This is a genomic window from Magnetovibrio sp. PR-2 (assembly GCF_036689815.1).
Classification (GTDB): Bacteria; Pseudomonadota; Alphaproteobacteria; order Rhodospirillales; family Magnetovibrionaceae; genus Magnetovibrio.
The window spans coordinates 285329-458914 of the sequence record NZ_JBAHUR010000002.1; the positions used below are offsets into that span (position 1 = coordinate 285329).

Sequence of the window (173586 nt, forward strand, 5' to 3'; positions counted from 1 at the left end):
AAAAGGCAGATGACAATGCTGAAAATAAATGAAGCTGAACACCCATCAACGTTACGATGGCACCGATCACAAAACCAAATGCAATAAGCACATGATCGTTCATACAACCTTGCCTCTCAAAGGTTAGATTGGTGGCACTAAGCTACAGGTGACAACTAAATCAATCCCGCCAAAGGAGAACTGGGATCCGCATACATTTTCTTCGGCATGCGGCCCGCCAGATACGCCAAGCGTCCGGCCTCCACGGCCATCTTCATGGCACGCGCCATTTTAATGGGGTCTTTGGCTTCGGCAATGGCGGTGTTCATCAACACGCCGTCACAGCCCAATTCCATCGCCACAGCCGCATCGGACGCGGTGCCCACGCCTGCGTCCACCAGAACCGGCACATTGGCCTGTTCGATGATCAAGCGGATACCCACCGGGTTTTGAATGCCCAAGCCCGAACCGATGGGGGCGGCCAGCGGCATAATCGCGACGCAGCCCATTTCTTCCAAGACCTTGGCTTGGATGGGGTCGTCGGCGCAGTACACCATGACTTTGAAGCCTTCATCAATCAGAGTTTGCGCGGCACTCAGCGTTTCAGGCATGTTTGGATACAGCGTCTTTTGATCGCCTAAGACTTCCAGCTTCACCAAATCCCACCCCCCCGCTTCACGGGCCAAACGCAAGGTGCGCACGGCTTCGTCCGCACTAAAGCAGCCCGCCGTGTTGGGCAGGTAGGTATAGGTCTTGGGATCGACATAATCGACCAGCATGGGTTCTTTGGGGTTGGTGACGTTCACACGGCGCACGGCAACCGTGACGATTTCCGCGCCAGAGGCTTCAATAGCCTTCGCGGTTTCTTCGAAATCCTTGTATTTGCCCGTGCCGACCAGCAAGCGCGACCAGTACTGTTCGCCTGCAACTTCAAAGCAGTCGCCCCCCTTTTTGCCACCGCTGCAGTCATCGTTCGCCGCACCGGAACCGCCGCCGATAAAGTGCACAATTTCAAGCTTATCACCGTCACCTAAGGGCTGTGCCTCATAGGTGGATTTGGGCACGATCTCCAAATTGCGCTCGACCGCGACCTTGGTCGGGTCCAGACCGATTCGGCCCAAGAGGTCGTAAACCGTGAGCGGAGCTTCGAAATCTTTTGATTCGCCGTTGATGGTGAGACGCATGCCTCTGAGCCCTTCCATATTTTTGCCTTTTTCGGCGTATATTCACTTCAGCTCAGCGTAAATAACGCTAAACGATGTGTAACATACGCCAAAATCGCTATTCCGCAAGGGAGTGTGCGTGCTATAAACCGCCTATACAGTGAACAGGCTCAAACGGGCCAGGGGTAATCGGAATGTCAGCCAAGGTCTTGGTCCTCAACGGACCGAACCTCAATCTATTGGGAACGCGTGAACCCGATGTTTACGGTGCGGAAACGCTCCAAAGCATCGAAGCATCTTGCCGTGCGCGCGCCGAAGGCTTGGGCCTTGACATTGAATTCCGTCAAACCAACATCGAAGGTGAGCTGGTCGACTGGGTTCAAGATGCCCGCAACACACACGATCTGCTGATCGTCAATGCCGGGGCTTACACCCACACCTCTGTCGCTTTGCTTGACGCTTTGCGGGCCGCCGATCTGCCGGCGATCGAAGTTCACCTGTCCAACATCCACCAGCGCGAAGAATTCCGCCATCATTCCTACGTTTCCAAAGCCGCCATCGGTATGATCGCTGGCTTTGGCGGCTTCAGTTATGAATTGGCCCTGGAATCCGCTGCGCGCTTGCTTGACACTAAAAAGTGAGAACCATTGCTCATGAGCAAAAAAATCGACGTCGATGATGACCTGATCCGCAAACTGGCCGACATCATGGATGATACCGGCCTGACGGAAATCGAAATCGGTCAAGCCGACTTCACGGTTCGCGTCTCGCGCGGGTCCACCGCCGTTGCCGCCATGGCTCCGGCTGCTGCCCCCGCCGCTGCCGCCCCTGGTGCTGCAGAAGACGCCATCAGTCCGGCCGACCACCCAGGTGTTGTCACTTCCCCAATGGTGGGCGTGGCCTACACCGCACCGGAACCGGGCGCGGCCCAGTTCATCAACGTCGGCGACACCGTCTCCGAAGGCCAAGTGGTGATGCTGGTCGAAGCCATGAAGGTCTTCAACCAAATCAAAGCACCTAAATCCGGCACGGTGAAAAGCATCATGGTGGAAAGCGGATCTCCCGTCGAATTCGGCGAACCCTTGTTGATTATCGAATAGAGAGAGGGTGAGCATGCTGAAACACACCTCCCTCGCGCCAAAGGCACTCGAAGAGGTCCGCTCAATCCCAACCAATTGTAAATTGGGGGATTAAGGGATGTTCGACAAAGTCCTCATTGCCAACCGCGGAGAAATCGCCCTGCGCATTTTGCGTGCGTGTAACGAAATGGGCATTCGCACCGTTGCGGTGCACTCCACCGCCGACGAAAGCGCCATGCACGTGCGCTTGGCCGACGAAGCGGTCTGTATCGGCCCGCCGCCCGCAAAAGACAGTTACTTGAACATGGCTGCCATCTTGACCGCCGCGCAAATTTCCGGCGCGGATGCCATTCACCCGGGTTACGGCTTTTTGTCTGAAAACGCCGACTTCGCCGCCATGGTCGAAGAACACGGCTTTGTCTTCATCGGCCCGACCGCTGAACACATCATGCTGATGGGCGACAAAATTGCGGCCAAAGACGCGGTGATGAAAGCTGGTATCCCCGTGGTGCCCGGCTCGGACGGCGGTGTGGACACCTACGAAGAAGCCGTCAAAGTCTGCGCTGATATGGGCTATCCCGTGATCATCAAAGCCACCGCAGGTGGCGGTGGACGCGGTATGAAACTGGCCAGAACCCCGGACGATTTGGAACTGGCGTTCCGCTCGGCCCGTTCTGAGGCCGAAAGCGCGTTCGGCAATGCGGAAGTTTATATCGAAAAGTATCTGGAAAAGCCGCGCCACATCGAAATTCAAGTCCTGGCCGACAACCACGGCAACGTGGTTCACCTGGGCGAGCGCGATTGTTCGCTTCAACGTCGCCACCAAAAAGTCTTAGAAGAAGCGCCGTCCCCTGCGCTCAACAAAGAACAGCGCGAACAAATCGGCACCATCGCCGCTGAGGCCGTGAAAAAAATCGGGTATCGTTCGGTAGGCACCATCGAGTTCTTGTACGAAAACGGCGGGTTCTATTTCATTGAAATGAACACCCGCCTGCAAGTGGAACATCCGGTGACGGAAATGATCACGCGCCTGGACTTGGTGCGCGAAATGATCCGTATCGCCGCCGGTGCGCCGCTGGGCTATAGCCAAGAAGACATTCCGTTCAACGGCCACGCCATCGAATGCCGCATCAACGCCGAAGACCCGGTCACCTTTATGCCGTGTCCCGGCAAGGTGGGTATCTATCACGCCCCGGGCGGCTTGGGTGTGCGCGTCGACAGCGGTCTCTATACCGGCTACAGCGTGCCGCCCCACTACGACAGCATGATTGCCAAGCTGATCGTTTTGGGCACCAACCGCAACGAATGCCTCATGCGCTTGCGTCGGGCTTTGGGTGAGTACGTAATTGATGGGCTGAAAACCACCATCCCGCTGCACCAACGCCTGGTCGTAGCCCAAGACGTCATCAACGGGGATTACGACATCCACTGGCTGGAAAAATTTATGGATGAGGAAGACGGCGACAACTAAGCCGTCCCTTCATAGCAAAACAAAAAGCGCCCTTTTCACCAAGGGCGTTTTTTTGTTTGTCTAAGTGTGATGGCGCGCACATTAGAGACGCTCAAAACCTGCGACAATAGAACAATCGAGAGAGTCTCTCTCGCTTCACGATTTTCGCAATGGACAAAGACGATGGACGGCTTAACGCTCTTTTTGGTGATTTTTGGGATCGGCACCGGTTTTATTGCCCTGTGGGTGGTCGCCGATGTTTCGCGCCGCCTCACCAAACGCACCAACGCCGTCATGGCCGAAGCCCAGGCCGACATGGTCCGCGTTATAAAACGCTATGACCGCAACATGCGCATCTTAAGCGACAAGATCAACGACCTCGAATACGACGTGACCAAGCTCAAAAAAGACCACAAGCGCGAAGTTGCCCGCTTAAAAACGGCGCTGGCCGAAGCCGAACACAACCAGCTGCGCCGCCAAATCGCCGCAAATTCGCTTTAACCCCCTGCCCGCTCCCCTTATCTATACCCGCTGAACGAATTGGCTTAAATTATACCGTGTCGAAACAACGCGGAATTTGCCATGCCAAAAATTCAGGTCGAAGACTTCAACACCATTGTCGCCGAAGAGATGCCCTGGGCGCATGAGGTGGGCTTTGCCGCCGATGCCCTGGGCCCGGGCACAGCCACGTGCCGCCTTCCCTATGACGACAGCTTCCTGCGTCCCGGCGGGACGGTGTCTGGCCCGACCATGATGCTTTTGGCCGATGCCACCATGTACGCTGTGGTTCTATCTGCCATTGGTCGCGTGACCTTGGCGGTGACCACCAACTTCAACATCAACTTTTTAAGAAAGCCGGGCGCACGCGATCTCATCGCCGAGGGCAAAGCTATCAAGGTCGGTAAACGCTTGGCGATTTTGGAAGTGACGCTGTATTGCGAAGGCGATGAAGACCCGGTCGCGCATGCAACAGGCACCTATTCCATTCCCCCGAACCGGGACTGAGCTTTAACGCTTCACGCGGGTTTGTTCGCGTTTTTTCACCGGAACCGGAGCCAATTCGCGGCGCGGCGGCGGGGCCAAGTACGGGCGGGCACGGGCCCAAAGACGGCGCAGTGAGCCCGAACCGTCACCGCGCTGGTGTTCGTCGGCCAACAACATGGTGGCAACGCCAATTTGCACGCTGCCAAACGTCAGTCCAAAGAAGAACGTGATCATGAACAGCGCCATGTACCAGATGTCAGACGCCCAAATCAATGTTTTCAAGCCGTTCACGTCCAATACCATCAACCCGGTCACAAAAATGATCCCAAGGGTAAAGCCAATGGCGGCGTGGGTGAGCAGAAAACGAATCAACTTAGGCATTTCGCGGCCTCTCTCATTGTGGTGCGTGAGGGAAGCTTAACACAAAAAATTGCGGATGATCAAATCTCACCCCAAAATTCGGAAGATTGCGTGAAAACCTGAGCCATGGCATCTTGGGACCATGGCACGACCCATTCCAGGCCCACACCGTTTAAGCCCTGAAATTCTCGTCCGCGCGTATGCGGCGGGGGTGTTTCCCATGTCCGAAGCGCGCGACGACCCGAACATTTTCTGGGTCGATCCGGAACTGCGCGGCGTCATCCCCTTAGACGGCCTGCATGTCTCAAAGTCCCTGCGCAAAGTCTTGCGCAAGGGGGAGTTTGAGGTCACGGCCGACAAGGACTTCCCCGGCGTTATCGAAGCCTGTGCGGAACCCCGCCCCGGCTCGGACGGCGATTTGGGCACCTGGATCAATGACGAGATCATCCGCGCCTTTTGCGAAATGCACGAACTGGGCTTGGCGCACTCGGTCGAGGTCTGGCGCGCAGGCGCGTTGGTTGGCGGGCTCTACGGCATCTCGCTCAAAAGCGCGTTCATGGGCGAAAGCATGTTTTCACGCTGCCGTAATGCATCAAAAGTGGCCCTAGTGCACTTGGTGGCGCGTTTAAGGATCGGCGGGTTCACCCTGCTCGACACCCAGTTCCTGACCGAGCACCTCGCCACCATGGGCGGTGTGGAGATCTCGGATCACGATTATTTGGAACGCTTAGAGCGGGCCTTGAAAGTCGACGCTGAGTTTCCCTCAGCACTGGGCGATGGGGTGTTCTCGGCGGACCGGCTGTGGGCTGAGATTGAGGCTTTGAGCTGACATGACATCATCGGCCTTTTCCTTAAACGATAACCTGCGGAAAATTCTCACAACCTATATTATATTGGTTGCAGTCTATACGATTTATGCGTTCCAAGACATTCTAGTTTATGAATTCTTATTCAAGGAAAGTTGGCCCTACGTCACCATTTTCCGTCACGCGGAAGCCGAAATGTCCATCATTTTTTTGGCATCATGCGCTCTGTTTTTCGTTGCGTTGTTCAAACGCCGCTGGTTTTTGGCGCTGTTTGTTTTTGTCATTTACCCTGTTTCAACATTCTTTTTCTTGTTCATGATACCTGATAAATGGGAATACGGGCATTCGCTGGAAGACACCCAGGGGAACCTCTATACCTATCTCGACAGGAGTTTTCTGCAGGGCCAATCGATCATGCTGGGGAGGTTGCGCTCACGCTCGATTTTCTTTGATGACTACGAAATATTGCTCAGAACCAATGGCGACGCACCAAGAACTTATGTGCAAATCGTCAGACCCTGGCAATACGAAAACGACTATTGGCACCTGCACCTCACACATACAGGCTTCATAATTGGGTTGCGCGGGGGCGGCGAAATGTATTTCGCCTACGATATAAATACGGGCCAAGCTTATGACGCCAGTAACGTACAAAAGCTCTCACCATTTTTGGCTTTAACAGATGCCGACGACTACAATGAACGTGATTTTTGGCTATTGGTGAAACGAGGGCTCGGCGAACGCGAGCTTCTTGAGGGGCAAGCCCGCCGAGACGTCGTCGAGCACGACTTGCAAAACCCGCACAAGTTGGTGCGTAATCTTGCCCATAAAGTTCTACAGGCCGACGAGGCGTCAAAAAAGAAAGCTCAGGAATATCTGGGCGAACTCATCCAATAATAAGCGGTCAGGATCGCTTGTCGCAATGGTAGGACGATAAAGCTTAATTGATCGGAGAGAGTTCCGGAGCACCCTCTGTCTCGTCCCCCACCTCTGGCACAATCAAGTCCTCACAATCCTTCACCCACACGTCGTAGACCGGGTGTTCGAGCGGATTGAGGCCGGGGCTGGAGGCGAACATCCAGCCGCGGAAGGTATCCGCCGCTGCTTCGCCCGGGCGGACTTCCCAGACGTCCAAGAACGCCGCACTTTCGGGCGTTTCTTCGGGCGGTTTTTTGTCGCAATGGCGGGTGATGATTTCCAAGGTGCCGAACCGCACCACTTCGCCTAAGCGCGCCTTAATGGTGGTGATGCGCGCCGTCACCTTGTCCAAGCCTTGCAAAACCGCTGTTTCATGGGGGTCCGCCAGCGCCAAACACGGAGTCAGGGTACTGACAGAAAGTCCAAACAAAACAGCGATTAAGACGGCTTTGTTCATGCAGGCTTCACCGCTTTGAAACGCAAGCGCACATAGTCCGCGACCCACTTGTTGTGGGGATCGAACAAGGTCGGTTGCAGGTGGTCGCGAATTTCGTCAATGACCTGTTCGTGCATGTCTTCGGGAATGACTTGCATGAAGCTGCCCGCGAACGTTTCCAGCCACGGGCCGATGTCGCCACCCAGCTCCGTCGGGCGACGAATAAGCGTGCAGTTGCGCACGTCAAAGCCCGCGCGTTCCAACATCATCTTGGCCGAGCTGTCGCCCAGGTAAGACCACGGGTCGTACAAGGTCGGATCGTAACCGCGTTTGGTCAGCGCGTTATACAGCGCCATGCGGATGGACTGGATATTGCCCGCCCCGCCCATTTCACAAACGAAGCGCCCGCCCGGTTTCAAAGCTTTGTAGATGTTTTCAAAGACTTTGGACAAGGGGCTCATCCAGTGCATGGCGGCGTTGGAAAACACGGCGTCGAACTCTCCGTCGAAGGTCATTTCCAAGGCGTCGATGGCCGCGACTTTTACGCCACGGGTCTGTGCACCTTCGATCAGTTCGGCTGAGTTATCGATACCCAAAACGTCCGCACCACTTTCTATAATCTTTTCGGTCAAGATGCCTTCACCGCAGCCGACGTCGAGGATTTTCTCCCCTTCTTTCGGATTGAGCACTTGCACCACCGGCTCGCCCAACAGCGAGACGAATACTCCGTGACGGAGATAGGTCTCCGGCGACCACGTTTGCTTCGCTTTAATCATCTGATTCGGTCCACTCTTAACCTGGGGTTAGAGCTTGGATACGAAAGCCCGGACGAAAAAGCAACCGTCATTTTATACATAAGTGGTATACGGGCCCTGGAATTGAGCCATTTTGAGGTTTTTTTGGGGGCAGACTTGTTAGCTGCCGTCTTAGTTTCCGTCGCCACCCGTGGCCAAGAAGATGATTTCACCCACTTGATCTTCCAAAGACCGGAAGTCTTTGGTATCGGCAATAACATCGCCCGGGGCCATGGTTTGAGCCGCTTCGCCGGGGATCAACATGACATATTTGTCGCCCAACATGCCCGAAGACGCGATGGTCGCAGCCGTGTCGGCAGGCAACTGAATGTCGGGACGGATGGACATACTGACCACAGCGTCAAAGGTGACGGGATCCAAGGTATTTGACGTCACCGTGCCGATTTTGATGCCGCTGACGCGCACGTCGGAGCCTTTGGTCAAGCCGCCCACTTTGAAAAAGCGTGCGGTGATTTCGTAGCCCTCCACCCCTTTGAGCTGCGCGGTGGTGGTGGCGAAGTAGACGAACATCACGGCCACCACCAAAACGGCAGCGCCCAACACGGTTTCGATTGCATTGCGTCCCATGGTTTCGTCCTACTCCAACTTCAAATCCGGCAGCGGAAGGAGGTCTTGCTCAACCGCTTCGTCTGTTTCTTGGTTCTGCATTTCGTCGGGCTCTTCAGCCGCCTCTTCAGCCGCCTCTGCCGCCGCCGCTTGGCGTGCGTGACCTTGGGCGATGATCAGGTCCAGCAATTCCCCCACCACCACGGCGCTTTGGGTGTAATCGATGCTGTCGCCTGGTTTCAAAAACTCTTCTTCAACACCCGGTTCCAGCACCACGAATTTTGAACCGAACAGCCCGTCGGTATGAATAGCGGCCGCACTGTCGACGGGAAAGTCGATGCCCTTGTCCAAATTCAGCGTGACCACGGCGCGAAAGTACTGATCCAGCTCTTGCTTGCCGACGCTGCCCACGCGAATCCCGCCCAGGCGCACTTCGTCGCCTTCAGACAAGCCGTCCACCCGGTTGAAGACCGCAGTCACGGGCAGAGAATTCACGCTGAGCTCTTCGGATTTTTGCTTGCCGGCATACGAATACGCGAACAAGCCCGCCAGCACCGCAAATACGGCGCCGCCAACCCAGATGTCGCGTGTTTCATTGGCTTGCATGTCTCAGCTTTCCCCCAGAACAGCCAAAGTACGTTAAGCGCCCGGCGTCCAGGCTTCATAGTCGCCCGTGGCTTTGGCACGTTGGCCGCCGCGCTCGTCGCTGCCTTGCGGATGATACGCGTTGAGCGTGCCCGTCAGGTTGGGCAAGTGTTCCATCTGCCAGTCTTCGGGCTGTGCAGCCGCTTCGGACAAAGGCGCGTCCACGGTGTGGTGGATCCAGGCGTGCCACTCGGGCGGAATTTTGGAGGCTTCTTTTTTGCCCTTAAAAATCACCCACCGGCGCTCGCGCCCATTGAGTTCTTTTTTGCAGACATAATACTTGTTGCCAAATTCGTCGGAGCCCACCTGCTTGCCGTGAAGCATGGTGTAAATATGCGTACCGATTGCGCCGATATCCATGGACTGTGGTTTCCTTAAAGACTGGATCGTGATTTCTGGTGCCGAAGAGGCTCCCCTCAACAGCGGCCCCATTTATCGCATGAGACTTGCGTGGCGTCTAGAGTTACTGCCTAATGACAATCTATAAGAGTTTAAATTATCTTTGACTCTTTATAATTGTGCATTCTACCTTCCTTTTGAGGGTAGATGATCATGACATTATTCAACTCAAAAGTGCTGGAGCGGTTCACCAAGAACCCCGCCCCGATCCCGGAAAAGCATGCCCAAATCTTAGAAGATTGGGCAACGGCTATTCGTACCAATACCATTGAAAACCTTAAAGAAACGGCACTCTACAGCGATTTTACCCAGCGTCTTGTGGTCGATATCTTGGGCTACACGCCCCCGACGGCAGCCAAAGACGGGAGTTGGACCGTAGATCATCAGCACACCATCGGCAAAGGGGCCGTGGATATTGCTCTGGGTATCTTTTCAAATACCGATGACACCGTTTTAGCCCCGGTTGAGCTGAAAAGCGCAAAAATAAAAGACTTAGACGCCATTATGGCGGGGCGGAACAAATCTCCGGTGCAACAGGCCTGGGAATACGCCAATGCTGCGTCCGGGGCCAGATGGGTTTTGGTTTCAAACTATCTTGAGCTGCGTCTGTATTCCTACAACGAAGGCACCCTGAAGTTTGAGACGTTCGACTTTCTCAAACTGACCGACCCGGCAGAGTACGCACGGTTTTATGCACATCTGGCGGCGGAAAACTTGCTCGACGGCAAAACCGAAGCCCTGTTGCAAGACAGCAAGCGCGAAGACAAAAAGATCACCGACGCGCTCTATCGTGAATACAAAGAAATTCGCAACGATCTGATCGACGACATCAATGCGCACCCCTGTATGGATGCCCTAGAGGCCATCGGGCATGCGCAGACGATTCTTGACCGCGTCTTGTTTATCGCTTTTGCCGAAGACACCGGATTGTTGCCGGAAAAAACGCTTAAACGGGCCTACAACTTCATTAATCCATACGCCCCCATCCCCGCCCCTGTTTGGAACACATTCAAGGCCCTGTTTCGCTCCATAGACAAAGGCAATCCGGCACTTGGCATTCACCGTTACAACGGCGGATTGTTCCAACACAATCCTGACATCGAAAAACTGGAACTGTCGGACGCGGTTTGTGAAGGCTTCAAAAAGTTGGGGGATTACGACTTTGCGTCTGAAATCAGCGTCACGATTTTGGGCCACATCTTCGAACAATCCATTTCCGATTTGGAGCGTTTGCAAGCCCAAGTCCGTGGCGAAGAGGTGGAGCCTGAAAAAACTTCCGGCACAACGGGGCAGCGCAAAAAGCACGGCGTGGTCTATACACCTGACTACATCACACGTTTTATTGTCGAACGCACCGTCGGCGCGCACTTAAGCGAGCTGTTTGCTGATGTCGTGTCGAAGTTCGCGACCAAGGCGAGCACTGTTGATGACTATGAAAACATCAAATGGAAAAGTCAAAAGGCCGAGCTCAACGCCTGGACGGCTTACCGGGATCGATTGGCGGCTTTGAAAATTGTGGATCCGGCCTGTGGGTCGGGGGCATTCTTGGTGGCGGCTTTTGATTACCTCAAAGCCGAATACAACCGCGTTAACACCAAAATCGCTGACCTGTCCCCAAAAAAGATGGCGAACTTTTTCGACCCCGACCGCGAAATCCTCACGCACAATCTGTACGGCGTAGACGTGAACGCGGAAAGTGTGGAGATCACAAAACTGTCCTTGTGGCTGAAAACGGCACGCCCCGGCAAAATCCTCGACAGCCTAGATCACAACATCCGCGTCGGCGACAGCCTCATCGAAGACGCCAACTACGCCTACTTAGAACATGCGTTTAACTGGAAAGACGCCTTCCCGGAAGTTTTTGAGGAAGGAGGATTCGACATCGTGCTGGGCAATCCGCCGTATGTGCGGATGGGCTTAATCACACACATGAAGCCATATCTTGAAACCCGCTTCGGGGTCTATCACGGCAACGCCGACCTGTTTTGCTACTTCTATGAACGTGGCGTGAGGTTACTCAAAGGTGGTGGGCGGTTAGGGTACATATCTAATGCAACTTTCTTTAAGACCAGCTCTGGCCTTCCATTGCGGAAATACTTGGCGGCACACTCAACCATAGAAACGATTGTTGATTTTGGTGATATCCAGATTTTTGAGGGTGTAGCAACACTACCTGCTGTGTTGATCTTGAAAAACCAGCCGCCCAAGCAAACAGACAAACTGTTCTTTTGGAATGTTGATCAACTTTCAGAAAACAACTTCAGCAAAGCATTCGAAATCGCCAAGACCCCCTTTTCTTTGCGACATCTGAGCGAGCAAGGTTGGGAGCTGGAAGATGAACGACTGACTGAGTTGCGGGACAAGATCAAATCAGCACACACAATAGTTTCTGAACACTATGGCTCACCTTATCGAGGCATTTTGACTGGCCGAAATACTGCTTTTGTCATCGATGAAAAGAAGAAAAACGAACTCGTCACAGCTGACCCCAAATCGGGTGAAATCATAAAACCGTTTCTAGAAGGAAAAGACATCAAAGGATGGCGTATGGAAAGTCGTTCGTTGTACGTCATATTTACCCGACGTGGTATCGACATTGAACAGTACCCAGCGCTGCTGAAGTATCTTGAACAATTTCGCGAAATACTAGAACCCAAGCCGAGGGGATGGCAGCCTTCTTATGCTGGTGAGAAGTGGAAAGGTCGTAAGTCTGGTTCATATAAATGGTACGAAATTCAAGACTCCGTCGATTATCACCAGCAATTCTCAGAACCCAAAATTATCTATGCACATTTTAATCGACGATACTTTGCGTACAGTGACAGTGAAGCCTATTGCAATGACAAAGGTTACATCATCCCCAATGCTGGGCGCGACTTATTGGCCTTTTTGATGTCTAATTGCCTATGGTTCATTCTCAAAAACCAAGCCCCGCAAGTTATTGGTGGCTCAAGAGAAGTCAGAACCTACTTCATAGACCAACTCCCCATCCCCGCCGCAACCAACACCCAAAAAGCCGAACTCGGCACACTGGCTGAACAATGCCAGGCCGCAGCCGAGGAGCGTTATGCTGTTCAATCCGCAGTCCGCAATCGCATTCCTGATCTCTGCCCCATTGACCGGGAGCCGAAGCTTAACACCAAGCTGAAGGATTGGTGGCTCCTGGACGACTTCGCCGCGTTTCAAAAACAAATCAAAACCGCCTTCAAAACCGAAATCCCACTCAAAGACCGAAATGACTGGGATGCTTGGCTGGGCGAACAAAAAGCCGAGGTTCTGCGCCTGGACGGCGAAATCGCACGCCTGGAAAACGAGATCAATGCCCGCGTGTATGACCTGTTCGGTCTGACCGATGACGAGAGCGCTCTGCTGGAAGCCAATATCTAGCTAATCCCCTCCCCCCAAAACCCCGATTCCCGCCGCCTCATTTCACCCCCGAAACAGATGTATCGGGTGCTCAATTTTAAGCCATTTGGGCGTCATAAACGCGTAATGCCCCGTGTTTTGGGGATTCCCGGTTGTGCAATAGTTAAATTGAGTGAAACCCATAGGAAACCATGGATGAACCGCTCAAATTTTGCCCCTTAAGCACTTGATTCCACTCAGATTCACCCCACCCCAAACACCACATCTAGGGCCTAAAAATAATTTATGCACAATTTTTTGTGCCCGAATTGAAGATGATTCATTGTCCGTTAACGCAAGCTGAGCTACATATAGTGCCGCACCGCTCCTCACAGCACACATGGTGGTACTTATTCACCATATATACGCTGAAACCGCACCGATAAGCGGCGGAAATGGGGCGTTTTGGGGGTACGAGGGGGTTACCTGTCTCCCCCGTCCGTTCGTTAGAGATAGAAGCAACCACAAGTTATTGGGGATCTGGGGTCCTATGCGTATACAGCGTCACTTCACCAAACAAGGCCAATCGCCTTACGACAATATTGAATTCCGTTCCGCCTCGAGCGAAATCCGCAACCCGGATGGCTCGGTGGTGTTCCAGTTGGACGACATGGAGGTTCCCGCCTCTTGGTCCCAAGTGGCGTGCGATGTCATCGCGCAAAAGTATTTCCGCAAAGCCGGCGTTCCGGCTGCGTTGAAGCCCGTTCAAGAAGACGACGTGCCCGCGTTTTTGTGGCGCTCCGAAATCGATAAGGCGGCTTTGAAAAAGCTGGACGCGGACGAGCGTTCCGGGTCTGAAGTTTCCGCCAAGCAAGTGTTCGACCGTTTGGCCGGCACCTGGGCCTATTGGGGTTGGAAAGGCGGCTACTTTGACGCTGAAGAAGACGCTCAAGCCTACTTTGACGAAATGCGCTATATGTTGTGCAAGCAAATGGCGGCACCGAACTCGCCCCAGTGGTTCAACACCGGTCTGCATTGGGCCTATGGCATTGACGGCCCGGCTCAAGGCCACCAATACGTGGACTTTAAAACCGGCAAGCTGGTCAAATCCAAATCCGCTTACGAACACCCCCAACCCCACGCATGCTTCATTCAGTCCATCGGCGACGACTTGGTCGGCGAAGGCGGCATCATGGATTTGTGGGTGCGTGAAGCGCGTCTGTTTAAATACGGCTCCGGCACGGGCACGAACTTCTCCAACCTGCGTGCCGAAGACGAGCCCCTGTCCGGCGGCGGCAAGTCTTCCGGCCTGATGAGCTTCTTGAAAATCGGCGACCGCGCTGCGGGTGCCATCAAATCCGGCGGCACCACGCGCCGTGCGGCGAAAATGGTTGTGGTCGACGTGGACCACCCTGACATTGAAAACTTCGTCAGCTGGAAAGTCACCGAAGAACAAAAAGTCGCGGCCCTGGTCACCGGTTCCAAAACCGTGTCCAAACACATGAACGCCGTTATGGCGGCGTGCCACGGCGGTGCCGATGGTGACGACGACGCCCGTTTTAATCCGAAAGAAAACGCCGCGCTGAAAAAAGCCATCTTGGCTGCGCGCCGCGCCTTCATTCCGGAAAACTACGTTCAACGTGTGATCCAGTTTGCCAAGCAAGGCTACACCGAAGTTGAGTTCCCGGAATTCAACACCGATTGGGACTCTGAGGCCTACATGACTGTTGCTGGACAGAACTCCAACAACACCGTGCGCATCACCAACGATTTTCTGGAGCGCGTGCTGCAAGACGGTGAGTGGGAACTGATCCGCCGCACCGACGGCACCGTGCACAAGCGCATCAAAGCACGCGATTTGTGGGACGACATTGGCAACGCTGCCTGGGCATGCGCCGATCCGGGTCTGCAATTCGACACCACCATTAACGAATGGCACACGTGTCCCGAAAGTGGCCGCATCAACGCGTCCAACCCGTGTTCGGAATACATGTTCCTGGACGACACGGCGTGCAACTTGGCGTCATTGAACCTGCACACGTTCCAAAAAGCAGATTCAACCCTGGACGTCCCGGCCTTTGAACATGCCGTGCGTTTGTGGACCGTGACCTTGGAAATTTCCGTGCTGATGGCGCAATTCCCGTCCGCTGAAATCGCCAAGCTGTCTTACGAATACCGCACGCTGGGCCTGGGCTTTGCCAACATCGGCGGCTTCTTGATGGCCGGTGGTCATTCTTACGACAGTGACGAAGGGCGCGCCATTTGTGGGGCTATCTCTGCACTTATGACCGGTGTGTCTTACGCCACGTCTGCCGAAATGGCGGGCGAGCTGGGTGCGTTCCCGGGGCATGACAAAAACGCCGACGCCATGTTGCAAGTTATCCGCAACCACCGCCGCGCGGCACATTCCGAAGCCACCGGCTACGAAGGCCTTTCGGTCCTGCCCGTTCCGTTGGACGCAGACAGCAGCCCCGACGGCGCCGTTGTTGTGGCCGCCCGCGAATCCTGGGACTTGGCGTTGGAGCTTGGCCAGCAACACGGTTATCGCAACGCCCAAACCACCGTGATCGCCCCGACCGGCACCATCGGCTTGGTCATGGATTGCGACACCACGGGGATCGAGCCGGACTTCGCGCTTGTGAAGTTCAAAAAGCTCGCAGGCGGCGGTTACTTCAAAATCATCAACCGCATGGTGCCGCGCGCGTTGGAGCACATGGGCTATAACGAAGCCGAAATCGAAGCGATTGAACGCTACGCCCTGGGCCACGGTTCGTTGAAAAACTTCGACGGCTCCATCAGCCATGCCGTCTTGGCGGAAAAAGGCTTCAACACCGAAGTCCTCACCGCCTTGGAAGGTGCATTGAAAGACGCGTTCGACATCAAGTTCGCGTTCAACAAATGGACCTTGGGCGAAGAGTTCTGCACCAACACGCTGGGCATCGAAGCTTCGGTCTTAGACGACATGTCGTTCGATATGCTGGCACACTTGGGCTTTTCCAAAGCCGACGTCGAAGCCGCCAACACCTATGTATGTGGCGCTATGACCTTGGAAGGTGCCCCGCACTTGGCCGACGAACACCTAAGCGTGTTCGATTGCGCCAACCCGTGTGGCCGCATCGGCAAGCGCGCACTCAGCGTCGAAAGCCACATCCGCATGATGGCGGCAAGCCAGCCGTTCATCACAGGTGCCATTTCCAAAACCATCAACATGCCCAACGAAGCCACGGCAGAAGATTGCAAAGAAGCCTACATGCTGTCTTGGCAACTGGGTCTGAAAGCCAACGCGCTCTATCGCGACGGCTCCAAACTCAGCCAACCGCTGCAAGCCTCTTTGATCGACGACGATTTGGACGACGATGAAGAAAGCCTGTCCGAAGCTTACAACGACAACGCTGCCGCAGCGGCGCGTGCCGAGATCATCACCGAGCGTGTGATCGAACGCATGATTGAGCGCGAAAAATTGCCCGATCGCCGCAAAGGCTACACCCAAAAAGCCATCGTTGGCGGACACAAAGTCTACCTGCGCACGGGTGAATACGACGACGGGCGCATCGGTGAGGTCTTCATCGATATGCACAAAGAAGGTGCGGCGTTCCGCTCTTTGATGAACAACTTCGCCATCGCGATTTCCATCGGCCTGCAATACGGCGTTCCGCTGGAAGAGTTCGTCGAAGCGTTCACGTTCACGCGCTTTGAGCCGTCGGGCTTGGTCGAAGGCAACGACACCATCAAGATGGCCACGTCTATTTTGGACTACATCTTCCGCGAACTGGCCGTGTCTTACTTGTCGCGCAGCGATTTGGCCCACGCCAAGCCTGCGGACCTGATGCCCGACGCCATGGGTGAAGGCCATGACGAAAGCGACATGGACACCATGGAAGAAGCCATCACGGCGGTTGAAAAACTGACCAGCCAAGGCTTCGTGCGCTCGCAAAAGCTCACCGTTATCAAAGGCGGCGCGTCTGAGAAAAAAGTCGAGCCGGCTCCGGCGGTTGCCCAAGAAACCCAAGCCGTCGCTGCCGCTGGTGGTTCGGCTGGCGGTGTTCCGCAATCGCTTTCGGGCGGTGCCATGGAAACCAACACGGGTGGCGGCACCATGAACGTGGAAAGCACGTTGGTGGAAACGGTCGACATCCATATGGAACGTGTGCGTGAAGCGCGTATGCGCGGCTACGAAGGGGACAGCTGTCCCGAATGCGGTAACTTCACGCTGGTGCGCAACGGCACCTGCCTGAAGTGCGATACCTGCGGTGGAACGACGGGCTGTTCTTAAGAGAACGCGTCGTCCCACCTTCGGGTTTTCCTGTGGGGTATGCCCCACACCCCGGCGGTGGAACGACGGGCTGTTCTTAACCGAACAGGCTGTTCCAAGCGGCTCCCCGCTTGCCGACCACCACGCTGAAACGAATGCTTTCAGCCCGGCAAGAAGACAACTTCGGGGAAGCGCGTTTGGGATAAAGCCCCTGTCATCCGGGCCCCTCTGGGGGAATATACCAAAGGTTTCGGCCCGGCCACCCAGGACCAAATACAAAAGGACGCAGAAAAATCTGCGTCCTTTTTGTTTGGTTCTCCCCCTTTGTGTTATGATTTAACCAAAGAGAACGAGGAGCTTTCATGACACGTTTCGCCATTGTTTTGGGCCTGTGCGCCATAATCCTCACCCTGCCCGCCCCTGCCCACGCAGACCCAGGCTCTGACGCTTACAACCGGGGCGACTATGGCAAGGCCATAGAAGCGTGGCGCAAAGAGGCCTATTCCAATCCTCAATTCGCTTACAATCTGGGCTATATGTATGAAACCGGCCAGGGCACCACACCGGATCCGCAAGAAGCGTTTAAGTGGTACGAAGAAGCCGCCCGCGATGCGCGCGGCGATGGCTACAAAGAACTCAAACGCGATGCTGTGCATGCGTTGGTGCGCATCGTCATCACGACGAAAAACCCAAAACGCATTGCCACGGCTTCGAAGTACATCAGCACTCATGCGATGAAAACCGGCAACCCGTTAAGCCTGCGCTATCGTGGCTTATTAATGGAATTTCAGGCCGACGATTCCATTGCGCGCAAAATCCGCAATGCCCAAAACCCCATGGAAGCGGCCTATGGCTACCTGCGCGTCGCTGCCGAGCGCGGCTCAACCGCAGCCAAAGCAGAAGCGTCCCGGGTGTTCAAAAAGGTCAAAGATAAACAAGCCGCCAAGCGCGCCGTGAAACGCACCCGCAAAGAATTGAAACGCAATGGCGTGAAGTAACGGCTATATCCGGTCGCTGTCCGGTCCGCTTTCTCTGTCGCCGTCCTGATCTTCGGGGTGAACGCGGCGGATTAAGATGTCACCATTTTCTAAAATGACCGGCGCTTCGTATTGGGGAATGGATTTCATAAACAGTTTCAGCGCCATCATCACCGAGCGCATGGAGTCTTCAATCATCTCACGCGGGTCTTGTTTGGGCTCATGCCCATCTGCCAGGGCTGATCCCATGGGCGCGCTCAAAGCCGCCACGACAAATACGACGCTCAACAAACGGGTTTTCGACATACGCTTTGATCCTCCTCAGATGTTTGGCAAGTTTAGCATGCTTGGCGCTTTATTTCTTGCCCTAGCCTCTCCATATAAAAGCAAAAGGAGGCCTGATTATGACGAAACCACACGTAGCGGCTTGTCAGCCCACAGAAGTCGAACTGGTTGAAGGCAAAAAATACGCCTGGTGTGCTTGCGGATATTCCGAAAAACAGCCGTTTTGCGACGGTGCGCACAAAAAATGCGAACTGCGCCCACTGGTATTTACCGCCAAAAAGACGGAGAAAGCTTGGCTCTGCCAGTGCAAATACTCCAAAAACCCACCCTATTGCGATGGTTCGCACACGGACATTTTGTCCGATGTCACTTAATTCAGTTTGTATTCAGGTGTAGAATAATAAGATGTTCAAAACAGTGGAGCACGACATATGACTGTATGGAAAAAAGCCGTCTCAGTGGCCCTGGTGGGATCGACCCTAATGTTGGGCGCTTGCGCCAACACGGGCGAACAACCGGGTCAGAAAGAAACCCTCGGCACCGTTGCCGGCGCGGTTTTGGGCGGCATTATCGGCTCGAAGCTTGGTGATGGCGAAGGCCGTCTGTGGGCCACAGGCGCAGGTGCTGCGCTCGGCGCTTGGCTGGGCAACAACATCGGCCGCTCACTGGACGAACAAGACAAGGCCATGTTGGGCAGCACGTCCCAAGCGGCCTTTGAACACACCCAAACCGGCACCACATCAAGCTGGAGAAACCCCGATTCCGGTAACAGCGGATCGGTGACCCCGACACGGACCTTCCAACAATCCAACGGCACCTATTGCCGCGATTTCGAACAGGTCGTGCGGGTTGACGGGCAAGACGAAACCGCCATGGGCACGGCTTGCCGCCAAACAGATGGAACGTGGGTGGTTATGAATGATTAATAATCATTCGTAGGTGCAGAAATACGCCGTGTCTTGCGCCACCTGCAGCTGGAAGCTTTCGTTCGCGTCCACTTCGAAAGAAGAGCCGGACGCGAACGTTTGCCAATCGCTTGCACCGGGCAATTTAACCGTCAGCGCACCCGACACCACGGTCATGACTTCTTTTTTGGACGTGGAAAATTCGTAATCCCCCGGCGCCATGACGCCCACGGTGGCGGGCAGGTCTTCGCCTGCAAACGCGATGGATTTGACTTTGCCGTCGAAATATTCGTTAACGTCGAACACGTGAGCTCTCCTTCAATGCAATTTGGTTGGCGCATGTAATCCAATCTGACGCCCGTGTGCAAGGAGAATTGAAAACTTGCCACCTTGGGCTTACTCTCTTTCCCAACAGATGTTCTCATTTAAGGAAATTTACATGTCCGCCATCGACGCCCGTCTGGCCGAACTGGGCCTGAGCCTACCCGAAGCCGCCGCCCCTGCCGCCAATTATGTGCCCTACGTGCAAACCGGAAACCTGGTGGTCGTGTCCGGCCAAATCACGCTGGAAAATGGCACACTCCAATACGTCGGACGCGTCGGCCAGGACTTCACCACCGAAGAAGCCTACGAAGCCGCAAAACTTTGCGGTCTCAACCTCATCGCGCAAGTCAAAGCCGCCTGCGGTGGCGACTTGGACCGCGTTAAACGGGTGGTACGTTTGGGCGGTTTTGTGAACTGCACGAATGAGTTCACCGACCAGCCCAAAGTCATCAATGGCGCGTCCGACTTGATGGCCGAGGTGTTCGGCGACAAAGGTAAGCATGCCCGCGCCGCCGTGGGCGTCAACACCCTGCCCTTGGGCGTCGCGGTGGAGGTCGAGGGCATGTTTGAAATCGACTAGCCCGGCTTAAGTCACCTCTTTACGTCAACGTCGTCAGAAACTGCACCAACTTGACCGCCCCCCCGACCAACTGTTGTGTGTTTGCGGCCGCGTTGATTTCGGCTTCGATCTCTTCCATTTTTTGGACATCCGCGTCGGAGGCTTGAATTCCCGGCGTAATAATCAAAGCGGTTCGGGCATCGCTGACTTTTGCATAAGCCTCGTTCACAGAAGGTTTGAGCGCATTCGCTGTGTCCCAATCTTCTGCCTGCACCGCCTTGCGGTATTCCATGTCCAGTGTGTACGCTGCGTCCTTGGCTTTGGCGTAAACGACTTCATCATTGTCCGTTGCAGAATCTGCCATGGTCAGTTCCCCTTATGAATTACTTGGATTGCAAGGATTGTAAGGCTTGAGTGAACAGAAGCTTCATCTCGTCATCGCCGTTGATCGTCGTCACGATGTCGTCGACCTTGCCCTGAAGCTTGGTGAAGTCGCGGCCCGTAAGCTGAGAAGCGATGTCAAACGAAATGCCGATACCTTCGACGATATCGTCAAGGGTAACCATGCCATAATCTTCCGTGAGCTCCTTGAGCTTCATCCCCATGATGGCGGCTTTGGTCGCCGCCTCGACAACTTGACGGTTTGCCTGCAGTTCGGCTTGCGCCAAATCATCCACGCTTTTCGCCAGAACCTTCATGCGGAATTGTTTTTCGCTTTTGGCCAAGGTCTTGTCATCGCGCACGGCATTGATTTGGGTCAACAAACCGACCCGTTCTCTCATAAATTCGACGGGGTATTTTTGCTGATTGTGCGCCAAAGCTGCCATGCTGGCCGCTAATTTCTTGATCAGCGGGGCGGCTTGTTCAACGGAGTCCGCCGCCAACACACTGCCTTTATCCAAAGAGCCGAACACCTTGGAAAACTGAATGTATTGCTGTTTCAGTTTGTCGTATTTCGCCTGACGGACCGGCTCACCGGGAGAGACTTGGGGCTTGTAAATGTTCACCCACGTTTCAAATTGTGACGGGGCGACATCACCCGAGCCCGAAAGCGCCTGGCTGACAAACTGGGAATTTTTTTGCTGATCGGTCAAAGCGATTTGCGTCACTTCGCGATGCGCATTCGCTTGGGCAAGATCAATAGCGCTGATCGATTGGGCGCTGAACTGGCTTGCGCCGAGTTGCAAGGTTTTGGCTTTTTCTGAACACCCCGTGATGACCAACGTCAGAGCACAAACCGCCAAAACGGCTAAGAAACCATTGTTTTCTTTCATCTCACTCCCTTTCGTACGACTGATGCATCGCCCCGATTTGTTCCCCACACGACCATCAGTAAAAACAATTCATCATTGGTTCAATCATATACACACGACTATAGGGAGTCCATTCCATGGATAGAGAAAAACACGTCAATGCAATTTATAAGTGTTGATTATAGGGCTCAGTTCTTTCCCCTTGCTTCACGCTCCCTTCGCTCACATATCTTTTCCATGCCCGACGGTTCCGAACAGTTTCAAATCTCACTCACCGAACACTTAGCCGAAATCCCTGCTCATGACTGGGATGCCTGCGCTGGCGCGGACAATCCGTTTTTGTGCCACGCGTTCTTGAGCGCGTTGGAAGACAGCGGCTCGGTCTCAGCCCAAGCGGGTTGGGCACCGCGACACGTCCTCATTCATGATGAGGCCGGGCAATTGGTGGCTTGTGCGCCGCTGTATCTGAAGGGCAATTCATCCGGCGAGTACGTGTTCGACTGGAATTGGGCCGAGGCCTATCAGCGCGCAGGGGGCGAGTATTACCCCAAGCTGCTGTGCGCCGTGCCGTTTACGCCCGTCACAGGGCCAAGATTGTTGGTGAGAAACGGCTTGAGCTCCGCAGTCTCCGCCGAGCTCAAACGCCAACTTATCGGGGCCATGGCCAGCGTCGCCAAAAGCGCCAACTTATCCAGTGTGCACCTCAACTTCCTCATGGAAGACGACCGGGCTGTCTGCGACGACATCGGCGTGTTGGCCCGCGTTGGCCTGCAATATCATTGGACCAACGACGGCTATGACAGCTACGACGACTTTTTAGGTGCGCTGTCGTCGCGCAAACGCAAGGCGTTGAAAAAAGAGCGCCGCGAGGCCCAAAAAGACGTTGAAATTGAACGCCTCAGCGGCTCCGACATCCAGCCGCACCACTGGGACGCCATGTATCGGTTCTATTTAGACACAGGCGCGCGCAAATGGGGCCAGCCTTACCTCAACCGCCCATTCTTTGACCTGTTAGGCAAGGGCATGGCAGACCGCATCGTGTTGGTGATGGCCAGCCAAGACGGCGAAATCGTCGCCGGGGCGTTGAACCTCGTCGGCTCTGAGGCGCTCTATGGCCGCTATTGGGGGTGTTCGAAGGACATTCGCTATCTGCATTTTGAGCTCTGCTACCACCAAGCCATCGACGAAGCCATTGCCCGCGGGCTAGACCGGGTAGAGGCCGGAGCCCAGGGCGAGCACAAGATTGCCCGGGGCTACCTGCCCACCCTCACCCACTCGGCTCATTTCATCCGCGACGCCAATTTCAGCGCCGCCATCAAAGATTTCTTAATCCATGAGCGTCAAGCTATAGAGCATGAATTCAAAATCTTGATGGAAGACAGCCCTTATAAAATGGGCTGAGGAAATGTATGAAAAACCTTTGGAAACTGGGCCTTGTGGGGCTGGCACTGAGTCTGTGGACCGCTGATGCAAGCGCCATCTCAATCAACAAGTGCGCCCAGATGCTCACGGACAAGGCCGGGCGCCAGACCATCTTCAACCGCTGCACCAAGTGCATCACCGTGTCGGTGGAACGCCGCCGTCCGGGCAATTCCAACTCCATCCCCAACATGCGCACCTACAACATCGGGGTGGGTTCAAAACAGCCCCTACCGTTTCGCGGCCCGGGCCTGACGCGCATCACCAACGAAACCGTGTGTCCGCAGGCTGTACGCTAGGCTCAGCCCCCCTTAATGTGGAACCGTGACGATGGCGCTTTGTTCCGTCAAAGCGGCCAATACGCCCGCCCAGCCGTTGCGGCGTGCTTCGCGTTTGGCCCCGTCGAGGCCCAAATGGCGGCTCAGTAATATGGCGAGTTGGTGGTTGGCGTTGAATTTCCGACCGTTGTAAACGTTCATGCTCATGTGAAGGCTCCCATCTCAGATCATCTGTCCCCCTCTCTACGTTGAACGCGAGGAAACGGATCTCTGTGACGCGGAAAATTGCCTTGCGCGCCACATTTCTGGGGATAACTCCCCTATGAGAGTATTCGGTGGGTGTTTACGACTTCACCACCGCAGGCACAGAGCCCTTGGCCGTTTTCGCCGGAAGACCGACCTTTTTGCCACCTGAGCGCTTTGTCTTCGGGGGTTTGGCCTTCGGTTCTGGGAAGTCGAAAACGATTTTGTTGTCTTCGACCTTCACCAAGACCTCACCACCGCTGGCAAGGCTGCCAAACAGCAGTTCTTCGGACAGCGGGCGCTTGATGTGCTCTTGGATAACACGGCCCAACGGGCGGGCACCAAAGTTGCGGTCATAACCTTTTTTGCCCAACCATTCACGTGCATCGTCGGTCAGTTCGATGGTGACGTTGCGTTCACCCAGTTGGACTTCCAGTTCCATAATGAACTTGTCGACCACGCGAGACATAACCTTCGGCGACAGGTTCGCGAACGGGATAATGGAATCCAAACGATTGCGAAACTCCGGCGTGAACATTTTTTCAATGGCTTCCGTGTCGTCGCCTTCGCGGGCTCCCCGCTCGAACCCGATGGCCGGCTTGGCCAATTCGGTCGCTCCGGCGTTGGTGGTCATAATCAACACCACGTTACGGAAATCGATGGATTTGCCGTTGTTGTCGGTGAGCTTGCCGTGGTCCATGACCTGCAACAATATGTTGAACAAGTCCGGGTGAGCTTTCTCAATCTCGTCCAGCAACAACACACAATGGGGTTGCTGATCGACGGCATCGGTGAGCAGGCCGCCCTGATCAAAGCCGACGTAGCCCGGCGGGGCACCGATGAGGCGTGAGACCGAGTGACGCTCCATGTATTCCGACATATCGAAACGCACCAATTCCACACCCATGGTCATGGCGAGCTGGCGTGCGACCTCGGTTTTGCCGACACCCGTGGGGCCGGAGAACAGGTAAGAGCCGATGGGCTTGTCCGGTTCGCGCAACCCCGCGCGGGCCAACTTGATGGAGCTGGACAACGCCGTGATGGCCTTGTCCTGGCCATAAACCATCGACTTAAGATCACGCTCTAAGTTCTTGAGAACTTTAACATCATCACTGGAAACGGATTTCGGTGGGATGCGCGCAATTTTGGCCACAATGGCTTCCACATCTTTGACGGAGACGTTCTTTTTGCGCTTGTTTTCGGGCACCAGCATGCGCGATGCACCGACTTCATCAATCACGTCGATGGCTTTGTCAGGCAGTTTGCGGTCATTGATGTAACGGTCTGCAAGCTCGACAGCAGCGCGCAGCGCCGGGTCGGTGTAGTGCACATTGTGGTGCTCTTCATAGTACGGCTTGAGCCCCTTCAAGATCTTCACCGTGTCATCCACAGAGGGCTCGTACACATCGATTTTTTGGAAACGGCGCACCAGTGCGCGGTCCTTTTCGAAGTGATTGCGATACTCCTTATAGGTTGTCGACCCGATGCAGCGCAGCGACCCGTTCGCCAGCGACGGCTTTAAGATATTGGACGCATCCATGCTACCACCCGACGTTGAGCCCGCACCGATAACGGTGTGAATTTCGTCGATGAACATGACGTTGTTCACGTCCTCTTCCAGCTCTGTAATCACGGCTTTCAGACGTTCTTCGAAGTCGCCACGATAGCGTGTTCCGGCCAGAAGCGCGCCCATATCCAGGGCCCAGATTTGCGCTTCAAGCAGAACTTCCGGCACGTCTTTTTCATGGATGCGACGGCCCAAACCTTCAGCAATAGCGGTTTTGCCGACGCCGGGGTCACCGACATATAGCGGGTTGTTTTTGGTGCGGCGGCACAGCACTTGGATGGTGCGTTCGACCTCTTCCGTGCGGCCAATCAGCGGATCGATTTTACCGTCGGCGGCTTTTCTGTTGAGGTTCACACAGTAGGTCTCCAACGCTTCGGAGCCCTTTTTCACCATGCCCTCTTCGTCCATGTCTTCTTCCGCGCCGGACACCAGGCGTTCTTCAGACTGACCGGGAGCTTTGGCGATGCCGTGAGAGATATAATTCACCGCGTCCAAGCGCGTCATGTCTTGTTCTTGCAGGAAATACACCGCGTGGGATTCCCGTTCCGAGAACAGTGCGACCAAAACATTGGCGCCCGTAACCTCTTCGCGGCCGGACGATTGCACATGAATGATGGCGCGCTGAATGACGCGTTGGAAACCTGAGGTCGGTTTCGGGTCTTCTAAGCCGTCCAAGGGCGGCAAGACCAGCTCATTTTCCAAGAAATCAGAGATATCGCCCTGGATTTTCTCCAAATCCACGTCGCAGGCCCGCAAAACAGAAACCGCGTCCGGATCGTCGGACAGCGACATCAGCAAGTGTTCCAAGGTTGCAAATTCGTGGCGGTATTCACCTGCAATATTCAGGGCACGGTGCAGAGTTTGTTCTAAATTTCTAGATAGCATTCGCTTATGTTCTCCGCTCTAAGACGCCTTTTCGGGGGCTATTAAAAAATGGCTTTCTTCTTACTTAGGCATCTTTTTCGATTGTGCACTGTAAAGGATGCTGATTTTGTCGCGCCAGGTCCATGACCTGGTTGGCCTTGGTTTCCGCAACTTCGTGCGTGTATACGCCGCACACGCCCACGCCCTTTTGGTGGACATGCAGCATGATCTGTGTGGCTTCTTCCGCCGATTTGTTGAAGATGTGCTCCAAAATGTGGACGACGAACTCCATCGGTGTGTAGTCGTCGTTGAGCATCAACACCTTGTACATGGACGGTTTTTTGGTTTTAGGTCGGGTTTTGAGCACCAGACCGGTATCGCCGTCGTCATCACGACCGCCGTCTTGCCCACCGCCTGCGGGGCCCATTGTTACGAATACGTCTTTTCTTTCGGTCACTTAAGGTATGTCCTCAGTTTTCAATTCGGCGGGGAGGTGCCGGGAATCACACTGTCTAAACCATGATACCGCGAACGCCGGGTGGCGTAAAATCACCCAAATGGTTGGTTTTGTCTGATTTGGGGGTAAATGAACAAAAATCCAGCCCCCGACGTTAACTTTTTGCACCCGGTTGCGAATGTGTAACAGTGCTCCGATATGTTTGCGGGGGTGTGACAGCAGGAGGACCCAATGGCCCACAATTCCCAAAAAGTAACGTTTTCAGGTGGCAGCGGCGAACAGCTCGCCGCGCGTCTCGACCTGCCTGATGGGCCTGTACGCGCCTATGCGTTGTTTGCGCACTGCTTCACGTGCTCCAAGGACCTCAAAGCCGTGAGCCGCTTGGCGGGCGGGCTGACACGCCACGGGATCGCCGTGCTGCGCTTCGATTTCACCGGATTAGGCAGCTCTGAGGGCGAGTTCGCCAACACCAACTTCACATCCAACATCCAAGACCTGATCAAAGCCGCCGATTGGCTGCGCGACAACCATCAAGCCCCGCAAATCCTCATCGGCCATTCTTTGGGGGGAGCCGCGGTTTTGGCCGCTGCCGCCCACGTTCCCGAAAGCAAAGCCGTCGCCACCATCGGAGCCCCCTTCGATCCTGAGCACGTCACCGCCAACTTCGGCGAAGCGGTTTGTGAGATCAAAGAAAAAGGCCGCGCAGAAGTGAACCTGGGCGGGCGTCCGTTTGTCATTGAAAAGCAGTTCTTGGACGATATCTCCGCTCACAATCAAAAAGAGGCCATTGCAGGCCTTAAACGCGCGCTCTTAATCTTTCACGCGCCGCGCGACGAAGTGGTGGGCATTGATAACGCCGAACAGATCTTCTTGGCCGCCAAACACCCCAAAAGCTTCGTGTCTTTGGACGATGCGGACCACCTGATGCACAACGCCGACGACGCGGTCTATGTCTCCGGCGTCATCGCCGCCTGGGCGGACAGTTACATCGCACCGCATGACGAAGACGGCCAGACTTTGGACATCCCCGAAGGCGACGTGGTGGTGTGGGAAACCGGCGGGGGCAAGTTTCAACAGCACGTCTTGGTCGGCGGGCATCATTACTTCAAAGCCGACGAGCCTGTGAGCTTCGGCGGCATGGATTCCGGCCCCTCGCCCTATGACTTGTTATTGGCGAGTTTGGGGGCCTGCACGTCCATGACCATCCGCATGTACGCCGATCACAAAAAACTGCCGCTAGAAAACGTCACGGTGCGCCTCAACCACGAAAAAATCCACGCCGAGGACTGCCACGAGTGCGAAACCCCAAACGGCAAGATTGATGTGATTGAACGCGAAGTGGTGCTGAACGGCGACTTGGATGAGGCGACGCGCGAACGTTTGTTGAAGATCGCCGACAAATGCCCCGTGCACAAAACGCTGCATTCAGAAATTAAGATTGTGACGCATGAGGGCTGAGAATTTTAGGCCTCACTGGACTCCAACACATCCAGTTCAAAATAAAATGTCGAGCCCTCGCCCTCTTGGGATTCGAAGCCGATGGTGCCTTGGTGTTGTTGGACAATGGCTTGGGCGATGCTGAGGCCCAGGCCGGAGCCTTTGTGCAGTCCACGTTCTTGAGCGCTGCTTTGGGAAAACTTCTCAAAGATTTTGTCTTGGAATTCTTCCGATATACCGCAGCCGTGATCCACCACTGAAATCCGTGCGGTCGTGTTTTCGCGGGTTATGGAGACAAACACCGTGTTGCCTGCTTCGGAAAACTTCGCCCCGTTGGACAAAAGGTTGGTCAGCACCTGACCCAGCTTAAAGCGGTCGCCGCGCACTTGGGCGTCTTGGGCTTCGGACACCAGCTCCAACTTCACACCTAAGCCGGTGGCGTAGCTTTGGTTATGTTCAATCTCTTGGATAACCAAATCATGCAACCCGATGTCTTCCAACTGCAGGGCCACTTTGCCGGAAATGATCTTTTCCATATCCAAGATGTCGTTGACCAACAGCACCAAACGCTCAGTATTTTTGTTGGCGGTGTCCAACAGCTTTTTCGGATCGTCCGCCAAGTCCGTGAGGAAATGATTGGCGAGAAGCTCCAAGGAGCCTTTGATGGACGTCAGAGGCGTGCGAAGCTCGTGGCTGACGATGGACAACAAGTCAGACTTCGCCCGGTTGGCCGTGACGGCGGCTTCTTCGGATTGTTTGAGCTCTTGGGTTTTTTCTTCGACCGCCTGTTCCAAATAAACTTGCTGGCGTTGCACCATGTCCGCTTGACGCCACAACGACCACGCAAAAATCACCATGATCAAAGTCGAAATGGCGCCGACGATCAAAGCCACAAGACTGTCCGTCAGCCAGCCGTCAAGAATGGACTCATAGGTCTGCGTCAGCACCACCACCAACGGCATGGTCGTTAGGCTTTGATAGGTCAGGATGCGGTTCTTTTGATCGATCGATGTGCGATCGTGAAAAATGCCTTCGGGGGCTTTGGGCAGCGCCTCGGTAAAGAACGGGTTTTCGGCGAAGTTGCGTTCAAAAAAGAGCTTCTTAAACGGTGTGCGGGCGACAAAGTTGCCGTCATGACGCACCAAGGCCACGGACGCGTTTGTCGGCAAATCGAACGTCCCGTATAGCTCGCCAAAGGTCTCCAACAAAATGGAGCCCAAAATAACCCCACCGAACGTGCCGTCCGGATTGATCCGCGGGTAAGAAACCGGAATGAACCAGATCTTGTTCACCCGGCCCTCGATTGCACGACCGACGAACAACTGCCCACCTGTTAAGTTTTCGGCATCCGCAAAGGTGCGGAAGTATTCCCTGTCGGACACATCGATGGGGTTTATTGTCATATACCCCCCCTTACGATCCGAAATCGCCGCCTGAACCAGTGTGCCGTTTGCATCCACGGCCACCAATGACAAAAGCGGTTTGTGATCCTTCACGCTTTCCGCAAGCAATTGGGTCACGCGTTTTGACATAATCGGTTGCGGGCCCAAATCGCCAACGGCGTTTGAAACTTCTTTGAGCTGGTGGCGGATCAGATCGAACGAGGTTTCGGTGTGCGCCGTTAAGCTGCGCACCAAGTTCTGCGAAACCACGGTCGCGGTTTCAAACCGGTCGTTGTGGATTCTGTTAATATCGTAGCCCACCAACCCCCAAATCGAGCACAGGACAAACACCAGCAACACCGCAACGTTGCGCTTCAAAGAGGCTTTGTGAACGGGTTTGGATAAGAGCGGGTGCATAGCGGGAGCTATTTTGTCGTATCAACAAGGACTTAGGCAAGAAAAAAGACCCGGTGGATACTTCCACCGGGTCTTAAGGCCCCGCTGCCATAAGGGGGGTATGGGGAGGTGAGAATTAGGCAGCGGTCTTGGAAACCAGATCCTTGTAGGCGGTACCAAATTGGGCAGTCAGCGGTTCGCTAACTTCGTTTGCCAGCTTCATCGCGGTTTCGCTGATGGTTTTGCTGGTTTCAACGGCTGCTTCGAAACCGGATTGGGCCAGTTTCAAGTTTGCTTCGCTGAGTTCTTCGGGAGATTTGCAGTCGCTCAGGGTTTTGGCTGCGTCCGTGTTGAAGCGAACAGCTTCTTTAGCGGCTTTGAAGAACAGGTCGTTCATGGTTTGGAAGCCTGCGACGTATGCTTCGGAAGCTTTCACGGCTGCGTCGATGTTTTCGCGGCCCAGGAAGTCCATGCCTTCAAATGCTTGAGCGGCTTTAACTTGCTCGGTGCTGGCTTTGATTGCAGCATCAAGGTTTTCTTTGATCATGTCGGTGGTGGCCTCGAAGTTTTCGGCTGCGGTGTCGATTGCGGTTGCTGCCGGGGTCGTGGAGGCTTTTTTCTTGGCGGTCATAACTTCATCACTCCTATTGGGATAAGTCCTGAATTATGAAACTCTCTACCTAGAGTTTCGTGAATATCAGGTCCCGGGGTGCCTCCCGAGGTCCTGCTTACGGATATGAATTTATGTTGCACTGCACAAAAAGTCAATATCTTTTTTTGCAGTGCACAATTTTATCACCAAATTGCAACAAAAACATAACGTTAGACTTATGCCTCTTTTCAGTTTCTTTTTCCTCCCCGCCAGACTCTTAACTTTTTTTTGAGGCAATTTTGCCAAAATAGTCAGACATACTCTCTCTATTGAGGGCGAAACGCTTGCACGAAGGCACGCTTTCCCCAACAATATGTGTGTATGGACTTCAGCCGGGCGGCAAAGAGACGCAAAAGTGCAATGCCGTGCGAAATGCAATACACGTCCATTCGGGCAAGTCAGATAAGGGACGCAATGGCCTCCAACAGCGTACACGACGCAGAAGCGCCTGCTCGTACACAGAAGCAAATTGCCTCTCGCTTCCATATCCGGATCACAAGCCTGTTTGGTCTTCTGGTCTTGTTGGGAGGGTTTGTGCTGGCCCCTGCCCCGGCGGAGGCCAAGTACGCCTCGTTTGTCATTGATGCCCAAACCGGACAAGTCCTGCATTCGGTCAACGCCGACACCCGCAATTACCCCGCGTCTCTCACCAAGATGATGACGCTCTATATGATGTTCGAAGCTTTGGACGAAGGCCGCCTGCGTATGGACGACCGCATTATGATGTCGCGCCGCGCCGCCCGCCAACCGCCTTCGAAGCTGGGCATCAAGCCCGGGCACACCTTCAGTGTCGAAACCGCCATCCGCGCTTTGGCCGTCAAATCCGCCAATGACGTCGCGGCTGCGGTTTCTGAACACATCGGCGGCACGGAACGTCAATTTGCTTTGTTGATGACCGCCAAAGCCCGCAAGCTGGGCATGGCGTCGACCACGTTTCGCAACGCGTCGGGCCTTCCGCACCGTGGCCAGCTGTCCACCGCGCGCGACATGGCGACTTTGGCCAAGGCTCTGCTGACCCACTTCCCGACGCGCTATCACTATTTCTCGCAGCCGAAGTTCAAACACGGCGACAAGACCTATCGGTCTCACAACAAACTGCTGACGACGTACGAAGGCACCGACGGCATCAAAACCGGTTACATCCGGGCGTCCGGCTTTAACTTAGTGGCGTCCGTCAAACGCGGTCCCAAACGCCTGATCGGTGTGGTGTTCGGGGCCAAGAACTCCAAGACCCGCAACCGTCACATGGTGAAGCTGTTGGACAAGGGCTGGGCCAAAGTCTACCCCTCTACAGTTCAGGCGAAAGCCAAACCGAAGGCCAAGACCAAAAAGCGCACCGTCTGGGGCGTGCAAATCGGGGCCTATAAAACGTACGAACCCGCCTACGCCATCGCCGTGCGCGCCATGGGCTTGGCACCGTCCTACTTGTCCAAAGGCGACGTGCACGTTGAACCACTGCGCAAGAAAAACGGCAAGGTCTTGTACCGTGGCCGCGTTCTGGGCATTTCCAAGACCCAGGCCTACCGGGCGTGCAAATTCTTGAAAAAGAAAAAGAAGATGGGCTGCATGCCCCTGACCACCAGTTCGCCGTCAGAACTGGCGTCGCTGAATTAAGTCCAAAGAATAGTTAATGGAGTTGTGCCAATGGCATGAGCGCAACCAATGCTGTTGACTTAGACGTTAACAGCCTTAAGCTCTCTTTGAATCATGTCCTTGGCGTTTAGAGTGATGCTGACATGCTTTTGAGCAATTTCGCGGATGTATGCGCAAATAATTGGGCGCACCAGTTTGTGAGGTGCAGACTTTCCAGACACCCAACGACCAACCGTCGAAAGATCAACTTCAAATTGAAGCGCTATTTCTTTTTTACTGATATAAGAATGGTGCACAGCTGTTGCCAGAACATCAGAAAACACTTGAACTTGCGTTATATCTGCTTCGTTCAAAAGCTCCATAAACCCCTTAAACGCATTTTCTTCCCACTGCTTCGCGTGAGAAAAATGAGAGATATGATTCATTGGTCAACTCCTAACAAGGATGCAACTTTTATGCATTGTGCACATATCTTTGCATAATGCTGCATTTTTGTAAAGTTGACAAAATGAAACATATCAATATGAAACGGGGAAAATGAATGGCAAAAAACAAACTCTACAGACTAAAAAGTGTCGAAAAGGAATTAGATGCTGATTTGTTTGCACAAATTTTTGATTACTATCAAGACAATAAGAACAATTTCAATGCGGAGCGCGATCCGTTCGAAATCCTGATGGCATTAAAAGACAATACCGCCACCTATATTCTAGACCCCTCCGGTCAGATCGTAGCCTCATCTCTGACGTTTCGGTACGGCACAAGGCACACAGAAACAGGGGCGTCTCGTGTCACCAAGAATGGATTTGCTTTTCAACGTGTTCTCAAACACTATCAAGTTATAAATGATTATCTATTCAGGTGGCCGGAAGCGCACTTTTTCGCAACTGTTGCTAAGAATAACGCCGCCTCAATTCATAACATCGAGAAATGCGGTTTTGAGCAGATCAAGATCACAGAAGATTTTGTCCACGACCTTGGCTTGTTGCCTGAAAACAAACCATTTAAGGACAAGGTTATCTATGCCTACAATCTGGAAAATATAAAACACTCCGCACAAGAGCTGCTCGTTTTGTACAACACCCCAGAGCTTACCAACAAATCTAATACTGAAAGCATCCACTTCAGATTTGAAACCAAACTGCTGACAAATGAGGGCATGTTGTCAGTCGTCAGAACGCTCGCACAAGGCTAGTCGCGTTCATATCGAACGAAGATAGCTGCGTTTGTGCAAACGCCGCCAGCTGGGGTAGTCCCAGTGTTTGTCCGTGGCGCGTTGGGTTTTGCCTTTGACGAAGACGTGAACATCGAACGCGCCTTGCTCCGTTTGGGCACGTTCCTGTGCTAAGTCATACTCAGCACGCTCATAGGCAAAGATGCGTTCCCAGTCTTTGGGGCCGCAGGTCCGATACACCAAACCATCGATCACACCCGCCCCTTCAACCAAGGTCGGGAACGCCTCGCCTTGCACATAGACCCGTTGATACCCTTGGATCGTGCCGGGGATCAGGCGCGTGGACGGCACCGCATGCCCCACCACCCGGGTGAGTACGTCCGTGTCCAACAAAGTTCCATAAAAAAAGACGTCACGGGCGCGCGTCATGGGCTTTAGCCTAAATCGGGCGGCGTGACGTCGGAAGCTTCCATCTGCTCGACAAGCTGTGCTTTCAAGCGCGCCAAGCCGTCTGCGGTTTCGCTTTCGCAGCGCGCCACCAAAACGGCCTGGGTGTTGGAAGCCCTCAGCAACCACCAACCGTCGTCCGTGGTCACGCGCACACCGTCGATTTCATTGACCGAGATGCCCTGTTGGCCTTTGAGGCGTTCGCGCACCTCTTCGATGATGACGAACTTGCGGTCTTCGGAACAGTCGATGCGAATTTCCGGGGTGTTGAGCATCTTGGGCAGGCTGTCAAACATCTGATCCAAGGTCTCATCTGCGCTGGCCACCACCGACAAAATGCGGATGGCCGTATAGACTGCGTCGTCATAGCCGTAATATTTGTGTTTGAAGAAGATGTGCGCGCTCATCTCACCTGCCAGTGGAGCGCCGGTTTCATGCATCTTCGCCTTAATATGGCTGTGCCCGGTTTTGTAGATCATCGGCTTGCCGCCCATGCGCTCGATTTCGTCCACGAAGACTTGGCTGGCTTTCACGTCGGCAATGATGGTTGCACCCGGTTCGTCCGCCAGCACTTCGCGCGCGGCCAAGACCATAATCTGATCGCCCCAAAGTACGCGGCCTTGGCTGTCGATCATACCGATGCGATCCCCATCACCGTCAAATCCAAAACCGATGTCGCAGTTGTTTTGTGCAACCAAAGCTTTGAGCTGGTCCAAATTCTTTTCCACCGTCGGGTCCGGGTGGTGCGCCGGGAACGTGCCGTCGATCACTTCATTGATGATGTGATGCGTGCCGGGCAGACGTTTGATCAGCTCCGCCACGACTTCGCCCGCAGCACCGTTGCCGGGGTCCCAGGCAACCGTCATGTCTTTGGTTCCATGGAAGTCTTGCATCATGCGTTGGACGTAATCTTCGAAGATGTCGATCTCTTCCGCTTGCCCCTCACCGTCCACAAACGCACCGGATGCAGCCACTTCGCCCAGCTTTTGGATGTCTTCACCAAAGAACGACTTGCCGCCGATGGTCATTTTAATGCCGTTGTATTCGGGCGGGTTATGGCTGCCTGTAATCATCAGCGCGGCGTCCACGTTCTGGGTCGCGCCTGCGTAGTACAACATGGGCGTCGGCCCACGGCCCACGCGCTTGACGTTAATCCCGCTTTTGGTGAGACCTTCGACCAGGGCCGCTTCCAGTTCCGGTGAGGTCAATCGTCCGTCATAGCCCACAGCCGCGCTTTTGCCGCCGCGCCCTTGTAAGATCGCGCCAAAGGCACGACCAATGACAAACACGTCTTCGGCTTTGAAGTTGTCGGTGGTGATCCCGCGAATGTCATATTCACGCAGGATTTCCGCATCCAAAGTGCGCGCGTCGGAATGGGGCATAAGGACCCTCTCTTATTTGTCGGGGCGGCCGATGCAGGAATACTGAAAGCCAGCCTCGATCATTTCTTGGGGCTCGTAGATATTGCGCAAGTCGACCAGCACTGGCGCTTTCAACAAGGATTTGACACGATCCATATCCAAGCTGCGAAAAGCGTTCCATTCCGTGATGATCACCAACACATCGGCATTGTCCATGGTCGCGTAGGCATCGTCGCACCACGCCACACCGTCCAGCAAAGGCTTGGCTTCTTCCATGCCTTCGGGATCAAAGGCCCGAACCGTGGCACCTCCGTCTTGCAACATGGGAATGATGTCCAAGCTCGGCGCGTCGCGCATGTCGTCGGTATTGGGTTTGAACGTCACACCCAAAACGGCAATGGTTTTGCCGTCGACCGAGCCGCCGCACGCTTCAATAACACGCTCAGCCATGGCTTTTTTGCGTTTGTCGTTGATGTCGACCACGGCTTCGACGATGCGCAGGGGGGAGCCGACGTCTTGGGCCGTGTGCACCAAAGCCAGAGTGTCTTTGGGGAAGCACGAACCGCCGTAGCCGGGACCGGCGTGCAAGAACTTCTTGCCGATGCGCCCGTCCAGGCCAATGCCTTTGGCAACGTGGTGCACGTCGGCACCGACTTTTTCGCACAAATCAGCGACTTCGTTGATAAACGTGATCTTGGTCGCCAAGAAGGTATTGGCCGCATACTTGATCAGTTCGGACGAGGTGCGCGAGGTAAACAGGATCGGTGCCTCAATCAAAGAAAGCGGACGATAAAGCGTACGCATCACTTCTTGGGCGCGATCGGCTTCGGTGCCGATGACCACACGATCGGGGTGGGTGAAGTCGGCAATGGCGGAACCTTCACGCAAGAACTCGGGATTGGAAACCACATCGAAGTCTGCGTCCGGGCGAGCTTCGCGGATGATCTTTTCAACCTCATCACCCGTGCCGACCGGAACCGTAGACTTGGTCACGACCACGGTGTAGCCGTTCATATTTTCAGCGATTTCTTTGGCTGCTGCGTAGACATAACTAAGATCAGCATGACCACCGCCACGGCGCGTCGGTGTTCCCACGGCGATAAACACCGCATCCGCACCTTTGACCGCGTCGGACAGTTCCGTCGTAAAGGTCAAGCGCCCGGCTTTCACGTTCGTTTCGACCAAATCGTCCAAGCCCGGTTCGTAGATCGGCATCACGCCGTCTTCGAGCATATCGATTTTCTTCTGGTCCTTGTCCACGCACACCACATCGACACCGAATTCGGAGAAACACGCCCCCGAAACCAAGCCAACGTAGCCCGTACCGATCATCGCAACACGCATAGATCACTTCCTAATCAAAGTCTGGTGAGGGGTGAAGAATCACCCATTTCACAAAAGCAAGGTGGTTTTTAGGCGATGCCCCCCGGCCTTGCAAGGAAAACAGCCGATTTTATGCTTGGATTTGTTCTTTTAGAACGGCTCGCAAATCGTCGGGATGAGAGGACCGCACGAGACCGAAAGCCACATTGGCCTGCACAAACCCGTTCATGGAGCCGCAATCAAAGCGCTGTCCGTCAAAACGCAATCCATGAAACGCCACATCGCCGATGGTGGCTGAAATGGCGTCTGTGAGTTGTATCTCTCCCCCTGCCCCGGTCATTTTTTTGTCTAAGTGACTGAAAACTTGACCATCGAGGATATAGCGCCCAATGATTGATAGGGTTGACGGCGCGTCTTCGGGGTCCGGCTTTTCCACCAAACCCTTGGCCGAAGCGGTGCGGCCATTGTCTTGATCAACGTCCAAAATGCCGTAGCGGCTGGTCAGTTCGCGCGGGACATCTTCGACCGCGACCACGTTGCCGCCAAGCTCACGGTGAGCGTCTACCATTTGTTTCAAACAGCCCGGTTTGGCTTGGATCAAATCGTCGGGCAGGATAACGGCAAAGGGTTCATCCCCGACAAACTCACGCGCACACCAGACGGCATGGCCCAGACCTAAGGGTTGGTCTTGATAGCAAAACTTGATGTTTCCCTCACCCAACGTGGTTTCCGAGACGATTTTCAGCTCGTTCGTCTTGCCACGCTCCGACAAGGTGGCTTCCAGCTCTTCATTGGCCATGAAGTGGGATTTTAAGATGCGTTCGTTCACCGGATTGGTGACGAAGATGAACTCTTCAATCCCGGCTTCTCGGGCTTCTTGAACGGCATATTGGATCAACGGCTGATCGGCAACCGGCAGCATTTCTTTGGGAACGGCCTTTGTTGCCGGCAAAAAGCGCGTGCCCAGCCCGGCCACCGGGAAAACCACTTTACTGATGGGTGTCGTCATTTGTCCCCCTTTGGATTGCACGGCAGTTGTGCCATAGCCCAAATGTTTACGCAACCAACCCTTGAGCCCGCGCCCGTGCGATCACAACGCGGGTTAAAATCAGTTGAATGATGATGAACGGAACAAAGACCAGCAGCTGCCATTGTGGCTGCAGCCTCACCAGAACCAAAGCCGCCAAGCCTTGCAATACGCCAATGGTTAAGTAGAGAGATGTGACCTGAGCATGGCTCAGCCCCAATTGGTTCATCAATTGATACAGGTGAGAGCGGTGCGCCTGGGTCACATTCTCCCCGGCCCGCAGGCGCCGAACGAAGGTGTAAACCGTGTCCCACATGTAATGAAAAAACAGCAACGGCATCACCACATAGGGCACGTGCGATGGGTCGAACTGCCCCGCCAAAACCGCAAAAACCGCCAAAATGAAGCCCAAAAACTGGCTGCCGCTGTCGCCCATGAAGATTTTTGCAGGCTGCCAGTTCCACAGCAAAAAGCCCGCGCAAGACCACAGCACAACCCAGACGATGTGATGCAGATACACACTGCCACCCGCCATCATAATATAAGCGAAAAAGCCCGACGCCACCATGGCCGTGCCCCCGGCGATGCCGTCAATGCCGTCCATGAAGTTAAAGGCATTGGTGAGCCCAATGATCCACACCAAAGTGATGGGATAGGCCAGCCAGCCCAGCTCCCACAGGCCAATACCGGGCAAATACACCTGATCGGCCGTCACGCCCATAAACATGACCCCGCCTGCACACAGGGTTTGCACGGCGAGCTTGGCCTTAAAGCTCAGCCCCTGCAGGTCGTCAAAAATGGACAGGGCTGCAATGGCAAAAGCCGATGCGCAAAACGCCCAGAAATAGGGCGCGGACAACACCGGGGCGTCCTTCATCACCGCCATCGCGATAAGCCCGATAAAAAATGTCGCCACAATGGCGATGCCGCCGGACCGCGGGGTGGGGCGCGTGTGGGACGAACGCTCATTGGGATTGTCGATAATCCGCACGCGCTTCATCAGCACCCACGTCAATAACGCAGAAACCGCCAACAGCGCGCCCCCAAACAGGGCGTAAAAGAGGATTTCGTCAAAGCTCATAGAACTTATGTGCCACAAGCGTATCGCTTAATCCAGCAACACATCTTTCGCCCAGTTGATTTGTTGGGCCAGATAGTCGCTGCCGCCTTTGTCGGGGTGGACATTGGCCATCAAACGGCGATGCGCGGCTTTGATGTCCGCCTCTGACGCGCCCTCTTGCAATCCTAGAACTTTCAAAGCCTCCGCCCGGTCCATATTGCCGGGGGGCGCGGTGTGTTGGGATTGATGCTGTGTGTGGTTGCGCCAGTCGGGAAAGCGGCGGTCTAAGAAGCTTTCTATGACGCGCACGCTGTCGGCGTCAGAAGCGGCTTCGGCGTAGAGGCGCAAGGCTTCGTCCTGGCTGAGACTGTCCAAGCTCCGACCTTGAAACGAACCGGCCAGCACCAGCCCAGACATATGGCCCGACGCGTGATCGAGATGCACCTCCACAAAGGCCGTGCGCACGGTGGAGCCTTGCCCATCCCCCGTTTCAGAACTGCCCGGCGTGTGCCAGCCTTTGCCACCGCCACCCAAACCAAACATGCGAGCAAACATTTGGGCGTAGCGCAGGCCTGTGAACATGCGCATGAACCACATAAACACCACCGGAAGCGCGCCCACCGCCGCCCACAGCTTGCCCGACAGCGCCAGCCACACCACCAGCACCACCAACACCGTTAGACCAATCCACATCAGCCCCTTTTTCAAGGTTTTCGGATTGGCCGACACGTACCAGCGCGACAACAGCAAAAAAGCGATCAAGACCGCAATGCCGAGGATAAACAGATTGATCATGTGCCGCCCTTCATCTGGTTGGTGATCGCCAAGACATCCCCGCCTTGAATTTGGGCATAGTCGTCCAACGCCGAGCGCCCGCCCGCCGCAAACACGGCCACGGCGGACAACAGCTTTTTCAAAATATCGGGACTGGCTGCGTCGAACTGCACATAGGCGCCGCCGCTGAGTTTGGCGAACTGTTTGAACGCCCGCGCTGCGGTTGGGTCATGGCCTTCGTGAAACACAAACGCCGGAACGCCTAAGATGCCGAGCTCTCCCGCCACTTGGCCCACCGCGTCCACGTTTTCTTCGAAACTGTCGCCCACATAGATGACGGCGCGCACGCCCGCACGCCCAGCTTCGTTACGGGCATGCTTGAACACTTTGTCAATTTGGGTCCGCCCGGCCAGGCAATAGACGGAGCTCATCAACCGATGGATTTCAGAAGCGTCGGACAGCCACTTGGATACCCGAAACTCTTCAAAGCCGCGAAAAAACGCCAGCTGGACTTGAAGTCCGCCGATGCCTTGGGTGGCGTCGAACATGTTGTTTTGAATGCGCGCCGCCATGTCCCAGCTGGGTTCACGCGATGCCGTGGCGTCCATGGCGAACAGCAACCGCCCGCCCCCGCCTTTCGCATTTTGGAACGGTGCAGGCGCTTTGCCAGCCGCGTTCAAGAACGCATCAACAGTGGATGCGCTGGAGCGGTTGGCCGGCAAATGATCGTCTTCGTTCGACATGCCATTAAGGTAGTCACGAATGAGTGATTAGGGAAGGTTTATGGCTTCCACCAGTGCGCGGACCTCTTGGCGCGCGGCGATGTGGGACATGGACAGCGCGCTCTCGCCTTCGACTTCGGCGACGTCCATCAAGGTCAAGCCCTGATGAAACAGCTCGCGAAAGATCACGCGTTCGGAAAAGCCCGGAACGGTGCGAAACCCGACGCGTTTGGACAGTTCCGTCACCAGCCGCTCGATCTCACGCTTATTTTTGGAATCCGTGTGGCCCATGCGGTTGCGCATGACGATCCAATCCGCAGCCTTTTGCCCACGTTTGGCGCGCAGCATGCGCTGTTGCCAGACGAGCTCTGCATAATGGCTGGGGCTTTTGATGGTCATATCGGCAGAATTGATCTTCGCCAAGACGTCCAAGTCGATAAAACTGTCGTTCATGGGCGTGATCAGCGTGTCCGCGAACGAATGGGCCAGACGCGACATATCCGTGTCGGACCCCGGCGTGTCGGCGATGATGACGTCGGCGGTATCGCCTGCGTCTTCGAACACGCCGCCCAACAAGGCCTCGATCCCCTCCGCATCGCCGCCGCCGTCTTCGGGGCGCAGGGTCAGCAGTTCGGGCATGGGCAGGTCAAGCCCGGCGCGTTCGGCGTAGTGGGTACGGTTTTCGAAATAGCGCGAAATGGTGCCTTGGCGGGCGTCTAAGTCCACCACGGTGACGCGCTTGCCCAGCCGCATCAGGCTGACGCTCAGATGCATAACGGTGGTGGACTTGCCACTGCCGCCCTTTTCATTGCCGATGACGATAACGTGTGTGCTCATGCCCCGACCATAAGCCGGGTCGATGAACAAGAGAAGACAAGAAAGCTTAGTCCTTGATAAGCAAGCCGTCCGGGTGGAAAGCGTGGAACACAAAGGCGAAGGTGACGTGGTGAAGTTTGTCCTTGAGACCCGAATCGGTCCGTTCTTCAACCACCACATTGCCGACATCGCGGCCTTTGTAAATGAAGCGGCTGTCCAAAGCCGAGTTTTGGCCCGGCTTCCAACTCAATACCAAATTGCCGTCCGTGACCTCGCCGCGCTGCTGCAGGTAAGGCAAGCTCCAAGCTTTGCCGTCCACCACCACGACCCGCATCATGGGCTCCACGTCGTCGGGCAATTCACCGGCGTATAAAAATGGACGCACAGCGGTGTCGTAGCCCACATACGGATTGGACCCGTAGGGCTTGGAAAACGTCTCAGCCGTTAACACCTGAGCATCGGGCGCACGCGCTTTGACGAGGCCGAACGCTTCCATGCGCGACGGCAACATGTTCAGCACTTGGCCGTGCAAATCGCCGACGATGGCTTCCCCGGAAAACTGTTGCCACCAGCTTTCGGTTTGGCGGTCGTACATCACCAAGTCGGAATTGCGCAGCTTGCCCGTGGTGCCGAACGTCAACACGCCGTCCCCTAAACGCGCATCGAACACGATGCCCGCGTTGCACAGCGGACAATAGGTCACGGCCACAGGCACACCTTGATGCACGTCATTGACGATTTCATGCCATGTCAAAATGCGCAGCGGATAGACCTTGGTCTTGCCCTTGAGGGTCAACGTGATCACCGGTTCGGTCGCAGGGATGGTTTTCACGCTGTCGATGTGGGTGAACTGGGGCTTGTCGATGGCGGGGATGCCGTCTTTGGCAGGTCCGCCGGAACGGATTGAGCCGAAGTCCACCGAAGACTTGGAAAAGTCCGTGTCGGGCCATTCCGCCACCCAAGACCGCAGTACGTCTTTAGCGAACGCAGTACTCACCCAAGCAGGCGGTCCCAACACCAATCCACCCAGGACCAGTCCAGTCCACAACAGAACACGGAGAGGGGCACGAAAATTCGCCATAAATCAGATATGGGAACGCCATATTCGGCGCACAATGATTGCTTAACTATGATGGCATACCATTTGGAATCGGAATCGGGTACATAAAGGCTATGCGTATGAAAGGTCTTGGAAATCACGCCCTAAAACTGAGCCGCCGTGGACTGTTGTCTGCAGGCGTCGCGGTGGGTGTTGCATGGACCATGGCTTTGCCTTCATACGCCCAAGATTTTGGCGACCCGAATGCCGACATCATCGACCATCCTGAAGAAATGCGGTTGTGGATTCAAAACATCGGCACCTATGCACGCTCGCTTAAGCGCGACTTCGCCATTGTGGTGGAAGACGGTTTAAGCCTGATGTCCAAACCGGACCCACAAGACACCACCCAGCTGTTTCCAGCCCAAGCGTATATCCGCTCCATCGACGGTGTATTGCAACACGACTTGATCAAATTCATCGAGCCCGAACCGCCCACGGACGAAAACTTCAAAGAAGATCCTGAAATCACGTTGGCGCGCGCGCGCACCATTGAAGACACTGAGGTCGCCACCATCATGGGGGTCGGCGTCATGAACGTCGAATACGCCACCAACGCCCAAAAGATTGATACGTTCTATAACGCAAGCCAGGCACGCCGTTTCACGCCCTTTGTGGCAAAAGGTCCGTTGCTTGGACGCATCCCGACCCACCCGCGCTATGCCTTCAATGCCAACCCGACGTCGTTGGACCGCATCAATCAGGCCAAGAACTTCATATACGTTGCCCATTCCCAGGGCTTTGGCACGGCCGATGATTATGTTCAGGCTTTGGCAGGCACGAACTATGACGTGGTCGTCACCAGTGTTTTTCACGGGCGCCAACCCCTGACCAAACGCCAAGTCGAAGGTCTGAAATACAAAAAACTGGGCGCACGCCGCCTGGTCTTGGCGGAAATGGACATCGCCCACGCCGCGACCTATCACTATTACTGGCAACCCGAATGGCTGACAAATCCACCGGACTTCGTTGGGCCCAATCTGCGCACGGACCCGGATATGTACCATGCCATGTTCTGGGATCCGGGATGGCAGGCCGTCATATCCGGCAATACGGATTCATACCTTTACGGCATCATGGCCCTGGGCTTTGACGGCGTCGTTTTGACCGGGACAAAGGCCTGGGAATTCTACGCCGGCGGTGCCGACGAAGAATAACGCTCCCCCTCCCCCTTCGGCCCCCTTTGCCCCACTTGATAAAGAAAAAACGCCAAAGCGTGTTCGCTTTGGCGTTTTAATCTTGGCATGCGTTTTTTCGGTCCGTTAATGGGAACAGACAATGCAATAGCATGTGCAACACGTTTCACCACATGAGGCGAAACGGCTGAACGGTTAGTGGCTCGGCGCCATAACCTGTTCGATCACAAATCCGTCTTCCGGCGGATAACGTTTGGCGATCTTGGTCCGCGCTTCGTCTTCGCTTTGAGCGACGACGTCATGCGTTGACGTATCGGCCCAGTGATCGTCAAAGAACGTGTGACTTTGGTTTTCTTTCACCAAGGCGCGTACGGCCTTGTTGTAAAGTTGCACAAGATAAACTTGGCTTGCGATGGGATGGAGCATCCCTGTTCCCCTTATTCTGCCATTTAGGTCGCTTCAACAGTGTTTGAAATGCCATGACGACCCAAACGGTGGATCAGTGACATAGAACTTCATTATTGTCGTAAAAAATCCTTAACAAAGAATTTCACACCGTCAACACGTTTTTCTTATATTCGCAATATAATATTCAAAAGCTGTTGCAAATGGGAAACACTTCGAAAGGCGCAAGGGGGACGTCTTTCGGTATGTTGCTGTGAAGGCCATAAGCCACAAAATCGGACAAACGAGATTTTTGGCCCGGTTCAAGCACCCTGAAGGACCGGATCACCGTCCAAGGCAGGGGATTGATCCGATTGGTTTTTCACCCATTCCGGCTCGCTCATGCGCCATGTTCCCTTGCCCGATAGCTTGGCGTCATACATGGCATTGTCGGAGCGTTTGATGACCGTTTCCACGTCTTCGCGCTCACTTTTTGAGCCCCCGAACACGGCAATGCCCACCGACACCCCGATGTTGGCCGTTCCGTGCTTCAAATCGAACGGTTCGGACAGGGCATCGATGAGTTTTTCAGCCATGTGCTCGATTCCGTCCAAGGTTTCGACCTCGCTCACCAACAGGGCGAACTCATCCCCGCCCAGGCGCGCGACCATGTCGGATTCCCGCACGGCCTCGGTTAGACGCAGGGCAACCTGCTTCAACAGCTCGTCACCCGCGTCGTGGCCCAACGTGTCATTGACCTTTTTAAAGCCGTCCAAGTCCATATACATCACCGCACCCTGGCGGTGGTTTCGAGAGCTCGAGGCAATGGCGCGTCGCAAAAGATCGAAATACACCCGGCGATTGGGAAGGCCGGTCAAGCCGTCCGTGGTGGCCAGTTCCGTCAGACGCTCCAACGCTTCTTGACGCCGCCCGGTTTCCAGCTGGAATTTCTCAAGCACGGCATTGTAAAACGTTGCGATCTGATGGGCTTCGGTTTCGTTTTCGACTTCGATCTCTTTGGAAAAGTCGCCTGTGCGCGCTTGCCAGTCCATCTGCGTCACCAAATCCAACAAAGAGGTCGTGGCCGCGTGCTCGGCAATGTTGAGGCCAATGCGCTCATCTTCAGAGCTGACCCGCAAAGGCACAAAGCGGTTGATGGCGAAAAAAATCACAAAGCTGAGGGGAAAGGCAAAAAGGCCCACCGCAAACGTGCCCAGCAGCTGCACACCCAACAGGTCCAGTCGGCTGCTCACACCCAACGCATTCAAATCCGCAAACAAGGCAACCGCGAGCGTGCCCCAGATGCCCGCCACCAAGTGCGACGGCACCGCGCCGATCACATCGTCAATGCCGATCTTTTCCAAGGCATGAATGGTGGCAATCGCCAACCCGCCTGCAACAAGGCCAATGACGACGGAGGCACCCTCACCCACGACATTGGCGCTGGCACAAATGGCGACCAGACCGGAGATCGTGCCATTGATGATGGCGTCCACGGACGGATGTCCGCGCAGCTTCCAGCTGACCAACAAGCCCACCATGCCGCCTGCCGCCCCCGACAAGGCCGTATTGGCAACAATCAGCGGCACCAAGGTATTGAACGCCAAGGTCGAACCACCGTTAAAACCAAAGAAACCGAACCACAGCAAAAACACACCCAACACCGCCATGGGCAGGTTTTGTCCATGGATGGTGTGCCCACCGGGGCCAAAACGGCCAATGCGGGGGCCGAGGATCATGACCGCAGCCAAGGAGATCCAGCCGCCCACCGCGTGCACCACGGTTGACCCGGCAAAATCCACAAAGCCCAACTGACCCAGCCAGCCGGTCATCTCACCCAGGGCATTGGTGTTCCAGATCCAGTGCCCAACGATGGGATAGATCACACCTGCCGAAACGAGCGTGATGATGATGTAGCCGATAAAGCGCAGACGTTCCGCCACCGCGCCGGAAATGATCGTCGCTGCCGTGCCGCAGAACATCAGTTGAAAGATAAAGAACGAGACTTCTTGCGGGCTGAGTTGTTCATAGGTTGAAGGATGCGGCAAGCCGATGATGCCGCCCCAGCTTTCGCCAAACATCAACTGATAGCCAACCAACGCGAACAGCAGGCTCGAGATGCAAAAGTCCACCAAGTTCTTGATCGCCACGTTGATGGAGTTTTTCGAGCGCACGAAGCCGCTTTCCAAACAGGTAAAACCCGCTTGCATAACAGCGACCAGAAAACTGGCGATCAGAACCCAGGCAATGTCTAGGGAAAGAGGTTCAGGTGACATTCACGCAGCCTTATTCGATTATCGAACATGCAACATCTGAACCCATCAACAAGTTAGAAGGGTTCAAGGTCTTTCACAACCTATTTCTAATATTCACATGCCTTTCGGTTTTCACAATTCGCGTGTAGCATCCGTCAGTTAACTGACCCATAGTTGTCCAATGGAGGCATACGATATGATTGACGTCGCACAATTTCGAACCGTTGTCGTCCAACCCGTATTGAAGCAAATGGCCGCGTGGCAACCGTCCATGGACACCGCCGCCGCACAAAACCTGCTGGTTGGCACGGCGATACAAGAAAGCCATTTGACCTATCTGAAACAGCTGGGCACGGGGCCGGCCTTAGGCGTGATGCAGATCGAACCTGCCACCCATGACGATGTCTGGACCAACTATCTCGACTACAGACAAGAGGCCGCCGATATGATGTTGGGTTTTTCTGTGGGCAGCGATCACCGCGCAAGCCAGCTGCCGTGGAATCTCGCTTATTCGGTCGCCATGGCACGCATGGTCTATTGGCGCCAACCCACCGCTATGCCATCGGACCCCAATGACTTAAAGGCACTGGGGCAGTACTGGAAAGCCCACTACAACACGGCTGGTGGTGCAGGAACAGCCGAAGAATGGGTAGAAAATTACCAACAATACGCCAGTGGCAGGTAATGGGTTCGCAGCTGCGGGCTGGTCAAGCCTCTGTGCAAGCGTATATGATATTGCCAATCATCCCCTGGCAAAGCAAAACAGCTGACGAAACATGAAAATCAAAACATATATGGTCGGAGATACGATCTTCAAAGAAGGTGAAGCCGGCGAGCTTGCTTATCTGATCAGGTCCGGCGAGGTCAAGATCACCAAGATGGACGATCAAGACCGCCCTTCCACCATTGCCAACTTAAAAAAGGGCAACATCATCGGTGAGATGGCCTTGATCGACGACGCGCCACGCGCCGCCAGCGCCATATCGTTGGACAAAACCGAAGTCATGGTGATCACCAAAGAAGAGTTTCAAAAACGCTTGGCCAACTCCGATCAAGTCATCGGCTTGTTGCTGCAAACATTTACCCAGCGCCTGCGCCAGCAAGCTGAACGCGCCGTCAACAAATCGCCAAACCCGCCATAGTCCGGAACGGCCTTTTGGGCAGCGTTGTGGTCTGTTACGTCCGGTGTGAAATTTCGGCGAGCACTTCCATCCGGGGCCATGCGTTTGCGCCGCCTGTCGGGGCCAAAGAAATTGTCCGTGAACACAAAGTCGCGGTTGCGCTCAACAATGGATTTGATCCGACCATAAAGCCTGCGCGCCGAAATCGGTTTGGCGAGGTATTGCGTCATGCCCGCATCCCGCGCTTTGCAGACATGCATGCATTCCGAATAGGCCGTAACGACAATCACCGGCACGAACGGATCGCGGCTGGTTTTGGTGTCGCGCACCTGTGCCAAAAAGCCCAGGGCATCCATATCCGGCGCCCAATCGAGAAAAATCAAATCCACTTGGTTTTGGTTGAATACGGCAAAAGCCTGATCGATAGACGAAACCTTCACCACACGGGTCACGCCCAATTGATTAAGCACATCCCCCAACAGACGCCACATAAATAACTGTTTTTCAACAACCAAAACGCGGATATTGCGTAAGTCGTATCCCTCTTGCATCTCACATTCCCTCTTTAGCACTTTCTTTCTGTCGTCTCCCGCGACAGCCGACTACATCTGTATGCAAAATGCACTGCAATTTGCAACAAAATTGCAATCTGCAAGCCCAAAATTCGGCTATCCCAAGTTTACAGGTCTAAAAAGCAAAGGCTGTGCCAGAGCAACGCGCTGGATTTACGATTTGGTCGGCATCACCCGCCAGTCCGGATCGGCAGAGGGATCGAATTCGGCTTGCGGTTCTTCCGCCAGTCTTTTGCGATGTCTATCCATGTCCGTGTGGTTTTCGTCAAACGCTGACTGGATGACGGAGGTCAACTTGCTGATCATTTGGACATCCCCCGCGCTGAAGTTCTTTTTCATGATGTCTTCAGACATATTCAGCAACGTCATGCACATGCTGGCCACATGGGCGTAGCGCGTCTTTTGGATGCGCTGTGCGATGTCAGAGGTGACCGAGCGTAACCGTTCCACATGCGCGACGACGCTTTCGTCGTTCAAATCGGGCACGCCATCTAGAGAATCTCCCGCAATTTGGTTCATCAACCAGCCGATCTGGTAGGCGTGGCGCACCACCTTTTGCTCATTGAGAACGGCCATGGACGCTTCGACAGAGCGTTGAAAACTGGCATCAGAAATTTGCCCCGTCATGCGGGAACGCAAGGGATTGGGGACAGCAAATTGTGGGATGTCCTGCGTGCCGGGACGCGGCTTGGCGCGGCGATTTGGACCGATATAATCGGTTGTCACCACAAAATCCTTACGAGAATGAGTCAAGGTTTCGATATGTTCGACAATTTCGGTATTGTTGAACGGCTTGGCGATCACGTGATCGGTACCGGAATCGATCACGCGCCGCACCACATCGGCTTTGGTCTCACTCAATAAAGTGATCGTAACAATAAAAGGATTATGCCCAATTTCACCGTGACGCACTTGATGGATGAGCTCAGACAGGTCCCCTTCGGGCATCTTCGTGTCGCCGATCAACAGATCGACCTCGTTGCCCTTCACCGCCTGCATAACGCCCGACAAGTTCCCCGTGGCAAAGATGTTTTTAAACCCACGCGCAGCTAATAAGTCTCTCAATTCATTGCGAAAAGACGAAGACGGCTCGGCCAAAAGGACGCGGATATTTTCATACTGAGAGCCAGACACGACACACTCACGTTTTTATAATTAGTTCTTTGACGTTGGTGTCTGGCAGACCAACAGGCACGAATAAAGAGTCCCACAACCATTTATCACGTACGCATATTATCTCAGGTCTAAGATCTAAACCAGTTAATTCATCAGATGATTTATACCGAGCCAAGAAAAAGGGCAGTGCCCAGGCGTCCTCCCCCTTCTGCCAGGTATCTATTGCTCCCCCACCGATATTCTCTCTATAATTTACCTAAAGATATAAAAACACTTTTTTGGGGGGACATTATGATCCGTTCATTTCTGCCGACCCTAATGGCCGCAACCGTTTCCCTGGTCATAGGACTGGGAAACGCTTCGCCTGCGAACGCTGCGTCTTGCGAAGTTCCTGTAACCATCGACAATTACATGGACAAAGGCTCCGCCTTCACATTTTGCGGCTATCATCCCAAAACAGATCCCACTGTTACGGCCTTTCAAGGCATTCAATATGCGCTTGCCGATCGCTGGAAGTCACCCCGTCGCGACACCAGCCAAACCTCGCCGTTCGCGGCCACCAATTGGGGACCGGCATGCCCGCAAACAGTCAACGACAGCCAGTTCGGAGGCGACGTCATCATCGGTCAGGAAGATTGCCTGTATCTGAACATCTGGGTGCCCCAAGGGGCCGATGCATCCACCCCGATTATGTTTTTCATCCATGGTGGCGCGTTCATATTCGGATCCGCTGCGGACGGTGCGTGGACCATTAAATCGGTCGATGCCAACAAACTGGCAGACGTCACCTTCGATCCGGAAAAAGGCAGCTACAACGGCACACGTTTTGCTGGGAACCAGGGCGTGATTTTGGTCAGCATCAACTATCGCTTGGGAGCACTTGGCTTTCTGTACCAAGAAGCCGCCCCATACGAAAAGGCAGCGCCAGATTACGGCTTGGCCGATACCGTTTACGGCAGCCTGGGCATCCAAGACCAAACCTCTGCAATGAAGTGGGTGCGCGAAAACATTGACCATTTCATTGGCGCGACGGGCGACCCGGCCCAGCGCATCACAACGCTTTTCGGTGAAAGTGCCGGGGCTATGTCCACTGGGCTTCATTTGTTTTCGGGCAATGGCACCAGCGATCTTTTTGACGCCGTCATCATGGAAAGCAACCCCATGGGCGTACGCTATCGCCACGCCACCCCGGATGGCCCCGCCCAAAAGCAAGGTGGCACCTATTTGAAAAACCTGTGTGACAAAGTCGGCGAAGACGTCTGCATACCACGCACAAACTGGGCCTTCGACACGGATAAGGTCCCGCTCTACGACATTATGTTCAACCATAAAACGCGCAGTGGTTTTTTCGCCAAGACCTTGCAGACCTTGTCCAAAGCCAAAAGCTTTGCGGGTGTCGGCTGGAACACGCTTTTGCCTTGGTCTCCCATCATCGGTGCCGCCAATGGCAAAGACGACCCGTCACTTTCTTTGCTCAGCCATCAACCGATCGACGGGTATGCCGACCCAGAGACCATGGCCAAACCGGTGTTTTGGGGCACAAACCGGGATGAGGCCGTGTTGTTCACCAATATGCTGTCAGAAGTCGAGCGCACGACATTATTCAATCCCCTTGTCACGCCGCTCCTCGTCGATACGATGTTCAAAACGGGTGAGCTGGGTGTTTTTGCGGACAAAAAACTGCACACGCTCACCAGCCAATTCATCCAATCGGGCGATCCATCCCTGCCCTATTGCATTTCAACAAAAGACTCTGAGGAAGAGGCCGCGTGCACACCGCAATTTACGGCCATCAATCAACCCCAAAACGCCTTGGACAATGCAGGCACCAACTACGCCTTCCATTGTTCCGGCTTTCAGGCTGCAGACGCCGCAAAGGCCCAAGCCCCCAAAATGCCGGTGCACAGCTATGTCTTTTCCCAATCACCGGTCGTCCAAGTGTTTCCAGTGGCGAAAGCCTGCAACATCAACGCAGGTGCAGACGACCTGTCAGCTGTCTGCCACGCTTACGAGCTGCCGTTCGTGTTCAACACCTTAGACACCGCCTATGACGACGATCAATTGGTGAAGGACATTACACGGGGTGGGGACAAATGGACCCAAGCGCTGGACTTGGCTGCATCCATGAACGCCACCTGGGCCAGCTTCGCAAAGGACCCGATGGGCTTCGATCCCATGGCTGAACAAGGGGACTATGTCTATGCCTTGAACGGTCTCGACGTCGGTTTCGGCAACCAAGAAGCTTGGTACGCATCCAAAGCCGCCAAAGGCTCCCCCAAAGAGGTCTGGGGCTGTGACAGCGCGATCTGGAACACCATCGTCTCGCCGAGGCTTGCGAGCGATCCGATGGCGAAATGAGGGATTCTTAGTACGTACCACACTAACAGAAAGGGCGGCTTCGGTGCCGCCCTTTTACTTTTCTTATTTTGAAGGGGAGATAACTGCTTTCCAGAATACATTCAAAACTAATCTTTGAACTTTTCTGAAGACGCTGGATTCTCACGTCAAGTGCAACACCTGAGGTTTTCCCAAAATGCTTCGGCGGGTGTTTTGAAGCCGAGACATTTTCTGGGTGTTGAATTTACGGCCCATGTTATTTCTCCGATATCTTGATCCGTGTAATTGGTGATGTCTGTTTTTCTTGGCATGTCGCGGCGCAAGATACCGTTGGTGTTTTCGATGGTGCCGCGCTGCCATGGTGCATGTGGATCACAGAAGTACGTTTCCAGGTTCAAGACGGCTTCCAACTTGCGATGATCGTGGAATTCGCCACCATTATCGAAGGTCACAGTTTTACGTGCCGCTTGTGGCAAATGTCCGAGAACATTGATCAGTGCGTCGCCCGTTTCTGCTGCCGTTTTTGTCTTCAAAGGGGCCGTGAGGGTGAAGCGGGTTTTGCGTTCACACACGGTGAGCAGGTTGCCACGTTGAGTCCGGAACTGCATCAGATCGCCTTCCCAATGCCCAAATTCGTAACGCAACCCTACGATTTTCGGGCGTTCATGGATGGATCGTCGGTTCGCCAAAGGATCGCGGCGGCGTTTGAAGTAACGCCGTCCCCGGCTGGCCTTGGCACGGGGGAGGAACCTCCACAGCTTTTCTGGCCGCATGCGCGGACGATAAATGTAGCGATAGATTGTCTCGACGCCCACGGTGTGTTCTGATCCTTCCAGCCTGAGGCGGCCCACGATCTGCTCTGGCGACCATCCCATTGCAAGACGGTCGTTGATGTAAGTCTGAAGCTGTCTCAGGCGCTCAATACGGGACAGCCTGCGCCGTCGTGACATGGCGATCCGGTCCGCAGACGCGGGTTTGCAATCACCGCTCGGCAGCGCGTTGCGCTCCTACTCACGGCTGATGGTAGATACATCACGGCCTATCAAGCAGCCGATTTAGCGAAGAGATGTGTTGGCCTGATGCAGGCGGTAAATCTCATAGCGCTCATCAATATCGAGCTGATCATATTGTCTTCCCATTGCAACTCCGCAGCATAACGGTGTTGCACTTGGAATGAGAATTTAGCCGCCTAACTCTGGACAATAATTTTAGTCGATAAAAACTGCCGATTTTGACCCAAAATAGCCTTATTTATTTCATTTTCGCCTTAACCAATACACTTGCAAGCTTATATGCATCTTCCTTCGTTATCAGCTTTGTTGGATCAGTTAGGTTGACAAGATCACGTGCTTCATCTCCATCATCGTTTAAGATACGTGCACATCGACGTAAAACGGTGGCGCGAGACAGTGGGACACGAGATTTAATGGTGATGAGATCATGGATTTCATCATCATTCTCACGGGTCGTCAGCCACTTCTGCAAATCGTCATCCCATGAGTGTAACTTGTTCCAGTAACTCTGATTGAGGTACACGCCCAACTTGAGGTCATCACCTTGAATATGGTGCACCAGCCACTGCTCAAGGAACGTCAGAAGCTTATCGGTGTCCAATATTTCTGGCTCGTCAGTCATAATTCGACGAACAGCATACACCAGCCGCATAAAGTTTCGGTGGGCCCTGACGTGTTCCTTGTAATGAGGGTAGTTGGTTTCAAGCATGAGGTATTCTTCACGCTCAAAGTGACCATGAACATACCCCGTAAGCCCATCAACAACTTCGTGCAGGTCGTCACCGTTGCCATTTAATGTCTCGGCAAGGGTATCAACCAATCCGAACAGGAACATATGGTCTTTGTCGATGCTCTCAATGCCAACGCTGAAGTCGTCTGACCACTTGGGCGGGACGTTATTCATGCTCACCTCCCATTAAGGAAGGTGTTGATCGGTAGCTTAAAACAAGCGAACCCTTTGCATGACGCATGACGGATGACGGATGACGGATGACGGATGACGCAAAAGTAATGCAACTGTTGAATAGTATTGCCATCAGGAAATTGTTTGCCGATTTCATCCCTAAGTCAATCAGAATAAAATGACATCCAAACCATAATAACCGGGTAAAGTTTATTAGGGTCTGAACCCAATTCAAGTTATTGATTTTTTAGGCAAAACGTGATTCGATGCTCCACAGGAGGAGCTATCTCATGCGCTTTGATTTATCTGATAAAGAGTGGGCGGTGATCCAACCGCATTTACCAAAGGCTGGTCGAGGACCCAAACGGGTTAATGACCGCCGTGTTTTGAACGGCATCTTTTACATTCTGCGCACGGGCGCACCTTGGCGCGATCTTCCAGACCGCTACGGCCCACGCACGACGGTTTATAACCGCTACACCCGATGGGCACGACGTGGGATATGGAAATCAATCTTTGATGCGCTCGCCAGCCAAAACGAAGATAGCCTATTGTTTATCGACAGCTCTATCGTGAAAGCCCACCGTGCAGCCAGTGGCGCAAAAGGGGGGAACTGGCGCAGGATATCGGCCGCTCACGCGGAGGCCGCACAAGTAAGGTTCACGCTGCCGTTGATGAAAGCGGACGCCCGCGTTGCTTGATCATTACTGGTGGTCAGGTTCATGACAGAAAGGTGATGACGGACCTTTTGGATGACGCTGGGGAAGCCTCGCGGTCGTCGCCGACAAAGCTTACAACTCACATTCCATCCGACAACGTATTGCCGATCAAGGCGCGCTCGCAGTGATCCCAACGAAGTCAAATGCACGACACCCAATCCCGCATGACAAGGGGTGGCAAGCCCCTAGTTCTCTAGACACTTGCGACCTTCCCTAAATGCCTTTTTTCGAACTCGACCGGTGACAGCCCATTGTTGTTTCCATGTCTGCGTTTTGGGTTGTAGTACAGCTCGGTATAATTGAAGATTTCCGAGCGAGCCTCAGCCCTTGTTTTGTATATCTTTCGTTTGATGCGTTCCGTCTTCAACAGCGAGAAGAAGCTTTCGGCAACCGCGTTATCATGACAGTTACCTCGACGGCTCATGCTGGCTTCCAGATTGTGGTCTGCAAGGAACGTCCGCCAATCAGAACAGGTATATTGAATGCCCTGGTCAGAATGGATCAGAACTTTGTTGGTCGGTTTTCGCCGCCACAAGGCCATCAATAAGGCATCGATGACCAGGTCGGCCCGAGGGTTGTTCTTCATGCTCCATCCGATGATCTGGCGAGAGAACAAGTCCAAGACAATCGTCAGATACAGCCAACCTTCATGGGTGCGGATGTACGTAAAATCTGTGACCCAAGACTGGTTCGGTCCTTGGACCTGGAACTGGCGATCCAAAGTGTTTGGGGCAATATGACTAACGCCGCCGCCTTTAAATCCTCTGTGGCGTTTATAGCCACGTTGGGAACGGATTTGTGCATCACGCATGATCCGATACACACGATTTTTGCCACACGTTTCACCATGATCTTTCAGATCCTTGGGTGATGTTGCGATAGCCATAAGCACAGCCGCTTTCCAACCAAAACTGTTTGATTAAGCCAAGAAGCCTAATGCCCCTGGAAACGGTGTTTCCGAAGGCGCGCTAAGGCGTGTCTTCAAGGGTTCTTGGGCTTTGCGGGCATTTGAGCCAAGCATAAAAGCCGCTACGATGAACGCCGAGAACACGACACATGACCATCACTCGGTATTTATTGAGCCGGGACTTTATGAACGCGTACTTTTGCGGGACTCGCTGGCAAAGAACGCGGCGGCCTCCTTTACGCCATAGCGCCTGAATTTGGGTGATATAATTCACCCAAAGAAAAGATGTCGCGCTCCTCAGTGACACGGCGGAGCTCCGACTTTAATCGACGAAGCTCGTCTTGCTGACCTGAAATAACTTGATGCTGAGAACCGGTATCGCCGTATTTACTGATCCAGTCACGCAGACTTTTGGGCGTAACGCCTAAGCGCTCGGACACTTCACCAAGCTTATAGCCCCGATCGGTGACTTGTTTGACAGCTTCAATCTTAAATTCTTCCGTGTAACGTTTAGCACTCATTTCAAACACCTTTCTGTTGCGTAATTGGTACGCTAAAAAGTGTCTAGGGTACTAGGGGCTTGCCACCCTTGTTAGTCAAGAATCCTACTTAAACAACCTACCAGAGATAGACGTTAGTATTCCACCTGCAATAGGCAGAAGCATACGGAACCCCAAATGGAACCCCAAACAAAACAACGCCCCAGCGATATATCGCTAGGGCGTTGATATATATGGTACGCGCTGTAGGATTCGAACCTACGACCTACTGATTAAAAGTCGTTACCCCAGCATTTTGACCATAATAATTTCAATGACTTACAAACCCATGCGCTACTGATTTTTGCATTATGATTTTTTCTAAGTTATTGTTTTATAGCGTCTGTACAAAACATTTTAGCACACATGATCGTTTTGCACACTTTTTTGCACAGTCGTGTTTTTGGAGGATTGGATGACGGATAGCACATACAAAATTACGAACGGTTGCTCTGTGACACAGCGATCCGGGTCGTCGCTGTGGATGTCCTATATTAATGTCGACGGTAAGCCGCTTCGCAAATCCACTGGCACCGCAAATTTGGCAGAGGCCATCAAGATCGCAGAGGAGCGATATAAAGACGCAAAGGATCGTGTGCGTCGTGGCCAGTCCGTTTCCGTGCCAACATTCGCGGCGGCGGCGGCTGAGCGGCGTGACATCCGAATCGCAGAAATTGATAAAAATAAGCGGCGTGGCAAGTTGACCAAAAATCGCGCAACGAACAAACGCGGCGAACTCAATCGCTCGATCACTTACCTCACAAATTTTGTCGAAGATCAGATCGGTGCGCATACGACGATTGACCACATTGGGCGAGTGGATTGGGATGCATATCCGGAATGGCGGCAGGACCTTCGGGATCAGGAAATCGAATTCCGAGAGGCGGCGTTTGCGAAGCGGCGTGATGACCTGACTTATAAATGGGAAACATCATCCAAGATCAGAAAATGGTATAAGAATCTAGAAGCCTATCTGGATAAAAAATTGGAAAGCACGACAGGTGGCCTTGGCCCCCTCAAGCTAGAGGTGCGGCCAACAACTTTTCGCGTCGAATATGCCATCCTGAGGGACCTGATGAAATGGTGTCGCAAGAAGAAATGGCTAACGAAGGCAGATGAGCCAGAGCTCCCGGAAATCACAAACATTATTAAGCCGCGATACAGTTTCACGCCTGACGAAATGAGCAAGCTTTGGGCCGTGGCACAAGAGCGTTACTGCGCCACACGCAGGCAGATTAAACAGCGTTTTGGAAAAGACGCTTACCAAGAAATCCTGTCTAAAGATAAAGAGGCTGTCAGCCGCAAGCGTATTTTGTGGGCGACCATCTTGCTTTCGGCGACTGGTATGCGCCCAAAGTCTCTATGTGAAATCCGTCGTCATGATGTGATCGAAAATCCGTCTGGCTCAGGTGCGCGCAAGCCCCTGCGTCCGGATGGCGGAGAAGGAAAGCGGTCGGATGGAAGCACCTACCCTTTTTATGCATTGCAGGTGACTACATATAAAGGTGGGCAGGTTTTGACGCGACCTGTCGTGCCGGAAAGCTGGGCTTTGGAAGCAATCGACACAATGATCTCTGACCTAAAGCCAGATGACTTTATTATCGGCGGTACAAGCGCCTCACTCGGCAAGGGAATCAAAAAGGTGATTCGTGAAACCGGGCTTGAGCATGGTATCAGCGGCGAAATCCGCACCATGTACTCTCTTCGTCACGGCTACATCAACAAGCAACTGCGTGCAGGTGTGGCCCCTGTTGTCGTCGCGAAAAATGTCCTTTCATCGCTGGAAATGATCGAAAAATATTATTCCGAAATCGGGGCTCTCAACTTCTTCGACCAACTCTCCGGGCACTAAAACAACAATATACACAAATAGTGCACATTTAGGGTTGACGCTGTAACTCGTCACATGCATAATATACACTATATGCACATACGGAGTTGCACGCCATGACCCTATCTCCAAAAACCATACGTCAGCAAAAAAGCCGCAGCGAGCGCGCGCGAAAAGGCATACCAAATGCCGGTCAAGTGCTGCGTGCTGTGGGATACGCAGCGGCACTTGCAAGCGACGAAGTCGTAATCCAGACCGCCGTCGAAATGTTGACAAATAAGGGATTCGATGAAGCCAAGACCAGAAAAGAGGTTCCGGCGTTCATCGCAAGGAGACAAGATCATGACACACCAACTCAACGAAACACAATTTGAAACCCTCCAAAGCGACCTCATCCGCGCCCGCAACACAGGTAAGGTTGCCTGCGAAAACATCGTGCGGGAAGCTTTGTTGATGCCGGAATATACGATCGCGCACCAAATTGCTCTCGACATCGAAGAATATGTCATCGAGCACGCCGCAGCCCGCGCAGTACGCAAGTTTTTCGCTGCTAAACAGCAAACCGACGGCCGCTCTATCGACGAAATTATTGCCGATTCAAAGGCCATTTCCAAACAATACAAGCGTGACCGCGTGCGTTGGGCTTTGGAAGATGCAACCCGGGTATCTCTGATCACTGGTTATCGCGTTGGTCAAGGTGCCGTGCTGTTAGGTGCGCTGGCTTTGGCCCCTGTCGCCATCCTCGGCTCCACTTTCGGCTGGGGTCACAGCAGCATGTTGGGCCCGGGCGGCCGCCGTTAAGGGAGATTTGCAAATGGCTATCTTAAAATTTGAGGTCGGCACGGTGATGCGTAATATCATCTCCCACGTCGACGCAAAACCCGCCAGCCGGCTCGTCCTTGTAAAAAATCACGGTATCTACATTACACCTGTCGGCGCGGGTCCGGACAAGGTCATCTACGCCGAGGGCTGCGATCCAAACGTCGAATGCGAAACGTTGCGACTTGATGTCTATGACCGCTGTGCTGCGTTCGTTGGCGGCGATGATTTTGCAAATGACATCCCGCTCGAGTGGCTCCGAATGGCGGTTGATTTTTCGTGGAGATGGCTACAGGTCCGTGTTGATGACAACAAATTCGTCATGATTAACGGCACAGGCTCTTCAATGCCAAAAATTTTCTGTGGAGGGCGCGATGATGACAAATAACCCGATCAAAGTTTTTGTGGCGTCCGATCTGCACCTCGAGTTTGAGTTTGTCGCCCCGCCGACGGGCCCGGAGCTTGGTTTCGCACCAGGCGAGGTGGACCTGATTTTACTGTCAGGTGACATCTGGACAGGTGCGAAAACGGCGCCGTGGATTTGCAAGCTTGCCGAAAAGCAAAACACACCCGTCTGTTGGATCGCCGGAAACCATGAATTTTATGGCCAAAAGATCGAAAAGACGCTGAAGGGCTTCCGAGAAACCTGTGCAAATCACCCGCTTGCATACTTTTTGGAATCGGAATCCGTCACGCTTGAAATCCATGGTCGTCCCGTCCGCGTTATTGGCTGCACCCTGTGGACCGATTTCGATCTGAACGGTCAACCCAAAAATGCAAAAGAAATGGCGTCTTATGGGCTAAGCGATTACCGCAAAATCACAGAGGATGCCCGGGCTGCAGCAGGCATTTACACGCGATTTAAGCCAGAACATGCCCAACGGCGCCATTTTGTTTCGCGGATGTGGCTGCAGGATGAACTTTCGGCGCCGTTTTCAGGTGTGACGATTGTAATGACGCACCATGCGCCGCATCCAAACAGTGTGTCCGGAACATATAAAAAGGACGAATTGACACCCGCGTATGCATCTGATCTGACAGAAATGTTGACAGAGCACGATGTCGATTTATGGACGCACGGGCACGTCCACGAAAGCTTTGACTATGAGATCGGCGGTACGCGGATCGTCTCCAATACGTACGGATATTTTGCGGAAGATATCAACCCACGTTTTGACAACGGCAAAATTGTGGAGGTGTGAGATGAATCCAAACCTGTTTTTTATCGATTTTGAGGCATCATCTTTTGATGGTTATCCAATCGAAGTTGGTATTGCAAAGCTCCACCCTATGGGAACAATCATGCATGAAGCCTATTGGATTAGACCCACAGGCGAGTGGATGCTGAAACATGAGTGGGATCCTGTCGCAACAAAAGAGCACGGGCTCAATCTTAATATAATCATGGATCACAGCCAAAATCCTGATTGGGTTTGTAAAGGCCTCAACAACCATTTTGATGACAACGTCGTTTTTTGCAGATCTCTGAAGCATGACGGACGTTGGCTATCTATGCTGTATAAAGCGGCTGGTATGGAGTGTCCATTCAAGATTGTTGAATACCAACACTTGCTAGATAAGTTTGGTGTTAATGCTTATGAGCACACAAAAATCATTAACGTGGCCGTTGATTTCCTCACAGAAAATGGTGAAGAAGTTGGAAATCGGTATAGACCATCTGCGATCATGATGGCGGCAGAAGTCAAGTTCGCAAGGAAGTGGATGGCATGAGTAACATTCTTTTCTGCGGCGATCCGCACGGCAGCTTCAAACCGATCCATTACGCAGCAACTGGTTCCGATGCACAGGCAATCGTTTTGTTGGGTGACATGGACCTCGAGCGACCGATTGATGTCGAGTTTGCTGAGGAACTGGATCGCGGTGTACGCGTCTTGTACATCCCTGGAAATCACGATTACGACCGAGATCTCTGGTTTAACAATTTGTTCGATTCCGAACGCTGTGAGAACCTTCACGCCCGCGTTATTGAGGTGTGCGGCATCCGTCTTGCAGGCTTGGGGGGCAACTTTCAGTCGACAATTTGGCACCCTCACGACGGGCCCGGAGAGCCAAAATATGAGACACGGGAAAGCTTTATGAGGACGCTGAAACCGCAGGCTCGTTGGAAGAAAGGGCTACCGCGAAAACGCCGCGGTGCGATCTGGCTGGAAGATATTGAAGCGCTGGCAGAGATGGAAGCTGACGTACTCGTCACGCATGAAGCCCCATCCTGTCACATGCATGGACACACCGTTTTTGACGATCTCGCTCGGGACCTAGCTGCGGGCACAATCGTTCACGGGCATCACCACTACACCTATGAGGACGCCGTCGGAGGCATCCGGGTCATCGGCTTGGATAGAGACAATAGCTGGGTCTTTGATTGGGGGTGTCAAATAGCACCCGTTAGGTACGCACGAAAAAACAGGGGTGTTTTCTGTCTACTGGTTGGCAACGCGGAAGCCCAAGATTATAGCTCCAACGTTTGGCTTAATGAACCGTGCATTGAGCACACGCTTGTCTCGGGATATTATGACTTTTCATTGTCACTCTATATCTAGGTGATGCAGCACCGCAATTTGAGAAGCTAGAACCAGAACAAATTTATAGCTCCGATCAAATAAACAGCAGAACACCAGGTTCTTCTTGGTTAGGCGATGAATCCACAATTAAAACTAACAAATAAAATTTCATCTTGTCTGACCTGCCTTAGTCGCAGACAAGTCCGGCGACTGGTCGTGTCAATGCTGCGTCCTAGCACATGTTCAGGTTGGCACCCAAGCATAAATGGTCTCACTGAACTCCACTGAGTATACAGATTATTTGGATTGCTACGAGTTGATCAGTTCTGCGTATTTAGATTGTGTTGTGCCACCTAATCCAAATGTTCTCTCAATCGCGGCATAAGCTCGACCATATTGCATGGACGTGTACGAGCATCAAATTGGTGGACAAGGATATCGTCCCATGCGTCTTTGCAAGCGCCTGTTGACCCAGGCAGAGCGAACAAGTATGTGCCATTGGCAAGCCCGGCCATTGCACGGGACTGAATGGTGGAGGTTTTGATTTTTTGGAAACTGATCCAGCGGAACATTTCGCCAAATCCAGGAATTTCCTTTTCGCAAACCCTCTCAAATGCTTCTGGGGTCACATCACGTCCCGTCAATCCTGTTCCACCAGTGCTCACAACTACATCGATGTTTTCATCTTCTATCCAACCGTTGAGCAACACCTCGATATCTCCCACATCATCCTTGATGATGTTTCGTGCAGCTAAGACATGCCCCGCATCTTCAATCCGTTTGACGAGCACATCCCCTGACTTATCCGTATCTAATGTGCGCGTGTCAGAAACCGTGGCTACGGCAATCCGGACAGGAATAAAGCTACGCTCTCCATCGATATGCGACATATAAAACCTCATATGTTTGAAAGTTGATGTTCACCAGTCCCACTGGCTAAGGGTTTCGGCTTGCGCATCGGTCAAGCCAAGGTCGCGCCCTTCCGTTAGGGCGTAACTCAATGGTGTCTTGAAACTCAGACGATACCCGGCCCACATAACGCCCAACAGGGATGCTTTGGGCGCATAAACCAACAACGGCGCATCGCTAGATGCGAGAACGAGCTCACGAAACAGCATAACTTCATCTTGCGAAGGCATATTTCCTTCCAATGGAAGGCTATAGTACGTCATGCCAACAGCTTCCGTTTCTGCACGATGAAGCTTCGCGGACTTAGGTGCGGTTCCCAGGTCAATGACAGCTTTATAGCCATATGCTTTCAGCTCACCAATCTTATTGACCGGCCGACCATTGGTCGTTAACAGGTAAGGAAGTGCCCGACCAGGGTTTGGTAATGCGATCCCATAGCCCATTTCACCGGGGAGTTTCGCAGACTGAAGGCTGGGGTTTTGCTCCAGAGACTTGCCAGATAAATCAATTTCGGGGGGAAGAGAAAGTTCCCGCCCAACATCACCATCGCCCCACCACCCGCAAGCCTTAACGGCGTTCGGGGCTATAGCCGATAGGGTCAATGTGACCCCAAGCGAAAAGGAAAGCCAATGTCTGGCCATATGCCATCTTCCCAATATAAAGATGAAGGGATCAGACGATTATGCAGAAAGTTTATCGCACCCGCTACAGTCACCGAGGAATTCCTTAAAGGTTTCCCCTTCGAAAGAAATGAAATTATTAGTCACATCTGCGAACTCCTTATAGAAAGGGTGCTTTGCAAAATCAGCAAGCTTTTCGCAAAAATTCGGAACCCAGCGGACAATATGTTCATTATAAAACCGTTCTTGAATCTTTAGAATATTGAAGGCCGTTTCATCGTCACTATTGCTCCAGGCTTCTTCTTCTGCCTTGAGAAGCTGTTCCATAAACTCAAATTCTGCCGAAATATGATCCGGCATACCAATGAACCCGTCGTTGATCGCAACGCCGGCACCTTCCATAAATTTTTTAACCTCTACGGTTTCTTCACTCCACAGCTCGTTTTCTTCACCAAACCTTGAATCGACATGCATGGATTGGTGAGGAGAAACACGAGGACCCGGCCCAATAAACAAGCGGGTGTATTCAAGGGCCAAGTCCTCGCCAAGTTGTTCATGGGAGGAGGTATCAATGTCATCCCATAGGGAGCATCCCATGTTTTGTAGGGTTTCTGTGACATGGGGGTCTTGGAGATTATTAAGAAAACTGGAGGAAGGCTCCGATCTGAAAACCTCCGCCAAAAGCCCATAGACATTTGCCCGGGCCTTAGACCATTCGGCATTGTTTTTCAGATCATTGCTCATTGTACTTCCTCCAGTTTTATTTCTTGCTTAGGCTTTTTGTACCTGAACGACCGTATCGAACCAGCGTTGCGTGCCGCTGATCGGATCCGAGCTGTTCGGGATCACCACGTTGGGGTGCACACCGTGCTTGTTCCACCAGATGTTTTTCGAATCAGCATCTGGAGAACCACCACCATCAATCGGTGTGCCTTTCCCGTTGGCGAACACACCGGAGAACTTCCGACCGAAGTGGTGTGAAATGGCAATGACGCCAGGCACAATACCTTCGGTAACGTAAGCGGTTGTGGTGATTTCACCGACATGGCTTTTTACCTTGATCGTATCCCCATCCTTAATGCCGCGTTCTGCAGCCGTCTTGGAGTTGATCCATCCCGGATTATCATGCTTGATCTCAGCAAGCCACTTACAGTGCGCCGTACGCGAGTGCGAATGCACAGCAACCTTGTATGTGGTCAATACCAAGTCATCCTTCGACATCTTCTCGTGCTCAGGAATTGCAGTATATGTCGGGAAGGCAGGCAAACCTTTCGCCTTGAAGTTATCAGAATAGAAATCCATCAGACCCGACTTCGTGAACTTCGTATTCGGCGCATAAGCCTGATACGGCGTTCCATCGATGTCTTGAGCCACGTAGCCCTTCTTGGCATCCTTGGTCTTGAGGTACCCGACCTTCTTGGCCTCGGCTTCATTTTTGGCACCAGTTTTCTTCCAGTTCCAATACACGCCGGTTTCATCATCAAGGATCACGCCGTCACCGGACACATCGACTTTCTTTTCATAAAAGCCGTAGTTGCCCTTATCGTTCGGGTCGTGCCAGACACCTTTGGCTTTCATGTATTCAAAGCCACCGGCTTCTTTAACACCCGGCGTCATTTCACAAGACTGACGTACGAAGTCTTCCTTGCTAGAATATGCCAGCTCAAAGCCGATCCGTTTTGCCAGTTCGGGGAAGACATCACCCTGACAGCGCGCTTCACCCAAGGGCTTCACGAGCGGTTGACGGATGTAGTATTCAGCGACCTGGTTGGCGGAGACCATGTCTTCCCAGTCCCAGCGTTCCAGGTATGTCACGTCAGGCAGGATGATATCCGCATACTGCGATGATTCATCATAGGTGATGGTCGTACACACTTGGAACGGAATGATGCTCTCATCCGCCATAATGGAAGACCAATCATTATTGTCACCATTAATGAATGCTGGGTTGTAACAGCTCCACCAATAGACCTTAGGGCGGCCTTGGCTGCCGTCCTTAATCACCGGACCCACTTGGTGGGACACATGGTGCGTCGGGAATACAGCTTCACCTTTAAAGCCATCTCTAACGTCCAGCGTTTTGTGTACTGCAGCTTTTTTGGAGCTTGGAGATTTCCAACCGGCACCAACACCCATCACGCGTCCACCCGGACGGTCAAGAGTATTTGTAATTGCAGACAGAAGCATTGCTGCACGTTCGGTATCTGCCCCGTAGTAGTGCATAACTGCACCACGGTACGTCACCAAGCAAGCCGCTTTGGCTTTGGCAAAGCCACGCGCAATGTCTTTGATCTGTGATGCGGGAACGCCACTGACACCTTCTGCCCATTCCGGCGTAAACTTAGCCATCTCTTTTGTAACAGCCGCGATTTTCTGATCAGTGGTGGCTTTGTAATCCGGCGTAACGCGCATGAATTTGAAATGATCCTTTTTGTAAAGGCCTTCATTCATGATGACATTCATCATAGCCAGAATAACTGCGCCATCCGTACCCGGTTTAATGGGCACCCATGCCGTGGATTTTGCCGCCGTGTTGGTCAAACGGACGTCAAAGGTATAGCACGGGACCTTGCGATCTACGATCGCACGGATCAGGCGTTGGGCAGTTGGAATGTGGTTGGTATGGGTTTCCAGATTATTAGACCCGAAGTTCACGATATAGTCGGTTTTATCGTAATCCCAGTTGTCATACATGCCGCCCCAAAGGCTTTCCTGGCCGACCCACTTTGCTGCTTCACAAACCGAGGTATGGTTGCCAATGGTTCCAGAACCGTATGCGTTCATGAAGTCATACATGACGCCAGCCTGTGAGGCTTTATGGCGACCATATTGATACATGAACAGTTCCGGTGTTCCAGCATCGCGCAGTTCCTTGAGCTTACCAGCGATGGTATCCAGAGCTTCGTCCCAGGAAATACGTTTCCATTTGTGCTCACCGCGTTTGCCAACACGTTTGAGCGGGTGGAGAATACGATCCGGGAAGTAAACCTGGTTCACACCCGCTTGCCCCTTGGCACAGAGCTTGCCCATGGTGCGGATAGAATCCGGATGGCCTTCCAACTTCTTCAGTCGCCCGTCTTCCACATAACCAATCATGGAATCACGAGTCACACACTGCCAGCATGCTGTCGGAATAGCTTTGCGTTCAACCCCTGTAACAGGATTAAAGTCACGACCACTACCAAGTTTTACAGTACCAGCAAGAGCCTTCTTTGGTGCGCCAACACCGCCTGTTGCGGCTGCGACAGCACCCACACCGGCAAGGCTCATAAAATTACGACGGTTCAATTTTTTCATCTTCTTGAATCCCTTTCCTAACATTGAGCCTTATGGAATCAGGTCCATATAGTGGTCCAACTTGCCCTTCTTCCTCGCGGTATAGAGTTCCTTCAGAATGTTATCCGGATCAATGTAGAAAACGTGAGGTTTGGTACCAGCTTCTGGTAGCAGGACATTTGCGTCTTTCATAAGGTCATGCTCTTTAACAAGCATAGAGACCTCAGAGTTGGGATCATTCAGATCACCGAAGATACGTGCACGACCCTGGCATGTGTTAACACATGACGGCTCGATACCGTTGGCCACACGTTCCTTGCAAAAATCACATTTGTCCGCAGCTTGCTTGGACGGGTCCTTGCCAGCTTTGACGAACGGATCGAACGAACGAACACCATACGGGCAGGCATCGATACACTTGCCGCAACCGATGCACAATTCCTTGTCAATTAAGACCAGACCGTCGGGGCGTTTGTAGGTTGCCCCAGTACGGTAACGAACCTTTGAACCGTCAGCCGCAATAAATTTCTTGCGATCACCGGCGGTTTGTTCGGGACATGCCTTAACGCAAGGCGGCACACCGTCTTCTTTGTTGCCCTCACAGTGGTTACACATCAACGGCAAGAAAGCTTTCTTGGTATCGGGGAATGAACCGGTGGTTTTTTCCTGGATAACGCAACGAAAACGGCCAACGGAAACATCGTGTTCTGCTTTGCAGGATACGGTACAAGCTCGACAGCCAATGCACTTACGCAAGTCCATGACCATGGCATAGCGCTGAACACCGGTGGCAGCTTCAGCCTCTTTCCCCGGAACCGCGAGGGCTGCGATGCCAACGGCCCCGAGACCAGCCCCCTTGAGCAGACCACGTCTACTCAGGTCTGTTTCTTGTTCACTCATGTCTTATCCCTCCCTATCTATGGATATTTCTGACATTTCTCTCAAAGCGGCAAAGCCTCTGATCAACCGCCACTCAATAAATCGATGGCATCCTCAAAATTAGCGAAGGCATCATCGATGATCTTGATGGAATATTTTTTGTTATGGACACCGTTGCCGATGCGAACCACATCAACAAGTTGCTGACCTTTAGAAATGAGGTCCTTTGCTTCAGCAACCACCTTGGGATCGGCACCAGCATCTACTGCCATAATCAGCGCTTGCTGGGCCTCAGCAGCCACTTCAGTGACGTCCTTGATGTTGCGCTCAACATCCAGGCCCCAGTTTTCAAGCATCTTCTTATGGTTTTTCGTGTGACAGGCTACACATGCCTCACCTGAACCGGTGCGTACAGGATGCCCCTTGCCCATCTTCTTCTTAACGTGACACGCCATGCAGTTTGTATTCACACGGTCCATCAACTGAGGTGCACCTTTTGAACCTTCGAATACCGGCGCACCCGTCAAAAGAATCTTTTGGAACTTATGCTGATCTTGGTGGCACAACTGACAATCATTGCGCACGAAGTCGTAATGGTCGGGTTGGTTCTTGTGCTCAACCTTCACATGACAATCAAAGCAATCGGCTGTACGTGTGGGAATATGCGTATCATGCATTTTCACTTTGTCTTGCGCCGTGCTGAGTAGCTTTTCACTTCGGTTGTGACACTTCAGACAGCCGTTAGAAACCACATTACCTGTTTCAACATGCCCATCACCCTTCACCACGTCGAAGTGACAGCTTTCACAAGGCACGCCTCTCTCCTGAAGCGTTTGGTGGGTAATCGGTGTGGCATTTGGATCGTCTTCACTAAGCTGGGCTTGAAGTGGTTTTGTCGGAATGGTGTGACAGATCGAACACTTCGACTTGCCTTCATTGAATTCGACGCGCGGATCCGTCTTAAAGCTGATCCGCTTAATGCCTTCCGCCGGCGTACTCGCCACAACAGCCTTTTCGAGTGTGGGCTTGTCGAGCTTCAAGTGGCACAAGAAGCAAATTTCTTGTGGTACCTCAAAGTGTTTCTCGGCTGTCGTCTTAAAGTGACAGTCTTCACAAGCAACATCCTGCCCTTCTAAAGCCTTCTCAGAAAAGTGGACCTTGTGCTTAAAACGAACTTTCTTGTCGGAGAACTGAAGTTCTTTATCTTGAAAATCTTCTTTGGCGTGACACTGCGTACAGTTCTCATCCTTAACGACAGGCCGGATGGGAAGCGGAGCATTTGGATCGTACAGATACGCCGCTAGGTGACGCAAACCTTCCATTTTCGCCTTGAAGGTTCCATGCCCTTCTGGACCAAAGTGACAATCTACGCATTCCGCTTGGGTACCGTCTTTGCTATTGGAAGCATGATGCTTTGAGTTTTTCCAGGCTGCGTCCTGCTCATCCATGACATGGCAAGAACCACCGCAAAAAGAGGATTGAGCGGTGTACACCTCAATACCACCGTAACTCGCCCCACCCAGGATGATGACACCAACCACCACCATCCAAACCGAACTCAACTTCCAGAAAGACTTCACCTTAGAGGCTCCCAATAGTTCTTTAATTCTTGCGTCCCACTCTCACGCTCCAATGGAGTGGTGGATGGGTTACGCACACGACCGGCAATGACAATTCCGCACGACATACGCCCCTGCGGATCCGCAAGGGGCGTGCCAAATGCCGATAATCATACAATCAATTGAAAATTAAGGAGAAACTGCAGTTTACAATAATTCTACTTGTTCGGTTTTCCGTACTCATCGTAGGGTTATGTTCGGATTTCCGAGCAGAATTAGATAGGCGTAATATTAAAACGATTAGCCTTCAATAACGGTCTCACGGGCTTCGCCGCACTCGTTTCTCAGGTCTTTGTCGGCTGACAGTCTCATCTTGCTAATTCAGAAATTTTCGCCTTCAAGTCAGCCACCGTCGGCACATGCCCAGACACAACCACCTGTCCATCAATGACGACAGCAGGCGTAAACATCACACCAAATGGCGCAAATTCTCTCGGGTCTGTGAGGTGCTCAATCTCAGCGTCAACACCAAGTTCGGAACAAGCTTCTCGAACGTGTTGTTCTGTCATTTGACATTTCGGGCAACCAGGGCCGGCAATCTGGATTTTCATGACCTGTACTCCTTAAAAGACAAAATTACCGAAGAACCAGCCGACAAGCGTTCCGAGGATCATGATGGTTGGCACGTAGACCAATGCTTTTTTAATCCCGAATATGCGCGCGATTGCCAGCCAGTTGGGAAGGCTGAGGCCAGGGCCGGTTAGCAGCAACGCCAAAGCTGGCCCCTTGCCCATTCCCATTGACATCAACGTGTCTACAAAAGGGGCTTCTGTCATCGTCGCGAAATAACTGACCGCACCGATAACCGTTGCCAAGAAGGACGAGAGCAAGCTATTTCCCCCGAGCCATTCTCGAATCCATTCCTCGGGCAACAAATAACCAATGATGCCGACAAGGAACACTCCCGCCAGCAACAACGGAAAGATCAGCCGCACGAACCACCAGGTTTCTTGCATCCACTGCTGAATGTCATTGCGTGGAATGACCCGCCAAGCATAAAGGCCTGTTACGGCAGTAAGGGCACCCCAAACCAAGATTTTATTGATGTAGGGGCCCGACGTGACGAGGTAGTTCGGCAGCAAGAGTGTCAAAACCAACAGCAATAATAGGATAGCCGCATGCTTTGTTATGAGGCGGCCATCCCCTTGCGGCTGCATCTGAATGTTGGGCAACTCGCGCTCTTCATTTCGAAAAGCCAAGGTCATTACCCACCCAACCACAAAAGCCATCGCAAGAGCCGCAACAATGCGTGCAATAACCATTTCCGCACCGAGGATCGTGCCGGTATACGTCAGCGCCAACACATTCGCTGCGGGGGCAACCCACAACACAATGAAGGCCGCACCAATTCCAGCACCCGCGAAATACAGACCACTTGCAACCGGTATGACGGTGCAAGAGCAAGCCGCCACCAAAAAGCTGGCCATGCTGGCAATGGAAAAGGATTTCGTTTTACTGGCTTGTTCCCCCAAAAGTGCGAGCACTGACTCTCGACGAATAAACGTCACCATACCCCCAGCCAAGAAGAAAGCTGGCACCAAGCAAGTGAGGACATGCGTTGCGATGTAACCCTGTAAGGCTGATAATCCTGCAACAATCAGTTCGATAAACATTTTCAGCATCCTTGACTATTGGAAGCTTCCCCCCCCCCGAATGGTAGGGCGACCTGTCATTCTTTTACGCTGCCGATATGTGCCGCGGCCTGTTGCACATTTTCCCCAGTCGACGCTTATCTTGTGCGTACACACCCGCATTTCCGATTCCGGAAACCGTCTTGTCGATCACATTACAAACCCAATTCGGCAGGTTCGGAGACAATCCGTACAGTATCCACAATCCCTGTCTCGTATCCTCTAACAAACCAAGCTTTCGCAGGGTTGCGAGGTGCCGGGACACTTTCGGCTGAGAGACATCTAACGCATAACATATCTCGCAAACGCACAACTGCCCCTCTTGCGCGATCAGCGCTACGCACCTCAGCCGCGTCGGATCCGACAGCAATTTGAAAATTTGATCAGGTTCTTTCATCTGATTAATATACTCCTACCCATATATATGGTCAACCATATATAATAACCTTATGGCGCAGCTTGAATGACGGGTTGAGATTGATGCAAGGCAGAAATAGTCATAAAGAACAGGCGGAAAATAAAGGCACGCTTTGGGTCTTTGCATACGGCTCCTTGATCTGGAACCCATGCTTTGCTTTCATCGACCGTCAAGTCGCGTTGCTATATGTTTAAAGACGCTGCATTAGTTGTTTACGAAACAGAACAGAGTTGAGACATGGTGAGCACCTCTCATAACCATTCCACTATGCAGGACATCAACGAAACCCGGATTGGCTTTGCGGCTCTTCTGACCGGTACCTTCATGATCGCTGAGGTCGTCGGCGGTGTTTTGTCCGGCTCTCTGGCCTTATTGGCAGATGCCGGTCATATGGTGACAGATTTTGCCAGCCTCTGTCTGGCCTGGTTCGCGTTCCGCCTAACCCGTCGCCCTGCAGATTGGCAACATACATATGGCTATGACCGCTTTATGACCTTAGCCGCGTTTGTGAACGGATTAGCATTATTCGTCGTTGCCGCATGGATCATTGTGGAAGCTTTCCATCGGCTCAATGAGCCTACGACAGTGCTGGGCGGCATTATGCTGTGGGTCGCGATGGGAGGACTTTTCGTCAACCTGATCACATTTTGGATGTTGCATGGCGGTGACCATAAAAACCTCAACCTCCGAGCAGCTTATTTGCATGTACTTGGGGACCTGCTTGGGTCCGTAGCTGCGTTGATCGCCGCCGTTGTTATTCTTCTCACGGGGTGGATGACGATAGACCCTCTCTTATCTCTTCTCGTTGCGTTGCTCATTCTACGCTCAGGTTGGTATGTTGTTCGCGATAGCGGAAATATTCTTTTAGAAGGTGCGCCAAACGATATTGATCGTCAGGAACTTTCTGCTGATTTAGTCAGCAGCATTTCTGCGCTGACGGATATTCATCACGTACATATCTGGTCGATCTCTGAAAACAGGCACATGGCAACCCTCCATGCACGCGTATCTGGTCGACCAGATATGGAACAAGTCACTGTTGACATTAAACGCCGTCTTCAAGACAAATATGGAATTAACCACGCAACTGTCGAAATTGAGTTTGACTGTTGTGCCGATGATGACGGGTGCAGTCAAAACTAGGTCATGGACTCATAAACAAACAATGCGCCAGAGCAGTCCGCTGATGCTCCACAAGCAGACGTTTTTTGCCGAGGCTGATAAGGTCCGAGTCTGACCCGAAGCGGTCTTCAGCACCAAGAGAATACCATCTCACATAAGAACTGCTCACATATGTCCTAGGCCGCGAGGACAAAATCAGACGGGTGTACGTGGTGCTGCAATTATTATGGCGGCTCCGACAAGGCAGACGCTTGCACCGATAATATCCCAGCGGTCAGGGCCGATACCTTCGACGAGCCAGAGGAATGCGAGCGAACTCGCGATATAGACTCCTCCATAGGCGGCGTACGTGCGTCCAGCGGCGGCGCTATCGACTAAAGTGAGAAAATACGCAAACAAGCCTAGAGAGACGAGTCCAGGCAAAATCCACCAGATTGACTTGTCGAGGCGGAGCCACGCCCAGAACGCGAAACATCCCGCGATTTCGACTATGGCAGCCCCGATATAAGCGGCGATGGTTTGCATTATGATTTTTTCCTTCTTCGACAATTGACAACTGAATCGACATTTGATGCAAGGCTTTCCTTTGAAAGGGAGACAGGATTTGAGCCGAGGCGATTTGAACGAAAACCTGGTGAGCGTCATAGAGGGCGTTCGCCGACTGAAAACCGAAATGTCATCAATGGCATTCTCTGGCGGCTGAGAACTGGAGCGCCATGGCGCGACGTGTCGGAAAATTATGGCAACTGGAATTCGAAATATCGCCGCTTTCGACGATGGAGTGCATCCGGGGGTGCTGTTAGAGGAAAATGGGTTGAAGCTGAGTTAGCGGGGCCCTAGAAGCCCCGTACCGATCAACATCACAGGCCAACTGTAATCCAGGTGGAGAGCCGCTCAACCGCCTGTCGGTGATGCAATCATTTCGCGCCATCAAGTTACGGCTTGCTCCTACAGTCACTAGAGGAGGTAAGATTCTTGATAGGTCAGATGAAAGAAGCAAAGGAGCTATAGATATACGGGGGAACTAGCGCATCCTCGAGCGCGTACTAAGAGACAACCGCCGAATGAAGTCGTGTCAAGAAAACGGGTTTATCTGCATCAAGGTGTTTTGAGGATGAATGATTGAATCTATGCCGTCGCAATTCGATACGCGGCGTTGCTAGAAGGAGAGAGACCATGGCTATCAAGAAAACGTTTCTAACCGCCGGGATGGCGACAGCCCTCAGCATTGGCGCTGCGGCCCTGGCATATGCGCACGGTCCCGGTGCGACCGGCACCTATCAACCTTACGGTTGGGATCAGTGCTTGTATGGGGGAGGCATGATGGGGCAAGGTCATATGGGGCAAGGCCAAATGCCCATGATGGGGCAAGGCATGATGGGCCGGGGCATGGGTTCCGGCATGATGCAGTCACTCCCGCAAGACCTGTCCGTTGAGGATGCCAAGCATATGTTGGAGCATCGGTTTACCGGAAACAGCAACCCCAACGTTAAGGTCGGCAAAGTGGAAGAGAAAGACGACGACACCATCGTTGGCGAAATCGTCACAAAGGATGGTTCCCTTGTCCAGTCTCTGGAAGTGGACCGCCACACAGGTATGATGCGCCCCGCGCAGTAAGGAAAGCTCTTATGAAGCTATCAATTTCCCATCTTGCCATACCCCTGAGTATCGCAACGCCAGCCGCAGCCTTCGCACAACAACCCTATAGCCCCTTTTGTGGTGATCACATGTGGGGCGGAGATTGGCAAGGTTGGTTCTTTGGCCCGATCTCAATGATCGTGTTCATCGCTTTGGCTATTGTTGTTGTGGTGTTCCTGGTGCGCTGGCTCGGTGCGCCGACGCAGAGGAGTGCCCTACACAGTCCTTCCGACATCACGCCTCTGGATATTCTCAATACACGATTTGCTAAAGGTGAGATCGATAAGGAGGAGTTTGAAGAGCGACGGCGTATGCTTGATTAATGGACGATCACACACCGAAGACGCACGCTTAATGGCACGCGTTTAAGGCTTACATATTTAAGGGCCGTCTAGTGGTACTAGGCGGCCCTTGGTGGAAGTTCAGTTTATCTGTTCCATTTTTGTGCAGGTATTTATCTAGGTATTTTCTGGCGCCGTATGATTCGTATGCAGGCATTTATTGTGATCAGCCAGAACTTCGATTACGCGGCATTCGGACACCCGCCCCCCTCGGCACTCTTTGACCATCCGTTGAAGTTCGCCCTTCATTGCTTGAAGGCGTTCGATCCGGCTCTCGACCTCTTTAAGCTGCCCCTGCGTAATGTCCGTCGCCGCTTCGCACGTTTGATCGGGATGGCTTACAAGACTCAGAAGTGCTCGGATCGCGTCGAGCGGAAAACCAAGTTCCCTGCCATGTCGGATGAACGCCAGTTGTTCGACATGCTTGGTCTCGTACAGCCTCCGGTTTCCAGCCGAACGAGGAGGCTCTGGCATTAAGCCGATCTGTTCGTAATAGCGGATCGTCTGGACCTTACAGTTGGTCTGGCTCGACAGCCAACCGATCGTGAATTCTTTACTCGACATCAAAACACATCTTGCATCTACAGTTACTGTAGGTGTTAGGAGTACCATAAGGATCTTAGCTTATCAATGAAGGTGACGCGCTAGAGGTAGATTGATGACGTTAGCTCATGACATAAAAGAGACTCAATCTTGTAAGGGGCAGGAAAGCCCTCTGCAGGATTCTGACTCGGCCTGTTGCGGTGGACAGGGTGTGACCTCTGCGGGGATCACAGAGGCTGCGCAAGTTTCATCATCAGACCTGCACCGCTACGTCTTCAAGGTGCAAGGTCTGGACTGCGCCGAGGAAGTCGCGACTTTACGGCGCGGGGTGGGGCCACTTGTGGGCGGTGAGGATAAGCTCGCCTTCGATGTTCTGAACGGCCGCATGATGGTGCTTAAGGACGCTGAGCAGATTTCGGCCAACGCGGTTCGCGAAGCCGTGCGCAGAACCGGCATGAGCGCCGTGGAGTGGCGCGCGGACGACGCAGACCTTAAGCGGGCAAGCGAGAAACACCAGCGTGCACAGACTTGGTTCACGGCACTCAGCGGCCTGTCGGTGCTTGCCGGTCTGGCTCTACATGTTTGGCTGGCCGGGGGCTTCGCGGAGGCCCTGAGGCTTTTTGCCGGACATGACGGACAGGCGATGCCGCTGCCCGAAGCGGTTGCCTATGCTCTCGCCATCGGATTCGGTGCCCGCTATGTGGTGGTGAAGGCGTGGTACGCGGCCCGCTCACTACGGCCGGACATGAATCTCCTGATGGTGATTGCGGTCACTGGCGCGGTCGGCATTGGCGAATGGTTCGAGGCTGCGACCGTCTGTTTCCTGTTCGCCCTGTCTCTGTTGTTGGAGAGTTGGAGCGTGGGGCGGGCGAGGCGCGCCATCGCCCAGCTTCTCGACTTGACGCCACTGACCGTGCGCCTGAAGCTCGACTCTGGCGAGGAAAAGGAAGTGCCGGCCGCCGAGGTGCCCGTCGGGTCGCATTTCATCATCAAGCCGGGAGAAAAAGTCGCCCTCGACGGACGTGTCGCGTCTGGCGTGAGCGCCGTCAACCAAGCCCCCATCACCGGGGAAAGCATTCCCGTCACGAAGGAGCCGGGATCGGAGGTTTTCGCCGGAACGATCAATGGCGATGGCGCCATCGAAGTCATCAGCACCAAGGCGGCTCAAGATACCACGCTTGCGCGCATCATCCGCCTCGTTGAGGATGCCCACAGCCGCCGTGCGCATGTCGAGCAATGGGTGGAGAAATTCGCCCGAATTTACACACCCGCAGTCATCGTGTTGGCGATCGCGGTGTTCGTGTTGCCGCCACTTCTGTTTAGCGGCGCATGGGATGATTGGTTTTATCGCGCGCTTGTGTTGCTGGTAATCGCCTGTCCCTGCGCTCTCGTCATTTCCACGCCCGTCAGCATCGTTTCCGCATTGGCGGCGTCCGCACGCCAGGGCGTGCTTATCAAGGGCGGCACCTACATTGAACAACCCGCACACCTCAAGGCCATCGCTTTCGACAAGACTGGAACACTGACCCAAGGTCAACCGGCCGTGGTCGCTGTGACGCCACTCAACGGGCACACGGAACAAGAACTGCTTGAGCGCGCGGCCGCGCTGGAGGCGCGCAGTACGCACCCGCTGGGACAAGCGATTATCGGATACGCGGAACAAATTGGCGTAACGCCCAACCCTGCCGAAAACGTCCAAGCGCTCCCGGGGAAAGGGGTTACAGGCCAGATCCGGGGAGACGAGTTCTGGCTTGGCTCCCACCGCTATCTCATGGAGAGAGGACAAGAGACACCAGCAATTCAAGCGCAAGCCAAGAAGTTGGAGCGCAACGGACAAACGGTGGTGGTCGTCGGCACGAAGTCACATGTCTGTGGCCTGATCGCCATCGCGGATACGGTACGCCCATTCGCTCGCCAAGTGGTTGCTAATTTGCGCCGAGGTAGTATCGAGCACATCATCATGTTGACCGGCGACAATCAGGCAACCGCCGAGGCGATCGCGCGCAAGGTGGGGATTGACGAGGTGCATGCCGAGTTACTGCCCGAGGACAAAGTCGCCGCCGTCGAGAAATTGGTTTTGAAATACGGCACGGTCGCCATGATTGGCGACGGTGTCAATGACGCCCCGGCGATGGCGCGGGCAAGCTTCGGCATCGCCATGGGCGCCATGGGCAGCGATGCCGCCATCGAAACCGCTGATATCGCGCTGATGACAGACGACATAGCGAAGTTGCCGTGGCTTGTCCGCCATTCCAGGCGCACCCTCAACATCATCCGAGAGAACATCGTTTTCTCGCTCGGCGTCAAGGCGGTCTTTGTCGTCCTAACCTTTGCTGGCTTTGCAACCCTGTGGGGTGCCATCGCCGCCGACGTCGGCGCGTCGCTTCTGGTGGTCGTCAACGCCCTGAGACTGCTGCGCTCAAGGCCGCATTAGCTCGGTGTTGCGGAACGCATGACGACCGATCGCACAATGCACGGCCATAGGTAAATATATGAGCGGGCAATGGTAATTTGGATCAGGAATAACGGGTGGAATGGAAACGACATGACCGAGGATAGAAAGACGCTGTTGGGCTTGGGGATCGTCGTGGCCGTGGCCGGGATTGTGATCGCTGCCGCATTGGTCATGAATGCATTGATTGAGTAATAGAGAAGGAATGATTCATTTGACTGCCATAACACGTTTCGTTTGGGTCGCCCTCGCGGCTGTGTCAATTGTCACGGCCTCATTGGGCTCGGTGTGGGCTCAAACGGCATCCCCGTGGGCTGAGGCCGACAAGACAGCAGTCCGCCTGATCTCCGCGATCAATTCAATCGATGATACTGATCGCATAAAACTTGGTTTGCATTTCCGGATGAAGGATGGCTGGAAGGTCTACTGGCGCAATGCAGGGGACGCAGGTTATCCGCCGACACCGGACTGGTCAGCCTCCGAAAACATAGACAACGTGACAATATCCTGGCCCGCGCCCGAACGGTTCCAGATTCTTGGCTTCAACTCGCTCGGTTACCGGGACGAGGTTGTCCTACCGCTCGACGTGAAACTAAAACATCCAGATACGCCAACCGCCGCCAGGGTCACTGTCGATTACCTGACATGCAAGGACATTTGCATCCCGATCGAGGAGAGCCTGGAGATTATTCTGCCGTCGGGTCCGGCATCGCCGAGTCCGGAAGGACATCTGATCGGCCGGTTTGCCGCCAAGGTTCCGGGAAGCGGTGACGGCGTTGGACTCAAGCTCAAAAACGCGAAGGTATTCGGACCGGTCCCCTCGAATCCGGACGAAGCGGTGTTACGGGTAACGATCACATCCGCCGATGCCCTGAACAAGCCTGACATCTTCGTCGAAGATCCGGGGGGGCTGGTGTTTTCCAAGCCGTCGGTCCGCATTGAACCCGACGGCAAAACGGCTGTGTTCGATGTTCCGATCTCGGGTTTGAAGTTCACGAAAGCAAAGCTGACGGGTTCTGATTTGACCCTGACTTTTGTCGATAAATCTCTGGCGGCCGAATTTCGCGCCACGCCGGTCAATGGCGGTGCCGATCTGCCGTCGAGCGTAGCCCGCGCTCTCGAAAGGGAAGATACAACCTCCCTTTGGACGGTGATCGGGTTGGCCCTGTTGGGAGGCATGATCCTCAATCTAATGCCCTGCGTGTTGCCGGTCTTGTCCATCAAGTTGCTCGGTGCCGTCGGGCACGGCGGGCGGGACAACGCTCCGGTAAGGCTCAGCTTCGTTGCCTCCGCGGCGGGTATTGTGGCATCCTTCCTCGTATTGGCGTCCGCGTTGATCGGCCTCAAGGCGGCGGGGGCCACCATTGGCTGGGGCATACAGTTCCAATCTCCCTGGTTCCTGATTGCCATGACGATCCTGGTGACGCTGTTTGCTTGCAATCTCTGGGGATTTTTCGAGGTCCACCTCCCCGGCTGGGTTATGGACAGAACCGAAAACTTGTCGCCGAAAAGATCAGGTCTCACAGGAAACTTCTTGACCGGAGCATTCGCGACCCTTCTCGCCACGCCCTGTTCAGCGCCCTTCCTCGGGACCGCCGTCGGTTTCGCCCTGGCGCGCGGGCCGGTGGAAATAGTCGTTATTTTCTCCGCCCTCGGCATCGGTCTGGCCACGCCTTATCTAACGGTCGCGGCATTCCCGCGCCTTGTCACAAAACTGCCCAAGCCCGGCCGCTGGATGTTCATCCTGAGGCGCGTGCTCGGTTTCGCGTTAGCCGCAACGGGCGTCTGGCTTTTGAGCGTGCTCGCCGCCGAGGTCGGTTGGGAAACCGCCGCGCTGGTGAGCGGGATCATCTTCGCCATAGGCTTGATTCTCTTTCTCCTATCGCGCGGCATGCCAAGGCCGAGAACCGCTTTGGCGAGCGTCTCCTTCCTGGCGGCCCTGGCCGTGATGACACCACAGATATCGACCCAGGCCGCCCCACAAACCATAGCGGCCGAAAACGTGGAGGCTCTCGATAGCACCTGGCAACCGTTCGATGAAAAAGCCATACCGACGCTCGTCGCCCAGGGTAAGACCGTCTTCGTAGATGTGACCGCTGAATGGTGTATCACCTGCAAGGCAAACAAGCGACTGGTCCTATCCGACCCTTCGATTGTCGAGCGTCTGAAGGAAGAGAATATCGTCGCTATGCAAGCGGACTGGACACTGCCCGACGAGCGGATATCCAATTACCTCGCTCGTTTCGGGCGCTACGGCATTCCCTTCAACGTGGCCTACGGTCCCGGTGCGCCTAGAGGTATGACACTCCCAGAGATTCTATCGAAGGACCGTGTCTTGGCCGTGTTGGATGAGGCTCAGACGAGATAGGGGGGCATCCGCAGACGAGTCCGTTCGATGGCGAACAACTCAATCAACCCAGTAACTTTCAATCTGGAGCAATGAAATGACAAAATACAAGTTTTCACAAAAAACAGGGTGGGTCAGGCCGCTTATGGCATCTGTGGCATGTGCCGCTGTTGTCGCCGGGACGTTATTTCCAGTGTCGGCGTACGCGGCGGAGTTCACCGTCTACAAGTCGCCCTCGTGCGGTTGTTGCTCGAAATGGGTTGATCATCTGCAAGCGAATGGCCACACCGTTGCGGCCAAAAACATCGAAAATGTCGACGTGATCAAGAAGATGTCCGGGGTTCCTGAACACTTGCAGTCCTGCCACACGGCGATGGTCGATGGATACGTTATCGAAGGACACGTTCCCGCCAAGGACATTGAGCGGTTGCTTGCCGAACGCCCAACGGCAAAAGGGCTTGCAGCTCCTGGCATGCCAACTGGAGCACCCGGCATGGAGGGCGGTATACCGGACAGGTACAACGTGATGCTGTTTAAGGCGGATGGGTCGGCGGATGTCTACACGCAATACTGATGCGTGTTTTGTCCGCGATGATGACGGCACGAGAATCGCGCGCATTCTGCGGATCTTATGCCCCAGGAGGATTGAAGAAATGAACGGGAAGAGTAATAAGCCATGAAATGCCCTGTTTGCGAGGTGGATCGAGATCCCACCAGACGGTCGTGTCGAACTCAAACCCGGCGGTTTGCACGTCATGATGATGGGCTTGCGGGAGCCATTGAAGAGCGGCGCTACTTTAGTGCTCAACCTCACGTTCGAAAAGAACGACAGCGGAAGCCTGGATGTTCCGATCGCGGGCCCAGGAGCGACGAGGCCTCCCCAATAATTTCATGTTTTAGAGAGGCCAAACGGCAAGGGATGAAACAGCAAAACCTGATTCTTCATGCGGACGTCTAATTGACACCAGCTGCGTCAAGCGGGTTCCTTATAGTTAGTACCAGCCAGGAGCGCTTTGAAAGCGTGCGATCAAAAATCTATGACCAATACTCACATACATTCCTCCAAAATCCCGCGTTTCGGACTTGGACTTCTCGCAAGCGCCCTCGTTCTGGCGCTAGATCAAGCTTCAAAGTCGTTCATGAAAGGGCTCCTGGCGAGCCCGCTGGATTTTATCCCCGTCACGCCCTTTTTCAATCTTGTATTAGGGTTCAACCGTGGAATCAGTTTTGGCCTCTTGGGTGACCTCGGCTCCTGGGGACCGGTCGTTTTATCCTCCCTTGCTGTGGCGATTGTCGGCTTTCTTCTGCTCTGGCTATGGAAAGCCGAGGACGCCTGGGATGAAGCGGCAATTGCGTTGATTATCGGTGGCGCTTTGGGAAACCTCTTGGACCGGCTCCGCGCTGGTGCCGTGACAGATTTCCTTGATTTCTACGTGGGCTCCTATCACTGGCCAGCGTTCAATCTGGCCGACACTGGGATCACCATTGGTGCCGCAATCCTTATTGTTCGGTCATTTCATCCTATCAAGAAATCGAAACAACCTGATGCTGACGTTTGATAATCTATACAGACTCCGGTGATCCATGACCGGGGCATTGAAGAGCATCAGTGATGGGGCAAGCTCAGTTCGGCTGATCGCTCCGGTGACATTTGGCCAGGACATCGGTCGCAGCGAATGAAGGTCAGACGATTGAGATGATCGTCGGTATACGTGACAGACTATATGGCTTTAAACATGGAATTTAGCGTTATTGCCCAAATGTCCGGTGAGACGGAATTTTTGCCAAAATGGATAGCTGTGGGTACGCTACTCATTCTGGGGCTATTGATTGCGAGAAGTTTGCTTTTGTATACGACAGGCAAAGTATCTGGAATCTCACAAAAGCACTTTAACGAAGTCGCATGATATTGATTAAGGTCAAGGTTGCTTGGCGCGAAAGAAAATATATAAATACGTTATGAAGCAAACAGAGTTGACACATTATGGTTACCGCAAGTCGGTTCGACGCCTCTTCAGTGGCGTGCTGTGTCTGATTGCTTTTACATTTCACTTATTGATCGTCTTTGGTCAATCCTCACCCGCGCAGGCTTATGAAGTCAGCTCTGCTGATCAGCTTGTTGCTGTCAAAAGTCTCTGCGAATCTGATTTATGCTCTTTATCTGCAACCAACAGTGAAACTTGGCAAGAGCACAAAGCACACATTGGTTTACAAACATGTGAGCAGGATAAACTCAGTCCAAACGTTGTTTGGATCGTATCCCCCTCATCAACATTGCCTAATGCAGTCCATGCATCAATTATTTTGCCCACGGCAATTGACCAAATAAATGGGTCAAGCTCTATTCGCTTAGTGTCGCGCGGCCCACCTTCATTCACCTGATTAAACGACAAAATTGAACCTCCCATTGGACTTGCTGAAGTTCCAGCTGGCCATCAGCGGTGGGTGCTCATCAATGTGAATGAAAGAAAATACCATGAAAAAGCTTGTTTCCTTGATTGCCGTAATCGCTGCAACCACAATGTTTCTGATAACTGACGTCTACGCGGCCATGAACCAATATAAGGCTGGTGACATTATTATTGAAAACCCCTGGGCTCGTGCCACGATGAGCAGTGCTCAAACAGCAGCCGCCTTTCTGACAATCAAAAATAATGGAAGCACACCGGACCGGATTGTTGCGCTCCAGAGCCCCATTTCACAGAAAACTGAAATCCATCAATCTTTTATGGAAGGTGACATGATGAGGATGCGCCCTGTAGGGGTGTTAGAGCTGGCTCCAGGTGAAGTGACGATGCTCAAACCAGGTAGCTATCACGTTATGTTTATGGGCTTGAAGTTCCCGCTAGCGATAGGGGAGACATTTCCTCTTAGGGTCAAGTTTGAAAAATCTGGCGAAGTCGAAGTAATTGTCAAAATTATGAAGGCTGGAGCAAGAGGCGGCATGAATATGGACAACATGAACCACGCGAACTAATCGTTGGTTTATCCCGCCTCGGACTCCTCCCCTGAGGCGGGATACCGCTTTCCATCACCAACAGATCAAAGCACGACCAAAGGAAGCGAGTCATGAAGCGGCAACACTTCTACATAGTCTTAATATTATTCGTATCCATAACCGTAACTGTCGCCATAGGCACTGACAGTTTCAATTTAACAAATGAAACAGGGGCAAAAACCGCCTCAACGTCGTCTTCTGCCACTGTTGAGATCGGCGGACCGTTCACTTTGGTTGACCACAATGGGAAGACCGTAACCGACGCAGACTTTGAAGGACGCTATAAACTGATTTTCTTCGGCTACACGTCCTGCCCCGATGTGTGTCCAACAGCTCTTGGCGGAGTGAGTGAGATGCTGGATATCATTGGTAAAAAGTCCGAGCAAATTGTTCCCTTGTTTATCAGTGTCGATACAAAACGTGATACGGTTGATGTGCTGCAAGAATATGTCACAAACTTCCATCCTCAAATTGTGGGTTTAACGGGTTCTGTCGAGCAAATAACCGCGGTGACAAAAGCTTATCGGAGTTATTTCACGATCAATGATGATGGAGACAGCAATGGAGATTATTACTCCGTTAGTCATTCGTCATACCTCTACTTGATGGGGCCGGATGGGAAGTTCATTACAGCTTATGGACATAACCGCCCCCCTGAAGATATGGCTAAAAGCATTTCCGAGGTTCTCTCGTAGAGTCTCAAGAAGTCTAAGGTGTTCCGCACATGACTCTTTTTGAAAAAGAAACCAATGTTACCCCACAAGAGAAGAAAGCATGGACATGGTTATTCCTTGCTTGGATGATCGCACTTGCTTCCACATTGGGGGCCCTTTTTATTGGTGAGGTGCTCGGGCAAGCTCCGTGTCAGCTTTGTTGGTATCAACGCATTGCCATGTTCCCACTCGCTATTATTCTTGGCATTTCATGCTTTGCCAATGATTTTAAAATCTGGCGTTACGCTTTGCCACTTTCGTTGATAGGTACATTGGTCGCGTTATGGCACAGCCTCCTCTATGCGGGTGTCATTTCTGAAGCAATACAGCCATGCTCAAAAGGAGGTCCGTCCTGCACCAGTTCTGACATGACGTTGATGGGGATTATACCCTTGCCATATGTTTCATTTGTCGCATTTGTAGCCATTTCAATTCTGCTTTTATTGACACGTCGAAAGGAACAATAATGAATAGACGCTCACTTGTTATTGGTGTGGTCGCTGCTGCCATTCTCGGATTTGGCGGTGCTGCCTTTATTGTCTCAAACAAAACACAAGATGCATCAACAGCTGAGATACAAAACAGTTCCCAACTTGTTCGATCATATTCTCCGACATTTGGCCCGAAGGATGCGCCAGTTACGATTGTAGAATTTTTCGACCCGGCCTGTGAGGCTTGTAGTTCATTTCACCCTTACGTTAAGCAAATCATGGAAGCCTTTCCGGGAAAGATACGCCTTGTTTTACGATATGCTGCTTTTCACCCGCCATCTGCAGAAGCGATTTCGATTTTGGAAGCCGCTCGAAAACAAAACCTTTTTGAACCGGTTCTAGAGACACTTTATGGATCGCAATCCAGTTGGGCACCACATGGAAGAGAGGCAACCGATATTTGGGCAGTCGTAGAGAAAACTGGCCTCAACATTGCGCGGGCTCGAATGGAATCTCAATTGCCGGATGTTGCTAAAATTCTTGAACAAGAAGCTGCAGATATTAAGGCCGTTGGAGTTAGGCAAACGCCAACTTTCTTCGTGAACGGTTTCCCCCTACAACAATTTGGACCGGAACCACTATTCAATCTGGTGAAGCGTGAACTGGAACGATCGATGTAAAGCAGTTGTTTCGCACCCTGGCCGTATCAGGGAAAAGCCAATGGAGGCGGGGGATGTCAGTTTATGTAAGCCAAAAGGAACGGAGGTAATCCTATGGAAGAAGTGTCATTCTGGCAGGTGATTACGCCTATGATTCTTATCCTTGCTATGCCGTTGCCAGCCGTGCTGCTAAACCAAAACAAACCAGGGATTGGCAGAGGGTTGTACGCAGGCTTATTGGTCGGTCTTTTTATCTTAGCCGGAGGCTTGCATTTTGCGGTTGGAGGAAACGAAGGGATCGACCTCTCTAAACTGACGGTCTTACTTGTGACGATCTTTTTAATCTGCACCTTGTTCACCCGCCGATTGAGTGATGCAGGTTGGAGTGTGTGGCTCTCTTACATCATTTTGCTGCCAGTTGTGAATTTACTGTTTGCGTTGGGTTTGATGTTTATACCTTCCAGGGAGCAGGAGTCAGACCCCATGTAAGAGCGGCTTTTCAAAACCTCCGACAGGAACTGGACGCATGATCAAGCCTTTGTTACTCAACCATTCAGAGCCAAAAAGAAAATTTTTGAATTAGGAAAACGCTTTGTTTCGAGGCCAAGCTTGATTGACATATTTCATCGTTACAACATCAGGGTGTCATTTGAATAAGGCTCAAATAATGAATAAAGCTCAAAAAATTAAACTCTTTCTGATCATCACGGTGGCCGTCATCAGCTTCCCGGCTTTTGTTTTATGGACGCTTTTGAAGGTTCTTGGAACAATATAGTCCAATATACAATCGATATTGGCCGGCTGGCTCATGTGTATGCAGCTGTCAACCGACGTATGGGACCCAAATAGCATTCAGTGGTATTTTTGATTTATTTCCGCACCTGGCTAGACCCGGAAGAAAAGCTATCGGCAAATTTCCGACCGTTGCGGGGAGCGAAGCGGACATTTCAGCAGATCTCGTCTGCTTTATCCCTAGAACCGGAACACCTGACGGCGGGTAGAAACCTTCCGAAGGTGACCCGAACCGGACATAGGCGAAGGACCGGCTTGCTTATAGCTCATACCGGTCCCCCTGAGGCGACGAAACTCTTACGATTCAGCTTGCCCCAACACCTGCCGCACGCAAGGCGGATTCATCCGGACCACGCCCAGCGCAGCAGGATGCCAGAACGCCATTCACAGCCACTGCCGGCAGTGATCGCACGCCCGGGTCCTTGGCGCGCGCCATGACACCAGCATCCTTCATATCGAGTATAGATACCTCGCAGGACGAGCAGACCATCTTATTCACCATCTCGATGGTCTCCTCACACAGCCCGCATCCGGCACTGAAAATTTCTATCTTTTGTTTGTCACCCATGGTTAGGGATTCCTTTCTCTTTGGTTGAAAAAACGACGTGTTAGGTGTTCGCGCCAATACAGGCGGAACAGGACGCTTCCGCGTCTTTCGACGATCCTCTTCGCCTTGGCCAGGTGTTCCATACGGAAGCGACAACGAGAACACCAAGGCTGGCCCACATAACTGGATCACTATCGAATCCGAACTTGCCGACAAGAACAGCTGCAGCGGCGATGGCTCCGAGCCAGAACGGGCCGTAACCTCGCCGTACCGAGGCGCGATACCCCAGAGCCAACACCGAAACAGCGAGAAAGAACCCAGTCAGGGGCATTAGGTACGGGGTGTAATCGATGAAACTGACGCCCATACTGCTCAGCAGGCCGGCATAGGCAGGCCAGCACGCGGGACAGGTCAGCTTGGGGAGGAGGGCTGCACCGACCGACGGAAGAACGGCCATGTTCAACCGAAGGGAGCCCGTGTACTGAGGTGGTTTCATCTCTACTGTCAATGCCGTCACGACCTGGTCCAATGGCGGTACACCACGCTCTTCGCCATCCAAGGCGTAGATCCGGCAGCACGAACTCGCCTCCTCGACGGATAGCCCCGTCACGTCCTTGCCGTCCACCAGGATCGTGGGTGATCCGTACGGACGCACATGGTCAGGTGCATTCGGGTCGCTGACTTCCCACTCGGACCAAGCAGGGGTGATGCCGACGACGCTGAACGCCTCGATCAACCGCTTGCGGGCGGCATCGATATAGGGGCAGGTTTTTTCGTACACGAACTCCACGGTTGGCATGTCAGTCATTCTCTTCCATTTCCAAGGCGTCAAGGATTGGACACTCGCTGATGGGGCCCGCGCCCCGGCATTCCTCGACCCACGCTGATAGGACGGTTTTCATGCTTGTCAGCGAGGCAATCTTCTGTTCGATGTCATGGATTTTGCCCTCGGCCCGGTCGCGGACATTGCAGCAGGTAGCATCAGGATCTGTCATTAGCGACAGCAGTTCCTTGATGTCCTTGAGCGTAAAGCCAACGTCCTGTGCGCGCTTGATGAAGTGGATGCGCCGAACGGCGTCCGGGTCATACCGCCGATAGCCATTGATATCGCGGTCGGGCTCGGCGATCAGACCTTCCCGCTCGTAGTACCGCATGGCCTCGACGGTCACACCGCCTTGCCGTGCTACGTCTCCAATGTTCATCATCGTACCAAACCCCTTCAATTGAAGTTACTCTACACCCTGAAGTGAACTTTAGGGTCAAGAAGGAATTTAGGCGTGAAAGGCAAATTTTTCTACTCCCAGAACAAAGGGAGTCAAACAGGGAGCCGTGATCCGCCCCCTCTTCGTCTTGTCTGGTTTTCTCATTGACCGCTATTGGCTAGGCTCTGCGGTTTCCTCCAGCCATTGAAACCTACCGGTTCCGGGGGAGAAGCGGAAAACGAATGTCAGCTTTTCCAAATCGTCCGAATTTATGTCCGCTGTGCTGCGGTTAAGCAGATGTTGCCAGCATCATCGCCGAACTACCGTTGGTGACCCGAAGGGGACATTAAGATGATGGTTCAATTGTTCGTTCTGGCGGAAAATGAATAGACACTGTGGTGCCTGTGTTGGGCTCACTTTCAATATGAAGTGTTCCACCAAACAATTTCATCAGATTAGCGCAAAGGTGTAGACCAAGGCCCGTACCTTCATGTCGGCGAGAATGCGTTCCATCTGCCTGTTCAAAAGGTTTGAGTGCTTTTGAAACCCCTTCAGGAGACATCCCAATGCCTGTATCCTTTACAGAAATCGAAATGCCATTTTGGTCATTGAGATAGCCTCTGACGACAACCATGCCCCCGTCCTGTGTAAACTTGATAGAATTTGACATCAGGTTGTTGAGAACTTGAATGATTGCTCTTTCATCGCCGTTGATGTGAGGCAGGTCATCAGGCGTATCACTTGTCAAAGTTAGATTGGATATACTGGCCAGTGTGGTCAATTGGCGGATACACACGTCAACGATTGAGGTAATGCTGACGGGCTCATTTATGAGTTCATACTTACCTGCCTCAATTTTTGATAAATCGAGGATGTCGTTGATGAGGCTCACCAGTAAAGAGCCACTGTTGTGGATATCTTCCACATACTCTTCATAATGTTCATTTCCAAGAGGCCCGAATGCCTTTTGACGCATCATATCGCTAAAGCCCATGATGGCATTTAGAGGTGTACGTAAGTCATGGCTCATAGACGCTAAAAATTCCGATTTTGCGTTGTTCGCAGCCTCTATTTTTTTAATAGAGTGAAATAACTCTGATGTCATCTCATCGAAAGCGTTTGCCAAAACTGCGGTTTCTTCGTCGGAAATAGTATCGTGACTAATCTCAAATGCCTCTTTACCCGCCTTAACCTTTTTTGCAGCGTCCGTAAGGTGTTCTATGGGACGACTGATGGAACGAGAAAGGAAAAATGCTCCAATGATGCCAATTGTTAAAAAGGCTAAAATAGATAACAACATGTCCGCGCGAAGTGCCTGATAACTTTTACTGACTTCGGACTGATCAATTTTAATCAACAACCCCCAATCAGCTTCATGTATGACTGTCGTGATTGCAAAAACAGGAACTTCTCGATAGTCCACGATATCTCTATGAAGGCCTAAATTTCCATTTAAGGCGCGGATGATAGGCATGTCATTGCGATGGGCTGGTATAGTTCGCTTCATCGTGGCGTCGAGATCGAATCTCAAAGGTGTCAAAAAGCGAGCATCCCCATTCGGAAGTCTTTCCGCCAATATCGTTTCACCACTCTCACCTAAACCCGTATAATCGCCTGTTATTCTGAATAACTCGCTGGCTGTCGCATCCACCATCACCAGTCCCAAGGTTTCACCATCAAGGACCAATGGATGGTGCAGATGCAAATTCAGCATCTGGGCCGGGTTGGAGTGTTTATTCTGCTCTGAATTATCAAGGGTAATGCCGATATCTGAATGCAAGTCATCTTTCATCTCACGTCTGCCAATCTTGTCGAGGTCTGTAGAGACGATGACGTAGTTGTCCATTGTGGTGATGGAAATAGACTTAAAATCTGGAATTGAGTTTTTTGCATCAATCAAGATGCGGCGCATTTTCTGAATGTGTTCGTCTTGTGGATTTGTAAGGTGTTTCTTTAGGCTCAGGCGAAGCTGCGTGCGACTGGCAACAAGTTCCATGCGCTCGCGAGAGTGTTTCAGGAAGGTTTCAATACGTTGTTTTTGTAGATTGGCTACTGAAAGCAGGTGGTCTGAAACTTCGGCTTCAATACTTTTCTTAAAATTGTGTAGGGCAACACCGCCAATGACGAGTGAGGTAGAAATCACCATCAACAAGAATGTAAGAATTAACTTATATCTGATTGGGTATCTTGATTTCGGTCGTAACAACGACTTCATTATACTCACTCGAATAACAATATGACGGTTTCAACATTAATATGCCTTACATACTATGAGGTATCTGCATAACTTAAAATGATTATGTGAATTTCCACATTTGGCTAATTTTCTCCGGTTTTTCAGGTTCCTCAACACGTCTACACCGAAGGGGGAAGCGGAAAGCGAATGTCTGATTTTCCAAAACTACTGATTTTATGTCTAAAACTCACCCAACACCGGAGCTTTTGACCATAAGGAGACTTTGCCACTTTCCAGATCAATGTTTCTCCTCCAATACTTACTCAATACGAACATTTGGAAAGGTGAAACGCAGTGGACGTTGTATGGTGGCAATCTGCGGGGACTAGCCTGTCATTAATTGCTTTGGCAGAGGTCGGAGATAAAAGCCAGTTGGTCTGCATGGTGTTGGCGGCAAGGCATGGCAGAGCGCACCCAGTATTATTTGGTGCGGCTGCTGCCTTTAGTTTGCTCAATGCGGTGGCGGTGCTATTCGGGGCGGCGTTAGGAGCTTGGCTTCCAGACGCCTGGGTGCTTGCAGCCATGGCAGTGCTTTTCGCTGTATTCGGCATACAGGCTTTGTTGCACGTTGAGGCTGAGGATGATCAGGTAGAAGACGAGATAAAAGGTCACAGCCTATGGGCTGTCACTTTTTTAATGATTGTTCTGGCCGAAATGGGTGACAAAACACAAATTGCGGTAGCTGGTCTTGCAGGTGTTTATCCTGCAATGGCGGTTTGGATAGGAGCGACGGTTGCTCTGTTCCTTACATCTGCACTAGGGGTGCTGGCAGGAAAAACGGTGCTTCGCCGGTTGCCAGTGGTTTGGCTGCACCGCTTTGCAGGCGTTGTCTTTCTGGTGTTAGCAGCATTGGCGGTTTGGCGGTTAATCCAAGGATGAAGGCAAGCCCATTTCTGGCTAATGCCAGTCATTTAATCACACCCGTGGAAATGGCCGATTTCAGGGGCTGAGCGGAAGTCGAATGTCTTCTTTTCCACAGGTTTTGGGGATAAGTCTGCTTACATCTCAGAAGCTGAACAAATAAATCACGCCACAATTAGGCTGCTTATAACCCGATGTATGGACCGGCTGCAGATCGCAAGAGATAACTTTGCAGGATATCGGAAGTCGCTGATAAGGGCCGTAGCGTTCCGGTAAATCACGCCAGGGAGCCGCCGGTCCGCAACACCCAGAAAATACCACTCAGCACACGCCGGTCATCAACGCGCGGAACACCGCGAGGTTTGTTCGGAAGGAGAGGTTCGATAAAGGACCATTCGAAGTCCGTTAGGTCGTAGCGTCCACCCATATTCAAGCTCCAACAGTTTGAAATCTTGAATCACATTCAGGCAGGTTTGTGAATCCTATTTATGAGTACATGACCTAGTTGGTGTCCGTGAGGGAGACGCTTTTAATTAATGCGTGCACCACATCACCGGGCTGAAGTTCCAGAACATCCCAGGACTTGCGTGTGATACGCGCCAACAAAGGCGCTCCTGTTTCTTTTTCCCCAAAACGCAAAAAGACAGTCATTTTGTAAGGTCCACTTTGCTCAACATCCTCAATTCGAACCAAAGGGCCATTTAGTATACTGGACCCCTGGGGAGCACGAACACGGCAAAGACCCACATCAGATGCTGCAATACGGACACGTTGCACAGCACCAATCGGACCGATTTCACCGGGAACGATCAATTCGCCCCCTTCGACGGTTAAAGTCGTCAAACCATATTGTTCATCAAAACTCTGAACATGCCCATCAACCACAGCCGCAGCGTCTGGCATACGCGCCAATGGCAAACCTGGATCCGACAAGACTTTCTCCAACGTGTCGTTTGCCAACACCTTACCGTCTTCCAACAGAACCATGCGATCGGCCAGCCGTTCGATTTCTATAATGTCGTGGCTAACGTATAAAACCGGCATTTCCAAACGATCATGTAACCTCTCCAAATAGGGGAGAATTTCGTTCTTGCCGAACCGATCCAACGCGGACAGAGGTTCGTCCATCAGCATAATTTCTGGCTGAGAAAGTAAAGCACGACCAATAGCGACACGCTGGCGCTCGCCCCCGGACAGATTGGCAGGTGATCGCTCTAACAATCCTTCTAGGCCCAACAAATCAACCACCTCATCAAAGGATGGGCCAGCCGCACCCTGTGCAACACGTCGAGATGCATAGATCAGATTGCCGTGAACAGATAGATGTGCAAACAAGCTGGCTTCTTGGAACACGTAGCCGATAGCGCGTTTGTGGGGGGGCAAGAATGAGTCGGTGTCTTGCCATATTTGACGCTTAACACTCAAGCGCCCGTATGTCATCTGCTCAAGCCCCGCAATGCATCGGAGCACACTGGTTTTTCCACATCCCGACGGGCCATATAAGGCCGTTACGCCTTGAGCAGGAACGGAGAAGTCGACATCTAAAACGAAGTCACCTTTCTGCCCGCGAAAACATGCATCTATCGTGTTTGTGTCTACCATCTTATGTCAGACGATTTCTCAAGCGTTTTTCGGCCACCATCATGGCCAGAATGACTAAAAAGGAAAATGCCAGCATTCCTGCTGCCAAAATGTGCGCCTTGCCCCATTCCATTGCCTCGACGTAATCATAAATCGCAACCGACAGAACTTTGGTTTCACCAGGGATGTTTCCACCAATCATCAACACCACACCAAATTCACCAACAGTGTGCGCAAATCCCAACACCACCCCCGTCAACATCCCGGGGCGCGCCAGAGGAAGTGCAACACTGAAAAAGGCCTGCAGTGGAGATGCCCGCAATGTTGCCGCAGCCTCCAGTGGGCGGTCTCCAATTGCCTCGAACGCATTTCGCACTGGTTGAACCACGAATGGCAGGGAATAGATGACGGAACCGACAACCAGCCCTTTGAACGTGAATGGCAGAGGATGACCGAAAATTTTTGCTACGATCTGACCGATTGGGTTTGATGGTGATAATGCCAGCAGCAGATAAAAACCGAGCACTGTTGGCGGCAGAACCAGCGGCACAGCAACAATGGCACCTACGGCTTCTTTCCACCAAGCCTTAGAGCGGGCCAACCACCACGCGAGTGGCGTGCCAACAATCATGAGCACCAGCGTGGAAACCGTCGCCAGTTTTATTGTTAGCCATACAGCTTCCCACATACTCCCTCCTCACACGCTTAGTGTGGCAAGCCCAAGTCATAACCAAACTTGGCAACGATCTCTTTAACTTGCACGCTTCCCAAAAACTCCAGAAAAGCTGTTGCGGCTTTGTGATTTAACCCTGAGGACAATAAAACGGCATCCTGCTCGATTGGTGAGTAGAGTTCTTTTGGCACCTTCCAAATCGAGCCGTGAGCACTCTTCTGAACCAGTGAATGAGCGATAAATCCAAGTTGCGCATTTCCGGTTGCCACAAACTGATGTGCTTGGGATACGCTTTCACCTTGCACGAAACGGTTCCTGACGCGCTCATATAGACCGAGATTCTTGACGGCCTCCATCGCTGCACGCCCATAGGGAGCCGTATTGGGGTTGGCGATGGCCAATTTGACATATCGGTCTGAATGCAGAACTCTACCGGACGCATCCACCAAATGTGGGTCAGAACTGTACAAAACGATATGACCCACGGCATACGTCATGCGCGTTCCATCAATCGCCAGATTTTTATCAATAACCAACTGAGCCCGGTCTCGATCCGCGGACAGAAAAACTTGGAATGGAGCACCGTGGGCGATTTGAGCATACAGCTTGCCGGTAGAACCAAAGCTGAGAACCGCACGGTGTCCGGTTTCTTGTGCAAACGCCTCCGCTATTTCTTTCGCTGGAGCTGTAAAGTTAGCGGCAACAGCAACAGATACAACATCCGCCTGAACGCGCGATACCAATAGGCTGCATATGAAAAACGCCATCGCACTCAACAGCGTCTTTGGGCACATTATCGTCGGCATCGGTATGTCTTCCCTAACATGCGCACGCAGAGTTGGTTTCATCTGAAGCGAACTCGTAAACACCTGACTTCCCACCAGCCTTATAAGTCAAAAAGATTTCTGAAATCTCCATACTTTTATCAACAGCCTTGCACATGTCGTAAATCGTCAAAGCTGTGACAGAGACTGCCGTCAGAGCCTCCATCTCAACACCAGTTTGGCCCGATGTTTTGCATGTGGCCAATATCACAATGCAGTTATTACATGCATCAACCGTCAGCTCGACCGAAACAGAGGTTAAGGATACCGGATGGCACAAAGGAATAAGGTCTGGCGTTTTCTTCGCCCCCATGATCCCTGCAAGCTGTGCAACCGAAAGCACGTCCCCTTTTTTAAGTTTGCGCTCCTGAATGAGGCGCGTTGACTCTGGACTCATATGAACCGTACCGCAAGCCATCGCCACACGGTCAGTTGCAGGCTTTTCCCCAACATCGACCATTACGGCATTGCCGGTTTCATCAAAATGGGTCAGCCCACCCATGGGTTCTTCAATTTCCTTAGACAAAGTATGTTGCCCCCCGATCCGATGCGTCATTTAGGAATGTCACGACCCCTCCAAGTGAAAATGGAATATCATCTCGCAAATCTTCGTGTTTGATGCCGAAAGCCTTTAGCCCCATTTCACAAACCATGAACGTCACCCCCAGTTCAACGCAGGCACTTAGAAGTTCTTCGAAGGTTGCGGTCCCTGTTGCACGAAACGTATCGTCCATATCTCCACCAGTTTCAAACGTGCTGCTTGTGGGCAAGGATCGCCAGGATGGTCCCCCGTCACCATCTGCCTTCATGACAGCTCGGGCAGCGTCCATGGTGAAAAACAATGTAACGGGCTTTGAAACCGCAGCCGCTGCACTGGCCATGACCAAGGCATAGTGGACTTTGTCGAAATCACCAGAAAATACGATGATCGATAGTTTGTCCGGCGAGGTATGCTCTTGCGGTTTAGCCACGACACACAGCCCCATCCACATGAGCGTGCACGCTCAAATCCTTGATCAAAGGATTCACGCCACAGAGAGAACACCCGGGATTCCTACGCATCTTAATGATGCGCATTTCCGTCGAAAGAGCATCGTAGAGCAACATTCTACCCGATAAGCTTGTACCAATCCCAAGAATTTCCTTGAGCACTTCCGTTGCCTGAAGAGAACCAACCGTTCCACACAGTGCCCCCAGCACACCGGCTTCAGAACAGCTCGGAATCTGCCCCGCAGGTGGTGGATCTGGGAAAATGCAGCGATAGCATGGACCATCTTCATGACCACCTGGGTAATTCTTGAAGGTCGTGATCTGACCGTCAAATCTCAGGATTGCGCCTGACACCAATGTCTTCCCTGCTAGGTAGCAGGCATCATTCGTGAGATATCGCGTAGCGAAATTGTCAGATCCATCGACGACAATGTCGTAGGCTGAGACTAGTTTCTCAGCATTTGCGGACGAGATCCTCTCAGAATGTTCACTGAAAATAACATCAGGGTTTAGATCCTTGATAGCCTTCGCGGCACTGAACACTTTACGCGCACCAATTCGGTCCGTCGTATGGATGATTTGACGCTGCAGGTTTGAAATATCAACAACATCATCATCGACAGCCCCAATCGTGCCAACTCCAGCAGCAGCAAGGTACATCAAAACCGGCGACCCCAAACCTCCTGCGCCAACGACAAGCACTTTAGCATTCAGAAGTTTCTCCTGCCCTTCTCCACCAACTTGCGGCAACAAGATATGTCGTGCATAGCGTTGAATTTGCTCTTCTCGGAAATTCACGACCATCACCTACAAACTGTTCAACACATCTGTGTATCTGGATCGAACGACGGATTTAGGTTGTTTGTTGATTGAACCCAAACAGATGAAGCCAATCAATTCTTCACCTGCGTCCATCTCCAATATCTCGCGAACCTCTATATCCCGAACTCTGTTACCACTGAGAATGATGCCCCCATACTCCATCGCATGGGCGCCCAAAAGGATATTCTGCAAGGCTGCGCCAATGGCGATATATTGCTCTTCAACTGGAACGTATGGATCGTTTGAAACAACTTGGCTGATGAGTGCCATCATCACCGGCGTGGAGGCAGCCTTGTCCCGTTCGCGTTCTTTTTCTTCATCGCTGATGTTTCCATTGCGGCGAACCTTACCCGCAATAAAGGCCTCGGCCAGATCTGCTCGCCTGGTTCTGGGAATCATCAAGAGGCGCCAAGGCTTGAGCTGATTGTGATCGGGCGCTGTCAGCGCACAATCCACCAACGCCTGCACTTCCTCTATCGTTGGGCCTGGTTCCCCCAATCGTTTCGGCATGACTGACCGACGAGAGAGCATTGTTCGCAGGAACGTTTCCAGATGGCTATTCTCTAAAGTGCTCAAAAATAATCACCCTCCCGTAACGCTCATGCAGCGGTCCATTTTTCCCTGCTCTTCGCGGCTGGAAAAATCATAACTAAAGTCATGTCCTATAGGCTTAGCGTTAATCCCTTCACGGATTGCTTCTTCGATGCACCTTCCTTCACGAACGGCTGCGCGCAAATCAACAGACTCCCCCTGCCCCAAGCACATGTAAAGCTGCCCTATACACGTCAAACGCACACGGTTACACCCTTCACAAAAGCTTTTGCTTAATGGGGAAATGAAGCCAACTTTACGGCCGGTTTCCGCAACACGTACATACTTCGATGGTCCACCTGTTGAGTGGTTGATGTCATCAAGCGTCCAATTCTGGGAGAGTTGCTCTCGAACCTCACTCAACGGCAAGTAGGACATCATGCGACATTTTCCGATGTCTCCCATAGGCATGCTTTCGATAAATGTAAGGTCAAAACCTTGCTCACCGCACCAATCGACCATGGAATCAAAATGCGTGTCATTGAAACCTTTTAAGGCGACACAATTTAATTTAACCTGAAGTCCGCTTTCCCGCGCAGCAGCCAGACCTCCAAGCACATCTTTGAGCTTCCCGCCACGGGTCATCATTTCGTAATCACTGGGATCCAAAGTATCCAAAGACACATTTATCCGGCGAACGCCATTTCGATGAAGTGCATCAGCATGCTTTGCCAATTGCGTGCCATTTGTCGTCAAGCAGATTTCATCCAAGCCACCGGATCCTAGATGGCATGACATACCCTGAATAAAGGACATGACATTCCTGCGCACAAGTGGCTCACCACCGGTCAGACGAATTTTGCGCACGCCAAGATGTACAAAAGCACCACAAATTTGTTCCAGTTCTTCAAGGTCAAGCACTTCACTTCGGGGAACAAATGACATGTCTTTGGGCATGCAATATTGACAGCGCAGATCACAGCGATCCGTTACTGACACCCGGAGATAGGTGATCGTTCGACCGATGGTATCGACCAGCGGCTCCGCGTTCTGTTTGGCAGCTTTACGCGCGCCATGTGTCAGAATGTTCACAATCTGATTCCTTTGCATCCACCCATGTCGCGTCATTCCCATTATCCTCAAGTTTCCAGAACGGAGCCGTCGTCTTGAGACAGTCAATTAAAAATTCGCAACTTTTTATAGCGTCTTTTCGGTGTTTTGAGGCTGTGGCCACCAGCACGATTGGCTCGTCCACCATCAACCGACCAAATCTATGAATAATGAGCACATGATTCAAAGACCAGCGCACTTGAGCTTCACTGAGCAACCTTTTCAGCTCACGCTCCGTCATGCCTGGATAATGTTCCAGCGTCATGCTTTGAATAGGACCCTCATCATTATGACCACGCACAACACCCACAAACGTCGAGATACCACCTGCCCCTGAACAAGATTTCACAAATTCGCTTAGTTCTAAGCCAGCGTCGAAAGGCTCCGCCTGAACACGCACAGAATTATCTAAATTACGAATACGCTTATCCATTAAGGTTCCTCTCGCAAGCACATATGAGAGGTCTGGGTGTCAGTGAAGACAGGAAAGTCATCACTAACACCCAGGGAGAACCGATTAAGCAACCATGCAGGAATGTGCTGATGAGCAAACCTTTGTCGATACATGGGCTTTGGATCAATGAACCCGTGTGGGCGGGGAAATTCATTGGTGACCAATTTGCCAGCGAACATGGGGGGAACGACGGCAAACATAAGCCCATAGATACTAATCGTGAGGTTTTGCTATCAGACACTGGGGCGATTGCTTTACGGCTCAAACTAATTCTCCCCCCTTTACCTCATCATGCCAAAAGGCATGAAAGGAATGTTTTCTCCAATTCTAATTTCTGTGTGCCCGCCCATATCGATCAGCCCATCTGTTTCGACCATGGAACTCAGAACGCCAGAACTGTCTGTGCGAAATTTATGCACCCTGACGCGACCATCGGATGTATGCTCAAGTCTGCCTCGCAAGAACTCACGCCGACCGCTACGGGATGTGTGCTCGAAGGCGCTTTCAACTGGAAAAGACGTTGGATTGACATCTGTCGCACCAGCCAAACGAAGCAACAATGGCCGAGCAATCAACATGAATGTGACCAATGCCGAAACAGGATTGCCCGGCAACCCGATCAGCGGCTTGCCCAAAACATGCGCAATGCCAACGGGCTTGCCCGGTTTGATGTTGATTCGCCAGAACGCCAATTCGCCCAGAGAGGCAATCACCGGCTTGATGTGATCTTCTTCACCGACAGACATGCCACCTGATGTGATAATCACGTCCGCATCATCCACAGCATCCTGTACAGCCTTCATCAGGTCGACCGGGTTGTCACGAACAATCCCTCTGTCGACGACATCGCACCCCAACCACTTCAGCAAAGACAGCAAGCCAAAACGATTGGAATCATAAATGCCACCAGGATTGAGTTCGATGCCCGGTTCATGCAGTTCATTACCCGACGATAAGACTGCAACACGAAGAGGGCGATAAACCGTTAAAACGTCGTGTCCAGATGCCGCCGCAAGAGCAAGATCCTGCGGTTTCAGCCGCACACCCTTTTCAAGCAGCTTTTGGCCCAAAACCACATCACCACCTGTAGGGCGACAGTTTGCACCACGCTTCAGGTCCATCGGCACCTTGACCGTTTCATCCGTCGCCATGCAGTGCTCCTGCATGGCGACGGTATCCGCCCCTAGTGGGAGAGGGGCACCGGTGAAGATGCGAACAGCTTCGCCAGTACCCAGGGGGGGCGGGGCGGTAATCGTTCCTGCTGTCAAACGTGCACTTACAAGCTGCAGAAGACCCTGATTAGACTTGGTCACACTGGATGCTGCGTAGGCATATCCGTCCATGGCTGAATTATCAAATGGTGGAATGTTCAATGGCGACACCAATGGCTTCGCCAAAATTTTACCAAGACAGTTGAGCAACGGCAGACCTTCCGTTGCCGCGACACACGCAAATAAACGATCGATCTGCTCCCACGCCTCCTCTAGCGAAAGTAGCTTTTGTCCATCCGCACAACAGTCGTAAGTGACCGACACCGTTCCTTCAGGCATGTTTCTTCTCGTCATCTATAGAATTTTGAGAAATCGCATCCTGACTCGGATCCTCACGAACCCCTTTCTTAAACGCGCGTATGCCTTTGCCAAGATCACCCAGCAAACCAGGTATCTTTCCCCTTCCAAACAACAACAAGACGATGGCTAGAATAATGATCCACTGCCAAACACCCATGACCCCCATGTCTAAAACTCCCTGTTACTTTTTATCTTTCGTATCGTTCACGTCACCAACCTCTTGCAATTCTTTCTCTGATTCTGAGAGGCCTTTGGTGAAGCTTAATGTTTCCTCCACAAGCCGATGACACCGCTCCCGGTCACGACACATTGGGCAAATCCTATCATTACGAAAACCAGCAAAATACAAATCACAAACCACACGACGAAAATGACGGAAGATAGATCCCTCATCTTCAATGTTCATGTTTACCCACCAGTCACGGGAGGGAAGAAAGCAACTTCATCGCCAGACTTCAGGCGACTGTCTTGCGAAGAATGTTCCTGATTTACGGCGCTTCGAATAACTGAGGTATCAGAAAAAGCGGCGGCATAACCATCGCCACGTTCAATCAACCAACTCATCAAATCGGAAATACTTTGCACCGTATTCGGTGCGGTAATTTGTTCGGAACCAAGCCCGATCTTTTCTTTGCACCAAGCAAAGTACACTAAGTTCAATTCCATCTTCCCTCTACCTCAGGCAAAAGTGGTGGTGTCATATGACACCACCTAAGTTTGATAAAAGGCGTTGCTGCAAGGGACGCTGCGGCGTCAAATTCGTAGCAACGGGCCTTTCTGAAGAAACCAGTGTCAGGCACAAACATATAGATAGCAATATGCATGCCAGCCTTCATCTCAGCTCTATCCTATTGTTTTATTTAAAACTTATTAAACGCTCGCATGGCACTGGAATGAGATTTTGAACAGAGGGGGCGAAATCTGTTCGGAACACCAAACAACATCATGAACACCTAATGCACAACAGACTGGTTGTTCGAGATGCGTTTCCCCAGCGCCAAGTCCAAATTCTTTTGCAACACCACTTCGCTTCTGAGCATAGTTTGGGGCGACCATGGGGTATTCAGGTGTGACAGATTGAAAAATTGGATCAGCAGGCTTCAACTGTTGGCTGCGCTCTTGCTTTTGGGAAACTGTATAAAATCTTGTATAAACCTCTTCGACAGGTTGGACTACTCGCCCTGACCTAATTCGTGGTTACCGACATACGATGAAACCATTTAAGACGTGAACCGGATTGCGTCAAACACCATTATTGAATCCGAACTGCTACTTCTTGGATTGTCTTCAGTGTTGAATTCAGCCCCCATCTTCATTCCCTATTTTATTTCCATAAATCATTTATTAAAAAAACAGGAGCCGGGCGACCGGTTAATGCATCGTGACCGATGCCCAGGCTCCTTCAAGTTTGCGCGAGAACGTGATTAGCAGTCTCGCTTGGGGTAAATGCTGAGTAGACTTTACAGCGCGCGTCTTTTGACGTTTGCAGAAAAACACTGAACCCTAATTCACCATTTCAGTCATCAGCTGTGACCACTTAATGATTGAAACTGGAGCTATAGCATTTCAGTGGTTACCCGATTACTCAGGTGACTCTAAACAGCGATGTGCGGGAGAAAGTCAGAAAGATAAATCACCGTCAAAGACACGAGTGGGAAACCTGTATCATTTCTCATGAGAAGAACACCGACTTCCCCAGCACGGAACAAACAAAGCAAATCATGTGCCAATAGCTGCGTCACACCTACATTTGGATCTGTGAGCAAATCCTTACATAATGGCTCGCAATCATTTTATCTCTTGGAAAACCGAACCGAGAGACAAACACTTTGAAATATATACCTAAAATGAAAACTGTCTTTGGTAATAGGATCGCGCGAACGTTTGTAAAGACGTTGTTGTCAACAATAACCAACTGACGCCACAGAGAACCAGATACTCCCCCATGTGCCGATCATTAAACATCGGCAAAAGAAAACGTCAGGAAATTCTTACGACCTAAGCGCTCTCTAATGTGCAGGGAAATGAAAAAAGAAAGAAAGAAAGAAAGAAAGAAAGAGAGAGACAGAAGATCAGCCCCCTGCTTAGCGCATGGAACGCACGAGCCTAACGAGATGTTCAGCGATCATTAGATCATCTGGACGATTGATATTGAAGAATGGATCTATGGGAAGTGCCTGCCATTCGACAGAAATCGAATGATGCCTCTTGATCCAACTGAATACTTTTCGGGCCTTACCAGACCGAACATCTTCGTTTAGATCATTCCTAATATTCATACTCCAAAGACTAATCAGGGGATGAGCCCTGCCCATAACGCCTACATAGGCAATATCGGCATCACCAGCACTCAGCGGGCCATTCAACACTTGGACTAAGTCAAGCGGTACAAAAGGACAATCAACCGTTACAACGATCATACGTTGGCAATCCGGATGAAGCTTGTGAATGTAATTCATACCCGCTGATATGCCGGCAAGGGGACCTGCTTGCTTAATCTCATCAGCGACAATAGGTAATCCTGTTTGGATGTACTCCGGTTCAGGTTCATTACTCATAATTAAGGTATGTGATACCTGAGGCTGAATCCGTTGGGTAACGTGATCAATTAGATTTTGACCGGCTAGATCAAATGCACCTTTGGCACCGCCCCCCATGCGACGGGCATTTCCTCCTGCCAGAATTAATCCACATATGTCTTTTGAGTTCACAGGCACGTTCCAAACGTCGTCGACAGAATGCATTGAGATGATCTGCTTCGTTTAATCTCTCACAGAGGGTACTGAACGGGTTTTATGTCTCTCGAATGTACTGATCCGTAGCGAGATCGTATTTCCGCATCTTTTCCCACAATGTCGTACGCGACACCCCCAGCAATTCGGCTGCCTGGGAGATATGCCCCTGCGTAAAAGCCAAGGCGTTTAGAATATGTCGGCGCTCGAACGCCTGACGCGCCTCAGATAGTGAAGCAACGCCAGAAACCTCATCAAGGGTCTTATCTTCCAAGAGAAAGTCAGCAAACAGATCTGAATGATTGAGCCAAGTTCCATCTGCAAGCACCACAGCCCGTTCAACTCTATTTCTCAATTCACGTATGTTTCCCGGCCATTCATGGGTCATGGCTTGCTCTTGCGCAATGGCAGATATCCCTCTAACGGGGCTGTCAAATGACTGGGCAAATTCCATCATAAACTTATTCATCAATGGAAGAATATCCTCGGGCCGCTCTCGAAGGGGTGGAATTTCAATCGGTATAACGTTGATGCGATAGAACAAGTCTTCGCGGAACTCGCCCGCCACCACACGTTCCTGGAGGTCAACGTTGGTTGCAGATATTACACGCGCTTTAAACGGCAGTGTCTCCTTCCCCCCAACACGCATATATGTCCTTTCCTGAAGGAGACGCAGCAGCTTGGCCTGCATATCAAATGGCAGTTCACCGATCTCATCTAGAAATAGTGTTCCGTCTTGCGCACGCTCGGCAAATCCCTCGTGACGTTCCTTGGCATCAGTGAAAGCGCCTTTTTCGTGGCCAAAAATTTGAGACTCAAGTAAGTTGAGGGGAATAGCTGCGCAGTTCACTTCGACAAAAGGTTTATCCACTCGAGGGGACACCTCATGAAGAAATCGTGCGGCAACTTCCTTACCAACACCACTTTCACCCGTCAACATAACGGTACTTTCCACGGCCGAGGCACGGCGCAATATTCTTTCGATGTAGCACATTGCCGGAGACACCCCTAAGACACCGTCGCCATGACCGCTGCATTTGTGTTGCAGGAGACCTTCCATACGTTCAAGAAAGTCGTCCATCTCAAAAGGCTTTGTAATGTAATCACCAGCGCCAGAACGCACTAAACGCACGGCTTGATCAATATTTGCAAAGCCCGTTATGAACATGATGGGAGTCGTGCCGATAGACGGCATCGCTGCATGGAAGACCTCCTCACCATTCATGTCAGGCAATCGAATGTCACATATGATCATGTCTGGCGATGATTCAGAAAGACCTTTAAGGCCATCCTCACCGGACTCATGCCACTGCACATCAAAACCTTCTAGCTCGAGGCGTTGCAGTAAGGACTCGCCCATAATTGGGTCGTCCTCAATTATGACAACTTTTCTTTTGGTCGCCGGATTAGTTTGCATGTTCGTTTAATCTCCCCATGACAGGCACACGCACTGTCACAACAGACCCTTTATCAGGCCTTCTTTCAACATTGATCTCGCCGCCCATTCGTTTGGTGAGCATTCCAACTGTCCAGGCCCCTAACCCCAAAGTGACTTCTGGTACCCCTGAAATGGACGGACGAGTAAGTTGTTCTTTAACAGCATCAGGAATGCCCGCCCCCTGATCCAGCACCAGGATTCTCACTTCCGTTTCATTGCATTTGGCATCAAATGACACTTCCCCACCATCTGGTGAAGCTTCACATGCATTCAACAACAGGTTCAGTGCTATTTGGCGAAGAGAGGTTCCATCCACAGAAACCTGTTGCGGTAAAGTGTTTGACCAAACAAGGTTCAAGTTTTTCTTATTTACGATATGTTGAATCAAGAATTGAAGGTCTTCCATATCGCGCAATCTAAGAATTTTTGGCTCGCTCCCTCCTTTGTACGTCACCAAAGTTGCCCGCGTCACATTTGCAATTCCATCCAGGCCACGGCTCAACAGATCAAGAGATCTATTTCTCGTCTTCTCCTCCGCGCCGTGTTTGCGGATCGTGTCGATGGCATTGCGCATTCCGCCAAGCGGATTGTTCACTTCATGTGCCATGGAGGAAGAAAGCTTTCCAATCAAAGCCAGTTTCTCCTCTTCAGCCAAACGTTCGGCCAATTTCGATCGTTCTTGAATAGCCGATCTCATCGCATCGAAACGTTTAAAAAGCAGTCCAAATTCTGTCTTGTTATTGATCATGTTTGGGGGAAGCGGTACGTCTTCCCCGTGACGTACACCTTCAACAAAACGACTGAGCAAGCTGATAGGCTGGACCATGCGTAGTATGGAAATGTAGCCAAGTAACACAAAGGTCATCGTCAAAAACAATGCGCCAGACAACAGCGTAAACAGTACTTGTCGCCGTTCCGCAAGGATGTGAGAAATATTCAGTGCGGCAAACAAATCTCCGACGGGTTGATCGGCTTCTTCAAGTGGTCTCCAAACCCAGGCAACGCCCAGGTCTTCATTAATGTGTAATTTATGGTTATCAGAAAACGGCTTTCTCAAACTCGTTGGCAACCCGCTGGCAACGGGGAAACGTGACGGATCGGAAGATGCCAAAACACTTCCGTTTGTTAAGGCAACGACTGAATATACGGATTTCACAGCAGCATACTGATACTGTGCTCGGTCAAGAACGTCATAAGTTTCCCATGTATCATGACGAATGACATGAGGAATTAAAGCCGTCGACACACCGTCCAAATACATCTCTGCCAATTGGTTCAGTGTCGTCTGTTGTGACGCAGTCATGCGGTCATAGATCAGGTATGCAACCACCATAGACATCAGGCTCATCAAGAGCGCCACAAACAAAGGAGCCTTGACGACCATTGGCCATGCTGCAGGTGATAAATCCTTCCGTTTCATAAATAATCCCTGACCGCATCCATCTTGTCTGCGATGGCATCGTAGTTTTGAGAATCACCTGGCACAAAACCATCCAGATGCAGTGTGTTCAGGACTTCTCGCCCCAATGCATCACTCGACATGAGGAACAAAGCCTCTGCCAACTCATCTGCCATATTGTCGTCCATACTATCCACACTGCAGGCGATTGGGGGAAACCCAAGCGGCTCTGACTTTCGAATTACGCGCGTACCTGCGACCAGTTCCGGTTCATACTTGGCCACGACATCCCACACGTACCCATCGACGCTGCCGCTCTGCGCAAGACCGGATGACACAGCCCGTATCACATTCCGATGGCTATACGTGAAGATAGATTGAGAGAAAAAATCACTTGGATTTTTCTTTTTTTGAGCCAACAAATGCAACGTCACCAGATAGCCAGAATTGCTGTTTGGGTCTGAAAAGGCGTGAACCTGATCAGCCAAGTCCTCAATATATGCAGCAGGATTGTTTTTATTGACGATCAAGTAGGACTGATACAGCGGCTCACCTTTATAGAGCGGCATAGCCAGCAACTTGAGACGTTCCCGATATTGCACATACGGGAACCCACATATCCAGGCAGCTTGTAGGCCGCCCGAGAGCAACAACGATGTGATCTCTTGATATGTTCTTCGCATCACCGGCGTGACTGGATGCTGCAACTTTCCCGTAAAATATTTTGTCATAGCGGCCATGATTTCCAGATTGGAGTCCAGAAAGACTGGCGTCAGACCAAATTTATACGGATGATGCGCAAGCACCGAGGGACCGCCCATCATAGCTGTAGCAGCAAATGCCGCCCCGCCCGTTAGGCATTGCCTACGGCTTAATCTGTTCAGCGGTCCTTGTTGACCATTTATCGACATATGCAACCTCCCCTAGTTTGCCCTTTGATTTGGTTGAGATCGTTTTGTGCCCCAACTTGATTTTGTGCTTTGCCACAAAACTCAAATGCATCAGATTCAAAGAAATGATTCCACGCAGTAGAGATGTGAAATGCACTGCAACAGATTATGTGTCGTTCACAGTCTGTGCCTACTTTATAATTTGAATACGTCGTCGAACGGTTCTGCGCCTTCGACGACGGGCAGGGACAACTCATTCCCCCAATGTCCCCAGCCGCCATTGTATAGACGTACGTCCTTATAGCCCAGTGCTTTGAGTTGCATGTACGCCAAGCTCATCCTAAACCCATCATGGCAATACACAATCACGGTTTTGTCTTTGGCAATAGATGCATACATCTCCGCCAATTCATCCAAGGTATACCATGTTTGATCTTCGCCGTGTGTACCCGCCAAACTGACGATGTTGATGGCTCCTGGGATGTGACCGCCGCGCACGGCATGCACCACTTCTTCGCCACTGTAATGGCTCTGCGGACGCGCATCCAAGAGGACAACACCAGAGTCCCGTTGAGAGACGACGCGGTCGTAAACATCCATCCATTCAACGGACAGTTTAGCGTTTGCATCCTTCAGCGTGACATTTCCGCGCGTCCGCTCTGCCTTGTCTTTCTCAAGATCGTTAAAGCCTTGCCACGCGACCGTGCCGCCATCCAAAAGCTTCACGCGGGACATATCGTACCCGTAGTATTCCAACAAAAAGTATAAGCGTGATGCAAGGGCTGTGCGTGAATCATCATACAGGACAAGGGTTGAATCGTTATTCACGCCCCAATCCCGCAGTGTATTTTCGAAGGCTGATTTATCCGGAAAAAACATGATGGATTGACCATCATTATCTCCGAGGTCTTTGAACCGCTGAACTTGAACTGAACCCGGAATATGACCAACAGTATAATATCTGTGCGGATAGTAGCGCACTTCCAACGCAATCAAGTTTTGATCATCAATGTGTTCTTCCAGCCATTCTGTATCAACCAGAAAATCAGCACCTTCTGCTTTAGCTGGACCACCCCACACCGTAACAACGAGCAATGCAAACAGAGCAATGCCCTTCATCAATAAATCAAGCTTTGGCAAACCACGCATTCTATATCCTCCCCAGGTATTTTTTTGGTTTATGTCTTCACTGGCACGCGTTCGTACCATCCACGGGTTCTGTTAACGATTGTGACAACGGACAACATCACTGGCACTTCCACCAACACCCCAACCACTGTCGCAAGGGCAGCGCCACTATCAAACCCAAATAGACTTATGGCCGCGGCAACTGCCAACTCAAAAAAATTACTGGCACCAATGAGCGCTGAAGGTGCCGCAACTGAATGATCTTCGCCAACCGTTCTATTCAGAATATATGCCAAGCCGGAATTGAAGTAGACCTGAATCAGAATCGGAACGGCTAGTATCGCAATGATCAAAGGCTGTTCGATGATTTGACCGCCCTGAAAGCCGAACAACAAAACCAAAGTGACAAGAAGTGCAATTATGGAAACTGGATCCATCTTCTGAATAACGTTTTGGAGACGTTTCTCCCCTCCGGACCGCAGCAATCTCAGCCGAAGGATTTGTGCAGCGGCAACCGGCACCACGATATAAATCAAGACAGACAGAAACAGTGTGTCCCACGGCACCGTTATAGCCGACAAGCCAAGAAGGAGGCCGACAATTGGTGCGAAGGCAAAAATCATTATGACGTCATTTAGCGCAACCTGGGACAGCGTGAAATGTGGTTCGCCATCGCTCAAGTTACTCCACACAAACACCATGGCCGTACAAGGTGCAGCGGCAAGTATAATTAAACCGGCGATGTAGGAATCAATCTGCTCCGCCGGCAGATATGGCGCAAAAAAATGGCGAATGAACAACCAGGCAAGAAGTGCCATTGAGAATGGCTTTACGGCCCAGTTTACGAACAAGGTTACACTGATTCCGCGCCAATGTTCCCGCACACGGTGCAATGCGCCAAAGTCGATCTTCAACAGCATCGGGATAATCATCAACCAAATGAGAACTGCAACGGGCAGATTAACCTGTGCTATCTCAAGGTTTCCAATCATTTGAAAAGGTGAAGGAAAGAATGAGCCCAACGCAACGCCAACAATTATGCACAAGCCAACCCAGACGGTTAGATAGCGTCCAAAAATCCCCAAGGATTCTTTGCTCTTGGCAGAAGACATATTCTTAGCTCCCATGCTTATCCCTAGGCTGACTGATCACAACATTTTGTTTCTGGCTCAACCTTGCGGATACATAACTCTGGTCGTCCACCGCAACAATCGTCGACTAGGAAGCCCAGCAGTTGGTTGAGATTGTCAAAGTTTGCCGAATAGATGACCTGGCGCCCCTGCTTACGGCTCGTGACCAGACCAGCATGACGCAGGTCTTTTAGGTGAAAGGAGAGTGTTGAAGGTCCAACTTTTACTTGCGCGGCTAACTCACCCGCTGACATACCGCCTTGTGCCACAAGCGCCCGAAAAACTTCAAGACGCATTTCACTGGCCAAACCAGAAAGGATTTGGGTAGCTTGAAATAGGGAAAGGCTCATCAGCAAAAGACCTCATTCGAACATGTTGCATAAAAAAAAGGAGCTAGACTTACGAAGATACTTCAATATTCATTGAAATGTCAAAATATCTGTTTAACCTCCTCCCACAGTCTGAAAATTTTGAAAGGCTCACAATAGGAGACAGATATGACTATTAAGATCGGCATCAATGGATTTGGCCGCATGGGACGCTTGGCCCTGCGTGCAGGTTGGGAACGTGAAAATCTGGAATGGTCTCGTATCAACGAACTGAACACTGATGCGGCTGGTTCTGCCCATCTAGTAACATTCGACAGTGTGCACGGCAAATGGGATAGGGAAGCAACTGCTAATGGCGAAACTGTAGTCATTGACAGAAGGTCCATTGAACATACGTCCATACAGGATATAGGTGACGGTGATTGGGGCGATTGCGACATCGTGCTGGAATGCACGGGAAAGTTTCGCAAACCCTCCCAACTGCAAAGCTATTTCGATCACGGGGTAAAAAAGGTCATAGTCGCTGCTCCTGTGAAGGACGAGGCGTTGAATGTCGTCTACGGTGTTAACGACGATCTGTACGATCCCGTCAAACATGATTTATTAACGGCTGCTAGCTGTACCACCAACTGCTTGGCCCCGGTGGTCAAAGTTGTGCATGAAAAAATCGGAATCGAACATGGTGCCATCACCACTATTCACGATGTCACTAACACACAAGTGGTTGTCGATTTCCCGCACAAGGACATGCGCCGCGCACGATCCAGCCTAGTGAACTTGGTACCGACCACCACCGGTTCGGCCACCGCCATCACCATGATTTATCCAGAACTGAAGGGTAAGTTGAACGGCCATGCAGTGCGTGTGCCGTTGTTAAATGCGTCGCTCACCGATTGCGTGTTCGAACTAAAACGTAAAGTCACTGTGGAAGAAGTTAACCAGTTGTTCCGCGACGCCGCCCAAGGTGAATTAAAGGGCATCTTGGGCCTAGAGGACCGTCCGTTGGTGTCGACCGACTACACCAATGATCCGCGCTCTTCGATAGTTGACGGCCCTTCAACTATGGTCGTGGACGGCAGGCAATTGAAGGTTTTGGCGTGGTATGACAATGAATGGGGTTACGTGAACCGCATGGTCGATCTGGCGGCGAAAGTCGCGGCGTCACTGTAAGGGCCCAGCATGATGAGCACCGACATTCGCAACTACGCCCTGGTGACAACGGCCTATTGGGGCTTCACGCTGACCGATGGCGCATTGCGCATGTTGGTGCTATTGCATTTCCACACAATGGGTTATAGCCCGATTGAAATCGCGCTTCTGTTTCTGTTTTATGAATTCTTCGGCATTGTCACCAACTTGGTTGGCGGCTGGATCGCATCACGCATGGGGTTGAAGATCACGCTGTTTGCGGGATTGACGCTGCAGGTGGTGGCGTTATCCGCGTTGGCGCAGTTCAATTCCGATTGGCCGGTGTGGTCTGGTGTGGTGTTCGTGATGGGAGCGCAGGCGTTATCAGGTATAGCCAAAGACCTGACCAAGATGAGTTCCAAAAGCGCAGTAAAACTGCTAGTGCCGGAGGGGGAACACGGTGCTCTGTTTAAATGGGTTGCCGTGCTGACTGGGTCAAAGAATGCGCTCAAGGGTATAGGCTTTTTCTTAGGCGGCGTTCTGTTGACGGCGTTTGGATTTGCCGGTGCACTCTATGCCATGGCAGGCGGATTGGCTTTGGTTCTTCTGGCTTCCGTACTGTTGTTACCCGGCCAGATCGGACAAGCCAAAAGCAAAGTGAAGTTCTCGCAGATATTATCCAAAAGCCGCAATATGAATTACCTGTCAGCCGCACGCTTATTCCTGTTTGGGTCTCGGGACATCTGGTTTGTGGTCGGTTTGCCATTGTTCCTCGCTGCCACACTGGATTGGGGGCATGCGGAAGTGGGCGGCTATATGGCTGCATGGGTAATCGTCTACGGTTTCGTCCAAGCGGGCGCGCCCAAGGTGTTGAAGAAATCCGCCCATGCCCCAGACGGTGCGCTCAGCCGACGTTGGATTTTAATTTTGTTGATCGTCACAGTAGCTATAGCAGGTGCGGTGATGGCGGATGTGGAACCGGGCTTAGCCGTGGTGTTCGGACTTGTGGTATTTGGCTTTGTGTTTGCCGTCAACTCGGCCGTCCATTCATATTTGGTGTTGGCGTATTCTCAATCCGATCATGTGGCGCTCGACGTCGGATTTTATTACATGGCAAATGCAGGTGGAAGATTAATTGGCACAGTGTTGTCTGGTCTCGCTTATCAATGGGGTGGGATGGAGATGTGCCTGGTCGTCTCTGCTATTTTCGTGGCAATATCGTGGCTGATAAGCCTGCCCCTAAATCGTGTGAACACAGGTTAATCCGCCTTGCCCCGAACAAATAAGGTTCGGCGCTGATTTCTGGAAAACCGTATCTCGTATGTTGGCTGCAAGTTGCAGTATCTAACGTCAGCGTTCAAGGGACATATTAAGCTCATTTCATAACGGAGAAATAATCTGCTGTTGTGACTGATATTCTCTTGCTGTTTGCGAAGGGCGTAATAAGAAATGCAGTGATAGTGGTGGGATATATTGAAAACAGAGCTTCGTTAGAAGCTGCTATATAATCCAACAAGAGCAAAAAGAATATTCATGCATATATATTCATGTACTTCATACAGATGACACGAAGGCACGAAGAAATATTCTTATCGTTGGCAACTAAGCATTGATCATGAATGCGCGTGATCAGCTGTGGAAGCGTTAGCTTCATCTTATCAGCCATATCTTCTAGAACAGTCCAAAAAACTTTTTCAAGACGAACCGTGGTGCTGTGACCATGGATGCGAAACCCGCGCTTTTCTGGAATGAACTCGCTGACTTGATCCGTCGAACAGGCATTAAACATATGCCCTAGAAAATTTTCTGGTTCGATTTCGATAAAGATGGACATTCCAATAAACCTCGATTGTTGTTGTGTTTTTTGTTTTTTTTCAGGCGGAACGGGCCTGATTTGCGACGAAGATGGCATGATTTTTTTGTAGTTTCCAATAATTACCACCAGTTCAAATCCCCATTATCATAGACTGTATCCAACAAAGCGGAAACCGCCAAAAACAACAGTAATGTATCGGGGAGGATACAGTTCATGGATTTTTTTAATAAGACACTTGATCCCATCATCGCTCTGATGGCGATTGCTGTGCTCGATATCTTTTTATTCCTTCTGTTGGGTGCCTGGACCGTTGGTGGTGGCGAAACCATGATGACGGGATTGATCGCCGAAGTTTTTATGGGGGACGAATTGAAACGTCTTCCGTTTTGGAATTTGGTGTTTGAACCTGATGCAGGCTACTGGAAAATCTATATCAGCCTCGGAATGCTGTTTGGAGCGTTTATTGGCGCAAAGTTAAGCAATGAGTTTTATGTACGCTTCCCGCGGCGTGTGTCGGAGTGGGTCATGATCACAATTGGCGGATTGCTCATGGGAATTGGTATCCGCTTAGCATTTGTATGTAACGTCTCAACTTTCTTTGGCTTAACCCCTGAAATGAATCTCGGTGGCTATCTCGCAATTAGCGGCATCGTCGCGGGAGCTTGGGTTGGTTCAAAAATTTATAAAAAAGTGTTGGAGGGTTAAGGTATGTCGGTCATTGGTGAGTGTATCGTCGCGTTTATCTTTGGTACATGTGTTGGCTTGCTGGTTCAACGTTCCCGGTTCTGCAACACGGCTGCCTTGCGCGATGCAATGTTGTTCAGCACATACCGCAATACTAAAGCATTGCTGATGGCAATGATCATGCTGACATTTGGTTTCACCTTGTTCATCACCTTTGGTGAGGGCAAGACCATGCATTTCGACGTTGGCTTTAACACCTTTGCAGGTTTGTTCATCTTTGGCGTTGGCATGGTGCTCGCCGGAGCATGCACCGTATCTACGTGGGTTAAAGCGGGTGAAGGCAACTTTGGAGCTGTCTGGGCCTTGATCTTTACCTTCATTGGGATGTTTTTATTCTCGCTTGTATGGTCAGTAAACTATTGGCCTCCTGCTCCATCTAGTATGACGGGTGAACCTAACCTGGAAGCTTTGCAATTAGGGTATGCAAACGCGGCAACATTGCAGGAAAAATTTGGCATCCCAGCAATTTTTTTCGGCTTAATCCAAATGGGTGTTTTAGCCGTCATCTATCGCGCAATCTTACGTAAAGAAGCCATACAAGCTGGTCATCACAAAGAGGTTGCAAAAGCAAATCAGAAGCACTCGTCCGTTACGGCCACAAGCAGCGCATCCACAGAATAACAATCAGAACGAAGTTCAGAAGGAGAAATTTGTTATGGGTTTGTTTAGTAAAAAACAAAAAGTTGAAGAAGCAAGTTCTACGCATTCCGTCACGCTGTCTGATGGCATCACATACACCGTCGAAAGAGTTGTTGATTGTATCGGGGACAGTTGCCCGCGCCCCCAATTGATGACCAAAAAAACTGTTGGTGAAATTAGTGTTGGGCAGATCATTGAAGTCTTGGTCGATAATCCGTCATCCATGGAAGCCCTGCCGCCGATGTGTGATGAGCTGGATTCAACGCACTTAGAAACCATCAAAGACGCACGTTGTTGGAAAGTCTACATCCAAAAGGATTAAGACCAAGGAGTATTCGAATGTCGAAACTTATCATGAGCATATATGCCGGGGCTGCATTTGCCGTTTCGATTGGTGCAGTTGCTGCGATGTTAATCGCACCTCCGCAAAGCCTACGTTCGGACCGTGACGGCGTGCCGCATTTCACTTCCTTGGTCGAACATCCTGAAACTGGTGATGCTATCAGCATTGGCACACTGATCCGTCATTATCGTGGAGATTAAGGAGTACTTGAGAAATGGATTTTGAAACTATCGTTCAACTTGTTACAGCCATCCTTGCGTTTGGCGTCATGTATATCAGCCTTCTCAAGAACACTTTGTGACGTGAACAATAAGGATCTCATTATGGATAGAAACAGCTTTCTTTTTTGTGTCGGCTCACTTGTCGTTTCTTTGTTGATTGCGATTGTAGCCTTCCCATACGTGTCCATGGATGTCCAGTCTTTGGAAGCGGCGAACACCCCACGTCCTGCACATGAAATGGGAAGTGTCGATGTCGGGAATGGCTTTGGCAAGCTTACGGTCGAAGAGTTGATGGCTTTTTATGTTGAGTCTCCACCTGTTGAAGAAGGAGCATCCGCTCCTGAAATTCGCTTTGGGGGATGTTGAGAGCGATGCCTGCAGTCTCGTCCGTCTTTAGATTTATTTGCACAGCATGCCTTGTTTCGGCTTCGCTTTCTCAAGCGCATGGCTCTGAAGACGTGAATGTCGTCTTTAATCTCACCGATGACAACATGAAAAACGTTTTAGATATTCGAGATATGGATGCTTGTTCGACGGGCTCTCTCCCCCGGGCACGGTGTCTGCCGCTCGACCACTTTAGAGATCCCGCAGGGAACACCATAAACTTCCATGCCTTACGCTGGCTACTCGGTACGGTGGGTTTAAGTGGAGAGGAATCTCTCTTGGTCATCGGCAGCACTGGTGATGAAGCTTTCTTTGTCGGGGCACTTTTGCATCAAGCAGGGCAAAACAGGGTCCAAGTATTTGCCCATCCTTTTCGATCCACGGCGGATGCACCTTCTGGCACGTCCCGCAGCTTCAGCCGTGAGGCTGTTTTCACCGCACCCATGCGTTACACAAAAAACTAAAAGGAAATATCATGGACGTCTTACTGCACCTGACAACACCTGAATCGGTAAAAATTGCATTACCCTTAGGCGTGGCTTTAACGCGCGCAGGTGCTTCATGGGCATGTTTCCTGACCAATGATGGCGTATTGGCGCTCGACAATCCGGACTTTATCGCAGCCAGTGAAAGTGCATCACGCATCGCCGTGTGTGAACGGTCGTGGGACTTATATAATCCAGACCATAAATGTCCGGTGGAGAAAGGAAGCCAAACCACTAACAGCACTTTGATGGCTGAGGCCAGCAAAGTCGTGAGTTTGTAGGGAGCAAGAAAGTGAGTAGCAAAAGTATTCTTGTCATGGGGCGACGCGATCATACTGAAGCGATGCGCGTTGCTGCTGGTTTAACCATTTGTGGCAACGATGTGCGCTTAGTCTTGATGACAGAGCCTGTCGCAGAAACTCAGGAAAATGCAGAGCAAGTGGAACTCTTGGAATTGTCAGATATTACACCGGAGACCACTGTTAAAGAAATGTCAAACGCCCTGGACTTTCTAAATGCAGATGACTTGGGGCAAGTCATTGCTCAAAGCGATTGTGTAATCAGCATCTAAGCCATACGAACAAGACTGAGGAAGTGAAATTATGACCATTTTGGAATTATACACAGGTCTTTTTCCCGACGCTGACACAGTGGCGGCTTCCGTCTCCACGCGCGGAGAACAAGACCACATTATCCATCTGGATATAAATGATCTCAAACTTAGCGACACGAAACGCTGGGATACGGCCGTGACAGCCATTCTTCATGCTGACTTGGTTGTCACATTATAGCGGACTTACCGCAAAACAGAATGCAACCACAAAGGGAGGTGCAAATGTCTAAACAAGGAACAAATCTGGGGAACTGGCTGGGAATGATCTGTGTAACGGTGCTTGCACTCGCAGCAAGCACCGCTCATGCTGCTGAGCCATTGGTCAGTGCCAAATGGTTAGCTGCAAACATGGACAAGGTTGTCGTCTTGGATGTACAAGCCAAGGACAAAGACTTTCTAAGCAAAGGCCATATTCCAAGCGCTGTTTTGGTGCCATGGAAACAAGTGCGCGGTAAGGCTAAAGAAGGTGGTGTAGATCTGATTAAAATGTTACCGAGCAAAGCAAGCTTTACACGTCTCATGAAAGTGTCCGGTGTGAATAACGATAGTCACGTTGTTATCACAACCAGCGGCTCAAACTCTAGTGACGTGTTTTTGGGAACACGTTTATATTGGCAACTGAAATACTATGGTCATGATGAAGTTTCCATGTTGGACGGTGGCAACGCTGCCTGGGCGCTATCCAAGCAGGCTTTGAGCAAGTCTGCTGAAGCCAAGCCCCAACCCGGAAACTTTACAGCGCGTGCAGAACGCAAAGAGCTTTTGACGACCACTGCAGACATCCAATCTCTGGTGAACCAAAAGTCTCGCAATCTGATTGATGCCCGCACCCTAGACTATCACCTGGGTCTCGAGCAGAAAAAGAAATACGTTTTTGATGCAGGGCATATCCCCGGCTCGAAAATCGTGCCGCACGATGTCTTGTTGACACATGGTAAGGCCGCTAAATTCCGTTCTGCAGAACAGCTCAAAGGAACACTCACGGCCATGGGTGTTGACCTCAAGTCTGATAACGTAACTTACTGTAATAGCGGACACCTTGGCAGTGGGCTCTGGTTCGTACTGCACGAACTCAGCGGGAACAAAAGTGCTAAACTGTACGATGGTTCGATGCATGCCTGGACCAAAGGCAACACCCGTCCCGTCACAACTTTTGCTTTGAACTGACAGACTAAACAGTGATGGATCGCAACACAGCCCAATGAAAAAAAGAACTTTAAATAGAAGGGCTTTGATTTCGACCGCGGTGTTCAAAAGCATCGCGGTCGCTTTCGTTTTGTTGATGAGCACTCACCTTTCAATTTCCTATGCAGACGAAGGTGTTGATAAGCACCCAACGCTGGCTGCTGAATTGTTAATTGTACGAAGTGATCTTGATCGTCTGTCTCTCCATAGCCAGCTTCCTCAGCGCCATGCTCAAGGCCTCCGCGATCGGGTCAAAGGCGGTCTTGGTGTACTGCCATGGCTATTAGAACAAGCGGGAGATTTTCAAGGGGCGAAGAAGCTGCGTGCATATAAAGCATCTTCAACGCATCGGTCAGGAGCAATGATTAAACTCTTAGACATGTTAATTGAGTCCCATCCGCTAAACACTCAACGTTATTATCCACGACACCTTACGATGCGCCAATATAGAGAGGCCCGCCTAATTCATGATTCTTATTGTGCGGGTTGTCATGATAATGCAGGCCAAGGGGATAAGAGCACATTGTTACCTGCGCGAGATTTGAAACTTATGGCACTTGAGGCGAGCCCTCGTATTTTTCTTGCGCGTCTGATCAACGGGGTAAAAGGGGATCATACAATTTTATTCGAAAATCCGCTAACAGTTGATCAAGTGAGTTCATTGTGGTGGCTTTATAGCCAGGAGAACAATGAAGAATAATGATTTATCACCGATGATCTGCCCACACTCACGGTCATAGATACGTTCTCGCGATATGCTCCCGTGCTTGATCCTCGGCTCAGCTATCGCGGCGAACATGTCGTGCAAAATTCTCGAACGGGTATGTTGGAAAATCGGGTATCCGAAAACCATCCGGGTTGACCAGGGCTCGGAGTTTATCTCACATGACCTAGACTTATGGGCTCACCAAGGTGACGTGATACTCGACTTCAGTCGGCCCGGAAAACTGACGGATAATGCCTTCATCGAGGGTTTCAATAGGCGCTTCCGGAAAGAATGTCTGAACGCGCATTGGTTCCTAAGTCTTGACGATGCCCGCCAAAAGCTAGAGGATTAGCGTAGAGGCTACAACGAAATTCGACTACATAGCACGGCAACAACACGCCGATATCCCTGCAAAACAGCTCTGGGCCAACAGCCCAACATGAGCCTCAACACCCGGAAACCTCCGGTCGGGTGGTCCAACAACGAGGAGTGCTTCAGCGCCACTATCCTATCCAGATAACCGGGACCCCTTCAACTTGCAACTCACGTTTGATAATATTTCAACTTATTTATCCAATACCATCACGCTTGCCTCTCAACAGGGATGGCGTGATGCGCTCTGGGCAGCTTTTTGGGATGGAAATTTTGAACAGCCAGAAACAGATCTGCACACAGAGGACGACAACGACTTTGTCTGTGCAAACCAGAACCTGCCAGATGACCCAACACACAGCACACTCATGCCCCGGAACCGATTCTTAACGCTTGAATTGTTTGTTTTGAAAGGTTGGCTTCCCAGAATATTACAAGAAGACGTGAAATGGAGCCCAGACATTGCACCTGATAATGATCGCATTACTGATTGTTATATAAAACTGGCCAAAACAGATATTTCATCCTGCCCCAAAGCTGCTATCGCGTATTTTCTGAAAATGTCCATCACACGGCAGAAATTGGCCCTGTGGCTACAATTTAAACACCTTCCCATTCCCGATGATTTGCAATGCGACATACCTCAACCCGACCAAAATCCCAAGTGTGAGACACCTGCCCCAGCCCTAACCCCCGATGATCAAATCAAGCCTGAACAGGTTGGCCCACCTGGCCCTTCTAAAAGAAACATGACAAGTATTTTAGAAAAACTATGCGAGCGTATTGATAATGGAACAGTCATTCGCGGTAACTGTTCAGATGAAGCACTTTGGCTAAAAGCTTGGGCGGATGAAAACTTGGGTGAAGGAACCCGAGCTCTTGGTACAATACGCAATGCCATCTCACACACCTACAATGAACAGAATCTGAATAAACCCAAGAAAACAAAGCATTAAACGGCCTGCATGAATTGCTGCATAACGTTTTCCTGTTATTGCACAAAAATTCATTTTTTAATGCAAATGTAACCTGACAGCCTACCTGCACATTCACACGACACCAGTCGGTATGGAGCAGAAAGTTGAAATCAGGACCTCCTCAGACAGTAAATGTAAACAACCGCATGGTTACGGTGTACGCCTTCTTTTGTCAGCCAACTACTATGCGTACGTCCACCTCGGAAATATTGATCATTTGGTCTGATCACGGTCTTTCAGGGCTTACTGCTCCTCAATTTGGTATCTGCATCGTTGTGGCTCGTGGTGTTACCCCAAGCACAAAATTTGTAGAAGTAACGTAGGGAGTACAGGTCAATGAAACAGAAAACGCAACACGCTTATTGGATCCGGGCAGCCCAATTGATCCACCAATGCTCAAAGGACTTGAGTCTGCCAAAAGATCAGAACGCATCCCCAATTACGGTTGCTAATTGGCTCGTTCATAAACGTCCCAAGATTTCCAAAAACACGTGGCGGCACTACAAGGCTGCTTTGATGTATGCACTGCCAATTCAATATGAGATTGAAGGCGAAATCGCTGCCGATCTGTTAGCTGAGGAGAGCCAAACAGGAGCAATGAAAAAGGGGCAGACAACGTCTGCCCTGAAAGCAAAATATCTGCCCCCAGACGATTTGCAAAAAATCTTGATCTGGCTTTCAAAACAGAAATCCAGTTATGCACGCCCCCTCACACTTTTCCTTCTGGCCTCAATCTTGACTGGCCTCCGTCCGGGAGAATGGCAAAATGCGGTTCTTGTCAAAGCAAAAAGGCGTAAACACCCATATGAAATCCGGCTTTGCGTCCGAAATGCCAAAACGAATAGGAATCGTGGACGGGGGATTTTTCGTTTTGTCATTCTTAATGATTTTGCCCCTCTTCCATTGGCATTTATCGAAGAATTGCACGAATGGAAATTCCAAAAGTTGAGGGAAGAAAAGACAAAGTGGTCATCAATCCAAGCCTCACTCGCACGCCTTTTGAGCGAGGCAAATTCGGCATTGTGGCCGAAAAGAAAGCACCATTACACTCTCTATAGCTGCCGTCATCAAGCAGCCGCAAATTTCAAGCAGATGTTTGTGAAAGATGAGGTTGCCGCAATTATGGGACACAAGTCACTTGAAACGGCAGGCAGCCACTATGGCAAAGCACGCAAAGGGCAAACAGACCTCTTACCAAACCTTCCTCTCAGCTACCCTATCCCCCCACAGCGATTGAAAAAGGTCAAAGCCATGTCAGCCGCCACCTTCTCCTAAAACTGGGAACGATCATCGAAATAAACAACGCCTAAAATAACATCAGGTGTTTAGCAGTAAATTGCCTTTACCGAAGCGATCTACGAAACCTTGACACGCCCCAGAATGCTTTGTGCCTGTAAAGACAACTCTTCCGTATAAGTCCCATGACAACCCAAATTCAGAACTATCAAGGCAGCCCCAAAAGGAGAAAAACTTAATGAGCAAACCTTGTGCGACCATGCCTTAGTGCGTGCTTCGTATACACAATATCCACAAGAATTTTGACAAATGGGCACTTGCTATTATACACTATAGGTGTACCAATAAGCAGGATTAAGAAAATGGCACCCAATAAGGTTGAAAAATTACGCAAAGCACGTGCTTGGACGAGGAAAGTCTTGGCCGATAAAGTTGGCATATCACACAGCATGATGACAAAAATTGAGCGTGGTGAGCGCCGTCTCCACGAAGATCAGGTGCGCGATTTTGCAAAAATTTTTGGTGTAAGCGCTGGTGAAGTCGTTGAAGGAGTAGAAGAACTACAACGTGTCCCCATTATTTATGTATCCGAACTACCTGCCATTGCTTATGGCGCCGAGCGCCCGGATCATGCGGAAACTTTGCCTATAAAATCAGAAAATAAGGATCTGATAGCCATCCGTTACGATGCTGATTTTGGCGTTGAAGTATCAGTTGGTAAAACCAAAGTGCCGGAAGCAGCAGTTGTCGTTGCCAACCCGAAAACACGAGAGGGTGAGGGATTGTTTTTTGCCACGCGCGGGACATCAATAGCGATAGTCACAGACAAAGACCTGACGAGAAAAACAAAGCCTTTAGCAAAGATCACTCATTTTATTACGGAACTCTGACATGACCTACCTCTTTGCAACCAAAACTATATGAACGCACTCCCGCTTTGAGCGGGTGATCGCGCTTGTTTAAGTTTTGAATGTGGAGGTGTGTTATGGATACTGTTCTTTGGGGTCCGGAAAAAATTGCTAAACATGTTGTCTCTGGTCTGCTGAAAATGCCTGCGGATGTGGGGGTATCGCTTTTTATCGCGATGCATTCACCAGCCCAACGGGTCTTCGGTCAGAGTGCTTATACCCCCTCTTCCCTGCGAATTGTTGTCAAAAATCTTGAAGCAAAATACAAAGATGTCACCGAATTAAACCCAGAAGATGTGCGCTGGTATTCGCTGATCGCGCAGGCTGCCGAAGAAGGCTTGATTGAGGTCGCCTGTCGGTTTCTTGCGGCGGCGCGTTCCCATCAAAAATATCTGCCGCGCGCCGAAAAGGCTTATGTTGCAGCTACAATTGAGGAAATCTGGTCATGTATGGCTGGGACGACGGATGATGACTCGATCCGGAAACTCTCAAGCACGATCTGTCTCCTTCGGGCAAAGTTGGACGGCACCGATAATCACGAAAACATCAGGAAGGCGTTTGACACCGACCTGTCACCTGAGGATGTCGAGCTTATCAATAAATCCCTCAAGCAACTCAAAAAAGACGAAGACGAATGGGGCCTATCTGCATGCGGAATCGACAATCTTGATGACGGTCTCCCGGAAGACGCGAGAATCTTTGCGGGTCTGCAGGAAATCGTATTCCAAGAATGTGGTCTCCGGATTTTTTATCATCTCGTCGGTCAGACTTTCCGGCTCCATGACCTGCCTGCAGCACACCTTTTAAAGCGCGCGGTCGACGCATGTCTCGAAGCCGAAAAGCCCGCTATGGATACAAGTACATCTTACGCGTATATCCTTGAGACGCTTGGTAATAAGCCTGCCGCTCAGCGAGCCGTCCCCGTGACAGACGTCCCCGCAGATCACGTGATCGTTGCGCCTCGGCTCGGGCAGGCCGCCACTTATGGGGATCGTCGTCTATCAATCAAAAATCACGAGCATCTCAGCAAACCGCTGAAGTTGATGCCGTCGGCTGTGTCACCTGACGAGCTGCGTGAATTGTTGACAAAGGAATTCCCATGGATGTCCGCGCCAATCGATCTGATTTGTAGGGATATGGGTCTGCGGGAAAGTTATGGCCAGCGAGAGTTTTCGCTTCCGCCGATGCTCATCTGGGGTCGTCCGGGCACGGGTAAGACACGTTTTGTCCAGAGGCTCGCGAAGCATATTGGCCTGCCCTCAGATATGATTTCGTTGGCGGGCGCGGCTGATGACCGCGCGCTCAGGGGCACAGGCGCGGGGTATTCCACAGCCAATCCCAGCTATCCGACACTTAAAATCTCGGAGACCAAATGTCCGAATCCAGTCTTGATTTTTGATGAGGTGGACAAATCCAAAGCTGGCGGTTGGAATGGCGATCCCATCCAAACTTTATTGATGTGGACCGAGCGGGAGAATGCGAAAGCCTTTTTTGACGATTGCCTTTTGACATCAATTAAGCTGAGTTTTGTCAACTTTTTTGCCACCGCGAACGAAATTAAAGATTTACCGATGCCGTTTTTGTCGCGCTTTCGCGTCATCGAGACGCCCGCGCCGGAGCCAGAGCATGTGCGCGCGATCATTGGTGGGGTGAGGGCAGATTTTGCTGAAGAGGTAGGTGTGGACCCCCGCTTTATCCCGGAACTTGAAGAGGCAGAGCTGATGTATCTGGAAGACATTTTTGCAAAGCACGCAAACGTCAGATCGGTGATCCGCATGACGCAAAAACTTTTGGATCGGCGCGAACGCATTCAGCGCGAGATGCCGCACTAAGGGAGGTGTGAGATGTCATATGTAGATCGAGCAATCACGGAGGCCTATATCGGCTGTCAGGACCCACTCATGGGCCTTCACGGACGTCCTGAGGACGTTGGGCCCGCCGATGGACAGCCGTTGTATGTAGGTGATATCCCGGGCTTTCTGGCGCAGGCGAAGCTGTCCATGCAGTATTGGCCAACCGCCGAAAATTTGATTTGGTGGCAGGATCGGTTGTCCGAGCAAAGCTTCGGCGGGAATCCTGCGTTTTTTAACAAGGTGATGATCGGTTCGGCGCTCCGGATCATTGCGATGAATATCAGAGAAATGAGGTGATTCCGAACACTTTCCATTTTGGAAAGTGTTGTAGATGGGGAGACATTGATGGACAAAATTTTTGACCATACCGCCATCCATGCGGCAGCTAAATATTCAGCCGGCCGCATGGATAGGCGGGCCGCCATGACAGCGTGCGGGATCGACAGATATAACGATTTTCTCGATTTGTTATATCTGTGCGGGGTGCACCGTCCAAGGTTGCCAGATGATGTAACGAACGAGATGGCGAGGACATTTAAGAAAATTTTTGAAGAATCCGAAAATCAAGAAATCACACAGATCGGCGGGATCACCATCATTGACCGCGATGAAATTCGAAAGGGAAAAAAGGATGACAACCTATGATTCGCCTGTGCAAACTTTGCACACATTCTTGCACAGTTAGATTTTCGTAAGGTTTCCGGGAAAGATAAAACCCAGCAACCTATTGAGATTGCTGGGTTTTAATTGGTACGCGCTGTAGGATTCGAACCTACGACCTACTGATTAAAAGTCAGTTGCTCTACCAACTGAGCTAAGCGCGCTCATGATAACTCTTGCGTATTACAGGCCATAAATGGCGTGTTGTGGGGCGGAACATACGGGCGCGCGGCGTTTCGGTCAACCCCTTGTGACACTATTCTGAACATTTTTTTTAAAGGCTTCAGAATAAACGGCTTTTCGCCCTATTCCTGGGCCAATTGATGTTCCAAACGCGCCGCAACCGCGTCGGATACAAAGTGGCGCACATCACCGCCCAAACGCCCGATTTCTTTGACGAATCTGGACGAGATGAACTGATTCTTGTCCGACGCCATTAAAAACACCGTCTCCACATTCGGATCCAGACGAGAGTTCATACCCGCCATTTGAAATTCGTACTCAAAGTCCGAAACAGCGCGAAGCCCGCGCACAATCACACTGGCGCCAACGTCCGAGACGAACTCCACCAACAAATTGTCAAACGGGCGAACTTCGACCTTGTCGCTCAGCCCGGCGGCTTTAAGCTCGGCCTCAACCATCTCGACCCGCTCGTCCAGCGTAAACATCGGGCCTTTCCCGGCATTGACAGCCACGGCGACGATCAGCTTATCAACAATGTGCGAGGCACGTGTCACGATGTCCATGTGACCGTTGGTGGGCGGATCGAAGGTGCCGGGGTATACGCCGACGCGCACTTCGCAAGGGGTATCAGACATGGGGAGGTCTCCGTTATTCGCCCGGCTCTTCGGTTTCGCTTGACGTTTTAGGGTCTTCGGGCTGTTGAGCACCATCTTCGCCGTCTTGGACATTGGCATGAGTATTGGCATCGTCTTCGTCGTCGTCAACGTCCGTCAAACGGGTCACCGACACCACGTGCTCTTCTTCCGCCGTTTTAAATAGCGTCACCCCTTGGGTGTTGCGGCCCGCAATGCGGATGTCCACCACCGTGGTCCGGATCAATTGGCCACCGTCGGAGACCATCACCAACTGATCGTCTTGCTCCACCGGGAAAGACGCCACGACCGTGCCGTTGCGTTTGTTGGTTTCAATATTTGTGATGCCCTGCCCGCCCCGGCCCGCAATGCGGTATTCGTAAGCAGAGGTGCGCTTGCCATAGCCGTTTTGCGTTACGGTCAAGATGAAGTCTTCCAACGCTTCCATTTCGGCGAAGCGTTCTTCGCTTAAGCCCAGCTGGGTTGGGTCGGTGATCAGCTCATCACCGTTTTCACCCTCACCGTTCGCCGCGCGCCGACGTGCACTTTGGACTTTCAGATAATTGTCGCGTTCTTCCGTGTCGAAGTCCACGTGACGCACGATGGACATGGTCATGACTTCGTCGTCACCTTTAAGCCGCATGCCGCGCACACCTGTCGACGCCCGCGACGCAAACACACGCACACCTTCAACCGGGAAGCGGATGCACTTGCCGTTTTTGGCGGCCAGCAACACGTCGTCTTGCTCTGTACAGACCTGCACGCCGACCAACACGTCGTCTTCGTCCAGCTTCATGGCGATTTTGCCGTTGGCCATAACGTTGGTGAAGTCAGAGAGCGCGTTGCGTCGAGCATTACCCGACGCGGTCGCGAACATCACGAACATATCGCCCCAGGTTTCTTCGTCTTCGGGCAACGGCATCATGGTGGTGATGGTTTCGCCCTGATCTAAGGGCAGCAAGTTCACCATAGCCTGACCGCGCGCGGTCGGAGAGCCCAGCGGGAGCTTGTAGACCTTGAGCTTGTAGACCATACCCTTGTTTGAGAAGAACAGCACCGGTGTGTGCGTATTCACCACAAAGACCTGAGAAACGAAATCTTCGTCCCGCGTACTCATGCCCGAACGGCCCTTGCCGCCGCGGCGTTGCGCACGATAGGTCGACAACGGTACACGTTTGATGTAGCCCGTGTTGGACACGGTGACGACCATGTCTTCGCGCTGGATCAAGTCTTCGATGTCGTGTTCGAACTCGGCTTCTTCCAAGGACGTGCGACGGTCATTGGCAAACTGATCGCGCATCTCTTCCAGCTCTTCACGCAAGATTTCATATAAGCGATCACGCGAACCGAGGATCAGCAGCAATTCTTTGATCTCTTCGCCCAGTCCCGTCAGGTCTTCGGCGATCTTGTCGCGTTCCAACCCGGTTAAGCGGTGCAGGCGCAGCTCTAAGATGGCGCGGGCTTGCGCTTCGGACAGTTTATAATTGCCCTCTTCCGATACCAAACGCCCGGGCTCGTCAATGAGTTCGATCAACGGCTTCACGTCCAGAGCAGGCCAGTCGCGCGCCATCAATTCTGCACGTGCAACCTGCGGATTGGGGGCGGAGCGGATCAGCTTGATCACTTCGTCGATGTTGGCAACCGCAATGGCCAAGCCCACCAACAGGTGTGCCTTGTCGCGGGCTTTGCCCAACAAGAAAATCGTGCGACGGCGAATAACCTCTTCGCGAAATTCAACAAAGGCCTGAAGGATTTCCTTCAAGTTCATTTGCTGCGGACGGCCTTTGTTCAAGGCCAGCATATTGACGCCAAAGCTGGTTTGCAGCGGCGTGAACTTAAACAGCTGGTTCAAGACCACTTCGGCCATGGCGTCGCGTTTGATTTCGACCACCACGCGCACACCGTGACGATCGGATTCGTCACGAATGTCGGAAATGCCTTCGATCTTCTTGTCGCGCACACATTCGGCCATGATCTCGACCATGCGGGCTTTGTTGACCTGATAGGGCACTTCGGTGATGACGATGGCTTCGCGGTTTTTGGGGCGTTCTTCGATTTCCGTGCGCCCACGCATGACGATGGAACCACGCCCGGTGTGAAAGGCCTTGTGAATGCCTTGTTTGCCCATGATCAGACCGCCGGTGGGGAAGTCTGGCGCTTTGACGTATTCCATCAAGCCGTCAATGGTAATGGCCGGATCATCGATCACAGCCATGCAGCCGTCCAACACTTCGCCCAGGTTATGGGGTGGGATATTGGTCGCCATACCCACCGCAATACCGCCCGCGCCGTTCACCAACAGGTTGGGAAAACGTGCCGGAAGAACGGTCGGTTCGCGTTGGCTGTCGTCGTAGTTGGGTTGAAAATCGACGGTGTCTTTGTCAATGTCGTCGATCAAGGCATGGGCGGATTTCGCCATACGCGCTTCGGTGTAACGCATGGCCGCCGCGCGGTCACCGTCCATAGAGCCGAAGTTACCCTGGCCGTCCACCAAAGGCAGGCGGAGCGAGAAATCCTGCGCCATCCGCACCATAGCGTCATAAATGGCGCTGTCACCGTGCGGGTGATACTTACCCATGACGTCACCGACGATACGTGCCGATTTTTTGTAAGGCTTGTTGGCGTCGTAACCGCCTTCGTTCATGGCGTGCACGATGCGCCTGTGAACCGGTTTCAGGCCGTCGCGCACATCGGGCAAAGCACGGCTCACGATCACACTCATAGCGTAATCGAGATACGAGCTTTTCATTTCGTCTTCGATGGCGACGGACGAGAATCCCTCTTCAGGCGAAGCGGGCGGTGTAGTTGATTCGGACGTCAAAGGAATTTCCCTGTCAAATCAGTGACTTATGATACATTTAAAGCGGCCCGTCCAGACCGCCTTTTGAGGGATAAATCTAGCATTTCGGGGGGGCTAAAACAAGCTTATGTGACGTTTTTGCAACTGGGGAAAATGTACGCTTTTCAAGCGCTTCGTCCATCTGGAAATTGCGCGTTGCAAAGCTCACACAGAAGGCGAAGCGCTCATGGAGGAGTTGGAATACCAGTGTTGCTGCCCCCCCCCTCGATTAATCACGATTAACCGCCTTTGCTTGCCCAACTTGGCGCAAATCTAAAACAGCTCTTTGGCTCGGTCATAGAGTGGCTGAGGCAGCATACCGTAGGAAAATGAGCCCGTCTTACTTTTGGGCGCAAGATCGAATCCCGGCCATAAAAAGATGTTCGCTTCGTTGCATACAATCTAACATGGCTCGTGATCAAGCCCAGCCAAACCAGCCTCTTCGGCTGAAACCTCTAAGGCAACCGAGGGGTCACTTGGGGGAGAATGCGTGATGGGCAAAACGACGACTTTGGGCGTGGCTGGAGAATTGCCCGCAGTCTTAACAACAACGGCTGTCGGACGATGCTTACGTCCCTCTTCCTGCCCCGCCATGGCTTCGTCACGCCAAAGTTAACTATGGTGTATGACCTCGCCGTTTTTCGGCGGCTGCGATAAATCCATTATTTACCGTATTCGGCCACTTCGATTTCGGCTGCAAGCTCGTCTGATACTTCATGGGCGAAGACGGGTTGTGGACGCAAGGCTTCTTCCATGGCTTTAAACCGGTCTGCACGGACCAAAACATAGGCTTCACGATTGTGCTTTGTAACGGTCACAGGCGAAACCATCGCCTTGTCTAAAAAACAAGCCAATATTGCGTTGAAACTCGGTTGATGAAACGGTCGTCATCAGAGAACCCCTTAAAAGAAATCCATAATATATGAGTTGTACGTATTATACAGAAAACTCAAGTCCAGCCCCATTTTGTCAACAAAAACGCAAGCCAAATGGCTTGCGTTTCATGAGATTGAAAGAGACGGCTATGCTCTTCTAGAACGGAATTTCGTCGTCTAGGTCGCCGCCCGGGGCCGGACCAGAGCCACCGCCCGATCCGCCGCCAAAGCTGTCGCCGCCGCCGCTGGAGCCGCCCTCGAAGCCGCCGCCGCCACCGGAACCACCGCCAAAGCCGCCGCCGCCAGAACCGCCGTCCCGGCCGTCCAGCATGGTCAGCGTGGAGTTGAAGCCTTGCAGCACCACTTCGGTGGTGTACTTATCCTGGCCGCTTTGGTCTTGCCACTTGCGGGTTTGCAAAGCGCCTTCGATGTAAACCTTGGAGCCTTTGCGCAGGTATTGCTCAGCAATGTTGGCGAGGCCTTCGGAGAAAATCACCACGCGGTGCCATTCGGTGCGCTCGCGGCGCTCGCCCGTGTTGCGGTCCTTCCAGGTGTCCGACGTCGCGATGGACATGTTGACGATTTTTTTGTTGTCCTGGGTATGGCGCACTTCGGGATCGCGTCCCAGATTGCCGACCAAAATCACCTTGTTCACACTGCCTGCCATGGTCTCCCCACGAGTTGTCTAATTGTCGAATCAGTTGGCGTAAGCCTACACGCAAAGCGGAGCCTATCGCTAGCACTTTCACTGTGGGTAAGTGCCCCTAACAGGGGCCGTCCGTATCTTCCAGGACGCAGACGATGCGGTTCAAAAGCGACTGGGGCGATATGGGTTTGCCCAAAAAGCCGTTCACGCCCGCATCACGGGCTTCGATTTGCAGACTGGTTTCGGTGTAGCCCGTCACCATGACGATGGGAACGTTCGCATATTGGCAATCGAGCTGGCGGATTTGACGCACACACTCAACGCCGTCCATGCCGTCCATCTTCCAGTCCAAAATCACCAAATCGATGGGTGTTGCAGGCTCGCCGCTTAGATATTCCAAGGCTTCTAGGCCGTCTTGTGCCTCTTCCAGCCGGGTCACGCCGAGGGCTTTCAAAATAGACGTGATCAACGTGCGAAAATGCACGTTGTCCTCAACAATCAAAATGTTGAGCGTCGTAACGTCTACCGAAGACATGAAAGCCCCTCTAAAGCCTTTTCCCCCACACGACTTTCGCCGTGTTTCACTGAGTATGCAGCATATCGATTTTAATTTAGGGCTTAAAGGCTTTATTTTAAAGCAAGCCCAGCGCTTCTAAGTCGCGGGCCAGATCTTGGGGCAACTCTGCATTGTCGGCCCCTTGGGCGTCGGACGGGGCCTTGGCGGGTTCTAAGTAACGCCACCCCTGAAACGCCCGGTGGGCCCGGCCTTGGGTGGGGACCAGCTGCGGGTCCAACACAATGGCGCAACGGCTCACGCCTTCTTCGTCGGTATAGCCTTCAAACCCAACCAATTCCTGGCGCACACGCACAACCCCTTTGATCACCCAATAGATCGAGCCCCCGTCCAAAAGCTTGGATTGGCGGCGCGGCGTCATACGGGTGTAGTGGCGCGGATTGGGCGACAAACCCTGAGCCTTCGACTGGGCGATTCGGTTTTGCTGCAGTTCGGCCAAGTGGTCGACGTCTTCGACACCAACGGCCAGTTTGATCATGTGGATGGTCACGAAAGGCTCTCAATCACCAAGGAATCTCGGCACCATCATAATTGAAAAAGCGCCCGTTGTGCCCAGCTGTCGCACCGTCAATCACACCACGCATGCCGCGCACGCTTTCGGGGGCATCGATCAAGCCGTTGGGCCCGCCCATATCGGTGCGCACCCAGCCTGGGTGTAGGATGACACTGGTGATGCCTTGATCCGCAAAATCGTGAGCCGCGGATTTCATCACCGCGTTCACCCCGGCCTTTGACGAGCGATAGATGTAGCTGCCGCCGGACGAGTTGTCCGCCATGGAGCCCATTTTGGAACTGAGCGTCGCAATCCGTTTGAGCCCGCTTTGTGCCACATGGGGCGCAAAGCACTGCACCACGCGCATCGGGGCCAAAACATTGGTGCGCAGAACCGCTTCCCAAGCGTCATAATCCAGCGCGTCCAGACTGTAACCCTTGGGCCCATAAACGCCTGCGTTGGAAATCAAAACGTCAATGGCCGTGCCCGACAAATCGGCCGCGAGCTGTTCCACTGCGTCAAAATCGTTCACATCAAGCTTATAAACCGTCACGCCATCAATGGCGTTGAGTTCCGCCGCCAGCTCCGGCTGACGACAGGTGGCGAGGACGCTCCAGCCGTCCTCTGCGTATTGGCGGACGAACTCCAGGCCCAAACCGCGGTTGGCTCCGGTTATGAGAACGTTGGGCATATTCCCCTCCCCTTACAGCAAGAACATCGCACCAAGGCCCAAAAAGACCAAGAAGCCGACGACGTCTGTCACGGTGGTCAAAAAGACACTAGACGCCACCGCCGGATCGATCCCGTGGCGATCCAGCGCGATGGGAATGATCGCCCCAAACAGGCCTGCGACAATCATGTTCACGATCATAGCGAGCCCGATGACAAGACCGATTTCGGGCGAGGAGAACCAGCCCCAGGCCACAGCGCCCATCAACACGGCAAAAACCACCCCGTTGATGACACCGACCAATATCTCTTTGCCGATTTGGCGCATGGCGTTGGTGGGGGTCAGTTCTTTGGTCGCCAGTGCACGCACGGCAACGGTCAAAGTCTGCGTGCCCGCATTGCCGCCCATGCTGGCCACGATGGGCATCAGAACCGCCAGCGCCACCACCTGTTCGATGGTGCCTTGGAAAAAGCCGATCACGACAGACGCCATGATGGCGGTGAGCAAGTTCACGAACAGCCATGAAAAGCGCTGTTTGGTGGTGTCCAGTGTAGCGGAATACAAATCGTCTTCACGCACACCACCCAAGGCCAAGATATCTTCTTCGGCTTCTTCGTCGATGATGTCGACCACGTCGTCAATGGTGATGATGCCGACCAAGCGGCCTTCGTCCCCCACCACAGGTGCGGACACCAAGTCGCGTTGACGGAACAGGAAGGCGACTTCTTCTTGGTCCATGTCGACCGGAATCAGCTTCATCTTTTCGTGCATAATCTCGCCCACTTTGACCGGGCGCTTGCTTTGCAAAAGGGTCGAAAGCGGAACGCTGCCGACGGGTCTGTGACGCGGATCGACGATGATGATGTCGTAAAAGACGTTGGGCGTTTCCCATTCTTCCTGATCCGCAATCTCGCGCAGGAAATCGATGGTTTCACCCACCGACCAAAATTGCGGCACGGTCATGACTTCGCGCTGCATCAAACGCCCAGCGGTTTCGTCTTCGAACGACAGGCCTTCTTCGATCAAGGTGCGATCTGCGGGCGAGATGGCGTCGAGCACATGTTCTTGCTCGTGATCTTCCAGCTCATCGATAATCTCGACCGCGTCATCGGTATCGAGTTCCGAAACCATTTCGGCCACAGCGTCCAAGCCGACGATGTCCACCACTTCGTCGCGAACGGTTTCGTCCAGCTCGGTAAACACATCGGGGTCGAGAACATCGTGCGTGGCATCCAACAGCTGGCGGCGCTGTTCGGGGTGCAAGCGTTCGATCAAGTCGGCGGCGTCGGCAAAGTGCAGCGTGGCGACGCGTGTGCGCAAACTCATCTCATCGCCAGCTTCCAACGCTTCGATGATGCCCCCCACGGCGTCTTCGTGCAGACCGTCGTAGGTCTCGCTGGGCTCAATGTCTTTGGGCAGAGTTAAGGGCTGGCCGCTGGCATCCACAAGCGGGATATCCACGGGCTCTTTTTCGTTTTTATCGTTTGGTATCAGATCGCTCATCACGACCTCCGCCCCTAAGGATTCCGGCTCGCCCCCAACCTAAACAATTCCCCGTCGGCCCGCAACTGACAGCTCTGAGATTAAGCACCATCGCCGCTGGAGATCACAAGAAAGGAGAACAGCACATATAACGCCAGCATCGCCATGGCGATACGCTCAGCCAGCTTCTCCGCCTTTTTGGCCCCCAATTTGGGCTCAGCAATTTTGCGCACCCCCTCCAACATCACAAGGATTCCGACGACAGGGCCAATGATCCACAGCCACTTTTCAAGGCCAGTTGATTGGTCGATAGATTCAAATAGGGTCATGGAAAGTCTCGGGTGATGGTTTGAAGGGGTTTGCAGATCATGTATTTGGCGAGCTTAGGGCCAAGCCCCTAAAACTCAAACAAAAAACCCCACCCGGCTGTCCGGATGGGGGTTTTATTGGTGCGGTCGAGAAGACTCGAACTTCCACGGGATTTAACTCCCACAGCGACCTCAACGCTGCGCGTCTACCAGTTCCGCCACGACCGCATATATCTGGTAGAACAACGCCCTGAAACAGAACGTTGCCTGCGGGGGGTATAGCGAATACTGTCAGCCCTTTCAAGCAAAGACGCACAAAACTGCAAAATTGATCGAAAAATGTCTCAAAACAACGACTTACCCTCGGTGCTCTGGCGCGTAACGGACGACTTACAAGACTATGAGACCGCCCACGACTTCATGGAAAGCCGTGTACAAGGCATTCGTGACGGGTCTGAGGGTGAAATCGTGTGGCTTTTGCAGCACCCGCCGCTCTATACAGCCGGCACCAGCGCGGACGCGGGCGATCTTTTGGACAGCGAGCGTTTCCCCGTGTTCGAAACCGGGCGCGGCGGTCAATACACCTATCACGGCCCGGGCCAACGCGTGGGTTACTTCATGCTGGATTTGAAAAACCACGGTTCCGACGTGCGTGCCTATGTCAACAAGCTGGAAGAAGTCATGATCCGCACCATCGCCGCATTTGGCGTTACGGGTGAACGGCGCGAAGGCCGTGTCGGCATCTGGGTCGAGCGCAGCAATGGGCGCGAAGACAAAATCGGCGCCATCGGCGTGCGGGTGCGCAAGTGGGTGAGCTTTCACGGGCTTGCGCTCAATGTCGAGCCGGATTTAAGCCACTTCGGCGGCATCGTGCCCTGCGGCATTTCAGAACACGGCGTGACGTCGCTTAGGGACCTCGGCGTCAAAGCCACCATGGACGAGGTTGACGACGTGCTGCGCCTGACCTTTGAAACCGTGTTCGGACGGCAAACTGTGGTCGAGTAAACGCAGCCGAGCATAGACGCCTTCGTTATTTTTGCCTATCATACAAGCGGTTATAGGCTTTTCAGCCTGAATTCAAAAACCATGGGGATGGAAGAGGGCACTTTGATCGGGTTTTTGCGCCGTTTCGCGTTGGCTATTTGTATCGCGACCCTCGCCAGTGGCGTCTGGGGCCATGCGCACGCCGACACGCCTGTCATGCCCTTGGCCCTGCCGACAGGCCAAGTTGTCTTAAGCATTCAGGGCAAAATTCAAAATCCGAACCAACCGCCCGCCGCCAACTTCGATATGGAGATGCTCAAACGGCTCACATCGACAACCCTTTCCACCCACACACCGTGGACCAACGGCTTGGTGCACTTCAAAGGCGTCACCGTTCGCGAACTGCTTCGCGTGGTCGCGGTGCATGGAACCCACGGAGAATTTTCCGCACTCAACGACTATACGGTCAAAATACCGTTGTCGGACTTTGACACGTATGACGCCATTGTCGCCTATGAAATGAACGACGCGCCCATGAGCCGACGCGAAAAAGGGCCCTTGTGGTTGATCTACCCCATGGACGCCCATGACATGTTACGCACGCCGCGCTATCGCGATCGTATGGTCTGGCAACTACGCACGATAACGGTTCAATAAGCCTGGGGGAGACGTATGAGCCGGAAGCTGATGATAAACATGGTTTTGGCGCTGATGGTTTTCGGCGCCATCACCGTGTTTTCGTTTGTTGGCTTCAACAGCCTGGATCGTCAACACGACCAAGAAGTCAACCGCGCGCAAGCTGACATCTGGGTCTTGGGCCAACTCACCTTGGAACTGGAACGTACGCTGCACACCTTGCACATGTATGCCCAGAACCAAGACGTTAGCCATGACGAGGTCGTACTGCGTTACGATATTTTGTGGAGCCGCATCCCCCCAATTTTGCAATCAGCGGATACGCTACATCTGCGGGAGTTTGAAAACCTCGAAGCGCTGATGCTGTCCTTGGAACACCTTCTTGAACAAATCGATCCCATCATCGAGAACTTAAAGCCCAACGACCATGCCCAGATCATGGAAATCCACGACACGCTGGTGCCGTTTTCGTCCAAGCTGAACCGGGTCGCGTCCTTAGTGGTGTCGAACACCAACGCCCCCGACGATGCCTATTTTACCATGGTCGAAAACCGGACGGCGACCTTGCGCATTTCCATGATTGTCATTGTCATCGGCGCTTTTTTAATCGTCACTCTTTTGGTCATGGAAGGTCAACAAGTGACCCGCCTGTTGAACCACGCGCGAAAATCCGAACAGTTGGCCGAAGACGCCAACCAAGCAAAATCATCGTTCCTCGCCAATATGAGCCACGAGTTGCGCACCCCGCTCACGGGCATCATCGGCTTTTCAGGCATGATGGAACAAGAAACCATGGGGCCGCTTCCGCCGAAGTACAAAGAGTACGCAAGCGATATCGAACGAAGCGGTAAACACTTGTTGGAGTTGATCAACGACATCTTGGATCTGTCCAAGGCCGAAGCCAATAAGATCGAGCTGGACGCCGACATCTACCCCATCGCCGATATCCTCAAGCAGTCCGAACGCCTTATCGCGGGCATGTTGGAAACCTACACGGTGCATGTGGTCTGTGACTTTGACGACAGCCTACCTGAGCTCCGCATTGATCGAAGACGGATTGTCCAATGCGTGGTGAACCTTCTGTCCAACGCCATCAAGTTTTCACCGGACGGCAGCACGGTGCGCCTCAGCGCTGCTGGGACGGCCAGTGGGGGGGTAACCATTACCGTTGAAGACAACGGTAATGGCATGAGCGCCGAAGACATATCCATCGCCATGCAGCCCTTCGGTCAAGTCCGCCACGGCCCCGAGGTCCAACACGAACCGGGAACCGGCTTGGGACTGCCTTTGGTGAAGTTGATGATGGAGCTTCACGACGGCGATTTTGAACTGTCATCCCAAATCGACAAAGGCACCACAGCAAAACTGATCTTCCCGGCTAGCCACGTGATCAAACGCTATAACCAATCGGGGGGAGATGACAACGGACGGTCGTTCATCTTCACCGGAAGCTGAGGCTCTACCCGTGCCAGAACCTTTTAAAAATCTATTCAACGTTCAGCTGATTGAAGGTTTGGGCGGTCATTTAAAACGCGTCCACCCACCGTTCGACGTCAAAGGATTCATCGCATACTGCACCAACGGCTTAGACGCGCTGGAGCTCAAAGAACGTTCTGCCCACATCACGGATGGGTTGGAGCAGTTCCTACCTCAAGCATTTGAAGCCGCTGTTACGGTTATGATCGACAGCCTCGACCCGCAAACGGATGCTCCCCTGGACGCAACGGATAGCACCTCTACGCCCGATGGTGTGCGCGGTTGGGCCATCATGTCCATGGCGGACTATGTCGCACGCCACGGACAAGAGAACGTCTCTTTGTCCTTAAACGCCTTAAAAGACATGACCTCCCGCTTTTCGTCCGAATTCGCCATCCGTCCGTTTTTGTTGAGCCACCCAACCGAAACGCTCAAAGCCATGGCAAAATGGCAGAAAGACCCTAACGAACATGTTCGCCGTCTGGTCAGCGAAGGGTCTCGCACCCGCCTGCCCTGGGGCATACAGCTCAAACCTTTCATCGCAGACCCTGCCCCGGTTTTAAAATTGCTGGAGGGTCTGAAAGACGACCCATCGGAATACGTCCGCCGTTCGGTGGCGAACAACTTAAACGACATTTCCAAAGACAACCCCGACGTTGCCGCCCGCACGGCTCAAGCTTGGATAAAAGGTGCTGATGAAAACCGAAAACGCCTGATCCGTCACGCGTTGCGCACGTTGATCAAGGCCGGACATCCGGCTGCCCTGAAAGCTTTGGGCTATGGCAAACCGAAGGTGCGTGTCGAAACCTTTTCCATCTCCACACCCCGTGTGCAATTGGGTGAGGCGGTAGACTTTGAGTTCACCCTCGCCTCCTCCACAAAAAACGCCCAACCGCTGATCATCGACTACGCCATCCACCACATGCGTGCCAACGGCAAAACCAGCCCGAAGGTGTTTAAGTGGAAGACTGTGGAATTGAAAGGCGGCGAAAGCCTCACCATCTCCAAACGTCACAACATCAAGCCTGTCACCACGCGCAAATATTATTCGGGGACACATAAAGTGGAGGTTTTGGTGAATGGGGTATCTTTGGGGGTTGCGAAGTTTGAACTCGACGCTGACTAACACGTTTCGCGCAGCTCAAAATCGTCCTCATTTGGCACATCCGCATCCGACAGCTCCACGCCCGTCACGTTTGCCAAGGGCGGGCCTTTTTGGCATGCCATCGCCATGTCTTTGATTTGCTGAGACGTGCCGCAGAATACGGCTTCGACTGTGCCATCGCGGCGATTGCGCACCCAGCCTTTGAGACCCAGCTTGCGCGCCGTCTTTTGCGTCCAGGCGCGATACCACACACCCTGCACCCGGCCAGAGATAATGGCGTGCTGCGCCACAAGATCGCTCATACTCACATCCCCGCCGGGGTTAAGTGGTGAAAGCCCTGCCACATGGGCTCATCGCCCTTCATGGGCACCTCTTCGACTAACAACATGTCCACCGGACGTGGGCCGTCTTGCAGGTACTCCAGCATCTGGCGCACATCGCCTTCTTCTCCGGCGAGCAAGATATCCATATCGTGGTTTTCGTTGGACCGCGCCCAACCATCCAAGTGCAACGTGGTGGCTTCTTCCACCAGCCAGCGCACAAAAACGTCGGAATGCACCAATCCACGTGCATGCAGACGGACAACTTTATCGTGGTGTTGGAATTGACGTTTAGGGCCTTGGTGATGACGGACACGTTCGCGTTTGGCGCGCCGGGGACGTTTTTCCTCCGGTCGTTCAAACGGGATGACGTTATCTTCTTCGTGCTCGTCGGCCATAAATCCCCTGAGGTCGGTGTGGATACCCGACTCCCATTGTAAGGGATTCGCCCCCTCTTCCCCACATTTTTTCAAAACGGCACAAAAAAGCCCCGCAATTCCGAAGAACCCGGGGCTTTTATGATCTAGGAGCTCACTTATTCAAACGACAAGATCACCTGGTCCACAGCCAAGCTGTCGCCCGGCTTGGCAGATACGTCTTTGACCGTGCCGTCTTGCGTCGCGCGCATGACGTTTTCCATCTTCATGGCTTCGATCACGGCTAGCTCTTCGCCCGCTTTGACCTCTTGGCCGACTTCGACGGAGACCGACAGCAACAAGCCCGGCATCGGCGACATCAGCAGTTTGGAGGTATCGGGCGGCAGTTTGATCGGCATGTGCTTGTAAAGCTCTGCACCCGTAGCAGACATCACCCGTACATCGGCTTGAGAGCCAGCGTGCAGCAAGCGATAGCCCACCGCCAAGCGATCACATTGAATAATCACGTCGACGCCGTTCACGGTGCCCGTAAACACGGCATCGGCCAATTGCCAATCAGAGCGCACTTCGATGGTCTGCTTGGTGTAACCGCGCGCCGAGATGTTGATATCCCAACCGCCGTCCACAGCCTCGACACTCACTGGAATGTGCTTTTTATCGACCAAAGCGATCCAGTCTTTGGACACTTGACGTTCGTGCCCGCCTTGCTGACCGCTGATGGACGCGGCACGGGCTTGATAGCCACAGTGCATAGCTGTCGCGACCGCAACGAAGATGGCCGGGTTGTCGTGCACCACGTCGGATGCATGGAAGCCGTCGGGGTATTCTTCGGCGATGAAGCCCGTAGACAGGTTGCCTTTGACGAAACGGTCGTGGTTCATCAACGCGGACAAGAACGCAATGTTGTGCTGAACGCCGCGGATGTAATAGCCGTCCAACGCTTGGCGCATGTTCATAATCGCCGTGTCACGATCCGCACCGTAGGTCACCAGCTTGGCGATCATGGGATCGTAGTGCATGGAAATCTCGCCGCCTTCATAGACGCCGGTGTCCACACGCACATCGTCACCTTCAGGGGCTTTGTAGCGGCTCAAACGGCCGATGGAAGGCAAGAAGTTGCGGAACGGGTCTTCGGCGTAAACGCGCGATTCAATGGACCAGCCTTCCAGCTTCACGTCGTCTTGGCTGATCGGCAGTTTTTCGCCTGCCGCCACACGGATCATCATCTCAACCAAATCGAGGCCCGTGATGTATTCCGTCACCGGGTGTTCCACCTGCAGACGCGTGTTCATTTCCAAGAAGTAGAAGTTCTTTTCTTGGTCAACAATGAACTCGACCGTACCGGCGGACACGTATTTCACAGCCTTGGCAAGTGCGACGGATTCTTCACCCATGGCTTTGCGGGTTTCAGGGTCGATGAACGGCGACGGTGCTTCTTCAATCACCTTTTGGTGGCGACGCTGAATGGAGCATTCTCGTTCATTCAAGTACACCACGTTGCCGTGTTGGTCGGCCATCACCTGGATTTCGATGTGACGCGGGTTGACGATGAATTTTTCAATAAACACACGGTCATCACCAAAGGACGATTTAGCTTCGCGCACAGCGGACACAAATGCTTCTTTCAAATCGGCATCGTTCTCGCAAACGCGCATGCCTTTGCCGCCACCACCGGCAGAAGCTTTCAGCATCACCGGATAGCCAACGTCGCCAGCGACCTTTTTGGCTTCTTTGAAGTCTTGCAGCGCTTTGGTGTAGCCCGGAACGGTGGACACACCGGCTTTTTCAGCCAGCTTTTTGGATTCGATCTTATCGCCCATGGCTTTGATGGCCAGTTCGTTCGGACCGATGAACGCAACGCCTTCGCGTTTCAGCTTGCGGCAAAACTCAGAATTTTCTGACAAGAAGCCATAGCCCGGGTGAACCGCTTCGGCTTTGGACTTCTTGATCACCTCCATGATTTTGTCGACACGCAGGTAGCTTTCCGAAGACGCTGCCGGGCCGATGCAATATGCTTCGTCGGCTTGTAAGACGTGCAAAGCATCGCGGTCGGCTTCGGAATACACCGCGACCGTTTTGATGCCCATGGCCTTCGCCGTTTTGATCACGCGGCATGCGATCTCGCCACGGTTGGCGATGAGGATTTTCTTGAACATTTTGGCACGCTTGGGCGCAGCTTTTTTCTTCGCTGCGGCCTTCTTAGCGGGCTTTTTAACTGCCTTTGTTGCAGACTTTTTGGCAGACATTGTGAGATCCCTTCTCAACTTTGCGTCCGACGCCCCCGCGCCGGACGACGTCATCAATCTTGATCGTTAAACAACGACATTACAGTCTTGGCTCTGGGAACGATGTAAAAACCGCCGACGATCAGCACCAGCAAGAACCAAGGAACCGCAGGGGTGTAAGTGATGTTGGCATAAATCGCCAAATACACTGCGGCGAAGTACGCCACCACCAAACCGCCGAAACGGCCCAGTTCCTTTGAGTTCTCTTTGCGCTGTTGATCGTCCAAGGTCATTCATTGAACTCCCATCACACCAAAATCGCTTACAACGGAATGTTGCCGTGTTTCTTCCACGGATTTTCGACATTTTTGTCTTTCAACATTCTGAGCGAACGCGAAATGCGCACACGCGTGTTGTGTGGCATGATCACGTCGTCGATAAAGCCCCGGCGACCCGCAACGAACGGGTTGGCGAAAGCTTTGCGATACTCTTCGGTGCGTGCCTCGATCTTGGCGGTGTCTTTCAAGTCGGCGCGGAAGATGATTTCCACAGCGCCCTTGGGACCCATCACAGCGATCTCAGCCGTCGGCCATGCGAAGTTCACGTCACCGCGCAAGTGCTTGGAGCTCATCACGTCATAGGCACCACCGTAAGCTTTACGCGTGATCACGGTGACCTTCGGCACGGTGGCTTCGGTATAAGCATACAGAAGCTTCGCGCCGTGGGTGATAATGCCGCCATGCTCTTGGGACGTGCCCGGCATGAAGCCCGGAACGTCGACGAACGTGACGATGGGAATGTTGAAGGAATCACAGAAGCGAACAAAGCGTGCTGCCTTGAGCGAGCTGTTGATGTCCAAACAACCCGCCAAAACCATAGGCTGGTTGGCAACAACGCCGACCGTGGAGCCTTCGATGCGAGCAAAGCCGATGATGATGTTTTCGGCGTATTTCGGCATCAGTTCGAAGAAATCACCTTCGTCGACGACTTTTTCGATCAGCTCTTTCATATCGTAAGGCTTGTTGGGATTGTCGGGGATGATGGTATCCAACGACATTTCCACGCGGTTCGGGCTGTCCGGGGTCGGACGCACCGGCGGCTTTTCTTTGTTGTTGGCCGGCAAGAAGTCGACAAAGCGGCGCAAGTACAACAATGCCTCTGCGTCGTTTTCAAAGGCGTTGTGCGCCACACCGGATTTCGCCGTGTGTGCGGATGCACCGCCCAGTTCTTCTTGGGTGACTTCTTCGTGGGTCACGGTTTTGACCACATCGGGGCCGGTCACGAACATGTAGGACGTGTCTTCGACCATAAAGATGAAGTCGGTCATGGCCGGAGAGTACACCGCGCCACCGGCGCAGGGCCCCATGATCACAGAAATCTGCGGGATCACGCCGGACGCCAGCACGTTGCGTGTAAAGACGTCTGCGTAGCCAGCCAGAGAATCAATGCCCTCCTGGATACGTGCGCCGCCGGAATCGTTCAAGCCGATGACCGGCGCGCCAACTTTCATGGCTTGGTCCATGATCTTGACGATCTTGTCCGCGTGCGTTTGGCTGAGCGATCCGCCGAAGACTGTAAAGTCTTGGCTAAAGACAAAGATCAAGCGGCCATTGATGGTGCCATAGCCCGTCACAACGCCGTCACCCGGAATAGAGTTTTTCTCCATACCGAAATCGGTGCATTTGTGCTCCACGAACATGTCCCATTCTTCGAAAGAACCGGGGTCGAGCAAAAGCTCAAGCCGTTCGCGGGCTGTCAACTTGCCCTTGGAATGCTGGTTGTCAATGCGTCGTTGCCCGCCACCGAGGCGCGCTTGCTCGCGTCGCTTTTCGAGTTCTTCAATAATATCGTGCACTGGTTTTCCCCAACGTCTCTTGAGAGAGAATTGTTATCGTTTCCATTTATTTTTCTTATTAAGCGCTTTTTTGCACCTGCGAAGCAAGAACGCAAGGCAAAAAATAACGTCTGACTTTTATCCTTCTCAACAAATTGATATAACCCCCTCATGAATCAAGGTTTGAAGTTTATATTAGAGATTGGTCCATTACTCGTGTTTTTCTTCATGAACGCGAGATATGGCATTTTTACCGCGACCGGGGCCTTCATGGTCGCGATCACCGTTTCGCTTGCGTACTCCTATATTCGCCTAAAACGCATCCCCACGTTGCCACTGGTCACGGGCATCGTGGTGCTGATCTTTGGGGGGCTAACACTGTACCTTGAGGACGAAACGTTCATCAAGCTCAAGCCGACCATCGTCAACACCCTATTCGCAACCGTATTGTTCGCAGGTTTGTTTTTCAAGAAAAGCTATCTCAAATCCGTTCTGGACGGCGCGATGCACTTGGATGACGAAGGATGGCGCAAACTGACCTGGCGTTGGGCGTTTTTCTTCATTGTGTTGGCGATCTTGAACGAAGCCGTGTGGCGCACCCAGACCACAGATTTCTGGGTGAACTTCAAAGTCTTCGCCATCATGCCCATCACCATCGTCTTCAGCCTCACACAGCTGCCTCTGATCTTCAAACATCAGATTGAAGACGAAGACCCGGCAGAACAGGCTTAAACGCCTAAAAAGTGTGCAACTGCATCGCCAGCCCCCGCCCTTAGCCCCTTTTTTGGGCTCAAGGGGCGGAAATGCTCTTGATTTTCCTGGCACATCGCTTGCAACCTAATCTCCGCGCCACAAATGAGGAGACCGCGTTGCATGAGCGAAAGCCCAACGCCGACGGAAAACACCCCACCCGCCTTCTTTGACGAAATGGTCCAATTGGGCGGCGAGCCGCGCAAAGGCATGGAACAGCTTGCCAGCTGGATGGTTGAAGCCCCGCGTGACATGCTCAAGATCCGCCAGACAGAAGCTGAAAACTTGTTTCGGCGCATCGGCATCACCTTTGCAGTTTATGGCGAAGGTGGCGATCCGGAACGCTTAATCCCGTTCGACATCGTGCCGCGCATCTTGCTGGCGTCGGAATGGGCCTTCATGTCGCGTGGTCTGGAACAGCGGGTCAAGGCGCTGAACATGTTCCTGCACGACGTATACCACGACCGAAATATCATCCGCGCGGGCGTCATACCCGAGAATCTGGTGCTGCAAAACAAAGCGTATCTTCCGGAAATGCGGGGCGTCACGGTGCCCGGTGGGGTTTACACCCACATCGCAGGCATTGATTTGGTCCGCACCGGTGCGGAAGAATTTTATGTGTTGGAAGACAACACCCGCACACCGTCTGGTGTGTCGTACATGCTGCAAAACCGCGAAGTGATGATGCGGCTGTTCCCCGAAATGTTCAACAGTCACCAAGTCGCCCCGGTGGAACGCTACCCCGAAGATTTGTTGGCAAGTCTCAAAACCGTGGCGCCGCCGACGTGTGAAGGTGACCCCACGGTCGTGGTGCTGTCCCCGGGTCTTTACAATTCCGCGTACTATGAGCACACCTTTTTGGCCGACAAAATGGGGATTGAGCTGGTGGAAGGCCAAGACTTGTTCGTCAAGGACAATACAGTCTTCATGCGCACCACCCAAGGCCCCGAACGCGTCGATGTGATCTACAAACGCTTGGATGACGACTTTATCGACCCGTTGGCGTTTCGCGCCGACAGCTCTTTGGGCGTGCCGGGTCTGATGAACGTTTATCGCTCTGGCGGTGTGACCATCACCAACGCTGTTGGGGGCGGCATTGCCGACGACAAAGCGATCTACATGTACGTGCCGGACATGATCAAATTCTATCTGGACGAAGAGCCCATTTTGAAAAACGTGCCCACGTATTGGTGTGCGCGTGATGACGATTACAAATACGTCTTAGACCATCTGGAAGAATTGGTGGTCAAAGAAGTCGCCGGGTCGGGCGGCTACGGCATGTTGGTGGGCCCTGCGTCCACCAAAGAAGAGCGTGAAGCCTACGCCTTGCGCATCAAGGCTGATCCTGCCGAATTCATTGCCCAGCCGACCCTGTCGCTGTCCACCTGCCCCACGTTTGTGGCGGACGGTTATGCACCGCGCCACGTGGATTTGCGTCCGTTTGTGCTGGTGGGCGCGGATAAAGTGAGATTGGTCCCCGGCGGTTTGACCCGCGTCGCCATGCGCGCAGGATCGCTGGTGGTGAACTCATCCCAAGGCGGCGGCACCAAAGACACCTGGATCCTTGAAGACTCTCTGAATCTAGGGGGTGCCAATGCTTAGTCGCACAGCCGCAAGCCTCTATTGGGTGGGGCGCTATATGGAACGCGCCGAAAACTTGGCCCGCATTTTGGAAGTTGGTTATCGCATGAGCCAGATGCCCGACTTAGAAGCGGGTGGCACACGCAACGAATGGCCGTCCAGCGCTGTCGCAGCGGCGTGTGAAGACGGCTTGATCGAAAAACACGGTGAAGCGAACTTGGACACGGTTCTCAGTTACATCGCGCTTGATCCAGAAAACCCGTCATCCATTCACGCGTGTCTTGAGACCGCGCGCACCAACGCCCGCGCCGTGCGGACAGCCGTGACGTCGGAGATGTGGGAAAGCCTCAACGACACGTGGCTGGAGTTCAACGGCCAATGGCGCAAGTCGCTCAAGAAAGACAATCTGTTGTCGTTTCTGGACTGGGTCAAAACCCGTTCGACGATTTTTCGCGGGGCCATGTCGGGCACCATGTTGCGCGATGAGCCCTATGCGTTCATCAATGTCGGCACATTTATCGAACGCACGGAAAATACGGCGCGCATTTTGGACGTGAAGTTTCACGTGTTGTTGCCCCAAGGCGAAAGCATTGGCGGTTCAGTCGATTATTACCAATGGGCGACGGTGCTGCGCTCCGTTTCGGCACTGGGCTCGTACCACTGGGTTTATCGCGATGCCATCAAGCCGTGGCAGGTAGCAGAGCTGTTGATCTTGAAAAAAGAAATGCCGCGTTCGCTGGTGTATACACTCAGTCAGGTCAGTTACTACTTAAACCAGATCGGTGATGGACACGGTCGGCGGTACGACAGCCAGCGCTTGGCTGGCAAGCTGCATTCTGAACTGGATTTCAGCAAGGTTGACGATATTTTCCAAGATGGCCTGCACGAATATTTAGATAAGTTTTTGGTGCGCAACAATAAGCTCGGCGTCGCCATCGCCGAAGACTTCCACTTTTATCTGTGAGGCGGTGAAGCGATGCATATCACGATCAATCACGAAACTGTCTACACCTATGAAGAGCCCGTCAGCTATTCGATCCAAAGCCTGCGTTTAACGCCCCAGCCCTACGACGGGCAAATCGTGCGTTCTTGGTCAATCGAAGCGCCTAAGGCTGGTATGCTGCATGCGTTTAGCGACAGCTTCGGCAACGTTACGCATACACTGGTTATCGACAAACCGCATGAAGAGGTCCGCATTCGGGTCAAGGGTGAGGTGCACACACAAGACACCAAAGGTTTTGTCAAAGGCACCACAGACCCCTTTCCCGCATCGTTCTATTTGCGTGAAACCGATCAGACCAAGCCCGACGGCGCCATCCGCGCCATCGCCCGGGCCGCACAAAGCAATGGCGAAGGCGTGTTGGATATTCTCCACGCGCTGATGGGCACAATCCGCGACGCCATCGACTATCAAACCGGCGAAACACACGCCATGACCACGGCGATTGAGGCGCTGACCAATGGCGCAGGCGTATGCCAGGACCATGCCCATGTGTTCATCGCCGCCGCACGCGCCATCGACATTCCGGCACGCTACGTTTCGGGGTATTTGCTCCATTCCGCCGATGGTGAAGAAAGCGAAGCTTCTCACGCCTGGGCAGAGGCTTTGGTGCCGGACTTGGGCTGGGTCGCTTTTGATGTTGCCAACAGCGTCTGCACGACGGATCATTATGTCCGAGTCGGCGTCGGCCTTGATTATCAAGAAGCCTCGCCGGTGCGCGGTGTTCGCCGTGGGGGTGGCGACGAAAAACTGGACGTCAGCGTTTTGGTTTCACAAACCCCAGGCAGCACAGTCAATTCGACAGGAGGGGCTCAGCAATAGCCCTTCCATCTCCACCTGGGGGGACTGCTCTGTGCATCATGGACGCATTACCAAAAACGACGGAAGACTGAAGATGACCTATTGCGTAGGCCTATATCTCGAAAACGGCTTGGTGATGCTGGCCGACACCCGCACCAACGCGGGCGTGGACAATGTTTCGACCTACTCCAAAACCTACACATGGGAAAAACCGGGTGAGTGCTCCATCGTATTGATGACGGCGGGCAACTTGGCCATCACACAATCGGTTATCAACATCTTGGAAGAAGGCCTGCCTGTCGAAGACAGCGACGAGCCGCAAACCATGCAGAACGTGCCCACCATGTTCCAAGCCGCCCGTTTGGTTGGGCGCGCTGTGCGACAAGTCTACGAAGACGACGCAGAAGCCCTAAAAGCCCAAGACACGCCGTTCTCCGCCTCGTTTCTATTAGGGGGACAGCTCAAAGGGCGCACCCAGAGATTGTTCGAAGTGTATTCAGCCGGCAACTTCATCAATGCCACGCCCGACACGCCATTTTTGCAAATTGGCGAGCATAAATACGGCAAGCCGATTTTGGACCGCGCGCTCAGCTACGACGACACCACGCTGATGGACGGCGTGAAGCTGGCTTTGTTGTCGATGGATTCCACGGTGCGATCAAACCTGTCAGTGGGCTTTCCGCTGGACTTGGTGATCATGAAAAAAGACACCCAGGCCGTCAGCCTGCAAACCCGCATTGACGAGCACGACCCCTACTTCCAGCAACTGTCTCAAGACTGGTCGGACGCACTGCGCAATGCGTATCTAACGCTGCCGTCGCCCGATTGGGCTTAAGTGCTCAGCAATTCATTAAACTGCACGGCCGTCTTCAGCTCACCGCGCACGTGTTCGCGCCGCGCGGTGGCTTCGGCGTCTTCGCCCCAGAGCTCGATTTGGTGGTCTTCGTCCACGTGAATGACTTTGAACGCTTGATCGCCGTCCAAAGCACCAACGAACATGGCAAAACCCACGACGATGGAGCCCGCGACGCCGACCATTTCAGCCAACGCGGTGAGCTGCCAATTGTCCATATCTGCCATAGCGGCTGCGAAGCCTTGTTTGGAGCTGTCGTCTTGGCTCACCGGGATGACGCCTTCGACCACTTTGAGATCCGCACCAAACGTTTCTTTAGCCCAATCCAACAGCGGCTGCCAGACCTTGGCTTGGCGTTCGACCAAGTCTTGTGGAGATCCTGCGCGGTAACACAGCAAGTCCGTGTCCACATAACGCAGCAATCCGTCAATCATCGCGTCGCGGGCATCGGGAATGCGGTCAATGGCCGTGCCGCAGAGCTGCATCAAGGGCATGGAGTTGGGATCGACATCTTCGCCTTGGCCTTCCCATTCTTCAGCCACAGCCTCGGCCAACGCATGGGTCGGCAGGGACAAGGGCTTGCCCGCAGGTGTTTTGATGGGGCGCCCGTCTAGGACGACCGTGAAACCACCTTCTGTCTGGTGGGCGGCGGCGTCTTTGTAAAAGCGTTTGGTCATGGGAAAGCTCTATTGTTCAGCGGTGTTTTCTTCAGGGGTCTTACCCCCCTTGAGCGCCTGAACGCAAGGGTCATTCTTCTCTTCTTGCTCTTTTTTCGCCTTGTCGCTTTCCACTAATGAGATGGTGTCCGCCAAAAGCCCGGCAATGGCCTTAACCGGTGTTTTGATGATATTGCCCAACGTACCGACCACGGCTTCCTTCGCCGTCACGTGAACCTCTGGCTTTTTCAGACTACCCTCAACCTGAAATGGCACGGCAAAACTGGCCAAACTGGTGGATTTGGCGTCCGTGTTGACGTGCAGTTTCAACACCTCTTCGCCCAAATCAACCGTGCCGTTCACTTTGACATGCATGCCGCTGGTGTCCACCACCACGGACTTGGCCGTCGCCAAACCTTCGGCAATGGGCACCTCCGCCAGCACACAAGAAATGGCATTGGCGTCTTTGTTTGACGCCCATGGCAAAATGGAAGTCACACTTTCGGTGAGCTCAACAATTTTGTGATCGTGAATACGACCGTTGCGACCGATCATCTTCACATGTCCATTTGTGCTCCCCGCCAACTCGTGCGCCGACTTGCCTTTGGCGATGAGCAAGATTTCTCCGTCCATTTTGAGATCTAGCAAATCGCCCTGCCCGCTCAACGCCGTCACCGTGCCGACATTGAAGTTGCGCAAAGACGCCTTGGTGTGAACATCCATACCGGACGCAGAGGGTTTGAGCGTTGCCGTGTAATCGATGCGCGCCTGATCAAAGATGAACGAAGCGGGTTGGATTTCCACCGCCCCGCTCTTCAGCTTCACCTTGGCGCGCACATCGGTCGCGCTTAAGTCTTGATACTTGATCTCCTTGCCAACGAAATCAACTTGGGCGTCTAACGCATCTAAGCCCTGAATATCGATCTCGTCAGTGGAAAAGACCTTATCCCCACTGGAGATGCTATCGGTTTTCGGAAAAAACGATGTGATGTCGAGTGTCTCTGAACGCAGACGCGCTTTAACGCTGGGGCGGGTGTCGCTGAGACGGACAGAAAGCGCGCCGCCTATATCGAAGTCTTTGGTCTGCGCTTCCAGCCCTAAAAAGCTCACGGCTTTACCGACCATGGTGACTTTCCCGCCAAGTTCGATCTCTCCTAAATCGGGAATACCCTCCAGATTGAGAAGCTTGCCTATGAACTGGGGATCAAACACCTGAGCTGCAAAGTCCGCAGAGATGTCCAAGCCCCTGCCCGGGTGCTGCAAGGTCGCGTCTAAATTGGCAGATATATCCGGCCCGTCGATTTCCAGCTTGAAAGGAAACGGCTTGGGTTCAGCGCTTAGGATTTGCGCAAGCGAGCCCATGCGCGCATTGGCGTCCAGCGTGACACCATTGAAGACGCCGACAAACCCACCCCTGAGCGCGGCGTCGAAGCTGTCGGCTTGAAAGCGCGCACTTTTGAGGTTGCTTTCAAATGTCATCCCCGTCGCACCGTCTTTATAAACCGTGCGGATGTTTGTTAAGCGAACGTCGTGCACCGACGGGTTGAGTTTAAATTTTGACGCCGTCGCATTTTCTTTTTCCGTTGGCGCCTGTGCAGCTCTGAACTCCCAATTGGTGAGCCCTTTGCCATCGGTTTCCAGGTTCAACCGCAACCCTTCAATCACAACGTAGTTGATGTCCAAGTGGCCTTTGAGCAACGCCATCAAGTCCACCTGGGCCTCTAAGTGTTCGAGGACCATCATGTCATCGGTCGAGCCCCAATCGGCATTTGCGAGGTGCACGTCGGAAACCGACAAGGACGGGGTGAGCGATAGATTGAACTGCAGATCACCCGCAATGACGAACGGACGCCCCGTGGCCCGTTCCACAATGCGGTCCAGCTGAACTTTGACGCGCGAATAGTCCGAAGACTTGAGCATCACCCCCAAAGACGCCAAAAGCGCAATACAGAGCACGCCCAGGCCGAAAATGATTTTGAAGAAACGCGCCATCGCCTTTTGCTCAACCCTTGTTCAGTATGGCTTCAATCAAGTCTTTGGCGGAGTGCACAACTTGGGCCGCTCCTGCGTCCATCAGTTCTTCAGTTTCGTGATAGCCCCACGACACGCCAATGGCCCGGACCTTAGCATTTTGCGCCATTTGCATATCGAACGTGGTGTCGCCGATCATCACGCTGTTGGTGGGGTCCACGCCTGCTTCGTCCAACGCTTTGAACATCATTTCCGGGTGCGGCTTGCCCAGGGCACGATCCGCCGTCTGATGCGTGACGAATCTGTCCAGTATCTTGTGATGAGAAAGTGTGCTGACCAAGCCCCGGTGAGATTTCCCCGTCGCTACGCCCATGAGCCATCCGGCAGCGTCGAGCTGATCCATGACGGCTGCAATACCATCGTAAAGAGGCTCCTCTACACTGCCGACTTGGCGCAGTTCGAAAAACGCCGCTTTATAGGTTTCGCTAACCACTTCCGATAAGGCCTCATCGACGTTCTCGGCCAGCTGTCGAATGGCCACCGCCAAAGGCAGACCGACGACCCGGCGCACGGCTTCGTCGCCGGGGTAATCAAAGCCGTGATGGTCGAAGGCGGCCTTCATGGAGTGCACGATAGATGCCTGAGAATCGACCAAAGTGCCGTCACAATCGAAAACAGCCAAAGAGAGTGGGTTGTCAGTCATCGGTTCTTCTTCCAAAGTGGTGTTCGTGTAAAATTGCCCCATGAATTTGTTCTAAATAAGATTGATCACATGACCGACAAACGCAACCCCACACCAGCCGAACCCAATCACAAACACGGCTCACCCGAAGCCATTCCCGATGAGCATGCTCACAACGCCAAAAGCCAGCGCCTGCCCGTTTGGTTTGGCTTGGTTCTTGGGCTGGGGCTGTTTTTGGTTATGCGCGCTCTACCCGCGCCGTCGGGCATGGCGGACAGTGCCTGGGCTGTGGCCGCGGTGGCCGTGTTGATGGCGACGTGGTGGCTCACCGAAGCCATCCCCGTGCCCGCAACGGCGCTGACACCTTTGGCTTTGTTTCCTCTGTTGGGGCTGGGGTCGATCAAGTCGGTCGCCGCACCTTACGCTAATCCGCTCATTTTCTTGTTTCTGGGCGGTTTTTTGATTGCCTTGGCCGTTGAACGCTGGGGCTTGCACAAACGCATTGCGTTGTTGGTTTTGTCACGCGCAGGCACCAAACCGCGCCAACTGGTGGGCGCGTTCATGGTGACGGCTGCGGGGCTCAGCATGTGGATTTCCAACACGGCGTCTACCGTCATGATGCTGCCCATCGCGCTGTCGGTCATCGGCATCGTCGTCGCCGCAGGCGGTGCAGGACGCATCAAAGGGTTCGACGGCGCTTCGTTCTCCAAGGGATTGTTGATCGCCACCGCCTACGGCGCAAGCATGGGCGGCATCGCCACGCTGGTGGGCACCCCGCCCAACGCCTTATTGGCCGGGTTTGTGTCCGAGAACCTCGGCATCGAAATTGGTTTTGCCCAATGGATGGTGATCGGCGTGCCGACCACCTTAATCATGTTGGTTCTGGGCTGGCTGATCTTGACGCGTATTGTGTTTCGTTTGGGTGCAGAAGCCTTGCCGGGTGCTGCCGATGCCATTCACCAAGAAGTCCAAGCCCTCGCCCCCATTTCGCGCGCGGAAAAGCTGGTGAGTGTGGTGTTTGGCGTCACCGCAATCCTCTGGATGACACGGCCTTTGCTGCAAAAGGGCCTGCCGATGCTGTCCGGACTGACAGACGCCGGCATCGCCGTCAGTGCCGGGCTGTGCCTGTTTGCCATTCCGGTCAGTCTTAAGGACCGGGAATTCTTGCTCAATTGGGAGTGGGCCAAGCGCTTGCCCTGGGGCGTGTTGATCCTGTTCGGCGGCGGGCTGAGCTTGGCGTCTCAAGTCTCCGCCAGCGGCCTTGCTGCGTGGATTGGCGACGCCATGACGGTATTTAGCGGCCTGCACTTGCTGTTCACCATCGTTTTGGTCACCGCCGTGATTGTGTTTTTGACGGAAATGACGTCCAACACCGCGACCACGGCAACGTTCTTGCCTGTCATCGCCGCCTTGGCCACTGCCATGGGGTCCGAGCCGATGATGTTGTTGGTGCCAGCTGCCATGGGGGCCTCCATGGCGTTCATGATGCCCGTCGCCACACCGCCCAACGCCATTGTGTTCGGCGGTGGACAACTGACCATCCCCGACATGGCCCGCGCCGGGTTCTTGGTGAACATCGCCGCGATCTGCGTCATTACCGTCTTGGTGTGGTTCTTGGCCCCGATGTTGTTTGTTTAAGGGCCATCTTCATCCAGAGTAAAATCACGCCTCCAACAAACCGAAGAGGAACTCTTCGTATGTGACACCCTTTTCACCTAAAACCTTCAACAGCAATTGGGTTGCAGCCTCGACCGCGTCTTTGGGGCTTGCGTGACGCTCTTCTTCTTCAAGCAACATTTTGTAGACCCCGGTGATGGTTTGTGTGGCGCTCTCGCTCGGCAAGCGACGGCTGGAATGATAGGACACGATTTGTCCCTCTTCATCAAACGTCGGCGTCACGTGTGCAAACACCCAGTAGTGATCACCGTTTCGTGACAAATTGACCACGAAGGCAAAAATTTCCTGCCCCGTAGAAATGGTGTCCCATAAAAGCTTAAAGACACAGCGCGGCATCTCGGGATGGCGCACGATATTGTGCTGCTGACCGAGCAATTCGTCTTCCGTATATCCTGCCAATCGGCAAAACACATCGTTGGCATAGGTGATGACGCCGGAAGGGTCCGTTTTGGAAACGATGATTTCTTCTTTTGCAAAGGTGCGCTCGACCCCGGTCGGGGTGATTGTTGGACGTGCCATAAGATTTTCTCCCCCTAGATCGAACGAGCCGTATCGAGATACGTTTTGGTTTCTGCATCCAATTGTTCAATGGTCGGATGGATGTCTTTGGCCGCCCATAGCACCTTGATACCCGCACCATAAGAGGCAATCCTTTGGCGAGACACACGGCCGATGCTATCTGACAAGAGATCCATACTGCTGGATACCGATTCCACATTTTGCGCGATTTTATCGGTTGCTGCCGTTTGTTCTTCGACGGCGGTGGCAACACTGCCCGTAATTTCGTTTACGGTTCCAATGGTGGAGGAGATGGTCTCGATGGCCTCGACGGCTGAGGAAGACCCAGTTTGGATATCGCCAACCTGTCTGGCGATTTCCTCCGTCGCTTTGGCAACTTGGCCCGCCAAGTTTTTGACTTCCGTGGCCACGACCGCAAAACCCTTTCCGTGCTCCCCGGCCCGCGCGGCTTCGATGGTCGCATTCAGCGCCAACAGATTGGTCTGTTCCGCAATGTCGTTGATCAAGCTCACAACGTCTTTGATTTCCGTCGAGGCCTCCGCAAGAGCACGGATTTTATCATTGGCGTCTTTTGCATTGTCCACGGCTTTATGAGTGATTTGTGTCGACTTGGTGATTTGGGAACTGATTTCTTGAATGGAACTCGACAACTCTTCCGCAGCGACCAAAACCATCTCTACGGTTTGTTTGGCCTCCGTTGCGGTCTCCGTCACTTCCAACGAGCGATTGCCGCTGGAATCCAGGTTTTGGCTCATGCTCTCGGCGATTGTTTCAATTTTACCCGCACCCGATTTGACATTGTTGAACGTCATATGGATCTGATTTTCAAAGCTGTCGGTCACCCCGCCAAAGCCCGTGATTTTTTCGCTCATCACGCGCAACGACTGATTGACCTGGTCGCATGAGCGTTCGAAATCACGAACCATACCTGCTCTGACGATGCAGCGGTTATACCGCCCCGTCGCCGCAGCGTCCATGGCCGCCCCCACTTCGCGGTTGAAAGCTTCGGTGCGGTCCAAAAGACTGTTTAAGTTCCTTTGCATTTTCGCGGCCTCATCACGGCCCCGTATATGCGTCAAACGGTGATCCAGATCACCCGAAGCCGCAATGGAGAGACCGTCGGAGACCCGCAAGATCACATTGGCGACGCTGATCATCTTTGCGGAAATAAAGCCGATGATCACAAGACCGACGAAACAAAAGCCGGTCAAAAGAAGAACCGTGTTGTTGCTGGTTGCCAACCAATCATCAACCAAATGGGTCAGGCGTTCACTTTCCATGGTGCGCATGGTGTTGATGGCTTCGTTGACGCCCTCCAGGCTTTCACCCATTTGCGCTGCAAAGGTGTCGAACTCCTCCATCATGATATTGCCGCCCTTGGGGCCTTCATCAATATAGGCCTGGGCCATACGTTTGCCACCCGCATAAAACGGAGCAAAGCTGGCTTCCAGGGCATCCAGTTTGGACATCACATCAGCGGCGTTGAGCTCCTGCGCCAACTGACGGGCGTTGTTTAAATCCTCTTGGAATTTTTGGGCAAAGTTTTCAGCTTCAGCAAAACCGTCGTCGAAACCGGGTAGACCACGTGTTGCGGAAATATCCGTCAGCCATTGCTGAACTTGAATGACATCAGCATTGATATCCTTGATCAAGATTTGCAAAGGAACCAGAGTTTCCGTTGCCCGGTGAGTGGTTTTGGAAACCTCGCTAAAACCGGACGCAACACCGTTCAAAATCAAGATGGAAGCGGCTGACAAGATGACAACGCCACTCAGGATTGTCGCCGTCGCTATGATCGCTTTGCTTTTAATTGTTGTTAGATCAACCATACGCATGATCCCCCTCATGATGGTTATGTCTAGCGCTGAAGTATGAGCGTGAATTATATGATGTTTATAATAGGAAATACATCAAAACCTCCACACACCTTTTGTGATTATTACAAAAAATCAACCCCAAAAAGAATATTTGTACGCATGGCACGCGCAACGCAAAGCTGCGTACTTGAAATTACACAGCAGGTGATCTTCGTCTTGAGATCAAAGCTGAGGCGTTAAGGTGTCGCTCCGTCCACCCGTGACATAAGGCTTGAGCTGCATGTCTTCTTTAATGACATGCTCGATCAGCCAATCATGTAAAAAGGTGGATAGCTCATCAATGTGCACGTTTTTGTGCTCATCGATGCGCTTGTGCATTTCACGCACGGATTTGAGCAGTTCGTTGTGGGCATCGCGGTGGGAAGCCCTGTGCGGATAGTGCACGGCCTCCATCAAGGTTTCTTCGCGAATAAAGTGTTCGTTGGCGTATTGCTCTAAGCTGTCGAACGCCGGGCTCAGTAGGTCGTAGTTTTCCTTGGCAACCACCCGTTCATAGGCGTTGATCAGTTTAATGAGATGCTTGTGATCATTGTCAATGGCTTCGTTGCCTACGGATAACTTGTCGGTCCAGTCGATCATCTCACATCTCCTTATCTCATAACTTTTATTGTGGCCCCATTTCTCCACCAACGCCACCCCAAATGAGGCAATACAAAAGCCGCAGATGAACTGATCACCTGCGGCTTTGTCATAAGGCCACCGGGTTCCTTGCGGCCCACGCTTAGAACCCGGTGGTAAATCCACGACCCCTATGGGGCGCCAGACAATGAGAGAGGCCGTGGAATTCTTATATTCTCAAGAACACAAACCTAGGCCGGACGTCTTTTGATGTCTCATTTAAACCTGTGGCTTGCTGCTGGGTCCTTTGCGGCCCACGCAAGGGACCCAGCTGCATATTCCATGACCTCTATGGGGCGCCAGACAATGAAGAGAGGCCATGGAAACTCAATTTGTCGTACATCACTTACACGTGACGGAAGCGTCGTACTCCATATCACGTTTGTACCATTCCGGTTCGATCCATACGGCCACCGGACGGTCTTTCATAACTTTGCGTTTGACCACGAACGATACCTTTTGGCTGGGCGCAAGGCGCAGGCGGCGTTCGCCGATCATGGATTTGTTATCTGCATGGTAAAGGCGCAAAAATCCGGTCCGCGGCCATTTGGCGCCACGGTTGACGATTTTGAACACCGCACCTTTGTCCGTGCAAGTACTGGTAATTTCCAACTGCAAAAAGTTGGGAGGAGACACAGCAACCTCAGCTGAACGGGCACTGTCGGCGGAAGCCGCCAAAGTGTCGCCAGAAGCCAATCCGAGTAAAGCGGTGGCGGCAAAAGCTGCTGAGCACAATTTAATTTTTTGTTTGAGTTTCATCAACAGTCTACCTTGTGTTTGAACGACCGGGGGGTCGCCCAACGCCAAAGTCAGAAAGCCGAGAAATAGAGAATCTCACTGTCTGTTTTAGCGCCTATTACGGATTAAACACGCGCAAGCTGACAACTACCTGACAGGAAGGAAAAACCCTAATTAAGCGATGGTTAATTCAAGCACTTTCAATGCACTAGAAGGGGATTATCTACGCTTTTTGCAAGCACATGGTAAAAGTTGCACCACCGCCGGGCGTATCCCCGACACTGATGGTGCCGTGGTGAGCTTCCGCAACACGACGCACAATGGATAAACCAAGGCCCGTGCCGTCCCCGCGTCGGTCTGCTCTTTGGAATCGCTGAAAAATAACTTCGCGTTTTTCTTCTGGAACACCCTGCCCGCGATCAATCACCTGAACCCCGACCAGACCTTGGCCAACACCGTCCCCATCAGGCAGTATCTTAATGGTGATGGTCGAGCCGCGCGCACTGTATCGTATGGCATTTTCCACCATATTGCGGAGCGCCAAGTCGATGGCAAACGCGTTGGCGTTAACAAAAATGGGGGTGTCACCGTTTAAAACTTCGATGGAACGCCCCTCTTTGATCACCAGCGGCGCCAGGTAAGATGCCACGTCGCCAACGATTTCAGAGAGATCCATGACATCGTTGGGCGATAGCTCCAATCGCTCAATGTGATTGCGCGCCATAACTTGATCGACAATGCGCGACATGCGCGTGACATCCTCACTGAGCTGTTTGGCCGATTCTTGGTCTTCCAAGCAATCTAGGTGGGCACGCATCACAGCCAACGGTGTGCGCAATTCGTGGGCGACGTCTGCGGCAAAGTGCATATGCTCAGCCTTGGCTTTGAAAACCGTGTTTTCCTTGTCACGCAACTCTTTGAGCAACGTCGGAACCAATAAGGAATACACCAAAATGGCAAAACACGACGCGCAGAGCGCTAAACCAACATGATAGCCGTTCATATAAGCGTACGTGGTTTCGTCGGGGACCCACCCCATCTTCGCAAAGAAGAGCTCTTCGCCCTGCAACACCCACAACACCGCCAACAGCAAGGTCAAGCCCAGGCTGAGCGCTGCCAACTTTAAAACGAGGTGTTTGTGGTTTTGCACCTCTTTAGCCCTTATTCTCGTCGGACAGCAGATACCCCACACCCCGCAGAGTATGAATACTGACCGAAGCCCCAGCCTGCGTGAGCCGCTTGCGCAACCGCGAAATATGCGCCTCTACGGAATTGGGCGAAACCTCTTCATCAAAGCCATAGAGTTTGCTTTCCAGTCCGTCCTTGGGCACGACCTTGCCGGCCCGACGCAGCAACATTTCCAAAACCGACAGTTCCTTGCGTGAAACCTTGACGATATTGCCGCCAACCCGGACCTCACGCGAGACCGTGTCGAATTCCACATTGCCTGCGTTTAGGCTTACCCCCAATACACCGTCTGGACGGCGCAAGAGAGCCCGCACCCGGGCGGTCAATTCTTCCACGGCGAAAGGTTTCAACAAATAGTCGTCCGCCCCTGCATTCAATCCGCGCACACGATCGTCCACACCATCGCGGGCGGTTAAAACCATAACGGGCAAGGAGTTGTTTTGATCGCGGATGTATTTAAGCAAATCCAGGCCATCGCCATCGGGCAGGCCTAAGTCCAAAATCATCAAATCATAAGGGGCCATGTCCAGGGCCTCGCGGGCGTCAGCCAGCGTTCCGAAGCCATCAACCGTGAAGTCTTCAGTTTCCAGTCCGCGCCGAACGAGGCTGGAGAGCCGCAAATTGTCTTCGACAAGCAATATTCGCATGTGACCTTTGCCGGGTGTACCGGTTCTTCAAGCGTCTGGCACACCCACTGTGGCTTAGTTTTCCTGAGAATTCAACGCCTTGCATTCACGACGTCAAGATCCGGCGCGGCACAACGCCCGCGGAAACCACGCACATACGTCACAGAGTTAAGAGGTAACGTGACCTTCATGCTGTAATGCATTGATTGTTCGGCATTTTGATAAACTCTAAAGGATGCCGATTGCCCCGCACCCATACGCAAAAAGCGTTCATGCAACACTTCACCTGAACGCGCGTCCGTCACTTGAACATAGCCCCGCCCGGTCCAGGATTTCGCGCCATTTTTTGCGCGGAACACAATGTTGCCGTCCACACAGGCCCCCGTCAGGCGGATGGCTTCATGGCTGTCCACCTGAGGTCTGTGCGTCGCGGTGCCAGGCAGATACATCTTGACCAACTCTCCGATCTTGTCCTGAGGGGTCGGCGTATCGGCCAACGCCGGCCCGGCCAAAAGGGAGGCCGCCACAGCCAAGGCAAATGCGCAAGAGGTGGGGGAGAACGCAAAAGCCTGAGCCATGGCGGCAGGGGCAGAGTGGGAATAACGGCGTGTGGACATGGGGGTTTCCATATTGTTATGTATGGATATCAGCAACCCCTGTGCCAAACAGGAAAAAGTAACATGAATAAAATTAAATCAAACACTTACACTAAGTGCATGACGTGTTGCACACGCATGCAAAATGCGAATAACCAACTACAGAGCTTGGTTATTCGCATTTTGCGATAAGATTATGCGAAACTTAAACGAGATCGTCCGAAAACGGATCCGGTGCCGAAGGCACATCGAAGCCGAAATAGGCCCAAGTCTCTTCCATATGTTTGGGCAACGGTGCAATCAGTTCCAGCTGTCCTCCACCCGGATGGGGAAAACGGATGGCGCGGGCATGTAAGTGGAGCTGTTTCGCGTCTTCCAAGCCCGACAAAAAAGCCTCCTGCCCGCCATATTTTCCGTCGCCCAAAATCGGCGTTTCAATCGCGGTCATGTGCACGCGCAGTTGGTGTGTGCGCCCCGTGATCGGTTCCATCTCCACCCACGCGGCACGCTTGCCAGCGTTGTCGATGGTTTTAAATTCGGTGACGGCGCGTTTACCCTCATATGGGTCGACCACCATCTTCTCGCCGCCCGGGGACGGACGCTTACCCAGGGGCAATTCGATGCGCCCCTCTTCGCGTTCCGGAACACCCACTACGATGGCCCAATAAGCCTTGCGCACGTCTTTGGTCCGAAAGGCCTTGGTCAACGCCTGGGCGGCCTTTTGGCTACGCGCAAGGACCAAGAGCCCCGATGTGTCTTTGTCGATGCGGTGCACCAAGCGCGGCTTTTCGGGGCGGTCCCCTTTCAGGGCCTCTAACATGCCGTCGATGTGGCGTTTTGTACCACTGCCACCCTGAACGGCGATGCCGGACGGTTTGTTGAGCACGATCACGTGCTGGTCTTCGTGCAGGACCCAGGACCGGATCGCTTCGGCGTCTTCGCGGCTGACCCGTTGGTCTTGGGTTTTGGGCGCGGCTTGGGCGTTCTTTTCACGGTCCAAGGGGGGGACGCGGACGCTTTGGCCCTGTTCCAGCCGGATTTTGGGCTCTTTGGCCTTTTTGCCGTCCACACGCACTTCGCCCTTGCGCAACAGCTTTTGCAGCCGCCCAAAGGTCAAACCCGGATAGTGTTTTTTGAACCATTTATCGAGACGCAAGCCATCGTCTTCGGCTTTGACCTCGACGGTTTGCACGCCGCTCATTGTTCCGTCCGTTCATATTCAGGAAGGGCGGACCTTAAGGTGCTCAGCGTTCTCAGTCAATCGCGCCCATGAACTTGCCGATTTTCTTGTCTTCTTGCAAAATGTGGTGCAGCAACCAATCTTCCAAAAACTGCAGCGTTTTGTTGCTGAGATCGTGATTGGGGTCGTGTTCAAAGGCCTCGATCAAATCATCCAACTCGGAAATCAGATAGGCATGTTCGTGCACATGCACATCGATATCGGGGTACTTGATCTTGCGCATCACGTCTTCTTCGTGGGCGAAGTGGGTGCGGGTGTAGTCTTTGACGTGTTGAAGCGTGCTTTTCAGCACCACAGGCCCCTGGCCTGCAGAGCATGCAATAAACAGCTCGTTGAGATACTTCACCAAGCTTTGATGGTCCACGTCGATTTCCTCAACGCCGACACATAAGTCTTGGCTCCAGTTAATCACTCTCATTCAATCGTCCTATCCGGACGTCTGACGCAGCGCAAACATACTTTGGTTTAATGTGCAGATGCAACCCAGAGATTGAATCCATACGTTTTAGGTCAAAATCATGCGCATGATGTGCAACCCAGCCGCAAAGGCCAGCAAGCACACCAGGACCGAGCCCACAGCATACGCGCCCGCCGCCATCATCTGGCCGCGATCAAACAAGTAGTAGAGATCCATGGAAAACGTTGAAAACGTTGTGAAAGCGCCAAGCATTCCGACCACGACCATGGCGCGGATGTCTTCTGACGGCGACCAAACCAGGGCCGAAAGTTCGATGACCGCGCCCAAAATGAACGCCCCCAACACGTTGACCGCCAAGGTCCCCCAAGGGAACGCCGCCCAGCCAAACGTGTGCGCCACATGCCCCACGGCCGACATGGTGACGAATCGCCCCACAGCCCCAATGGCGCCGCCCAGGGCGACAAACAGCAGAAGTTGCGGATTCACGTCTCGCCCCCTTCATCTTCATCATGATCGGCGTTGATGGCGTTTTGCGCGGCGGCGGCTTCCTCTTCGGGGGCCGGGTGCGGTTTCTTTTTCACGCGCAGTTTATCCCAATACGCCAGACGTTTGCCAATGTCGCGCTCAAAGCCGATTTCCTTGGGCCTGTAGAAGCGCTGACGCCCCATCTCGTCTGGAAAGTAGTTTTGCCCGGAAAAGCCGTCCTGAGCGTCGTGGTCGTAGTCATAGCCCTTACCATAACCCAAATCCTTCATCATCTTTGTCGGCGCGTTCAAGATGTGCATGGGCGGCATCAAGGACCCGGTGTCGCGTGCTGCGCGCTTGGCCCCCTTCTCTGCCATGTAGGCCGCGTTGGATTTTGGTGCGGTGCCCAGATAGATCACCAACTGAGCCAGGGCAAGGTCTCCTTCGGGACTTCCCAAACGTTCATATGCCTGCCATGCGGCAATGGCTTGGTTCAAGGCATTGGGGTCGGCCAGACCGATGTCTTCGACGGCAAAGCGCGTGAGGCGCCGCGCTATAAAATGCGGGTCTTCCCCGCCGTCCAGCATCCGCGCAAACCAATACAGCGCCGCATCGGTGTCAGAGCCCCTCAGCGACTTATGCAGGGCTGAAATCAGATTGTAGTGGCCTTCTTGGGACTTGTCGTACAGCGGCAGGCGCTTTTGCACCACGCTGGCCAAGTCCTCCGTTGAAAGCGGACTTGAACCGTCCGGAAGCGCCAAGAGTTCTTCGGCCAAATTCAACAAATAGCGCCCGTCTCCGTCCGCCATGGCGCGCAGAGCCGCGCGGGCGTCTTGGTCAATGGGCAGGCCTTTGCCCGTAATGTCTTCGGCGCGCTGAAGCAGTTCTTCCAATGCATGATCGTCCAGGCGGTTCAAAACCAACACCTGGGCGCGGGACAACAGGGCGGCGTTGAGCTCAAACGACGGGTTTTCCGTGGTCGCCCCCACCAAGATCACCGTGCCGTTTTCCACATAGGGCAAAAAGCCGTCCTGTTGGGCGCGGTTGAAGCGATGGATTTCATCGATGAACAGCAGTGTCCCTTGGCCCATATCGCGCCGTTCCTTGGCCCGCTGGAAGACCTTTTTCAAATCTGCCACGCCGGAAAACACCGCCGACAGGGGCTCGAAATAGAGCTGGGTATGCTGGGCCAAAAGCCGCGCAATGGTGGTTTTGCCCGTACCGGGCGGCCCCCACAAGACCAAGCTGGTGAGGCGTCCCGCTTTGACCATGCGCCCCAAGGGACCACTTTCGGCCAGCAAATGGCCCTGGCCGACCACTTCGTCCAAAGTGTTCGGTCTCAACCGGTCTGCCAAAGGCCTGGGGGCCTGATCTTCGAACAGTGAGCTCACGTCTCACGCCTCATTTTAACGGATGACGATGTTTCTTTCCTGGCCGTCGCGCTCTATGCGGATAATCCAGGCTGTGGGCGTTTTGCCCACCATACCCAAAAGCGTGCGCACATTGACAACATCCGTGCCGTTGACTTGCAAAATGATATCACCGCGTTCAAACCCAATGCGCGACGCGTTGCCTTTGCGCTCCAACGCCATGACGATGACACCGGTCTTTTCATGCACAAAGCCCAATTCGTCGGCGAGCTTAGGCGACAAATTCGCCACCACGGCCCCTTGGAACGGATTGCGGCCCCGGATCATGGTTTCATTTTTGGGCGGCATCGCCGGCGGGGCTTCTAAGGCAATGGTGAGCTGCTTCAACCCGCCGCGACGCATCACGCCCAGCTTGGCGAAACCCTGGGCCGGAAGCGTTGCCACCTTAAAGCGCAGGTCTTGCCCGTCGCGGATTTCCTTGTCGTTGATGGTGAGCAAGATATCGCCCAGCTTCATGCCGCTGCGCGCCGCCGGACCGCCCGGATAAACACTGGTGATCATCACGCCGTAAGGACGCTTCATGCCGATGCTTTCCGCAATGTCGGCGCTGACCCCTTGGCCGCGAGCCCCCAACCACGGACGAACCACGTTGCCGTTGGTAACCAGGCTGGAGACCACACGCGTCACCATGTTGGCGGGAATAGCGAAGCCGATGCCGTGGGATGCCCCAGTTTTCGTGAAAATTGCCGTGTTGATGCCGATCAAACGCCCCTTCACGTCCACCAAAGCCCCGCCCGAATTGCCGGGGTTGATGGCGGCGTCGGTTTGAATGAAGGAATTTAAGTCCGAAACCGAAGACCGGCGCGACAAGGCCGAAACGATGCCGCTGGTGACCGTTTGGCCCACACCGAACGGGTTGCCGATGGCCAGAACCAAATCTCCCACCTCGACTTTATCGGAATCGCTGGGCTTTAAGAACGGCAGATGTTCCCCATTATCGAGCGCCAGCTGGATCAAGGCCAAGTCGGTGCGTTTATCCTTACCCAGCACCCGCGCACTGAATTCCCGACGGTCGTTCAAGACGACTTTGATTTCTTCCGCGCCTTCTAAGACGTGCACGTTGGTCACGGCCAAGCCTGCGGGGCTGATCAACACGCCCGAGCCCAAAGAGTTCTGCACCTTGCGTTTCGGCCCCGGTACGGAGCGCTGCGCCTGATCACCGAAAAAGCGGCGAAAGAACGGATCGTCGAACAGCGGCATGCGGCGGCTGGACCGGATGGTCTTGGACGTATAGATGTTGACCACAGCCGGTGCCGTTTCTTTCACCAATGGCGCATACGACAGCACGATTTGGTTTTGTGTCGCCGGAACGGTTTTGGTTTCAGCCTGGGCCGATACGGCCACAAACACGCTGAGCAGGACAATCAAACGGGTGGCCTTGACCAAGAACATATGCACGGACTCTCTATTGGATTTCAGGGGTAAAGTCTGGAGTTTTGAGCATAGCGAATTTCGCTTCATTTTCCATGCGAAAGCTGGGTTCTTCACGAAAAAGAAAAAGCCCTCTTGTTTGTCATACGGTCGCCCCCCTCTTCATGTATGCATACCCTTTACTGGCTAGTGCATATATGGAGAACGAACGGAAATGAGAACACTTGGTGCGCTGATATTCCCCGACTTCGAACTTCTGGATCTTTTTGGTCCGCTAGAAATGTTCGGAATGCTGCCCAACAACTTCGAATTGAAGCTCGTCTCGCAATCAGGCGTCCATGTGCAAAGCAAACAAGGCCCCTGCGTTCTGGCGGATGCAACGTTCAAAGACATGACCGACTTTGACGTCATTCTTGTACCCGGAGGAAAAGGAACGCGGCATGAAATTAACAATCAAGCCTTACTCAATTGGCTAAAAGAGCGCGCCCATGCAGCACAATGGGTTTTAACGGTCTGTACAGGGAGCGCCCTTCTCGCCAAAACGGGACTTTTGGATGGGCGTTCCGCCACCACCAACAAATTAGCCTTCGATTGGGTTGTCGGGAACCGCCCTCAGGTCAAATGGCAACACAAAGCCCGATGGGCTGAAGATGGAAAGTTCTTCACCTCATCTGGGGTGTCGGCAGGCATGGACATGAGCCTTGCCGCCATCGCACGCATGCATGATATCGAAACTGCCGAGCAAATTACCAACTGGGCAGAGTACAACTGGAATCGCGACCACGCATGTGACCCATATGCAAAATCAGGCACGTAAATGGTGAAGATCAAAAAAGGAGCCAACGCTAATCGCGCTGGCTCCTCATTCTGGTCAAAGCCTCAGTTCTGAGGACACAGACTTATTCTTCGTCAGCAGCTTCCGCTTCTGCAGCCACGCGGGCTTTGTCGGCGGCGCCTTTGGCTTCCGGATCGCGGTCCATCAGCTCCAAGTAGGCCATCGGAGCGGCGTCGCCGTAGCGGAAACCGGCTTTGAGAACACGGGTGTAACCGCCCGGGCGTTCTTTGTAGCGGTCAGCCAAAACGTCGAACAGTTTTGCCACAGCAGCTTCGTCGCGCATGAAAGCAAAAGCTTGGCGACGGGCGTGCAGATCGCCGCGTTTGCCCAGAGAAATCATTTTGTCCGCGATGGAACGCATTTCTTTGGCTTTGGGCAGCGTGGTTTTGATCTGCTCGTGAACGATCAAAGACACCACCATGTTCGAAAACATAGCCTTACGGTGGCTGTGGGTGCGGTTCAGTTTACGTAGTTTCAAACCGTGACGCATGACGGTATCTCCTATTTTTGTTCCTGCCCGCCAATCTTGGTCGGGACAGATTTCTAAAAACTGGAACGCCCCGCACAACTGTGCGGGTACGTCCAGATGGACCGGTGCGGTCCGAAGTCTTTCAAAGAAGCTGAGCGTGGATTAGAACGGCTCTTCGAGCTTTTTCGCCAGATCTTCAATATTTTCAGGCGGCCAGTTGGGGATATCCATACCCAAGTGCAGACCCATCTGCGCCAGAACTTCTTTGATCTCGTTCAGAGATTTGCGGCCGAAGTTCGGGGTGCGCAGCATGTCGGCTTCGGTCTTTTGAACCAAATCGCCGATGTAGATGATGTTGTCGTTTTTGAGGCAGTTCGCAGAACGAACGGAAAGCTCCAGTTCGTCGACTTTGCGCAGCAAGTTCTTGTTGAACGGCAGCTCGTCGCGGACTTCCTCTTCGGCAGCGGCAACTTCGGGCTCATCAAAGTTGATGAACAAACGCAGTTGTTCTTGCAAAATGCGTGCAGCCAAAGCTACGGCATCTTCCGGCGTGACCGAACCGTTGGTTTCAACGCTCAGTTCCAGCTTGTCCAAGTCGGTTTCTTGACCAACACGCGTGTTGTCGATCTTGTAGCTGACTTTGTTGACCGGAGAGAACACGGCGTCGATGGGAATCAGGCCGATGGGCGGGTCTTCGGGGCGGTTTTCTTGAGCCGCCACATAACCTTTGCCGGTATCAACCGTGAATTCCATGTTGACCTTTTTGCCCTCGTCCAAATGGAAGAGAACCAAATCCGGGTCCATCACTTCGATTTCGGAACCGGTGTCGATCATACCCGCGGTGATTTCACCCGGTTTTTCGACCGACAAGGTCATTTTCTTTTTGCCTTCGGAGTGAACCTTCAGACCCATACCTTTGATGTTCAAGATGATGTCGGTGACATCTTCGCGAACGCCGGGGATGGACGAAAATTCATGCAACACGCCGTCAACATGGATCGCCGTAACGGCACCACCACGAAGAGACGAAAGCAAAATACGACGCAGGGCATTGCCCAACGTCAGACCGAACCCGCGTTCCAGCGGTTCGGCGACGACCTTTGCGGAACGCGTGGCATCGTGCCCACTTTCCACTTCAAGTTTCGTCGGTTTGATCAGTTCCTGCCAATTTTTTTGAATCACGGCTGTGACCTCGCGCCTGCACGTTAATGCATAAATGGGACCCCAGAAAAGCCTAGGGACCCTAACCTAAATTGCCGACCCCAGCAGAGGCTGGGGTCGTACTAAAATATTTGTCCGCGAACGGACAGCCCGCTTAAGCGGCGCCGTTAGACACGACGACGTTTGCGCGGACGGCACCCATTGTGCGGGATCGGCGTCACGTCACGAATGGACGTGATTGTGAACCCAACTGCCTGCAGAGCACGCAGAGCAGATTCGCGTCCAGAACCAGGACCTTTGACTTCGACTTCAAGAGTCTGCATGCCATGGTCTTGTGCTTTTTTGCCGGCATCTTCCGCTGCCATCTGTGCGGCATACGGTGTCGATTTACGCGAACCTTTGAAACCTTGAGCACCAGCAGAAGACCAGGAAATTGCGTTTCCTTGGGCGTCCGTGATGGTGATCATGGTGTTGTTGAACGTCGCGTTGACGTGTGCAACACCAGAAGCGATGTTTTTGCGCTCGCGACGGCGTGTGCGTGCTGCGGTTGCTTTAGCCATTGCTCAGCCCCTTATTTCTTCTTACCGGCAATGGGCTTAGCGGGGCCCTTGCGCGTGCGTGCGTTGGTGCTGGTGCGCTGACCGCGAACCGGCAAACCGCGACGATGGCGCAGACCGCGATAGCAGCCCAAGTCCATCAAACGCTTGATGTTCATTGCGACTTCACGACGCAGGTCACCTTCGACCTGGTAGTCGTTGTCGATAGTTTCGCGAATCTGAATGACTTCGTCGTCAGTCAGTTCGTTGACACGGCGCTCAGCCGGGATGCCAACCTTCGCGCAGATTTCCGCAGCCTTGGTGTTGCCAATGCCGTGGATGTAAGTGAGCGCAATCACGACACGTTTAGCGGTCGGAATGTTAACGCCTGCGATTCGAGCCAAAGCCAGTACTCCTTAGCCTTTGGTTTTCAAAGGCTTCGCGTTGAATAGTGTTAAGGAAGAGCGCGATTATAAGAAATCGCGCCTTCCTGTCAACACGAAGTCTTTCAACCGATAATGTTCTCTAGTGACGAGGTCACGGCATCGATGTCCGCCATCCCGTCAACTTGCTTCAAAATGCCCTGTTCTCCGTAGAAATTGGAGATGGGCGCGGTTTGTTCATGGTATTGCGTTAAGCGGTTGCGCACGGTTTCTTCGTTGTCATCAGCGCGGCGGGTGAAATCAGTAGAACCGCACTTATCACAGACTCCGTCCGTGGCAGGTTTTTGGAACGAATCATGATAACCGGCACCGCATTTGGAGCACGTATAGCGTCCGCAGATTCGTTCCACCATGGCTTCGTCGTCCACCGTCAGCTCAATCACGTGATCGAGTTTCAGGGACTTCTCAGCCAACATTGTGTTCAGCGCTTCTGCCTGGGGCACGGTGCGCGGGAAACCGTCGAGGATGAAACCGCCCTTGCAGTCATCCTGATCGATACGGTCGGAAATGATGCCGATAACCAGCTCGTCCGACACAAGACCGCCAGATTCCATAACTGCCTTGGCTTGCTGGCCGATTTCGCTGCCGGAGGCAACGGCGGCACGCAGCATATCGCCGGTGGACAATTGGACGATGGAAAACTTGTCTTCCAAACGTTTGGACTGGGTACCTTTACCGGCACCCGGCGGGCCTAAAAGAATCAAATTCATGGGTTTTAGCTCCTTCCCCGTAGCTTTGCTTTTTTGATCAAACCCTCATACTGGTGAGCCAGCATGTGGGACTGTACCTGTGCGACCGTATCGAGGGTCACAGTGACAACGATGAGCAAAGACGTACCACCGAAATAGAACGGCACGGCGTATTGCGACATCAAAATCTCAGGCAAAAGACAAACGGCCGCCAGATACGCAGCACCAACAACGGTGAGGCGCGTCAAAACTTTGTCCAAATATTCGGCTGTATTCTTGCCCGGACGAATGCCCGGAACAAAACCACCATACTTTTTCAAGTTATCGGCGGTATCCGCAGGATTGAACACAACGGCCGTATAGAAAAATGCAAAGAACACGATCAACGCAACATAGATGATCAGATACGCGGGTTGTCCGCGCCCCATCAATGCCGTCAACGTGGTCACCCATTCAGGTCCAGAGCCAGCAGCGCTGAAGCCCAAAATGGTCACGGGGAGGCCCAAAATAGAGCCCGCGAAAATCGGCGGGATAACGCCCGACGTATTGATTTTCAAGGGCAAGTGAGAACTTTCACCACCGGACATCTTGTTGCCTTGCTGGCGTTTGGGATATTGAACGATGATGCGACGTTGAGCGCGTTCGACGAACACGATCAAGAAGATCACGCCAATAGCCATAACCAGCAGGCCGATGATGAAGATGGTCGAAAGTGCGCCTGTGCGGCCCAACTCCAAGGTGCCGGCAACGGCACTTGGCAGGTTGGCGACGATACCGGCAAAGATGATCAATGAGATCCCGTTGCCCACACCGCGCTGGGTGATTTGTTCACCCAACCACATCAAGAACATCGTACCACCCGTCAAGGTCACCACCGTGGTGAAACGGAAGAACCAGTCGTCGTTCAAGACAGCTTGACCGCCCGACATGGAGCTTAGCCCCACGGCAATACCGTAGGCCTGCATCATGGTGATGGCGACCGTCAGGTAACGGGTGTATTGGTTGATTTTCTTGCGCCCGCTCTCACCTTCCTTCTTCAGCTGCTCAAGAGAAGGCGAAATCGCCGTCATAAGCTGCATGATGATGGATGCCGAGATGTACGGCATGATGTTGAGCGCAAAAATGGTCATACGCGAGAGCGCACCACCGGTAAACATATCGAACATGCCCAAAAGGCCGCCAGCGTTTTGGCGGAAGATTTCTTCCAGCGCAACAGGATCGATGCCCGGCAAGGGGATATACGTCCCCAAGCGGTACACGATCAACGCACCCAGTGTGAACCAGATGCGTTTTTGAAGTTCGGTGGCCTTTTGAAAGGCACCCAAATTCGAGTTGCGAGCCATTTTGTCGGCAGCTGAAGCCATGTTCGGTCGTCTCCGGCGCGTTCTCTACGTTGAATTAAGCGTCCGCGGCTTTTTCAGCCGGGGCAGGTTTGACGGCAACAATGGTGATGGAGCCACCAGCCTTCTCGACAGCTGCTTGAGCTGCTTTGGAGGCGCCTGCTGCTTCGATGTTCAGCTTCGCTTTGATCTCGCCGCGCGCCAGGATGCGAATGCCGTCGTAACGACCTTTCAACAATCCAGCTTCACGCAACGTCGCTGCGCTGACCACGCCTTTGACGTCGATCTTTTTGCTATCAACGTGTTTTTGCAGATCGTCGAGGTTATACACCGCGAAGTTCTTGGCAAAAATGTTGTTGAAGCCACGCTTCGGCAAACGACGATACAGGGGCATTTGGCCACCTTCAAAGCCGACGAGCGAAACACCCGAGCGGGACTTCTGGCCTTTTACACCACGTGAAGCGGTTTTGCCGGTACCGGAACCGATACCGCGGCCAACGCGTTTGCGGTTCTTGGTGGAACCCGCGTTATCGCTGATCTGATTGAGCTTCATAGTCTCTAATCCCTATCCAAAAAGCCTTAAGAGGCTTCTTCGACACGTACCAAGTGAGCAACTTTGTTGATCATGCCGCGAACGGACGGCGTGTCTTCAAGTTCTTTGGTACGGTGCATTTTGTTCAGGCCCAGACCTTTGAGGGTCGCGAGCTGATCCTTCGGGCGGCCGATGGGGCTGCCCGTTTGGGTCACCTTAACGGTTGCTTTTTTATTCGCAGCCATGGGTCTACTCCTTAAGCTTCGTCGCCACGGCGAGAGACAATGTCGCTCACCTTGAGGCCACGGCGCGATGCAACGCTACGCGGCGATGCGCAGCGGTTGAGCGCGTCAAACGTCGCTTTGATCATGTTGTGCGGGTTCTGAGAGCCGTTGGATTTACAAACGACGTCTTGAACACCCATGGTTTCGAAGATGGCACGCATTGGGCCACCTGCAATCACACCGGTACCCGGAGGTGCGGAGCGCAGAACCACGCGACCGGCGCCGTAGCGACCTTGCACGTCGTGGTGCAGCGTACGACCTTCGCGCAGCGGAACACGAACCATGTTCTTTTTGGCGGTGTCGGTTGCTTTGCGGATGGCTTCCGGAACCTCACGGGCTTTGCCCGTACCGAAACCAACGCGGCCTTTGCCGTCGCCGACAACAACCAGAGCAGCGAACGAGAAGTTACGACCACCCTTCACAACTTTGGAAACACGGTTGATGCCGACCAAACGATCGATCAGACCATCGTCTTGTTCACGATCACGGCGGTCACCACGCTGACGATCACGTTTTTGAGCAGGTTGATTCATCTTACTCTCCTTAGAACGCCAGACCGGCTTCGCGGGCTGCGTCAGCCAGGGCTTTGACCCGGCCGTGATAACGATAACCACCGCGGTCGAAGACCACATCGGTGATACCGGCTTTTACTGCACGCTCGGCAACAAGTTTGCCGACTTCGGCTGCAGCGGTGCTGTCAGAGCCAGATTTGAGTTTGGACTTCAGGTCCTTCTCAATGCTGGAAGCCGCAGCAACCGTGTGGCCTTTCAGATCATCGATGACCTGAGCGTAAATGTATTTGCCGGAGCGAAAGACCGAGAGGCGCGGACGCCCTGCGGCCTTTTTAGCGAGTTGAGCGCGAGCACGTTGCTTGCGACGCTCAAAAAGTTTTTTCGCGTTTGCCATGGGTTTCCTACCTTACTTCTTCTTGCCTTCCTTACGCAGAATGTATTCATCTGCGTAACGGACACCTTTGCCTTTGTAGGGCTCGGGCGGGCGATAACCACGGATTTCAGAGGCAACCTGACCAACCAATTGTTTGTTGGCGCCAGAGATATCGATCGTGGTTTGATCGGGGCACTTGATGTCGATGCCTTCGGGAAGGGAGTAGACAACTTCGTGACTGAAGCCAAGCTGCAGCACCAAGTCTTTACCCTTCATTTGAGCGCGATAACCGACACCGCTGATCAGCAGTTGCTTTTTAAAGCCTTCGGAAACGCCTTCGACCAAGTTACGGATCAAGGAGCGAGACATGCCCCACATTTGGCGTGCACGCGGTGCACCCTCACGCGGGTCGACTTTGACTTCGTTGTCGTTGACGGAAACGTCAACGTCATCGGTCAAGGTCGCGGACAGTTCGCCCAGCTTGCCCTTGGCAGTGACAGTCTGACCAGAAACTTCGACGCTAACGCCATCGGGGATCTGGACGGGGTTTTTACCGATACGAGACATATTCAGTATTCCCCCTTAGAAGACTTGGCAAAGAACTTCACCGCCCACATTGGCTTCGCGAGCCTCGGCGTCGGACATGACGCCACGGGGGGTGGAGATGATGGAAATACCAAGACCGTTGTAGACCTTGTTCAGGTCTTTGATCTTCGAATACACACGACGGCCCGGTTTGGACACGCGCGCGATTTCCTGAATGGCGGGCTGACCTTCGTGGTATTTCAGCTCGATCTTCAGTTCGCGCAAGCCCGGACGGGATTCACTTTCTTCGAAGCTGCGGATAAAGCCTTCGCGCTTGAGAACGTCAAGCACGTTGGCGCGCAACTTGGATGCGGGCGCAATAACAGAGGACTTGGAAGCCATCTGGCCATTGCGAATACGGGTCAGCATATCACCCAAAGGATCTGACATGGACATGTGTCTGTCTCCCCTTACCAGCTCGATTTGACGACGCCGGGGATTTGACCCGTCGAAGCCAGATCACGCAGTGCGATGCGCGAGAGCTTAAATTTACGATAGTTACCGCGCGGGCGACCGGAAAGGCCACAACGCAGACGGAGACGATTTTGTGCAGAGTTGCGCGGCAATTCAGCCAGTTGCAACTGTGCCTGGAAGCGCTCTTCCAAAGACAAGCTTTCGTCTTTGGTCATCGCTTTCAATTTCGCACGCTTGTTCGCGTACTTCTTGACCAGGCGTTCACGCTTGTTGTTGCGCTCGATAGCAGATTTCTTAGCCATTACGCATTGCCTCCAGTCTCGCCGGCAAACGGCATGTTCATCAGACGAAGCAGAGCTTTTGCTTCTTCATCGTTTTTGGCCGAGGTGCAGATCACGATGTCCATACCGCGGACACTATCGACTTGATCGTAGTCGATTTCCGGGAAGACGATCTGTTCTTTGAGGCCCATGGCGAAGTTGCCATTGCCGTCAAAGCCCTTGCCGTTCACACCGCGGAAGTCACGAACGCGGGGCAACGCAATGTTGACCAGACGATCGTAGAATTCGTACATGCGATCTTTACGCAAGGTAACCTTGGCGCCGATAACCTGTCCGTCGCGCAGCTTAAAGCCAGCGATGGACTTGGCGGATTTGGTTTTTACGGGTTTTTGACCGGTGATCAGGGTCAAGTCAGAGATCGGACCTTCGATCTTTTTCTTGTCCTGAGCCGCTTCGCCAACACCCATGTTGAGAACGATTTTTTCCAGCTTCGGAATTTGCATCGGGTTCGCGTAGTTGAACTCCTCTTGCAAAGCCGGAACGACCTGTTCGCTATACACTTGTTTCAAGCGTGCCATATCTTAAGTCCTTCCTTAATCCAAAAGCTCGCCGGAACGCTTAGCGAAGCGCACCTTGCGGCCATCGACGTCCTTGAAACCGACGCGCGTGGGCTTGTCGTCTTTCGGATCGATGTGAGCGATGTTGGAAAGATCAATCGGAGCTTCTTTCTCAACAATGCCACCTTCGGACATCTGGGAGGGACGGGTGTGACGTTTGACAACGTTCACGCCCTGCACGATTGCACGGTTCTCGCTCGGCTCAACACTCAGCACTTCGCCGGTTTTACCCTTGGAGCGACCCGTGAGCACGACGACTTTGTCGCCTTTTTTGATTTTGCTCGCCATCACAACACCTCGGGTGCCAGAGAGATAATTTTCATGTACTTCTTCGCACGCAGTTCGCGGGTCACCGGGCCGAAGATACGGGTGCCGATGGGCTCGCCTGCGTTGTTCAGAAGAACAGCTGCGTTGTTATCAAAACGGATGGTTTGGCCGTCCGGACGTTGAATGTCCTTAGCCGTGCGCACCACAACAGCGCGGTGCACGTCACCCTTTTTGACTCGACCACGTGGGATCGCTTCCTTAACGGAAACGACGATCACATCGCCGACGGAAGCATACTTACGCTTCGAACCACCCAACACCTTGATGCATTGCACCCGGCGAGCGCCCGAATTGTCAGCAACCTCCAGATTGGATTCTGCCTGAATCATGGGTTTATCCTTTATTCCGTGTCACGGTCTCTGCCCAAAGCAACGTGCTTTAAGCAGACTCAGTGACAACTTCCCAAGTCTTGCGCTTAGAGAGCGGACGGCATTCGCGGATGCGAACAATTTCGCCTGCTTTCACAGCATTGTTTTCGTCGTGCGCGGCATATTTTTTAGATTTACGCACGTACTTTTTGTAGATCGGGTGCATCACGCGGCGCTCGACCAGAACGGTAACCGTTTTGTCTTGCTTGTCGCTAACCACGACACCCTGAAGAATACGCTTCGGCATTCTCTATACTCCTTAAGACGCGGACGCGCTTGAGCGCTCGCCGAGGATCGTTTTGATGCGCGCAATGTCCTTACGGACTTGAGTTTTACGCGCGGTGTTTTCCAATTGACCGCTGGCGCCTTGGAAACGCAGGTTGAAGGACTCTTTGCGTAAGTCGATCAGCTGCGTCTTGAGCTCGTCGTCGCTCTTCGTGCGGATATCTGACGCTTTCATCGATTAGCCCTCCTCGCCGAAGCGGGTTACGAATTTGGTGCTTACCGGCAACTTTGCAGCTGCCAATTCGAAAGCGCGTTCAGCGATTTCACGGGAAACACCGTCGATTTCGAACATGATGCGGCCGGGTTTCACGCGGCACGCCCAGTATTCCGGAGAACCCTTACCTTTACCCTGACGAACTTCGGCAGGTTTTTGGGACACGGGCACATCCGGGAAGATGCGGATCCATACACGACCGGCACGTTTCATGTGACGGGTCATGGCACGGCGAGCGGCCTCGATTTGGCGCGCAGTCACGCGTTCCGGCGACGTGGCTTTGAGGCCATAGCTGCCGAAGTTGAGCGTAAATCCACCCTTGGCATTGCCATGGATGCGGCCCTTGTGGGCTTTACGGAACTTAGTACGTTTGGGGCTCAGCATTGTCTGCTACCCTTTACCTTCTAGTTATTAATTTAACCTTGACGCTGCTGCGGTTGCTGCGCCTGGGCTTTCTTTTCGGTCGCCATCGGATCGTGGGCGAGGATTTCGCCTTTGTAGATCCAAACTTTGATACCGCATACGCCGTACGTGGTGTGCGCGGAAGCCGTCGCATAATCCACTTCGGCACGCAGGGTGTGCAACGGAACACGGCCTTCGCGGTACCAAACGGTACGAGCGATTTCCGCGCCGCCCAAACGGCCTGCGCAGTTGATACGGATACCTTCAGCGCCCATACGCATCGCCGATTGAACGGCGCGCTTCAGGGCACGGCGGGTGGATACACGGCGTTCGAGCTGCTGTCCGATGTTGTCGGCCACCAACTGTGCGTCGAGTTCCGGCTTGCGGACTTCAACGATGTTGAGGCTGACGTCGGAGTCGGTCATACGAGCGACTTCGCGGCGCAGTTTTTCGATATCGGCACCTTTCTTACCAATCACAACACCCGGACGGGCGGAGTAAATGGTAACGCGGGCTTTTTTCGCCGGGCGTTCGATGATGATCTTGGATACGCTGGCCTGTTTCAACTTTTCGGTCAGGTATTCACGGATCTTGATGTCTTGATGAAGCAGATCGGCAAAATTGCTGTCGGCGTACCAACGCGAATCCCATGTGCGGTTGATACCAACACGGAAGCCGATCGGATTAATCTTATGTCCCATTATGCGGTCTCCTCACGCTCACGCACGATGAGGCGCAAATTGCTGAACGGTTTTTGAATTTTACCAACGCGGCCACGTGCACGAGCTTTCCAGCGTTTCATCACCATGGCGCGGCCAACAGTGGCCTCTGCGACATAGAGACGATCAACGTCCAGCTGGTGGTTGTTTTCAGCGTTAGCAATGGCGGATTCCAAAAGCTTCTTCACGTCGACCGCGATGCGGCGTTTCGAGAAGGTCAATTGGCCCAGTGCACTTTCGCAGCTTTTGCCACGGATCATGCCACAAAGCAAGTTGAGCTTTTGCGGGCTGACGCGAATCATTTTCGCGAAAGCCATGGCTTCATTGTCGCCTATGGGGCGTGCAAAGCTAGTCTTACCCATGATTAGCCCCTCTTACCCTTCTTGTCCGCCAAGTGACCCAAGTACGTGCGGGTCGGCGAAAATTCGCCAAACTTGTGGCCGATCATTTCTTCGGTCACCAGAACGGGGACAAATTTCTTGCCGTTGTAGACACCAAAAGTGAGGCCCACAAACTGCGGCAAAATGGTGGAACGACGCGACCAGGTTTTGATGACCTGATTGCGGCCGGCGTCACGGGCTGCTTCTGCTTTCTTGAGCAGATAGCCGTCAACGAACGGACCTTTCCATACGGAACGCGGCATCTGTGCCTCTCCTACTTACCGTGACGGCGGCGCATGATCATGCCGTCCGTCTTCTTGTTCTTACGAGTGCGCTTGCCTTTGGTGGGCTTGCCCCAAGGCGTAACCGGGTGACGACCACCAGCGGTGCGGCCTTCGCCACCACCGTGCGGGTGATCAACCGGGTTCATGGCAACACCACGAACGCTCGGGCGTTTGCCAAGCCAGCGTTTGCGGCCGGCTTTACCCACTTTGATGTTTTGCTGATCCGGGTTGGACACAGCGCCAATCGTGGCGATGCATTCACCGCGAACCAAGCGCAACTCACCGGACATCAAACGCAGCTGAGCGTAGCCTTGGTCTTTACCGACCAATTGCACGTAAGCGCCTGCGCTGCGTGCAATTTGTGCACCCTTGCCCGGTTTCATTTCCACGTTGTGGATAATGGTGCCGACAGGGATGTTGGCCAGCGGCAACGCGTTGCCCGGCTTGATGTCAACGTTGGTGCCAGCGACGATGGTGTCGCCTGCGGCCAAACGTTGCGGCGCGATGATGTACGCCTTTTCGCCGTCTTCGTACTGGATCAGTGCGATGAAAGCGGTGCGGTTGGGGTCATACTCCAAACGCTCAACAGTGCCGACAACGTCGAACTTGTTGCGTTTGAAGTCGATGATGCGATAGCGACGCTTGTGACCACCGCCGATACGACGTGCGGTGATGCGGCCCGTGTTGTTGCGGCCACCGTTTTTGCGCAGACCTTCGGTCAGGCTTTTTTCCGGTGCACCTTTGTGTAGGCCTGAGCGATCAACAGTAACCAGGTTACGTTGGCTCGGTGTCGTCGGTTTATATGTTTTCAGTGCCATGACTTTATATTCCTCAGACGCCAGTGGTCACATCAATGGAGTCGCCGTCGGCCAAAGTGACGATAGCTTTTTTCTTATCGTCACGTTTGCCTTTGCGGCCACGGAACACTTTAACCTTGCCCTTTTGGACCAGGGTGTTCACGCCCGTCACTTTGACGTTGAAGAGACCTTCAACGGCAGCGCGGATCTCCGGCTTGGAAGCATCCATAGCGACTTCGAAAGCCACCTGGTTGTGCTCGCTCAGCAGCGTCGCTTTCTCAGTGATGAGAGGACGACGCAGAACTTCGTACATACGTTCCTTGCTCACGCTCATTTCAAACGCTCCTGCAGCTTGGATACGGCGTCCTGGGTCAGCACCAAAGTGTCGTGACGCAAGATGTCGTATACGTTCGCGCCTTGGCTCGGCAGAACATCGAGACCGATGATATTGCCCGCAGCCAATGCGAAGTTTTGGTTTACTTCCGCGCCGTCGATGACCAGAGCCGAACCCCAACCGAGAGCGGCCAGTTTTTTGTTCAGATCAGCGGTTTTCGGTGCGGACAGCTCTGCGGTGTCGACCACCACCAGCTTGCCTTCGGCTTGCTTGGCGGACAGTGCGGTTTTCAGAGCCAGTTTACGGACTTTCTTCGGCAGCTTGTGCTCGTAAGAACGCGGGGTCGGGCCGAAAACGGCGCCACCACCACGGTGTTGCGGCGCACGAGACGTACCTTGACGCGCGGAACCCGTACCTTTTTGGCGGAACGGCTTCTTACCACCACCGGACACGTCGGTGCGGCCTTTGACCGCGTGCGTGCCTTGACGGCGTTTGGCGAGCTGCCAGTTCACGGCGCGAGCCAACAAGTCGGAACGAACGTCCAGACCGAAGATCGCTTCGTCGAGATCGACGCTGCCGGATTTTTTGTTATCGAGGCTGATTACATCGAGTTTCATTTATCTTACTCCTCGCCTTCAGCAGCTGCTTCAGCTGCCGGAGCTTCTTCAGCCGGTGCTTCTTCAGCGCCGCCCAGCGTAGCTGCTGGGAACGGAAGACCTTCCGGGGCGTTCTTTTTCACAGCGTCGCGAACCAGAACAAAGCCGCCTGCGGAACCGGGCACGGAGCCCTTAACCAAGATCAGGCCGCGATCGTCGTCGGTAGAGACGACTTCGAGGTTCAGCGTGGTGACGCGTTCAGCACCCATGTGACCAGCCATCTTTTTGCCTTTGAAGACCTTACCTGGGTCTTGGCATTGGCCGGTGGAGCCGTGAGAACGGTGAGAGATGGACACGCCGTGTGACGCGCGCAGGCCGCCGAAGTTGTGGCGTTTCATACCACCGGCAAAACCTTTACCGATAGAAGAGCCGGTCACATCAACGTACTGACCGTCAACGAAGTGGCTGGCGGCGAGTTCAGCACCAACATCCACAAACGCATCAGCCGGCACGCGGAATTCAGCGAGTTTCTTTTTGGGTTCAACCTTAGCTTTGGCGAAGTGACCACGTTGGGCCTTCGTTTGGCGTTTGGCTTTGGCAGCGCCGACACCGAGTTGGAGGGCCGTGTAGCCATCCTTTTCTTCGGTCTTCTGCGCCACGACTTGGCAATTGTCCACTTTTAGCACGGTCACGGGAACGTGAGTGCCATCGTCTTTAAAGACGCGGGACATACCAACCTTTTGGGCGATTAATCCGGTACGCATTGGTCCCTTTCCCTAAGCCTTTTCTATAGAGGCTTAATGGTTCAGTTAAAGTTTAATTTCAACGTCCACACCGGCGGCGAGGTCGAGCTTCATCAGCGCGTCCACGGTTTGCGGAGTGGGGTCAACGATATCCAACACACGCTTGTGCGTGCGCATTTCGAACTGTTCGCGCGACTTTTTGTCGATGTGCGGGCCGCGCAAGACAGTGAATTTTTCGATCCGGGTCGGAAGCGGGATCGGACCACGAACTTCAGCGCCAGTGCGCTTCGCCGTGTTCACAATCTCACCAGCGGACTGATCCAGTACGCGGTGATCAAACGCTTTCAAGCGGATGCGAATGTTTTGGTGTTCCATGTTTTGAACCCTAACAGTGGAAGTCCCCGCCCAAACCTGAGCGGGGATTTTCCGTTTCCTTAATCCGTAACTTTGGAGACAACACCGGCGCCGACGGTACGGCCGCCTTCGCGGATTGCGAAA

201 protein-coding genes, 2 tRNA genes and 5 pseudogenes (1 of these 208 running past the window's edge) are annotated in these 173586 nt (G+C 52.9%); 79 read left to right on the forward strand and 129 right to left on the reverse strand.

What is annotated here, in order from left to right:
* Together V5T82_RS03830 and thiS are read right to left on the reverse strand one after the other, a co-directional pair.
* On the reverse strand, positions 1–103 hold the start of the coding sequence (locus V5T82_RS03830) for a hypothetical protein (RefSeq protein WP_332894274.1). 638 nt of this gene lie to the left of the window's left edge; the window shows 103 of its 741 coding nt (coding positions 1–103); its start codon is at positions 101–103; its stop codon lies off the left edge, out of view.
* A 52-nt stretch (positions 104–155) separates the two neighbouring features.
* A complete protein-coding gene (gene thiS, locus V5T82_RS03835; RefSeq protein WP_332894275.1) occupies positions 156–1163 on the reverse strand; it encodes a sulfur carrier protein ThiS in 1008 nt (335 codons plus the stop codon).
* A 173-nt stretch (positions 1164–1336) separates the two neighbouring features.
* On the opposite strand from thiS, the gene aroQ reads away from it, so the two are divergent.
* The 5 genes from aroQ to V5T82_RS03860 all read left to right on the forward strand — a co-directional run bounded on the left by aroQ (position 1337) and on the right by V5T82_RS03860 (position 4676).
* Positions 1337–1783, forward strand: coding sequence for a type II 3-dehydroquinate dehydratase (gene aroQ, locus V5T82_RS03840; RefSeq protein WP_332894276.1), 447 nt, complete (start codon positions 1337–1339; stop codon positions 1781–1783).
* A gap of 12 nt (positions 1784–1795) precedes the next feature.
* Positions 1796–2242 (forward strand): acetyl-CoA carboxylase biotin carboxyl carrier protein, encoded by a 447-nt coding sequence (accB, locus tag V5T82_RS03845; RefSeq protein ID WP_332894277.1) that lies wholly within the window; start codon positions 1796–1798, stop codon positions 2240–2242.
* A 97-nt stretch (positions 2243–2339) separates the two neighbouring features.
* Positions 2340–3692 (forward strand): acetyl-CoA carboxylase biotin carboxylase subunit, encoded by a 1353-nt coding sequence (accC, locus tag V5T82_RS03850; RefSeq protein ID WP_332894278.1) that lies wholly within the window; start codon positions 2340–2342, stop codon positions 3690–3692.
* Positions 3693–3854: 162 nt separating this feature from the next.
* A complete protein-coding gene (locus V5T82_RS03855; protein WP_332894279.1) occupies positions 3855–4172 on the forward strand; it encodes a hypothetical protein in 318 nt (105 codons plus the stop codon).
* Positions 4173–4253: 81 nt separating this feature from the next.
* Positions 4254–4676 (forward strand): PaaI family thioesterase, encoded by a 423-nt coding sequence (locus V5T82_RS03860; protein ID WP_332894280.1) that lies wholly within the window; start codon positions 4254–4256, stop codon positions 4674–4676.
* A gap of 3 nt (positions 4677–4679) precedes the next feature.
* Here V5T82_RS03860 and V5T82_RS03865 read toward each other — a convergent pair whose 3' ends face one another.
* Positions 4680–5036: a hypothetical protein gene (locus V5T82_RS03865; RefSeq protein ID WP_332894281.1), complete on the reverse strand. Its 357-nt coding sequence runs from the start codon at positions 5034–5036 to the stop codon at positions 4680–4682.
* A gap of 121 nt (positions 5037–5157) precedes the next feature.
* Between V5T82_RS03865 and aat the strand changes: the two genes are divergently transcribed.
* Complete coding sequence (aat, locus tag V5T82_RS03870; protein ID WP_332894282.1) at positions 5158–5844, forward strand: leucyl/phenylalanyl-tRNA--protein transferase; 687 nt, start codon at positions 5158–5160, stop codon at positions 5842–5844.
* 1 nt (position 5845) lies between these two features.
* Positions 5846–6718 (forward strand): hypothetical protein, encoded by an 873-nt coding sequence (locus V5T82_RS03875; RefSeq protein WP_332894283.1) that lies wholly within the window; start codon positions 5846–5848, stop codon positions 6716–6718.
* A 43-nt stretch (positions 6719–6761) separates the two neighbouring features.
* Here the strand turns inward: V5T82_RS03875 and V5T82_RS03880 are convergent, their stop codons facing one another.
* The 5 genes from V5T82_RS03880 to V5T82_RS03900 form a co-directional block, all read right to left on the reverse strand.
* On the reverse strand, positions 6762–7196 hold the full coding sequence (locus V5T82_RS03880; protein WP_332894284.1) for a DUF2155 domain-containing protein: 435 nt from the start codon (positions 7194–7196) through the stop codon (positions 6762–6764).
* Complete coding sequence (locus V5T82_RS03885) at positions 7193–7951, reverse strand: class I SAM-dependent methyltransferase (protein WP_332894285.1); 759 nt, start codon at positions 7949–7951, stop codon at positions 7193–7195. Before V5T82_RS03885 ends, V5T82_RS03880 begins: the two co-directional genes overlap by 4 nt.
* Positions 7952–8101: 150 nt before the next feature.
* Entirely contained in the window at positions 8102–8557 is a 456-nt protein-coding gene (gene mlaD, locus V5T82_RS03890; protein ID WP_332894286.1) for an outer membrane lipid asymmetry maintenance protein MlaD, read from the reverse strand.
* A gap of 9 nt (positions 8558–8566) precedes the next feature.
* Positions 8567–9142, reverse strand: a complete 576-nt coding sequence (gene mlaD / locus V5T82_RS03895) for an outer membrane lipid asymmetry maintenance protein MlaD (protein ID WP_332894287.1) — start codon at positions 9140–9142, stop codon at positions 8567–8569.
* A 33-nt stretch (positions 9143–9175) separates the two neighbouring features.
* Entirely contained in the window at positions 9176–9541 is a 366-nt protein-coding gene (locus V5T82_RS03900; RefSeq protein WP_332894288.1) for an NADH:ubiquinone oxidoreductase subunit NDUFA12, read from the reverse strand.
* A gap of 192 nt (positions 9542–9733) precedes the next feature.
* Between V5T82_RS03900 and V5T82_RS03905 the strand changes: the two genes are divergently transcribed.
* The 3 genes from V5T82_RS03905 (at position 9734) to V5T82_RS03915 (ending at position 18175) form a co-directional block, all read left to right on the forward strand.
* Entirely contained in the window at positions 9734–12967 is a 3234-nt protein-coding gene (locus V5T82_RS03905; RefSeq protein ID WP_332894289.1) for an Eco57I restriction-modification methylase domain-containing protein, read from the forward strand.
* A 508-nt stretch (positions 12968–13475) separates the two neighbouring features.
* Positions 13476–17198: a vitamin B12-dependent ribonucleotide reductase gene (locus tag V5T82_RS03910; RefSeq protein ID WP_332894290.1), complete on the forward strand. Its 3723-nt coding sequence runs from the start codon at positions 13476–13478 to the stop codon at positions 17196–17198.
* Between the two features lie 341 nt (positions 17199–17539).
* Positions 17540–18175: an SEL1-like repeat protein gene (locus tag V5T82_RS03915; RefSeq protein WP_332894291.1), complete on the forward strand. Its 636-nt coding sequence runs from the start codon at positions 17540–17542 to the stop codon at positions 18173–18175.
* Between the two features lie 3 nt (positions 18176–18178).
* On the opposite strand, the gene V5T82_RS03920 is transcribed toward V5T82_RS03915, so the two are convergent.
* Entirely contained in the window at positions 18179–18460 is a 282-nt protein-coding gene (locus V5T82_RS03920) for a hypothetical protein (RefSeq protein ID WP_332894292.1), read from the reverse strand.
* A 98-nt stretch (positions 18461–18558) separates the two neighbouring features.
* On the opposite strand from V5T82_RS03920, the gene V5T82_RS03925 reads away from it, so the two are divergent.
* Together V5T82_RS03925 and V5T82_RS03930 are read left to right on the forward strand one after the other, a co-directional pair.
* Entirely contained in the window at positions 18559–18813 is a 255-nt protein-coding gene (locus V5T82_RS03925; protein WP_332894293.1) for a CDGSH iron-sulfur domain-containing protein, read from the forward strand.
* 57 nt (positions 18814–18870) lie between these two features.
* Positions 18871–19365, forward strand: coding sequence for an RT0821/Lpp0805 family surface protein (locus tag V5T82_RS03930; protein WP_332894294.1), 495 nt, complete (start codon positions 18871–18873; stop codon positions 19363–19365).
* Between the two features lie 3 nt (positions 19366–19368).
* Here the strand turns inward: V5T82_RS03930 and ppnP are convergent, their stop codons facing one another.
* The gene (gene ppnP, locus V5T82_RS03935) at positions 19369–19650 is read right to left on the reverse strand and encodes a pyrimidine/purine nucleoside phosphorylase (RefSeq protein ID WP_332894295.1); all 282 of its coding nucleotides are present in this window, start codon (positions 19648–19650) and stop codon (positions 19369–19371) included.
* Positions 19651–19783: 133 nt separating this feature from the next.
* Between ppnP and V5T82_RS03940 the strand changes: the two genes are divergently transcribed.
* Positions 19784–20248 carry a RidA family protein gene (locus V5T82_RS03940; protein WP_332894296.1) on the forward strand — a complete coding sequence of 155 codons (465 nt, stop codon included), beginning with the start codon at positions 19784–19786 and terminating at the stop codon, positions 20246–20248.
* A gap of 19 nt (positions 20249–20267) precedes the next feature.
* Here V5T82_RS03940 and V5T82_RS03945 read toward each other — a convergent pair whose 3' ends face one another.
* Positions 20268–20591, reverse strand: coding sequence for a hypothetical protein (locus V5T82_RS03945; RefSeq protein WP_332894297.1), 324 nt, complete (start codon positions 20589–20591; stop codon positions 20268–20270).
* Between the two features lie 19 nt (positions 20592–20610).
* Positions 20611–21501 carry a hypothetical protein gene (locus tag V5T82_RS03950; protein WP_332894298.1) on the reverse strand — a complete coding sequence of 297 codons (891 nt, stop codon included), beginning with the start codon at positions 21499–21501 and terminating at the stop codon, positions 20611–20613.
* Between the two features lie 216 nt (positions 21502–21717).
* Here V5T82_RS03950 and V5T82_RS03955 point away from each other — a divergent pair, with 216 nt between their 5' ends.
* Both V5T82_RS03955 and V5T82_RS03960 read left to right on the forward strand, forming a co-directional pair.
* Positions 21718–22881, forward strand: a complete 1164-nt coding sequence (locus V5T82_RS03955; RefSeq protein WP_332894299.1) for a GNAT family N-acetyltransferase — start codon at positions 21718–21720, stop codon at positions 22879–22881.
* Between the two features lie 8 nt (positions 22882–22889).
* Positions 22890–23198 (forward strand): hypothetical protein, encoded by a 309-nt coding sequence (locus V5T82_RS03960; RefSeq protein WP_332894300.1) that lies wholly within the window; start codon positions 22890–22892, stop codon positions 23196–23198.
* 12 nt (positions 23199–23210) lie between these two features.
* Here V5T82_RS03960 and V5T82_RS03965 read toward each other — a convergent pair whose 3' ends face one another.
* The 3 genes from V5T82_RS03965 to clpS all read right to left on the reverse strand — a co-directional run bounded on the left by V5T82_RS03965 (position 23211) and on the right by clpS (position 26278).
* Positions 23211–23384, reverse strand: coding sequence for a hypothetical protein (locus V5T82_RS03965; RefSeq protein ID WP_332894301.1), 174 nt, complete (start codon positions 23382–23384; stop codon positions 23211–23213).
* Between the two features lie 136 nt (positions 23385–23520).
* The gene (clpA, locus tag V5T82_RS03970) at positions 23521–25872 is read right to left on the reverse strand and encodes an ATP-dependent Clp protease ATP-binding subunit ClpA (protein ID WP_332894302.1); all 2352 of its coding nucleotides are present in this window, start codon (positions 25870–25872) and stop codon (positions 23521–23523) included.
* 64 nt (positions 25873–25936) lie between these two features.
* Positions 25937–26278: an ATP-dependent Clp protease adapter ClpS gene (clpS, locus tag V5T82_RS03975; RefSeq protein WP_332894471.1), complete on the reverse strand. Its 342-nt coding sequence runs from the start codon at positions 26276–26278 to the stop codon at positions 25937–25939.
* 261 nt (positions 26279–26539) lie between these two features.
* Here clpS and V5T82_RS03980 point away from each other — a divergent pair, with 261 nt between their 5' ends.
* Entirely contained in the window at positions 26540–27766 is a 1227-nt protein-coding gene (locus V5T82_RS03980) for a bifunctional alpha/beta hydrolase/OsmC family protein (protein WP_332894303.1), read from the forward strand.
* Between the two features lie 5 nt (positions 27767–27771).
* Here V5T82_RS03980 and V5T82_RS03985 read toward each other — a convergent pair whose 3' ends face one another.
* Entirely contained in the window at positions 27772–29544 is a 1773-nt protein-coding gene (locus tag V5T82_RS03985) for a cache domain-containing sensor histidine kinase (protein WP_332894304.1), read from the reverse strand.
* A gap of 115 nt (positions 29545–29659) precedes the next feature.
* Positions 29660–30154, reverse strand: a complete 495-nt coding sequence (gene phaP, locus V5T82_RS03990) for a TIGR01841 family phasin (RefSeq protein WP_332894305.1) — start codon at positions 30152–30154, stop codon at positions 29660–29662.
* A 435-nt stretch (positions 30155–30589) separates the two neighbouring features.
* Here phaP and V5T82_RS03995 point away from each other — a divergent pair, with 435 nt between their 5' ends.
* Complete coding sequence (locus V5T82_RS03995; RefSeq protein ID WP_332894306.1) at positions 30590–31789, forward strand: D-alanyl-D-alanine carboxypeptidase family protein; 1200 nt, start codon at positions 30590–30592, stop codon at positions 31787–31789.
* 59 nt (positions 31790–31848) lie between these two features.
* On the opposite strand, the gene V5T82_RS04000 is transcribed toward V5T82_RS03995, so the two are convergent.
* Positions 31849–32193, reverse strand: a complete 345-nt coding sequence (locus V5T82_RS04000) for a hypothetical protein (RefSeq protein WP_332894307.1) — start codon at positions 32191–32193, stop codon at positions 31849–31851.
* A gap of 116 nt (positions 32194–32309) precedes the next feature.
* On the opposite strand from V5T82_RS04000, the gene V5T82_RS04005 reads away from it, so the two are divergent.
* Positions 32310–32963, forward strand: coding sequence for a GNAT family N-acetyltransferase (locus V5T82_RS04005; protein ID WP_332894308.1), 654 nt, complete (start codon positions 32310–32312; stop codon positions 32961–32963).
* 6 nt (positions 32964–32969) lie between these two features.
* Here the strand turns inward: V5T82_RS04005 and V5T82_RS04010 are convergent, their stop codons facing one another.
* From V5T82_RS04010 to V5T82_RS04050, 9 genes are all read right to left on the reverse strand, one after another.
* Positions 32970–33371, reverse strand: coding sequence for a gamma-glutamylcyclotransferase family protein (locus tag V5T82_RS04010; protein ID WP_332894309.1), 402 nt, complete (start codon positions 33369–33371; stop codon positions 32970–32972).
* Positions 33372–33376: 5 nt separating this feature from the next.
* Positions 33377–34771: a phosphoglucomutase/phosphomannomutase PgmG gene (gene pgmG / locus V5T82_RS04015; RefSeq protein ID WP_332894310.1), complete on the reverse strand. Its 1395-nt coding sequence runs from the start codon at positions 34769–34771 to the stop codon at positions 33377–33379.
* Between the two features lie 12 nt (positions 34772–34783).
* A complete protein-coding gene (locus V5T82_RS04020; RefSeq protein WP_332894311.1) occupies positions 34784–36094 on the reverse strand; it encodes a UDP-glucose dehydrogenase family protein in 1311 nt (436 codons plus the stop codon).
* Positions 36095–36203: 109 nt separating this feature from the next.
* Positions 36204–37082 (reverse strand): UTP--glucose-1-phosphate uridylyltransferase, encoded by an 879-nt coding sequence (locus tag V5T82_RS04025; RefSeq protein WP_332894312.1) that lies wholly within the window; start codon positions 37080–37082, stop codon positions 36204–36206.
* Positions 37083–37128: 46 nt separating this feature from the next.
* A complete protein-coding gene (locus V5T82_RS04030; protein WP_332894313.1) occupies positions 37129–38181 on the reverse strand; it encodes a glycosyltransferase family 4 protein in 1053 nt (350 codons plus the stop codon).
* Positions 38182–38208: 27 nt separating this feature from the next.
* Positions 38209–38955 (reverse strand): DnaJ domain-containing protein, encoded by a 747-nt coding sequence (locus tag V5T82_RS04035; protein WP_332894314.1) that lies wholly within the window; start codon positions 38953–38955, stop codon positions 38209–38211.
* Positions 38952–39677, reverse strand: a complete 726-nt coding sequence (locus tag V5T82_RS04040; RefSeq protein ID WP_332894315.1) for a VWA domain-containing protein — start codon at positions 39675–39677, stop codon at positions 38952–38954. Before V5T82_RS04040 ends, V5T82_RS04035 begins: the two co-directional genes overlap by 4 nt.
* Before the next feature lie 27 nt (positions 39678–39704).
* Complete coding sequence (locus tag V5T82_RS04045; RefSeq protein WP_332894316.1) at positions 39705–40493, reverse strand: division plane positioning ATPase MipZ; 789 nt, start codon at positions 40491–40493, stop codon at positions 39705–39707.
* Between the two features lie 46 nt (positions 40494–40539).
* A complete protein-coding gene (locus tag V5T82_RS04050) occupies positions 40540–41469 on the reverse strand; it encodes a DUF3179 domain-containing protein (RefSeq protein ID WP_332894317.1) in 930 nt (309 codons plus the stop codon).
* Between the two features lie 182 nt (positions 41470–41651).
* Between V5T82_RS04050 and V5T82_RS04055 the strand changes: the two genes are divergently transcribed.
* The gene (locus V5T82_RS04055) at positions 41652–42728 is read left to right on the forward strand and encodes a putative glycoside hydrolase (RefSeq protein ID WP_332894318.1); all 1077 of its coding nucleotides are present in this window, start codon (positions 41652–41654) and stop codon (positions 42726–42728) included.
* 174 nt (positions 42729–42902) lie between these two features.
* Here the strand turns inward: V5T82_RS04055 and V5T82_RS04060 are convergent, their stop codons facing one another.
* Positions 42903–43133: a hypothetical protein gene (locus tag V5T82_RS04060; protein ID WP_332894319.1), complete on the reverse strand. Its 231-nt coding sequence runs from the start codon at positions 43131–43133 to the stop codon at positions 42903–42905.
* 281 nt (positions 43134–43414) lie between these two features.
* Positions 43415–45367 (reverse strand): ammonium transporter, encoded by a 1953-nt coding sequence (locus tag V5T82_RS04065; protein WP_332894320.1) that lies wholly within the window; start codon positions 45365–45367, stop codon positions 43415–43417.
* 175 nt (positions 45368–45542) lie between these two features.
* Here V5T82_RS04065 and V5T82_RS04070 point away from each other — a divergent pair, with 175 nt between their 5' ends.
* Positions 45543–46031 carry a hypothetical protein gene (locus V5T82_RS04070; protein ID WP_332894321.1) on the forward strand — a complete coding sequence of 163 codons (489 nt, stop codon included), beginning with the start codon at positions 45543–45545 and terminating at the stop codon, positions 46029–46031.
* 91 nt (positions 46032–46122) lie between these two features.
* Positions 46123–46488 carry a Crp/Fnr family transcriptional regulator gene (locus tag V5T82_RS04075; RefSeq protein ID WP_332894322.1) on the forward strand — a complete coding sequence of 122 codons (366 nt, stop codon included), beginning with the start codon at positions 46123–46125 and terminating at the stop codon, positions 46486–46488.
* Here V5T82_RS04075 and V5T82_RS04080 read toward each other — a convergent pair.
* Both V5T82_RS04080 and V5T82_RS04085 read right to left on the reverse strand, forming a co-directional pair.
* A complete protein-coding gene (locus V5T82_RS04080) occupies positions 46398–47018 on the reverse strand; it encodes a response regulator (protein ID WP_332894323.1) in 621 nt (206 codons plus the stop codon). The genes V5T82_RS04075 and V5T82_RS04080 overlap by 91 nt on opposite strands.
* A gap of 174 nt (positions 47019–47192) precedes the next feature.
* Positions 47193–48173 carry a response regulator gene (locus tag V5T82_RS04085; protein ID WP_332894324.1) on the reverse strand — a complete coding sequence of 327 codons (981 nt, stop codon included), beginning with the start codon at positions 48171–48173 and terminating at the stop codon, positions 47193–47195.
* Positions 48174–48446: 273 nt separating this feature from the next.
* Here V5T82_RS04085 and V5T82_RS04090 point away from each other — a divergent pair, with 273 nt between their 5' ends.
* Entirely contained in the window at positions 48447–50513 is a 2067-nt protein-coding gene (locus tag V5T82_RS04090) for a carboxylesterase family protein (protein WP_332894325.1), read from the forward strand.
* Between the two features lie 146 nt (positions 50514–50659).
* On the opposite strand, the gene V5T82_RS04095 is transcribed toward V5T82_RS04090, so the two are convergent.
* Positions 50660–51487, reverse strand: a complete 828-nt coding sequence (locus V5T82_RS04095) for an IS30 family transposase (protein ID WP_332894472.1) — start codon at positions 51485–51487, stop codon at positions 50660–50662.
* Positions 51488–51743: 256 nt separating this feature from the next.
* Positions 51744–52409: a bacteriohemerythrin gene (locus V5T82_RS04100; RefSeq protein ID WP_332894326.1), complete on the reverse strand. Its 666-nt coding sequence runs from the start codon at positions 52407–52409 to the stop codon at positions 51744–51746.
* Between the two features lie 290 nt (positions 52410–52699).
* Between V5T82_RS04100 and V5T82_RS04105 the strand changes: the two genes are divergently transcribed.
* Together V5T82_RS04105 and V5T82_RS18195 are read left to right on the forward strand one after the other, a co-directional pair.
* Positions 52700–53110 (forward strand): IS5 family transposase, encoded by a 411-nt coding sequence (locus V5T82_RS04105; RefSeq protein WP_332894327.1) that lies wholly within the window; start codon positions 52700–52702, stop codon positions 53108–53110.
* Positions 53035–53256, forward strand: a complete 222-nt coding sequence (locus V5T82_RS18195; protein ID WP_442917265.1) for a transposase — start codon at positions 53035–53037, stop codon at positions 53254–53256. The genes V5T82_RS04105 and V5T82_RS18195 overlap by 76 nt, the downstream gene beginning before the upstream one ends.
* Positions 53257–53321: 65 nt before the next feature.
* Here V5T82_RS18195 and V5T82_RS04110 read toward each other — a convergent pair.
* A pseudogene (locus tag V5T82_RS04110) lies at positions 53322–54556 on the reverse strand (IS3 family transposase).
* A 433-nt stretch (positions 54557–54989) separates the two neighbouring features.
* On the opposite strand from V5T82_RS04110, the gene V5T82_RS04115 reads away from it, so the two are divergent.
* From V5T82_RS04115 to V5T82_RS04145, 7 genes are all read left to right on the forward strand, one after another.
* Complete coding sequence (locus V5T82_RS04115) at positions 54990–56426, forward strand: site-specific integrase (RefSeq protein WP_332894328.1); 1437 nt, start codon at positions 54990–54992, stop codon at positions 56424–56426.
* Positions 56427–56521: 95 nt separating this feature from the next.
* The gene (locus V5T82_RS04120) at positions 56522–56779 is read left to right on the forward strand and encodes a hypothetical protein (RefSeq protein ID WP_332894329.1); all 258 of its coding nucleotides are present in this window, start codon (positions 56522–56524) and stop codon (positions 56777–56779) included.
* Positions 56748–57206 (forward strand): hypothetical protein, encoded by a 459-nt coding sequence (locus V5T82_RS04125; RefSeq protein ID WP_332894330.1) that lies wholly within the window; start codon positions 56748–56750, stop codon positions 57204–57206. Before V5T82_RS04120 ends, V5T82_RS04125 begins: the two co-directional genes overlap by 32 nt.
* Positions 57207–57219: 13 nt before the next feature.
* Positions 57220–57612 carry a DUF3085 domain-containing protein gene (locus V5T82_RS04130; RefSeq protein ID WP_332894331.1) on the forward strand — a complete coding sequence of 131 codons (393 nt, stop codon included), beginning with the start codon at positions 57220–57222 and terminating at the stop codon, positions 57610–57612.
* Complete coding sequence (locus V5T82_RS04135; protein ID WP_332894332.1) at positions 57599–58426, forward strand: metallophosphoesterase; 828 nt, start codon at positions 57599–57601, stop codon at positions 58424–58426. Before V5T82_RS04130 ends, V5T82_RS04135 begins: the two co-directional genes overlap by 14 nt.
* A gap of 1 nt (position 58427) precedes the next feature.
* Positions 58428–58955 carry a hypothetical protein gene (locus V5T82_RS04140; RefSeq protein ID WP_332894333.1) on the forward strand — a complete coding sequence of 176 codons (528 nt, stop codon included), beginning with the start codon at positions 58428–58430 and terminating at the stop codon, positions 58953–58955.
* A complete protein-coding gene (locus tag V5T82_RS04145; protein ID WP_332894334.1) occupies positions 58952–59785 on the forward strand; it encodes a metallophosphoesterase family protein in 834 nt (277 codons plus the stop codon). The genes V5T82_RS04140 and V5T82_RS04145 overlap by 4 nt, the downstream gene beginning before the upstream one ends.
* 314 nt (positions 59786–60099) lie before the next feature.
* Here V5T82_RS04145 and moaB read toward each other — a convergent pair whose 3' ends face one another.
* The 9 genes from moaB to V5T82_RS18200 form a co-directional block, all read right to left on the reverse strand.
* Entirely contained in the window at positions 60100–60636 is a 537-nt protein-coding gene (gene moaB / locus V5T82_RS04150) for a molybdenum cofactor biosynthesis protein B (RefSeq protein ID WP_332894335.1), read from the reverse strand.
* Between the two features lie 30 nt (positions 60637–60666).
* The gene (locus V5T82_RS04155; RefSeq protein ID WP_332894336.1) at positions 60667–61296 is read right to left on the reverse strand and encodes a hypothetical protein; all 630 of its coding nucleotides are present in this window, start codon (positions 61294–61296) and stop codon (positions 60667–60669) included.
* A 39-nt stretch (positions 61297–61335) separates the two neighbouring features.
* Positions 61336–62019 carry a TorD/DmsD family molecular chaperone gene (locus V5T82_RS04160; protein WP_332894337.1) on the reverse strand — a complete coding sequence of 228 codons (684 nt, stop codon included), beginning with the start codon at positions 62017–62019 and terminating at the stop codon, positions 61336–61338.
* Positions 62020–62046: 27 nt separating this feature from the next.
* Positions 62047–64572: a molybdopterin-containing oxidoreductase family protein gene (locus tag V5T82_RS04165; RefSeq protein WP_332894338.1), complete on the reverse strand. Its 2526-nt coding sequence runs from the start codon at positions 64570–64572 to the stop codon at positions 62047–62049.
* Between the two features lie 30 nt (positions 64573–64602).
* Positions 64603–65451, reverse strand: a complete 849-nt coding sequence (locus tag V5T82_RS04170; RefSeq protein ID WP_332894339.1) for a 4Fe-4S dicluster domain-containing protein — start codon at positions 65449–65451, stop codon at positions 64603–64605.
* Between the two features lie 62 nt (positions 65452–65513).
* Complete coding sequence (locus V5T82_RS04175; protein WP_332894340.1) at positions 65514–67010, reverse strand: NapC/NirT family cytochrome c; 1497 nt, start codon at positions 67008–67010, stop codon at positions 65514–65516.
* A gap of 347 nt (positions 67011–67357) precedes the next feature.
* Positions 67358–67600, reverse strand: coding sequence for a thioredoxin family protein (locus V5T82_RS04180; protein ID WP_332894341.1), 243 nt, complete (start codon positions 67598–67600; stop codon positions 67358–67360).
* Positions 67601–67612: 12 nt separating this feature from the next.
* Positions 67613–68662: a permease gene (locus tag V5T82_RS04185; protein WP_332894342.1), complete on the reverse strand. Its 1050-nt coding sequence runs from the start codon at positions 68660–68662 to the stop codon at positions 67613–67615.
* Positions 68663–68726: 64 nt separating this feature from the next.
* The gene (locus tag V5T82_RS18200) at positions 68727–69077 is read right to left on the reverse strand and encodes a metalloregulator ArsR/SmtB family transcription factor (RefSeq protein WP_442917219.1); all 351 of its coding nucleotides are present in this window, start codon (positions 69075–69077) and stop codon (positions 68727–68729) included.
* A gap of 83 nt (positions 69078–69160) precedes the next feature.
* Between V5T82_RS18200 and V5T82_RS04190 the strand changes: the two genes are divergently transcribed.
* Positions 69161–69292 carry a gamma-glutamylcyclotransferase gene (locus V5T82_RS04190; RefSeq protein WP_332894343.1) on the forward strand — a complete coding sequence of 44 codons (132 nt, stop codon included), beginning with the start codon at positions 69161–69163 and terminating at the stop codon, positions 69290–69292.
* A 43-nt stretch (positions 69293–69335) separates the two neighbouring features.
* Entirely contained in the window at positions 69336–70241 is a 906-nt protein-coding gene (locus tag V5T82_RS04195; protein WP_332894344.1) for a cation diffusion facilitator family transporter, read from the forward strand.
* Between the two features lie 174 nt (positions 70242–70415).
* Here the strand turns inward: V5T82_RS04195 and V5T82_RS04200 are convergent, their stop codons facing one another.
* Positions 70416–70745 carry a YnfA family protein gene (locus V5T82_RS04200; protein ID WP_332894345.1) on the reverse strand — a complete coding sequence of 110 codons (330 nt, stop codon included), beginning with the start codon at positions 70743–70745 and terminating at the stop codon, positions 70416–70418.
* Between the two features lie 24 nt (positions 70746–70769).
* On the opposite strand from V5T82_RS04200, the pseudogene V5T82_RS04205 reads away from it, so the two are divergent.
* From V5T82_RS04205 to V5T82_RS04215, 3 genes and pseudogenes are all read left to right on the forward strand, one after another.
* A pseudogene (locus tag V5T82_RS04205) lies at positions 70770–71012 on the forward strand (transposase); the annotation flags it as partial.
* Positions 71013–71396: 384 nt separating this feature from the next.
* Entirely contained in the window at positions 71397–71837 is a 441-nt protein-coding gene (locus V5T82_RS04210; RefSeq protein WP_332894346.1) for a hypothetical protein, read from the forward strand.
* Between the two features lie 11 nt (positions 71838–71848).
* Positions 71849–72181: an SHOCT domain-containing protein gene (locus V5T82_RS04215; protein WP_332894347.1), complete on the forward strand. Its 333-nt coding sequence runs from the start codon at positions 71849–71851 to the stop codon at positions 72179–72181.
* Positions 72182–72316: 135 nt separating this feature from the next.
* Here V5T82_RS04215 and V5T82_RS04220 read toward each other — a convergent pair whose 3' ends face one another.
* Entirely contained in the window at positions 72317–72763 is a 447-nt protein-coding gene (locus V5T82_RS04220) for a MerR family transcriptional regulator (RefSeq protein ID WP_332894348.1), read from the reverse strand.
* Positions 72764–72953: 190 nt separating this feature from the next.
* On the opposite strand from V5T82_RS04220, the gene V5T82_RS04225 reads away from it, so the two are divergent.
* From V5T82_RS04225 to V5T82_RS04275, 11 genes are all read left to right on the forward strand, one after another.
* Entirely contained in the window at positions 72954–75176 is a 2223-nt protein-coding gene (locus V5T82_RS04225; RefSeq protein ID WP_332894349.1) for a heavy metal translocating P-type ATPase, read from the forward strand.
* A 223-nt stretch (positions 75177–75399) separates the two neighbouring features.
* The gene (locus tag V5T82_RS04230) at positions 75400–77562 is read left to right on the forward strand and encodes a protein-disulfide reductase DsbD family protein (RefSeq protein ID WP_332894350.1); all 2163 of its coding nucleotides are present in this window, start codon (positions 75400–75402) and stop codon (positions 77560–77562) included.
* Positions 77563–77638: 76 nt separating this feature from the next.
* Positions 77639–78115 (forward strand): DUF411 domain-containing protein, encoded by a 477-nt coding sequence (locus tag V5T82_RS04235; protein WP_332894351.1) that lies wholly within the window; start codon positions 77639–77641, stop codon positions 78113–78115.
* 133 nt (positions 78116–78248) lie between these two features.
* A complete protein-coding gene (locus tag V5T82_RS04240; RefSeq protein WP_332894473.1) occupies positions 78249–78428 on the forward strand; it encodes a copper chaperone PCu(A)C domain-containing protein in 180 nt (59 codons plus the stop codon).
* Positions 78429–78578: 150 nt separating this feature from the next.
* Positions 78579–79100 (forward strand): signal peptidase II, encoded by a 522-nt coding sequence (lspA, locus tag V5T82_RS04245; RefSeq protein WP_332894352.1) that lies wholly within the window; start codon positions 78579–78581, stop codon positions 79098–79100.
* 370 nt (positions 79101–79470) lie between these two features.
* A complete protein-coding gene (locus V5T82_RS04250; protein ID WP_332894353.1) occupies positions 79471–79923 on the forward strand; it encodes a hypothetical protein in 453 nt (150 codons plus the stop codon).
* Positions 79924–80002: 79 nt separating this feature from the next.
* The gene (locus V5T82_RS04255) at positions 80003–80518 is read left to right on the forward strand and encodes a copper chaperone PCu(A)C (RefSeq protein ID WP_332894354.1); all 516 of its coding nucleotides are present in this window, start codon (positions 80003–80005) and stop codon (positions 80516–80518) included.
* A gap of 92 nt (positions 80519–80610) precedes the next feature.
* Complete coding sequence (locus V5T82_RS04260) at positions 80611–81234, forward strand: SCO family protein (RefSeq protein WP_332894355.1); 624 nt, start codon at positions 80611–80613, stop codon at positions 81232–81234.
* A gap of 29 nt (positions 81235–81263) precedes the next feature.
* Entirely contained in the window at positions 81264–81719 is a 456-nt protein-coding gene (locus V5T82_RS04265) for a disulfide bond formation protein B (RefSeq protein ID WP_332894356.1), read from the forward strand.
* Positions 81719–82363, forward strand: a complete 645-nt coding sequence (locus V5T82_RS04270) for a DsbA family protein (protein WP_332894357.1) — start codon at positions 81719–81721, stop codon at positions 82361–82363. Before V5T82_RS04265 ends, V5T82_RS04270 begins: the two co-directional genes overlap by 1 nt.
* A 93-nt stretch (positions 82364–82456) precedes the next feature.
* Complete coding sequence (locus V5T82_RS04275) at positions 82457–82831, forward strand: DUF805 domain-containing protein (protein ID WP_332894358.1); 375 nt, start codon at positions 82457–82459, stop codon at positions 82829–82831.
* Positions 82832–83438: 607 nt separating this feature from the next.
* Here the strand turns inward: V5T82_RS04275 and V5T82_RS04280 are convergent.
* The 4 genes from V5T82_RS04280 to V5T82_RS04295 all read right to left on the reverse strand — a co-directional run bounded on the left by V5T82_RS04280 (position 83439) and on the right by V5T82_RS04295 (position 87098).
* Positions 83439–83702, reverse strand: a complete 264-nt coding sequence (locus V5T82_RS04280) for a thioredoxin family protein (protein ID WP_332894359.1) — start codon at positions 83700–83702, stop codon at positions 83439–83441.
* A gap of 40 nt (positions 83703–83742) precedes the next feature.
* On the reverse strand, positions 83743–84489 hold the full coding sequence (locus V5T82_RS04285; protein ID WP_332894360.1) for a MerC family mercury resistance protein: 747 nt from the start codon (positions 84487–84489) through the stop codon (positions 83743–83745).
* Entirely contained in the window at positions 84482–84886 is a 405-nt protein-coding gene (locus tag V5T82_RS04290; protein WP_332894361.1) for a MerR family transcriptional regulator, read from the reverse strand. Before V5T82_RS04290 ends, V5T82_RS04285 begins: the two co-directional genes overlap by 8 nt.
* Positions 84887–85229: 343 nt before the next feature.
* Entirely contained in the window at positions 85230–87098 is a 1869-nt protein-coding gene (locus V5T82_RS04295; protein ID WP_332894362.1) for a sensor histidine kinase, read from the reverse strand.
* Between the two features lie 315 nt (positions 87099–87413).
* Between V5T82_RS04295 and V5T82_RS04300 the strand changes: the two genes are divergently transcribed.
* Positions 87414–87998, forward strand: a complete 585-nt coding sequence (locus tag V5T82_RS04300; protein WP_332894363.1) for a TMEM165/GDT1 family protein — start codon at positions 87414–87416, stop codon at positions 87996–87998.
* Between the two features lie 213 nt (positions 87999–88211).
* On the opposite strand, the pseudogene V5T82_RS04305 reads toward V5T82_RS04300, so the two are convergent.
* From V5T82_RS04305 to V5T82_RS04405, 21 genes and pseudogenes are all read right to left on the reverse strand, one after another.
* Positions 88212–88407 (reverse strand): annotated as a pseudogene (locus V5T82_RS04305) (transposase); the annotation flags it as partial.
* A 74-nt stretch (positions 88408–88481) separates the two neighbouring features.
* Positions 88482–89582 carry a molybdenum ABC transporter ATP-binding protein gene (gene modC / locus V5T82_RS04310; protein ID WP_332894364.1) on the reverse strand — a complete coding sequence of 367 codons (1101 nt, stop codon included), beginning with the start codon at positions 89580–89582 and terminating at the stop codon, positions 88482–88484.
* A 1-nt stretch (position 89583) separates the two neighbouring features.
* On the reverse strand, positions 89584–90249 hold the full coding sequence (gene modB / locus V5T82_RS04315) for a molybdate ABC transporter permease subunit (RefSeq protein WP_332894365.1): 666 nt from the start codon (positions 90247–90249) through the stop codon (positions 89584–89586).
* A gap of 17 nt (positions 90250–90266) precedes the next feature.
* On the reverse strand, positions 90267–91040 hold the full coding sequence (gene modA / locus V5T82_RS04320; protein ID WP_332894366.1) for a molybdate ABC transporter substrate-binding protein: 774 nt from the start codon (positions 91038–91040) through the stop codon (positions 90267–90269).
* Positions 91041–91053: 13 nt separating this feature from the next.
* Positions 91054–91560, reverse strand: coding sequence for a cyclic pyranopterin monophosphate synthase MoaC (gene moaC / locus V5T82_RS04325; protein WP_332894474.1), 507 nt, complete (start codon positions 91558–91560; stop codon positions 91054–91056).
* Between the two features lie 16 nt (positions 91561–91576).
* Positions 91577–92029, reverse strand: coding sequence for a DsrE/DsrF/DrsH-like family protein (locus V5T82_RS04330; protein WP_332894367.1), 453 nt, complete (start codon positions 92027–92029; stop codon positions 91577–91579).
* The gene (locus V5T82_RS04335) at positions 92022–92846 is read right to left on the reverse strand and encodes a HesA/MoeB/ThiF family protein (RefSeq protein WP_332894368.1); all 825 of its coding nucleotides are present in this window, start codon (positions 92844–92846) and stop codon (positions 92022–92024) included. Before V5T82_RS04335 ends, V5T82_RS04330 begins: the two co-directional genes overlap by 8 nt.
* 9 nt (positions 92847–92855) lie before the next feature.
* Entirely contained in the window at positions 92856–93446 is a 591-nt protein-coding gene (locus V5T82_RS04340; RefSeq protein ID WP_332894369.1) for a nitroreductase family protein, read from the reverse strand.
* Positions 93447–93452: 6 nt separating this feature from the next.
* The gene (moaA, locus tag V5T82_RS04345) at positions 93453–94493 is read right to left on the reverse strand and encodes a GTP 3',8-cyclase MoaA (RefSeq protein WP_332894370.1); all 1041 of its coding nucleotides are present in this window, start codon (positions 94491–94493) and stop codon (positions 93453–93455) included.
* Entirely contained in the window at positions 94465–94944 is a 480-nt protein-coding gene (locus V5T82_RS04350; protein ID WP_332894371.1) for a molybdenum cofactor biosynthesis protein MoaE, read from the reverse strand. Before V5T82_RS04350 ends, moaA begins: the two co-directional genes overlap by 29 nt.
* A 302-nt stretch (positions 94945–95246) precedes the next feature.
* Complete coding sequence (locus tag V5T82_RS04355; protein WP_332894372.1) at positions 95247–96515, reverse strand: molybdopterin molybdotransferase MoeA; 1269 nt, start codon at positions 96513–96515, stop codon at positions 95247–95249.
* On the reverse strand, positions 96508–96702 hold the full coding sequence (gene tatA / locus V5T82_RS04360) for a twin-arginine translocase TatA/TatE family subunit (protein ID WP_442917229.1): 195 nt from the start codon (positions 96700–96702) through the stop codon (positions 96508–96510). Before tatA ends, V5T82_RS04355 begins: the two co-directional genes overlap by 8 nt.
* Before the next feature lie 15 nt (positions 96703–96717).
* Positions 96718–96942 (reverse strand): hypothetical protein, encoded by a 225-nt coding sequence (locus tag V5T82_RS04365; RefSeq protein WP_332894373.1) that lies wholly within the window; start codon positions 96940–96942, stop codon positions 96718–96720.
* 2 nt (positions 96943–96944) lie between these two features.
* Entirely contained in the window at positions 96945–97202 is a 258-nt protein-coding gene (gene moaD / locus V5T82_RS04370) for a molybdopterin converting factor subunit 1 (RefSeq protein ID WP_332894374.1), read from the reverse strand.
* Positions 97203–98620: 1418 nt separating this feature from the next.
* Positions 98621–99247: a molybdenum cofactor guanylyltransferase MobA gene (gene mobA / locus V5T82_RS04375; RefSeq protein ID WP_332894375.1), complete on the reverse strand. Its 627-nt coding sequence runs from the start codon at positions 99245–99247 to the stop codon at positions 98621–98623.
* Positions 99248–99329: 82 nt separating this feature from the next.
* Positions 99330–100685 carry a sigma-54-dependent transcriptional regulator gene (locus tag V5T82_RS04380; RefSeq protein WP_332894376.1) on the reverse strand — a complete coding sequence of 452 codons (1356 nt, stop codon included), beginning with the start codon at positions 100683–100685 and terminating at the stop codon, positions 99330–99332.
* Positions 100675–102126 carry a sensor histidine kinase gene (locus V5T82_RS04385; RefSeq protein WP_332894377.1) on the reverse strand — a complete coding sequence of 484 codons (1452 nt, stop codon included), beginning with the start codon at positions 102124–102126 and terminating at the stop codon, positions 100675–100677. The genes V5T82_RS04380 and V5T82_RS04385 overlap by 11 nt, the downstream gene beginning before the upstream one ends.
* Entirely contained in the window at positions 102123–103016 is an 894-nt protein-coding gene (locus tag V5T82_RS04390; RefSeq protein ID WP_332894378.1) for a substrate-binding domain-containing protein, read from the reverse strand. The genes V5T82_RS04385 and V5T82_RS04390 overlap by 4 nt, the downstream gene beginning before the upstream one ends.
* A gap of 174 nt (positions 103017–103190) precedes the next feature.
* Entirely contained in the window at positions 103191–104144 is a 954-nt protein-coding gene (locus V5T82_RS04395) for a sulfurtransferase (RefSeq protein WP_332894379.1), read from the reverse strand.
* A gap of 29 nt (positions 104145–104173) precedes the next feature.
* Positions 104174–105235: an ACR3 family arsenite efflux transporter gene (gene arsB, locus V5T82_RS04400; protein WP_442917232.1), complete on the reverse strand. Its 1062-nt coding sequence runs from the start codon at positions 105233–105235 to the stop codon at positions 104174–104176.
* 23 nt (positions 105236–105258) lie between these two features.
* Positions 105259–105603 carry an ArsR/SmtB family transcription factor gene (locus tag V5T82_RS04405; protein WP_332894380.1) on the reverse strand — a complete coding sequence of 115 codons (345 nt, stop codon included), beginning with the start codon at positions 105601–105603 and terminating at the stop codon, positions 105259–105261.
* A gap of 147 nt (positions 105604–105750) precedes the next feature.
* Here V5T82_RS04405 and V5T82_RS04410 point away from each other — a divergent pair, with 147 nt between their 5' ends.
* Positions 105751–106752: an ArsJ-associated glyceraldehyde-3-phosphate dehydrogenase gene (locus V5T82_RS04410; RefSeq protein ID WP_332894381.1), complete on the forward strand. Its 1002-nt coding sequence runs from the start codon at positions 105751–105753 to the stop codon at positions 106750–106752.
* Between the two features lie 9 nt (positions 106753–106761).
* A complete protein-coding gene (gene arsJ, locus V5T82_RS04415; RefSeq protein WP_332894382.1) occupies positions 106762–107973 on the forward strand; it encodes an organoarsenical effux MFS transporter ArsJ in 1212 nt (403 codons plus the stop codon).
* A 268-nt stretch (positions 107974–108241) separates the two neighbouring features.
* Here the strand turns inward: arsJ and V5T82_RS04420 are convergent, their stop codons facing one another.
* Positions 108242–108652: a ribbon-helix-helix domain-containing protein gene (locus V5T82_RS04420; RefSeq protein WP_332894383.1), complete on the reverse strand. Its 411-nt coding sequence runs from the start codon at positions 108650–108652 to the stop codon at positions 108242–108244.
* Positions 108653–108727: 75 nt separating this feature from the next.
* Here V5T82_RS04420 and V5T82_RS04425 point away from each other — a divergent pair.
* From V5T82_RS04425 to V5T82_RS04510, 18 genes and pseudogenes are all read left to right on the forward strand, one after another.
* A pseudogene (locus tag V5T82_RS04425) lies at positions 108728–109231 on the forward strand (YeeE/YedE thiosulfate transporter family protein); the annotation flags it as partial.
* A gap of 3 nt (positions 109232–109234) precedes the next feature.
* The gene (locus V5T82_RS04430) at positions 109235–109891 is read left to right on the forward strand and encodes a YeeE/YedE thiosulfate transporter family protein (RefSeq protein ID WP_332894384.1); all 657 of its coding nucleotides are present in this window, start codon (positions 109235–109237) and stop codon (positions 109889–109891) included.
* Between the two features lie 34 nt (positions 109892–109925).
* Positions 109926–110231, forward strand: coding sequence for a sulfurtransferase TusA family protein (locus V5T82_RS04435; RefSeq protein ID WP_332894385.1), 306 nt, complete (start codon positions 109926–109928; stop codon positions 110229–110231).
* Positions 110232–110248: 17 nt separating this feature from the next.
* Complete coding sequence (locus tag V5T82_RS04440; RefSeq protein ID WP_332894386.1) at positions 110249–110452, forward strand: hypothetical protein; 204 nt, start codon at positions 110249–110251, stop codon at positions 110450–110452.
* Positions 110453–110575: 123 nt separating this feature from the next.
* Positions 110576–110839 (forward strand): hypothetical protein, encoded by a 264-nt coding sequence (locus V5T82_RS04445; protein ID WP_332894387.1) that lies wholly within the window; start codon positions 110576–110578, stop codon positions 110837–110839.
* Between the two features lie 5 nt (positions 110840–110844).
* Complete coding sequence (locus tag V5T82_RS04450) at positions 110845–111321, forward strand: hypothetical protein (protein ID WP_332894388.1); 477 nt, start codon at positions 110845–110847, stop codon at positions 111319–111321.
* Between the two features lie 11 nt (positions 111322–111332).
* A complete protein-coding gene (locus V5T82_RS04455; RefSeq protein WP_332894389.1) occupies positions 111333–111623 on the forward strand; it encodes a hypothetical protein in 291 nt (96 codons plus the stop codon).
* Between the two features lie 11 nt (positions 111624–111634).
* Complete coding sequence (locus V5T82_RS04460; protein ID WP_332894390.1) at positions 111635–111913, forward strand: hypothetical protein; 279 nt, start codon at positions 111635–111637, stop codon at positions 111911–111913.
* A 31-nt stretch (positions 111914–111944) separates the two neighbouring features.
* On the forward strand, positions 111945–112133 hold the full coding sequence (locus V5T82_RS04465; protein ID WP_332894391.1) for a hypothetical protein: 189 nt from the start codon (positions 111945–111947) through the stop codon (positions 112131–112133).
* A 44-nt stretch (positions 112134–112177) separates the two neighbouring features.
* A complete protein-coding gene (locus V5T82_RS04470; protein ID WP_332894392.1) occupies positions 112178–113122 on the forward strand; it encodes a sulfurtransferase in 945 nt (314 codons plus the stop codon).
* Positions 113123–113156: 34 nt separating this feature from the next.
* Positions 113157–113840, forward strand: coding sequence for a hypothetical protein (locus V5T82_RS04475; protein ID WP_332894393.1), 684 nt, complete (start codon positions 113157–113159; stop codon positions 113838–113840).
* A 3-nt stretch (positions 113841–113843) separates the two neighbouring features.
* Positions 113844–114281 (forward strand): annotated as a pseudogene (locus tag V5T82_RS04480) (integrase core domain-containing protein); the annotation flags it as partial.
* 101 nt (positions 114282–114382) lie between these two features.
* Entirely contained in the window at positions 114383–115174 is a 792-nt protein-coding gene (locus V5T82_RS04485) for a hypothetical protein (protein WP_332894394.1), read from the forward strand.
* A 357-nt stretch (positions 115175–115531) separates the two neighbouring features.
* Positions 115532–116470, forward strand: coding sequence for a site-specific integrase (locus V5T82_RS04490; RefSeq protein WP_332894395.1), 939 nt, complete (start codon positions 115532–115534; stop codon positions 116468–116470).
* Between the two features lie 323 nt (positions 116471–116793).
* On the forward strand, positions 116794–117321 hold the full coding sequence (locus tag V5T82_RS04495) for a helix-turn-helix domain-containing protein (RefSeq protein WP_332894396.1): 528 nt from the start codon (positions 116794–116796) through the stop codon (positions 117319–117321).
* A gap of 95 nt (positions 117322–117416) precedes the next feature.
* A complete protein-coding gene (locus tag V5T82_RS04500; RefSeq protein ID WP_332894397.1) occupies positions 117417–119171 on the forward strand; it encodes an AAA family ATPase in 1755 nt (584 codons plus the stop codon).
* Positions 119172–119183: 12 nt separating this feature from the next.
* Entirely contained in the window at positions 119184–119489 is a 306-nt protein-coding gene (locus tag V5T82_RS04505; protein WP_332894398.1) for a hypothetical protein, read from the forward strand.
* A gap of 48 nt (positions 119490–119537) precedes the next feature.
* Positions 119538–119837 (forward strand): hypothetical protein, encoded by a 300-nt coding sequence (locus V5T82_RS04510; protein WP_332894399.1) that lies wholly within the window; start codon positions 119538–119540, stop codon positions 119835–119837.
* Positions 119838–119940: 103 nt separating this feature from the next.
* On the opposite strand, the gene V5T82_RS04515 is transcribed toward V5T82_RS04510, so the two are convergent.
* The 11 genes from V5T82_RS04515 to V5T82_RS04565 form a co-directional block, all read right to left on the reverse strand.
* Positions 119941–120016: transfer RNA gene (locus V5T82_RS04515), tRNA-Lys, on the reverse strand.
* A gap of 141 nt (positions 120017–120157) precedes the next feature.
* Positions 120158–120670: a pantetheine-phosphate adenylyltransferase gene (gene coaD / locus V5T82_RS04520; protein WP_332894400.1), complete on the reverse strand. Its 513-nt coding sequence runs from the start codon at positions 120668–120670 to the stop codon at positions 120158–120160.
* 13 nt (positions 120671–120683) lie between these two features.
* Complete coding sequence (gene gyrA / locus V5T82_RS04525; protein WP_332894401.1) at positions 120684–123488, reverse strand: DNA gyrase subunit A; 2805 nt, start codon at positions 123486–123488, stop codon at positions 120684–120686.
* Positions 123489–124168: 680 nt separating this feature from the next.
* A complete protein-coding gene (locus tag V5T82_RS04530) occupies positions 124169–124324 on the reverse strand; it encodes a hypothetical protein (RefSeq protein WP_332894402.1) in 156 nt (51 codons plus the stop codon).
* A gap of 214 nt (positions 124325–124538) precedes the next feature.
* Positions 124539–125048, reverse strand: coding sequence for a single-stranded DNA-binding protein (locus V5T82_RS04535; protein ID WP_332894403.1), 510 nt, complete (start codon positions 125046–125048; stop codon positions 124539–124541).
* A gap of 97 nt (positions 125049–125145) precedes the next feature.
* Positions 125146–125562 (reverse strand): response regulator, encoded by a 417-nt coding sequence (locus tag V5T82_RS04540; protein ID WP_332894404.1) that lies wholly within the window; start codon positions 125560–125562, stop codon positions 125146–125148.
* A gap of 97 nt (positions 125563–125659) precedes the next feature.
* A complete protein-coding gene (locus V5T82_RS04545) occupies positions 125660–126091 on the reverse strand; it encodes a DUF1489 family protein (RefSeq protein ID WP_332894405.1) in 432 nt (143 codons plus the stop codon).
* Positions 126092–126104: 13 nt separating this feature from the next.
* Positions 126105–126785, reverse strand: a complete 681-nt coding sequence (locus tag V5T82_RS04550) for an SDR family oxidoreductase (RefSeq protein WP_332894406.1) — start codon at positions 126783–126785, stop codon at positions 126105–126107.
* Between the two features lie 12 nt (positions 126786–126797).
* The gene (gene mgtE, locus V5T82_RS04555) at positions 126798–128267 is read right to left on the reverse strand and encodes a magnesium transporter (protein ID WP_332894407.1); all 1470 of its coding nucleotides are present in this window, start codon (positions 128265–128267) and stop codon (positions 126798–126800) included.
* Positions 128268–128347: 80 nt separating this feature from the next.
* A complete protein-coding gene (locus V5T82_RS04560) occupies positions 128348–128575 on the reverse strand; it encodes a hypothetical protein (protein ID WP_332894408.1) in 228 nt (75 codons plus the stop codon).
* A 118-nt stretch (positions 128576–128693) separates the two neighbouring features.
* Positions 128694–128782: transfer RNA gene (locus V5T82_RS04565), tRNA-Leu, on the reverse strand.
* Positions 128783–128893: 111 nt separating this feature from the next.
* Here V5T82_RS04565 and lipB point away from each other — a divergent pair.
* The 4 genes from lipB (at position 128894) to V5T82_RS04585 (ending at position 132776) form a co-directional block, all read left to right on the forward strand.
* Positions 128894–129559 carry a lipoyl(octanoyl) transferase LipB gene (lipB, locus tag V5T82_RS04570; RefSeq protein ID WP_332894409.1) on the forward strand — a complete coding sequence of 222 codons (666 nt, stop codon included), beginning with the start codon at positions 128894–128896 and terminating at the stop codon, positions 129557–129559.
* Positions 129560–129646: 87 nt separating this feature from the next.
* The gene (locus tag V5T82_RS04575) at positions 129647–130195 is read left to right on the forward strand and encodes a putative pterin-binding protein (RefSeq protein ID WP_332894410.1); all 549 of its coding nucleotides are present in this window, start codon (positions 129647–129649) and stop codon (positions 130193–130195) included.
* Positions 130196–130210: 15 nt separating this feature from the next.
* On the forward strand, positions 130211–131629 hold the full coding sequence (locus V5T82_RS04580; protein WP_332894411.1) for a sensor histidine kinase: 1419 nt from the start codon (positions 130211–130213) through the stop codon (positions 131627–131629).
* 10 nt (positions 131630–131639) lie between these two features.
* Positions 131640–132776, forward strand: a complete 1137-nt coding sequence (locus V5T82_RS04585; RefSeq protein ID WP_332894412.1) for a DNA alkylation repair protein — start codon at positions 131640–131642, stop codon at positions 132774–132776.
* Here the strand turns inward: V5T82_RS04585 and V5T82_RS04590 are convergent.
* The 5 genes from V5T82_RS04590 to V5T82_RS04610 form a co-directional block, all read right to left on the reverse strand.
* Positions 132773–133057, reverse strand: coding sequence for an acylphosphatase (locus tag V5T82_RS04590; protein WP_332894413.1), 285 nt, complete (start codon positions 133055–133057; stop codon positions 132773–132775). The genes V5T82_RS04585 and V5T82_RS04590 overlap by 4 nt on opposite strands.
* Positions 133058–133059: 2 nt before the next feature.
* Entirely contained in the window at positions 133060–133473 is a 414-nt protein-coding gene (locus tag V5T82_RS04595; RefSeq protein WP_332894414.1) for an acylphosphatase, read from the reverse strand.
* 137 nt (positions 133474–133610) lie between these two features.
* The gene (locus tag V5T82_RS04600; RefSeq protein ID WP_332894477.1) at positions 133611–135608 is read right to left on the reverse strand and encodes an acetyl-CoA carboxylase biotin carboxylase subunit; all 1998 of its coding nucleotides are present in this window, start codon (positions 135606–135608) and stop codon (positions 133611–133613) included.
* Positions 135609–135751: 143 nt separating this feature from the next.
* The gene (locus tag V5T82_RS04605; RefSeq protein ID WP_332894415.1) at positions 135752–135970 is read right to left on the reverse strand and encodes a hypothetical protein; all 219 of its coding nucleotides are present in this window, start codon (positions 135968–135970) and stop codon (positions 135752–135754) included.
* Between the two features lie 29 nt (positions 135971–135999).
* A complete protein-coding gene (locus tag V5T82_RS04610) occupies positions 136000–137532 on the reverse strand; it encodes an acyl-CoA carboxylase subunit beta (RefSeq protein WP_332894416.1) in 1533 nt (510 codons plus the stop codon).
* 150 nt (positions 137533–137682) lie between these two features.
* Here V5T82_RS04610 and V5T82_RS04615 point away from each other — a divergent pair, with 150 nt between their 5' ends.
* The 5 genes from V5T82_RS04615 to V5T82_RS04635 all read left to right on the forward strand — a co-directional run bounded on the left by V5T82_RS04615 (position 137683) and on the right by V5T82_RS04635 (position 142478).
* Positions 137683–138243 carry a septation protein A gene (locus tag V5T82_RS04615; protein ID WP_332894417.1) on the forward strand — a complete coding sequence of 187 codons (561 nt, stop codon included), beginning with the start codon at positions 137683–137685 and terminating at the stop codon, positions 138241–138243.
* 141 nt (positions 138244–138384) lie between these two features.
* Positions 138385–139863, forward strand: coding sequence for a circularly permuted type 2 ATP-grasp protein (locus V5T82_RS04620; RefSeq protein WP_442917246.1), 1479 nt, complete (start codon positions 138385–138387; stop codon positions 139861–139863).
* Positions 139856–140806 (forward strand): alpha-E domain-containing protein, encoded by a 951-nt coding sequence (locus V5T82_RS04625; RefSeq protein WP_332894418.1) that lies wholly within the window; start codon positions 139856–139858, stop codon positions 140804–140806. Before V5T82_RS04620 ends, V5T82_RS04625 begins: the two co-directional genes overlap by 8 nt.
* Positions 140807–140818: 12 nt before the next feature.
* Positions 140819–141664 carry a transglutaminase family protein gene (locus V5T82_RS04630; protein WP_332894419.1) on the forward strand — a complete coding sequence of 282 codons (846 nt, stop codon included), beginning with the start codon at positions 140819–140821 and terminating at the stop codon, positions 141662–141664.
* Between the two features lie 73 nt (positions 141665–141737).
* Positions 141738–142478, forward strand: coding sequence for a proteasome-type protease (locus V5T82_RS04635; RefSeq protein WP_332894420.1), 741 nt, complete (start codon positions 141738–141740; stop codon positions 142476–142478).
* Here the strand turns inward: V5T82_RS04635 and V5T82_RS04640 are convergent.
* The 3 genes from V5T82_RS04640 to V5T82_RS04650 are packed head-to-tail and all read right to left on the reverse strand — an operon-like array spanning position 142475 to position 145826.
* Positions 142475–143173, reverse strand: coding sequence for an ATP12 family chaperone protein (locus tag V5T82_RS04640; RefSeq protein WP_332894421.1), 699 nt, complete (start codon positions 143171–143173; stop codon positions 142475–142477). The genes V5T82_RS04635 and V5T82_RS04640 overlap by 4 nt on opposite strands.
* A gap of 9 nt (positions 143174–143182) precedes the next feature.
* Positions 143183–145144, reverse strand: coding sequence for an AsmA family protein (locus tag V5T82_RS04645; RefSeq protein ID WP_332894422.1), 1962 nt, complete (start codon positions 145142–145144; stop codon positions 143183–143185).
* A gap of 10 nt (positions 145145–145154) precedes the next feature.
* Positions 145155–145826, reverse strand: a complete 672-nt coding sequence (locus tag V5T82_RS04650) for an HAD-IA family hydrolase (protein ID WP_332894423.1) — start codon at positions 145824–145826, stop codon at positions 145155–145157.
* A gap of 69 nt (positions 145827–145895) precedes the next feature.
* Between V5T82_RS04650 and V5T82_RS04655 the strand changes: the two genes are divergently transcribed.
* A complete protein-coding gene (locus V5T82_RS04655) occupies positions 145896–147443 on the forward strand; it encodes an SLC13 family permease (protein ID WP_332894424.1) in 1548 nt (515 codons plus the stop codon).
* A gap of 24 nt (positions 147444–147467) precedes the next feature.
* Here the strand turns inward: V5T82_RS04655 and V5T82_RS04660 are convergent, their stop codons facing one another.
* The 12 genes from V5T82_RS04660 to V5T82_RS04715 all read right to left on the reverse strand — a co-directional run bounded on the left by V5T82_RS04660 (position 147468) and on the right by V5T82_RS04715 (position 158589).
* A complete protein-coding gene (locus tag V5T82_RS04660) occupies positions 147468–148001 on the reverse strand; it encodes a PAS domain-containing protein (protein WP_332894425.1) in 534 nt (177 codons plus the stop codon).
* A 14-nt stretch (positions 148002–148015) separates the two neighbouring features.
* A complete protein-coding gene (locus V5T82_RS04665; RefSeq protein WP_332894426.1) occupies positions 148016–149830 on the reverse strand; it encodes a methyl-accepting chemotaxis protein in 1815 nt (604 codons plus the stop codon).
* Positions 149831–150040: 210 nt separating this feature from the next.
* Positions 150041–150457 (reverse strand): bacteriohemerythrin, encoded by a 417-nt coding sequence (locus V5T82_RS04670; RefSeq protein ID WP_332894427.1) that lies wholly within the window; start codon positions 150455–150457, stop codon positions 150041–150043.
* Positions 150458–150838: 381 nt separating this feature from the next.
* Positions 150839–151255, reverse strand: coding sequence for a hypothetical protein (locus V5T82_RS04675; protein ID WP_332894428.1), 417 nt, complete (start codon positions 151253–151255; stop codon positions 150839–150841).
* Positions 151256–151457: 202 nt separating this feature from the next.
* Entirely contained in the window at positions 151458–152384 is a 927-nt protein-coding gene (locus tag V5T82_RS04680) for a sensor histidine kinase (RefSeq protein WP_332894429.1), read from the reverse strand.
* A gap of 4 nt (positions 152385–152388) precedes the next feature.
* Complete coding sequence (locus tag V5T82_RS04685) at positions 152389–153069, reverse strand: response regulator (protein ID WP_332894430.1); 681 nt, start codon at positions 153067–153069, stop codon at positions 152389–152391.
* 71 nt (positions 153070–153140) lie between these two features.
* The gene (locus V5T82_RS04690) at positions 153141–153665 is read right to left on the reverse strand and encodes a hypothetical protein (RefSeq protein WP_332894431.1); all 525 of its coding nucleotides are present in this window, start codon (positions 153663–153665) and stop codon (positions 153141–153143) included.
* A 184-nt stretch (positions 153666–153849) separates the two neighbouring features.
* Complete coding sequence (locus V5T82_RS04695; RefSeq protein WP_332894432.1) at positions 153850–154845, reverse strand: RluA family pseudouridine synthase; 996 nt, start codon at positions 154843–154845, stop codon at positions 153850–153852.
* Between the two features lie 52 nt (positions 154846–154897).
* Positions 154898–155302, reverse strand: coding sequence for a bacteriohemerythrin (locus tag V5T82_RS04700; protein WP_332894433.1), 405 nt, complete (start codon positions 155300–155302; stop codon positions 154898–154900).
* A gap of 87 nt (positions 155303–155389) precedes the next feature.
* Complete coding sequence (gene crcB / locus V5T82_RS04705) at positions 155390–155788, reverse strand: fluoride efflux transporter CrcB (protein ID WP_332894434.1); 399 nt, start codon at positions 155786–155788, stop codon at positions 155390–155392.
* Positions 155785–157158 (reverse strand): replication-associated recombination protein A, encoded by a 1374-nt coding sequence (locus V5T82_RS04710; protein ID WP_332894435.1) that lies wholly within the window; start codon positions 157156–157158, stop codon positions 155785–155787. The genes crcB and V5T82_RS04710 overlap by 4 nt, the downstream gene beginning before the upstream one ends.
* A gap of 15 nt (positions 157159–157173) precedes the next feature.
* Entirely contained in the window at positions 157174–158589 is a 1416-nt protein-coding gene (locus tag V5T82_RS04715; protein ID WP_332894436.1) for a Do family serine endopeptidase, read from the reverse strand.
* A gap of 193 nt (positions 158590–158782) precedes the next feature.
* Here V5T82_RS04715 and V5T82_RS04720 point away from each other — a divergent pair, with 193 nt between their 5' ends.
* Positions 158783–159385: a DJ-1/PfpI family protein gene (locus tag V5T82_RS04720; RefSeq protein WP_332894437.1), complete on the forward strand. Its 603-nt coding sequence runs from the start codon at positions 158783–158785 to the stop codon at positions 159383–159385.
* Positions 159386–159467: 82 nt separating this feature from the next.
* Here V5T82_RS04720 and rplQ read toward each other — a convergent pair whose 3' ends face one another.
* The 27 genes from rplQ to rpsJ form a co-directional block, all read right to left on the reverse strand.
* Positions 159468–159893 carry a 50S ribosomal protein L17 gene (gene rplQ, locus V5T82_RS04725; protein ID WP_332894438.1) on the reverse strand — a complete coding sequence of 142 codons (426 nt, stop codon included), beginning with the start codon at positions 159891–159893 and terminating at the stop codon, positions 159468–159470.
* Positions 159894–160034: 141 nt separating this feature from the next.
* The gene (locus V5T82_RS04730) at positions 160035–161054 is read right to left on the reverse strand and encodes a DNA-directed RNA polymerase subunit alpha (RefSeq protein WP_332894439.1); all 1020 of its coding nucleotides are present in this window, start codon (positions 161052–161054) and stop codon (positions 160035–160037) included.
* Between the two features lie 146 nt (positions 161055–161200).
* The gene (rpsK, locus tag V5T82_RS04735; protein ID WP_332894440.1) at positions 161201–161593 is read right to left on the reverse strand and encodes a 30S ribosomal protein S11; all 393 of its coding nucleotides are present in this window, start codon (positions 161591–161593) and stop codon (positions 161201–161203) included.
* Between the two features lie 11 nt (positions 161594–161604).
* On the reverse strand, positions 161605–161973 hold the full coding sequence (gene rpsM / locus V5T82_RS04740; RefSeq protein WP_332894441.1) for a 30S ribosomal protein S13: 369 nt from the start codon (positions 161971–161973) through the stop codon (positions 161605–161607).
* A 104-nt stretch (positions 161974–162077) separates the two neighbouring features.
* A complete protein-coding gene (locus tag V5T82_RS04745; protein WP_332894442.1) occupies positions 162078–162722 on the reverse strand; it encodes an adenylate kinase in 645 nt (214 codons plus the stop codon).
* A gap of 5 nt (positions 162723–162727) precedes the next feature.
* The gene (secY, locus tag V5T82_RS04750) at positions 162728–164065 is read right to left on the reverse strand and encodes a preprotein translocase subunit SecY (protein ID WP_332894443.1); all 1338 of its coding nucleotides are present in this window, start codon (positions 164063–164065) and stop codon (positions 162728–162730) included.
* Between the two features lie 34 nt (positions 164066–164099).
* The gene (gene rplO / locus V5T82_RS04755; protein ID WP_332894444.1) at positions 164100–164594 is read right to left on the reverse strand and encodes a 50S ribosomal protein L15; all 495 of its coding nucleotides are present in this window, start codon (positions 164592–164594) and stop codon (positions 164100–164102) included.
* A gap of 26 nt (positions 164595–164620) precedes the next feature.
* Positions 164621–164818, reverse strand: coding sequence for a 50S ribosomal protein L30 (gene rpmD, locus V5T82_RS04760; RefSeq protein ID WP_332894445.1), 198 nt, complete (start codon positions 164816–164818; stop codon positions 164621–164623).
* Positions 164819–164829: 11 nt separating this feature from the next.
* Positions 164830–165390, reverse strand: coding sequence for a 30S ribosomal protein S5 (gene rpsE, locus V5T82_RS04765; protein WP_332894446.1), 561 nt, complete (start codon positions 165388–165390; stop codon positions 164830–164832).
* A 10-nt stretch (positions 165391–165400) separates the two neighbouring features.
* Positions 165401–165763: a 50S ribosomal protein L18 gene (gene rplR, locus V5T82_RS04770; protein ID WP_332894447.1), complete on the reverse strand. Its 363-nt coding sequence runs from the start codon at positions 165761–165763 to the stop codon at positions 165401–165403.
* Positions 165764–165775: 12 nt separating this feature from the next.
* Positions 165776–166309, reverse strand: coding sequence for a 50S ribosomal protein L6 (gene rplF / locus V5T82_RS04775; protein ID WP_332894448.1), 534 nt, complete (start codon positions 166307–166309; stop codon positions 165776–165778).
* A gap of 15 nt (positions 166310–166324) precedes the next feature.
* Entirely contained in the window at positions 166325–166723 is a 399-nt protein-coding gene (gene rpsH / locus V5T82_RS04780) for a 30S ribosomal protein S8 (RefSeq protein WP_332894449.1), read from the reverse strand.
* Positions 166724–166737: 14 nt separating this feature from the next.
* Positions 166738–167043, reverse strand: coding sequence for a 30S ribosomal protein S14 (gene rpsN, locus V5T82_RS04785; protein ID WP_332894450.1), 306 nt, complete (start codon positions 167041–167043; stop codon positions 166738–166740).
* A complete protein-coding gene (rplE, locus tag V5T82_RS04790) occupies positions 167043–167600 on the reverse strand; it encodes a 50S ribosomal protein L5 (RefSeq protein WP_332894451.1) in 558 nt (185 codons plus the stop codon). Before rplE ends, rpsN begins: the two co-directional genes overlap by 1 nt.
* A 15-nt stretch (positions 167601–167615) precedes the next feature.
* The gene (gene rplX, locus V5T82_RS04795) at positions 167616–167930 is read right to left on the reverse strand and encodes a 50S ribosomal protein L24 (RefSeq protein ID WP_332894452.1); all 315 of its coding nucleotides are present in this window, start codon (positions 167928–167930) and stop codon (positions 167616–167618) included.
* Entirely contained in the window at positions 167927–168295 is a 369-nt protein-coding gene (gene rplN, locus V5T82_RS04800) for a 50S ribosomal protein L14 (protein ID WP_332894453.1), read from the reverse strand. The genes rplX and rplN overlap by 4 nt, the downstream gene beginning before the upstream one ends.
* A gap of 49 nt (positions 168296–168344) precedes the next feature.
* The gene (gene rpsQ, locus V5T82_RS04805; protein WP_332894454.1) at positions 168345–168581 is read right to left on the reverse strand and encodes a 30S ribosomal protein S17; all 237 of its coding nucleotides are present in this window, start codon (positions 168579–168581) and stop codon (positions 168345–168347) included.
* A 12-nt stretch (positions 168582–168593) separates the two neighbouring features.
* Entirely contained in the window at positions 168594–168794 is a 201-nt protein-coding gene (gene rpmC / locus V5T82_RS04810) for a 50S ribosomal protein L29 (RefSeq protein ID WP_332894455.1), read from the reverse strand.
* A gap of 3 nt (positions 168795–168797) precedes the next feature.
* Positions 168798–169217 carry a 50S ribosomal protein L16 gene (gene rplP, locus V5T82_RS04815; protein WP_332894456.1) on the reverse strand — a complete coding sequence of 140 codons (420 nt, stop codon included), beginning with the start codon at positions 169215–169217 and terminating at the stop codon, positions 168798–168800.
* Positions 169218–169249: 32 nt separating this feature from the next.
* On the reverse strand, positions 169250–169936 hold the full coding sequence (gene rpsC / locus V5T82_RS04820; protein ID WP_332894457.1) for a 30S ribosomal protein S3: 687 nt from the start codon (positions 169934–169936) through the stop codon (positions 169250–169252).
* Complete coding sequence (rplV, locus tag V5T82_RS04825) at positions 169936–170316, reverse strand: 50S ribosomal protein L22 (RefSeq protein WP_332894458.1); 381 nt, start codon at positions 170314–170316, stop codon at positions 169936–169938. The genes rpsC and rplV overlap by 1 nt, the downstream gene beginning before the upstream one ends.
* Before the next feature lie 2 nt (positions 170317–170318).
* Positions 170319–170597, reverse strand: a complete 279-nt coding sequence (rpsS, locus tag V5T82_RS04830) for a 30S ribosomal protein S19 (RefSeq protein WP_332894459.1) — start codon at positions 170595–170597, stop codon at positions 170319–170321.
* Between the two features lie 11 nt (positions 170598–170608).
* A complete protein-coding gene (rplB, locus tag V5T82_RS04835; RefSeq protein ID WP_332894460.1) occupies positions 170609–171436 on the reverse strand; it encodes a 50S ribosomal protein L2 in 828 nt (275 codons plus the stop codon).
* A 13-nt stretch (positions 171437–171449) separates the two neighbouring features.
* A complete protein-coding gene (locus tag V5T82_RS04840) occupies positions 171450–171749 on the reverse strand; it encodes a 50S ribosomal protein L23 (RefSeq protein WP_332894462.1) in 300 nt (99 codons plus the stop codon).
* Complete coding sequence (gene rplD / locus V5T82_RS04845) at positions 171746–172366, reverse strand: 50S ribosomal protein L4 (RefSeq protein WP_332894463.1); 621 nt, start codon at positions 172364–172366, stop codon at positions 171746–171748. The genes V5T82_RS04840 and rplD overlap by 4 nt, the downstream gene beginning before the upstream one ends.
* 5 nt (positions 172367–172371) lie before the next feature.
* Entirely contained in the window at positions 172372–173109 is a 738-nt protein-coding gene (gene rplC / locus V5T82_RS04850; protein ID WP_332894464.1) for a 50S ribosomal protein L3, read from the reverse strand.
* Positions 173110–173154: 45 nt separating this feature from the next.
* Positions 173155–173463 carry a 30S ribosomal protein S10 gene (gene rpsJ, locus V5T82_RS04855; protein ID WP_332894465.1) on the reverse strand — a complete coding sequence of 103 codons (309 nt, stop codon included), beginning with the start codon at positions 173461–173463 and terminating at the stop codon, positions 173155–173157.
* Positions 173464–173586 lie beyond the last annotated feature (123 nt).

Coding starts and splice junctions, on each gene's coding strand:
- thiS (WP_332894275.1), bottom strand. CDS start 1,163: ATGCGTCTCACCATCAACGGCGAATCAAAAGATTTCGAAGCTCCGCTC.
- aroQ (WP_332894276.1), top strand. CDS start 1,337: ATGTCAGCCAAGGTCTTGGTCCTCAACGGACCGAACCTCAATCTATTG.
- accB (WP_332894277.1), top strand. CDS start 1,796: ATGAGCAAAAAAATCGACGTCGATGATGACCTGATCCGCAAACTGGCC.
- accC (WP_332894278.1), top strand. CDS start 2,340: ATGTTCGACAAAGTCCTCATTGCCAACCGCGGAGAAATCGCCCTGCGC.
- V5T82_RS03855 (WP_332894279.1), top strand. CDS start 3,855: ATGGACGGCTTAACGCTCTTTTTGGTGATTTTTGGGATCGGCACCGGT.
- V5T82_RS03860 (WP_332894280.1), top strand. CDS start 4,254: ATGCCAAAAATTCAGGTCGAAGACTTCAACACCATTGTCGCCGAAGAG.
- V5T82_RS03865 (WP_332894281.1), bottom strand. CDS start 5,036: ATGCCTAAGTTGATTCGTTTTCTGCTCACCCACGCCGCCATTGGCTTT.
- aat (WP_332894282.1), top strand. CDS start 5,158: ATGGCACGACCCATTCCAGGCCCACACCGTTTAAGCCCTGAAATTCTC.
- V5T82_RS03875 (WP_332894283.1), top strand. CDS start 5,846: ATGACATCATCGGCCTTTTCCTTAAACGATAACCTGCGGAAAATTCTC.
- V5T82_RS03880 (WP_332894284.1), bottom strand. CDS start 7,196: ATGAACAAAGCCGTCTTAATCGCTGTTTTGTTTGGACTTTCTGTCAGT.
- V5T82_RS03885 (WP_332894285.1), bottom strand. CDS start 7,951: ATGATTAAAGCGAAGCAAACGTGGTCGCCGGAGACCTATCTCCGTCAC.
- mlaD (WP_332894286.1), bottom strand. CDS start 8,557: ATGGGACGCAATGCAATCGAAACCGTGTTGGGCGCTGCCGTTTTGGTG.
- mlaD (WP_332894287.1), bottom strand. CDS start 9,142: ATGCAAGCCAATGAAACACGCGACATCTGGGTTGGCGGCGCCGTATTT.
- V5T82_RS03900 (WP_332894288.1), bottom strand. CDS start 9,541: ATGGATATCGGCGCAATCGGTACGCATATTTACACCATGCTTCACGGC.
- V5T82_RS03905 (WP_332894289.1), top strand. CDS start 9,734: ATGACATTATTCAACTCAAAAGTGCTGGAGCGGTTCACCAAGAACCCC.
- V5T82_RS03910 (WP_332894290.1), top strand. CDS start 13,476: ATGCGTATACAGCGTCACTTCACCAAACAAGGCCAATCGCCTTACGAC.
- V5T82_RS03915 (WP_332894291.1), top strand. CDS start 17,540: ATGACACGTTTCGCCATTGTTTTGGGCCTGTGCGCCATAATCCTCACC.
- V5T82_RS03920 (WP_332894292.1), bottom strand. CDS start 18,460: ATGTCGAAAACCCGTTTGTTGAGCGTCGTATTTGTCGTGGCGGCTTTG.
- V5T82_RS03925 (WP_332894293.1), top strand. CDS start 18,559: ATGACGAAACCACACGTAGCGGCTTGTCAGCCCACAGAAGTCGAACTG.
- V5T82_RS03930 (WP_332894294.1), top strand. CDS start 18,871: ATGACTGTATGGAAAAAAGCCGTCTCAGTGGCCCTGGTGGGATCGACC.
- V5T82_RS03940 (WP_332894296.1), top strand. CDS start 19,784: ATGTCCGCCATCGACGCCCGTCTGGCCGAACTGGGCCTGAGCCTACCC.
- V5T82_RS03945 (WP_332894297.1), bottom strand. CDS start 20,591: ATGGCAGATTCTGCAACGGACAATGATGAAGTCGTTTACGCCAAAGCC.
- V5T82_RS03950 (WP_332894298.1), bottom strand. CDS start 21,501: ATGAAAGAAAACAATGGTTTCTTAGCCGTTTTGGCGGTTTGTGCTCTG.
- V5T82_RS03955 (WP_332894299.1), top strand. CDS start 21,718: ATGCCCGACGGTTCCGAACAGTTTCAAATCTCACTCACCGAACACTTA.
- V5T82_RS03960 (WP_332894300.1), top strand. CDS start 22,890: ATGAAAAACCTTTGGAAACTGGGCCTTGTGGGGCTGGCACTGAGTCTG.
- V5T82_RS03965 (WP_332894301.1), bottom strand. CDS start 23,384: ATGAGCATGAACGTTTACAACGGTCGGAAATTCAACGCCAACCACCAA.
- clpA (WP_332894302.1), bottom strand. CDS start 25,872: ATGCTATCTAGAAATTTAGAACAAACTCTGCACCGTGCCCTGAATATT.
- clpS (WP_332894471.1), bottom strand. CDS start 26,278: ATGGGCCCCGCAGGCGGTGGGCAAGACGGCGGTCGTGATGACGACGGC.
- V5T82_RS03980 (WP_332894303.1), top strand. CDS start 26,540: ATGGCCCACAATTCCCAAAAAGTAACGTTTTCAGGTGGCAGCGGCGAA.
- V5T82_RS03985 (WP_332894304.1), bottom strand. CDS start 29,544: ATGCACCCGCTCTTATCCAAACCCGTTCACAAAGCCTCTTTGAAGCGC.
- phaP (WP_332894305.1), bottom strand. CDS start 30,154: ATGACCGCCAAGAAAAAAGCCTCCACGACCCCGGCAGCAACCGCAATC.
- V5T82_RS03995 (WP_332894306.1), top strand. CDS start 30,590: ATGGCCTCCAACAGCGTACACGACGCAGAAGCGCCTGCTCGTACACAG.
- V5T82_RS04000 (WP_332894307.1), bottom strand. CDS start 32,193: ATGAATCATATCTCTCATTTTTCTCACGCGAAGCAGTGGGAAGAAAAT.
- V5T82_RS04005 (WP_332894308.1), top strand. CDS start 32,310: ATGGCAAAAAACAAACTCTACAGACTAAAAAGTGTCGAAAAGGAATTA.
- V5T82_RS04010 (WP_332894309.1), bottom strand. CDS start 33,371: ATGACGCGCGCCCGTGACGTCTTTTTTTATGGAACTTTGTTGGACACG.
- pgmG (WP_332894310.1), bottom strand. CDS start 34,771: ATGCCCCATTCCGACGCGCGCACTTTGGATGCGGAAATCCTGCGTGAA.
- V5T82_RS04020 (WP_332894311.1), bottom strand. CDS start 36,094: ATGCGTGTTGCGATGATCGGTACGGGCTACGTTGGCTTGGTTTCGGGG.
- V5T82_RS04025 (WP_332894312.1), bottom strand. CDS start 37,082: ATGACGACACCCATCAGTAAAGTGGTTTTCCCGGTGGCCGGGCTGGGC.
- V5T82_RS04030 (WP_332894313.1), bottom strand. CDS start 38,181: ATGAGCTTTGACGAAATCCTCTTTTACGCCCTGTTTGGGGGCGCGCTG.
- V5T82_RS04035 (WP_332894314.1), bottom strand. CDS start 38,955: ATGATCAATCTGTTTATCCTCGGCATTGCGGTCTTGATCGCTTTTTTG.
- V5T82_RS04040 (WP_332894315.1), bottom strand. CDS start 39,677: ATGTCGAACGAAGACGATCATTTGCCGGCCAACCGCTCCAGCGCATCC.
- V5T82_RS04045 (WP_332894316.1), bottom strand. CDS start 40,493: ATGAGCACACACGTTATCGTCATCGGCAATGAAAAGGGCGGCAGTGGC.
- V5T82_RS04055 (WP_332894318.1), top strand. CDS start 41,652: ATGAAAGGTCTTGGAAATCACGCCCTAAAACTGAGCCGCCGTGGACTG.
- V5T82_RS04060 (WP_332894319.1), bottom strand. CDS start 43,133: ATGCTCCATCCCATCGCAAGCCAAGTTTATCTTGTGCAACTTTACAAC.
- V5T82_RS04065 (WP_332894320.1), bottom strand. CDS start 45,367: ATGTCACCTGAACCTCTTTCCCTAGACATTGCCTGGGTTCTGATCGCC.
- V5T82_RS04070 (WP_332894321.1), top strand. CDS start 45,543: ATGATTGACGTCGCACAATTTCGAACCGTTGTCGTCCAACCCGTATTG.
- V5T82_RS04075 (WP_332894322.1), top strand. CDS start 46,123: ATGAAAATCAAAACATATATGGTCGGAGATACGATCTTCAAAGAAGGT.
- V5T82_RS04080 (WP_332894323.1), bottom strand. CDS start 47,018: ATGCAAGAGGGATACGACTTACGCAATATCCGCGTTTTGGTTGTTGAA.
- V5T82_RS04090 (WP_332894325.1), top strand. CDS start 48,447: ATGATCCGTTCATTTCTGCCGACCCTAATGGCCGCAACCGTTTCCCTG.
- V5T82_RS04100 (WP_332894326.1), bottom strand. CDS start 52,409: ATGAATAACGTCCCGCCCAAGTGGTCAGACGACTTCAGCGTTGGCATT.
- V5T82_RS04105 (WP_332894327.1), top strand. CDS start 52,700: ATGCGCTTTGATTTATCTGATAAAGAGTGGGCGGTGATCCAACCGCAT.
- V5T82_RS04115 (WP_332894328.1), top strand. CDS start 54,990: ATGACGGATAGCACATACAAAATTACGAACGGTTGCTCTGTGACACAG.
- V5T82_RS04120 (WP_332894329.1), top strand. CDS start 56,522: ATGACCCTATCTCCAAAAACCATACGTCAGCAAAAAAGCCGCAGCGAG.
- V5T82_RS04125 (WP_332894330.1), top strand. CDS start 56,748: ATGACACACCAACTCAACGAAACACAATTTGAAACCCTCCAAAGCGAC.
- V5T82_RS04130 (WP_332894331.1), top strand. CDS start 57,220: ATGGCTATCTTAAAATTTGAGGTCGGCACGGTGATGCGTAATATCATC.
- V5T82_RS04135 (WP_332894332.1), top strand. CDS start 57,599: ATGATGACAAATAACCCGATCAAAGTTTTTGTGGCGTCCGATCTGCAC.
- V5T82_RS04140 (WP_332894333.1), top strand. CDS start 58,428: ATGAATCCAAACCTGTTTTTTATCGATTTTGAGGCATCATCTTTTGAT.
- V5T82_RS04145 (WP_332894334.1), top strand. CDS start 58,952: ATGAGTAACATTCTTTTCTGCGGCGATCCGCACGGCAGCTTCAAACCG.
- moaB (WP_332894335.1), bottom strand. CDS start 60,636: ATGTCGCATATCGATGGAGAGCGTAGCTTTATTCCTGTCCGGATTGCC.
- V5T82_RS04155 (WP_332894336.1), bottom strand. CDS start 61,296: ATGGCCAGACATTGGCTTTCCTTTTCGCTTGGGGTCACATTGACCCTA.
- V5T82_RS04160 (WP_332894337.1), bottom strand. CDS start 62,019: ATGAGCAATGATCTGAAAAACAATGCCGAATGGTCTAAGGCCCGGGCA.
- V5T82_RS04165 (WP_332894338.1), bottom strand. CDS start 64,572: ATGAAAAAATTGAACCGTCGTAATTTTATGAGCCTTGCCGGTGTGGGT.
- V5T82_RS04170 (WP_332894339.1), bottom strand. CDS start 65,451: ATGAGTGAACAAGAAACAGACCTGAGTAGACGTGGTCTGCTCAAGGGG.
- V5T82_RS04180 (WP_332894341.1), bottom strand. CDS start 67,600: ATGAAAATCCAGATTGCCGGCCCTGGTTGCCCGAAATGTCAAATGACA.
- V5T82_RS04185 (WP_332894342.1), bottom strand. CDS start 68,662: ATGTTTATCGAACTGATTGTTGCAGGATTATCAGCCTTACAGGGTTAC.
- V5T82_RS18200 (WP_442917219.1), bottom strand. CDS start 69,077: ATGAAAGAACCTGATCAAATTTTCAAATTGCTGTCGGATCCGACGCGG.
- V5T82_RS04190 (WP_332894343.1), top strand. CDS start 69,161: ATGCAAGGCAGAAATAGTCATAAAGAACAGGCGGAAAATAAAGGCACG.
- V5T82_RS04195 (WP_332894344.1), top strand. CDS start 69,336: ATGGTGAGCACCTCTCATAACCATTCCACTATGCAGGACATCAACGAA.
- V5T82_RS04200 (WP_332894345.1), bottom strand. CDS start 70,745: ATGCAAACCATCGCCGCTTATATCGGGGCTGCCATAGTCGAAATCGCG.
- V5T82_RS04210 (WP_332894346.1), top strand. CDS start 71,397: ATGGCTATCAAGAAAACGTTTCTAACCGCCGGGATGGCGACAGCCCTC.
- V5T82_RS04215 (WP_332894347.1), top strand. CDS start 71,849: ATGAAGCTATCAATTTCCCATCTTGCCATACCCCTGAGTATCGCAACG.
- V5T82_RS04220 (WP_332894348.1), bottom strand. CDS start 72,763: ATGTCGAGTAAAGAATTCACGATCGGTTGGCTGTCGAGCCAGACCAAC.
- V5T82_RS04230 (WP_332894350.1), top strand. CDS start 75,400: ATGATTCATTTGACTGCCATAACACGTTTCGTTTGGGTCGCCCTCGCG.
- V5T82_RS04235 (WP_332894351.1), top strand. CDS start 77,639: ATGACAAAATACAAGTTTTCACAAAAAACAGGGTGGGTCAGGCCGCTT.
- lspA (WP_332894352.1), top strand. CDS start 78,579: ATGACCAATACTCACATACATTCCTCCAAAATCCCGCGTTTCGGACTT.
- V5T82_RS04255 (WP_332894354.1), top strand. CDS start 80,003: ATGAAAGAAAATACCATGAAAAAGCTTGTTTCCTTGATTGCCGTAATC.
- V5T82_RS04260 (WP_332894355.1), top strand. CDS start 80,611: ATGAAGCGGCAACACTTCTACATAGTCTTAATATTATTCGTATCCATA.
- V5T82_RS04265 (WP_332894356.1), top strand. CDS start 81,264: ATGACTCTTTTTGAAAAAGAAACCAATGTTACCCCACAAGAGAAGAAA.
- V5T82_RS04270 (WP_332894357.1), top strand. CDS start 81,719: ATGAATAGACGCTCACTTGTTATTGGTGTGGTCGCTGCTGCCATTCTC.
- V5T82_RS04275 (WP_332894358.1), top strand. CDS start 82,457: ATGGAAGAAGTGTCATTCTGGCAGGTGATTACGCCTATGATTCTTATC.
- V5T82_RS04280 (WP_332894359.1), bottom strand. CDS start 83,702: ATGGGTGACAAACAAAAGATAGAAATTTTCAGTGCCGGATGCGGGCTG.
- V5T82_RS04285 (WP_332894360.1), bottom strand. CDS start 84,489: ATGACTGACATGCCAACCGTGGAGTTCGTGTACGAAAAAACCTGCCCC.
- V5T82_RS04290 (WP_332894361.1), bottom strand. CDS start 84,886: ATGATGAACATTGGAGACGTAGCACGGCAAGGCGGTGTGACCGTCGAG.
- V5T82_RS04295 (WP_332894362.1), bottom strand. CDS start 87,098: ATGAAGTCGTTGTTACGACCGAAATCAAGATACCCAATCAGATATAAG.
- modC (WP_332894364.1), bottom strand. CDS start 89,582: ATGGTAGACACAAACACGATAGATGCATGTTTTCGCGGGCAGAAAGGT.
- modB (WP_332894365.1), bottom strand. CDS start 90,249: ATGTGGGAAGCTGTATGGCTAACAATAAAACTGGCGACGGTTTCCACG.
- modA (WP_332894366.1), bottom strand. CDS start 91,040: ATGCCGACGATAATGTGCCCAAAGACGCTGTTGAGTGCGATGGCGTTT.
- moaC (WP_332894474.1), bottom strand. CDS start 91,560: ATGGGTGGGCTGACCCATTTTGATGAAACCGGCAATGCCGTAATGGTC.
- V5T82_RS04350 (WP_332894371.1), bottom strand. CDS start 94,944: ATGGATAAGCGTATTCGTAATTTAGATAATTCTGTGCGTGTTCAGGCG.
- V5T82_RS04355 (WP_332894372.1), bottom strand. CDS start 96,515: ATGCCTGAAGGAACGGTGTCGGTCACTTACGACTGTTGTGCGGATGGA.
- tatA (WP_442917229.1), bottom strand. CDS start 96,702: ATGGGGGTCATGGGTGTTTGGCAGTGGATCATTATTCTAGCCATCGTC.
- V5T82_RS04365 (WP_332894373.1), bottom strand. CDS start 96,942: ATGAACATTGAAGATGAGGGATCTATCTTCCGTCATTTTCGTCGTGTG.
- moaD (WP_332894374.1), bottom strand. CDS start 97,202: ATGGAATTGAACTTAGTGTACTTTGCTTGGTGCAAAGAAAAGATCGGG.
- V5T82_RS04380 (WP_332894376.1), bottom strand. CDS start 100,685: ATGCAAACTAATCCGGCGACCAAAAGAAAAGTTGTCATAATTGAGGAC.
- V5T82_RS04385 (WP_332894377.1), bottom strand. CDS start 102,126: ATGAAACGGAAGGATTTATCACCTGCAGCATGGCCAATGGTCGTCAAG.
- V5T82_RS04390 (WP_332894378.1), bottom strand. CDS start 103,016: ATGTCGATAAATGGTCAACAAGGACCGCTGAACAGATTAAGCCGTAGG.
- V5T82_RS04395 (WP_332894379.1), bottom strand. CDS start 104,144: ATGCGTGGTTTGCCAAAGCTTGATTTATTGATGAAGGGCATTGCTCTG.
- arsB (WP_442917232.1), bottom strand. CDS start 105,235: ATGTCTTCTGCCAAGAGCAAAGAATCCTTGGGGATTTTTGGACGCTAT.
- V5T82_RS04405 (WP_332894380.1), bottom strand. CDS start 105,603: ATGAGCCTTTCCCTATTTCAAGCTACCCAAATCCTTTCTGGTTTGGCC.
- V5T82_RS04410 (WP_332894381.1), top strand. CDS start 105,751: ATGACTATTAAGATCGGCATCAATGGATTTGGCCGCATGGGACGCTTG.
- arsJ (WP_332894382.1), top strand. CDS start 106,762: ATGATGAGCACCGACATTCGCAACTACGCCCTGGTGACAACGGCCTAT.
- V5T82_RS04430 (WP_332894384.1), top strand. CDS start 109,235: ATGTCGGTCATTGGTGAGTGTATCGTCGCGTTTATCTTTGGTACATGT.
- V5T82_RS04435 (WP_332894385.1), top strand. CDS start 109,926: ATGGGTTTGTTTAGTAAAAAACAAAAAGTTGAAGAAGCAAGTTCTACG.
- V5T82_RS04440 (WP_332894386.1), top strand. CDS start 110,249: ATGTCGAAACTTATCATGAGCATATATGCCGGGGCTGCATTTGCCGTT.
- V5T82_RS04445 (WP_332894387.1), top strand. CDS start 110,576: ATGGATAGAAACAGCTTTCTTTTTTGTGTCGGCTCACTTGTCGTTTCT.
- V5T82_RS04450 (WP_332894388.1), top strand. CDS start 110,845: ATGCCTGCAGTCTCGTCCGTCTTTAGATTTATTTGCACAGCATGCCTT.
- V5T82_RS04455 (WP_332894389.1), top strand. CDS start 111,333: ATGGACGTCTTACTGCACCTGACAACACCTGAATCGGTAAAAATTGCA.
- V5T82_RS04465 (WP_332894391.1), top strand. CDS start 111,945: ATGACCATTTTGGAATTATACACAGGTCTTTTTCCCGACGCTGACACA.
- V5T82_RS04470 (WP_332894392.1), top strand. CDS start 112,178: ATGTCTAAACAAGGAACAAATCTGGGGAACTGGCTGGGAATGATCTGT.
- V5T82_RS04475 (WP_332894393.1), top strand. CDS start 113,157: ATGAAAAAAAGAACTTTAAATAGAAGGGCTTTGATTTCGACCGCGGTG.
- V5T82_RS04490 (WP_332894395.1), top strand. CDS start 115,532: ATGAAACAGAAAACGCAACACGCTTATTGGATCCGGGCAGCCCAATTG.
- V5T82_RS04495 (WP_332894396.1), top strand. CDS start 116,794: ATGGCACCCAATAAGGTTGAAAAATTACGCAAAGCACGTGCTTGGACG.
- V5T82_RS04500 (WP_332894397.1), top strand. CDS start 117,417: ATGGATACTGTTCTTTGGGGTCCGGAAAAAATTGCTAAACATGTTGTC.
- V5T82_RS04505 (WP_332894398.1), top strand. CDS start 119,184: ATGTCATATGTAGATCGAGCAATCACGGAGGCCTATATCGGCTGTCAG.
- V5T82_RS04510 (WP_332894399.1), top strand. CDS start 119,538: ATGGACAAAATTTTTGACCATACCGCCATCCATGCGGCAGCTAAATAT.
- coaD (WP_332894400.1), bottom strand. CDS start 120,670: ATGTCTGATACCCCTTGCGAAGTGCGCGTCGGCGTATACCCCGGCACC.
- V5T82_RS04535 (WP_332894403.1), bottom strand. CDS start 125,048: ATGGCAGGCAGTGTGAACAAGGTGATTTTGGTCGGCAATCTGGGACGC.
- V5T82_RS04540 (WP_332894404.1), bottom strand. CDS start 125,562: ATGTCTTCGGTAGACGTTACGACGCTCAACATTTTGATTGTTGAGGAC.
- V5T82_RS04550 (WP_332894406.1), bottom strand. CDS start 126,785: ATGCCCAACGTTCTCATAACCGGAGCCAACCGCGGTTTGGGCCTGGAG.
- mgtE (WP_332894407.1), bottom strand. CDS start 128,267: ATGAGCGATCTGATACCAAACGATAAAAACGAAAAAGAGCCCGTGGAT.
- V5T82_RS04560 (WP_332894408.1), bottom strand. CDS start 128,575: ATGACCCTATTTGAATCTATCGACCAATCAACTGGCCTTGAAAAGTGG.
- lipB (WP_332894409.1), top strand. CDS start 128,894: ATGTCTCAAAACAACGACTTACCCTCGGTGCTCTGGCGCGTAACGGAC.
- V5T82_RS04575 (WP_332894410.1), top strand. CDS start 129,647: ATGGAAGAGGGCACTTTGATCGGGTTTTTGCGCCGTTTCGCGTTGGCT.
- V5T82_RS04580 (WP_332894411.1), top strand. CDS start 130,211: ATGAGCCGGAAGCTGATGATAAACATGGTTTTGGCGCTGATGGTTTTC.
- V5T82_RS04590 (WP_332894413.1), bottom strand. CDS start 133,057: ATGAGCGATCTTGTGGCGCAGCACGCCATTATCTCTGGCCGGGTGCAG.
- V5T82_RS04595 (WP_332894414.1), bottom strand. CDS start 133,473: ATGGCCGACGAGCACGAAGAAGATAACGTCATCCCGTTTGAACGACCG.
- V5T82_RS04600 (WP_332894477.1), bottom strand. CDS start 135,608: ATGTTCAAGAAAATCCTCATCGCCAACCGTGGCGAGATCGCATGCCGC.
- V5T82_RS04605 (WP_332894415.1), bottom strand. CDS start 135,970: ATGACCTTGGACGATCAACAGCGCAAAGAGAACTCAAAGGAACTGGGC.
- V5T82_RS04615 (WP_332894417.1), top strand. CDS start 137,683: ATGAATCAAGGTTTGAAGTTTATATTAGAGATTGGTCCATTACTCGTG.
- V5T82_RS04620 (WP_442917246.1), top strand. CDS start 138,385: ATGAGCGAAAGCCCAACGCCGACGGAAAACACCCCACCCGCCTTCTTT.
- V5T82_RS04625 (WP_332894418.1), top strand. CDS start 139,856: ATGCTTAGTCGCACAGCCGCAAGCCTCTATTGGGTGGGGCGCTATATG.
- V5T82_RS04630 (WP_332894419.1), top strand. CDS start 140,819: ATGCATATCACGATCAATCACGAAACTGTCTACACCTATGAAGAGCCC.
- V5T82_RS04635 (WP_332894420.1), top strand. CDS start 141,738: ATGACCTATTGCGTAGGCCTATATCTCGAAAACGGCTTGGTGATGCTG.
- V5T82_RS04640 (WP_332894421.1), bottom strand. CDS start 143,173: ATGACCAAACGCTTTTACAAAGACGCCGCCGCCCACCAGACAGAAGGT.
- V5T82_RS04645 (WP_332894422.1), bottom strand. CDS start 145,144: ATGGCGCGTTTCTTCAAAATCATTTTCGGCCTGGGCGTGCTCTGTATT.
- V5T82_RS04650 (WP_332894423.1), bottom strand. CDS start 145,826: ATGACTGACAACCCACTCTCTTTGGCTGTTTTCGATTGTGACGGCACT.
- V5T82_RS04655 (WP_332894424.1), top strand. CDS start 145,896: ATGACCGACAAACGCAACCCCACACCAGCCGAACCCAATCACAAACAC.
- V5T82_RS04660 (WP_332894425.1), bottom strand. CDS start 148,001: ATGGCACGTCCAACAATCACCCCGACCGGGGTCGAGCGCACCTTTGCA.
- V5T82_RS04665 (WP_332894426.1), bottom strand. CDS start 149,830: ATGGTTGATCTAACAACAATTAAAAGCAAAGCGATCATAGCGACGGCG.
- V5T82_RS04670 (WP_332894427.1), bottom strand. CDS start 150,457: ATGATCGACTGGACCGACAAGTTATCCGTAGGCAACGAAGCCATTGAC.
- V5T82_RS04675 (WP_332894428.1), bottom strand. CDS start 151,255: ATGAAACTCAAACAAAAAATTAAATTGTGCTCAGCAGCTTTTGCCGCC.
- V5T82_RS04685 (WP_332894430.1), bottom strand. CDS start 153,069: ATGCGAATATTGCTTGTCGAAGACAATTTGCGGCTCTCCAGCCTCGTT.
- V5T82_RS04690 (WP_332894431.1), bottom strand. CDS start 153,665: ATGTCCACACGCCGTTATTCCCACTCTGCCCCTGCCGCCATGGCTCAG.
- V5T82_RS04695 (WP_332894432.1), bottom strand. CDS start 154,845: ATGAGCGGCGTGCAAACCGTCGAGGTCAAAGCCGAAGACGATGGCTTG.
- V5T82_RS04700 (WP_332894433.1), bottom strand. CDS start 155,302: ATGAGAGTGATTAACTGGAGCCAAGACTTATGTGTCGGCGTTGAGGAA.
- V5T82_RS04715 (WP_332894436.1), bottom strand. CDS start 158,589: ATGTTCTTGGTCAAGGCCACCCGTTTGATTGTCCTGCTCAGCGTGTTT.
- V5T82_RS04720 (WP_332894437.1), top strand. CDS start 158,783: ATGAGAACACTTGGTGCGCTGATATTCCCCGACTTCGAACTTCTGGAT.
- rplQ (WP_332894438.1), bottom strand. CDS start 159,893: ATGCGTCACGGTTTGAAACTACGTAAACTGAACCGCACCCACAGCCAC.
- rpsK (WP_332894440.1), bottom strand. CDS start 161,593: ATGGCTAAAGCAACCGCAGCACGCACACGCCGTCGCGAGCGCAAAAAC.
- V5T82_RS04745 (WP_332894442.1), bottom strand. CDS start 162,722: ATGAATTTGATTCTTTTAGGCCCGCCGGGTGCCGGTAAAGGTACCCAG.
- secY (WP_332894443.1), bottom strand. CDS start 164,065: ATGGCTTCAGCTGCCGACAAAATGGCTCGCAACTCGAATTTGGGTGCC.
- rplO (WP_332894444.1), bottom strand. CDS start 164,594: ATGAAGCTCAATCAGATCAGCGATAACGCGGGTTCCACCAAGAACCGC.
- rpmD (WP_332894445.1), bottom strand. CDS start 164,818: ATGGCTGCGAATAAAAAAGCAACCGTTAAGGTGACCCAAACGGGCAGC.
- rpsE (WP_332894446.1), bottom strand. CDS start 165,390: ATGAATCAACCTGCTCAAAAACGTGATCGTCAGCGTGGTGACCGCCGT.
- rplR (WP_332894447.1), bottom strand. CDS start 165,763: ATGGCAAACGCGAAAAAACTTTTTGAGCGTCGCAAGCAACGTGCTCGC.
- rplF (WP_332894448.1), bottom strand. CDS start 166,309: ATGTCTCGTATCGGTAAAAACCCCGTCCAGATCCCCGATGGCGTTAGC.
- rpsH (WP_332894449.1), bottom strand. CDS start 166,723: ATGTCCATGTCAGATCCTTTGGGTGATATGCTGACCCGTATTCGCAAT.
- rpsN (WP_332894450.1), bottom strand. CDS start 167,043: ATGGCTAAGAAATCTGCTATCGAGCGCAACAACAAGCGTGAACGCCTG.
- rplE (WP_332894451.1), bottom strand. CDS start 167,600: ATGGCACGCTTGAAACAAGTGTATAGCGAACAGGTCGTTCCGGCTTTG.
- rplN (WP_332894453.1), bottom strand. CDS start 168,295: ATGATTCAGGCAGAATCCAATCTGGAGGTTGCTGACAATTCGGGCGCT.
- rpsQ (WP_332894454.1), bottom strand. CDS start 168,581: ATGCCGAAGCGTATTCTTCAGGGTGTCGTGGTTAGCGACAAGCAAGAC.
- rpmC (WP_332894455.1), bottom strand. CDS start 168,794: ATGAAAGCGTCAGATATCCGCACGAAGAGCGACGACGAGCTCAAGACG.
- rplP (WP_332894456.1), bottom strand. CDS start 169,217: ATGCTGAGCCCCAAACGTACTAAGTTCCGTAAAGCCCACAAGGGCCGC.
- rpsC (WP_332894457.1), bottom strand. CDS start 169,936: ATGGGACATAAGATTAATCCGATCGGCTTCCGTGTTGGTATCAACCGC.
- rplV (WP_332894458.1), bottom strand. CDS start 170,316: ATGGGTAAGACTAGCTTTGCACGCCCCATAGGCGACAATGAAGCCATG.
- rpsS (WP_332894459.1), bottom strand. CDS start 170,597: ATGCCGCGTTCCGTATGGAAAGGTCCGTTCGTTGACGGCTATCTGCTC.
- rplB (WP_332894460.1), bottom strand. CDS start 171,436: ATGGCACTGAAAACATATAAACCGACGACACCGAGCCAACGTAACCTG.
- V5T82_RS04840 (WP_332894462.1), bottom strand. CDS start 171,749: ATGAGCGTGAGCAAGGAACGTATGTACGAAGTTCTGCGTCGTCCTCTC.
- rplD (WP_332894463.1), bottom strand. CDS start 172,366: ATGAAACTCGATGTAATCAGCCTCGATAACAAAAAATCCGGCAGCGTC.
- rplC (WP_332894464.1), bottom strand. CDS start 173,109: ATGCGTACCGGATTAATCGCCCAAAAGGTTGGTATGTCCCGCGTCTTT.
- rpsJ (WP_332894465.1), bottom strand. CDS start 173,463: ATGGAACACCAAAACATTCGCATCCGCTTGAAAGCGTTTGATCACCGC.